The sequence below is a fragment of the Pseudomonas sp. PDM31 genome (assembly GCF_019218965.1).
GTDB lineage: Bacteria > Pseudomonadota > Gammaproteobacteria > Pseudomonadales > Pseudomonadaceae > Aquipseudomonas.
On the sequence record NZ_JAHUWS010000007.1, the window covers coordinates 1 to 230,686 of the forward strand.

Genomic DNA, 230,686 nt, shown 5'->3' on the forward strand with positions numbered 1-230,686 from the left:
GTTGATGAATCAGTGCTGATCTACAACGCGGAGCGGCCACATCTGGCCTTGAAATACAAAACGCCCGATGCGGTGCATCGGGCGTTTTGAGACTGAAACAGGTGTAAACCTATTTCAGGACTAGACATTCACGGAATCGCGGGAGACAAAAATGCCGATCTGGTGGAGTTCGCGTCTCTCTGCAGGAGCAGGCTTGCTGGCGATGGTCGTTAACGATAAAGCGTATGAGCTGAATGAACGCGGCGTACTTGAGACCATCGCCAGCAAGCCGGCTCTACAGGTATTGGGTTATCCGCATTTCCCGGGGTTGCGCCAAGATCCATTTTTTTGCGTTCAGAACAACCCGTCACTTTCGGGCAGTTCATACTCCGATGGGGTCCAGCTAGGGCCATTGGTCTTACCCGGTTTCCCCAAAGTCGGCTCTTTAGCAAGGCACTCCACCAGGTAATCAATCAGCACCCGCAGCTTGGGAGGCAGGTATCGGGTTGGGGAATGCAGCAGCCAGGCGCCTCCGTGATAGGACGCCAAAAAGGTCCAGTCGGGCAGAACCTGCACCATCAACCCCTTTTCCAGGGCATGGCGCGCAGTGAAATACGGCAAGCTGCCAATGCCGATGTGCTGCAATACCGCGCCATAACGTACGCCAGTGTGATTGGCCGCATATCGCCCGCGCACACCGACGGTAACCGATTTATTACCCTTCTTGAATTTCCAGCGCGCATCACTCGGGGTCTCGCCCAGGTAAATGCAACTGTGGTTGAGCAAGTCATGGGGGTGAGTCGGCGTACCATGCTCGGCCAGATACTTCGGCGTCGCGCAGAGTAAATGGTCAATCGTCAGCAACTGCCGCCCCACCAGCCCCGCAGGTGGCCTATCGGTGATGCGAATCGCCAGGTCGACATGATCGTCAATCAAATCGACCTGACGATCTTCAAGCAACAGTTCCACATCCACTTTGGGATAGCGGCGCAAAAACTCCGGCATATGCGGGTGAATCACGATTCTGCCTACCGCTTTTGGTACGCTGATGCGCACCAGGCCCTCGGGTTCATCAGTGAACTGCCCACTGATTTCCATCACTGACCGGGCAGCGTTAACCATCTCCTGGCAACGCTTGAACACCTCCTCGCCACCATCGCTCAGGCGCAGCTTGCGCGTGGTGCGTTGCAGCAGGCGGGTCGCAAGCGCCTTTTCCAGTCGCGAAATGCTGCGACTGATTGCCGAGGGGGAAGAGCCCAGTTGACGAGCCGCCTCGGAGAAGCTTCCCGTCTCGACGACCTTGACGAATATCGCCATTTCACCGAGCAGGGGCAGCGGGAGATTTGTGTTCACAGCGCAACAGTCCTTTGATGTTTGACCGGATTATCACGCACTTACTGCATTTCTATAATAAAAAAGGAAATTCAATACGAGCCTGGATATGACGCTGCGCCTTTTTTTCCATAGCGATGACCTCAAGGCCAACGTGGAAGTCCTCGATTGCACACCTCACGAAAACGAGTTTGCAGTGGTGCTACGCGCAACCCTGTTTCACCCACAGGGCGGCGGGCAACCCTGCGACACTGGCTGGATCGGAGAAAGTCAGGTGTTGAGGGTGGTCCAGGAAGCGCAACGGATCATTCACTTCGTCGACCACCCGGTCAGACTCGGCATGGCGCAGATCCGCGTCGACGAACAGCGTCGGCTGTTCAACACACGCATGCATTCCGCTGGCCACCTGATCGGCCACTTCGTCCAGGCCATGGGCTGGATGCCGATCAAGGCACATCACTGGCCGGGGGAAGGACGCGTGCAATTCAAACCGACAAATTCGGCTCAGGATATCGAGGCGCTGACCGTTGAGCACGGCATCGAACAATGGATCGCCGCTGACCTGCCGCGCCTGACCTCCGTGCGTGAAGGTGCCAGGGAAATCGGTTTCGGCGACTTGCCTGCCTATGGCTGTGGCGGCACTCATGTGCGCAGCCTGAAGGACCTGCAAAGGGTTTCAATCGGTTCAGTTGCACAAAAGAAAGGGACGCTGTCGGTCCACTATCACGTGGATTGACCACGTGGGGGGGGCGCAAATGTCATCAGCCGCAAACCAGACCATTCCCGCAAAAACTTGCCTGGATGAAATACCCCCGCAAACCACCGGGGTTCTTTTCTCCTCATTCACAGGCGTGAAACAAAATCCCTACAAAATACATAGTTCGCTACCTGTCATCTTGTCGACGGTGCGTATATAAAAGCACCCCACCGCGGCACGCCCGGTGACATCAAAGCCTCATTTGACACACCCGGTGCAAATTACGCGCCTGGTTTCATTTGCGCAGGCTGGGGCTCAAGCGCAGCATGTCCAGCCCCGTATCGACCCAGCGTTCGGCTTCGATGTGCAGTTCAAAGCTCTCTGGAGCCAGCAACCACTGGTACAGGATGCCGTCGATGTAAGCATGCAAGCTGATGGCCGCGCGGGCAGTGTCAAGATTTTCCGGCAACTGCCCCCGGTTCACTGCATTTTTCAGGGCCAGGCCGATCCGCACATTGCAATCGAGGCTGGCCGCCACTCGCTGCAGGCGCAGGTCACTCATTTCATCGGTGAATTCGCACTTATGAAACAGAATTTCGTTGATGCGCCGGGTTTTCGGGTCCAGTGCAATTTGATGAAACAAATGAACCAACAGCTTGCGCATGCAGCCCAGGGGGTCGGGTTCGTCGGGGCTTTCGCTGGCCTTGGCCATCTCCTCCAGCGGCTCATGCAAGGTGTCGAGCATGGCCTGAACCAGATCCGCCTTGTTACTGAAATGCCAGTAGATGGCTCCCCGAGTGACGCCGGCCAGGGTCGCGATGTCCGCCAGGGTCGTGCGCGCCACGCCTCGCTCGTAAAAGGCTTTTTCGGCCGCCACGAGTATTTGCGCGCGGGTTTCCTGAGCTTCCTCTTTGGTGCGACGGACCATGGCAGTACAACCTCAATCAGGGTGCTTCACTGATGTCTGAATATCAGCTGAATAAAAGTGGAACGAGCGCTCTTGGTCGCCGTCCCCGGCCTACAATTCGAACCTTTATATGGCTGCTGTAACGGCGGGGATACACAGCCAAGGTATTTACAAACAACCATGTACGTAAGTATATTCCTTAGCAAGCTACTTATCCACTCGGTAAACATTTTCAAACCTTCCACCTTTCTTGTGCGCACTTTGCGCGCCTGACCCGAGGATTTTCATGCAATTCAAGCCAGCTGTTACCGCTCTGGTCGCCGCCGTCGCCCTGGCATCGCTACTCAGCGGATGCAAAAAGGAAGAGGCAGCACCGGTCGCCCCACCCCCTCAGGTCGGCGTCGTGACTCTGCAACCGCAAGCCTTCACCCTGACATCCGAACTGCCAGGTCGTACCAGCGCGTTCCGCATCGCCGAAGTTCGCCCACAGGTCAACGGCATCATCCTCAAGCGCCTGTTCAAGGAAGGTGGCGACGTCAAAGCCGGCCAGCAGCTGTATCAGATCGACCCGTCGGTCTATGACGCTACATTGAAAAGCGCCGAAGCCAACCTGCGTTCGACCAAATCGATCTCCGACCGCTACAAGCAACTGGTCGACGAACAAGCCGTAAGCCGTCAGGAATACGACACCGCCGTGGCCAACCGCCTGCAATCGGAAGCCGCGCTGCAAACGGCGCAGATCAACGTGCGCTACACCAAGGTGTATGCGCCGTTGACCGGCCGTATCGGTCGCTCTTCAGTTACCGAAGGTGCGCTGGTCGCCAACGGTCAGACCGAAGCGATGGCAGTCATCCAGCAACTGGACCCGATCTACGTCGACGTTACCCAGTCTTCGGTCGAGCTGCTTCAACTGCGCCGCGAACTGGAAAGCGGTCGCCTGCAAAAAGCCGGCGACAATGCCGCGAAGGTCAAGCTGACCCTCGAAGACGGCAGCCAGTACCAACTTGACGGCAAGCTGGAGTTCTCCGAAGTCTCGGTTGACCAGACCACCGGCTCCGTTACCCTGCGCGCCGTGTTCCCGAACCCTGACCATACGCTTCTGCCGGGCATGTTCGTGCACGCCCAGTTGCAGGCCGGTGTGAACAGCGCCGCCATCCTGGCCCCGCAGCAAGGCGTGACCCGCGACCTCAAAGGCACCCCGACCGCACTGGTCGTCGGTCCCGACAACAAGGTCGAACTGCGTCAGCTCAAGGCCAACCGCACTGTCGGCAACCAATGGCTGATCGAAGACGGCCTGAAGGCGGGCGATCGCCTGATTACCGAAGGGCTGCAATTCGTCCACCCTGGCATCGAAGTCAAGGCCAGTGAGGCGACTAACGTCAACGTAGGCGCAAAGAACCCGGCCCCCGTCCAGACAGCTGACAAAGCGTCCGGCGGCAAAGGGGAGTAACTCATGTCAAAATTCTTCATTGACCGTCCGATTTTCGCCTGGGTAATTGCCCTGGTGATCATGCTGGTCGGGGCACTATCGATCCTCAAACTGCCGATCAACCAATACCCGAGCATCGCGCCTCCGGCGATCGCCATCTCCGTGACCTACCCGGGCGCTTCTGCGCAAACCGTGCAGGACACCGTGGTGCAGGTGATCGAACAGCAACTCAACGGTATCGACAACCTGCGGTATGTGTCCTCGGAAAGTAACTCCGACGGCACCATGACCATCACCGCGACCTTCGAGCAAGGCACCAACTCCGATACCGCGCAGGTACAGGTCCAGAACAAGCTGAACCTGGCCACCCCGCTGCTGCCGCAAGAAGTGCAGCAGCAGGGTATCCGGGTGACCAAGGCAGTGAAGAACTTCCTGCTGGTGATCGGCGTGGTGTCGCGTGACGGCAGCATGACCAAGGACGACCTGTCCAACTACATCGTCTCGAACATGCAGGACCCGATCTCGCGGACAGCCGGTGTCGGTGACTTCCAGGTGTTCGGTTCCCAGTACGCCATGCGTATCTGGCTCGACCCGGCCAAGTTGAACAACTTCAACCTGACCCCGGTGGACGTCAAGACCGCCATCGCCGCACAGAACGTCCAGGTTTCGTCCGGCCAGCTCGGCGGCCTGCCCGCCCTGCCCGGCACACAGTTGAACGCCACGATCATCGGCAAGACCCGCCTGCAGACCGCCGAGCAATTCAATAAAATCCTGCTCAAGGTCAACAAGGATGGCTCCCAGGTTCGCCTGAAGGATGTCGCCGAGGTAGGCCTGGGTGGTGAAAACTACAGCATCAACGCCCAGTTCAACGGCGCTCCGGCTTCCGGTCTGGCAGTGAAACTGGCCACCGGCGCCAACGCCCTGGATACCGCCAAGGCGCTGCGCACGACGATCGACAGCCTCAAGCCGTTCTTCCCTGAAGGCATGGAAGTGGTATTCCCGTACGACACCACCCCGGTGGTGACCGAGTCGATCAAGGGTGTGGTTCACACGCTGGTCGAAGCGGTTGCGCTGGTGTTCCTGGTGATGTTCCTGTTCCTGCAGAACTTCCGCGCCACCATCATCACCACGATGACCGTGCCGGTGGTATTGCTGGGTACATTCGGGATCCTCGCGGCAGCCGGCTTCAGCATCAACACCCTGACCATGTTCGGTATGGTGCTCGCCATCGGCTTGCTGGTGGACGACGCCATCGTCGTGGTGGAAAACGTCGAACGGGTGATGAGCGAAGAAGGTCTGTCGCCCAAGGAAGCCACCAAGAAATCCATGGGCCAGATCCAGGGCGCCCTGGTGGGTATCGCTCTGGTGCTGTCGGCGGTATTGCTGCCGATGGCGTTTTTCAGCGGCTCCACCGGCGTGATCTACAAGCAGTTCTCGATCACCATCGTCTCGGCCATGGCCCTGTCGGTACTGGTTGCACTGATCTTCACCCCGGCGCTCTGCGCCACCATGCTCAAGGCCATTCCGAAGGGCGAGCACCATACGCCCAAACGCGGTTTCTTTGGCTGGTTCAACCGCAACTTCGACCGCGGCGTCAAAAGCTACGAACGCGGCGTGGGCAGCATGCTCACGCACAAGGCCCCGTACCTGCTGGCCTACCTGCTCATCATCGTCGGCATGATCTGGCTGTTCACCCGTATCCCGACGGCGTTCCTGCCGGAAGAGGACCAGGGCGTACTGTTCGCCCAGGTGCAGACACCGGCCGGTTCTACCTCCCAGCGTACCCAGGTGGTCGTGGACGAGATGCGCGAATTCCTGTTGCGTCCGGGCAAGGATGGTGGTGAAGGTGATGCGGTGAACTCGGTGTTTACCGTGACCGGCTTCAACTTCGCCGGTCGTGGCCAGAGCTCGGGTATGGCGTTCATCATGCTGCGCCCGTGGGACGAACGTAACGCCGACAACAACGTGTTCAAGGTCGCGGCCCGTGCCCAGCAGCACTTCTTCACCTTCCGTGACGCCATGGTGTTTGCCTTCGCGCCACCGGCGGTACTGGAACTGGGTAACGCCACCGGTTTCGACGTGTTCCTGCAGGACCGTGCCGGTATCGGGCACGCCAAGCTGATGGAAGCGCGCAACCAGTTCCTCGGTATGGCAGCGCAAAGCAAGATTCTCACTCAGGTCCGTCCGAACGGCCTGAGCGACGAACCGCAATTCCAACTGGAAATCGACGACGAGAAGGCCAGTGCCCTGGGCATTACCATCGCCGATATCAACAACACCCTGTCGATCGCCCTGGGCAGTAGCTACGTCAACGACTTCATCGACCGTGGTCGGGTGAAGAAGGTTTACGTGCAAGGTCAGCCGGGTTCACGCATGAGCCCCGAAGACCTCAACAAGTGGTACGTGCGCAACAGCGTCGGCACCATGGTTCCGTTCTCGGCGTTCGCCAAGGGCGAGTGGATCTACGGATCGCCGAAACTGGCCCGCTACAACGGCGTAGAGGCGATGGAAATCCTCGGCGCCCCGGCTCCCGGTTATTCCACCGGTGAAGCGATGGCCGAAGTTGAAGCCATTGCCGCCAAACTGCCGAAAGGTGTCGGTATTTCCTGGACCGGCCTGTCCTATGAGGAACGGCTGTCCGGCTCGCAAGCACCGGCGCTGTACGCCCTGTCGCTGCTGATGGTGTTCCTGTGCCTGGCGGCGCTGTATGAAAGCTGGTCGATTCCGATTGCGGTGATGCTGGTGGTGCCGCTGGGGATCATTGGTGCACTGATGGCGACCAGCTTGCGTGGCCTGTCCAACGACGTGTACTTCCAGGTAGGCCTGTTGACGACCATCGGTCTGGCGGCGAAAAACGCCATTCTGATCGTCGAATTCGCCAAGGAACTGCACGAGCAAGGGCGCACCCTGCGCGACGCGGCGATCGAAGCCTGCCGCATGCGTCTGCGACCGATCATCATGACCTCGCTCGCGTTCGTTCTCGGTGTGGTACCACTGGCCATATCCACGGGCGCAGGTTCCGGTAGCCAGCATGCCATCGGCACCGGGGTGATTGGCGGTATGATCACGGCCACGGTTCTGGCGATTTTCTGGGTCCCGCTGTTCTTTGTCACCGTATCGTCCATTGGCCAGCGCAAGCAGGTCGACCAGGATGACGCTACTGAAACCCCTAAAGAGGCTGGCTAATGAGCAAGTCGCTACTCTCCCTGGCAGTCGCCGCCTTCGTGCTCGGTGGCTGCTCGCTGATACCTGATTATCAGCAGCCGCAAGCGCCGGTGACGGGCCAGTACCCGCAGGGCCCGGCGTATTCGCCGAACCAGGCGCCTGCCCAGGCTGCGGCGGAACAAGGCTGGAAGCAGTTTTTCCATGACCCGGCGCTGCAGCAACTGATCCAGGTTTCCCTGGAAAACAACCGCGACCTGCGTGTCGCGGCGCTGAACATCGACGCCTTCGCCGCGCAATATCGCATCTCCCGTGCCGATCTGTTCCCGGCGGTCTCAGCCAATGGCACTGGTAACCGCCAGCGTCTGCCGGCGGATGCCTCGCAGACCGGCGAAGCCGGCATCACCAGTTCCTACTCGGCCACTGTCGGCGTCAGCGCCTATGAACTTGACCTGTTCGGTCGGGTTCGCAGCCTGAATGAAGAAGCGCTGCAGCAGTACTTCGCCACTGAAGAAGGTCGGCGCAGCACGCAAATCAGCCTGGTGGCCAACGTCGCCAATGCCTACCTGACCTGGCAGGCCGACAAGGAACTGCTGAAGCTGACTCAGGACACCCTCGCCGCATTCGAAGAGAGCTACAAGCTCACTGCCCGAAGCAACGAAGTGGGCGTCGCCTCGGCGCTGGACCTGGCCCAGTCGCGCACCTCGGTTGAAAACGCCAGGGCGCAACTGGCCAAGTACACCCGCCAGGTCGCCCAGGATGAAAACAGCCTGGTACTGCTGCTCGGCACCGGCATCCCGGCCAATCTGCAGGCGGCCAAACCGCTGAACGACGACCTGCTGAGCGACGTTCCACCAGGTCTGCCATCGGACCTGCTGCAGCGTCGCCCGGACATCCTCCAGGCCGAGCATAACCTCAAGGCCGCCAACGCCAACATTGGCGCGGCGCGGGCAGCGTTTTTCCCGAGCATCAGCCTGACCGCCAATGCCGGAACCCTGAGCCCGGACCTGTCCGGTCTGTTCAATGGCGGTTCGGGCACCTGGCTGTTCCAGCCGCAGATCAACCTGCCGATCTTCAACGCCGGCAGCCTGCGTGCCAGCCTGGATTACTCGAAAATCCAGAAAGACATCGGCGTGGCGAACTACGAGAAGTCCATCCAGACCGCCTTCCAGGAAGTCGCCGACGGCCTGGCCGCACGCCAGACCTACACCCAGCAGTTGCAGGCTCAGCGTGATTTCGTCAGCGCCAACCAGGATTACTACCGCCTGGCCGAGCGTCGCTACCGCATCGGCGTCGACAGTAACCTGACCTTCCTCGATGCCCAGCGCCAGCTGTTCAGCGCCCAACAGGTGCTGATCACCGACCGTCTGGCGCAACTGGTCAGCGCAGTCAATCTGTACAAGGCCCTCGGTGGTGGCTGGAACGAACAGACCGCGAAAAACGAGCCGGTGAAAGAAGAAGCGCCGAAGATGAAGTACTTCTGATAGCGCTGTGAAAACAAAAAGCCCACCGATTGGTGGGCTTTTTGTTGGATGCGGGAAAAGGGGAGTTGTTCTTTATGGCCCCATCGCCAGCAGGCTGGCTCCCACATTCGACCGCATTTTTTCTGCAAAAACCCGGTTACCTGTGGGAGCGAGCCTGCTCGCGATGGCATTCTTTGTCCGACATCAACGTTTGATGTACCACCGCCATCGCGGGCAAGCCACGCTCCCACAGGGTTCTTCGGTGAACACAACACTGGCATGACACCGCAAAACTGTGGAGCGTGGCTTGCCCGCGATGACGTCAGTTCAGTCGCCGAAAATCTCGGGGATCACTCCCGCGATTCAACCCCCAACTCATCCCACACCGACTCCGCCAGGTGGAACGTCGCGTTGGCCGCCGGGATGCCGCAGTAGATCGCGCTCTGCATGATCACTTCCTTGATCTCGCCGCGGCTGACGCCGTTGTTGGCGGCCGCGCGCAAATGAAGTTTGAGCTCACCTTCGCGATTCATGCCAATCAACATGGCGATGGTGATCAGGCTGCGGGTATGGCGCGGCAGGCCCGGGCGGGTCCAGATGTCACCCCAGGCGTGGCGGGTGATCATCTCCTGAAACTCCGAGTTGAACTCGGTCAGAGTCGTCAGACTGCGGTCAACGTGGGCATCGCCAAGTACCGCGCGGCGGACTTTCATACCCTCGTCGTAGCGTTGTTTCTCGTCCACGAAATGCCCCTCAGTCAGCCAGCAAAAAAGCCAGTACCCGCTCGCTGAACGCGTCGCCGGCCTGGACGTTGGACAGGTGTGCAGCGTAGAACTCGGCGTATTCGGCGCCTGCTACGTGCTCCTGGATGAAGTGCCCACCGGACGGTGGCGTCACCGCATCTTCAGTACCGGCGATCACCAGCAACGGCACCTTGATCGAGGACAACTGATCGCGAAAATCGGCATCGCGTACGGCCGCGCAATTGGCGGCATAGCCTTCTGGCGAAGTGGCCGCGAGCATATCGGTAATGCGCTTGGCGGCCGCCGGATTCGCCTCGGAAAAGTCCGGGGTAAACCAGCGCGCGATCGACGCATCGCGCAAGGCGACCATGGCTGCCTGGCCATCACGCAGCACGGTTTCGATGCGCGGATTCCATATCGATGGATCGCCGATTTTCGCCGCGGTGTTGCACACCACCAATTTGTTCAGACGCTCGCCGGCGTTGATCCCCAGCCACTGGCCGATCAAACCGCCCATGGACAGACCGCAAAAATGTACGCGCTCGATGTGCAGCGCATCCAGCAGCGCCAAAACATCGTGGCCCAGTTGCTCGATGCTGTAAGGCCCCGGGGTTACCAGCGATTTTCCGTGACCGCGAGTATCGATACGCAGCACACGGTAATGCTCGGTGAACGCGGCAATTTGCGCGCCCCACATATGCAGGTCGGTACCCAGGGAGTTGGACAGCACCAGTACCGGCGCATCGACCGGTCCGTCGAGTTGGTAGTGCAGTTCGCCCTCGGCGAGTTGTACAAAAGCCACAGCAATCTCCTTCAGGCAGTCAATGCAGAATGTTCGGCCACCGCTCGCTCGACCCAGGTTCTGGCCTGACCGAGATAATGTGCGGGGTCCAGCAGATGATCGAGTTCGACCGCCGACAATTCGGCAGTCACTTGCGGCTCGTCGCCGAGTACCGCGCGCAGATGACGTTGTTCGGCCACGGCGCGTTTGCAGCATTGTTCCAACAGATGATGCGCGGTGTCGCGCCCCACCCTTTGTGCAAGGACGATGCTCACCGCTTCGGCGAGCACCAGGCCCTGGGTCAAATCGAGGTTGCGGGCCATGCGTTCGGCGTCCACCTCCAGCCCGCCCGTCACCAGCAGCGCCTGCTTGAGGCTGCCGGATACCAGGCAACAAATCTCCGGCAGGGTTTCCCACTCGGCATGCCACAGGCCGAGGCTGCGCTCGTGCTCCTGGGGCATGGCGCTGAACAGGGTCGAGATCAGGCCCGGCACGCGCGTCGCCGCACCGATCAGCACCGCCGCGCCGACTGGATTGCGTTTATGCGGCATGGTTGAAGATCCGCCCTTGCCCGGCGCCGAAGGCTCAAACACTTCGCCGGCTTCGGTCTGCATCAACAGACTGATGTCGCGCCCGAGTTTGCCCAGGCTGCCGGCGATCAGCCCGAGTACCGAGCCGAACTCCACCAGGCGATCTCGCTGGGTGTGCCAGGGTTGCTCGGGCAGCGTCAGTTGCAGCTCCTCGGCCAGCGCTTGCGCTATCGGCATCGCCTGCTTGCCGAGGGCCGCGAGGGTTCCGGAGGCGCCGCCGAATTGCAGCACCAGCAGACGCGGTTTGAGTTCCTGCAGTCGCTGACGGCTGCGGGTCACCGCGCCCAGCCAACCGGCGATTTTCATGCCGAGGGTGACCGGCGTCGCGTGCTGCAACCAGGTGCGTCCGGCCAGTGGCGTGGCCACGTAACGCTGAGCCTGGGTGGCCAGGGTTTGGCCCAGTTGGGCCAGATCGCTGTCGATCAACTCGAGTGCCCGGCGCAGTTGCAGCACCAATCCGCTGTCCATCACATCCTGACTGGTGGCGCCCAGATGCACATAGCGCTCGGCTTCGGCATCGCTCGCGGCGATGTGCCGGCCCAGCGCCTTGACCAATGGGATCGCCGAATTACCGGCCGTGGCAATCGCCTCGCCGAGGGCCGAAAAATCGTAATGCCCGGCCTGGCAGGCCGCTTCGATCGGTGCCACCGCCGTGTGCGGAATCAGCCCGACCCGCGCCTGGGCCCTGGCCAGCGCCGCTTCGAAATCGAGCATGGCCTGAACCCGGCCCTGATCGCAAAACACGTCACGCATATCGCGAGCAGTGAAATAGGCATCGAACAATTGATTGCCCGGTCGCTGATTCATAAACAGTTCCTGCAGGCGCGGGCCGCTCGGGCCCGCGGGTATGGATCAAAGGTCGTGATGTAAATACTTCGCCTGTTTGGGCAGGCGCAGGCTGAACAGGAACGCTATGGCCATCATCACCGTCACGTACCAGTAGAAGGAGTTTTCCATGCCTACCGCTTTGAGGCTCAAGGCAACATACTCCGCCGAACCGCCGAAAATAGCATTCGCTACCGCATACGCCAGGCCGACACCCAGGGCGCGGACTTCAGGCGGAAACATCTCGGCTTTTACCAGGCCGCTGATCGAGGTGTAGAAACTGACGATCGCCAGCGCCACGGTAATCAGCACAAAGGCCAGGAACGGACTGCTGACACTTTTGAGGCTCAGCAGAATCGGCACGGTGCACAGTGTGCCGAGGGCGCCGAACCACAGCATCGAGTTACGTCGACCGATCTTGTCCGCAAGCATGCCGAAAATCGGCTGCATGCACATATACAGGAACAGCGCGCCGGTCATGATGTAGCTGGCGGTCTTGGCGTGCATGCCAGCGGTGTTCACCAGGTATTTCTGCATGTAGGTGGTGAACGTATAGAAAATCAGCGAGCCACCGGCGGTGTAGCCAAGCACGGTAATGAACGCCGCCTTGTGGTCGCGAAACAGCGCACGGATGCTGCCGGCGTCCTTGTTTTCGCGCATTTCCTTGCTGGAGGTTTCTTTCAGCGAACGACGCAAGAACAACGAGATCAACGCCGCCACGGCACCGACCACGAACGGAATCCGCCAGCCGTAAGCGCGCAACTCGTCTTCATTGAGGAATTGTTGCAGGATCACCACCAGCGACACCGCCAACAGTTGCCCGCCAATCAGCGTGACGTACTGGAACGAGGCGAAGAACCCGCGTTGGCCCTTGAGGGCGACTTCGCTCATGTAGGTGGCGGTAGTGCCGTACTCGCCGCCTACCGACAGACCTTGCAGCAGACGAGCAAACAGCAACATGATCGGTGCCCAGACGCCGATGTCCTTGTAGGTCGGCAGGCAAGCGATGAGCAACGAGCCGAAGCACATCATCAGAATCGAAATCAGCATCGAATTCTTGCGCCCGTGCTTGTCCGCAACACGACCGAAGATCCAGCCGCCAATCGGGCGCATCAGGAACCCGGCGGCGAATACGCCGGCGGTGTTGACCAGTTGTACCGAGGGGTTGTCGGACGGGAAAAAAGCCGGGGCGAAATAGATCGCGCAAAAGGCGTAGACGTAAAAGTCGAACCATTCGACCAGGTTGCCGGACGAGGCGCCGACAATCGCGAAGATCCGCTTGCTGCGTTCTTCGCCCGTGTAGAGAGCTGGAGTAGCGGTGGGAGTTGTCATTGTTTACTTTCTCAATGGGGACCGTGAGAGTCTAGACACACTTTGCAACAGTCCCGTTCCGCAGCACTGAAACATCAAAAGATGCAGCCTGCGGCAGCGCCTACATGGGTACGGCATTCACCCTGTAGGAGCTGCCGCAGGCTGCGATCTTTTGATCTTGACCTTGATAATCCGCCATCAGAGCTCGTCAGACGCGCTCGATAGCCAAAGCCAGACCTTGGCCGACGCCGACGCACATGGTCGCCAGACCTTTCTTGCCACCGGTTTTTTCCAGCTGATGCAACGCCGTCAGTACCAGCCGTGCACCGCTCATGCCCAACGGGTGTCCCAAGGCAATCGCGCCACCGTTCGGGTTGACCTGAGGTGCGTCGTCCGCCAGTCCCAATTCCCGCAGCACCGCCAAGCCCTGGCTGGCGAAGGCTTCATTGAGCTCGATCACGTCGAAGTCGCTGACCGCCAGACCGAGGCGCTCGGTCAGTTTGTGCACGGCCGGTACCGGACCGATGCCCATGACTCGCGGAGCCACACCGGCACTGGACATGCCCAACACTTTGGCACGAGCAGTCAGACCGTGTTTCTTCACGGCTTCAGCCGAAGCCAGGATCAACGCGGCAGCACCGTCGTTGACACCCGAGGCATTGCCCGCCGTAACGGTTTTGTCCGGGCCGTTGACCGGCTTCAGCCTGGTCAGGGCTTCGAGGGTGGTGTCGGCGCGCGGATGTTCATCCTGGCTGACCACGGTTTCACCCTTCTTGTGGGCAATGCGCACTTCGACGATTTCTTCGGCGAAGAATCCGGCGGCTTGTGCGACGGCAGTGCGCTGCTGACTGCGCAGGGCGAAAGCGTCCTGATCCTCGCGAGAAACTTCGTAGTCATCGGCGACGTTGTCAGCGGTCTGCGGCATTGCGTCGACGCCGTACTGGGCCTTCATCAGCGGGTTGATAAAGCGCCAGCCAATGGTGGTGTCTTCAAGCTTCATGTTGCGCGAGAACGCAGCATCAGCCTTGCCCATCACGAACGGCGCACGGGACATCGACTCGACGCCACCGGCGATCGCCAGCTCCATTTCGCCGCTGGCAATGGCGCGGAACGCGGTGCCGATAGCGTCCATGCCCGAAGCGCAGAGGCGATTGAGGGTCACGCCCGGAATAGTGTCCGGCAGCCCCGCCAACAGCAGCGCCATGCGCGCCACGTTGCGGTTGTCTTCACCGGCCTGGTTGGCGCAGCCGAGGAACACCTCGTCCACTGCATTCCAGTCCACCGACGGGTTGCGCTCCATCAGCGCCTTGATCGGCACGGCGGCCAGATCGTCGGCGCGAACCGTCGCCAGGCCACCACCGAAACGGCCGATGGGGGTACGAATCGCGTCGCAGATATAAACGTCACGCATCACGCTTCTCCGGGGGCTTGACCGTGGGCGGCCGCGGTGCGGGCTTCCAGATCACGCAACGCTGTCAGCTCAACGATGGTCGGCTCAGCGGTTTGTTCAACGCTGTCAGCAAAACGAATGGCCCAACCGGTGGCGGCTACCACTTGCTCGCGGGTCACGCCCGGGTGCAGCGCGGTGACCACGAACTCATGGGTGCCCTCCTCCGGTTCCATGATGCACAGGTCGGTAATGATGCCGACCGGACCTGCGCCCGGCAGGCCGAGACGCTTGCGCGAATCGCCGCCCTCGCCATGACCGACCGAGGTGATGAAATCGAGCTTGTCGACAAATGAACGCGCCGACTGCTTGAGGATAATCAGTACGCTCTTGGCGGAACCGGCAATCTCCGGCGCGCCACCGGCACCCGGCAGGCGGACCTTCGGCGAATGGTAGTCACCCACCACCGTGGTATTGATGTTGCCGAAACGGTCGACCTGCGCAGCGCCCAGGAAACCGACGTCAATGCGACCGCCCTGCAGCCAGTAGCGAAAAATCTCACCGGTCGGAACCACGGTGTCAGCGGTTTCCGCCAACTCACCGTCACCGATCGACAGCGGCAGTACGCTCGGCTTGGCACCAATCGGACCCGATTCGTAGATCAGGACTACGTCCGGCGAAGAAGTCAGCCGCGCCAGGTTGGCCGCTTTCGACGGCAGGCCGATACCCACGAAGCACACCGAACCGTTCTTCAAACGGCGGGCGGCGGCGACGGTCATCATTTCATTGGTGGTGTAAGTCATTACTTCGCCTCCGAAGCGGCGGCCAGTTTGGCCTGGAACTCGCTGAAGTCAGCGCTGCCATGGATGTACTCGTTGATCCACGCGGTGAAGGTTTCACGATCGCGGGCAATCGGGTCCCAGGCCTGATAGAAGCGGTTGTCACGTTCGGTGTAACCGTGTGCGTAGGACGGATGCGCGCCACCTGGCACATGGCAGACCGCGCTCAACGCCCAGGTCGGCAATACGCAAGCATTCATCGGCGCATTGAGGTCGTCGACGATTTCTTCAACGGTGACAATGCATCGCTTGGCAGCCAGGGCAGCTTCTTTCTGCACGCCGAGAATGCCCCAGAGCAACACGTTGCCTTTACGATCAGCTTTCTGCGCGTGAATCACGGTGATATCCGGGCGAACCGAAGGCACGGCGGCCAGCACTTCACCGGTGAACGGGCAAGTAACGGTTTTGATCAGCGGGTTGACCTTCGGCAAATCGGAACCAGCGTAGGCACGCAGTACCGCAAACGGCAAACCGGAAGCGCCAGCGACGTAGGCGTTGGCCAGGTCGGCATGGCTGTGTTCTTCGATTTCCAGCGCGTGCGGCCACTGCTTTTCCACTGCATCACGCAGACGGTGCAGCGAACCGACACCCGGGTTGCCGCCCCAGGAGAAAATCAGTTTGCGGGCACAGCCAGCACCGATCAACTGGTCGTAGATCAGGTCAGGGGTCATGCGTACCAGCGTCAGGTCTTTCTTGCCCTGGCGAATGATTTCGTGGCCCGCAGCTGTCGGGATCAGGTGAGTGAAGCCTTCGAGCGCGACGGTATCGCCGTCGTTTACGAATTGCTTCACCGCGTCGTGCAGCGAAAGGATTTCAGCCATGGGGCAGGCTCCCGTTGTTATTAACTGCCAGTCGAAGAAAAAGGCGCGATGCGCGCGCCGGAATGCCTGAAGGTTAAGCTTCTGAAAAAGCGCAAACAATCCGATAATCGACTAACCGTTCGATAATCGAACAAATTGTTGTTTGGCTATCGATCCTTTGAATAGCATCGCGGGCAAGCCCGCTCCCACAGGTTGACGCGTAATCCTTGTGGGAGCGGGCTTGCCCGCGAAGAGGCCATCAAAATCACTAGAGATAGCGGATTAGAACATCAGGTCGCATCCGCATGACTGACCATGCCCTTGATGACCACCGCAGTAGTCGCCAGCGCCGCCGGAATCACCAGTGCCGTAAGCACTTGCTCGAAGTTCCAGCCCAGGCCCAACAACGTCGCGCCCATCCAGGCGCCAAGGATTGCACCAAAGCGGCCGATCCCGAGCATCCACGACACCCCGGTGGCGCGTCCCTGGGTCGGATAGAATCGCGCCGCCAGCGACGGCATGGCCGATTGCGCGCCGTTGACACACATTCCGGCCACCAGCACCAGGGTCGCCAACAGTGTGATATTGCCCAGGCTCTGCCCTACCGCGTAGGCAAATACCCCGGCCAACAAGTAGAAACAGCCGATGACCTTGTGCGGATTGAACCGGTCCATCGCCCAACCCACACCCACCGCGCTCAATACACCGCCGAACTGGAACAGCGCGCCGATGAACGCCGACTGCTCCATGCTCGCGCCGCTGTCACGCATCAGGGTCGGCAACCAACTGGTCAACAGATAAACGATCACCAGGCCCATGAAGTAAGTAAGCCAAAGCAACAAGGTGCCGACGCTATAGGTGCCGGAGAAGATCACCGCAAACACATTGCGCGCCTTCACGGTTTTCTGTTCCGGCACGCTGAAGCTCGATGCCTGGGCCACTACCGTCGGATCTATCGGCGCCAGCGCCTTGCGCACTTTGTCCGTACCGCGGTTGCGCACAACCAGATAACGCGCCGACTCCGGCAGCCAGAGCAGCAAAACGAAAGCCAGGATCAGCGGCAGGACCCCGCCGATCAGTAGCAGACTGTGCCAGCCGAACGCCGGTATGAGTTTGGCCGAAATGAATCCACCACCGGCCATACCCAGGTTGAAGCCGCAGAACATGCTGGTCACCAGCAGGGATTTCTTGCGCTCCGGGGTGTACTCCGACAGCAGGGTCGTGGCGTTTGGCATACCGGCGCCCAGCCCAAGGCCGGTGAGGAAGCGCAACACCAACAACTGTTCGACGTTAGTGCTATAGGCCGAAGCCAGGCTGAAAGCACCAAACAGCAGCACTGCCCCGACCAGCACGAGTTTTCGCCCGAAGCGGTCCGCCAGCGGGCCCGAGCCCAATGCGCCGAAGACCATGCCGATCAAGGCTGCACTCATCACCGGCCCGAGGCTGGCGCGGTCTATGCCCCAGTCCTGGGACAAGGCCGGCGCAATGAAACCCATGGCGGCAGTGTCGAGGCCATCGAGAAAGACAATCAGGAAACACAGGATTACCACTCGCCACTGGTAGCGCGAGATGGGCTGGGCATTGATGAAAGACTGCACGTCGAGGCAGTTTCCAACAGCAGACTGAGGCTGGTTCATTGTTTTTATTCCACGGATCGCGGTCGAACGGGTGCCAACCGAAGCTGGCGCTGCCGCGACATTAATGAGCCAGAGGAAATAGCGTCAATTCGATAAACGCAACTGCGTGCGATTATCGAACAGCTTAGGCGAACAGTTGAGCGCTGAGTTCACGGCTGGCACTCAACAGGCCAGGCAGGAAACGTTGCTCCAGTTCATTTCGACTGACCCGACCGGCATGGGTACTGACATTGAGGGCGGCAACTACCTGGCCCGATGTGTCGTACACCGGGACGGCAATCGACCGCAGCCCCTGCTCAAGCTCCTGATCGACGATGCACCAGCCCTGCTGCCGTACCTCTTGCAGGCATTCGAGCAACGCCTCGGGGGTATGGATGGTGCGGCTGGTCTTGGCTTGCAGTTCGGCATGATCGAGGTATTCGCCCAGGGACGTGTCATCCAGTGCGGCAAGCAGGATCCGCCCCATCGACGTGCAGTAGGCCGGCAAGCGCCCACCTACCGACAAGTCCACGGAAATCAGGCGCTGGGTGGTCGCCGACCGGGCGATGTACAAAATATCGTCACCCTCCAGGGTGGCCATGTTGCAGGCCTCATGGAGTTGTTCGCTCATGCGGTCCAGATAAGGCTGGGCGGAAACCGCCAGCGGAGTCGAAGACACATAGGCATGGCCGAGAGTGAGCACTTTGGGCAACAACGAGTAGGTGCGGCCGTCGGTGGTGGCATAACCGAGCTTGATCAAGGTGTGCAGGCAACGTCGCACCGCGGCACGGGGGATTTCCGTACGATGGCTGATCTGCGCGATGGTCAGGTGGCGCTTGCGCTCCTGAAACGCTTGCACTACCGCCAGGCCCCGGGCCAGCGACGTCATGAAGTCGGGGTCGCCGGTGAGCGCTTGAATCCGCTTGGCTGGCGAAGCAACGATGGGTGGAGCCACTGAAGTGAATGAGTTACGCATTTGATCGTTCATACCAGGTCATTTCCCATTCGAATCAGCGGCCATTACAAGGGTCCGATGCCCGCCCCTGCAAGTCTGCCCGGGCATAATTGGGCGATTATCGAACCACCGTCCGATAATCGCATTCTGCCATTTACAAGGGCCCGGCGCGACACGCCAGGCAGCGTTATTACAATTTTTCACAACGGTGCGGAAAAAATTAATCGGATGATCAAGCTTCCGTAACTTGTTCGACTTAATGGCGTCAGAAACGCATCGCCAGAAGTAGAAATCCCCCGCTGGGCTAGTTAGCCGATAGTTGCCAGCAGACACAGGCTCACACATCATGATTGAATTTTAACTCGTCAGAGATAGTGTTCTACAAATCGGACGCTATAATAGAACTCAGGAACGATTCGGTTTTTTACTTGCCGAATACGTTATCCGGCAGCAGGATGTTCCATCGCTGCTGCCCCCCGGCAAGCGCCTGACACTCACTGTACAAGTTTTGCCAGTGCGTTCGCTGAAACAGGAATCTGACGCTGCGTCAGCTATTTATCTCTGGTGCCGTAGCCGCCTGCGACATGGAAGTATTGCTCACACTGTCGTTAAACCGATGCCCTGAAGGGCGTTGTCGTATCGATGAGCGTGGTCAATGCATTGGATGCAGCGCGTTTCACCAGAATCATCTCAACTCAATCAGGTAGCACTGTGACGAAAGACGAACTGCGCGCGGAACTTGAGCGCCAGGAACAACGTTACAAGGAAGTTTACGGCGGAGAAGTCACCACTTACGCCGCTCAGCCCGAACCGGAGCGCAAACCCTGGCGTAAACGCGCCACCGTTCAGGACCAGGCATTCACTCAAGAATTGCAAAAAATGGAAAAGGAACTCAAAGCCGAAGAGCCATGATCTCTTGGGCCTGATCCTTAAAAGGGCAGCCTCTGCGCTCGTTAAAAGCGGGATGTATCGACGTTGCCTTTCGCGCCCGCTACGAGCGGGCGGTGGTCTCTTGCTGCGCCAGATCAAACAAAATGCTGATATCTGACTGCCTTCTCAGATATTTCATACAAGCATTGATGCCCCCGCGTCAGCGCCTAAAAAACCCGAGTTCAGACGCTTTTTTTAATTAAATCAAAGCGTTGAAAACCAGGGAAAACCCCTTTGCCTTGGGGCTCATCTGCAAAAAAAATCGTTGATGGATGTTACCGATGAGCAGCTAGTGCATCGATTTGCAGTCTTTTCTGGCATAATCGCGCCCCCTTATGACCGGGTCAGAAAACCTTCATGATCGATTTATTCAGCGGACTGGATGCTTGGGTGCTTGTGAGCCTCTTGCTCGCCCTGGCCTTTGTCCTCGCCTTCGAGTTCATCAACGGCTTTCATGACACCGCAAACGCGGTGGCAACTGTTATCTACACCAAAGCCATGCCGCCTCATCTGGCGGTGTTCTTTTCCGGTGTGTTCAACTTCCTCGGCGTGCTGCTGGGCGGGGTCGGCGTGGCGTATGCCATCGTCCACCTGTTGCCGGTAGAGTTGCTGATCAATGTGAATACCGGACACGGGCTGGCCATGGTGTTCTCGTTGCTCGCCGCCGCCATCGCCTGGAACCTGGGCACCTGGTACTTCGGTATCCCGGCTTCCAGCTCGCACACCCTGATCGGTTCGATCCTCGGTGTCGGTCTGGCCAACGCCCTGATCAACGACATTCCGTTGGCCGATGGTGTGAACTGGCAGAAAGCGATCGATATCGGCGCCTCGCTGGTGTTCTCGCCCATGGCCGGCTTCCTCATCGCGGCCCTGGTGCTGATTGCGTTGAAATGGTGGCGTCCGCTGTCGAAGATGCACAAGACACCGGAAGAGCGCCGCAAGATCGACGACAAAAAGCATCCGCCATTCTGGAACCGCCTGGTCCTGGTGATTTCGGCAATGGCCGTGAGCTTTGTGCACGGTTCCAACGATGGCCAGAAAGGTATCGGCCTGATCATGCTGGTGTTGATCGGTATCGTACCGGCACAGTTCGTACTCGACCTGAACAGCACTACTTATCAGATCGAGCGGACTCGCGACGCTACCCTGCATCTGAGCCAGTTCTATAAGCGTAATGAGGCAACCCTGGGTGAATTCCTGGCCCTGGGCAAAAGTGTGGAAGGCGATCTGCCGGAGAAGTTCCGCTGCAACCCGAAGCAGACTGAGCCGACCATCACCGCTTTGCTCGGCACCCTCAAGGGTGTAGCCGACTACCACTCGATGCCAGCCGAGAGCCGCATCGAGGTGCGTCGCTACCTGCTCTGCCTGGACGACACGGCGAAAAAAGTCAGCAAGCTGCCTGAACTTTCGGCCCGGGAAAAGGCTGACCTGGACAAGCTGCGCAAAGACCTGACCACCACCACCGAATACGCTCCGTTCTGGGTGATTCTGGCGGTTGCCCTGGCGCTGGGCCTGGGCACCATGGTGGGCTGGAAGCGAGTCGTGCTGACCATCGGCGAGAAAATCGGCAAGCAAGGCATGACTTACTCTCAGGGCATGTCGGCACAGATCACCACCGCCACCCTGATCGGCATGGCCAACATCTTCAGCCTGCCAGTATCGACTACCCACGTGCTGTCCTCGGGCGTGGCCGGCACCATGGTCGCCAACAAGAGCGGCCTGCAAGGCGGTACCGTCAAAACGATCCTGCTGGCCTGGGTATTGACCCTGCCGGCTACCGTGGCCTTGTCCGCCGGATTGTTCTGGCTGGCGTCGAAGGCATTGGGCAGCTGATTTATCGCTGCAATGAAAAAGGCGCGCTCCGCAAGGACCGCGCCTTTTTTATTGTCATTTTCCTGTTGCAGTAGCCGGCTTGCGGACGTTAGCGCTTGCAAGATTGTCATCGCCGGCAAGCCGGCTCCTGCAAAGATTCGTCGACTGCAAATAACAGGCAAAAAAAAAGGCAACCGAAGTTGCCCAAAATGCCTTGCGTGCCCATTACATCCAGAAAGGCTGGCGGTTATTTCCGCTTTTGCGAATCTTTCCAGATAAACAATCCGAATCCTGCAAAAAATACAAACATGAGGCTGACAGTCAGCACTCCGGCGAACACAACGTTGTCGAAAAACATGACTCGTCTCCTGCATCTGCCTTGTTGCGATGGAGCTAAGTTAAACAATCAGGCAGGAGAAAATATTGACCGGGATCAATGTCGGCCATAACAGGGAAGGAGGAAGGGAAAAATTTGACCCGCATCAATAAATGCGGGGGGATTTCAGCGTTTTTTCGGTTTGTTTTTCGGCTTTTTCTTCGCTTTGCCCAGCGGCATGGCCTGTTCGAACGCCTGGCGTACTTCATTGAGCCGCTTTTCGTTGAGGTCATGAACACGTTTGGCGCGTTCAGCATTGAGGTCGATCAGCTTGTCGTCTTGGCTCATGGCAATCAGTGCATCACAAGAGATGAAATTCAGCCAGCACGTTGTCCGGCAGCTATAGCCCAATAATGCGGTCTGACGGCAGCGCTGACCAGCCGTGTGATCAAATCTCGATATCGACCCACAACCCCTGACGTGGCTGCTCCTCCATCAGGGGGGCCACGGGCACGGTGTTGTCAGCATTGAGCTCGTCGCCGGGAATCGCCAGATACGCCTCGGGATCTTCGTCGGCTTCACGACGGCGCCGTTCCTGCTCTTGCTTGCGGCGCTGCTCCTCACGCAGAAGTAACGCGGCCTCTTCTGGATCGCGCTTTTGCAGGTTAATCGTGCTGTCACTGGAGCTTTCCTGCGCCGGTACCACCGGAGGAATGTCCGGACGCTGGCGGATCGGGTCATGTTGCGAGGTGATCGGCACGGCACTCAAGGGCAGCATCGGTAGCAGCATGGTTATCAGTCTCCTGTCAGCAGGCTGTCGGCTGCGGGGATGTCGACTTGAGCCTTCGGTCGCAAACTGTGATGCGGTTGGCACCTGTGGTGCTGACGCAAGCTACGATCTTTTGAGGTATCGAAGAACCGAAGATCGTAGCCTGCGCCAGCTTCCACATGAGTATTCCTTTGGTCTGCAGCCGCGATTCCGTTAAGATAGCCCGCTTTTTCAAGGTGGGAGTCAGGCAGCATGGCGCAGCAGTATCAACCGGGGCAACGCTGGATCAGTGACAGCGAAGCCGAGCTGGGATTGGGCACCGTTCTGGCACAGGACGGCCGCTTGTTGACCGTGCTCTACCCGGCCACTGGCGAGACTCGCCAGTACGCGCTACGGAATGCGCCCCTGACCCGCGTGCGATTTTCGCCGGGTGACTCCATCACTCACTTCGAGGGCTGGAAACTGACCGTACAGGAAGTCGACGACGTCGACGGCCTGCTGGTCTACCACGGCCTCAACGCGCAGAACGAAGTGGTCACCCTGCCGGAAACCCAGCTGTCGAACTTCATTCAGTTCCGTCTGGCCAGCGACCGTTTGTTCGCCGGACAGATCGACCCGCTCGCCTGGTTCTCCCTGCGCTACAACACCCTGGAACATACCAGCCGGCAGTTGCAGTCTGCCCTTTGGGGCCTGGGTGGCGTGCGTGCGCAACCGATCGCGCACCAACTGCACATCGCCCGTGAAGTGGCCGACCGAATCGCGCCACGTGTTCTGCTGGCCGACGAAGTAGGCCTGGGTAAAACCATCGAGGCAGGCCTGGTGATCCATCGCCAACTGCTCTCGGGCCGTGCCGGCCGTGTGCTGATCCTGGTTCCGGAAAACCTGCAGCACCAATGGCTGGTGGAGATGCGTCGCCGCTTCAACCTGCAGGTCGCGCTGTTCGACGAAGAACGCTTCATCGAAAGCGATGCCACCAACCCGTTCGAAGACACCCAGCTTGCCCTGGTTGCACTCGAGTGGCTGGTCGATGACGAGAAAGCCCAGGACGCCCTGTTCGCGGCCGGCTGGGATTTGATGGTGGTCGACGAAGCGCACCACCTGGTGTGGCACGAAGACAAGGCCAGCCCGGAATACACACTGGTCGAGCAGCTCGCTGAAACGATCCCGGGCGTGCTGCTGCTGACCGCGACACCGGAACAACTGGGTCAGGACAGCCACTTCGCCCGTCTGCGCCTGCTCGACCCGAACCGTTTCCATGACCTGCACGCCTTCCGTGCCGAGAGCGAAAACTATCGTCCGGTGGCCGAAGCCGTTCAGGAATTGCTGGACAAGGGGCGCCTGTCGCCTGAAGCGCACCAGACCATTCACGGCTTCCTCGGCAACGAAGGCGAAGCCCTGCTGGCCGCGGTCAACGATGGCGATATCGAAGCCAGCGCCCGTCTGGTCCGCGAATTACTGGATCGTCATGGCACCGGCCGCGTGCTGTTCCGTAACACCCGTGCTGCCGTGCAGGGTTTCCCGGAGCGCAAGCTACACCCGTACCCGCTGCCGTGCCCCGACGAATACCTTGAGCTGCCACTGGGCGATCACGCCGAACTGTATCCGGAAGTCAGCTTTCAGGCCCAGCCGGACGCCAACGAAGAAGAACGCTGGTGGAAATTCGACCCGCGCGTCGAGTGGCTGATCGACCAGTTGAAGATGCTCAAGCGCACCAAGGTGCTGGTAATCTGCGCCCATGCGGAAACCGCCATGGACCTGGAAGATGCCCTGCGCGTGCGCTCCGGCATCCCGGCCACGGTGTTCCACGAGGGCATGAACATCCTCGAGCGTGACCGCGCCGCTGCTTACTTCGCCGACGAAGAATTTGGCGCACAAGTACTGATCTGCTCGGAAATCGGCAGTGAAGGTCGCAACTTCCAGTTCTCCCATCACCTGGTGCTGTTCGACCTGCCGTCCCACCCGGACCTGCTGGAGCAACGTATCGGCCGTCTGGACCGGATCGGCCAGAAACATGTGATCGAACTGCACGTGCCATACCTGGAAACCAGCCCGCAAGAGCGCCTGTTCCAGTGGTACCACGAAGCGCTGAACGCGTTCCTCAATACCTGCCCGACCGGCAACGCCCTGCAGCATCAGTTCGGCCCACGCCTGTTGCCGCTGCTCGAAGAAGCCGACGACGGCGAGTGGCAAGCGCTGATCGACGAGGCTCGCAGCGAACGTGAGCGCCTGGAAGCCGATCTGCACACCGGTCGTGACCGTCTGCTGGAACTCAATTCCGGCGGCGCGGGCGAAGGCGATGCCCTGGTGGAGGACATTCTTGAGCAGGACGACCAGTTCACTCTGCCGATCTACATGGAAACCCTGTTCGACGCATTCGGCATCGACAGCGAAGACCATTCGGAAAACGCCCTGATCCTCAAGCCGAGCGAAAAAATGCTCGACGCCAGCTTCCCGCTGGGTGACGACGAAGGCGTGACCATCACTTACGACCGCAACCAGGCGCTGTCTCGCGAAGACATGCAGTTCATCACCTGGGAACACCCGATGGTCCAGGGTGGCATGGATCTGGTTCTGTCCGGTTCCATGGGCAACACCGCCGTGGCATTGATCAAGAACAAGGCGCTCAAGCCTGGCACCGTGTTGCTGGAACTGCTGTATGTCAGCGAAGTGGTTGCCCCGCGCTCGCTGCAACTGGGCCGTTACCTGCCGCCGGCCGCCCTGCGCTGCCTGCTCGACACCAACGGCAACGACCTGGCGGCGCGCGTCGCGTTCGAAACCCTGAACGATCAGCTGGAGAGCGTGCCGCGTGCCAGCGCCAACAAGTTCATCCAGGCCCAGCGCGATCAGCTGACACCGCGTATCAACGCCGGTGAAGCGAAAATCCTGCCTCGTCACGCCGAGCGCGTGGCTGAAGCGCAGCGTCGCCTGGCCGCCGATACCGACGAAGAACTGGCGCGCCTGACCGCGTTGCAAGCAGTCAACCCGACCGTGCGTGACAGCGAACTGGTTGCCCTGCGCAAACAGCGAGAGCAAGGCCTGGCGATGCTCGACAAGGCTGCGCTGCGACTGGAAGCGATTCGGGTGTTGGTGGCGGGTTAAGTCCCCATCTGCATCGCAGTAACAAGAAGCCCGCAGTGATGCGGGCTTTTTTTTCAGATCAAAAGATCGCAGCTTCTGACCAGCGCCCAGACAACGCGGGCATTCAGAAAGCCCGCGTTATCGTTAACGACCATCGCGAGCAGGCTCGCTCCTACAGGGGATCGAGTGTTCCCTGTGGTTGCAGCAGGCTGCGATCTTTTGATCTTATGCCGTCGCCGCAGCAACCCCGGGCTCAACCACCGCCCCCAGCCCCTCTTTCATCCGCTTGGCATCGCGTACAAAACACCGAGACGCCAACACCAGAAACACCATGGTGAAAAACAGCGCCACAGGAATCAGGTACATCGCGTCATGCAGGCCTACGGCCTTGAACGCCTCGGTCATCTGTTCGGCACCCGCCGCCAGCATCGCCGTGTGGGCAAAGTGATCGGACAAGGCACCGACCACCACTGGCCCCAACCCACCGCCCAACAGGTATAGCCCGGCAAAGAACAAAGCCATGGCGGTGGCCCGCAAGCGCGGCTCGACCACATCCTGAATTGCCGTGTAAACGCAGGTATAGAAGTTATAGGCAAACAGCCAGCCCAGACTGAACACCGCCACGAACACGCCGATTTCTATGCGACCTGAGTGCAGCGCCCACGCCGTGCATACGGTCGAGATAATCAAACTGAACGCCGCAAACAGCAGCCGCCCGTTGGCTACCCGCTGGTGAATCTTGTCAGCGACCCAGCCGCCGATGGTCAGTCCGAACAAACCGGTGACACCAACGATTACACCCGTTGCCACCGCAGCTTCCTGCAACGGCATCAAGAAGTAGCGCTGGAGCATCGGCACCAGAAACGAGTTGCAGGCATAGGTGGCGAAATTGAAGCAGAGGCCGGCCATTACCAGCCAAAGGAACGTAGGCACCGCCAGTACCCGGCGGATTGGCCGGTCCACGCGCTCTTGCGAAACCTGCACGCTCTCGGCGGCGCCGCGTTTTGGCTCTTTGATGAAGAACATGAAGATTGCGAGGATCAGCCCCGGCACCGCCGCAATGAAGAAAGGCGCACGCCAGCTGTCGAATGCCTTGACCATCGCGCCGATGGTGAAGAACGCCAGCAGCAGGCCCAACGGCAGTCCGAGCATGAAAATGCCCATGGCTCGCGCCCGACGATGAGCCGGAAACAGATCGCCGATCAGCGAGTTGGCAGCCGGTGCATAACTGGCTTCACCGATGCCGATACCCATGCGCACGACCAGGAAGCTCCAGAAACTGCCGACCATGCCGTTGACCGCCGTCAGCCCGCTCCACACCGCAAGGCCCCAGCCCATCAGCTTGCTGCGCGAGCCAGTATCGGCCATACGCCCCAGCGGCAGACCGGCGATCGCGTAGACGAGGGTGAAAGCGGTGCCGATGATGCCGATCTGGAAGTCACTGAGGTGCCATTCCATGCGGATCGGTTCGATGATGATGGCCGGGATGGTACGGTCGAAAAAGTTGAACAGGTTGGCCAGGAACAACAGGAACAGAATGCGCCAGGCATTCGCCGCTTGGGTCGAGTTCTGCATGGGTCCGTCTCGTTTTATTGTTATTGGGGCGTCACTGTCCCCGGAACCTGCAATCTAGACAGGCCGGTCACAGCTGTCTGTAATTATTCGTAAGGCTGATACCAGCCCATGGCGAAGGCCACGTGAATGCTGGCTCCCGGGACCCCGCAAGGGCCCAAACGTGCGGCGTTCTGTCTTGCAGCGTTGCAAACAGATGCCTGAAAAGAGAAGCGCCGGATCAATAGCACTAATCGCTATAATTTCAATAACCAAATGTTTGGCACCAATATGCCACTATCGATTTGCGCTCCATGCATGCCCTCTATACTGCATGAAATTCGCCGGTGCTCATTGCCCCGGCCAGATGACCACAACGGGGCATGCTATGGAGTGGCTTGGTCTGCATTTCACTACTTCTTTACCAGAGAGTGGGCAGGTCATACTCAATTTCACACATGATCGATTCCTCGTGCTGCTGGCGTATCTGGTCGCCTGCGTCGGCTGCTTTGCCACGCCAGGCATGGCCGAGCGGGTTGCCCATGCCGAACATCCGGTCTCCAAGCGACGCTGGCGCTGGGTCGGCACCGTGTGCATGGCAGGCGGAATCTGGGCCATGCATTTGATCGGTATACTGGCTTTGCAGTCAGCTATCGATATTCACTACCACCTGCCAGTGACGCTGCTTTCCCTGATCACAGCCCTGTGCGCTTCACGGCTGGCGATGAACACCTTCAGCCTCCCCGATCCGACAAACCGCCAATGCGTGGAATCCTCGACAGGGGCAGGCCTGGGCATCGCGGCCATGCACTACGTGGGCATGTTCGCTGGCATCACCCGGTTCACGGGTTCCTCGTGCCGGACCGCTTCTTCGCCATCGCCGAGGCCAACGGCCTGATCGCCGAACTCGACAACTGGGTACTGCGCAAGGCTTGCGAAGACCTGGCCGATCTATCGCGCCAAGGCTGTGAAGAACTGCGCATCACAGTGAACTGCTCGGCCCTGAACCTGGCACGTGAAGAACTGGCAACTGAAATCGAACACGCACTGCGGGCCACGGGTGTGGCGCCCGATCGGCTGGAACTGGAAGTGACCGAAAATGCATTGATGGGCAACATCACCGAGACACTGGTGTTACTGGGCCAGATTCGCGCCCTCGGCGTGTCGCTGTCGATCGATGACTTCGGTACCGGTTATTCGTCCCTGGCCTACCTCAAGCGCCTGCCGCTCAACACCCTGAAAATCGATCGTTCTTTCCTGCAGGACATTCCCAAGTCCATCCAGGATATGGAGATCGTCCAGGCGATTATCGTCATGGCGCACACCCTTCACCTGGAGGTGGTCACCGAAGGCGTCGAAACTTTCGAGCAATACCAGTTCCTGGAGGACCATGGCTGCGACTTCGTTCAGGGCTACCTGCTCAGCCGCCCGGTGCCACTCGCCGAACTGCGTCCGGTGCTGGACGAAATCAACCAGCGCAAGTCCCCCGGCAGCCTTACACGCTTGCGCCTGGCTCACGGTACATCCGCACTAATGTAGAAGGGTCTTGTTCAAGGAATCCCTGGCTCCCATGCAGGCGCATCAACTGCGCAGCCAAGCCCGTTATCGGCGTCGCACTGCCTTGCTCGCGGGAAAACTTCACCGCAGTGTCCAGATCCTTGAGCAGGGTTCGTACGTGCCATTTGACTGGCTCGAAACGATTGTCGGCCATTTGCGGGGCGAGGATCTGCAGCGGTTTGGAATCGGCAAAACCACCGGCCAGCGCTTCGGCGATCAGGCTGGCATCAACACCGGAGCGTTCCGCCAGTGCAACCACTTCGGCAATCACCAATGCGTTACAGGCAACGATCATCTGGTTGCAGGCCTTGGTGACTTGCCCTGCCCCGACACCGCCCATGTGTGTCACGCGCTGACCCAGCTCAAGCAGCACCGGTCGAACCCGCTCCAGGTCCCGGGCTTCGCCACCGACCATGATCGCCAGGTTGCCTGCTTCGGCACCCACCACGCCTCCGGACACCGGCGCGTCCAGCCAACCCATGGCGGTCCTGCCGGCAAGCTCGGCCGCCATTTCCCGCGTGGCGTTTGGCTCCAGGCTGGAAAAATCCACCAACAGCTGGCCGCTTTGCGCCCCCTGGGCAACACCCGCTGAACCAAAAACCACTTCACGCACCACCGCGGTGTCCGCCAGGCACAACATCACCACATCCGCGTGCTGGCACAACTCGGCCGGGGTAGCGACCTGGCGCGCACCGGCTTGCACCAGTGGCTTGCACTTGGCCGGATTTCGGTTCCACACCGTCAACGGGTAACCCGCCGCGAGCAGCCGCCGGCACATCGGCAGCCCCATCAGACCGATCCCGGCAAAACCCAGCGAAGGTAGCATTGACATCATTTGGCCTCCTTTTGATTAAAGATCGCCTGATATTGGCCGATTCATCATGACTTAGGAAAGGATTCCCCCGAGTGATGCTCAGGTTGCAGCCCGAGGGTAGGGCCCAATACGCGCTGAAAAAAAGACGCGATTCAATCCGTGACGGTTGGACGACAACGAGTCGGCCAACCAACCAGCCCAGGTACATGGCGAACAATGACTTCTAAAAACAATCCGGCCACTGCGGTATCCGATCTGACGTTGAGCCCCGCGGCCAACAGCCCTTCATCCTTGAAGCCATTGCCCCCTTCCCGCCCGTTGGCAAGCCAGCAATACCTGTACTTCACCGAAACCAACACCGACCGCATCCTCGACAACCTCGACGGTCTGCGCGACATGGTGTTCCCACGCCCGCCGCACCTGGAAGGCGACAACGAACAGCACAGCGATCAGGAATTCCCGTCGGTGTGCCTGATCGGCCTGGGTCGCTGCGGCTCGAACATCGCGCTGGATGTCGCGGAACTGGTGTACAACGCCCGCAAGTTCTACCTCAACGAATTCAACAACGAAGATCGCCTGTCGCCGGACAAACGCTACGCCGAGAAGGGCTACAGCCCGGCCCAATGGATCCGCAACAACCTGCGCCTGGGCTCGAACAAAGCCTCCAAGCCAGTGTTTCTGGTCGAACCACTGGTGATGCTCGGCGACCTCGACAAAGACATCGCCGGGCGCATCCGCTTTTCGCGCAAGGGCGAAAAAAGCGGCTTCCTGCGCGACTACAGCAAAATGAAAATCATGGACTTGTCGGAAGTCCACGCCGGTGGTGCCGGTAACGCGCCGATCCTCGGCCAGTATCTGGCCAAGATCATCCTGAACAAGGACACCCAGCGTTTCTCCAGCCCCGACTGGAAAATGATTCACTCGTACCTGATCGACAGCTGCGGTATCAAGGCCAACCAGTCACGCCTGTACTTCTCGATCTTCAGTGCCGGCGGCGGTACCGGTTCTGGCATGGCCTCGGAATTCGGCCTGGCCCAGCAACACTCGTACATGAACAAGACGTTCGACACCAAGCCGATGGACGAGCACGACGGCAAAAGCGGCCATTCCTTCGTCTTCGAACCGATTTTCACCAGCGGTATCTGCGTACTGCCGAACATTTCCGATCACCGCAGTGAAATGTCCGAAGCGCTGCACATCAACGCCGGTCGCCTGCTGTGTAAATACCTGTCGGAAGAGTGGGACTTCTCCTACAACTTCGCCAATGAAGACAGCAGCGAAGCCAGCGTCATGGGCCGTATCCGCCCATGGAACGCCATGATGCTGATCTCCAACGACATCATGCGTTACGCCGAAGAAAACGATGACGGCAACATCCAGAACATCGACGTCAATGCCATGGAGAAGCACGCCAACCAGTACATCTCCCAACAGATCTTCAACATTCTGACGGCTCAGGCGGTCACGACCGACTACGACCAGAACTATTTCCGTCGCGCCGGCATCGACATCGGCGAAACCATTCGCCTGGACGCCAACGACCTGTTCATGAGCCTGGCCGGGCCGGTGGCGATTGCCTACGCCGAATCCGTAGTGCCGGAGACCCCGCCGCCAAGCAGCGACAAATTCAAGGTGTTCGAGAAAGAGCCGCAGCGGCTGAACATCGACGACCTGTTCTTCCGCTCGATCGACCTGCCGCACTTCAACAAGGTCACCCAGGCCATCGAAGGCATCAGCCTGTTGCCGATCGAATCCAAGCGCTATCGCGCATCGCTGGAGCAGTACAAGAATTCGGGCTACGACGCGGCTGCGCTGCACGACCTGCACTTCTTCAAGAACTGCTCGTCGGTGGTGTCGATCGTCTCGCTGCCCAAGGACTACAAGCTGTCGTACATGGACCTGAACCGGTTGAAGACACACCTCAACAGCCTGTTCCCCAATACCACGCTCAAGCGCTATGCGTTGGTGATCGGGGCCTCGGCCAACCTGTCGCTGACCACGCTGATTGCCAAGAGCCCGTGCCTGTCGGACGACTTCCTGACGCTCATCGTGGCCTTCATCAAGCGTTGTTTTGCACGCAACCCGTACCGCTTCGATGACACTCTGGACAACTCGATCCTCGACTTCATCATCAATGAAGACTTCGACGAAGACCGCATCGACGACCTGCTCAACGAATTCGAGAACCCGGCGAAGATCCTCGATACCAACTGGTACGCGATCAAGCCGATGTACGAGAAAAAATACCGTGAGCTGATCAACGACAAGGACAAGTTCGTCTCGATCAACGACATCCGCCTGTCCCGGGATTGCGTGAAGAAAGCGATCAAGTACCTGCGCGAGATCTACCGCCATCGCATTGGCAAGACCAAGGTTATTTCTCTTAATAACCATACGGGCAAGACCGCTAACTAAGCGTCGTTCCCATTCGCGAGCAAGCCCGCTCCCACATTTAACGATGTTCTTCAGGAAGAACGCAGTCGAATGTGGGAGCGGGCTTGCTCGCGAAAGCGGTAATGAAAACAACACATTTCAACATTCGGAAACAATTGATCAGACGCTCAATTGCCCTCCCAACTGTTCCCGTTACGTTTACGTCACCGTTAGGCTGTGGCCTTTCTCCACGGCAAGGTGCCATCACGCTACTCACCTACACACTTTTGCTCGCGCGCATGACGCACCAAATGGGCGCACGGATTCAGTTCGTCGCCCTTTCCTGGATCAGAATCCACGGCGAAACCACCACCGCCCAAAGCTCGGGATCACGCTCAAAAAGATCCAGCGCCCGCGTTTCAGAGAGCTTGGCCAGCGTGTCTGCGGCCAGCCAGGCGGCCACTTTCTCGCCTTCGTCCAAGGCCACGGCCTCGGCGGCCGCGATCAAATCCAGGCCCGGGTCGACCCACAATAGGGCACCCTTGGCGAAGAATGGCTCCAGCTCCTTCCAGGTAATAGATGCTGTTTCACCAAGCAGTTTGGCATAGAGGGTGCTAGGTTCTTGATTCATGGGACTGTCCGGAAAAGAAATCGACGCGAATGATAACGTCGGTGGTCCGGCAGAAAAACCCGGATGCAATTAAGTCACCGAGATAAAAAGCGCAGGAAAGCCAAGGAAAGCACGGAATTCAGCTATAAGCCCGTCAAAGCCCCGCCGCAATTCTGTCTTTTTATTTCAATTAAGCGACACTCGCAGGTTTTGCCCCCCGGCGCCGCCTTCCCAGGCTGACAATCGGCGCTCTACACTGTACCGGTACAGTTGCCGAGGGGCTTTTCCGGGGAATGTTGCAATTTCTGACCCGGTTCTGCTGCCCAAGGCGCCAGGACTATAAAAACTACAACAGTAAGAGTGGAGCACTATGACTAAGGCTACTAAGCAGATTTCCAAACTGTTTGCCGCTATGGTTCTGGCCGGGGTTGCCAGCCATTCGTTCGCAGCTGACACCATCAAGATCGGCATCGCCGGCCCTAAAACCGGTCCTGTAGCCCAATACGGCGACATGCAGTTCAGCGGCGCCAAAATGGCCATTGAACAGATCAACGCCAAAGGCGGCGTAGACGGCAAGAAACTCGAAGCCGTTGAATATGATGACGCCTGTGATCCAAAACAAGCGGTAGCGGTTGCGAACAAGGTCGTCAACGACGGCGTGAAATTCGTGGTCGGCCACCTGTGCTCCAGCTCCACTCAACCGGCTTCGGACATTTACGAAGACGAAGGCGTGATCATGATCACCCCGGCTGCCACCAGCCCGGACATCACCGCACGTGGTTACAAAATGGTGTTCCGCACCATCGGTCTGGACAGCGCCCAGGGCCCTGCCGCCGGTAACTACATTGCCGATTACGTAAAACCGAAAATCGTTGCTGTGCTGCACGATAAACAGCAATACGGCGAAGGCATCGCCACCGCCGTGAAGACCACTCTGGAAGGCAAAGGCGTGAAAGTTGCCGTGTTCGAAGGCGTCAACGCCGGCGACAAGGACTTCTCGTCGATGATCGCCAAGCTCAAGCAAGCCAACGTCGACTTCGTCTACTACGGCGGCTACCACCCGGAGCTGGGCCTGATCCTGCGTCAATCCCAGGAAAAAGGCCTGAAGGCCAAATTCATGGGTCCGGAAGGCGTGGGTAACGACTCCATTTCGCAGATCGCCAAGGACGCTTCCGAAGGCCTGCTGGTGACCCTGCCGAAATCCTTCGACCAGGATCCGGCCAACATCGCCCTGGCTGATGCGTTCAAAGCCAAGAAAGAAGACCCAAGCGGCCCGTTCGTGTTCCCGGCCTACTCGGCTGTGACCGTCATTGCCGAAGGCATCAAGGCTGCCAAGTCCGAAGACGCCGCCAAAGTGGCTGAAGCCATCCACGCCGGTACCTTCAAGACTCCTACTGGCGACCTGAGCTTCGACGCCAAGGGCGACCTGAAAGACTTCAAATTTGTGGTTTACGAGTGGCACTTCGGCAAACCAAAAACTGAAGCCAAGCCTCAGTAAGGCGTTGCCTGACTGACTGCCAATAAAGCCCACGGCGTGCCGTGGGCTTTGTTTTAGAACGTATTGGGCCGCGCTGGCGAGATCCGCCAGTCTCCCCACCTGAAAATCTCAAAACCGTCATCAGCGGTTCGCTGGCAAACCTCGGATTCGAAGTGGATGCAGATCCACGGGGCCCGAGCGGGAAAATGACTCCACCAGTGAAATGCGTATCAGGTTTTTAGGAGCGCTGTAATGCCTGACATCTATCACTTCTTCCAACAGCTGGTTAATGGTCTGACCATTGGCAGCACGTATGCCCTGATCGCCATCGGCTATACGATGGTTTACGGCATCATTGGAATGATCAACTTCGCCCACGGCGAGGTGTACATGATCGGTTCCTACGTGGCGTTCATCGCCATCGCCGGGCTGGCCATGATGGGACTCGACAGCGTTCCGCTGTTGATGACCGCCGCTTTCATCGCCACCATCGTGGTGACCAGTGCCTACGGTTACAGCATCGAGCGGATCGCCTACCGCCCCCTGCGCGGCAGCAACCGTCTGATCCCGCTGATCTCCGCCATCGGTATGTCGATCTTCCTGCAGAACACCGTTCTGCTGGCGCAAGACTCCAAGGACAAATCCATCCCCAACCTGATTCCGGGTAACTTTACCTTCGGGCCAGGTGGCGCACATGAAGTGCTGATTTCCTACATGCAAATCGTGGTGTTCGTGGTGACCCTGGTCGCCATGCTCGGCCTGACGCTGTTCATCTCCCGCTCTCGCCTTGGCCGCGCCTGCCGCGCCTGTGCCGAAGACATCAAGATGGCCAACCTGCTGGGTATCAACACCAACAACATCATCGCCCTGACCTTCGTCATCGGTGCGGCACTGGCGGCCATCGCAGCCGTGCTGTTGAGCATGCAATACGGCGTGATCAACCCGAACGCCGGCTTCCTGGTCGGTCTCAAGGCCTTCACCGCAGCGGTACTGGGCGGTATCGGCAGCATCCCGGGCGCCATGCTCGGCGGGCTGGTCCTTGGCGTGGCAGAAGCCTTCGGTGCCGATATCTTCGGCGACCAGTACAAGGACGTCGTGGCCTTCGGTCTCCTGGTTTTGGTGTTGTTGTTCCGGCCAACCGGCCTGCTGGGCCGCCCGGAGGTTGAAAAAGTATGACTAGGAATCTTAAACAGGCGCTGTTCAGCGCCCTGCTGGTGTGGGCCGTGGCCTATCCGGTACTCGGTCTGAAGCTGACCATCGTCGGCATCAACCTCGAGGTTCATGGCACCAGTAACGCCACCCTGATCACCATCGCCGTATGTTCGGTGCTGATGTTCCTGCGCGTGCTGTTCGACCGGCAGATCAGTTCGGTCTGGCGTTCCTCGCCAGGCATGCCGCTGATTCCGGCCAAGGCCAGCAACTTCCTGACCCTGCCGACCACTCAACGCTGGATCATCATTGCGCTGATCGCCGGCGCTCTGGTCTGGCCGTTCTTCGGCTCTCGCGGTGCGGTGGATATCGCCACGCTGGTGCTGATCTACGTGATGCTGGGCCTGGGCCTGAACATCGTGGTCGGCCTGGCTGGCCTGCTCGACCTCGGTTACGTCGGTTTCTACGCCGTCGGCGCCTACAGCTATGCGCTGCTGTCGCACTACTTCGGTCTGAGCTTCTGGATCTGCCTGCCTATCGCCGGCCTGATGGCGGCCACCTTCGGCTTCCTGCTGGGCTTCCCGGTGCTGCGTCTGCGCGGTGACTACCTGGCGATCGTGACCCTGGGCTTCGGTGAAATCATCCGTCTGTTCCTGCGTAACCTGACCGATATCACCGGCGGTCCGAACGGTATCAGCAACATCGAGAAACCGACGTTCTTCGGCCTGACCTTCGAACGCAAAGCCGCGGAAGGCATGCAAACCTTCCACGAGTACTTCGGCCTGGAATACAACTCGATCAACAAGGTGATCTTCCTTTACCTGGTTGCCCTGTTCCTGGCACTGGCTGCGCTGTTCGTCATCAACCGTTTGCTGCGCATGCCTCTGGGCCGTGCCTGGGAAGCTTTGCGTGAAGATGAAATCGCTTGCCGCGCGCTGGGCCTGAACCCGACCCTCATCAAGCTTTCGGCATTTACCCTCGGCGCGGCATTCGCCGGTTTTGCCGGCAGCTTCTTCGCTGCCCGTCAGGGCCTGGTGACACCGGAGTCCTTCACCTTCATCGAGTCGGCGATCATCCTCGCCATCGTGGTGCTGGGTGGCATGGGCTCGCAGCTGGGTGTGATCCTCGCTGCCGTGGTGATGATCCTGTTGCCGGAAATGATGCGTGAGTTCAGTGAGTACCGCATGTTGATGTTCGGTGCCTTGATGGTACTGATGATGATCTGGCGCCCTCAGGGTCTGCTGCCCATGCAACGTCCTCACATGGAGCTGCGCAAATGAGCCGCGAGATCCTTAAAGTAGAAAACCTGAGCATGCGCTTCGGCGGTTTGCTGGCGGTCAACGGCGTTGCCTTGAGCGTGAAAGAGAAACAAGTGGTTGCCCTGATCGGCCCGAACGGCGCCGGCAAGACCACCGTGTTCAACTGCCTGACCGGCTTCTACAAGCCGAGCGGCGGCAGCATCCTGCTGGACGGTGAGCCGATCGAAGGCCTGCCGGGCCACAAGATCGCCCTCAAAGGCGTGGTGCGTACCTTCCAGAACGTGCGGCTGTTCAAGGACATGACCGCGGTCGAGAACCTCTTGATCGCCCAGCACCGTCACCTGAACACCAACTTCCTGGCTGGCCTGTTCAAGACGCCGGGCTTTCGCAAGAGCGAACGCGAGGCCATGGAGTTCGCCGAGTACTGGCTGGAAAAGGTCAACCTCAAGGAGTTCGCCAACCGTCCGGCCGGCACCCTGGCCTACGGTCAGCAACGTCGCCTGGAAATCGCCCGCTGCATGATGACCCGCCCGCGGATCCTCATGCTCGACGAACCGGCCGCCGGCCTGAACCCGAAGGAAACCGAAGATCTGAAGGCGCTGATCAGCGTGCTGCGTGAAGAGCACAACGTCACCGTGCTGCTGATCGAACACGACATGAAACTGGTCATGAGCATTTCCGACCACATCGTCGTGATCAACCAGGGCACGCCTCTGGCCGACGGTACGCCGGAACAGATCCGCGACAATCCTGAAGTGATCAAAGCCTACCTGGGGGAAGCGTAAATGCTGCAGTTCGAAAACGTTTCCACCTTCTATGGCAAGATCCAGGCCCTGCACAGCGTCAACGTGGAAATCCGTCAGGGTGAAATCGTCACCCTGATCGGCGCCAACGGCGCAGGCAAATCCACCCTGCTGATGACACTCTGCGGCTCGCCGCAAGCCCACAGTGGCAGCATCCGCTACATGGGTGAAGAGCTCGTGGGGCAGACCTCGGCGCAGATCATGCGCAAGAGCATCGCAGTGGTTCCGGAAGGTCGTCGGGTGTTCTCCCGCCTGACCGTGGAAGAAAACCTGTCCATGGGCGGTTTCTTCACCGCCAAGGGCGACTACCAGGAACAGATGGACAAGGTCCTGGGACTTTTCCCGCGCCTCAAAGAGCGCTTCAACCAACGCGGTGGCACCATGTCCGGTGGCGAACAGCAAATGCTCGCCATCGGCCGCGCGCTGATGAGCAAGCCCAAGCTGTTGCTGCTCGACGAACCGTCGCTGGGCCTGGCACCGATCATCATCCAGCAGATCTTCGACATCATCGAACAACTGCGCAAGGACGGTGTAACGGTGTTCCTGGTCGAGCAGAACGCCAACCAGGCGCTGAAGATCGCAGACCGCGCATACGTTCTGGAGAACGGCCGGGTAGTGATGCAAGGCACCGGTGAAGCGCTGCTGACCGACCCGAAAGTGCGCGAAGCGTACCTTGGCGGTTAAGCCTTTGCGCTGAACAAGAAAAAACGGCCTTCGGGCCGTTTTTTTTATATGCCTGTCACCTCGCCAATGAAGAAAGCCCCCCTGTGGGAGCGCAATGCTGTTCAGTTAAGCATGGGGTTGTTAAAAACTGGATTGGGGGGATATCCATTGCTGCGGTAACGGCCACTTATGGTTTCGCCCTTACGGCGAGTCCCTTTTTCAAACGCCAAAAAGGAACCAAAAGGCTCTTGCCCCACCACTCGGTGCCGAGCCTAGGCGAGGCACCGAACGTCAGGGGCAAGAGCCCTTGGTTACTTGGGGCTCTTCCAAGTGACTCGCCGTAAGGGCGAAACCCTAGGTGGCCGTTACCGCAGGAATGGATATACACCTAATCCAAATATCCACCTGGAGCCCTCTAACCTAAAGTGAACAGCATTACCCCTGTGGGAGCGGGCTTGCTCGCGAATACGGTTTATCGTTCAACAAATGAGTCGACTGATTCGCCGCCTACGCGAGCAAGCCCGCTCCCACAAGGTCGAGGTGATGGCTCAAAGCCTGTCCAGCGCCTCGCCACTGCGTTTGAACCAGCCGATCAAATAATCCGCCAGCACCTGCGTGCGCTTGGGCAAACCGCCCTGATACGGGTGCACCAGGTACATCGGCATGCTACGGGTCTGATAATCGCGCAGGAGCCAGCGCAGACGCCCGTCAGCCAATTCCGCCGACAGGCAATAGGATGGCAGGCGCGCGATACCGGCTCCGGCCAACGCGGCTTTTTTCAGCAGGTTGTAATGGTTGCTGGCAAACGGCCCCGACACCGGCACTCGCAACAATTCGTGTTGCTGGTGATACAACCACTCTTCACGACCACTGTAATGGCTGTTAAGCAGGCAGCGATGCTCGGCCAGCGCCTGGGGTGTCTGTGGTTCGCCATACTGCTCCAGATAGGCCGGGCTGGCGCAGGTCATTTCGTGCCAGGCCAGCAACGGACGCGCCACCAGGCGCTGGTCGATGGCCACGTCGGAACGTATTGCCAGATCGAAGCCGTCGCGGGACAGTTCGCGATAGCTGTTGTTGAGCTCCAGCTCGATCTGCACTTCGGGGTACCTGGCTGAGAACTCCAGCAGCAGGCCATCGAAGAAGGTTTCGCCCAAAGATACCGGAACCGTCATACGCACCGGGCCGGCCATGTCGTCCTTCAAACGCGCCAGAGCCTGACGTGCCCGCTCTACTTGTACGACCAGTGCCTGAGCCTGGGGCAACAGCGCCGCACCCGCGGCCGTCAGGCTCAAGCGCCGCGTGGTGCGTTGCAGCAGGACCACGCCAAACTGTGTTTCCAGCTGACTGATGCGCTTGGATAACTGGCCTTTGCTGCAACCCAGTTGCTGGGCCGCCAAGGTAAAACTTCCCGCTTCGATCAACACGGCAAAGGCCGCCAGGTCATCCATCTCGCTCACGGATTGTTTCCATTTGAAAACCAAAGGTTGCCTATTAGTGCGCTTATCTCGAGAAAAAACCACCTTAGACTGAAGACTCGTTCAACCCACACGAGTATCAGCACCCATGAAAATTCTTTTGATCGGCGCAGGCGGCACCATCGGCTCAGCCGTGGACAAGGAATTGTCCCAACGCCACGAAATCATTCGTATCGGCCGTACCAGCGGTGATTTTCAGGTGGACATCAGCGACAGCACGTCGATTCGCAGACTATTCGAAAAAACCGGCAAGTTCGATGCGCTGGTATGCGCCGCCGGTAACGTGACCTTCGCGCCGTTGAGCGAAATGTCTGATGAGAGTTTTGCCCTGGGGCTGAAGGACAAGTTGATGGGGCAGGTCAACCTGCTGCTGATCGGTCGCGAATTCGCCAACGACAATGCATCCTTCACATTCACCACTGGCGTACTCAGCCACGACCCAATTTTCAGCGGAGCCTCGGCAGCACTGGTCAACGGCGCACTGGACAGCTTCGTCCGCGCCGCCGCCATCGAACTGCCACGCGGCCTGCGGGTGAACTCGATCAGTCCGAATGTCCTCGTCGAGGCCATGGGCAAATACGCACCCTACTTCCGTGGTTTCAAACCGGTTCCTGCGGCGGATGTGGCGTTGGCCTACGCCAAGAGTGTGGAAGGCCTGCAGACCGGCCAGACATTCCATGTAGGCTGAAGAGGTTCAATGTGCGGCGCTGGCCCGGCGCCGCCTTACCGTGGTGATGGTTCCAGCAGCCTGGGCAACAGGTTACGGGCTGTTTTGGGCGGCAAAACGACCATCAGAGCGGGGCCTTCGAGGGCCGATTGAATAGTCGTGGTCGATACCAGCATTGAGTCGATAAAAAGTTTCAGGGGCTGATGCAGGTTCTCCCGCGTTACCTGCGCCATGCGGTGTTGCGCATCAGGGCTGAGCGTGACTCGAAGAATGATGAAATCGGGATCATGGGCCCCCTTGAGATCCACGCTTATCTCAGTAAAGTCCGACGCGGATGACATGGCGATCTCAGCTGCCAGGCAGTGCAGCGCCCCCATCATCCCCAGCGCCACCCACAGAGCTTTGGCTGATCCCCTCATAACACCTCCCGCAAACAGATGACCAACAAGGTTAGACGCATAGCCCTGCAACCTTGTAGTTGAAGTAAAAGCGAATGTTACTTGTGCCGCAGCTCGGTCCATGACAATTGCCGGCCATGGGTTGTGATGAGCGGTAAGGCTGAGTAACGTGGCGGCACCTGTCAGGAGACCCCAAGATGCGTGTTGCCCGTTCCTTAGTCCTCGTTGCCCTGCTTCCGCTGTTCGCCGCTTGCCAATTGTTCGATACAGACCGGCAGAGCGCCTCCCATACCGGTCAGACCCGCATGCAGGGCCAGCTGACTGCGGTAGACGGCCAACTGATGTTCCAGCCATGCAACCAGCCGGCGCGTTACACGGTCAACGACAGCGGTGGCACCAGTGTCCTGCAGGAAGCGGCGACCCTCGCCGATGCCAAGGGCAATCTGTTCGCCGACGTGCGTGGGCGCTTAGTGGAAGGCCGTCTGGACCTGGAAAAACTGTATCGGGTCGAGCGCTCGGGAACCGCGTGCAACGATCCCGACTTCAAGCTGCTGATCCTGCGCGCTGCTGGCCACAAACCCGAATGGAGCGTGAAAGTCAGCGGCAAGGGCATGATCATCGAGCGCGCCGGCCAGAAACCCCTGGCGCTGCCCTATGTCGAAGAGCAACTGGGCGACGGCCGCTTCAATCTCAGCAGCGAAGCCAACAACCAGCGCATTGAACTGTGGGTCGCGCCGCAACGTTGCGTCGACAGTAACGGCAGCATCCAGCACATGACTGCCGAACTGCGCATTGACGGCCAGGTGCAGCGTGGCTGCGGGCATTTCGGCGGCGCGCGCGACGACTGATTCGACGAGATGCGGTTTTTGCCTCACTGGACTGCGCCATTGAGGCTTATAATCGCGGGCTACAAACGCCCTGGCGCAGTTGTGCGCCCCGCGAACCGGATCCCGCCATGTTACGAATCACCGAACTCAAGTTGCCGATCGACCATCCCGAAGAAGACCTGCGCCCTGCCATCGTGCAGCGCCTGGGAATCGCCAGCGATGACCTGCTCGATTTCACCTTGTTCAAGCGCAGCTACGATGCGCGTAAAAAGTCCTCCGAGCTGTGCTTCATCTACACCATCGACCTCAATGTTCGCGATGAGGCGGCGGTGCTGCACACGTTCGCCGATGACCGTAACGTCAACGTGGCGCCGGATGTCAGTTATAAAATGGTCGGCCAGGCGCCGACCGACCTGAGTGCACGCCCGATCGTCGTCGGCTTCGGCCCGTGCGGGATTTTCGCCGGGCTGCTGCTCGCGCAAATGGGCTTCAAGCCGATCATCCTCGAGCGCGGCACCGAAGTGCGCCAGCGCACCAAGGACACCTGGGGCCTGTGGCGTAAAAGCGTGCTCAACCCCGAGTCCAACGTGCAGTTCGGTGAAGGTGGCGCCGGGACCTTCTCCGACGGCAAGCTCTACAGCCAGATCAAGGACCCGAAATTCCTCGGCCGCAAAGTCCTGCACGAGTTCGTCAAGGCCGGCGCGCCGGAAGAAATCCTCTACGTCAGCAAACCGCACATCGGTACGTTCCGCCTGACCGGCGTTGTGGAAAACATGCGTGAGCAGATTCGCGCGCTGGGCGGCGAAGTGCGCTTCCAGCAGCGCGTCACCGATGTATTGATCGAGGACGGCCAACTGGTCGGCGTCGAACTCAATGGCGGCGAGCAGATCCACTCGAAGCACGTGATCCTGGCCCTCGGCCACAGCGCCCGCGATACTTTCCGCATGCTCCACGGCCGTGGTGTGTACATGGAAGCCAAGCCGTTCTCGGTAGGTTTCCGCATCGAGCACCCGCAGTCGCTGATCGACCGCGCGCGGCTGGGCAAATACGCCGGCCACCCGAAGCTCGGCGCCGCCGATTACAAACTGGTGCACCACGCCAAAAATGGCCGTTCGGTCTACAGCTTCTGCATGTGCCCGGGCGGCACAGTGGTGGCCGCGACCTCCGAGCCGAACCGTGTGGTCACCAACGGCATGAGCCAGTATTCGCGTAACGAACGCAACGCCAACTCCGGGATCGTCGTCGGCATCACTCCGGAAGTCGACTATCCGGGCGGTCCATTGGCCGGTATCGAATTGCAGGAACGCCTGGAGTCCCACGCCTTCGTACTGGGCGGCAGCAACTACGAAGCGCCGGCGCAACTGGTTGGCGACTTCATCGCCGGCAAGCCCTCCACCGAACTGGGCAGCGTGGAGCCGTCTTACAAGCCGGGCGTTGCCCTGGGTGATCTGGCCCTGGCCTTGCCGGACTTCGCCATCGAAGCGATTCGCGAAGCCTTGCCGGCGTTCGAGAAGCAGATTCGTGGTTACTCGCTGCACGACGCGGTGTTGACCGGAATCGAAACCCGCACCTCGTCACCGTTGCGCATTACCCGTAACGACACGATGCAGAGCCTGAACGTGAAAGGCTTGTTCCCGGCCGGTGAAGGCGCGGGGTATGCCGGTGGGATTCTGTCGGCGGGGGTAGACGGGATCAGGATTGCTGAAGCCGTGGCTCGCGATATCCTGGGCCTGGAAGCCTGATACCTGAAACGACACAATCCCCCTGTAGGAGCGAGCATGCTCGCGAAAAACCATAGGTCACCGCGTTTATCCAGCATACCCGCGATATCGTTGACGACCTTCGCGAGCATGCTCGCTCCTACAGGGGACTTCAGTGTCTGAAATCAGATATTGGCGCGCAGAACCGAAGCCGGCAGCGGCTCACCACGCTCCACCGTCGCCGCCACCGCATCGATCAAGCCACTCAACTCATACCCCTGGGCCTTGAGCCAATCCTGATCGTAATAGGTCGTGGCATAGCGCTCGCCGCTGTCGCACAAAATCGCCACCATCGAGCCCTTCTCCCCCGCCTGCGCCATATGCTGCGCGGCCATCAAGGCGCCGATCAGGTTGGTTCCGCTCGACCCACCCACGTGCCGCCCCAGACGCTGCGCCAGATAATGCATGGCCGCCAGTGACAAGGCGTCCGGCACCTTGACCATCGCGTCGATCACCTTGGGCAGGAACGAAGCTTCCACTCGCGGCCGGCCAATCCCTTCAATGCGCGAACCGTGGTCCAGACGCAGACTGGCATCACCCGTCCTGTAGTAATCAAAAAAAACCGAGCGCTCGGCGTCGGCACACAACACCCGGGTGCCATGCTGGCGATAACGCACGTAACGCCCCAGCGTGGCCGTGGTGCCACCGGTGCCGGGGCTGGAAATCAGCCAGCTCGGCTCGGGATGCTGCTCGAAACGCATCTGCTGAAAGATCGACTCGGCGATATTGTTGTTCGCCCGCCAGTCGGTGGCGCGCTCGGCGTAGGTGAACTGGTCGATGAAATGGCCGTCGTGTTCGCGAGCGAGGCGCTCGGATTCGGCGTAGATCCGGGTCGGATCGTCGACCAGATGACTTTGGCCGCCGTAGAACGCGATCTGCGCGATCTTCTCTTTCGACGTGGTCGCTGGCATCACCGCAATGAAGGGCAAACCGAGCATGCGGGCGAAGTACGCCTCGGAAATCGCCGTCGAACCACTGGACGCTTCAATCACCGGCGCACCGGGCTTCAGCCAGCCGTTACACAAGGCATAGAGAAACAACGAACGCGCCAGCCGATGCTTGAGGCTGCCGGTGGGATGACTGGACTCATCCTTGAAGTACAACTCGATGCCCGCAAAACCCGGCAGCGGCAAGGGGATCAGGTGGGTGTCGGCGCTGCGCTGGAAATCGGCTTCGATAATCCGGATCGCTTCGCGCGACCACTGTCGGTTGTCGCTCATGATGGTTTCTCTGATTCAGGCAAGAGTTGAACGGGTCACACGGCTCAGCCAGCAAGTTTAGGAATAATCCTGCATCCGGCACAGGTACAGCTGAGGTTCAATACGTCCGGCAACTGCTAGGCTCAGATTCGTGCCAAGCAATCGCGTTGTAACGACATATAACAAAAAAGAATATAACTTTTGTTTTAACAACTAACCGTACGGGTTAGGGTGTGCCACCTTTTTGAATTCACAGATGGAGAGCGACCTTGCCTCTGCGTAGCACTTTCACGCGCTTCTTTCAGTTGGAAGCTGCCAGCGGTCTATTGCTGATCGCTGCCGCCGTTCTGGCCCTGATCATCAACAACTCGTCACTGTCGTGGCTTTACAGCGGCCTGCTCGACACCCCGGTGGTGGCCCAGATCGGTGCACTGAAAATCGCCAAGCCGTTGCTGCTATGGATCAACGACGGACTGATGGCGCTGTTCTTCCTGCTGATCGGCCTGGAAGTGAAGCGCGAAGTACTCGACGGCCAACTGTCCCAACCGTCGCAGATTGTCCTGCCCGGCGCGGCGGCCATTGGCGGCATGGTGGTGCCCGCGTTGATCTACTGGTACCTCAATCGCGACAACCCGCCGGCTCTGAGCGGTTGGGCAATCCCGACCGCGACTGACATCGCCTTCGCCCTGGGCGTACTGGCGCTATTGGGCAAACGCGTTCCGGCTTCGCTGAAACTGTTCCTGATGACCCTGGCGATCATCGACGACCTCGGCGCGATCGTCATCATTGCGATCTTCTACTCCGGCTCGTTGTCGACCCTGTCCCTGGCGCTGGCGGCGGCCTGTATCGCGGCGCTGATCGCCATGAATCGCCTGGGCGTGGTGAAACTCGGACCCTATATGATCATCGGCTTGATCCTGTGGGTCTGCGTACTCAAGAGCGGTGTACACGCCACTCTGGCCGGCGTGACCCTGGCCTTCTGCATTCCGCTGCGCACCAGAAATGCCGAGACGTCGCCATTACTCACCCTTGAGCATGGCCTGCACCCCTGGGTTGCCTACGGCATCCTGCCACTGTTCGCCTTCGCTAACGCCGGCCTCTCCCTGAGCGGCGTCACCGTCGACAGCTTTACCCACGACGTGCCCATGGGCATTGCGGTTGGCCTGCTGCTGGGCAAGACCGTTGGCGTGTTCGGCCTGACCTGGCTGGCAGTGAAAATCGGCATCGCCGCCCTGCCCCAGGGTGCCAACTGGGGCCAGGTACTGGGTGTGGCAATCCTTTGCGGCATCGGTTTCACCATGAGCCTGTTTGTCGGTTCCCTGGCCTTCGAACCGGGCGTCAGCGATTACGCCGGGATGGATCGGATGGGGATTTTGACCGGATCGATATTGGCGGCGTTGATTGGCTATGCGGTGACGGCGGCGGCCAGTCGTAAGCGGGTGGAGCGACAGTCCTGATAAAAACAACAACCTCGAGCGGTGGATATCCGCTCAAACGTTTAACAAGAATGCGTGGATAACGTAATGCCGCCATCCAAGGCGGCATTTTTACAAACCACAACATGATCGATGACAAGTGTGCGTATCAGGCGACCATTTTGAGAAGATAGAAACTCATTTCAATCTTTCCTCCCATCTTTCCTTGGGAAGCATGTAAAATTCCCCATCCGGTAGTTCCTCAAGATCCAATTTTTTCCGAATCATTTCTTGCGAAATAATTGGTTGCCTAAAACCAACATCCTGCACCCTTCTAATCCTACTGTATTTTACAAAGTCGACCGGCACTTGCCTGAGAACCCTTTCTCTGTTGTTTACCACAGAAATGAATGCGCTCAAGTGAGAAGGTGCTGAGGGTAAAGCCTGCAAGACGTTTGCAGGAGACGCTCCGGAAGGTTGTGAGGATGAAATTGGCAAAACGTTTGCATTAGACGCTCCAGAGCTAGAGCCTGGCTTATTATCGCCGCTCGAAGCCGAGCCGACTTTTGGTTGCTTCGAAGAATGTGTCGGCTTATCAGCTACTGGCTTAGATTTGTTCGGGGGAATCTTGAGTTTAGGTGCCCTTAGCTTTGTGTGAAAAAATGGCATATGCCCTGTACTATCCTCCTGATTGACAGGATCCCCCTTGCAATAAGCATAGGCATTCACCCCACCTTCTCCAAACGGGCTCAAATTGTCCGGGCTATTGAATCGCATCAAAACCGGGTTGAAAGCCCGATATCCATTGCCCAACAAATAATATCCGGTCAGTTGGTCTGGTCGCTGCCCGTTGAAACCAAGCAGACTGAGCAAGCCACCTGCAACCGGGAGATACCCATAAAGTGTGTAGGCGAAGGAATTCGGTTGCCCTCCCACGCCGAGTGACAGCAATACCGAGTGCGATAGATCAGTTGCAAGCAAAGTGGATTGGACCTGGCCCTTGTCACGCACATGTTGCGCCAATGGCTGGTCCTGATGCTGAACGATTGTAAGTTCAACGTCTCCCGCAATCTCCGTAACCAAGTGATCTTTTCGATAAAAACGCTGATGGCTTGGCTTCGCAAACAGCGTGGAGGCAGTCAGTTGATCCAAAGCATTGTACTGATACTTGCAGAGCAAAAATTTATTCGGAGTTTGCATGAGCCCGCTCGCAGTTAATCTGTTAAACCGACCTTTACTCTCCTCCAACTTATACAAAATGACAACTATCAGAACTGATAGTCCAATTGAATCCAAATCCCCTCACAAAAAAAACCCCAACCAGCAAACACTGATCGGGGTTTTCTTTTAGCCGTTTTGCGTTTTAGTGGGAAACGCGGCTGGTTCCATCGACGGTCGAAATACGCACACGTTCGCCAACACGGAACACTTCGTTTTCCTGAACCTGTTGCACGTAGGCGCGCATGCTGCCGTCGTCTTCGCGAACGGTGATCTCCACGCCCTGGGTGCGGGTCAGGCCTTCTTCGGCGGCAGAACCGATCAGGCCACCCGCCACGGCGCCGATGACCGCAGCCACGATGCTTCCGGTACCCCCACCGACGCTGCTGCCGCCCACGCCGCCGACGACCGCGCCTGCCGCGCCACCGATCGGGGTCTTGGTGCCCTCGATCTTCACCGGACGCAAGGCTTCGATGGTGCCCATGCGGATGGTCTGCACACGACGGGCTTCGTCACGGGAGTAGGAGTCACCGGTCAGGCTCGATTGGCAACCAGTGAGCAACATCGCCATGGTGGAAAAGGAAGCAACCAGCAGAACAGACTTACGCATAACATCAACTCCAAAATAACAGGTGCTCATTAAACCGCGCAGTTTGACGCCTGTCACGGCGCGCCCGGATAATCGTGCTTTGATTCAGGCGCCATACAGGCGCTTCATGAACCCGACACAAGGTAGCTGCATATCCGGACGCTGCGCTACCGACACAGGATTTCCATGGATTACTTTATCATTGTCGTCACTACCGCCGCCGGTCTGTACTTCCACTGGTGGTTGTACGTACGGATCAAACGCTGGATGGACCGCGACCTGGCGTTGTCGCTGGCAGGCAAGGACGAGCGCAAAAGAGCCTACATGCTCGAACAACTGGCCAACGCCCAAGCGCAGAAAATCAAGCGTCGGGACCTGTCAAAGTGGCTGGAGACCGCAGCGGCAGGCTACCCCGATCAGTAGACTGTTCAGGGTGCCAGGCGTTCAAGAATCCAGTCGGCGCCCAGTTGACGGTAATTGAGACGGTCATGCAGGCGACTCGAGCGCCCCTGCCAGAACTCGATACGCTCCGGCAACAAACGGTAACCGCCCCAGTGCTCAGGGCAGTGGGGCTGAGTGTCGCTGAATCGTTGCTCGGTGTTCTTGAGCAGTGCTTCCAGCTCACCCCGATCGGCAATCACCCGGCTTTGCGGCGATGCCCAGGCCCCCAGACGGCTGCCCAGCGGGCGAACCTGAAAATAGGCGTCGGATTCTTCAGGGGTGACCTTCACCACCCGACCTTCTATTCGCACCTGACGCTCCAGGGCCGGCCAGAAAAAAGTCATGGCCGCGAACGGGTTCGCGGCCAGGTGCTGGCCTTTGGCGCTGTCGTAGTTGGTGAAGAAGGTGAAACCCTGCTCATCCAGGCCCTTGAGCAGCAGAATGCGGCAATGCGGCCGACCGTCCTGATCCACCGTCGCCAACGTCATGGCATTGGCCTCCACCGGTGCCTGTTCGGTTTTCACCGCATCGGCGAACCACCGGTGGAACAATGCAAATGGCTCAACCGGGGCTTGCGCCTCGGCCAGGCCATCACGGGTGTAATCACGACGCATATCAGCCAGGCCCTGGGTCATGGCGCATTCCTTATGGTTAACCAATCACTTCTTTACAGTATCGGCGGCGGCGACTTTCTTGTCAGCCGTGGAGGCCTTGGCTGGTGCGGTCTTTTTCGCCGGGGTCGCGGTTTTGGCTGGCGCTTTCTTGGCCGGAGCTTTCTTCGCCGGGGCTTTTTTCGCGGTTGGAACCGCGGCCTTTTTGGCAGCCGGAGCCGGAGTCACGGGCTTGGCGACAGGCTTGATGTCCTGCGCGGCAACCAGGGTCACCGGCGCCGGAGCAGGCATGTTGTATTTGCTCAGCAGGGCCACCATGGTGTTCTGTGGGGTCACCAGCAACTCCACGCGGCGATTTAACGCTCGACCTTCGGCGCTGTCGTTGGCAGCACGCGGCGCATTGCCACCCATGCCACGCAACATCAGGCGATCACGCTGCAGACCGCTGAGGCGGAAGATCGCTGCGATCGATTGCGCGCGTTCCTGGCTGAGCTTCACGTTGGCCGGCGCGGCACCCGAGGTATCGCTGTGCCCGAGCACCAGCACGGCAGTCTTGGAATCAACTTCCAGGATTTTGGCTACGCGGGTGAACGGGCCGAGTGTGACGGGCAGCAGCATCGCCGGACGGTCAGGGTTGAATGTACCTTCGACCGGTGCCGTCACCACCAACACGTTTTCGCGGCGTTCGAGTTGCAGGTTACTGCCCTTGATGGCTTCACGCAGGCGTGGTTCGTAGTCATCGAGCCAGGCCTGGGTGACTTTCGGATCAGGCATCGGCACGGCTTTGCTGGTACTCTGGTCGGTACCACCGAACGGCCACCACCACTTGCCGCCGGCATCGGCTTCGGCCTTGGCTACGGCAACCGGTTTGGCCTGGTCTTTCACCTGCGACTTGACCGCAGCCTTGTCGGCGCTGTCGTCGGAACCGAACGGCCAGTACCAGTGGCTGGCGCTTTCAGTCTTCGCCACCGGAGCGGTTACGAAAGGGTTCTGAGGCGCCGGGGCCGGCTCTTTGGCGGCGACTTTGTCGGTGGAACCGAACGGCCACCAGTTGCCGCCATCGGAATCTTTTTGTGGAGTCTGTGCACAACCGGTAATAGCGAAGCACAGGGCCAAAGCGAGCGTTGGTTTAGATGACATTGGATATCCACAAAAATCGAGTAATGAAAAATCAGACCGGTTCGGCCCGGATAAACAGACGCTTTGAAACTCAAAAAGCTTTCCGGTTCCAGCCCTGGAACCCTCGAGCAGGTTTTACAGACAGGTGGCCAGAACCCGCACCAACTTTTGCGCACGCGGGTCCATCAAGACGTACGGTCCCAGGGTATTTGTCACAAAACCAAAGGCTACATCGTGCTCCGGATCGGCAAAACCGATGGAGCCACCAGCCCCAGGATGACCGAACGCGCGTGAACCCAGGCCGAAGGTGGCGTTGGGTACATTCGGTTGATCAAGCATGCAACCCAGACCGAAACGGGTGCAGGTCAATAAAGTCTTGTCTTCGCCGATGCTGTGCTCGCGGGTCAGCTCATCGAGCATTTCGCTTTCCAGCAGGCTGCCATCGAGCAGGCCGGCATAGAACCCGGCGAGACTGCGCGCATTGCCATGGCCATTGGCCGCCGGCTGCTGCATGCGCCGCCACTCCGGCTTGTTGGTGCTGGTCATGATCGACGGCGGGTTGGTGAACGCCCGAGTGGTCATGGCCGTCGGTTCGCGCATGGTCACCTGCAGCAAGCGCTGGGCCGCGGCATCGCCGACATTGCCCTTGCCGCGCGCGATGTGCGCCACGCGATGGAACTCTGCATCGTCCAGACCGACATGGAAATCCAGGCCCAACGGCTTGGCGACTCGCGCCACGATCGACTCACCCGGCCCGCGACCGTCGACACGGCGCAGCAACTCGCCGACCAGCCAGCCGTAGGTGATTGCTGCGTAACCGTGACCTTCACCCGGTGTCCACCATGGCGCTTCGGCGGCCAGGGCGTCGACCATCGTTGGCCAGTCGTAAAGGGCTTCGGGGGCCAGCAACTCGCGTAACGCCGGTAGCCCGGCCTGATGGCAAAGCAGTTGGCGCAGGGTCACCGATTCCTTGCCGGCCGCGGCGAATTCGGGCCAGTAGCGCGCCACCGGAACGTCCAGTTGCAGCTTGCCTTCGGCCACCAGTTGCAGCGCCGTGACGGCAGTGAAGGTCTTGGTGCAGGAGAACAGGTTGGCGATGGTGTCGCTGTGCCAGGCCTCGGCGCCATCCTTGTCGGCAGTGCCAGACCAGAGGTCCAGTACCGTTTCCCCGCCGACCTGGATGCACAACGCTGCGCCACGCTCCTGAGGATCGTCGAACAACGCTGCAAACGCTTCGCGCACTGCCTCGAACTTAAGCTCGTAATGACCCTGAATCTGCACCCGCAACTCCCTGGATAAACGTTCTACAAAAGTGGTGGGCATTGTTCCAGCCCTTGAGGGTTTTGGGAACAGGGTTTGGCCGGGCGGTTGATTCAAGGGCAAGATCAAAAGATCGCCGCCTGCGCCAGCGCCTACAGACGCTGTCGCGGGCTGCGATCTTTTTCAGTGACCTTTGCCGGAATGCCCGCCAGCGCCCTTCCCCGGCCCTTTGCCGGCTTCGGCTTTGCGCCCGCCCTCGGCATCGTGACTGGCTTTGTCGACCTCGGCTGCGGCCTTCTCGGCTTCTTTGCCCATCTGGTCGGCGGTCGCCAGATTGCTCCTGCGTACGCTCTCGACAAAGCCCTGGAACGGCAAGTCGGTAATGCCCACGAGCCCGAAATGACCGTTCTCGCCATCGAGCAGGCGTCCGGTCACGGGTTGATCGAGGTACTGGAACCAATGCACGCCGACAATCGACGGTTCGCTCAGCGCCTGCTTGAGGAAGTTCGCGTAGGCCGGGCCACGGTCCTCTTCCTTGGCCAATTGTGTCACGCCGCCCCAGAACGGGCCGCGGTCCGCCGAGCCGAAGTTGAACTCGGTGATCAATACCGGTTTGTCGAGGCTGCGCAGTCTGGTGAAGTCGTAACCATCATGGGGCTGCAGGGTGTACATGTTGAAGCTCAATACGTCGCAATACTGCGCGCAAGACTCCACCGCTTCCGGGGTGCTGATGGCAAACCGGCCGCCGAGCAGCATCTGGTTCGGCGCATGCCACTTGAGTGAATCGGAGATGGTCTTGAAGTAGGTGTCGGCGAAGACCTTCTGGAAGTACTTGAAGTCGGCTTCGATTTCCGGATGCTCGGCGCTCGGCAACGGCGCACTGAACCCCGGGTCTTCCATCAGCTCCCAGGCTGGCAGGTCGATACCCCAGGCTTTCGACAGGCCTGCCTGGTTGCGGTATTTGTCGCGCAACTGCTTGAGGAATGCGCGCTTGGCCGGCACGTCGGTGGTCATCTTCAAGGTGCCGTAGGCCAGGGCATAACGGGCTTTGGGGTCATCGCCGGGACCGGCCCAGGCCAGTTCGTTGTCGGCGTAGTAACCGATCAGCCACGGGTCGTCTCGATGATCGCGGGTGGCGATGGCCACGGCGCGCTCGGTAGCCATGGCAAAGCGCGGGTCGAACGGGTCAGGCATGCCGCCCCACCAATCGGTACCGGTACTGATGCTGGCGTAGTCGCCGACGATCGACAGCGGCAAGGTGTAAGGGACGCGGTCCGCCCCGGCCAGCATTGGAGCGCTCCAGTTACCGACAGTATTGAAGCCCCAGGCTTGCAGGCGATCCAGGGTATGGCTGGCCCAGCGTTGCTGGTCAAACTCGGCTTTGCAAGGTTCGGCTGGTGACTGCTCGACTGCTTTTGCCACCGTTGCCTGGGCGGCGTCGGCCTTGGCGACTTCCGCGACACCGGCCTCGGCGCTCGATGGAACCACGGGTTGCGCACCAGCCTTGTCTGCCGTCGCTTCGACCGCGTCTGCCTTGGCTGCCTCGGCGACACCGGCCTTGGTATCGCTGCCCAATGCGCAGGGGTTGCCATACAAGCGCTGCAAGTTGGCGCCGTAGAAATCGTACCAGCGCCCGGCGTTGTATCCACGGCCCTGGTCGGCACCGTTGCCGCCGCGGTTGTCACCTTCACCGTAGTGGCGGGCCAAGGCTTCGTCAGCCTTGGGCAAGGATTCGAACATCCACTCGCGACCGGCGACGTAAGTCTGGTTGACGTCCGGGGTGACGGTGTTGACCCCCAGCGAGTAGAACGGGTGCCCTTGCGGAGTCACCAGATACCAGCGCCCATCACGCTTTTCACTGCGGAAGAACCCACTGGCCCTGAATACCGGGCCAGTGGTCAAGCCGCCGAATTTGTCCAGGGGCGACTTCTCGCGCTCGGCCAGCCAGGTTTTCAGTTGCTGCTGCTCCTTGGCAGCGGCGCCTTTGAGCTGCTCGTCGTTGCTGATTTTTTCCGGCCACCGGGCGCGGGTCGACTGGCCATAGGCATCGACCAACCCACCGTATACAGCCCGGCTGATCGACTCGCCGTCCTGCACGCCGAAACGCTCCAGCAGTATGCTTTGTGCGGCTTGCGGCTGATCCATCGACAGGCTGACCGACACCACCTGCCGAGCGTCCAGTTCCCCGGCACTGCTGGCCAGCAGGATGCGCTGGCCTTCGACGGTCATTGGCATCGGCGGCCCGGCTTTCATGCCCTGATTCAGCGGCGACGCTGGTTGCAGCGGCACCAACAAGGTCTGCGCGGGCCCGGCCGGCAGATCGACGCGGCTGGTCAGGGTCTTGCCATCATTGCTCTGGATGGTCACGTACAGGGTCACGGCCCAGTTCATGGCGTTCTGGATCCGCAGGCTCATGACGCTCGACCCGGACCAGTCCCAGGCACCGGTTTGCGGCGTCAGGCGCAGGGTCGGGCGCGCCACCGGATTGAACGTTACCCGGCGCAGCACTTCGCCTTCCGGGGTCTGTTCAGCGTTGGATTGCGGCAGGCTGGCGTCCTGAGTCGCCACCTGGACCACATCGGCGGGGCGCACAAAGTTGAACAGCGTCTGCGGGCCTGCGGGTGCGGCCAACAGGGGCGTTGCGAACAACAGGGCAAAAACGGCAGGTAACGAACGGCGAATCATGAGAACGAAATTCTCCCTAACGACCTTCAATGGGCCTGCGAAATAAAGATGGCTGAGAGATAGACAACGCGGTGGGCAAAACCGCCCACCGGTTACTCAGGAAATTTCGCGCCGGAAGGGAGGCAATGCGTTGAGGATCGCTTTGCCATAGCGTTGGGTGACCAGGCGCCGGTCAAGCAAAGTGATGGTGCCACGGTCCTCTTCGGTGCGCAGCAAGCGCCCGCAGGCCTGCACCAGTTTCAGCGAGGCGTCCGGCACGGAGATTTCCATGAACGGATTGCCGCCACGGGCTTCGATCCATTCGGCAAGGGCCGCTTCGACCGGATCATCGGGCACCGAGAACGGAATCTTGGCGATGACGACGTGTTCGCAATAGGCACCCGGCAAGTCGACCCCTTCGGCGAAACTCGCCAGGCCGAACAGAACGCTGGAATCCCCGCCATCGACCCGCGCCTTGTGTTTGTTCAGGGTTTCCTGTTTCGACAGGTTGCCCTGAATGAACACTTGCTTGCGCCAGTCGCGGTCCAGGCCGTCGAATACGTCCTGCATCTGCTTGCGCGAAGAGAACAGCACCAGCGTGCCCCGCGAGCCTTCGACCAGCTCCGGCAGATCACGGATGATTGCCGCAGTGTGAGCCGCCGCATCACGGGGGTCGGCGTTTAGGTTCGGCACTCGCAGCACGCCGGCATCGGCGTGATGGAAGGGGCTCGGGACCACGGCGGTCACGGCTTTTTTCGGCAGGCCGGCACGCATGCGAAAGCGATCGAAGGTGCCCAGCGCGGTCAGGGTCGCCGACGTCACCAGCGCGCCATAGGCCACGTTCCACAGATTGCGCCGCAGCATTTCCGCCGCGAGGATGGGACTGGCGTTGACCTCGATATCAAACAGCGAACCGCTTTCGGCCAGGGTCAGCCAGCGCGCCATCGGCGGGTTGTCTTCCGGGTCTTCCGCGGTGAACGCGACCCACAACTCCCAATTGCCGGATGAGCGCGACAGCAGGCTGCCGAACAATGGATACCACTCTTCGGCCTGGTTGCTGGCGATGCCGATGTTGACCTCGCCGTCCATGCCTTCCTTGAGCAACTCGGTAAGGCGGGTGAACAGATCGGTCAGGCGCGCGAAACCCTTCTTCAGCTCGACGCCCATCTCGCGCATGTGTTCGGGAATCACCCCGCCGACAAAGCGATGACGAGGCCGTTCGCGACCTTCAACATCTTCGCCGGGCTTGAAATCGGCAACCTGTTCACAGGCGGTGAACATGAACTGCTGCTGGGTCTTGATCTCCCGTGCCAGCTCCGGCACCTGTTCGATCAACTTGCCCAGATCGCCCGGCAACGGGTGTTGGGCCAGCAGCTTGGTGAGATTCTTGGCGGTGGTTTCCAGCCAGTCGGCGGTGGAGCGCAGGCGGGTGTAATGGGCGAAATGGCCGATGGCCTTGTCCGGCAGGTGATGGCCTTCGTCGAACACATAGATGGTGTCGCGCGGGTCCGGCAGCACTGCGCCGCCGCCCAGGGCCAGGTCAGCCAGGACCATGTCGTGGTTGGTGACTATCACGTCGACCTTGCCCATGCCTTCGCGGGCCTTGTAGAAGGCACACTGGCCGAAGTTCGGGCAATGACGGTTGGTGCACTGGCTGTGATCGGTGGTCAGGCGTGCCCAGTCTGCATCTTCAAGCGCCGTGGACCAACTGTCGCGGTCGCCGTCCCATTTATTGCCGGCGAGCTTCTCGATCATGCTGGTGAACAGCTTCTGACTGGCCTCATCGACCTCGATCTTGAAGCCCTCTTCCTCGAACAACTGAGCGGTGGCGGTTTGCGCGTGACCTTCCTGGAGCAACATGTCGAGCTTGGACAGGCACATGTAGCGCCCGCGTCCCTTGGCCAGGGCGAAGCTGAAGTTCAGCCCGCTGTTGCGCATCAGGTCGGGCAAGTCCTTGTAGACGATCTGCTCCTGCAGGGCCACGGTAGCCGTGGCGATCACCAGGCGCTTGCCGGCGGCCTTGGCCGTGGGAATCGCCGCCAGGCTGTAGGCCACGGTCTTGCCGGTACCCGTGCCGGCTTCTACCGCGACAATCGCGGGCTCGCCACTGCGCCGGCCTTCATCGTCGGTGTCGATGTCACCGAGAACCTTGGCGACTTCGGCGATCATCAGGCGTTGGCCGTAGCGCGGTTTGAGGCTCTTGGCTTCGAGAAAACGCGAGTAGGCGCCCTGGATCGTGGTTTTGAGTTCAGTGCTGATCATGAATTGTCGGGCGCAAAAAACGCTGGATAAATTTTCAGTGGTTCGGTTCGGCCGCTATCATACCCCGCTAATGAATCCTGCGCAGAACGGAGTACCCCAATGACACCTTTTGGCATCGTTTACACCCTGCATGTCCTCGCCGCACTGGTCTGGGTCGGAGGCATGTTTTTCGCCTGGATGGTCCTGCGCCCCGCGGCAGTCAAGGCGCTGGAGGGCCCTGCCCGGCTCAAGTTATGGGTAGAAGTGTTCCCGGGGTTTTTCCGTTGGGTCTGGGCAGCCGTGATACTGCTGCCTGTCAGCGGCGTGGGCATGCTGCACATGCAGTTCCACGGTTTTGAAGCCGCGCCACGTTATGTGCAGGTAATGATGGGTTTGTATGTGGTAATGACGGCGCTGTTTATCCGTATTCAGGCGCTGATGTTGCCGGAACTGCGTACGGCGGTAACCGCACAGGATTGGCCGGCAGGTGCGGCGGTGCTGGGGCGGATTCGTCGATTGGTGGGGATCAATTTATTGGTGGGTCTGGTGCTGGTTGCAATTGCCGCGGCACGCCCGACGCTTTAAAAGCTGCTCCTGACCCGGCTCTCTCCCACCGACAGCGAATTACTGTGGGAGCGAGCCTGCTCGCGATGTTCTCAAACTCACCGCTGTTATCCAGACAGTGCAGGCCATCGCTGGCCTCCATCGCGAGCAGGCTCGCTCCCACAAAAGCCCCGCGAAGGAACAGGTTACAACCGCTGCACCGTCACCGAACCCGGCGCGCCTTCAGGCCCGGGTTGACCATCGGCACCAGGGCGCCCGCTCTTGCCGCCATCGGCGTTATAAATGAGACAGCCCTTGGCCTTGCCACCCGCCCCCGGCTTGCCGCCAGGGCCGGCTGCACCACCGGCACCGCCGGCCACCTGGACCTTGATGCGTTCTGCCGGATAGTCGTGCGGCACTGCCAGTTTAACCAGCGCGCCTGGTGCCCCCGGCTGGCCGTTACTGCCATCGCTGCCATCGGCACCGCGACCGGCCTGGCCCCAGGTGCAGCCCGGGGCCTGCCCGTTGGCACCGTCGAGGCCGACAAACCCCGGCGCGCCCGCGCCACCGCGAGCATCGACCAACAATTGCGGTGCATTCAGTGACTTTATCTGCACATCAATACTTCGCCCGGCACGGGCAGCCTTCTCGTACGTACCCGGCGCACCCCGCGCGGTGATCTGGCTGCCTTCGGCAAGGTCGGCCCGATGCACCTTCAGCGCCAGCGCCTGTTCGCCGGGCACGATGGCGATCCGCGCTTCGTGGCCCAGGTGCAGTTCACCCACTGTGACTTCGGTTACGTTCGCAGGAATCAGCAACGTCCCGTAGTCCGCCACTTCCAGGCGCTCCAGTTGCAGGGTGCTGGCGGTGTTGGGCAGGCGCATCAGCGAATTGGTTTCGACGCTCACCACCTGTGCGCTGGCCAATGGACTTACGAGTGCGGCAAGCAGACAGAGTTTACGCATGGGAAGCCTTCGATGTGGCAGGAGCCGGAATGGTTTGCAGGTGGAATACGCCGAAAATGACGATCTTCAGACGGTCAAGCCAGGGATGGGCGCGCCATTTGACGCTGCGGTTGCACAGCAGCACTTCCAGTAAATGGATGAATGCCAGGAAGCCGCCGGCCAGATTGACCAACGGGTGCAGCGGATAGCTGAACGGCACGAGCAGATTGACCAGCACCACCAGCCAGAACAGCAGGGTCAATAACTTGCCCAGCCCCCATAACACCTTCATACGCGCTCCCAACAAATATTATTCTTTGCGCGCACAGTAACGGCTTCCACGCGGGATAAGCCAGAGGGCAACGGAAATATCTTCATGGAGGCCGCCGAACGGCCGTCGCCACGCGTTAAATTAACGTGCGACGGCTCTATTTCAAGGCTCAGCGGTTGATGTGCAGCTCTACGCGACGATTTTTCGCGCGGCCTTCATCTGTTTCGTTGTCAGCCACCGGCTGACTCTCGCCCTTGCCTTCACTGGTGAGTTTGTTCGGCGCCACCCCCTGACTCAGGAGATAATCGGCCACGCTGCTGGCGCGCCGCTCCGACAAGCCCTGGTTGTACTCGTCCGAACCTACGCTATCGGTATGACCAACTACCTTGATGCTCACCACGCTGGCGTCTTGCAGCTTGCCCATCAGGTCGTCCAACTGACTCTTGGCCGTAGGCGTGAGGTCGGACTGGTCGAAGGCAAACAGTACATCGCCAGCATCGCTGAGGGTGATGACCTCGACCGGCACCGGTTCGGCAGGTTGCGCAACAGGGTACTGTGGCACCGGGCAACCGTGATGTTCGACCGGTGTATCGGCTGGTGTATCGGGACAGCGGTCACGGCGGTCGAACACGCCGTCACCGTCTTCGTCACCATCCTGGGCATAGCAGATCAACCCGCCGGTCAAAATGCCGAGCGCCGCACCGCCACCGGCCCAAGCGGCACTTTCAATCGCGCCCAGGCCGCCACCGACCAGGCCGCCGATAAGGCTGCAGATAGGCCAGGTTCTTTGATTGAGGGGGGCAGTGCCATCACTGTGAGTAGCGCAGCCGGTCAGCAGGCTGCCTATTAGCAGAACCGGAAGGACGGTCCTTGTGAGAACGATCATATTGAAAGCTCCTGTGTATCCGGCCAATACCGGTTACACAGGAGTAAAGACCCGCATCCGCGACTGCACAAGCCGCGGATGCGAGGGGGTTAGCGGTTAATTTTGATTTCGGTGCGACGGTTCTGTGCACGGCCGTCAGCGGTGGAGTTGTCGGCAACCGGCTGGCTTTCACCGGCACCTACAACGGACACGAAGTTACTGCGTGGCACGCCGCTCTCAATGAGATACTCAACCACAGAGTGGGCGCGTTTATCCGACAGTTTCTGGTTGTAGGTATCGCTGCCCACGCTGTCGGTATGGCCGGTTACGGTCAATTGAGCAGTAGGCGCTTCCGCTTTCAAGCGCGTGGCAATCTTGTCGAGAACCTGCTTGTCGGATTCGGTGAGCGTAGCTTTGTCGAACTGGAAGTGAACATCGCGAATGACGATGGTTTCTTCCTTGACCACGACCGCCTCTTCAACCACCGGAGCAGGTGGTGGGCAACCGTTAGCATCTACCGTTACGCCTTTAGGCGTACCAGGGCACTTGTCGCGGCTGTCCGGCACACCATCGCCGTCTTCGTCGCCATCACCGTGAACCCAGCAATAGGCTGCGGCCGTGCCGCCCACCAGCAGCGCGCCATAACCGGCCCATGCCGAGCTTTCGGTCGCACCGAGGCCCGCACCCACGACACCTCCGACCGCCGCACAGGTCGGCCAGTCGGTTTTCTGCAAACCTGCACAACCAGTCAACACACTGGTGAGCAGAACCAAGGGTAATGCTGTCCGAACTATGCTCATCTAGTTTTCTCCTGAGGGATCGGCTTAGAACCGATTCACGTAGTAAAGACCCGAGTATTAAACTCCGCCAGAAAAGGGTCAGGCTGTTTAACAGTGTATTTACGACAGGTTCCTGGTTATGCCGAACAGACGCTCTAGGCCCGGACGTTCAGGCAGGCTAGTCTTGGCAGATCTGATTGAGGAACTTTGATGACTGCAGGTATTTCTTCACGCACGCCGCAACAGGCACTGGCCGCCTTACTGGACCGCTACGCACCTGCGCGCCTCTTGCTGATTGGCGCCAGCGAGTTCCCGGCGCTGGAGGCTTTCAAACTCGCGCACCCGGACAGCTGCGTCGCCTGCGCCCCGCCCGGAGCACTGCCTGCCGAGCTGGCAGCCCGGCGCTTCGACCTGGCGCTGGTGGTCGATTGCCTGGAGCATCTGCCCAAGCGCGAAGGCCTGAACCTGTTGGGCGGCATTCGAAATCTCAATGCCAGCCGTATCGCGGTGCTGGCGGATCTGGCAGCCTGTGGTTGGCAGGAGACCGACTTTTTCTCCCTGGCCCTGCAAGCCAGCGAGCGTTTTGAGCGCGAAGAACAGCAATTGACCTTGTTCACTTACGATCTGCTTGAATACAAACAAGTGCCCGACTGGCTTAATTCTCGCTTCTGGGCCAATCCGGAAAACTTCGGGAAATATTGGTGGTAACGCAATGAGTACACCCATTTGCCCTTGCGGCAGCGGTACCCTGCTCGACGCCTGCTGCGGTCATTATCACGCCGGCCACCCGGCTCCGTGCGCAGAAGCCTTGATGCGTTCGCGTTACAGCGCCTATGTGCTGGGCCTGGTCGACTACCTGGTGGCGACCACCCTGCCCGCGCAACAAGCTGGCCTGGACCGTCAATCGATCAGCGACTGGAGCGCCCAAAGCACCTGGCTGGGGCTTGAGGTGGAAAGCTCCGAAGTCCTCGGCGGTCAGCCCGAACATGCGTTCGTGACCTTCACCGCGCGCTGGCATGACAGCACCGGCGAGCACAGCCATCGCGAGCGTTCATCGTTCGTGCAGAACGCCGGGCACTGGTATTTCATCGACCCTACCGTAGCGCTCAAAGCGGGTCGCAACGATGCCTGCCCGTGTGCCAGCGGACAGAAATTCAAAAAGTGTTGCGCGGGTTACTTCAGCGTTTGATGTGACATTCAGCGGCTAGACTGGGGGGCATGGGAGAACCACCACCATGACCATCCGGCCCACCGCGTTTCATCTGTTCGCCCTGCTCCTGTTCCTGGGGCTCAGTGGCTGTGCGTCATGGTTCAGCGACGATGCTCTGGAGCCCGAGGTTCATTTGGTGAAGGTCGAAGTCGTGCGCGCCAGACTGCTGGATCAGAAATTCATCCTGCACTTTCGCGTCGACAATCCCAATGACAGCGACCTGACCGTACGCGGCCTGGAATACCGCATTCATCTGGCGGACATTTTGCTGGCCGAAGGCGAGTACGAACACTGGTTTACCGTCGGCCCCAAACACAGCGCCTATTTCAAGGTGCCGATCCGCACGAACCTGTGGCCAAAGGTCCGTGACCTGGTCAAACACCTGAAAAATCCCAAGAAGTCCATTCCCTATCGTCTGGACGGTGAAATGGAAACCGGTTTATTCATCGCCCACTACGTGCACCTGGCGCGTAATGGCGTGATAATCCCCGCCGATTTAATTCCGGAGTAACCCCGATGACCCAGCAACCTCATGTCCATGGCCCTGACTGCAACCACGATCATGATCACGACCATCATCATGATCACGACCACGGCCATGTCCACGGCCCGAATTGCGGCCACGCTCACCAGGAGCCGGTGCGCAACGCCCTGAAAGACGTTGGCCGCAACGATCCGTGCCCATGCGGCAACGGCAAGAAATTCAAGAAGTGCCACGGCGCTTGATGCTTCGGGCGAAGGCCTGCTTCGCCTGTTGAATCGCCTTCGCGGGCAAGCCCGCTCCCACAGTGAACTGCGCCTGACAGAGGACCTGTGTTCACCGTCGATCCTGTGGGGGCTGGCAATCCCTTTGCGGCGAACTGGCTCGCGCTGGTTACCGGCCAGCTTTCAGAATGAGCCCGGTGCTGACGACCGTTGCATATTCGCCATGCAAATTCCCCAGCGACATTGCATGAACCTCCTCGGCTGAATGCGCCTTACCAAAGTAGTCGGCCTTGTCGAAGGTAAAGCACGCATCCTCCACCACCCAGGCATCAAACCCCAGGTTGCCCGCCGTACGCGCCGTGGATTCCACCGAGTTGTGGGTGGCCACACCGACGATGATCAACTGCCCGATCTGTGCATCGCGCAACTTCGCCTCAAGCCCGGTGGCGCAAAACGCGTCCGGAACCTGCTTCTGGATCAGCCATTCCCCGTGTTGTGGTGCAAAACGTTGCTGAAATTCAACTCCCGATTGCTGCGGCCAGAACACCGAATCTTCTGACCGGGACAAGTGCTGCACATGAATCACCGGCCGAGCGCTGCGCCGCCATTGCCCCAGCAGCTCCAGCATGCGTTCTTCGGCCTGGGCATTATTTCGCCGACCGAGCCGCGGATGCAGGATGCCTTTTTGTTGATCGATGATGATCAGCGCTGCGTTTGCCTGGAGCTCCATGCCTACTGTACTCATGCACAATCATTGGATTTGCTCCACTTCAGCATTACTCCCCGTGACTGACAAGCGCGATATTTTTGCGCTTCATCTGACAAATCCTGAAATAACTTCTTGCCCCGCTTGCGCGGCCATCGCCTGCTCACTAACGTAGCGCCTTTATTGCGCTACCACCCCGCAGGAGCTTTGCCATGGCCTCGCCAGCCCTTACTCAATTTCTACCCCGGTTCGGCGTTGCCGCAGCAGTCGCTGGCGTTTTGAGCCTGACCGGTTGTCAGACTTTCAATGCCCAGGACACCCTCCCGCCGGCCTCCGGCGTACAGCCGCTCAAAGGTTTGGCGCAGAACGTTTCGGTGCGGCGCAATGCCATGGGCATGCCGTTGATCGAAAGCAGCAGCTTCCACGACGCCCTGTTCGCCCTCGGTTACGTCCACGCCAGCGATCGCATCACGCAGATGGTCACCCTGCGCCTGCTGGCCCAGGGCCGTTTGGCCGAAATGTCCGGTGCGGATCTGCTGGATGCCGACCGCTACATGCGTGCGGTCAACCTGAAGAAAAGCGCCGGCGAGCTGTACAAGGCCTCTTCGCCGCGTCTCAAACGCTTCTTCGAAGTCTATGCCCGCGGGGTCAACGCCTACCTTTTCCGTTACCGCGACAAACTGCCAGCGGACCTCGTTGCCACCGGCTACAAGCCTGAATACTGGCAGCCGGAAGATTCGGCGCTGATTTTCTGCCTGCTGAACTTCAGCCAGTCGGCCAACCTGCCGGAAGAAATTGCCTCGCTGGTGCTGGCGCAATCCGTCACCACCGACAAACTGGCCTGGTTGAGCCCCTCCGCCCCCGACGAAAAATTGCCGCTGGCCGAAAGCGAAAAACTCCAGGGCATCAAGCTCAACGGGCAAATCCCGGGGCTGACGCAGATCAGCAAAGCCACGGGGCAACTGTCTGACCTGAACCTGCTGGGCGCCACCTCGTCGAACAACTGGGCCATCGCCCCGCAACGCAGCCGCAGTGGCAAAAGCCTGCTGGCCAGCGACAGCCATGGCCCGCTGGGCGTGCCGTCGTTGTTCAGCTACGTGCAGATCCGCGCGCCGAAGTATCAAGCTTCTGGAGTGACCATCGCCGGCTTGCCGATGGTTCTGGGTGGATTCAACGGCAAAGTGGCGTGGAGCATGACTTCGGTCATGGGCGATAACCAGGATCTGTTCCTGGAGAAAATCAAGCGCCAGGGCAACGCACTGACCTACGAAACCAACGGCAAATGGCAGCCGGCGATCGTGCGCAACGAAACTTACTTCGTCAAAGGCCAGCGACCGATTCGCGAAGCCGTGTACGAAACCCGTCACGGCCCGCTGCTCAACAGCGCCCAAGGCACAGCTCTGGCCAATGGTTTCGGTCTGGCCTTGCAGACGCCGGGCTTCACCGACGACAAAACCCTGGATGCGTTGTTCGACCTGACCCGCGCCCAGAGCGTCGAGAAAGCCTCGGATGCCAGCCGCGAGATTCGCGCCATCGCACTGAACCTGGTGTTCGCCGACGCCAGCAATATCGGCTGGCAAGTCACCGGTCGCTATCCCAACCGCCGCGAAGGTGAAGGCCTGCTGCCATCGCCCGGCTCCGAGGGGCGCTACGATTGGGACGGTTACGCCGATCCGATGCTCCATCCTTACGATCAGGACCCGGCCCAGGGCTGGCTCGGCACCGCCAACCAGCGGGTCATTCCCCATGGCTACGGCATGCAGTTGTCCAACTCGTGGGCGGCTCCGGAACGTGGCGAGCGCATGGCCGAACTGGCCGGCGCAGGCAAACACGACAGTCGCAGCATGATCGCCATGCAGTACGACCAGACCACAACGTTCGCCGCCAAACTGAAGAAAATGTTCGAAGCGCCAGGCATGTCCCAGCCGCTGAAACAGGCCATCAATGCTTTACCGGCAGCCGATAGCGCCAAGGCCCGCGAGGCCTACAGCCGCTTGATGGCATTCGACGGCAAGGTCAGTGCGACTTCCACCGACGCGGCGATCTACGAGCTGTTCCTTGAGGAAAGCAGCAAGCAGATTTTCCTCGATGAACTGGGCCCGCAAAGCAGCCCGGCGTGGCAAGCCTTTGTCGCCAACGGCAAGTTGTCCTATGCCGCCCAGGCCGATCATTTGCTGGCGCGCGAGGACAGTCCGTTCTGGGATGACGTACGCACCGCACAGAAGGAAGACAAGCCGGCCATCCTCGCGCGCAGCCTGGCTGCCGCGATCAGCGCCGGCGACAGCCTGCTGGGCGGCGATCACAAGGCCTGGCAGTGGGGCAAGCTGCATCGCTACGAATGGAAAAACGCCGGCGGCCAGAACGTGCGCGGGCCGCTGCCGGCCGGCGGCGACCAGAGCACCCTCAATACTGCCGCATTCGCCTGGGGCCAGGACTTCAACACCACCCTGGCACCAGCCATGCGATTTATCGTCGACTTCAGCCAGACCGAGCCGCTGATGGCTCAGAACGGCACAGGCCAGTCCGGCAATCCGGCGAGCCCTAACTACCTCAACAGCATTGATCCGTGGTTGAAGGGGCAGTACATGAGCCTGCCGATGCAGTCGCAAAATTACGACAAGGCGTATGGCACGGCGCGACTGACGTTGACGCCTGGAAAATAATCCCAAGCCGCCCCCCCTTTGCAGGAGCCAGCATGCTGGCGATGGACTCAAGCGCGCCGCGTTTAATCGGGTAAACACGCGTTATCGTTAACGTCCATCGCGAGCAGGCTCGCTCCTACAGGACTTGCTCGGCAGAGTCACCCACACGCCATTTTTGCCTTTGCACCGAACCAAATGTGTGCAGGCATTTCCCTGCGCTCGTTTTCGTGCATAAATCGCGCTCCGACCTTTGATCAAGCACCTTTTAAAACGCTTGTTCGCCACTGTGGTTCGGAAATTGCTACTTTCAATGGGTCTTACGCTTTCCAGTAACAATAAAACTGCGCCATAAGCGCTCATATTGGTTCTTAGGGATTGAATAATGAAAAAAGCATTGCTGACCCTTTCTGCACTGGCGTTGTGCATGGCTGCTGGCTCCGCCATGGCCAAGGAATACAAGGAATTGCGTTTCGGCGTTGACCCTTCCTATGCACCGTTCGAGTCGAAAGCGGCTGACGGCAGCCTGGTGGGTTTCGACATCGATCTGGGGAACGCGATCTGCGCCGAGCTGAAGGTCAAGTGCAAATGGGTCGAAAGTGACTTCGACGGTATGATCCCGGGCCTCAAGGCCAATAAATTCGACGGTGTGATTTCGTCGATGACCGTTACCCCAGCCCGCGAAAAAGTCATCGACTTCTCCAGCGAGCTGTTCTCCGGGCCGACTGCCTACGTGTTCAAGAAAGGTTCCGGCCTGAGCGAAGACGTCGCGTCCCTCAAAGGCAAAACCGTTGGCTACGAGCAAGGCACCATCCAGGAAGCCTACGCCAAAGCCGTGCTGGACAAGGCTGGCGTGAAAACCCAGGCCTATCAGAATCAGGATCAGGTGTATGCCGACTTGATGTCCGGTCGCCTCGACGCGGCGATTCAGGACATGCTGCAAGCTGAACTGGGCTTCTTGAAGTCGCCAAAAGGCGAAGGCTATGAAGTCAGCAAGCCGGTCGACAGCGAATTGCTGCCGGCCAAAACAGCGATCGGTATCGCTAAAGGTAACAACGAGCTCAAGGCACTTTTGGATAAAGGTATCAAAGCGTTACACGATGATGGCACCTACGCCACCATTCAGAAGAAGCACTTTGGCGATCTGAATCTGTACAGCGGCAAATAATGCCCGGCGCCCATCTCGCGATGGGCGCTTTTTTTATCTGATCAGGTTGCTGATTTATGTTCGAAAACCTCTTACAAAATCTGGGGCTCTCAGCCTTCAGCCTGCAGGGCTTCGGCCCGCTGCTGATGGAAGGCACCTGGATGACCATCAAATTGTCGGCGTTGTCGCTGCTGGTAGCCGTGTTGCTCGGGCTGCTGGGCGCCAGTGCCAAGTTGTCAAAGCTCAAGCTTATGCGTGTCCCCGCCCAGGTCTACACCACGCTGATTCGCGGCGTTCCGGACCTGGTCCTGATGCTGCTGATTTTCTACAGCCTGCAAACCTGGCTGACATCGTTCACCGACTTCATGGAATGGGAATACATCGAGATCAACCCGTTCAGCGCCGGGGTGATTACCCTGGGCTTTATCTACGGCGCCTACTTCACCGAAACCTTTCGCGGCGCGATCCTCGCGGTCCCGCGGGGTCAGGTCGAAGCCGCCACCGCCTATGGCCTCAAGCGCGGCCAGCGCTTCTGGATCGTGGTGTTTCCGCAAATGATGCGCTTTGCCCTGCCGGGCATCGGTAATAACTGGATGGTGATGCTCAAGGCCACCGCACTGGTGTCGATCATCGGCCTCGCCGACCTGGTCAAGGCCGCGCAGGACGCCGGCAAAAGCAGCTATCAGCTGTTTTACTTCCTCGTGGTTGCCGCACTCATCTACCTGCTGATCACCAGTGCCTCGAACTTCATCCTGCGCTGGCTCGAGCGTCGTTACTCCGCGGGCACCCGGGAGGCCGTACGATGATCGAACTCCTGCAGGAATACTGGAAACCTTTCCTCTATAGCGACGGCTACCACATCACCGGCCTGGCCATGACCATGTGGCTGCTCAGCGCGTCTATATTCATCGGCTTCCTGGTGTCGATCCCGCTGTCCATCGCCCGGGTCTCGCCGCACTTCTACATCCGCTGGCCGGTGCAGTTCTACACCTACCTGTTCCGTGGAACGCCGCTGTATATCCAGCTGCTGATCTGCTACACCGGGATCTACAGCCTGGCCGCCATCCGGGCTCAGCCGGTACTCGATGCGTTCTTCCGCGATGCGATGAACTGCACGATCCTGGCCTTCTCCCTGAACACTTGTGCCTACACCACGGAGATCTTTGCCGGAGCCATTCGCAGCATGAACCATGGCGAAGTCGAAGCGGCCAAGGCTTATGGCCTGACCGGCTGGAAGCTGTATGCCTACGTGATCATGCCCTCGGCCCTGCGTCGCTCGTTGCCCTATTACAGCAACGAAGTGATCCTGATGCTGCACTCGACCACCGTGGCGTTCACCGCGACCATCCCGGACATCCTGAAAGTCGCCCGCGATGCCAACTCGGCAACCTTCCTGACTTTCCAGTCGTTCGGCATCGCCGCACTGATCTACCTGACTGTCACCTTCGCGCTGGTCGGCCTGTTCCGCCTCGCCGAACGTCGCTGGCTGGCCTTTCTCGGGCCGACCCACTAGGACTTATCCTGCTTCAGGGAACAAGAGATGCGCCACCAGATACATGACCTGCTGGCCCCGCTGCCGGGGACCGCACGACAGATCCACAGCTTTCACTTCGGCCCGCAACCGGCCACCCGCAAGATCTACATCCAGGCCTCCCTGCACGCCGACGAAATGCCCGGCATGCTGGTGGCCTGGCACCTCAAGCAGCGCCTGGCGGAGCTGGAAGCCGCCGGGCGCCTGCGCAGCGAAATCGTGCTGGTGCCGATCGCCAATCCGGTGGGCCTGGAACAGGTGTTAATGGATGTACCGCTGGGCCGCTATGAGCTGGAAAGCGGGCAGAATTTCAATCGCTGGTTCGTTGACCTGAGTGAAGAAGTCGGCAACACCATCGAAGGCAAACTCGGTGACGATCCGCAGCACAACCTGCAACTGATCCGCAGCACCCTGCGCGACGCACTGGCCCGGCAGACCGCCGAGACCCAACTGCAATCCCAGCGCCTGACCCTGCAACGCCTGGCGTGCGATGCCGATATGGTGCTCGACCTGCATTGTGATTTCGAAGCAGTTGCGCACCTGTACACCACACCTGAGGCCTGGCCGCAGGTCGAGCCCCTGGCCCGCTACATCGGTGCCGAAGCCAGCCTGCTGGCGACCGACTCCGGCGGACAGTCGTTCGACGAATGCTTCACCCTGCTCTGGTGGCAATTGAAGGAACGTTTCGGTGAGCATTTCGAGATCCCGCCAGGCAGCTTTTCGGTTACCGTCGAGTTGCGCGGTCAGGGCGATGTCAATCACCCGCTGGCCAGCGTCGACTGCCAGGCACTGATCGACTACCTGATCCACTTCGGCGCGATTGCCGGCGAACCCGCGCCCATGCCCGACCTGCCCTACCCCGCGACACCGCTGGCCGCTGTGGAACCTGTGGCCACACCCGTCGGCGGACTGCTGGTGTTCACCGCGCTGCCCGGCCAATACCTGCAAGCCGGGCAACTGATCGCCGAAGTCATCGACCCGATCAACGATCTCGTCACCCCCGTTCGTTGCGCCACAGCCGGGCTGATGTACGCCCGCTCGCTGCGCCGCATGGCCACTGCCGGCATGGTGATCGCCCACGTCGCGGGCACCGAAGCCTATCGCAGCGGCTACCTACTTTCGCCTTGAGGATGCATGCCCCATGTACAAATTGACCATCGAAGGCCTGCATAAAAGCTATGGCGATCATGAAGTGCTCAAAGGTGTTTCGCTCAAGGCCAAGACGGGCGACGTCATCAGCCTGATCGGCGCCAGCGGCTCGGGCAAAAGTACCTTTCTGCGCTGCATCAACTTTCTCGAACAGCCCAATGACGGCGCCATGAGTCTGGACGGGCAGAACATTCGCATGATCAAGGATAGTCACGGCATGCACGTGGCCGACCCCGATGAACTGCAGAAGATCCGTACCCGACTGGCCATGGTGTTCCAGCATTTCAACCTGTGGAGCCACATGACGGTGCTGGAAAACATCACCATGGCACCACGTCGGGTGCTCGGATGCAGTAAGCAGGAAGCCGAGGACCGTGCCCGCCGCTATCTGGACAAGGTCGGCCTGGCGGCGCGGGTGGCGGACCAGTACCCGGCGTTTCTGTCCGGAGGGCAGCAGCAACGTGTCGCCATCGCCCGGGCGCTGGCCATGGAACCGGAAGTGATGTTGTTCGACGAACCCACTTCAGCCCTGGATCCGGAGTTGGTAGGCGAGGTGCTCCGGGTGATCCAGGGCCTGGCAGAAGAAGGCCGGACCATGATCATGGTCACTCACGAAATGAGCTTCGCTCGTAAAGTGTCGAGCCAGGTGCTGTTTCTGCATCAGGGTCTGGTGGAGGAAGAAGGCGCGCCGGCCGACGTGCTGGGCAATCCGAAAAGCGAGCGCCTGAAGCAGTTCCTCAGCGGCAACCTGAAGTAAAAACGTCTGCGCAGGCAGCTCCCCGTGGAGCTGTCGAGTGCAACGAGGCTGCGATCTTCGGTGATTATAAAAAGATCAAGATCAAAAGATCGCAGCCTCGTTGCACTCGACAGCGCCTACAGGACCGTGTTCGTCAGACCACAGGCGCAGGTGGCGGCTCATCCGGCAGAGTAGGCTCCCCGGGTTCGGTGGGCTGTTCATTTGGGGTATCGGGATCAGGCTGACCCGGGATGCCCCCCGCCATGCTGACGGGCGGATGTGCCAGCAGCGACCAGGCCAGAACACCCACTTGATTGGGTTCAAGCCTTGCCAGTTCGGCACTGATGAGCGGATTGATCTTCATGGGGCACTCCTGAGCGGTGGTCCGACCCGCCTGGCGCGGATCGGAGCAGTACACTCCATAGAGTGTACGCTCGCTGAAGAATTCCCCCTGCTTGTCAGACGGCTGACTCAGGTGCGAGGCAGGGTGACGCCACGCTGGCCCTGATACTTGCCGCCGCGGTCCTTATAGGACACTTCGCACTCTTCATCGGATTCAAGGAACAGCATCTGCGCCACGCCTTCGTTCGCGTAGATTTTCGCCGGCAGATTGGTGGTGTTGGAGAACTCCAGGGTCACATGGCCTTCCCACTCAGGCTCGAGCGGCGTGACGTTGACGATGATGCCGCAGCGCGCATAGGTGCTCTTGCCCAGGCAAATGGTCAATACATTACGCGGAATGCGAAAATATTCGACGGTGCTGGCCAGGGCGAAGGAGTTGGGCGGAATGATGCACACGTCGCTGTGGACGTCGACAAAGCTGCCGGCATCGAAGTTTTTCGGGTCGACGATGGCCGAGTTGATGTTGGTGAACACCTTGAAATGATTGGTGCAACGCACATCGTAGCCGTAGCTTGACACGCCGTAGGAGATCACACGGCTATCGTCGCTGCCACGCACCTGGCGCTCGACGAAAGGGTCGATCATGCCGTGTTCCTGCGCCATGCGGCGAATCCACTTGTCCGATTTGATGCTCATGGCGGGTGTCCTGAATAGCGAGGTGGAAAAAATCTGTCCGGCATCTTACCGGGGCGCGCCGCCGGGTTCAAAGTCCACGCTGCAATTCTCGCCGGACATCCGGGAATTAACTGCGTTGGCGACGAATCGACACACCGTCGATCCCTAAAACAGAGAAACCTGCACAAGAAGCATTGGCACGTCCCGGAAAAAGGGTTAAGGTGGCGCCACTGTGCTGCTTGTGTCACTGAGAATCTCTACACGATATGTTGAATTTCGATCCAACCATCTACAAGAATTTTTCCTGCTCTTTGCACTCAGTCTCGGCCAGGGTTCTTCCTGAGTCGCAGTTATCTTTGTTCAAGGAGTTACACCATGTCTAATCGCCAAACCGGTACCGTTAAGTGGTTCAACGATGAAAAAGGCTTCGGCTTCATCACTCCACAATCCGGTGACGACCTGTTCGTTCACTTCAAAGCTATCCAATCCGACGGCTTCAAAAGCCTGAAAGAAGGCCAACAGGTTTCTTTCATCGCTACCCGCGGTCAGAAAGGCATGCAAGCTGAAGAAGTTCAAGTTATCTAACTTGTACTTGCTTTAGTAAAAAGCCCCGCCCTCAACAGCGGGGCTTTTTTGTGCCTGTGTGTTTTTGCCGGGCGAAAAAAATCGCGGCCCAAGCCGCGATCTTTTTTTCAAAGCCTTACCAGGTCACACCAAACCCGGCACTGTAGCGAGTCTTGTCCAGATCGGACTCGTCGGTACCGTGGATGATGTCGCGCTCTGCCTTTAGATTGAGCGAAGCCCAGTCAGTCACCTTGTAGCGCAGTCCAATCTCAGCATCCAGCGCATAGTCGGCCACGCCCGACAGCGGCTTGCCCACCTCGCCACTTGTGAAGAACTCCACCCTCTTGCCAATCAGGTAGCGGTTGTAATCCCACTTCATGGCCAGGGAATAAAAGTTTTCCTCGCTGCCATCGGCAAATTCATAGTCCGTGCGGTTGACCAGCGAACCGAGGGAGAATGCGCCCAGTTCATCATCCCAGAACTGATAACCAGGACCGGTACCGACCGTGCGCTGGCGATACAGATCTTCAACCTTGTCACGCTTGTAGACCAGGCGACCTTGCCAGAACCACTTGTCAGTCAGGAAGCGGTCAAGGGCGTACTCGGCCCGCCAATTGTCCGTGGTCACCACGTCATCCTGGAACTCTCGGTTGTACTCACCTTCGGCGATGTGTCGCCAGCGCCCATGGCGCGCAGTGGTCTTGAAATCGATGTCGTAATCATCGGTGTCATTTTCCGCGCGCTGATAATCCAGCGCCATGTCGACGTTGCCCTTCCATACCAGATCCTCGACCACAGGTTTCGGCTTGAGAATCTGCTGAACACTCGCCAACTCCACGGTTTTTGGTGCGTCACCGTTGGCCAGGGTCACCTTGCCGTCATCTGCCGCTTTCAGCGATTTGGCTTTTTCACCGGTGTAAGCATCCTGTTTGACCAGCAACTCCTGATCGCTTTCCAGGGTTTTCACCTTGCTCCAGTCGATCGGCACTGAACCGGCGTACTCGGTCTGGAGCACCAGCTTGCCACCATCGAACAGGACGATCTTGCCGCTCAGCTTGTCACCGTTCTTCAACCAGACGGTATCGGCGAGCAAGGGAGTGGAGGCACTGAAGACAGCGAGGCACAGCAGGGATCTGGACAACATAAGCAAATAGAGGCTCAAGTTCGCGAAAAAAATCGGCATTATCCGCAGGAATAAGGCACTAGCAAGGACTGACCCGACGATTTCCATTGAGTTCATTTCTCAACTGCCTATGCTCGAATTACCCTACAGACGGTAATGCAAATTTCTTCAGGACTGACGCACGTGACTGACTCACCCACCGAACCCGAGAGCGCGGCGCAAATCCGACGCACGGCACTGTACCTGACGCTGGCGCAAGTACCCGAAGGTAAAGTCGTGAGCTACGGTCAATTGGCAGAGCTGGCAGGGTTGGGCCGTGCCGCCCGCTGGGTAGGGCGCACACTCAGCCAATTACCCAACGACAGCAAATTACCCTGGCACCGCGTATTGGGCGCTGGTGGGCGCCTGAGCCTGCCGGCCGGCAGCCCTTCGGGGGATGAACAGCGCGCACGATTACGCACGGAAGGCATCAGCATCCTGAATAATCGTGTTGATATTCAGCGCCATGGCTGGCGCCCGGTAGAGCACAGCGGTTAGAGTGCGCGCTTTGTTTCCGTATTTCTTGAGGCAGACTCCAGCCCATGCCCCGTAAAACCTGGCGCGCCGCGCTCGCCGCTTATGCCAGCCCCTCGACACTCGTGCTGTTGCTGCTTGGTTTCGCCGCCGGCTTGCCCTATATGCTGGTGTTTTCGACGCTTTCGGTCTGGCTTCGCGAAGCCGGTGTGGCTCGTGAGACCATCGGTTATGCGAGCCTGATCGGTTTGGCCTACGCCTTCAAATGGGTGTGGTCGCCACTGCTCGACCAATGGCGCCTGCCCCTGCTCGGCAAACTCGGGCGCCGACGATCCTGGCTGGTATTGTCCCAGGCGCTGGTGATTCTCGGCCTGATCGGCATGGGCTTTTGTGACCCGCAAAAACATCTGTCCTGGCTGATCGCCATCGCCGTCGTCGTCGCCTTTGCTTCGGCCACCCAGGACATCGCCGTCGATGCCTATCGCCTGGAGATCGCCGAAGACAACCGCCAGGCCGCACTGGCCGCCAGTTACATGTCCGGCTACCGCATCGCCGCACTGCTGGCCACCGCCGGCGCACTGTATTTCGCCGAAGGTTTCGGCTCTACCGGCTTCAACTATCAACACTCCGCCTGGGCCGGCACCTACATACTGTTTGGTGTCCTGATGGTCCCGGCGCTGCTGACCTGCCTGTTCATGCGCGAACCGCCGGTGCCATTGCGCACCCAACTACAGGCCGGGCGCTACAGCTTCGCGCACCAACTGGCGTCGGTGTTCGTCCTGATCGTACTGCTGGTTTCGGTGCCGGCGATGTTCACCCAGCTCTATAACACTGACTTCGCCAGCGTGCTGTTCGGAGGCGTGAGCCTGCTCGACCTGCTGCTGCAAGACCGCGCCTTCCTGCGTGCGATCCTCTACACCCTCTTCACCGCCCTGTGCCTGTCGGCCATGGGTCGCCGTGGCCTGGCGCCGGTGCTGACGCCGGTCAACGACTTCATCCTGCGTTATCGCTGGCAAGCGCTGCTGCTGCTCGGGCTGATCGCGACCTACCGGATGTCCGACACGGTCATGGGCGTGATGGCCAACGTGTTCTACATCGACCAGGGCTTCTCCAAGGATCAGATCGCCAGCGTCAGCAAAATCTTCGGCTTGATCATGACCCTGGTGGGCGCCGGCATGGGCGGCCTGCTGATCGTGCGATTCGGCATCCTGCCGATCCTGTTCATCGGCGGCATCGCGTCGGCGGGCACCAATATCCTGTTCCTGATGCTCGCCGACATGGGCGCCAACCTGAACATGCTGATCCTCACCATTTCCCTGGATAACTTCAGCTCGGGCCTGGCCACCTCGGCGTTCGTCGCCTACCTGTCGAGCCTGACCAACCTGAAGTTCTCCGCCACCCAGTACGCCCTGCTCAGCTCAATCATGTTGCTGTTACCACGCCTGATCGGCGGCTACTCCGGAGTCATGGTGGAAAAGTTCGGCTACCACGACTTCTTCCTGATCACCGCCCTGCTCGGTGTTCCGACCCTGCTGCTGATCGCCCTGCACTGGTACCAGGAGCGCCGCCGGGCCGGGCCGACACCGACGCCGGAGCCGCTACAGACCCCGATCGCAGAAGAATCGTAGGACCTCCACGCAGGAAATTTCGCTACAGGGCGGGTGAATCCCGCCCTCCTGCCACACCACCGACCGCACGCCTGTACGCCAGCGGATCTCGCCCGTACAATGCTCCGTCATTTCTCGTCATCAGCAATCGATAACGGCCAACCATGCGCACCAGTCAATTTTTGCTCGCCACACAGAAAGAAACGCCTTCCGACGCGGTCGTGATCAGCCATCAGCTGATGCTGCGCGCCGGCATGATCCGCAAACTTGCTTCGGGCCTGTACACCTGGCTGCCGATGGGCTTGCGAGTGATGCGCAAGGTCGAAGCCATCGTTCGTGAAGAAATGAACGCCGCCGGCTCTCTGGAAGTGTTGATGCCGAGCACTCAACCGGCTGAGCTGTGGCAGGAATCCGGGCGCTGGGAAGAGTACGGCCCTGAATTGCTGCGCTTCAAGGATCGTCAGGGCCGCGATTTCTGCGCAGGTCCGACCCACGAAGAAGTCATTACCGACCTGATGCGCAATGAGTTGAGCAGCTACAAGCAGCTGCCGATCAACCTGTACCAGATCCAGACCAAGTTCCGTGATGAAATCCGCCCACGCTTCGGTTTGATGCGCGGTCGCGAATTCATCATGAAGGATGCGTATTCGTTCCACGCCGACCAGCCTTCGCTGCAGGTCACCTACGACCGCATGCACCAGGCGTACTGCAACGTGTTCACCCGCCTGGGCCTGAAGTTCCGCCCTGTTGAAGCCGACAACGGTTCCATCGGTGGTGCCGGCTCCCACGAATTCCACGTGCTGGCCGAATCCGGTGAAGACGATATCGTCTTCAGCAACGGTTCCGAATACGCCGCCAACATCGAGAAAGCCGAAGCCGTGCCGCGCGAATCCTCACGCGCCGCTGCGACCGAAGAGCTGCGCCTGGTCGACACCCCGAACGCCAAGACCATTGCGCAACTGGTCGAAGGCTTTGACCTGCCGATCGAAAAGACCATCAAGACCCTGATCGTACGCGCCGAAGAAGAGGGCAAGCTGATTGCCTTGATCATCCGTGGCGACCACGAACTGAACGAAATCAAGGCCGCCAACCAGCCTGGCGTCGCCAGCCCGCTGGTCATGGCGACCGACGCCGAACTGCGTGACGCCATCGGCGCCGGCGCCGGCTCCCTGGGCCCGCTGAACCTGCCACTGCCGATCATCATCGACCGCTCCGTCGAACTGATGAGCGACTTCGGCATCGGCGCCAACATCGACGACAAGCACTACTTCGGCGTGAACTGGGAGCGTGACCTGCCGGTTCCGACCGTGGCCGACCTGCGTAACGTCGTGGCCGGCGACCCAAGCCCGGACGGCAAGGGCACCCTGGAAATCAAGCGCGGCATCGAAGTCGGGCACATCTTCCAGCTGGGCAACAAGTACAGCAAGGCGATGAAGTGCGAAGTGCTGGGCGAGAACGGCAAGCCGGTAACCCTGGAAATGGGTTGCTACGGCATTGGCGTATCCCGCGTGGTGGCTGCGGCCATCGAGCAGAACAACGACGATAAAGGGATCATCTGGAGCGACACCCTGGCGCCATTCCAGATTGCCCTGGTGCCGTTGCGCTACGAAACCGACCTCGTTCGCGAAGCCACCGACAAGCTGTATGCAGAACTGACTGCCGCAGGCTTCGAAGTGCTGCTGGACGACCGCGACAAGAAAACCAGCCCGGGTATCAAGTTCGCTGACATGGAACTGATCGGCATTCCGCACCGGATCGTGGTCAGTGACCGCGGCCTTGCCGAAGGCAACCTGGAATACAAGAGCCGCACCGAGGCCGAGGCGCAAGCGCTGCCGGTCGCCGACGTGCTGCCTTTCCTTCAGGCCCGCATCCGCCGCTGATAGCAGATATAGAGACGTCATGTTCAAGCGAAACACCTTAGGCCTCGGTGGTGCCGCCCTGTGCGGCGCCCTGCTGGTCAGCGGCTGTGCCAATCAAATGTCACAACGCAGCGAGCACGAGGAACGCATCGAGCGCAAATTGCTCGATCACAGCCTGCAGATCGATGTCGGCGAGCCCAAGGTGCTTGAGCTGCCGCAACGGCGAGTGAAAATCCAAGAGCAGAAGACCTTCGAAGTCACCGAATTCGAGGTCACTCGGCACTACGATCGCTACACGCCTTACCAACCCTGGCGGGAAGTCTACGAAATCCCGCTGGGCGCGGTGGCCGTGGTGGCTGGCGTCGGTGCCAACGTGGTCAATGTGTTTGCCCTCGGCAATCTGCCAGACAGCGTGACCAGGGACTGGCTCAGCTACGGTTTCGCCGGGCTCAACCCGTTCATGAACGTGCAATCTCATGGCCGCGCCCAGCAAAACCTGGCAGGTATCGACGAGGTTCAGCGCGACAAACGCACCGAATACTCCAGCCTGCCCTGGAGCGAGCGTCCGGTCGAGGTCAAGGCCGGCAAGGAAACGTTCCAGTTGAGCACCGACAAGAGCGGCGTTCTGCGCCTGAACCTGTTGGACACCCCGTTCGCCGAACATGACATCAATCACCTGAGCCGACTGCTGATCAAGGTCGAAGACGTCCAGGACGACGTGCACACCGACTCATCACTGGCGGTCAGCAGCACCTTGCGCAGCAAGTTGTACGAAGCCCACGGGCTGATTTATGACGACCTGGAAGGCGACGAAGTAAACCAGTGGGTACACCGGGTCAAACGCCTGTCGGAGCTGGGCCTTGAAGAAGAAGCCAGCGAACTGGAACAGAGCCTGATCGAATTGACGCGCAATGATCCTGAATTGCAGTCCGAATTCCTCAAGTCACTGACCAAGGATGGCGAGCGACTGGTGGCGGATCCGCGGCCGAATTAAGCGCCCTCCCCGAAAAAAGATCGCAGCCTTCGAAGGCTGCGATCTTTTGACTTCATAGACTTACCGCTCAAACAACTCCATCTGCTCAAACCCACCGCGCAAATCCTCCAGCCGCACCCCGACCCCCAACAACCGCACCGGCTTGCCGCCGCGATTGAACGCCTGGGTCAGCATCAACTGGTAACTCCCCAGATCCCGCCCTGCCCCGGCCTGCTCCAGCGTGGTCTGGGTGAAGTCATGGAATTTCACTTTGACGAAAGGCTTGCCCGGACGATAACTGCTGTCGATCCGCGCCATGCGTGCAGCCAGGGTTTCCAGCAACTCGGGCAATTTTTCCAGGCAACTCTTCAGGTCCGGCAGATCCACGTCGTAGGTATTTTCGACACTGACCGACTGCCGCCGACTGTCATTGTGTACCAGGCGATCATCGATCCCACGGGCCAGGCTCCAGAGTCGCTCACCAAAACTGCCGAATTCACGTACCAGCGCCAACTTGTCCCACTCGCGCAATTGCGCGCAATCGACAATGCCGAGCCTGCCTAGCTTGTCGGCGGTGACTTTACCGACCCCGTGCAGCTTGCTTACCACCAGGCCACTGACAAAATCCTCGACCTGATCCGGCGTGATGACGAATAAACCATTGGGCTTTTTCCAGTCGCTGGCAATCTTGGCCAGAAACTTGTTCGGCGCCACCCCGGCGGACACGGTGATATGCAACTGATTGGAGACCCGACGGCGAATGTCCTGGGCAATACGCGTTGCGCTGCCACCGAAATGCGCGCTGTCCGACACATCGAGGTACGCCTCGTCGAGTGAGAGCGGCTCGATGAGCTCGGTGTAATCGCGAAAGATCGTATGAATTTCCTTAGATGCTTCTCGATAGGCATCCATACGTGGCTTGACGATGGTCAGGTCTGGACACAGCTTCAAGGCATGCCCCGAGGACATGGCCGAGCGCACGCCATATGCCCGCGCCTCATAATTACAGGTGGCAATCACCCCGCGCCGATCCGCCGAGCCACCCACCGCCAGAGGTTTTCCGGCCAGGCTCGGGTCATCGCGCATCTCGATGGCAGCGTAAAAGCAATCACAGTCGACGTGGATGATCTTTCGCTGAGTCATATCAAAGCAGTGTTCATGGCGGAGAAAAGGCGTCAGGGCGTGCAAGATATGCAGTATCTCACTGACACCTGTATATAGCACCAGTGGTCTGAATGTTCTTTTGTGACTGTAGGAATTGCCTCTGATGAATTTATTTTTTCAATCGAATCGCGCACTGCAATAGAGCTACAGCCCTTGCTGCACCTGCGTCACAGCCCGACCGAGCACCTCATTAGATCGCTAAGCGATTGAAGAGAAACAGGTTTTACTGGAATTTGAGGTTGACACCCTGGCGTTCCTCTGTAGAATGCCGACACACAGACGCGGGATGGAGCAGTCTGGTAGCTCGTCGGGCTCATAACCCGAAGGTCGTCGGTTCAAATCCGGCTCCCGCAACCAAACATCAAAAAAGGCTACTCGAAAGAGTGGCCTTTTTTGTGCGTGCCTGTTTTATGGATTCGAATGCGCACACGCGCCTCACCCGGACGGGTAAATAAGAGAAATCGTTTCGATTCCGAAACTTAGGCAAACCCTGCGACCGTTTGACGCTGTTTAACGTTTATTTGGCCTTGTTCAGGATTAACGGTTGACACCCCGCCATTCGCCTGTAGAATGCCGCCACACAGACGCGGGATGGAGCAGTCTGGTAGCTCGTCGGGCTCATAACCCGAAGGTCGTCGGTTCAAATCCGGCTCCCGCAACCAAACATCAAAAAAGGCTACTCGAAAGAGTGGCCTTTTTTGTGTCTGTTGAAAAAGTCCTTTCGCAACAATGATCTGCCACTCTGTAGTGAGCCGCTCGCACTCACCGTGCGTCGAGTCCAGACTATGCCCTGTCGCAGACTCAAACCGCCACGTCGACTGCTGCACCATCGCCACCATCCGGTATAGGCGTTAATATTTGTAATTATTTTTTTCTACAGGGATTGGTAACTTGGCTGGATACCTCCATCCTGTCGCGCACAATCCAAGAGGTGATTGATGCGCGCCAACTCGTCTGATCCACAAGACACCGTCACAGCGATACAACCGATCAAGGCCGAGCGTTTGCGCCTGCTTGACCGCATCAGCAAATACCGTCAACCCATTGGCCTGGCGGTCACGGTGCTGTTGTTCACCATTGCGCTGATCGCCTGTCGCCATCTGTTGAGCGAACTCGATCTGAACGCTCTGCACGACTCGATCCTCGAAGTACCCAAGCCAGCCTTGCTCGGAGCATTGGCGGCGACCGTGGCGGGCTTCATCATCCTGTTGGGCTACGAATGGTCGGCCAGTCGCTATGCCGGTGTCGACCTGGCCCCGCGAACGCTGGCACTGGGTGGCTTCACGGCCTTTGCGATCGGCAATGCCATCGGCCTTTCGATGTTGTCGGGCGGTTCGGTTCGTTACCGTTTATATGCGCGTCATGGCCTGGGAGCCGCTGAAGTTGCCCGCATGACGCTGTTTGCCAGCCTGTCCCTTGGCTGTGCCCTGCCACCGCTGGCCGCGCTGGCGACCCTTAGCGACCTGCCCGCCGCCTCCATCGCTCTGGGTCTCTCCGAGACTTTGCTCGGCGCCGTTGCCGCGGTGGTGTTGTTACTGTTCGCGGTTCTCGCCATCGGCATCTACCGTCGTCGCCTGCCGGACCAGCCTTACCCGGACAACCTGCTGTTCAAGGCCGGACGCCGCACGCTGCGCCTGCCGGGGCCTCGCCTGACTTTCCTGCAACTGATCATCACCGCGCTGGACGTGGCCGCCGCCGCTACCGTGCTCTATCTACTGCTGCCCGAAGCCCCACCGTTTGGCGCCTTCCTGCTGGTCTACCTGCTGGCCCTGGCCGCCGGCGTGCTCAGCCATGTGCCGGGCGGTGTCGGAGTGTTCGAAGCGATCTTGCTCGCCGCCTTCTCCAACACCCTCGGTGCTGCGCCACTGGCCGCGGCCCTGCTGCTCTACCGCTTGATCTATGTGGTCCTGCCGCTGCTGCTTGCTTGCCTGTTCCTGCTGATCAACGAAGGCCAGCGCCTGTTCCAGACACGCCAGACCCTGCGTGCCGCATCGGGCCTGGCTGCGCCAATCCTGGCGGTACTGGTGTTCCTGTCCGGCGTGGTACTGCTGTTCTCCGGTGTAACCCCGGAAATCGACACACGCCTGGAACATATCGGCTTTCTGATCCCCCACCGACTGGTCGATGCTTCGCACTTCGGTGCCAGCCTGATCGGCGTGCTGTGCCTGCTGTTGGCCCAGGGCCTGAGACGTCGATTGTCGGCCGCGTGGATATTGACCACCATCCTGTTGCTGGTCGGCGCCCTGCTCTCCCTGCTCAAGGGCTTTGACTGGGAAGAAGCCAGCCTGATGGTGCTGACGGCGAGCCTGCTCGGGGTCTTCCGGCGCTCGTTCTATCGCCCCAGCCGCCTGACCGAACTGCCATTCTCACCGCTGTACCTGGTGGCCAGCCTATGCGTGCTGGGTGCGTCGATCTGGCTGCTGCTGTTCGCCTATCAGGACGTTCCGTACAGCCATCAACTGTGGTGGCAGTTCACCCTCGACGCCGATGCCCCCCGTGGCTTGCGCTCACTGCTGGGCGCCGCCGTGCTGTTGGTGGTGGTATCCCTGACCTGGCTGTTGCGCACCGCACGCCCGGTGATCCACTTGCCGACACCCGAAGAACTGGAGCGCGCGAGCAAGATTCTCATGGCCTCCGCGCAACCGGATGGCGGCCTGGCCCTGACCGGTGACAAGGCGTTGCTGTTTCATCCCGACGACGAGGCCTTCCTGATGTACGCCCGTCGCGGCCGCAGCCTGGTGGCGCTGTATGACCCGATCGGCCCGGGGCAGCAGCGGGCGGAAATGATCTGGCAGTTCCGCGACCAGTGCGACATCCACCACGCCCGTCCCGTGTTCTATCAAGTGCGCGCCGAGAATCTGCCGTACTACATGGACATCGGCCTGACCGCGATCAAGCTCGGCGAAGAAGCCCGGGTCGATCTCAAGCGCTTTGATCTCGAAGCCAAGGGCAAGGAGATGAAAGACCTGCGTTACACCTGGAACCGCGGCACCCGCGACGGCCTGTCGCTGGAAATCCACGAGCCGGGCCAAGCGCCGATGGATGAGCTTAAGGTGATTTCCGATGCCTGGCTGACCGGCAAGAATGTCCGGGAGAAAGGCTTCTCCCTCGGCCGCTTCAGCGATGACTACCTCAAGTATTTCCGTATCGCGGTGATCCGTTTCGAAGGGCGCCCCGTGGCGTTCGCCAACCTGCTCGAGACTTACAGTCATGACCTGGCCAGCCTCGACCTGATGCGCGCCCACCCCGAGGCACCCAAGCTGACCATGGAGTTCATGATGGTCGGCCTGATTCAACACTATAAAAATCATGGATACGCGCGGTTCAGCCTGGGCATGGTGCCGTTGTCGGGGTTGCAACCCCGTCGCGGTGCACCGCTGACCCAGCGCCTGGGCTCGATGGTGTTCCGCCGTGGTGAACAGCTCTACAACTTCCAAGGCTTGCGCCGCTTCAAAGACAAGTTCCAGCCTGACTGGGAACCCCGTTATATGGCCGTGCCCGCCGGACTCGATCCGCTGGTTGCCCTGGCTGACACTGCCGCCCTGATCGCGGGCGGCTTGACCGGACTGGTGAAACGCTGATGATTCAACGCTCCTTGCGGTACGTATTGGGCGCACTTATTGTGCTGGCCCTGATCCTCGGTGGTGGCTTTTGGTACCTCAAGCGCCCGGCACCGGAACCGACCCTCGAACGGCTGACCCCGACCGATGGCGCACCAATGACCCGCGTCATCCCCGGGACAACACCCCGCGCCCAAGTGCTGGTGGCGGTCAATGAAGACCAGAAGCTCAGCGACAAGCAACTGTCCACCCTGAGCCGTAGCAGTTCAGCGCAGATCGTGCAGGTGATCCTGCCCCACGACTGCCTGCTGCAAAGCCGTGCCCTGCAAGCCGGCTTGCGCGAACTCAAAGGCCCGGCGACCCTGGTCAGCGGCATCGGCCCCGGCGCGGTGCTGGCATGGCGCTGGCTGTCCGAGCAGAAAGACGAAAAGGCCCAGGCCGTTTCGGTCGACCTGGCCCTGGAAAAAGGTGGCTGCACCCATTTGCTGCCAAAATCTGCGGCCCACGGCCACTGGCTGGTGGCATGGAACGACAACCCGGACGACACCAGCGCCGGCTTTGTGCGTGACCAACCCAACGCCGAAACCAGCATCAGCGACTACGACATCAACCTGCCGCAAGTGCTGAACAACGAGCTGCGCAAGATCCTCGTCGGTGGCGACAAAGACGCAGGCGGCCTGCAGATTCCGGTGGTCGAAGTGCCGGCCGGCGAGGCACGGGATACCGTCACCCTGTTCCTCTCCGGTGATGGCGGCTGGCGTGACCTGGACCGCGATGTGGCGGGCGAGATGGCCAAGATCGGCTACCCGGTGGTCGGCATCGACACCCTGCGCTACTACTGGCAGCACAAGAGCCCCGAGCAAAGTGCCCTGGACCTCGCCGAACTGATGCAGCACTACCGGCAGAAATGGGGCACCAAGCGCTTCATCCTGACCGGCTACTCGTTCGGCGCCGACGTCCTGCCAGCGATCTACAACCGCTTGGCGGAGTCGGAGCAACAGCGCGTCGACGCCATCATCCTGCTGGCCTTCGCCCGCACCGGCAGCTTCGAAATCGAAGTCGAAGGCTGGCTCGGCAACGCCGGTAAAGAAGCCGCCACCGGCCCGGAAATGGCCAGGCTGCCGGCGGCCAAGGTTGTGTGTATCTACGGCGAAGAAGAAGCCGACGAGAGCGGCTGCACCGACAAGACGGCGGTCGGAGAAGCCATCAAGCTGCCCGGCGGCCACCACTTCGACGAGAACTACCCGGCGCTGGCCAAGCGGCTGGTGGATGTGATCGAGAAGCGTCAGGCCAAGGATGCGGCTGCTCAGGAGTGATCTGGGCCCGCTGCACAAGAGCCCTCGTTACCTCACGGTGCGAGGGCTTTTTCATTCGTACGAAGATCGACGGGACGCCTCACAATCCTGTGGGAGCGGGCTTGCCCGCGATAGCGGGATGCCCGTCACACAAGTGTTGTAACTGCCGCCGTCTTCGCGGGCAAGCCCGCTCCCACAGGGTTCTTCATTGGTTTCAGTCATAGGCCAGACACAAAAAAGCCCCCGCTGCCGCAAGACAACGGGGGCTTTTTGACGAGGCTTACATCTCCACCTGCGTCCCCAGCTCAATCACCCGGTTCAGCGGCAGATTGAAGAAGCGCAAATTGCCGTTGGCATTCTTCAACATGAACGCAAACAACGCCTCGCGCCAACGGGCCATGCCTTCAAGCTTGGAAGCGATGACCGTCTCGCGACTGAGGAAGTAGGTGGTGCGCATCGGGCTGAAGTCGAGGTCATCGAGATGACACAACTTCAGCGCTTGCGGCACATCCGGCTCGTCGATGAAACCAAAGTGCAGGATCACCCGGAAGAACCCTTCGCCGTGGGACTCAACCTCAAAGCGCCGTGTCGGCGGTACCCGCGGGATGTCTTCATACACTACGGTCAGCAGCACCACTTGCTCGTGCAGCACCTGGTTATGCAACAGGTTGTGCAACAGCGCGTGGGGCACGGCGTCCGGGCGGGCGGTAAGGAACACCGCTGTCCCCTGGACACGATGCGGCGGTTGCACGGCGATACTGCTGATGAAAATCGGCAGTGGCAGCCCGCCCTCGTCCATGCGCTCCACCAGCAGCTGTTTGCCGCGTTTCCAGGTGGTCATCAGCACGAACAGCGCAATACCGGCGATGACCGGGAATGCCCCGCCCTGAACGATCTTCGGCACGTTGGCGGCGAAGTACAGACCGTCCACCAGCACGAAGCCCAGTGAGATCGGCACCGCGAGAAGCGGTGGCCACTTCCACAACAGCAGCATCACCACCGACACCAGAATGCTGGTCATCAGCATGGTGCCAGTCACCGCCACGCCGTAGGCCGACGCCAGGGCACCGGAGGACTCGAAGCCCAACACCAGCAGCACGACGCCAACCATCAGCGACCAGTTCACCGCGCCGATGTAGATCTGGCCCTGCTCGGCACTGGAGGTGTGCTGGATCTGCATGCGCGGAATATAACCAAGCTGGATCGCCTGGCGGGTCAGGGAGAACGCGCCGGAAATCACCGCCTGGGAGGCAATCACTGTAGCCAGGGTGGACAAGCCAACCAACGGAATCAGCGCCCAGCTCGGCGCCAACAGATAGAACGGATTGCGTGCGGCTTCCGGATCGCCCAGCAGCAACGCACCCTGGCCGAAGTAGTTGAGCACCAGCGCCGGCAGTACCAGGATGAACCATGCTCGGGCAATAGGCTTGCGCCCGAAGTGGCCCATGTCGGCGTACAAGGCTTCGGCACCGGTCAACGCCAGCACGACCGCCCCGAGGATAGCCACGCCCATGCCCGGGTGCACGATGAAAAAGCGCACGCCCCAGGCCGGGTTCAGCGCTTGCAGGACTTCCGGGTGCTGCAGGATGCCGTAGACACCCAGGGCACCGAGCACCAAAAACCAGGTGACCATGATCGGCCCGAACAGGATGCCGATGCGCGCGGTGCCGTGGCGTTGAATCAGGAACAGCGCCACCAACACGATCAACGACAGCGGCACCACCCAATGATCGATGCCGTCGAACGCCAAGCCCAGGCCTTCAATCGCCGACAACACGGAGATCGCCGGAGTGATCATGCTGTCGCCATAGAACAACGCGGCACCGATCAACCCGCAGACCACCAGAAAGCCGCGCAGCCTGGCATGCCCTGCCGCCGCCCGCCGTGCCAGCGCAGTCAAGGCCATGATTCCGCCTTCGCCCTGGTTGTCGGCGCGCAGGACAAACATCATGTACTTGATCGAAACGACCCAGATCAGCGACCAGAAAATCAGCGCCAGAATGCCCAGCACGCCATCATGGTTGACCGGCACACCATAGCCGCCGGAGAACACTTCTTTGAGGGTGTACAACGGACTGGTGCCGATGTCGCCGTAGACCACCCCGACTGCTGCGACCAGCATACCGATCGGCTTCGCCGCCGAATGCTCGGCGCCTGCCGCCTGACTACTTGCCTGCCCCATCCGGAACTCCTGATTCCCAAACCCGGCTTCTTTGAAAGAAGCACTATGCTTTGTCACGCAGCATGCTCTGTTTTACTTCACGTTACAGACGTTTTGTTGACAGTAAAAATTCGCTGATGCCCCACGGCGCGAAGCATAGCGCAGCACTCGTCGTATTTCCCTGCATAAAGCTGGTCAAGTGCGCCCGCCATCGCTAGAATTGCGCACTTTTTGATCAGAGGCGCGATAAAGCGCCCGTCTGTCGCCTTGCCGATCACGGCTGGAGGCGTCACAAATACCGAGGTTAGACATGTCCACCACTCCTGCGCCGGCCAATCCCAAGGTTGGCTTCGTATCCCTGGGTTGCCCCAAAGCACTGGTCGACTCCGAGCGCATCCTTACCCAGCTGCGCATGGAAGGCTATGACGTCGTGTCCACTTATCAGGACGCTGACGTAGTGGTCGTCAACACCTGCGGCTTCATCGATTCGGCCAAGGCCGAGTCCCTGGAAGTGATCGGCGAAGCCATCAAGGAAAACGGCAAGGTCATCGTGACCGGCTGCATGGGCGTCGAAGAAGGCAACATCCGCAACGTGCACCCGAGCGTGCTGGCCGTGACCGGTCCGCAGCAGTACGAGCAAGTGGTCAACGCCGTGCACGAAGTCGTGCCGCCGAGACAGGATCACAACCCGCTGATCGACCTGGTGCCGCCACAAGGGATCAAACTGACCCCGCGCCACTACGCCTACCTGAAGATTTCCGAAGGCTGCAACCACAGCTGCAGCTTCTGCATCATCCCCTCGATGCGCGGCAAACTGGTCAGCCGCCCTGTCGGTGATGTACTCGACGAGGCCCAGCGCCTGGTGAAATCCGGCGTCAAGGAACTGCTGGTCATCTCCCAGGACACCAGCGCCTACGGCGTCGACGTGAAGTACCGCACCGGCTTCTGGAACGGCGCGCCGGTGAAAACCCGCATGACCGAACTTTGCGAAGCCCTCAGCACCCTCGGCGTCTGGGTACGCCTGCACTACGTTTACCCATACCCGCACGTTGACGAGTTGATCCCGCTGATGGCCGCCGGGAAAATCCTGCCGTACCTGGACATTCCGTTCCAGCACGCCAGCCCGAAAGTGTTGAAGTCGATGAAACGCCCGGCGTTCGAAGACAAGACCCTGGCCCGCATCAAGAACTGGCGCGAAATCTGCCCGGACCTGATCATCCGTTCGACCTTCATCGTCGGCTTCCCGGGCGAAACCGAAGAAGACTTCCAGTACCTGCTGAACTGGCTGACCGAAGCCCAGCTCGACCGCGTCGGCTGCTTCCAGTATTCGCCTGTTGAAGGCGCACCGGCCAACGACCTGGACCTGGAAGTGGTGCCGGACGACGTCAAGCAGGACCGCTGGGATCGCTTCATGGCGCACCAGCAAGCCATCAGCTCGGCGCGCCTGCAAATGCGCATCGGCCGTGAAATCGAAGTGCTGGTCGATGAAGTCGACGAGCAAGGCGCGGTTGGCCGTTGCTTCTTCGATGCCCCGGAAATCGACGGCAACGTATTCATCGACAACGGCAGCAACCTCAAGCCGGGCGACAAGGTCTGGTGCAAAGTGACCGACGCCGACGAATACGACCTGTGGGCTGAACAGATCTAAACGCAAAAAATATGAAAAGCCCCGCTCTCTTGACGAGATGCGGGGCTTTTTTACGGCTATCGTTTGCAGATGGAAGGATTCCCATCATTCACCCACAAGGGGCAGGTGGACATGCGTCAGCATTCGGTCATCCACACACCGAAACAGAGCGACTACCAGGAACTGACCCGGGTCTGGGAGGCCTCGGTTCGCGCGACCCACGACTTTCTGCCGGAAAGCTACATCCTGCTGCTCAAGGATCTGGTGCTGACCCGCTACCTCGATGCGGTGATGCTGGTCTGCACCAAGGACTCGGGCCAGCGCATCACCGGCTTCGCCGGCGTCGCAGCGGGCAAGATCGAGATGCTGTTCATCGACCCGAGACACCGCGGCCATGGCCTGGGCAAGCAACTGCTGCGCTATGCCATGGAGCATCTGAACGCCGATGAACTGGACGTCAACGAACAGAACCCGCAAGCCCTGGGGTTTTATTTCAAGCAGGGCTTCGAGGTAATCGGTCGCTCGGAAGTCGATGGCATGGGGCAGCCGTATCCGTTGTTGCATATGCGCATGCGGCAGAATCAGCAGCGCTCACAACACGGCTGACACAACACGACACGAATGTGGGAGCGGGCTTGCTCGCGAAGACGGTATATCAGACACATATCATCTACTGACACACCGCCTTCGCGAGCAAGCCCGCTCCCACAAAAAGCCGCATGGTACAAATGGAACCGGGCTTAACCGGCGCCAGGCAGGTACAATGCCCACCCCTTTTTTGTTACGGCCCTGACATGACTGACCCGATTCGTCTCTCCAAACGCCTCATCGAACTCGTCGGCTGTTCCCGTCGGGAGGCTGAGCTGTTCATCGAGGGCGGCTGGGTCACCGTCGACGGCGAAGTCATCGACGAGCCGCAGTTCAAGGTCGGTGCGCAAAAAGTCGAGCTCGATCCAGAGGCCAAGGCCACCGCACCGGAACCGGTCACCATCCTGTTCAACGTGCCCGCCGGCATGGACGCGGACACCGCCATGGCGACCATCGCCGCCGAGACCCTGAGCGAAGAACACCGCTACGGCAAACGCCCGCTCAAGGGTCACTTCCAGCGCCTGACCGCCAGCACCGACCTGCAGGCCAACGCCAGCGGCCTGCTGGTGTTCACCCAGGACTGGAAGATCCTGCGCAAGCTCACTGCCGACTCCAACAAGATCGAGCAGGAATACGTGGTCGAAGTCGAAGGCAACATGGTCGAGCATGGTCTCAATCGCTTGCAGCATGGCCTGACCTGGAAGGGCAAGGAACTGCCGGCGGTCAAGGCCAGCTGGCAGAACGAAAACCGCCTGCGCTTTGCCATGAAGAACCCGCAACCGGGGGTGATCGCCCTGTTCTGCCAGGCCGTCGGCCTGAAGGTCGTGGGTATCCGCCGCATTCGCATCGGCGGCGTGTCCATCGGCAAGGTGCCCGTGGGGCAATGGCGCTACCTGTCCGGCAAAGAGAAGTTCTAAACCTTCTCACGCCGCCACACATTTTGGTGCCGCAGCTTATGCGGCACCCACTGCTGAATATCAGGACTGCACACCATGATTCACAACGACGTACTGCGCAGCGTGCGCTACATGCTCGACATCAGCGACAAGAAAGTCATCGAGATCATCAAGCTCGGCGGCATGGACGTAACCCTGCCAGACCTGCTGACTTACCTCGACAAGAAAGAAGAAGACGAAGAAGGCTTCGTACGCTGCCCTGACGAAGTCATGGCGCACTTCCTCGATGGCCTGGTGATCTTCAAGCGCGGCAAGGACGAAAGCCGTCCACCGCAGCCGATCGAAGTGCCGGTGACCAACAACATCATCCTGAAAAAACTGCGCGTGGCCTTCGAACTCAAAGAAGACGACATGCACGCGATCCTCAAGGCCGCCGAGTTCCCGGTGTCCAAGCCTGAGCTGAGCGCACTGTTCCGCAAGTTCGGTCACACCAACTACCGCCCGTGTGGCGACCAGTTGCTGCGTAATTTCCTCAAGGGCCTGACCCTGCGCGTGCGCCCGCAATAAGTCGCCAGGGCTCCCGCACTCGTCCTGCAAGGGCTGCCAGACAGAAATCACCGAAACGCCAAAACTCCTTGTAGGAGCGAGCAGGCTCGCGATGGACGTGAACGATAACGCGGGTAACCTGAATACCCGCGGTATCCTCGGTTTTTTCGCGAGCAGGCTCGCTCCTACAGGGGGTGGTGGTGGCTCAGGTCGTATGACCCACCATTGCGCGCATAAATAGTGGCTCCGCCTCCGGCGGCTGACGGCTAGGGTGTAGGCACCCTCAGCTCCGAAGGATTCGCCATGCACCCCTACTTTTCCCTACGAGGCCGCACTGCCCTGGTGACCGGCGGCACTCGCGGTATCGGCAAAATGATCGCCAAGGCCTTTGTCGAGGCAGGCGCCACCGTATACGTCTGCGCCCGTGATGCCCAAGCCTGCCAGCAAACAGCCGATGAGTTGGGTGCGCTGGGTCATTGCCATGGCATTGCGGCCAACCTCGCCAGCGAAGAAGGCGTGCTGCAACTGGCCACGCAATTGGGCAAGCAGATCAGCCAGCTCGACATTCTGGTGAACAACGCCGGCACCACCTGGGGCGCGCCACTGGAAAGCTACCCGGTCAAGGGCTGGGAAAAGGTCATGCAGCTCAACGTGACCTCGGTGTTCAACTGCATCCAGCAGTTCCTGCCACTACTGCGCAAGGCCGGTTCTGAAGCCAGTCCCGCGCGAATCATCAATATCGGCTCGGTGGCCGGGATTTCTTCCTTCGGTGAACAGGCTTATGCCTACGGCCCGAGCAAAGCGGCCCTGCATCAACTGTCGCGGATTCTGGCGCGGGAACTGGTCAGCCAGCACATCAACGTCAACGTGATCGCCCCCGGACGTTTTCCGAGCAAGATGACCCAGCACATCGGCAGTGATGAGCAGGCATTGGCGCAGGATACGGCGTTGATTCCGATGAAGCGCTGGGGGCGAGAGGAAGAGATGGCGGCGCTGGCGATCAGCCTGGCGAGTACGGCAGGGGCTTACATGACCGGAAATATCATTGCGCTCGATGGGGGTTTCAGCCTCTGAGATCGGCGGTGCTGCCATCGCGGGCAAGCCACGCTCCCACAGGTTTTGTGTCGTGTCCGATATTGCGGTAGACACAAAATCTGTGGGAGCGTGGCTTGCCCGCGATGACGGACTCAGTGGCACAACGATGCATGGGTTGATCGGGTTATCATGCCCCCCCTAATCCCGCCTCGACCCAAACCATGACCTACAGCGTTTCCCCCATCGGCTTCGTGCGCTCCTGCTTCAAGGAGAAATTCGCCATCCCGCGCCAACCGCAACTGGCACCTGCCGCGCGTGGCGTGCTGGAACTGGTTGCGCCGTTCGATCAGGGCGACGCGGTGCAAGGGCTGGAGCAGGTCAGCCATGTCTGGCTGCTGTTCCTGTTCCACCAGGCCCTGGAGGAAAAACCGCGCTTGAAAGTCCGCCCGCCTCGCCTCGGCGGCAACAAATCCATGGGGGTGTTCGCCACTCGCGCGACCCACCGCCCCAATGGCATCGGCCAGTCCGTGGTCAAACTCGACAAGGTCGAAGCCAATCGCCTGTGGATTTCCGGTATCGACCTGCTGGACGGCACGCCGGTTCTCGACATCAAACCCTACGTTCCCTATGCCGATATCATTGATACAGCGTCCAACAGCATCGCCAGCGCAGCGCCACAGTTGATTGCCGTGCAGTGGACGGACTCAGCACTGCAACAGGCCCACGGGCATGCCCAGCGCCTTGCAGAGCCATTGGTGGAGCTGATCGAGCAATGCCTGGCACAAGATCCGCGGCCGGCGTATCAGACGCCTGCGCCCGAGCGGGAATATGGCGCGCAGTTCTGGGATCTGGACGTGCGCTGGCACTATCCGACGCCGGAGTTGATCCGGGTGCTGGAAGTCATTCCCGCAAAGGGCTGAACACCTGAAACGAAAAAGCCCGCATGACCTTCCTAGGCCATGCGGGCTTTTCTTTGCACTTCAAATCTACTGCAGGAGCCGCCGGTCGACGTACGAATGCTCGCGAAAAGACCTGAGGACGCCGCGGGGTATCAAGCTTCCCGCGTTATCGTTGACCTCCATCGCGAGCATGCTCGCTCCTACGGGGGATCTAAGGTCACTTCTCGACGAACGCACGCTCGATCAGGTAGTCACCCGGCTCGCGCATCCGCGGCGAAACTTTCAGGCCGAAGCTGTTCAACACTTCGCTGGTCTCGTCGAGCATGCTCGGGCTGCCGCACAGCATGGCGCGGTCGTCCTGCGGGTTGATCGGCGGCAGGCCGATGTCGCTGAACAGCTTGCCGCTGCGCATCAGGTCGGTCAGGCGCCCTTCGTTCTCGAACGGCTCGCGGGTCACGGTCGGGTAGTAGATCAACTTGTCACGCAGTGCATCGCCGAAGAACTCGTTCTGCGGCAGGTGCTCGGTGATGAATTCGCGGTAGGCGACTTCGTTGACGTAACGTACGCCGTGGCACAGGATCACTTTTTCGAAACGCTCGTAGGTTTCAGGATCCTGGATGACGCTCATGAATGGCGCCAGACCGGTACCGGTGCTGAGCAGATACAAATGTTTGCCAGGCTTCAAGTCATCCAGCACCAGCGTGCCGGTAGGCTTCTTGCTGATGATGATCTCGTCGCCTTCCTTCAGGTGCTGCAACTGGGAAGTCAGCGGGCCATCCGGCACCTTGATGCTGAAGAATTCCAGATGCTCTTCCCAGTTTGGGCTGGCAATCGAGTAAGCGCGCATAAGCGGGCGGCCGTTGGGCTGTTGCAGGCCGATCATCACGAACTGACCGTTCTCGAAGCGCAGGCCCGGATCACGGGTGCACTTGAAGCTGAACAGAGTGTCGTTCCAGTGGTGAACACTGAGGACACGCTCGTGGTTCATGTTGCTCATGTACGTGGGACTCCTGGAGATATTCTGCGCCTGGTCTTGGACGACAAGCGGCTTTGCGCAATTGCATCGCATTCTAAAGGCAGACACAATATCTGTTAAATGGATTATTAAGATAAGGGTTATCGGTTATATCGATATGCGATTTACTCTCCGTCAACTTCAAGTCTTCGTCGCCGTCGCCCAGCAGGAAAGCGTGTCCCGTGCTGCGGGCCTGCTTAACCTCTCGCAATCGGCGGCGAGCACCTCGATCACCGAACTGGAGCGTCAGTGCAGCTGCCAGCTGTTCGACCGTGCCGGCAAACGGCTGAGCCTCAACGCCCTCGGTAAGCAGTTGCTGCCACAAGCCGTGGCCCTGCTCGATCAGGCCAAGGAGATCGAAGACCTGCTCAATGGCAAGTCCGGTTTCGGCTCGCTGGCAGTGGGGGCGACCCTGACCATCGGCAATTACCTGGCCACGCTGCTGATCGGCAGCTTCATGCAGCGCCATCCGGAAAGCCAGGTGAAGCTACACGTGCAGAACACTGCCAATATCGTGCAACAAGTAGCCCACTATGAAATTGATCTGGGTCTAATCGAAGGTGATTGCAGCCATCCGGACATCGAAGTCCAGAGTTGGGTCGAAGACGAACTGGTGGTGTTTTGCGCCCCTCAGCATCCACTGGCCAAGCGCGGTTCGGCGACCATGGACGAGTTGAGCCAGGAAGCCTGGATCCTGCGGGAACGAGGCTCGGGCACGCGACTGACCTTCGACCAGGCCATGCGTCACCATCACAGCGCACTGAACATCCGCCTGGAGCTTGAGCACACCGAAGCAATTAAACGCGCGGTGGAGTCAGGCCTGGGGATTGGCTGCATTTCCAGGCTGGCACTGCGCGATGCGTTCCGCCGCGGCAGCCTGGTGGCCGTGGAAACACCGGACCTGGATCTGGCGCGGCAGTTCTATTTCATCTGGCACAAACAGAAATACCAGACCTCGGCCATGCGCGAATTCCTCGAGCTCTGCCGCGCCTTCACCGCCGGGGTTCAGCGCAGCGACGAGATCGTACTGCCGACAATCGCTTAAAGCAGGATCACCGCCCACACCAGCGCAATCATGCTCAGTGCCACGAACTGCGCGGCACTGCCCATGTCCTTGGCGTTCTTGGATAGCGGGTGCAGCTCAAGGGAAATGCGGTCGATCGCCGCTTCCACCGCTGAGTTGAGCAACTCGACGATCAATGCCAACAGGCACACCGCAATCAGCAGCGCCTGCTCGACCCGGCTGACATTCAGGAAGAAAGACAGTGGAATCAGGATCGCGTTAAGCAACACCAGCTGGCGAAAAGCCGCTTCGCCAGTGAAAGCGGCGCGCAGTCCATCCAGCGAATAACCGGAGGCGTTGAGAATACGTTTAAGGCCGGTTTGGCCTTTGAAAGGTGACATAGAGTAGGCAACTGAAAAAAAGAAGTGGGAAAGCTAAATTAACCAAAGTCAAAAAAGCGTGAACGTACCAGCGTTAGTGGCTGGAAATTGACTCAAGTTGTTGCAAGAGCAACGCGGCCTGGGTTCGGGTCCGCACATTCAGCTTACGGAAAATCGCGGTCACGTGGGCCTTGATGGTCGCTTCGGAAACGCTCAGTTCGTAAGCGATCTGTTTGTTCAACAAGCCTTCGCAGACCATGGTCAATACCCGGAACTGCTGCGGAGTCAGGCTCGCCAGACCCTCGCTGGCAGCCTTGGCTTCCTCGGAAACGCTGACCGCTTCGAACGCCTGGGGCGGCCAGAAAACATCGCCATCGAGCACCGCACGCACTGCACTCTGAATAACACTCAGATCACTGGACTTGGGGATAAAACCGCTGGCACCGAATTCGCGAGACTTGACCATGATGGTCGCCTCTTCCTGGGCCGACACCATGACCACCGGAATCTGTGGATACTGACCACGCAACAGGACCAATCCGGAAAAACCATACGCCCCCGGCATGTTCAGATCCAGCAGCACCAGATCCCAATCGGATTTTTCGGTCAGGCGGGTTTCCAGCTCGGCAATGCTCGCCACCTCCACCAGACGCACATCCGGGCCAAGACCCAGCGTCAGTGCCTGGTGCAACGCGCTACGAAAAAGAGGGTGATCATCGGCAATCAGGATTTCGTATGTGGCCATGTTTCAATTGATCCTGTTTTTCAGGGAATACCCGATGCATTCGGGCATCGCCAACACAACTCGAGTACAGCCACGCAGCTCTGCACCGACAGGGCACGTTCAACGCCAGATAAAACGGCGTTTCAAACGCTGGCCGCAACCCAATCGGCGCCAAGCATGCCCAGCGAAACCGGGGTGGTCAAGCCGAATGGCCAGTACACTTTATTGCAGTATACGCAACAATCAGCACACCAATCTGGCTAGCTGCTACACATAGGGCATTAACTCGGCGTGTGCCGGGGTCGAAACATTCATTTCCAGCTGATGCTTGGCATCGAGGTAGTGCTGGCTGAACACGTCAAAATAAGCATCCAGCGCCGAAGCGGCGGCAACGTCGCCCGCCAGATCGAGACACAATGCCGCCACTTCCGCCGTGCACAGATGCTCGCTGCGAGTCGAACGACGCAGCCGATAGCGCGAGAGTCTTTCAGGCAGCAGGCTGAGGATCGGCAACTTATCGAAATATGGGCTTTTACGGAAAATCTTCCGCGCCTCGGTCCAGGTCGCATCCAGCAGAATGAACAGCGGCCGCCTGGTGCTGTTGATGTCCACGGTGTTGGTCACGCGCTCCGGTGCAACGTACTCGCCGGGAAACACCAGATAAGGTTGCCATGTCGGGTCGGCCAGCAATGCCAGCAACTGCGGATCGACCTCGGTACGCGACCAGATGAAAGCATGATTGTCCGGCACGACATCGGCGATCAGCCATCCGGTATTGCTCGGTTTGAACACTTCCTTGCTGGTCATGATCAGACAGATGCCGGAACGGCTCTCAACCTGCGGACGCCACGCGCACAGGCAATGACTCTCGATCACCCGGCACGCGCGGCAACGGGTCGCCCGCCAGCCACGGGCCTGAATCGGCCTGATGCCCTCCTCTTCGCGCTGATCGCGCAAGCGGGCTACAGCGTTGGAGGCAAAACGCGCAGGGACATGGCTCATTGCAGGCAACGTCGGCAGGGAGGGAAAATCGACACGAAACACACTCGACAGGGCAAAAAGTGCACACAGTTTACCAGACCAGCCGGCGCAAGCCTGTACCGTCCAGACCGGCTCCCCTATAATTCGCCGCCACTGAACGCACAGTCACGTGATAGGTCAAACGCCCATCACTGAACCAGGAGAGTTTCATGCTGCGCCTTATCGTTCCTACCGCTGCCATTTTGCTGGCGTCGTCCTTTAGCGTTCAGGCTGCGTCCTTGAATGAGCAGAATCTGAACAGAGAGCTGAAAAACGTCGCCACTCAAAGCAGTGTCGGCACGCCAAGGGCGATCAACGAAGACATCCTCGATCAAGGCTATACCGTCGAAGGCAAGGTGCTGATCAACCACCTGAGCGTACAAAGCAGCCACGCCGATAAAATGCGCGCGGACCCCAAAGCGGTGTACTTCCAGCTCGGTTCCTCGGTCTGCAATAACCCAGGCTTTCGCAAGCTGATGGCCAAGGGCGCGATCATGCGCTACGACTTCACCGAAGTGAAAACCAACCGTCCGGTCGGCTCCGCAAGCTTCGAGGAATCGGATTGCCCGAAAGCAACCCCGGCGAAGAAGAAGTAATCACCGGGAATTGGCGCGCCGCTGTTCATCCTCGGCGCGCAGTTGCGCCAACAACGCCTGCAAAAAGTGCGACCGACGCTCAGCACCACGCAATCGTCGGCAGCACTCCTCCTCAAGACTCAAATGAGTCGAGCGGCGAATCCACCTTGCAAATCGTCAATAAGCGATTGCCAGGAAAGACCTTATGGCGCAATGATCAAGGCAGCCATTCATTGCAAGGTCGGGATGCGCGCTAACCATGTTCACTTTCAGGGCAGGAAAGGGGCTGCCCGTAACGCGTCGTGTTGTGCGAACGTTTCTTTCATCCAAGGACAAACAGAACCTGTCTGGATGACCCGGCTGCCGGTCGGGCCAAGTGGATCGCCCAGGCATGGGCCTGAGCAGACAGCGACGCAGGACGTGTCGCGGCATTCGACATACGCAGTCGAAGCCCTGGGTTCTGTGCAGAAGGAGAAGTTGAATGCCTTACCAACCGAATGACCTCCTCAGCCGTCATTTTGCAGAAAGCGGCCACGACCTCATCAAAAAGGTCGAAGAACAACTCAACCTCATTTCACCCAACAGCCCGAACATTCCGATCTATCGAGACATGATCCTGACTGTGCTGCGCATGGCCCAGGAAGACCACAACCGCTGGAACGCCAAGATCACCCTGCAAGCCTTGCGCGAACTGGAGCAGGCCTTTCGCGTGCTTGAACAGTTCAAGGGACGACGCAAAGTCACTGTGTTCGGTTCCGCCCGAACCCCGATAGAACACCCGCTCTACGCGATGGCGCGGGAGCTCGGCGCCGCACTGGCGCGCTCGGACCTGATGGTCATCACCGGTGCCGGTGGCGGCATCATGGCCGCAGCCCACGAAGGGGCCGGCCTGACTCACAGCCTGGGATTCAACATCACCCTGCCCTTCGAACAGCACGCCAACCCCACCGTCAACGGTACGAGCAACCTGCTGCCTTTCCACTTCTTCTTCACCCGCAAGCTGTTCTTCGTCAAGGAAGCCGATGCGCTGGTGCTGTGCCCGGGCGGCTTCGGTACCCTGGATGAAGCACTGGAAGTGCTGACGCTGATCCAGACCGGCAAAAGCCCGCTGGTGCCTGTGGTACTGCTGGACGCGCCGGGCGGCACGTTCTGGCAAGGAGCGCTGAACTTCATACACGAGCAACTGGAAGAAAATCGCTACATCCTGCCCACCGACATGAAGCTGGTGAAACTCGTCTACAACGTCGATGAAGCGGTGGAACACATCAACCAGTTCTACAGCAACTTCCACTCCAGCCGCTGGCTCAAGCAGCAATTCCTGATTCGCATGAATCACCCGCTCAGCGACCAGGCACTCGAACACATGCAGCAGGCGTTTGCCGATCTGTGCCTGAGCGATCATTTCCATCAGCACGCCTACAACGGCGAAGAACACGACGAAGCCCAGTACAGCCATCTTGCGCGACTGGCCTTCAACTTCAACGCGCGTAATCATGGTCGCCTGCGCGAACTGGTGGACTACATCAACCTGCCGGAAAACCGGGCGCAACCCACACCCAAGGTGCAACAGCGCGCACGGGCAGCTTCAAAGGTTTCCTGATGCAAAAAAAACGGCCCGCTATCGAAATAGCGGGCCGCTTCTTAATCATCCATCCCTCTACCGCTGAACAAGCGGTTGATCATCTCCATCGAGAACCCCCGATACGCCAGGAACCTGCCTTGCCTGGCGCGCTCCCGAACGTCTGTCGGCAATTGCCCGGAAAATTTTCGTCGCCAGGTATCTTCCAGCTGCTCGTGCCAAAGGATACCGCTCTCGCGCAAGGCCAGTTCTATGTCGCTACGCTGCAGGCCGCGCTGGCTCAACTCTTCACGAATGCGCAAAGGGCCGTAACCGGAACGGGCACGATAGGAGACAAAACTTTCGAGGTAACGGGCTTCGGATAACAGGCCCTCTTCCGTCAAACGGTCGAGCGCTGTTTCGATCATTTCAGGGCTGGCGCCGCGCTGACGCAGTTTACGCGTCAGCTCGACTCGACCGTGCTCGCGTCGTGCGAGCAGGTCCATGGCGGTTCGCCGCACCGCGACGAGGGTATCGAGTACGGCGGTCATCGCGCTGATCAGATATCAGCGTCAGCCAGGTCGTCTTCGGTCTCTTTGACCGCCGAAGCTTTGGCATCAGCAACCGATGACGGGGACAGCAACTTGTCACGCAGTTGCTTCTCGAGCTTCGCGGCGATTTCCGGGTTGTCTGCCAGGAACTTGGCCGAGTTGGCCTTGCCCTGACCGATCTTGGTGCCTTCATAGGCATACCAGGCACCGGACTTCTCGACGAAACCGTGCAGAACACCCAGGTCGATCATCTCACCGTTGAGGTAGATGCCCTTGCCGTAAAGAATCTGGAACTCGGCCTGACGGAACGGCGAAGCAACCTTGTTCTTCACAACCTTGACGCGGGTTTCGCTACCGACAACCTCATCACCTTCTTTCACCGCGCCAGTGCGGCGGATGTCCAGACGAACCGAAGCGTAGAACTTCAGCGCGTTACCACCAGTGGTGGTTTCCGGGCTGCCGAACATCACGCCGATTTTCATACGGATCTGGTTGATGAAGATGACCAGGCAGTTGGCGTTCTTGATGTTACCGGTAATTTTACGCAGCGCCTGGGACATCAGGCGGGCTTGCAGGCCCACGTGCATGTCACCCATTTCGCCTTCGATTTCCGCCTTGGGTACCAGGGCAGCCACGGAGTCGACGATGATCACGTCAACCGCGTTGGAACGCACCAGCATGTCGGTGATTTCCAGGGCCTGCTCGCCGGTGTCCGGCTGGGAAACCAGCAGGTCGTCGACGTTGACGCCCAGCTTGCCGGCGTATTCCGGGTCGAGGGCGTGTTCCGCATCGACGAATGCGCAGGTTGCGCCGGCTTTTTGCGCCTGGGCGATCACGGACAGGGTCAGCGTGGTTTTACCGGAAGATTCAGGACCGTAGATTTCAACAATACGGCCTTTTGGCAGACCGCCAATGCCCAGTGCGATGTCCAGACCCAGAGAGCCGGTGGAAATGGCCGGGATCGCCTGACGGTCCTGATCGCCCATACGCATTACGGCACCCTTGCCGAATTGACGTTCGATCTGACCCAGGGCCGCAGCCAAGGCTTTCTTCTTGTTGTCGTCCATTAAAGTCCTCACGTAATCAATAAGGCCTGACGGCCAACACCTGTATAAGTAGACAGTATTATTCCACAGGGTTTGCCGATCGCCTACCCCTGATTTGAGATTTCTGCCGCGGCATAGCGCAGCAGCCCCTCTAGCGCGGCCTTCACCGTTTGTCGGCGGACATCATCGCGGTTGCCAGGGAAGTGCTGGAGCTCGGTGAACACCTGGTCGCCCACGCCCCAGGCCAGCCAGACCGTGCCCACCGGCTTGTTCGCTGTTCCACCATCCGGCCCGGCGATACCACTGACGGCCACGGAGAAATACGCGCGGTTTTTTTCCTGTGCGCCACGAACCATGGCCTCGACCACCTCGCGGCTGACCGCCCCCACCGTGGTGAACAACTCCACTGGAACATCCAGTTGCAGCGTTTTCTGTCGATTTGAGTAGGTGACGTAACCGGCTTCGAACCACGCGGAACTGCCCGGAATACGGGTAATGGCCTCGGCGATGCCGCCACCGGTACAAGACTCGGCCGTGGTCACGTGGGCATTGAGAACCTGCAAGCGTCGGCCAAGTTCAGCGGCCAGCTGGGTGATTTCTTTCACGGTGATCTCCTGATGGGGCGGATGAGACTAACCGTACACCAGCGGGTCGCACTTGCAAGTTACAAGACGGATCAAAATGTGCAGAGCCAGCGCCTGCGCCAATGTTGCCGGGCGCCCAACCATCAGTGTCACGACAAGTGACAAGGCGAGCAGCGGCTTTCATGCCTGCGGCGGGTAGACCGCCCATGGTAACCTTGCGCCCATCGCGGAAAAGCCGGGCCGATGCCCCTCCTTTTGCCCCACACCTTTCAACGAGTCTTCCTAAGCTACCGATGAATACAGCTACTTCCGATCTGTCCTCGCACACCCCGATGATGCAGCAATACTGGCGCCTGAAGAACCAGCACCCAGACCAGCTGATGTTCTACCGCATGGGCGACTTCTACGAGATCTTCTACGAAGACGCGAAGAAGGCCGCCAAGCTGCTGGACATCACCCTGACCGCCCGCGGGCAGTCGGCCGGGCAGGCGATTCCGATGTGCGGTATTCCTTACCATGCCGCCGAAGGCTACCTGGCCAAACTGGTGAAGCTGGGCGAATCGGTGGTGATTTGCGAGCAGGTCGGTGACCCGGCTACCAGCAAAGGGCCGGTGGAACGTCAGGTGGTGCGGATCATCACCCCGGGGACGGTGAGTGACGAGGCACTGCTGGATGAACGCCGGGACAACCTGATCGCCGCCGTTCTGGGCGATGAGCGCCTGTTCGGCCTGGCGGTGCTGGATATCACCAGCGGCAACTTCAGCGTGCTGGAAATCAAGGGCTGGGAAAACCTGCTGGCGGAACTGGAGCGGGTCAATCCCGTAGAGCTGTTGATCCCGGATGACTGGCCAAAGGATTTGCCGGCGGAAAAACGTCGTGGCGTTCGTCGCCGCGCGCCGTGGGATTTCGAGCGCGACTCGGCATTCAAAAGCCTGTGCCAGCAATTTTCCACCCAGGACCTCAAAGGCTTTGGCTGCGAAAACCTGACCCTGGCCATCGGCGCCGCCGGTTGCCTGCTGGCCTACGCCAAGGAAACCCAGCGCACCGCCCTGCCCCATTTGCGCAGCTTGCGCCATGAACGCCTGGACGACACCGTGGTGCTGGACGGTGCCAGCCGTCGCAACCTGGAACTCGATACCAACCTGGCCGGCGGTCGCGACAATACCCTGCAATCGGTGGTCGACCGCTGCCAGACCGCCATGGGCAGCCGTCTGTTGACCCGTTGGCTGAACCGTCCGCTGCGTGACCTGACGGTGTTGCTGGCACGCCAGTCGTCGATCACCTGCCTGCTCGACCGCTACCGGTTCGAGCGCCTGCAACCGCAACTCAAGGAAATCGGCGACATCGAGCGTATTCTCGCGCGGATCGGCCTGCGTAACGCCCGCCCGCGTGACCTTGCGCGCTTGCGCGATGCCCTGTGTGCATTGCCCGAACTGCAAGTGGCGATGACCGAGCTCGAAGCGCCGCACCTGCAGCAACTGGCGACCATCACCAGCACCTACCCGGAACTGGCGGCACTGCTGGAAAAAGCCATCATCGACAACCCGCCGGCAGTGATCCGTGACGGCGGCGTGTTGAAGACCGGTTACGACAGCGAGCTCGATGACCTGCAATCGCTCAGTGAGAACGCCGGGCAATTCCTGATCGACCTCGAAGCCCGGGAAAAGGCCCGCACCGGCCTGTCCCACTTGAAGGTCGGTTACAACCGCATCCACGGCTACTTCATCGAACTGCCGAGCAAGCAGGCCGAATCGGCACCGGCCGACTACATTCGGCGCCAGACCCTCAAGGGTGCCGAGCGTTTCATTACCCCGGAACTCAAGGCCTTTGAAGACAAGGCGCTGTCGGCCAAGAGCCGCGCCCTGGCCCGCGAGAAAATGCTCTACGAAGCGCTGCTCGAAGACCTGATCAGCCAGTTGCCACCACTGCAAGATACCGCGGGTGCACTGGCCGAACTGGATGTGCTGAGCAACCTCGCCGAGCGCGCGCTGAACCTTGACCTGAACTGCCCGCGTTTCGTCAGCGAACCCTGCATGCGCATCAGCCAGGGCCGTCACCCGGTGGTCGAACAGGTACTGACTACGCCGTTCGTGGCCAACGACCTGAGCCTGGACGACAGCACCCGCATGCTGGTGATTACCGGTCCGAACATGGGCGGTAAATCCACCTACATGCGCCAGACCGCGTTGATCGTATTGCTGGCGCACATCGGCAGTTTCGTGCCGGCCGCCAGCTGTGAGCTGTCGCTGGTCGACCGCATCTTTACCCGGATCGGCTCCAGCGATGACCTGGCCGGCGGGCGTTCGACCTTCATGGTCGAAATGAGCGAGACTGCAAACATCCTGCACAATGCCACCGAACGCAGCCTGGTGCTGATGGACGAAGTCGGTCGCGGCACCAGCACCTTTGATGGCCTGTCCCTGGCATGGGCGGCGGCCGAGCGCCTGGCGCAACTTCGCGCCTACACCCTGTTCGCCACCCACTACTTTGAACTGACCGTGCTGCCCGAATCCCAGCCGCTGGTAGCCAACGTGCACCTCAATGCCACCGAACACAACGAGCGCATTGTGTTCCTGCACCATGTACTCCCCGGGCCCGCCAGCCAAAGCTACGGCCTGGCCGTGGCGCAGCTGGCGGGTGTGCCGACGGAGGTGATCTTGCGTGCCCGTGAGCACCTGAGCCGCCTGGAAGACACCGCGCTGCCTCATGAAGCACCGAAGCCTGCCAAGGGCAAACCGGCTGCGCCGCAGCAAAGCGACTTGTTCGCCAGCTTGCCGCACCCAGTGCTCGATGAGCTTGCAAAGCTCGACCTGGACGACATGACGCCACGCCGTGCACTCGAAATGCTCTATGCACTAAAGAACCGGATCTAACGCAGCGGGCCGCAAGCTGTTAGAATCTCGCGCGGTTTGGGATGCTGCTGGCTAATAGCCTGGCCAGCAGACTATCGCTCCCGAACCTGCGACCCCCACGTGAAGGGGCGCAGCAAGCCGCGCCTGAGGAGAAAATTAGAAATGACCTTCGTCGTCACCGACAACTGCATCAAGTGCAAGTACACCGACTGCGTAGAAGTCTGTCCGGTGGACTGCTTTTACGAAGGCCCGAACTTCCTGGTGATTCACCCGGATGAGTGCATCGACTGCGCCCTGTGCGAACCTGAATGCCCTGCCGTGGCCATCTTCTCCGAAGATGAAGTGCCGTCCGGCATGGAAAACTTCATTGAGCTGAACGCAGAGTTGGCTGATATCTGGCCAAACATCACTGAAAGAAAAGATCCTTTGCCCGATTCTGCTGAATGGGATGGCAAACCAGGCAAGATCGAACAGCTCGAACGCTGATTATCCCCGCGTTCCCGAAAAAGGCCCCACAAGGGCCTTTTTGCTTTTCTGCAGGCAAAAAAAGGGGCGGTTTGACCCGCCCACCTTTTTCCCTATTCCCTGTGTTCCTTTTCATCGTCCTGATGAATCGCATCCTGCGATTTCCATTCCCTTCATCCTTGAAGGGCGTGTCTGTCCGTCGACACAACCTGGATATTAGAGTTTTCCCTGGCAGGAGCAACCCGCCAAACACGATCAAATTGTTGGCATAACTTCGTATTGATTAGCAGAAATACTTATAAATCAATAAGTTAAAATCCATCAATCAAAAAACTGGCAACTTCCAACGTGTAAAAATAACGAACACTTACGAAAGAGTAAGCCAGGGCTTACATTGAAAGTCTGTAAACCCGAGATGACTCCTGCCCTGCGCCCGGCGATAAAAAAACCCTCGAGCCAGTCGAGGGTTTCCGGGCCATCAGAGACGGTCGAATTATTGAAACAGCGACTCGCTCGACAGGCCGTTTTTCTCCAGGATCTCGCGCAGCCGCTTCAAGCCTTCAACCTGAATCTGTCTGACCCGCTCCCGGGTCAGGCCAATTTCCAGGCCTACGTCTTCAAGGGTACTGCTCTCGTGACCACGCAGACCGAAGCGGCGTATCACCACTTCACGTTGCTTGTCGGTCAGCTCGGAGAGCCATTGATCGATGCTCTGGGACAGGTCGTCGTCCTGCAGCAGTTCACAAGGATCGGTAGGTCGGTCGTCGGTAAGGGTGTCCAGCAGGGTTTTATCCGAATCCGGACCCAGCGAGACGTCGACCGAAGAAACCCGCTCGTTCAAGCCCAACATGCGCTTGACCTCTCCCACCGGTTTTTCCAGCAGGTTGGCGATTTCTTCGGGTGAAGGTTCGTGGTCGAGTTTTTGCGTCAGTTCCCGAGCGGCGCGCAGGTATACGTTCAGCTCTTTGACCACATGGATCGGCAACCGAATGGTACGGGTCTGATTCATGATTGCGCGTTCGATGGTCTGACGAATCCACCAGGTCGCGTAGGTCGAAAAGCGGAAGCCGCGTTCCGGATCGAACTTCTCCACCGCCCGGATCAAGCCGAGGTTGCCCTCTTCGATCAGGTCAAGCAGCGACAGCCCACGATTGACGTAGCGTCGGGCGATTTTCACCACCAGCCGCAAGTTACTTTCGATCATGCGCTTGCGCCCGGCAGGATCGCCACTTTGCGACAGCCGTGCAAAATGAACTTCTTCTTCGGGAGACAGCAGAGGGGAGAAACCAATCTCATTGAGATACAGCTGCGTAGCGTCCAGCGCCCGCGTGTAGTCAATGTACTTGTGTTGTTTCAATGAAGCGGAGTGTTTGGATTTGGCACGAACGGAAGGTGGAGCCGCCCCTTCATCATTCGACATCGAATCCGTGTCGATGCCGGCCTCCATCAGGAGAACCTCATCGTCGATGTCAAACTCCGGCACTTCTTTACTGAGAGCCATTGTTATAGTCCTTTGGTGAGTTCGACCTCAAGCTCAAGCGGCGCCTTTATCCTTGGCAACGCTGGAGCCTGTCCCCTCTACGCGACGGAACAGGCTGGTAAGCGATCAACGACGTGGCAGGAATTGCAGCGGATCTACTGGTTTACCTTGTCGGCGAATCTCAAAATGCAGCTTCACCCGGTCTGTACCCGTTGACCCCATTTCGGCAATTGTCTGTCCGACCTTGACCTGCTGCCCCTCCCGAACCAACAACCTGCGGTTATGTCCGTAGGCACTGACGTAGGTTTCGCTGTGTTTGATGATCACTAATTCGCCGTAGCCCCTTAAGCCACTCCCGGCGTATACGACAGTCCCATCAGACGCAGCTAAAACAGGCTGTCCCAAATCTCCGGCGATATCAATTCCTTTATTCAAACTGCCGTTTGAAGAGAATTTCCCGATGAGAATGCCATTAGAAGGCCACCCCCAGCCGGTCGGGGCTGGGCCGGGCGGGGGCAATGGAGCGGGGGCCGGTTTGCTGGCGACGGACGGTGCAACAGCGGCCGTGCTGGAGGTGGCTGCGTTTACCGGACGCCGGTAAACCGTGGTTTTACTCGACGACGAAGGCGATGAATTCGATGAGCTGACCACCGAGGTCGACGTTGAACCGGTACGACCATCAAAGCGAATCGTCTGACCCGGCCGGATGGTGTAGGGCGCAGGAATGTTGTTCCGGGCCGCGAGGGCCTTGTAGTCCCAACCGTAGCGAAAAGCGATGGAGAACAGAGTGTCTTTGGGTTTGACGATATATTGCCCTGTCGTCACTGCCGGACGCCGGGCTGCAGCCTTGTTGCGATCGACCACGCCCACATCGCTCGATTTATTGCTGGAACACCCGACCAGCAAGGTGCTCAAGACAAGGCCAGTCACCAGGCGCTGAAAGCTTGTTGTACCCATACGCTGCACAATGACTGTGAGACTCACCCGCCGCTCCCTTTGTGGTGGCTGAAATTTTTGAATTACCGGACTGCGGTACGAAGTGTCGCAAGTATAACGGGCGGCGCAGGCTTTACCTTCAATCAACGACGCACACGTTTGCTGCCTTACGTTGAACTCTGTTTAAACCATCGATGCCGGTGTAAGACAGAGGCAATCGAAGAGAATTCAGCGTGGTGAAAACTAATGTCAGGCCAGTGGCCCATTGAGCAGTGGAACAAAGCGTACGGCTCCCAGCACCCTTCTTGAAAAACCTTGTTCTTCCCGCACGATCAACATCAATTGCTGGACTTCGCCGGCCCCTACCGGAATCACCAATCGCCCTCCGGGCGCCAATTGATCAAGCAGAGCCTGGGGCACATCGGTTGCCACGGCGGTCACGATTATCCCGTTGTACGGCGCCAATGCCGGCCACCCTTCCCAGCCATCGCCCCAGCGAAACACCACGTTACGCAAATTCAACTCAACCAGGCGCTCCTTGGCCCGGTCCTGCAGAACCTTGATTCGCTCGACGGAAAATACCCTCTCGACCAGCTGTGAAAGCACCGCCGTCTGGTAACCCGAACCGGTGCCGATCTCCAGCACTTTGTCCAGGGGACCGGCCTCCAGCAACAACTCGCTCATGCGAGCCACCATATAAGGCTGGGAGATGGTCTGGTTATTGCCAATCGGCAACGCCGTGTCCTCGTAGGCACGGTGTGCCAGCGCCTCGTCGACGAACAGGTGGCGCGGGGTACGACGGATGACTTCCAGCACCCGGGCACTGGAGATGCCTTCTTCATACAGACGCTGAATCAAGCGCTCACGGGTGCGTTGAGACGTCATCCCGATACCGCGACGCAACATATCGTCTTGTTCACGACCCATTAGCGCAGCCCCTCCAGCCAGCCGTCGAGACTTCTGAAGGCATCATTGAAGGTGCGATCCAGTTGCAGAGGCGTAATGGAAACGTAGCCCTGCATCACGGCGTGGAAATCGGTGCCGGGGCCGCCGTCTTCCGCATCACCCGCCGCCGCAATCCAGTAACCGGCCTTGCCACGTGGATCGACCACTTTTATCGGGGCCGCAGCGCGGGCGCGATGGCCCAGACGGGTCAACTGGATACCGCGGATATGGTCCAGCGGCAAGTTGGGAATATTCACGTTCAGTACCGTACGCGGGGGCAGATCCAGGTCGGCATGGGCCTCGACCAGTTTGCGCGCGAAATAGGCAGCTGTGGGAAGATTCTCCACCTGGCGTGAGACCAATGAAAAGGCAAACGAAGGACTCTTGAGGAAACGCCCCTCCAGCGCGGCTGCCACAGTACCGGAATACAGCACGTCGTCGCCCAGGTTCGCGCCCAGGTTGATACCGGAAACCACCATGTCGACTTCGCGTTCCAGCAGGCCGTTGAGCCCCAGGTGCACGCAATCGGTGGGTGTGCCATTGAGGCTGATAAAGCCGTTGGCGAGGATTTGCGGGTGCAACGGACGGTCGAGCGTCAGCGAACTGCTGGCGCCGCTTTTGTCCTGCTCCGGGGCGACAACCACGCATTCGGTGTAATCCGCCAGCGCAGCATAAAGCGCGGCAAGACCGGGTGCGGTTACCCCATCATCGTTAGATATCAGAATACGCATTGGCTGTCCGTCTGCCCTACCGGTACCAGATCAACGAGTTCGCGCACCAATACGGTGGCGAAGCATCCGGCCGGCAGGACGAATTCCAGTTGCAGAATGTCAGGTTCGGGATAATGCCACGTCAACCCGGCAATGGGCAGCCGCAGGATGCGACGTTCGTGACTCATACCGGCGCTGATCAACCAATCACGCAGGTCCGCTTCGCGCGCGGCGATGGCCTGCTCCAGTTCATGGACAACGCCAGTGGCCGGCGAGTCACCTTCGCCCCACTGTGGACCGGTCGGATGCAGATCGAGAATCGCCAGTCGCGGATCGCTGCATTCGGCTTCGCCAGCCGGGAAAAAACTGCGACTGTCTGTAAATGCCAGCAAGTCACCGACCTGGGCACGCTGCCAGGTGCCATCGGCGACACGCGCGGCCAGCACCTGATTGAAGAGAAAACTACGGGCGGTCGAGAGCAGCCGCGAACGCACGTTGCGTTGTTCTGGCAGTGCCTTGCGTGCCGCCCAGGCGCGTGCATCGACGACGTTGCCGCCGTCGTGACCAAAGCGCTGGGTGCCGAAATAATTGGGAATGCCCTGTTTGGTTATCAGTTGCAGCCGCTCTTCGATGGCGGCCTTGTCGCCGGCAAACTGGGTCAGGCGCAGGGTGAAACCGTTGGCCGAGTGCGCACCGCGTTGCAGCTTGCGCTTGTGGCGGCTGGTCTTGAGTATTTTCAACGTGTCGTTTTCGGCTGCCGACAGATCTGGATCGGCCTTGCCTGGCAGTTGCACGCTGAACCACTGACGCGTCAACGCCTGACGATCCTTGAGCCCGGCATAGCTGACAGTGCGCAGGGACACGCCCGCAGCCTTGGCAATCCGCCGTGCGGCCTCTTCAGTATTCAGGCCGCGCTTTTCCACCCAGATCCACAGGTGTTCACCGTCGCCACTCAAGGGGATATCAAGGACTTCATCGACCTGGAAATCTTCGGCGATGGCTTTCAGTACCGCAGTGCCGAGGGGTTCACCATAGGCCCGCGGGCCGAGCAGTTGCAGTTCGTTCATGGGCGCAGCAACAAGGCAACGGAATGCACGGCAATACCTTCTTCGCGACCGACAAAGCCGAGCTTTTCGGTGGTGGTAGCTTTAACGTTCACTTGATCGAGCTCAACTTGAAGATCCGCGGCAATCAGCGCGCGCATCGATTCGATATGCGGGGCCATTTTCGGCGCCTGGGCGACGATGGTGTTATCGACGTTGCCGACTTTCCAGCCCTTGGCGTGGATCAAAGCGACGACGTGACGCAATAGTGCGCGGCTGTCGGCACCTTTGAACTGCGGATCGGTATCCGGGAAGTGTTTGCCGATATCACCCAGCGCGGCCGCACCCAGCAGGGCATCGCTCAACGCATGCAGCAGGACATCACCGTCGGAGTGCGCGAGCAATCCAAAGTCGTGTGCGATACGCACGCCGCCCAGAGTGATGAAATCGCCTTCAGCGAAACGGTGCACATCATAGCCGTGGCCAATACGCATAAAAAAAACGCCCCGATTTTTGTCAGGGCGTGATTCTACCTGCATTAGGCAACTAGAGCATGTGCGTGATGCCGCAAGTGATCATCGATGAAACTGGCGATGAAGAAATAACTGTGGTCGTAGCCAGGTTGCAGGCGCAACGTCAACGGATGACCGGCCAGTTTGGCGGCCTGTTGCAGGGCCTGCGGCTTGAGCTGGGTAGCGAGGAAATCATCGCGATCGCCTTGATCGACCAGCAGCGGCAGTTTCTCCCCCGCCTCTGCGATCAGCGCACAGGCATCCCACTCGCGCCACTTCGAACGGTCTTCTCCCAGGTAGCGGGAAAAGGCCTTGTGTCCCCACGGACAGTCCATCGGATTGTTGATCGGCGAGAACGCCGACACCGACAGATAACGCCCCGGATTGCGCAAGGCACACACCAGTGCACCGTGCCCCCCCATGGAGTGACCGCTGATACCGCGCTTGTCGGAAGCCGGGAAATGGGCTTCGACCAAAGCGGGCAATTCCTGCACGACATAGTCATGCATCCGATAGTGTCGCGACCACGGCTCCTGCGTGGCATTCAAATAGAACCCGGCACCGAGGCCAAAGTCCCACGCGCCATCCGGATCCCCAGGGACATCGGGGCCGCGAGGGCTGGTGTCCGGTGCGACGATGATCAGCCCCAACTCGGCAGCCATGCGCATGGCGCCGGCCTTTTGCATGAAGTTCTCGTCAGTGCAAGTCAGGCCCGACAGCCAGTACAGCACCGGCAGCTTGCCGCCCTGCTCCGCTTGCGGCGGCAGGTATACGGCGAACACCATGTCGCAGCCAAGCACATCCGAGCGATGGCGATAACGCTTGTGCCAGCCGCCGAAGCTTTTCTGGCATGAGATGTTTTCCAGACTCATAGATATTTCAGTCGCAAGCCCCAAGCTTCGAGCTGCAAGTGGGCGCTGAGCCTTCTTGCGGCTTTTAACTTGCAGCTTGTCGCTGCTCCTTAGAAATGAATGACGGAGCGGATGCTTTTTCCTTCATGCATCAGGTCGAAAGCCTTGTTGATATCTTCCAGGCCCATGGTGTGGGTGATGAAGGTATCAAGCGGGATTTCGCCGGTCTCGGCCATTTCCACGTAGCTTGGCAACTCGGTACGGCCACGCACGCCACCAAAAGCTGAACCGCGCCAGACGCGACCGGTGACCAACTGGAACGGACGGGTGGCGATTTCCTGACCGGCGCCGGCGACGCCGATGATCACCGATTCGCCCCAGCCCTTGTGGCAGCACTCAAGCGCGGCACGCATCAGTTGTACATTGCCGATGCACTCGAACGAGAAGTCGACGCCACCATCAGTCATGTCGACGATGACTTCCTGGATCGGGCGATCAAAGTCTTTCGGGTTTACACAATCGGTTGCACCCAGCTGTTTGGCGATCTCGAATTTGGCCGGGTTGATATCGATGGCAATGATCCGCGCAGCCTTGGCTTTGACCGCACCAATGACGGCCGACAGGCCGATGCCGCCGAGGCCGAAGATGGCCACGGTATCACCGGGTTTCACCTTGGCGGTGTTGAGAACTGCGCCAATGCCAGTGGTGACACCGCAGCCCAGCAGGCAGACTTTTTCCAGCGGTGCTTCCTTGGCAATTTTAGCGACGGAGATTTCCGGCAGCACGGTGTACTCGGAAAAAGTGGAAGTCCCCATGTAGTGGAAAATCGTTTCGCCCTTGTAGGAAAAACGCGACGTGCCGTCTGGCATCAAACCTTTACCCTGCGTAGCGCGAATTGCCTGACACAGGTTGGTCTTGCCCGAAAGGCAGAATTTGCACTGGCGGCATTCCGGGGTGTAAAGCGGGATCACATGATCGCCGACTGCAACGGAGGTCACCCCCTCACCAATCGCTTCGACGATCGCACCGCCTTCGTGACCGAGGATCGACGGGAAGATGCCTTCCGGATCAGCGCCCGACAGGGTGTAGGCATCGGTATGGCAGACACCGGAGGCCACCACGCGCAGCAACACTTCACCGGCCTTGGGCATGGCGACATCGACCTCGACGATCTCCAGAGGCTTTTTGGCCTCGAAGGCAACGGCAGCGCGCGACTTGATCATGGTGATACTCCAATGAATAAAAACGAGAGGGAGAGTGTAATACAGCACCTAACGATGAATAATCAGGACAAAAGCAAAACATTATTGCCATACAGGGATAATCATTCATGTCCGAAAACCGCTGGGAAGGCATAGACGAATTCGTCGCCGTCGCCGAATGCAGCCAATTCACCGCTGCCGCCGAGCGCCTCGGGGTTTCTTCCTCGCATGTCAGTCGACAAATCGTACGCCTTGAAGAGCGCCTGCAAACCCGTTTGCTGTACCGCAGCACCCGCAGGGTTACCCTGACCGAGGCCGGGCAAACTTTTCTGCAACATTGCCAGCGACTGCAGGATGGTCGCGAAGAAGCGCTGCGAGCAGTCGGCGACCTGACCAGCGAGCCCAAGGGCATGCTGCGCATGACCTGCGCCGTGGCGTACGGCGAGCGATTCATCGTACCGCTGGTGACGCGTTTCATGGGGCTGTATCCGCAGTTGCGCGTCGATATCGAACTGACCAATCGTCAACTCGATCTGGTGCACGAAGGCCTGGACCTGGCGATCCGTCTGGGTCGCTTGCAGGACTCACGGCTGGTGGCCACCCGCCTCGCGCCGCGACGCATGTATCTGTGTGCCTCGCCGTCCTACCTGGAACACTATGGGCGCCCGCACAGCTTGTCGGAACTGAGCCGTCACAACTGCCTCATTGGCAGCTCAGACCTGTGGCAACTGGAACAGAACGGGCGGGAGTTTTCCCAGCGGGTACAGGGCAACTGGCGCTGTAACAGTGGGCAAGCGGTGCTGGATGCGGCACTGCAGGGTGTCGGTTTGTGTCAGTTGCCGGATTATTACGTGCTGGAGCATCTGAACAGCGGCGCATTGATTTCGCTGCTGGAGGCGCATCAGCCGCCGAATACGGCGGTGTGGGCGTTGTATCCGCAGCAGCGGCATTTGTCGCCGAAGGTGCGCAAGCTGGTGGATTATCTGAAGGAAGGGTTGGCCGAGCGGCCTGAATACCGAAACTAGGAAATTATCGGTGTGTCAGTGAAATGTCGACTGTCTGAACCATCGCTTTCGCGAGCAAGCCCGCTCCCACATTTGATCACCTTTGCTTGAATGAACGCGGCCCCATGTGGGAGCGGGCTTGCTCGCGAAAGCAATCTGGCAGACACCACGGCAGTCAGCGACGGCTGGCCCAGCGCTGACGCAACCACTCCAGATCTTCAGGCCGGGTGACCTTGAGATTATCCGCTCGCCCCTCGATCAGACGCGGTGATAAACCGGACCACTCCATGGCCGACGCTTCATCGGTGACGACGGCATCCGCCACCAGGCTGTCCGCCAAAGCGCGATGCAATGCACCCAGGCGAAACATCTGTGGCGTGTAGGCCTGCCAGATTTCACTGCGGTCCACGGTTTCGACGACGCGACCGTGCTTGTCGACGCGCTTCAGGGTATCCCGCGCGGGCACGGCCAACAGCCCGCCAACCCGGTCATCAGCCAGCTCAGCCAACAACTTGTCCAGATCGTCACGGCACAGGTTCGGCCGTGCAGCATCGTGAACCAGCACCCAATCCTCATCATCGGCGCCCTGCGCATGCAAGTGCAGCAATGCGTTGAGCACCGAGCCGGAACGCTCGGCACCGCCCTCGACCCGGGCAATGCGCGCATCGCTGGCACAAGCCAGGTTCGGCCAGTAAGGATCATCGACAGCAAGACTGACCACCAACCCCTTCAGGCAAGGATGATCAAGGAAACAGCCGAGGCTGTGTTCGAGAATAGTGCGCCCACCCAGTTGCAAGTACTGCTTGGGACGGTCCGCGGCCATACGGGCACCGACGCCCGCGGCAGGAATAACGGCCCAGAAGGCCGGCAAGGTCGGGTTCATTGGGCTAGCTGGTAAAGGGTTTCACCGTCCTTGACCATGCCCAACTCATGCCGAGCCCGTTCTTCAACGGTCTCCATGCCCTTTTTCAACTCACTGACTTCAGCGTCCATGACCCGGTTGCGCTCCAGCAGTGTCTGGTTCTCAGCTTGCTGATCGGCAATCTGCTGAGTCAGGTCGGCCACTTGCGCCAGACTGCCATTACCCACCCACAGGCGGTACTGCAGGCCAGCCAGCAGCAGAAGCAAGACGAGAAACAACCAATTGGGACTGCGCATCGAATATCAGGTATCCAGTGAAAAAAGACAGCCGAGCCAAAACGTGAAGCTACTGACAGCACGAAGCCTGGAAGGACCAGGCTTGTGCTGATAAGGCGTCAGGATAGTGGCAAAAACGTCCTTGTAGCGACTTTTCTGACACAAATCCGCTGACTTTTTACCATCTTGCAGTTAACCGCGGAACTCGCCACGACCGTTGTACTTGGCTTTGCCATTCAACTGCTCTTCGATACGCAGCAGTTGGTTGTACTTGGAAACGCGGTCGGAACGGCACAGGGAGCCGGTCTTGATCTGGCCAGCCGAGGTGCCCACGGCCAGGTCGGCAATGGTCGAATCTTCGGTTTCGCCGGAGCGGTGCGAGATCACTGCGGTGTAACCAGCGGCCTTGGCCATCTGGATGGCTTCCAGGGTTTCGGTCAGGGTGCCGATCTGGTTGAACTTGATCAGGATCGAGTTGGCGATCTTCTTGTCGATGCCTTCTTTCAGGATCTTGGTGTTGGTCACGAACAGGTCGTCGCCTACCAGTTGGGTTTTCTCGCCGATCTTGTCGGTGAGAATTTTCCAGCCAGCCCAGTCGGACTCGTCCAGGCCGTCTTCGATGGAGATGATCGGGTAACGCTCGGTCAGACCTTTGAGGTAATCAGCGAAACCTTCAGCGGTGAACACCTGGCCTTCGCCAGCCAGGTTGTACTGGCCGTCTTCGTAGAATTCGCTGGCCGCGCAGTCCAGTGCCAGGGTCACGTCGGTACCCAGCTTGTAGCCAGCGTTGGCCACGGCTTCGGAGATCACTTTCAAAGCGTCTTCGTTGGAAGCCAGGTTCGGCGCGAAACCACCTTCGTCACCTACGGCGGTGCTCAGGCCGCGGGCCTTCAGGACAGCCTTGAGGTGATGGAAAATCTCGGTGCCCATGCGCAGACCTTCCGAGAAAGACTTGGCGCCAACCGGCTGAACCATGAATTCCTGGATGTCGACGTTGTTATCGGCGTGCTCGCCACCGTTGATGATGTTCATCATCGGAACCGGCATCGAGTAGACGCCTGGGGTGCCGTTCAGGTTGGCAATGTGAGCGTACAGCGGCAGGTCCTGGTCCTGAGCTGCTGCCTTGGCCGCGGCCAGGGAAACGGCGAGGATTGCGTTGGCGCCCAGGGAGCCTTTGTTTTCAGTACCGTCGAGCTTGATCATCGCCAGGTCCAGCGCTTTCTGGTCGCTTGGATCAGTGCCCTTGAGCAGGTCGCGAATCGGGCCGTTGATGTTGGCTACGGCTTTGAGAACGCCCTTGCCCAGGTAACGGCTCTTGTCGCCATCACGCAGCTCGAGCGCTTCACGCGAGCCAGTGGAAGCACCGGACGGCGCGCAGGCGCTGCCGATGATGCCGTTGTCGAGAAGCACATCCGCTTCCACGGTGGGATTGCCACGGGAGTCGAGAACTTCACGACCTTTGATGTCGACGATTTTAGCCATTGTTGTAAACACTCCAAAGTTGACGAAAACGACGCAGCTGTAGGAAATCTTCAATCGTCGGCAAGTGGGATGCAGCGGGCAGACTTGCGGACGACAAGGCTCAGGCCCGAGGGCCTGAGCAATAAATCGTGCGGTACTTTACCGGAGAAATGAGGATTACGCGGTTTCTACCGTCGGAAAACTCTTCACCAGTTCGTCCAGGGCTTTGAGCTGGGCCAGGAATGGCTCCAGTTTGTCCAGACGCAAGGCACAAGGGCCGTCACATTTGGCGTTGTCCGGATCCGGATGCGCCTCAAGGAACAGGCCGGCCAGGGACTGGCTCATGCCGGCTTTCGCCAGGTCGAGGACCTGGGCGCGACGTCCCCCGGCGGAATCGGCGCGACCGCCAGGCATTTGCAGCGCATGGGTCACGTCGAAGAACACCGGGTACTCGAACTGCTTCATGATGCCGAAACCGAGCATGTCGACGACCAGGTTGTTGTAGCCGAAGCTCGAACCACGCTCACAGAGGATCAACTGATCGTTACCCGCTTCCACGCACTTGTTCAGGATGTGTTTCATTTCCTGGGGTGCGAGGAACTGGGCTTTCTTGATGTTGATCACTGCGCCAGTCCTGGCCATCGCGACAACGAGGTCGGTCTGGCGCGACAGGAAGGCCGGCAGCTGAATGATGTCGCAGACCTCGGCGACGACCGCGGCCTGGTCAGGCTCGTGGATGTCGGTGATGATCGGCACGCCGAAGGCTTGCTTGATGTCCTGGAAAATCCGCATGCCCTCTTCCAGGCCGGGGCCACGGTAAGAGGTCACGGAGGAACGGTTGGCCTTGTCGAAGCTGGCCTTGAACACGTAAGGGATACCCAGTTTCTGGGTAACCTTGACGTATTCTTCGCAGACCTGCATCGCCATGTCGCGGCTTTCCAGCACGTTCATGCCACCGAACAGCACCATTGGCTTGTCGTTGGCAATCTCGATATCGCCGACGCGGATGATCTTCTGGGCCATCAGGTTTTAAGCCTTCTTCTGGTGCTGAGCCAAGGCAGCTTTGACGAAACCGCTGAACAACGGGTGACCGTCGCGAGGCGTCGAAGTGAACTCCGGGTGGAACTGGCAAGCGACGAACCATGGGTGATCCGGTGCTTCAACCACTTCAACCAGCGCGCCATCACCGGAGCGACCGGAGATTTTCAGGCCGGCTTCCATGATTTGCGGCAACAGGTTGTTGTTCACTTCGTAGCGATGACGGTGACGCTCGACGATCACGTCCTTGCCGTAGCAACCGTGAACCAGGGAACCCGGCTCCAGCAGGCAGTCCTGGGCGCCGAGGCGCATGGTGCCGCCCAGATCGGACGCTTCGGTACGGGTTTCGACAGCACCGGTGGCATCTTCCCACTCGGTGATCAGGCCCACGACCGGGTGGCCGCTGGCACGGTCGAACTCGGTGGAGTTGGCGTCTTTCCAGCCCAGCACGTTACGAGCGAACTCGATCACGGCCACTTGCATGCCCAGGCAGATGCCCAGGTACGGAACCTTGTTTTCGCGAGCGTATTGAACGGCAGTGATCTTGCCTTCCACGCCACGCAGACCGAAGCCACCCGGAACCAGGATCGCATCGACACCTTCGAGCAGCGCAGTGCCCTGGTTTTCGATGTCTTCGGAATCGATGTAGCGCAGGTTGACCTTGGTACGGTTGCTGATGCCGGCGTGACTCATCGCTTCGATCAGCGACTTGTAGGCGTCCAGCAGTTCCATGTACTTGCCGACCATGGCGATGGTGACTTCGTGCTCAGGATTGAGCTTGGCGTCGACCACGGCTTCCCACTCGGACAGATCGGCACCGCCGCATTGCAGGCCGAAGCGCTCGACGACGAAGTCGTCCAGGCCCTGGGAGTGCAGGATGCCCGGGATCTTGTAGATGGTGTCGGCGTCTTCCAGCGCGATGACCGCACGTTCTTCAACGTTGGTGAACTGCGCGATCTTGCGACGCGAAGACACATCGATCGGGTGGTCGGAGCGGCATACCAGCACGTCAGGCTGCAGGCCGATGGAACGCAGTTCCTTGACCGAGTGCTGGGTTGGCTTGGTCTTGGTTTCGCCGGCAGTGGCGATGTACGGTACCAGCGTCAGGTGCATCAGCATCGCGCGCTTGGCGCCGACTTCGAAACGCAACTGACGGATGGCTTCGAGGAACGGTTGCGACTCGATGTCACCCACGGTGCCACCGATCTCGACCATTGCCACGTCGGCATCGCCTGCACCCTTGATGATGCGGCGCTTGATTTCGTCGGTGATGTGCGGGATCACCTGGATGGTTGCACCCAGGTAGTCACCACGGCGCTCCTTGCGCAGGACGTGTTCGTAGACACGGCCAGTGGTGAAGTTGTTGTTCTGGGTCATGGTCGTGCGGATGAACCGCTCGTAGTGGCCCAGGTCCAGGTCGGTCTCGGCGCCGTCGTGGGTGACGAACACTTCACCGTGCTGGAACGGGCTCATGGTGCCCGGGTCGACGTTGATGTACGGGTCCAGCTTCAGCATGGTGACCTTAAGTCCCCGCGCCTCCAGGATGGCCGCCAATGATGCCGATGCAATGCCTTTCCCCAATGAAGAAACAACACCGCCCGTGACGAATATGTAGCGCGTCATGAAAAACCCTAGAAGTCTGCGTTAAAGCGGTCCGAGCCGCCGGGGAAAGCGAAGGAAGGCCGAAGCCCCCGATCACCTGCATTAATCACAGTGCACCTTTCAAAAAAACCGCCGCGTTGGGACAGACCGGCAGATGAAACACCGGTACGTTGCTCGCTACACATTTTTTGGAATCGCCCAGCAAAGACTGCTTGGTAATCGGCAACTCCTGCAATTCAGGCGAATCCACAGAAGTTGTATCAAGAAGGGAGCGTAGTCTACCGGAAAGCCCCTTTCACCTCAAACCTTGATCTTCGTTCAATGGCTGCCAATGCAAATGCCAGTCGCCGAGTGCACCACCATCGAGCCCCTTGAGGTTCGCTACCGCCAGCAGTTGCCCGTCTTTGTAGAGCAGCGGCAATCTGCCGCGCACGAAGGACGGTACAGCGCTTTCATTGAGCAAACGTTTCAAGTCCCGATGACCACGGCCCGGCAAAGCCATGACCTCTCCCCCTTCACGATAGCGGATCTGCAAGGGGCCATCGGGGATTTGGCCGGTGAGCGAAAGCATGCCGTTGCCCGGGATAGCCAGTGGTGAGGCCGGATCCTGCCACACCCCGGTGCCGGGCAGAGGCCGCAGCCATTGGCCGGACAGCCACCAGATCCGTCCGCCCGCCCGATGCAGTTCGCCATCGGCCAGTCGCCACACCGGGCAGGCATCGCCGGTGGCATCGCGCAAATCTGCCCAACCCGACCAATGGTCAGTGTCTGGCAGTCGGGTCAGCGGTTCGAGCCAATGACTCAAGGCATTGCGCTGCCGGGCATCGGACAATTGCGCAAGCGGCGCCAGCTCAAGGGAGCGCAAGCCCAGCCAGGCGAACTCACTGTCAGTACTGGCCTTGCGCAAATCCATGTCTGCCAGCTCTTCGAGCAGTCCCTGCGCTTCGGTCAAATGCGCCGCGCTACGGGCCATGGTCGCCACCGCTTGGGGCCAGCGCTGGATCAGTACGGGCAAGACTTGATGCCGAAGGTAATTGCGCGAGTACTGCCGATCCTGGTTCGAGGGGTCTTCGATCCAGCTCAAGCCATGCGCACAGGCATAAGCCTCCAGTTCAGCCCGCGTGACATCAAGCATTGGCCGCAGCAAATGCCCCTTGCCCAACGGGCGCTGACGCGGCATTGCGGACAATCCGCGCACGCCGGCTCCGCGCAACAAGCGAAACAGCAGCGTTTCCGCCTGATCGTCGCGGTGCTGGGCGGTCAGCAGCACTTCGTTGGTTTGAGTGGCCTCCATGAACGCCGCGTAGCGCGCATCCCGGGCCGCTCGCTCAAGACTGGAGCCGGGTTGCACCTGTACGCGAACCACCTGCAGCGGGACTGCAAGCCCATTACAAACGGACTGGCAATGCTCCGGCCACGCATCAGCCACAGCCTGAAGGCCGTGATGGACATGGATGGCGCTCAGCGCCGGCAGGGATTCGGTTTTTGCGAGGAGTGCAAGAAGGTGCAGCAGGACGGTGGAGTCGAGGCCGCCGGAGAAGGCGATGTGCCAGGTCGCAGCATTGCGCCACGGTTTCAGACTCAGCAAAAGCCTGGAAGGCAAATCAATTGCGGGCCGATCCATATCTTTCCCTTTGCACAAATCAAATGTGGGAGCGGGCTTGCTCGCGAAAGCAGTACAACAGACAACGAATGTGTTGAATGTTATACCGCTTTCGCGAGCAAGCCCGCTCCCACATTGGGTATTGCGTGGTCGATTACAGACCGTAGCTCATCAGACGATCGTAACGGCGCTTGAGCAGCGCATCGTTGTCGAACTTCTTCAGCATCGCCAGTTGCGAGCTCAGCTCGGCGCGGATCGAAGCAGCAGCAGCGGCCGGATCGCGGTGCGCGCCGCCCAGTGGCTCGCTGATCACTTTATCCACGATGCCAAGGCCTTTGAGGCGTTCGGCGGTGATGCCCATGGCTTCTGCGGCGTCCGGCGCTTTCTCGGCGGTTTTCCACAGGATCGAAGCGCAACCTTCCGGCGAGATCACCGCGTAGGTCGAGTACTGCAGCATGTTCAACTGATCGCAGACACCAATCGCCAGCGCACCACCGGAACCACCTTCACCGATCACGGTGGCGATGATTGGGGTTTTCAGGCGCGCCATCACGCGCAGGTTCCAGGCAATCGCTTCGCTCTGGTTGCGCTCTTCGGCGTCGATGCCAGGGTAGGCGCCCGGGGTGTCGATGAAGGTCAGGATCGGCATTTTGAAGCGCTCGGCCATCTCCATCAGGCGGCAAGCCTTGCGGTAGCCTTCCGGACGCGGCATGCCGAAGTTGCGGCGAACCTTCTCGCGCACTTCACGGCCTTTCTGGTGGCCGATGATCATTACCGGCTTGTCATCCAGACGGGCAATGCCGCCAACGATGGCAGCGTCGTCGGAGAAATGACGGTCACCGTGCAGTTCATCGAACTCGGTGAAGATGTGTTCGATGTAGTCCAGGGTATAAGGACGTTTCGGGTGACGCGCCAGACGTGCGATTTGCCAGCTGGTCAGCTTGCCGAAGATGTCCTCGGTCAGCGTTTTGCTCTTGTCCTGCAGGCGGGAGATCTCATCGCCGATATTCAGCGAATTGTCATTACCGACCAAGCGCAACTCTTCGATCTTGGCTTGCAGGTCGGCGATCGGCTGTTCGAAATCCAGGAAATTCGGGTTCATAGGCGTCCGTCTTGGGTCGACATCCAAGAGAGCTTGGGCCGGCCGGTTGTCTATTCGCGCCCTACCATAAGGGACAGGCGCGTTCAGGTCGAGATTAAAAAATCGGGTCGAGATCGAGGGGCGTTCTCAATAGTAAAGAATGCCACCTCACCGTCAACGGTATTGGAGGAAGACGTTGTCTCGCCCGAACTGGTCACGCAAGGCTTGAATCAACGCATCCGCCGGATCGATTCGCCAGCCTTCGCCGAACTGCAACAAGGCCTTCGCATCGGCGCTGGTGTAGTCCATGGTGACCGGGCACGCGCCGCGGTGACGCTTGAGCAGTTCACCCAGCCAGCGTAGCTGATCGCCCTTGAGGTCTTTGGCATGCAACTTCAGGCGCAGGCTTTCGGCGAGGTTGGTGCGCGCATCTTCCATGCTCATCACCCGCTTGACCCGCAGCTTCAGGCCACCGGAGAAGTCGTCATTGCTGACCTCGCCTTCGACCACCACCATGGCATCGGTCTGCAACAGCGACTGCGCGGAATGGAACGCTTCGGCAAACAACGAAGCCTCGATTCGCCCGGAACGGTCGTCAAGGGTGATGAAGCCCATCTTGTCGCCCTTTTTGTTCTTCATCACCCGCAGGGCGATGATCATCCCGGCGACGGTCTGGGTATCGCGGGCCGGCTTCAGGTCGATGATGCGCTGACGGGCGAAGCGGCGGATTTCACCTTCGTATTCATCAATCGGGTGACCGGTCAGGTACAGGCCCAGGGTGTCTTTTTCCCCTTTCAGGCGTTCCTTGAGGGTCAACTCCTTGGCCTTGCGGTGGTTGGCGTAGACGTCGGCGTCTTCCTCGACGAATAACCCGCCAAACAGGTCGGCGTGCCCACTGTCCTGGGTGCGGGCAGTCTGCTCGGCCGCCTTGATGGCTTCTTCCATGGCCGTCAGCAATACCGCGCGGTTGCGGTCGATATTGGCCTGATAGGCCTTCTGTTCATCATGGAAATACGGGCCAAGGCGATCCAGGGCACCGCTGCGGATCAAGCCGTCGAGGGTCCGCTTGTTGATGCGCTTGAGGTCGACACGGGCGCAGAAATCGAACAGATCCTTGAACGGACCGGCCAACCGCGCTTCGGTGATCGCTTCGACCGGCCCCTCGCCCACGCCCTTGATCGCGCCCAGGCCATAGATGATCCGGCCTTCGTCGTTCACCGTGAACTTGAACTCGGAGGTGTTCACGTCCGGCGCGTCGAGACGCAGCTTCATCGTGCGCACTTCCTCGATCAAGGTCACGACCTTGTCGGTGTTGTGCATATCCGCCGAGAGCACCGCCGCCATGAACGGCGCCGGGTAATGCGCTTTCAGCCACGCGGTCTGGTACGACACCAGGCCATACGCCGCCGAGTGGGATTTGTTGAAGCCGTAACCGGCGAATTTTTCCACCAGGTCGAAGATGTTACCGGCCAGGTCCGCGTCGATGTTGTTGGTGGCGCAACCTTCAATGAAACCACCGCGCTGCTTGGCCATTTCCTCGGGCTTTTTCTTACCCATGGCTCGACGCAGCATGTCTGCGCCGCCGAGGGTGTAACCGGCCATGACCTGGGCAATCTGCATCACCTGTTCCTGATACAGGATGATGCCGTAGGTCGGTGCCAGCACTGGCTTCAAGCCTTCGTACTGGTAATCCGAGTGCGGGTACGCCAGTTCGGCGCGACCGTGCTTACGGTTGATGAAGTCGTCCACCATGCCCGATTGCAGCGGGCCCGGACGGAACAGTGCCACCAGTGCGATCAAGTCTTCCAGGCAGTCGGGCTTGAGCTTTTTGATCAGCTCTTTCATGCCCCGGGATTCAAGCTGGAACACCGCCGTGGTTTCGGCTTTTTGCAGCAGCGAGTAGGTCGGCTTGTCGTCCAGCGGGATAAAGGCGATATCCAGCGGCGGTTCGTTGACCTTGGCGCGGTCGCGGTTGATGGTTTTCAGCGCCCAGTCGATGATCGTCAGGGTCCGCAGGCCGAGGAAGTCGAACTTCACCAGCCCGGCAGCTTCAACGTCGTCCTTGTCGAACTGGGTTACCAGGCCATCACCGGCTTCGTCGCAATAGATCGGCGAAAAGTCGGTCAGCTTGGTCGGTGCGATAACCACACCACCGGCGTGCTTGCCGACGTTACGCACCACGCCTTCGAGCTTGCGGGCCATCTCCCAGATTTCCGCCGCTTCTTCATCGACCTTGATGAAGTCGCGCAGGATTTCTTCCTGCTCGTAGGCCTTTTCCAGGGTCATGCCGACTTCGAACGGAATCATCTTGGACAGGCGATCCGCCAGGCCATAGGACTTGCCCTGCACCCGCGCCACGTCACGCACCACAGCCTTGGCGGCCATGGAACCGAAGGTGATGATCTGGCTCACTGCGTTGCGCCCGTATTTCTCGGCCACGTAGTCGATCACCCGGTCGCGACCATCCATGCAGAAGTCGACGTCGAAGTCGGGCATCGATACCCGTTCCGGGTTGAGAAAACGTTCGAACAGCAGGTCATATTCCAGTGGATCAAGGTCGGTGATCTTCTGCACATAAGCCACCAGCGAGCCGGCCCCCGACCCCCGGCCAGGACCGACCGGCACGCCGTTGCTCTTGGCCCACTGGATAAAGTCCATCACGATCAGGAAGTAACCGGGGAAACCCATCTGGATGATGATATCCAGCTCGAAATTCAGCCGGTCGACGTAGACCTGACGCTTGGCTTCGTAGTCTTCGGTAGTGTCCTTGGGCAGCAGAACGGCAAGGCGCTCCTCCAGACCATCGAAGGACACCTTGCGGAAATACTCGTCGATGGTCATGCCATCGGGAATCGGGAAGTTGGGCAGGAAGTGCGTGCCCAGCTTCACTTCAATGTTGCAGCGCTTGGCGATCTCGACGGTGTTTTCCAGCGCCTCGGGAATGTCGCTGAACAGCTCGGCCATTTCCTCGGCGCTTTTGAGGTACTGCTGGTCGCTGTAGTTCTTCGAACGCCGCGGATCGTCGAGGGCGCGGCCCTCGCCGATGCAAACGCGGGTTTCGTGGGCGGCGAAGTCTTCCTGCTTGATGAAGCGCACGTCGTTGGTTGCCACCAGCGGCGCACCAATCTTCTCGGCCAGCGCCACGGCACCGTGCAGTTGTTCTTCATCATTGGGGCGGTTGGTGCGCTGGATTTCCAGGTAGAAACGATCCGGGAAGACCGCCATCCACTCACGGGCCAGGGTTTCGGCTTCCGCGGGGTTGCCGCTGAGCATGGCCTGGCCGATCTCGCCCTCTTTCGCCGCCGAGAGCATGATCAAGCCGTCGCTTGCCTCGGCGACCCACTCGCGCTCGATGATGATCGAGCCGTTGCGCTGACCATCGATGAAACCGCGAGAAATCAGCTCGGTGAGGTTGCGATAACCTTCGGCATTCATCACCAGCAGGCTGATGCGGCTCAGCGGGTTATCCGGGTCCTTGTTCGACAGCCACAGGTCAGCGCCGCAGATCGGCTTGATCCCGGCACCCATGGCGTTTTTATAGAATTTGACCAGGGAACACATGTTGTTCTGGTCGGTGACCGCGACGGCAGGCATGTTCATGCCCACCAGGGTCTTGACCAGCGGCTTGATCCGCACCAGACCGTCGACCAGGGAGTATTCAGTGTGCAGGCGTAGATGAACGAATGAAGCCGGCATAGTGATCCTGCGTTGAGTCATGAAAACAACAAGGCCCGGATTGTACCGGGCCTTGGCAAAAAAAATCAGCCTTGTGGCTAACTCTCGATCAGGCTTTCCCGCGCTTCGTATGCCAGACGCACTGGAGCGAACGAGCGCCGGTGAATAGGCGTCGGCCCCAGGCGCGCGAGCGCTTCCAGATGAACGGGCGTCGGGTAGCCTTTATGGCCGCCGATCCCGTAACCCGGGTAGATCAATTCGAAAGCAGCCATTTCACGGTCACGGCTGACCTTGGCCAGGATCGATGCCGCGGCGATCGCCGGCACCTTGCCATCGCCCTGCACCACCGCCTCGGCACGCATCGGCAGTTTCGGGCAACGGTTGCCGTCGATCATCGCCAGTTTCGGCTGGATGTGCAGACCTGCCACCGCGCGCTGCATGGCCAGCATGGTGGCGTGAAGGATGTTCAGCTCGTCGATTTCTTCGACTTCAGCGCGAGCGATGCACCAGCTCAGAGCCTTTTCGCAGATTTCGTCGTAGAGTTTTTCGCGCCGCGCCTCGGTGAGCTTTTTCGAGTCATTCAGACCGAGGATCGGACGGTTCGGATCAAGGATCACCGCCGCCGTGACCACCGCGCCACAGAGCGGGCCGCGACCGACCTCATCGACTCCGGCAACCAGTTCTTCGACTTCGGCGACCAAGGTGAAATCCAGGCCCATTTGCATGCTTGTTTTACTCATTGTGCTTGGCCGATCAACTTCAGTACTGCGTCCGCAGCCTGATTGGAGGCATCCAGACGCAGGGTCCGGTGAATTTCATCGAAGCCACGGGTCTGCTCTTCGCCACCTTCGATCAGCGGCGACAACGTCTGGGCCAGGGTCTCGACCGTCGCATCGTCCTGCAACAACTCGGGCACCAGCAATCGCTGGGCCAGCAGGTTCGGCAGGGAGACGTACGGGCTTTTCACCATGCGCCTGAGAATCCAGAACGTCAGAGGCGCCATTCGGTAGGCGACCACCATTGGCCGCTTGTACAGCAGCGCTTCAAGCGTCGCCGTTCCCGAGGCAATCAGCACGGCGTCGCAGGCCGCCAGCGCCAGATGGGACTGACCGTCGAGCAACGTCAGGGGCAAGTCGCGACCGGCCAACAGCTCTTCAAGCTGCGCCCGACGCTGCGGGCTGGCGCAAGGCACGACGAAGCGCACGCCCGGACGCAGGGCCCGCAGGCGTTGCGCCGTATCGAAAAACAATGCGCCAAGCCGGCCGACTTCACCGCCGCGGCTGCCAGGCATCAGCGCTACCAGCGGCCCGTCAGGCAATCCGAGCTGAGCCCGGGCGGCCGCGCGATCGGCCTCAAGCGGTATGGCATCGGCCAGGGTGTGCCCGACAAATCGCACCGGCACGCCCTTTTCTTCATAGAATTTCGCTTCGAACGGGAACAGCGTAAGCATCAGGTCGCAACCCTCGCGAATCTTCAACACCCGCTTCTGCCGCCAGGCCCAGACCGACGGGCTGACGTAATGCACGGTCTTGATCCCGGCCTGACGCAGCTTGAGTTCGATATTGAGGTTGAAGTCCGGGGCATCGATACCGATGAACACATCCGGCTTCGCGGCGATCAGGTCGGCAACCAGCTTCTTGCGTCGCGCCAGCAACTCGCGCAACCGGCCCAGCACTTCCACCAGGCCCATGACCGACAGGCGTTCCATGGGGAAGTACGAAGTCAGGCCTTCGGCCTGCATCAACGGCCCGCCGACACCAATGAACTCGACCGCCGGGTGTTGAGCCTTGAGCGCGCGCATGAGACCGGCGCCCAGAATGTCACCGGAAGCCTCGCCAGCCACCAGCGCAATACGCAGATTGGCCATGATTAGCGGGTGATGCCGCGAGTCGAAGACTGGATGGAGTCGCGAAATACCGCCACTTCCGGGAATTGCGCCGAGGGTTCGGCCAGCTCGGCGAGCGCCTGCTCTACCGTCAGGCCCTGGCGGTAAACCACCTTGTAGGCGCGACGCAGGGCGTGAATGGCGTCCTCGCTGAAACCACGACGGCGCATGCCTTCGAAGTTCATGCTGCGGGCTTCGGCCGGGTTACCGAACACTGTGACGTAGGCAGGAACATCCTTGCCGATGGCGGTGCCCATGCCGGAAAAGCTGTGAGCGCCGATGTGGCAGTACTGATGGACCAGGGTAAAGCCGGACAGGATCGCCCAGTCATGCACGTGCACGTGGCCAGCCAGTGCAGTGTTGTTCACCAGGATGCAATGATTGCCGATGACGCTGTCGTGACCGATGTGCGCGTAGGCCATGATCAGATTGTGATCGCCCAGGGTCGTTTCCGCACGGTCCTGGATGGTGCCACGGTGAATCGTCACGCCCTCACGGATGGTGTTGTGGTCGCCAATTACCAGGCGGGTCTCTTCGCCTTTGTATTTGAGGTCCGGCGTGTCTTCACCCACCGAGGAAAACTGGTAGATGCGGTTGTGCTTACCAATCCGGGTCGGCCCTTTGAGGATCACGTGTGGCCCGATCACTGTCCCCTCGCCGATTTCCACACCTGCGCCGATGATCGACCATGGGCCGACCTCGACACCCTCGGCCAGTACGGCCGTCGGATCGATGATTGCGCGAGGGTCAATCAAACTCATAGCTTGCGTTCCGCACAGATGATTTCAGCGGAGCAGACCGGCTTGCCATCGACCGAAGCCTGGCATTCGAACTTCCAGATCTGACGCTTGCAGCTCAGGAACTTGGCTTCAAGGATCAACTGATCGCCCGGCAACACCGGCTGACGGAAGCGCAGCTTGTCGGAGCCGACGAAGTAGTAAAGGGTGCCGTCGGCCGGCTTCACATCGAGCATTTTGAAACCAAGGATCCCGGCAGCCTGAGCCATCGCTTCGATGATCAGTACGCCCGGCATGATTGGATGCGCAGGGAAATGACCATTGAAGAACGGTTCGTTGATGCTGACATTCTTGTAGGCGCGAATGCGCTTGCCTTCCACATCGAGGTCCACTACCCGGTCCACCAGCAGGAACGGGTAACGGTGAGGCAGGTATTCGCGAATCTCGTTGATGTCCATCATTTCGGGGGGAAGCCTATGTAAAGATTGGGAGCGCGCGAGGGGCACGCACTCCTCTAGCAAATCAAGGATGCAGTCTAGTAGCTGTGCATACTTGATATGGAAATGGTATCAGCCATCTGATGAAGCATTACCGTCAGGGGTCACTTCCCCAACCTGCTTTTCCAGTTGTCGCAGTCGCCGCGCGATGTCATCGAGCTGGCGGATGCGTGCCGCGCTTTTGCGCCACTCGGCAGCCGGTTGCATGGCTGTACCGGAAGAATAGGCACCCTTTTCAGTTATCGAATGGGTCACCATGGTCATTCCGGTGATGAAAACGTTGTCGCAAATTTCGATATGCCCCACCAGCCCTACGCCACCGGCAAGCATGCAATGCTTGCCGATCTTGGTGCTGCCGGAAATCCCCACGCAGGCAGCCATGGCGGTGTGATCGCCGACCTGCACGTTGTGGGCAATCTGGATCTGGTTGTCGAGCTTGACGCCATTACCGAGAATGGTATCGGCCAGCGCGCCGCGATCTATAGCGGTATTCACGCCGATCTCAACATCGTCACCGACCAACACACCACCGATCTGGGCGATTTTCTGCCAGACACCTTTCTCGTTGGCAAAACCGAAGCCTTCCCCGCCGAGCACGGCACCGGACTGAATGACCACTCGCTTGCCGATGCGCACGTCGTGGTACAGCGTGACACGCGGGGCCAACCAGCCGCCTTCGCCGATTTCGCAGCGCGCACCGATGAAGCAATGAGCGCCGATGGTCACGCCCGCAGCAATACGCGCGCCGCTTTCTATTACCGCAAACGCACCGATGCTCGCTGCCGGATCAACCACTGCGTCCTCGGCCACTGCCGCTGTCGGGTGAATACCGGCAACTGCCTTGGGCTTGGGATCGAACAAATGGGAAATGCGCGCGTAGGCCAGGTACGGATCAGGCACCACCAGGGCATCACCGGAAAAACCTTCGGCATCAGCAGCCTTCAGCAACAGGGCTGCGGCCCGGCTGTCTGCCAGGTATTTACGGTATTGAGGATTTGCCAGAAAGCTCAACTGAGCTGGGCCAGCCTCCTGCAAGGTGGCTAGCCCAGTGATTGCTTTCTCCGGGTCGCCACGTAACGTGGCGCCGAGGAACTCGGCCAGCTGGCCGAGCTTTATAGTCGCTGTCATGGTTACTTCAGCTGATTCATGCGCTCGATAACCTGGCGAGTGATGTCGTACTGAGGTTTGACATCAATCACTGCGCCACGCTCGAAGACCAGGTCAAAAGCACCTTTCTTGATGACTTCTTCCACAGCGCTGTCCAGTTTCGGCTTGAGCTGCTTCAGCATTTCACGGTCGGCAACAGCTTTGGCTTCGTTCAGCTCCTTGGACTGGAACTGGAAGTCACGGGCCTTTTGCTTGAACTCGAGCTCAAGGCGCTCACGCTCGCCTTGCTGCATCTTGTCGCCACCTGCCACCAGACGATCCTGGATGCCCTTGGCGCTGCTTTCCAGCGTCTTGAGCTTGGTCAACTGAGGACCGAACTTCTTCTCGGCATCCACAGCGTATTTCTTGGCTGCGTCGGATTCCAGCAGAGCCATCTGATAGTTCAGGACAGCGATTTTCATGTCGGCAAATGCCGGGCCTGCTACCAGTACGGAAGCCAGCAGAACCAATTGAGTCAACTTACGCACGATGCACCCCTAAAAAATCCGTTGTCGTTATCTTGGGTCAGACGCTTAGAACGTCTGGCCGAGGGAGAATTGGAACACTTGAGTATCAGCGTCATCCGGTTTCTTCACTGGCATGGCCAAAGCGAAGCTCAGAGGACCCAGCGCAGTCACCCAGGTCACGCCTAAACCGACAGAACTGGCCATGTTGCTCAGGCTGATGTCGTTGCACTTGGTATTGGACGGAGTGCCATCGGCGTTGGTGCTATCGGAGCACGACGAGTCGAATACGTTACCCACATCCCAGAATACCGAGGTGCGCAGGGAACGTTGATCCTTGACGAACGGCAGAGGGAACAGCAGTTCTGCACCACCCTGGATCAGGACGTTACCACCAAACGGCAGCGGATCCTGGTCCGGGTCAAACGCGGTGCCGGGATTCTTGCCGGTACTTGGCGTACTGCGAGGACCCAGGGAGCTGTCCTTGAAGCCACGTACCGAGTTGAAGCCACCAGCATAGTAGTTTTCATAGAACGGCAAGCCATCGGTCGAACCGTAACCATCGCCATAACCCAATTCGGTATGCAGTCGCACCGTGTAGTTTTCGGTCAGCGGCTGGAACAACTGGCCACGGTAGTCGAGCTTGAAGAACGACAGGTCGCTGCCAGGGATGGTGCTTTCCAGCACCAGGCTCTGGGAGTGGCCACGGGTGGCGAGCACGCCCTTGTTCAGGGTGGACTCGGACCAACCGGCCGACGCCTTGAAGTTCAGGTACTTGTCGCCTTCCTGGTTTACGAAGTCGAAAATCTCGTCAACGGTGTAAACGCCGGTCTTGATTTCGTCTTGTTGCGCATTCAGGCCGAAGGTCAGACGCGAAGTCTCGCTTATTGGATAACCGACACTCACACCGGCACCCAGGCTGTCTACGGCGTAGCTGGCAACGTCAGTATCGAGTTCATCGTAGTCAGTCGTGCGGTAGAACGCGTTGTAACCCAGGCTCACGCCATCGGCGGTCCAGTAGGGGTCAACGAAACCGAAGTTGTAGCGGGTCTGGTATTCGCTTTTGGTCAGGCCGACGCTGACCTTGTTACCGGTACCCAGGAAGTTGTTCTGGGTGATCGAACCACCGAGAATCAAGCCCGCGCTCTGGGCGAAACCGACGCTGGCGGTGATCGAACCGGAAGCCTGCTCTTCAACGCTGTAGTTGACATCGACCTGGTCATCGACACCTGGCACGGCCGGAGTCTCTACGTTGACTTCCTTGAAGAAGCCCAGACGCTCCAGACGGGTCTTGGATTGGTCGATCAGGTAGGTCGAAGCCCAGCCGCCTTCCATCTGACGCATTTCACGACGCAGTACTTCGTCTTCGGACTTGGTATTGCCACGGAAGTTGATGCGATTGACGTAAGCACGCTTGCCCGGATCGACAGCAAAGGTGATGTCCACGGTGTGGTCGTCATCGTGAGGCACTGGCACGCCGTTGACGTTGGCGAAGGTGTAACCCTCGTTACCCAGACGACGGGTGATCAGTTCAGACGTGGTGGTCATCAGCTTGCGCGAGAACACCTGGCCCTTCTCAACCAGCAACAGCGACTTGACCTGGTCTTCAGGGACTTTCAGGTCACCGCTGAGCTTGACGTCACGAACGGTGTACTTCTCGCCTTCGTTGACGTTGACAGTGATATAGACGTGCTTTTTGTCCGGAGTGATCGAAACCTGGGTCGAAGCGATATCCATGTTGATATAGCCACGATCCAGGTAGTAGGAACGCAGGCGCTCCAGGTCACCGGACAGTTTTTCACGGGCGTACTTGTCGTCGTTCTTGAAGAACGACAACCAGTTGGTGGTCTTGAGTTCGAACAGGTCGACCAGGTCTTCTTCAGGGAAGACGGTGTTACCCACCACGTTGATGTGCTGGATAGCGGCAACCGTACCTTCGTTGATGTTGACCTTCAGGCCGACGCGGTTACGCGGCTGCGGCACGACTTCGGTATCGACGGTAGCCGAGTAGCGACCCTGAGCGACGTACTGGCGCTGCAGTTCGTTACGTACACCTTCGAGGGTGGCGCGCTGGAAGATCTCGCCTTCGGCCAGACCGGATTGCTTGAGGCCTTTCATCAGATCTTCAGTGGAGATCGCCTTGTTGCCTTCGATCTCGATACTGGCGACCGATGGACGCTCCACTACCGTGATGACAAGTACGTTGCCATCGCGACCCAGCTGGATATCTTGAAAGAAACCGGTTTTGAACAACGCACGAGTGGATTCCACCAGGCGACGATCATCCGCCTGTTCACCGACGTTCAACGGCAAGGCACCAAAGACGCTACCCGCGGAGACCCGCTGGAGGCCATTGACGCGAATATCAGAGATAGTGAAGGACTCGGCGTGAACTTCGGCGATCATCAATACGGTGAGAACCGCAGTTAGCAGCAGACGTTTCATGAAGTCCTTTCTTATTCCAACTGGCAATAAACAAACTGCCGCAAAATGCGGCAGATTCGCAATTCAGCGACGTTACAGACGGCCCAGATCATTGACCAGAGCGAGCAACATCACTCCGATCACCAAACTGATACCGATCTGTATCCCCCAACCTTGCACCCGATCTGACAAGGGACGACCACGCGCCCACTCGATCAGATAAAACAACAAATGCCCCCCATCCAGTACAGGAATGGGCAGCAGATTCAGAACTCCCAGGCTAATACTCAGATACGCAAGGAAATTCAGGAAATCAGCGACACCCGACTGGGCCGAAGCGCCCGCCACTTTAGCAATGGTTATCGGTCCACTCAAGTTTTTTACCGAGAGCTCGCCGAACAACATTTTCTTGAGCGAATCGAGGGTCAGTACGCTCATGGTCCAGGTACGTCGTGCACCTTCGCCAATCGCGGCCAGCGGACCGTAGCTTACCTCGCGAACCATCTCCGGCGGCCAGTCCACCGCCTTGACACCCGCCCCCAGGTATCCACTGGGTGCCTTGCTCTCGCCACGGGCAGCCAGGGTGACAGGGACATCGATCTGCGCACCGTCACGCTCGACCCGCAGCATGATTTTGCTGTCCGGCTGCTTGCGCACGGTATCAACGACCTGCTGCCAGTCCTCGAGCGGGCGACCATCGAGCGCCAGCAAGCGGTCACCGGTCTTCAGGCCGGCCGCCTGGGCTGGCCCCTTCGGATCGAGCTCAGCCAGCACCGGCGGCAACGCCGGACGCCAAGGGCGAATACCCAGCGAATGAATCGGATCGGGCTCATCGGCCCCTTTCAGCCATTTATCCAGCGCCAGTTCGCGTGGCGAATCAGCCGTGGAACCCTGCTCACGGACCATTACCTGCAGGGAACCGCTTTCCCCCAGGCGACGGACCAATTGCAGATTCACCGCAGCCCAGCCGGTAGTCGGTTCGCCGTCGATGGCAACAATTTCCTGGCCCGGGCTCAACCCGGCCTTCGCGGCAATGCTGCCAGACTCGACTGCGCCGATGACCGGGCGCACCTGCTCGCTTCCCAGCATCGCCAGCGCCCAGAAGAACACCAAGGCCAGCAGGAAGTTGGCAATCGGTCCTGCCGCTACGATAGCAATACGCTGGCGGACAGATTTACGGTTGAAAGACTGATCGATCTGGTCGAGGGGAACTTCACCTTCGCGCTCGTCGAGCATTTTCACGTAGCCGCCCAACGGGATGGCGGCCACTACGAACTCGGTACCCTGCTTGTCGTGCCAGCGCAGCAACGGCATGCCAAAGCCCACGGAGAAACGCAGCACTTTGACCCCACAGCGACGCGCGACCCAAAAGTGGCCGAACTCGTGGAAGGTAACCAGCACACCCAAAGCGACCAGGGTGCCGACAATCATATAGAGCGCGCTCATCTACTTTCTCCGCAATCCTATCCGCTGCTGCATGGGTTCAATCTGTGCGCAGCACTTACCGCCCGTGACGACTCAACCATTGTCCGGCCAGTTCTCGCGCCTTCGCGTCCGCCGTGAACACTGCCTGCAGATCATTCACTACGACCACGGGCTCGAGATTCAATACTTCCTCGATGATACTCGCGATTTCCAGGTAACGTACCCGTCCGTCGAGAAATGCCGCCACAGCCACTTCGTTCGCAGCATTGAGCATGGCCGGCGCACTGTTACCGGCTTGCGCAGCCTGCCGGGCCAGCCGCAGACACGGGAAACGCTCTTCGTCGGGCGCCTCGAAATCCAGGCGGGCAATGGCAAACAGATCCAGTGGCGCCACGCCCGAGTCGATTCGTTCCGGCCACGCCAGCGCATTGGCGATCGGTGTACGCATGTCCGGGTTGCCCAGTTGAGCCAGCACGGACCCGTCCACATAATCGACCAGCGAATGAATCACGCTCTGCGGATGGATCACCACTTCGACCTGGGACGGCTGGGCATCGAACAGCCAGCAGGCCTCGATCAATTCGAGCCCTTTGTTCATCATGCTGGCCGAGTCGACAGAAATCTTGCGCCCCATGGACCAATTCGGGTGCGCGCACGCCTGATCAGGTGAAACATGCGCCAGTTCGGCCATGGGTGTCTGTCGGAACGGACCGCCGGAGGCTGTCAGTAAAATCCGACGCACCCCCACTTCGCCCAGGCCACGGGCGAAATCGCGCGGCATGCACTGGAAAATCGCGTTGTGCTCACTGTCGATCGGCAACAACACCGACCCACTCTTGCGCACTGCCTGCATGAACAGCGCACCGGACATGACCAGCGCTTCTTTGTTGGCCAGCAGAATTTTTTTGCCGGCCTCGACCGCTGCCAGTGTCGGACGCAAGCCTGCCGCACCGACAATCGCCGCCATGACCGCGTCGACTTCAGGATCGGCGGCCACCTGACACAGCCCCTCCTCACCCACCAGGACACGGGTGGCAAGGCCCGCAGCACGCAAATCGTCCTGCAGGCGTCGAGCCCCTGCCGCCTCGGGCACCACGGCGAAACGCGGGTTGTGACGTACGCAAAGCGCCAGCAACTCGCTCAAGCGCGTGTAACCGCTCAGGGCAAAAACCTGGTAACGCTCGGGATGACGAGCGATAACGTCAAGGGTGCTCAGGCCAATCGAGCCGGTAGCACCCAGAACGGTAATCTGCTGCGGGCGGCTCATGGAGCGGCCATCCACAGCAATACGGCAAACACCGGGATCGCAGCGGTCAGGCTGTCGATTCGATCCAGCACGCCACCGTGACCGGGCAACAGGTTACTGCTGTCCTTGATGCCTGACTGACGCTTGAACATGCTTTCGGTGAGGTCACCCACCACCGAGATAAACACGATCAAGGCCGCGCCGATCAGCCCCTTGAACAGCTCGGCAACGGTCCAGTCGCGGAAAAAGCCGACGAGCACGGTGATGACCAGACTCAGGGCCAGGCCTCCGTAGACGCCCTCCCAACTCTTGCCCGGACTGACCTGCGGCGCCAGCTTGCGCTTGCCGAAGGCCCGGCCGGAAAAGTAGGCGCCGATGTCAGCCCCCCACACCAGCACCATAACCGCCATGATCAGCCAGTTGCCCAGCGGGTACTGCTTGATCTGCACCAGACCTTGCCAGGCCGGCAGCAGGATCAGCAGACCGATCACCAGCTTGCAGGCCGCGCTGGCCCAATGCTCGCTGGAGCGTGGATAGGTCAGCACCAGCCACGTCGCAACACCCCACCAGAGCACCGAGGCACCCAGTACCCAGGGCGCCAGCCCCGGCACAAGGTGCATGACAAACAACATCAAGGCGACGACAGCGGCATAGGCGACACGGACTGGCTGAGCGGTAAAGCCCGCCAGGCGTGCCCATTCCCAGGCACCCAGCGTGACGACCAGCCCGATGAACAGCGCAAAACCGGAACCCTCGAGCAGAAAAAACCCGCACAGGGCTATCGGCAGCAGGATCAGCGCAGTGATGATTCGTTGTTTAAGCATTAAACCCGGGCTCCAGCTTCGACCTGCTCGCTCGTTTTACCGAAGCGGCGCTGGCGGGAAGCGAAATCGGCCAGCGCGTTACGCATGGCGTCGTGTTTGAAGTCCGGCCAGAACAGGTCGGAGAAGTACAACTCGGCATAAGCCAGCTGCCACAACAGGAAGTTGCTGATGCGGTGCTCACCCCCCGTGCGGATGCACAGGTCCGGCAACGGCAGATCACCGGTAGCCAGGCAGGTCTGCAACAACTCAGGGGTAATGTCCTCCGGACGCAGATGCCCGGCCTGGACTTCCCTTGCCAGTCGCTGCGCCGCTTGCGCGATATCCCATTGGCCGCCGTAGTTGGCGGCGATCTGCAGGACGAAACGATTGGCACCCGCGGTCATGGCCTCGGCTTCGCGCATCGCGGCCTGAAGCTCGGGATGAAAGCGCGAGCGGTCACCAATGATGCGCAAACTGATGTTGTTTTCGTCGAGGCGCTTGGCCTCGCGACGCAACGCCTTGAAGAACAGATCCATCAAGGCGCTGACCTCATCGGCGGGGCGCTGCCAGTTCTCGCTGGAGAACGCGAACAGGGTCAATACTTCGACCTTGGCCTCGGCACACACCTCAATAACCGCACGAACCGCATCCACACCCGCTTTATGCCCGGCGACACCCGGCATAAAGCGTTTTTTCGCCCAGCGATTATTACCATCCATGATGATCGCGACATGGCGCGGCACCGGGGACGGTGCAACCTGCTTGGTCTTTTCCATGAAAACGCGACCCTTATACGGCCATCAGGTCCGCTTCTTTTTGCTTGGTCGCCGCGTCGATATCGGCCTCTGCCTTGTCGGTGAGTTTCTGAATATCGGCAGCAGCACGACGCTCTTCGTCTTCGCTGATTTCCTTGTCCTTGACCAGTTTCTTCAGGTCACCCAGCGCGTCGCGACGGATGTTGCGCACGGCAACACGGGCATCCTCTGCAGCGCTGCGAGCCTGCTTGGTGAAGCCCTTGCGGGTTTCCTCGGTCAGGGCCGGCATGGAGATCAGCAGCAACTCACCCAGGTTCGTCGGGTTGAGGTTCAAGCCCGCGCTCTGGATCGCCTTGTCGACTGCCGCGAGCATGTTGCGCTCGAACGCCACGACCTGGAGGGTCCGGGAATCTTTCACAGTCACGTTGGCGACGCCGCTCAGCGGGGTGTCAGCACCGTAGTACGGCACCATCACGCTACCCAGAATACTCGGGTGAGCCTTGCCGGTACGGATCTGCCCAAAGGCGTGGGACAGAGACTCCAGGGACTTCTGCATGCGCTCTTGAGCGTCTTTCTTGATTTCGTTGATCATTGTTGGCCTTCCTCGATCAGGGTCCCTTCAGCGCCGCCATGTACGATGTTCAGCAGGGCGCCGGGCTTGTTCATGTTAAAGACGCGCAGCGGCATCTTGTGGTCGCGGCACAGGCAGATGGCCGTCAGATCCATCACACCCAGCTTGCGATCCAGTACTTCATCGTAGGTCAGATGATCGAACTTCTCGGCATGCGGGTCTTTGAATGGGTCGGCGGTGTAGACGCCATCGACCTTGGTCGCCTTGAGCACGACATCGGCATCGATTTCGATTGCACGCAGGCAGGCCGCCGAATCCGTCGTGAAGAACGGGTTACCGGTACCGGCAGCGAAAATCACTACATCCTTGGAGTTCAGGTGACGCATGGCCTTGCGGCGATCATAGTGATCAGTCACGCCAACCATGGAAATGGCCGACATGACGATGGCCGAGATGTTGGCACGCTCAAGCGCGTCGCGCATGGCCAGGGCGTTCATCACAGTGGCCAGCATGCCCATGTGGTCGCCCGTGACCCGATCCATGCCAGCCTTGCTCAGCGCTTCACCACGGAAAAGGTTGCCGCCGCCGATGACCAGACCCACCTGGACACCGATGCCGACCAGTTGACCAACTTCCAGGGCCATGCGATCCAGAACTTTCGGGTCGATCCCGAACTCTTCCGAGCCCATCAGGGCCTCGCCGCTGAGCTTGAGTAGAATGCGTTTATAGCGAGCCTGATAACCACTGCCCTGCTGAGCCATTGCGAATCTCTCCTGCGGCGTATTTTAAAAATTCTTTGCGAGCTGTTTTCAGCTGGCGTTCACTCTAGCTTGGTGCTGCTTCAGCGCCATCGGAACATGGCTTTGTAAGCCAGTTCCAACAGGAAACCAAATAAAAATTGGTACCCCATCTGAAAAGAGGCTGCGCGCGTGAGCGGGCAGCCTCTTCAGGGCGACAGTTAAAAAACCGTCTTATTGCTTGGCGGCAGCCAGCTGTGCGGCAACTTCTTCAGCGAAGTTGTCGACTGGCTTCTCGATGCCTTCGCCTACTTTGAAGTAAGTGAAGGAAACGATTTCAGCGCCGGCTTTCTTGGCCAGGGCACCCACGGTGATTTCCGGGTTCATGACGAAAGCTTGCTCAACCAGGCTGGCTTCGGCCAGGAACTTGGTGATACGGCCAGCGATCATCTTCTCGACGATTTCAGCTGGCTTGCCTTTCATCTTGTCTTCGTTCAGGGACAGGAAAACGCCCTTCTCGCGCTCGATGGCTTCTGGCGAAACCTGCGATGGCAGCAGGAACTCAGGGTTGCTTGCCGCCACGTGCATGGCGATCTCTTTGGCCAGCTGAACATCGCCGCCCTTGAGAACAACAGCAACACCGATCTTGTTACCGTGCAGGTAGGTGCCGACTACGTCACCTTCCACGCGTACCAGACGGCGGATGTTGACGTTTTCGCCAACTTTGGCAACCAGGGCTTCACGAGCAGGTTCCTGAGCGGCGATCAGCGGAGCTGCGTCGGTCAGTTTCTCGGCGAAAGCTTTTTCTACGCTGGCAGCAACGAAGTTTTTGAAGTCGTCTTGCAGGGCCAGGAAGTCGGTCTGCGAGTTAACTTCCAGCAGTACGGCGCACTTGTCGTCAGCCTTGATGGCGATAGCGCCTTCAGCGGCAACGTTGCCAGCTTTCTTGGCAGCCTTGATCGCGCCCGAAGCACGCATGTCATCAATGGCTTTTTCGATGTCGCCGCCAGCCTTGGTCAAGGCCTTTTTGCAATCCATCATGCCTTCGCCGGTACGCTCGCGCAGTTCTTTGACCAACGCTGCAGTAATCTCTGCCATTTCAAAATTCCTCTTGGATAGGTTATCAACCATTCCACCCGATCGAACGGGCGTTCAATTCTTCCCGAACCACCCTTGTTAGCTGCCGCACGTTACAGATAAAGCAGTGGGCGCCGACAAATGGTTTTCGAGGTGGCAAAAAGGGGGCCAAGCCCCCTTTTTGCTTACTGAGTCAACGCCAGGGCGTCAATTACTCAGCTGCAGCTGCCGGAGCTTCTTCAACGAAGACTTCGGTGCCGCCGGAAACGTTGTTGCGACCACGGATCACAGCGTCAGCCATCGAACCCATGTACAGCTGGATAGCGCGGATTGCGTCATCGTTGCCTGGGATGATGTAGTCAACGCCTTCCGGGCTGCTGTTGGTATCGACTACGCCGATAACCGGGATGCCCAGCTTGTTGGCTTCGGTGATCGCGATGCGCTCGTGATCAACGTCGATAACGAACAGAGCGTCTGGCAGACCGCCCATGTCCTTGATACCACCCAGGGAACGATCGAGCTTTTCCAGGTCACGGGAGCGCATCAGCGCTTCTTTCTTGGTCAGCTTGGCGAAAGTACCGTCTTCGGCTTGTACTTCAAGGTCACGCAGACGCTTGATGGAAGCACGGATGGTTTTGAAGTTGGTCAGCATGCCGCCCAACCAGCGGTGATCGACGTACGGCGAACCGCAACGTGCTGCTTCTTCAGCAACGATCTTGCCAGCGGAACGCTTGGTGCCGACGAACAGAATCTTGTTTTTGCCCTGGGCCAGACGCTCTACGAAAGTCAGAGCTTCGTTAAACATTGGCAGGGTTTTTTCAAGGTTGATGATGTGAATCTTGTTACGCGCGCCAAAAATGTACTTACCCATTTTCGGGTTCCAGTAACGGGTCTGGTGACCGAAGTGCACACCGGCCTTCAGCATATCGCGCATGTTGACTTGGGACATGATAGTTCCTTAATAAGTCGGGTTTGGCCTCCACGTATCCCAATGACCAACCAGCAGCTTCAGCTGAAGGCACCCAGGTCATCGTGTCGACACGTGTGTGGATTTAGGCTTTTCGGGACATCCCCGGAAAGCGGCGCATTTTATACCACAGGGCAGGCAAAAACGGAACCCGGATTATGAAATCCCGGCGCCGAGCCTTGGAATCCGCCAGCAATCCACCATTCTATAAGGAGAAGCGACGCACAGAGGCGCTGATTTGCGCTGATCGTCTGGTAGAATCGCATTTTTCAGGGCTGCGAAGTTCGATCGCGCAACGCCCTTTCCGTTTAGAAAGCGCCTTCGAGCGCAGAGAGAGCCTGTATGACCGTCACCCTCAAAACCCCCGAGGATATCGCCAAGATGCGTATCGCCGGCAAGCTGGCCGCCGATGTGCTGGAAATGATTGCCGAACATGTCAAGCCGGGCGTTACCACCGATCAACTGAACCAGATCTGCCACGACTATATCGTCAACGAGCAGAAGGCCATCCCTGCCCCGCTCAATTACAAGGGTTACCCGAAGTCGATCTGCACGTCGATCAACCACGTGGTCTGCCACGGCATCCCGAACGACAAGCCGCTCAAGGATGGCGACACACTGAACATCGACGTCACCGTCATCAAGGACGGTTACCACGGCGATACCAGCCGCATGTTCCACGTCGGCAGCGTGCCGGTCTGGGCCGAGCGCCTGTCCCAGGTCACCCAGGAATGCATGTACAAGGCGATTGAAATCGTCAAACCCGGCTGCCGCCTGGGCGACATCGGTGAAATCATCCAAAAGCACGCGGAAAAGAACGGCTTTTCGGTGGTTCGCGAGTTCTGTGGCCACGGCATCGGCAAGGTATTTCACGAAGAGCCGCAGATCCTGCACTACGGCCGTGCCGGTACCGGTATGGAATTGAAAGCCGGCATGACCTTCACCATCGAGCCGATGATCAACCAGGGCCGTGCCGACACCAAGGTATTGGGCGACGGCTGGACCGCGATTACCAAGGACCGCAAGCTGTCTGCCCAGTGGGAGCACACCCTGCTGGTGACCGAGACCGGTTACGAGATCTTCACCCTGCGCAGCGACGATACCATCGCACGCGTTTCGGCCTGAGTCCGACCAGCCGTTACCCAGCCTTATAGAAAGGAATGCCAATCGATGCCGCAGGTGGATCCCGAACTCTTCGACCGCGGCCAGTTCCAGGCTGAACTGGCCCTGAAGGCAAGCCCGATATCGGCCTTCAAGAAGGCCATCCGCCAGGCCCGGGAAGTGCTCGACTCGCGGTTTCGCAGCGGCCGGGACATTCGCAGGCTGATCGAGGATCGTGCCTGGTTCGTCGATAACATCCTGCAAAAGGCCTGGGATCAGTTTGACTGGAGCGAAGACGCCGACATTGCGCTGGTCGCGGTCGGCGGCTACGGCCGCGGCGAACTGCACCCTTACTCCGATATCGATTTGCTGATCCTGCTGGACAGTGCAGACCATGAAATTTTCCGCGACTCCATCGAGCGCTTCCTGACCCTGCTGTGGGACATTGGCCTGGAAGTAGGACAGAGCGTTCGCTCGGTCGAGGAATGCGCCGTCGAGGCACGCGCCGACCTGACGGTAGTCACCAACCTGATGGAAAGCCGCACCATTACCGGCCCGGAGCACCTGCGCCAGCGCATGCTGGATGTCACCAGCACCGCGCACATGTGGCCGAGCAAGGACTTTTTCCTGGCCAAGCGCGCCGAGCAGAAAGCCCGCCATCACAAGTACAACGACACCGAGTACAACCTGGAGCCCAACGTCAAAGGCTCGCCCGGCGGATTACGGGACATCCAGACGATTCTGTGGGTGGCCCGTCGCGAGTATGGCACCCTGAACCTGCGAGCACTGGCCGGCGAAGGCTTCCTGGTCGAAAGCGAAAACGCCCTGCTGGCGTCTTCCCAGGAGTTTCTGTGGAAGGTTCGCTACGCCCTGCACATGCTCGCCGGCCGCGCTGAAGACCGCCTGCTGTTCGATCACCAGCGCACCATCGCCGGACTGCTGGGCTTCGAGGGCAATGACGTCAAGCAAGCCATCGAAAGCTTCATGCAGCAGTATTACCGGGTGGTCATGAGCATCGCCCAGCTCAGCGACCTGATCATCCAGCACTTCGAGGAAGTCATCCTCGCACCGGAAGACGAAGCGCCGCCGCAACCGATCAACTCGCGATTCCAGCTGCACGACGGCTACATCGAGGCGCGCAACAACAATGTGTTCCGCCGCACGCCATTCGCCATGCTGGAAATCTTTGTGCTGATGGCCCAGCAGCCGGAAATCAAAGGCGTGCGCGCCGACACCATTCGTCTGTTGCGCGAACACCGCCATCTGATCGACGACGATTTTCGCAACGATATCCGCAACACCAGCCTGTTCATCGAGCTGTTCAAGTGCAAGATCGGCATTCACCGCAATCTGCGGCGGATGAACCGTTACGGCATTCTCGGGCGTTATCTGCCGGAGTTCGGCCTGATCGTCGGGCAGATGCAACACGACCTGTTTCACATCTATACGGTCGATGCGCACACCCTGAACCTGATCAAACACCTGCGTAAATTGCAGTACACCCAGGTGTCGGAAAAATTCCCGTTGGCCAGCAAGGTCATGGGCAAGCTGCCCAAGCCCGAACTGATCTACCTGGCCGGTCTATACCATGACATCGGCAAGGGCCGGCATGGCGATCACTCGGAGATCGGCGCGGTCGATGCCGAAACCTTTTGCCAGCGCCATCAGTTGCCGGTGTGGGACAGTCGCCTGATCGTCTGGCTGGTGCAATACCATTTGGTCATGTCGACCACTGCCCAGCGCAAGGACCTGTCCGACCCGCAGGTAATCCACGATTTTGCCCACGCCGTCGGCGATGAAACCCGCCTCGATTATTTGTATGTGCTGACCGTCGCCGACATCAACGCCACCAACCCGACCCTGTGGAATTCCTGGCGTGCCAGCCTGTTGCGCCAACTCTATACCGAGACCAAGCGCGCCCTGCGCCGCGGCCTGGAAAACCCGGTGGACCGCGAAGAGCAGATCCGCCAGACCCAGAGCGCAGCCCTGGACATTCTCGTGCGTGGCGGCACCGATCCGGACGACGTCGAGCAACTGTGGTCGCAATTGGGCGATGACTACTTCCTGCGCCACACCGCCGGCGACGTTGCCTGGCACAGTGATGCGATCCTCCAGCAACCGGCTGACGGCGGGCCGCTGGTGTTGATCAAGGAAACCACCCAGCGCGAGTTCGAAGGCGGTACGCAGATCTTCATCTATGCGCCGGACCAGCACGACTTCTTCGCCGTGACCGTGGCGGCGATGGACCAGCTCAACCTGAACATTCACGACGCCCGGGTCATCACCTCCAGCAGCCAGTTCACCCTCGACACCTACATCGTGCTCGATACCGACGGCGATTCGATCGGCGACAACCCGGCGCGGGTCAAACAGATCCGCGATGGCCTGACAGAAGCCTTGCGCAACCCGGACGACTACCCGACGATCATCCAGCGCCGGGTGCCACGCCAGCTCAAGCACTTCGCCTTTGCACCGCAGGTGACGATCCACAACGACGCCCAACGCCCGGTGACTGTGCTGGAGCTCACGGCTCCCGACCGCCCGGGCCTGCTGGCGCGAATCGGCACGATATTCCTGGAGTTCGACCTGTCGCTGCAGAACGCCAAGATTGCCACCCTGGGCGAACGGGTGGAGGACGTGTTCTTCATTACCGACGCAAATAATCAGCCGCTGTCCGACCCGCTGCTGTGCAGCCGCTTGCAGGATGCAATCGTCGAGCAATTGAGCGTCAACCAGGAACCCGATATCAAACTGTCGCGCATCAGCATCTGAATCAACAAATTTCCCACTGTGAAAGCAGATTTCTGTGGCGAGGGGGCTTGCCCCCGTTGGGCTGCGAAGCGGCCCTAAAACCTCAAGCGCGGTCTATCAGATAAACCGCATATCATGGTTTTACGACTGCTACGCAGTCGAACGGGGGCAAGCCCCTTCGCCACGCAGGCCTGCCTCCACACTGAACGAGGCCCCCGATGAACAACGCTCTGACCCAGCTCCAGCCCTACCCGTTCGAAAAGCTCCGTGCCCTGCTCGGCAGCGTCACGCCAAACCCGGACAAACGCGCCATCGCACTGTCCATCGGCGAGCCGAAACACCGCTCGCCGAGCTTTGTCGCCGAGGCCATGGCCAGCAACCTGGATCAGATGGCGGTGTATCCGACCACCCTCGGCATCCCGGCCCTGCGTGAAGCTATCGCCGCCTGGTGCGAGCGTCGCTTCAACGTACCTGGCGGCTGGATCGACCCCGCGCGCAACGTCCTGCCGGTCAACGGCACCCGTGAAGCCCTGTTTGCCTTCACTCAGACCGTGGTCAACCGGGGCGACGACGCACTGGTCGTGAGCCCGAACCCCTTCTACCAAATCTACGAAGGCGCCGCGTTCCTCGCCGGGGCCAAGCCGCACTACCTGCCGTGCCTGGATGAAAACGGCTTCAACCCGGACTTCGACGCGGTATCGCCAGACATCTGGAAACGCTGCCAGATCCTGTTCCTGTGCTCGCCGGGCAACCCGACCGGCGCGCTGATCCCGGTCGAAACCCTGAAAAAACTGATCGCCCTGGCCGACGAACACGACTTCGTGATCGCCGCCGACGAGTGCTACAGCGAACTGTACTTCGACGAGCAGACCCCACCGCCAGGCTTGCTCAGCGCCTGCGTGGAACTGGGCCGTAAAGACTTCAAGCGTTGCGTGGTGTTCCACAGCCTGTCCAAGCGCTCCAACCTGCCAGGCCTGCGTTCGGGCTTTGTCGCCGGTGATGCCGACATCCTCAAGGGCTTCCTGCTCTATCGCACCTACCATGGCTGCGCAATGCCGGTGCAGACGCAACTGGCCAGCGTTGCAGCATGGAACGACGAAGTGCACGTGCGGGCCAACCGTACGCTGTATCGGGAGAAGTATGATGCGGTGCTGGCAATCCTGAGCCCGGTGATGGATGTACAACGCCCGGATGGCAGCTTCTACCTGTGGCCGAATGTGGCCGGCGACGATGCCGCCTTCTGCCGTGACCTGTTCGAGCAGGAACATGTGACCGTGGTGCCGGGTTCCTACCTGTCGCGGGATGTCGATGGCATCAATCCGGGCGCAGGGCGTGTGCGCATGGCGTTGGTTGCACCGCTGGCCGAATGTGTGGAAGCGGCAGAACGTATTCGCGACTTCATCCTGCGCCGCAAATAACCGCCTGCGTTATTTCACCTGACCGAGCTTGGCTTCACTCAGGTCCAGCTCGCCCAGCACCTCACGCAACACGTCATCGCCAATCTGGTGATGACGGCTGAGGCTGTACAACTCCAGGCGCTGCGCCCGCAGCGCTTTCAAACGCAGGCGCCGTTCGAGCAAGTCCATCTGCAAGGCCAAGGCCTGGGCTTCTGCCGAGTCATTGAAGATATCCAGTTGGTGCCGATATTCGGACATGATCCGCGCTTTCAGCTCTGCGGCCAGCGCTGCCTGGGCCGCATCCTGAGGGCCGGCCTCTTCGGATTCCAGCGCATGAATGGCCGCCTCGGCGGTTTTACGCCAGGCCTCGCGTATTTCATTGCGACGCTTGTCGTCGGGGCTTTTATCGATACCGCGCAACAACAGCGGCAGAGCGATACAGGCGGCGATCAGCGACAACAGGATCACACCGGCGGCGATGAAAATCAGTAGATCACGCTCCGGGAACGCCACCCCACCCATCAGCAACGGCACCGACATCACACCGGCCAGCGTCACCGCTCCGCGCACCCCGCCCACGGTCAGCAACCAGCAAGACCGCGCAGTCGGCAACTGGGTCATTTCACCCTTGCCGCGCAGACGCCGCAGAAGGATCGACGCTCGCCAGATGCTCTGCACCCAGACATACCGCAGTGCCAATAGCACCAGGAAAATCGCCACCACGTCAAAGCAGCGATACAGCAGCGTCGGCCACAGCGAGGTTTCGTGGCTGGCCACCGCTTTGATGATGTCCGGCAGTTGCAAGCCCAGCAGCAGGAAGATCAGGCCGTTGAAGGCGAACTCCAGCAACGACCAGACGCTGCGATTGAGCAAGCGCGTATTGGTCTGGCGCGGCAGCAGGTCGAGCCAGCTCTGCATCATGCCCGCCGCCACCGCCGACAGAATGCCCGACACTTCCACGCGCTCGGCCAGCACGTAGGCGGCGAACGGCAGCAACAACATGAACACCACATGGGTCGCCGGATCATCCCAGCCGCGGGCTATCATCCAGGCGCGCAAGCGCCCGACCAGCCAACTCAAGGCCACGCCGACAGCCAGGCCGCCGACGGCCACCAGCACGAACGTAACGCTGGCAGTGGCCAGGGAGAACACACCTGTCACAGCCGCCACCAGGGCAAACTTGAACGTCACCAGGCCCGAGGCGTCGTTCATCAGCGCCTCGCCCTGCAACATGTGCATCAAGGGCGTCGGCAAACGGTTCTGGGAGATCGCCGAGACTGCCACGGCGTCGGTGGGCGACAACACGGCCGCCAGGGCGAAGGCGACGGGCAACGGTATGCTCGGCAACAGCCAGTGGATGAAATATCCCGCACCGACCACGGTAAACAACACCAACCCCACGGCCAGGGTCAGAATCGGCCCGCGCAAACGCCAGAATTCGCGCTTGGGCATGCGCCAGCCGTCAGAGAACAGCAGCGGCGGCAGGAACAGAAACAGGAACAACTCCGGATCAAGGGCCACATGTAACCCCAGCGTCGGCCAGGCGAGCAAGGCTCCGGCGGCGATTTGCACCAGTGGCAACGGCAACGGCACCACCCGTCCGATCAGGCGTGAAACGCCAACCAGCATCAGCAGGATCAGGACGGTGTAGGCGGTTTGCATAAATCTCGGATCCCGGACAATCGACAGCGCACAAGTGCCATATTAGCCGCATAGACTGCGCCTGACCGTTGCACCATTGTCGCACAGGCTTGTACAGGTCCTGCGTACGAATGACATATCCACCACAGCCGACGCGAAACCGTCCGGTCATGGCATAATCCGTCACCGTTTATTCGACAGTACCTGCAAAGGGGGCAATTCCTTGACCGCTTCAAGCAAAACGTTGCACCTTTTCGGCATCAAAGCCTGCGACACCATGAAAAAGGCGCGCACCTGGCTCGATGAACACGCCGTCAGCTACGACTTCCATGATTACAAAACGGCCGGTATCGACCGTGAACACCTGACCCAATGGTGCGACGAGCACGGCTGGCAGGTGGTGTTGAACCGTGCAGGTACGACCTTTCGCAAACTCGAAGACGAACGCAAAGCCGATCTCGACCAGACGAAAGCCATCGAACTGATGCTCGCACAACCCTCGATGATCAAGCGCCCGGTGCTTGATCTCGGTGACCGAACCCTGATTGGCTTCAAGCCTGATATCTACGCGGCCGCGCTCAAGTAAGCAGCCCGTTCAATTTTGTTAGAGGTATACACATGTCCACTACCCTGTTCAGCCTGGCCTTCGGCGTCGGCACCCAAAACCGTCAAGGTGCATGGCTGGAAGTGTTTTACGCCGCACCTGTTCTCAATCCTTCGGCTGAAGTCATCGCCGCCATCGCGCCTGTTCTGGGTTACACCGAAGGCAATCAGGCGATCGCGTTCAGCACCGCCCAGGCCTCGCAACTGGCTGAAGCGCTCAAAGGCGTCGACGCTGGCCAGGCAGCCTTGCTGACCCGTCTGGCCGAAAGCCACAAACCGCTGGTCGCCACGTTGCTTGCCGAAGACGCCCAGCTGTCGTCCACCCCTGAGGCCTACCTCAAGCTGCACCTGCTGAGCCATCGCCTGGTCAAGCCCCATGGCCTGAACCTGGCCGGGATCTTCCCGTTGCTGCCGAACGTGGCCTGGACCAGCCAGGGCGCGATCGACCTGGCCGAACTGGCCGAGCACCAGCTTGAAGCCCGCCTGCGCGGCGAACTGCTGGAAGTGTTCTCGGTGGACAAGTTCCCGAAAATGACTGACTACGTGGTTCCGGCCGGCGTGCGTATCGCTGATGCGTCGCGTATCCGCTTGGGCGCCTACGTCGGCGAAGGCACCACCGTGATGCACGAAGGTTTCGTCAACTTCAACGCAGGCACCGAAGGCCCGGGCATGATCGAAGGCCGCGTGTCGGCGGGCGTGTTCGTCGGCAAGGGTTCGGACCTGGGCGGCGGTTGCTCGACCATGGGCACCCTGTCCGGTGGCGGCAACATCGTGATCAAGGTCGGCGAAGGCTGCCTGATCGGCGCGAACGCCGGTATCGGTATCCCGTTGGGCGACCGCAACACCGTCGAGTCGGGCCTGTACGTGACCGCCGGCACCAAGGTTGCCCTGCTGGACGCCAACGACAACCTGGTCAAAGTGGTCAAAGCCCGTGAACTGGCCGGTCAGACCGACCTGCTGTTCCGCCGCAATTCGCAGACCGGTGCCGTGGAGTGCAAAACCCACAAATCGGCCATCGAACTGAACGAAGCGCTGCACGCTCACAACTAAGCGTCGCATGATCCCCTGTGGGAACAAGCTTGTGTCAAGGGGGCTTATGTGGCGAGGGGGCTTGCCCCCGTTGGACTACGCAGTAGTCCCGGGCCATTGCCATGAGCATGGGGCCGCTCCGCGGCCCAACGGGGGCAAGCCCCCTCGCCACAAGGTCCCTTCACCACACAGGCTCGGTCCCACAAGGTCCGACGTACACTCGCCCAAGTTCATAGGGCCGAACACATGATGATTCCCTCTCCCTGGCGCGCCGATTTTCCGGCCATCGCCGCCCTGCAACGGCAAGGCCAGACCTATCTGGACAACGCCGCTACCACGCAAAAACCGCAAGCCCTGCTCGATGCCCTGGCGCATTACTACGCCAACGGCGCGGCCAATGTGCATCGTGCCCAGCACCTGCCCGGTGCCCACGCCACCCAGGCGTTCGAGGATAGCCGCAGCAAAGTGGCACAATGGCTCAATGCCGGTGACAGCGGACAGATTGTCTTTACCCACGGTGCGACCTCCGCGCTGAATCTCCTGGCCTACGGCCTGGAGCATCTATTCAATCCGGGCGATGAGATTGTCATCAGCGCCCTGGAGCACCACGCCAACCTGCTGCCATGGCAACAACTGGCGCACCGTCGCGATCTGAGGCTGGTGATCCTGCCGCTCAATCCCGACGGTGTGATCGACCTGGAACTCGCCACCCGCCTGATCACCCCCCGCACACGCCTGCTGGCGGTCAGTCAGTTGTCCAATGTAATCGGTGCCTGGCAACCACTGGGGCAATTGCTGGCACTGGCCAAGTCGCACAACGCGCTGACCGTAATCGACGGCGCGCAAGGCGTGGTCCACGGCCGCCACGACGTGCAGGCGCTGGGCTGCGACTTCTATGTCTTCTCCAGCCACAAACTCTATGGGCCGGATGGGCTGGGCGTACTCTTCGGGCGCAATGAGGCGCTGCAGCTGCTGCGGCCCTGGCAGTTCGGCGGTGAAATGGTGCTGGATGCCAATTACCACGATGCACGCTTTCACCCGGCCCCTTTGGGCTTCGAGGCCGGAACGCCGCCGATCGCCAGCGTGATTGGTCTGGGTGCAACCCTGGACTATCTGGCCGGACTCGATCAGGACGCCGTGTCCGCCCACGAGGCGGCGTTGCATGACTACCTGCTCAAGGGCCTGCAATCGCGCAATGGCATACGCCTGCTGGGCAAACCGCAACTGGCGCTGGTCAGTTTCACCGTCGAGGCTGTGCATAACTCTGACCTGGCGCATTTGCTGACCGAGCAAGGCATCGCCGTGCGCGCCGGTCATCACTGCGCCATGCCGCTGCTGAAAAGCTTCGAACTGGCCGGAGCAATCCGGGTGTCACTGGCGCTGTACAACGACTCCGCCGACCTGGAACGATTCTTCGAGGCGCTGGATCAGGCACTGGAGTTACTGCGATGAACCTGCCTGCCGATGCCGTAAAGGCGCTCGAAACCTTTCAGGCCGCCGCCGGCTGGGAACAGCGGGCACGCCTGTTGATGCAATGGGGCGAGCGTCTGCCTGCGTTGAGCGCCGAAGACATGTGCGAAGCCAACCGGGTGCATGGCTGCGAAAGCCAGGTCTGGCTGGTAGGGCAATTGCGCGATGGCCGTTGGCAGTTCAATGCCAACAGTGATGCGCGGCTGATTCGCGGGCTGGTGGCGTTGCTGCTGGCGCGGGTCAACGGACTGTCGGTGGCCGAATTGCAACAGGTGGATTTGCCGGACTGGTTCAATCAGTTGGGCCTGGGGCGGCAGTTGTCCCAGTCGCGCAGCAATGGCCTGAATGCGGTGCTTAAGCGGATGACGGAGTTGGCTGGTTAAACGTCATCGCGAGCAGGCTCGCTCCCGCATTGGAATGCATTGCCCTGTGGAAGCGAGCCTGCTCGCGATGAGGCTATCAGCCCAACCAGCTAAACTTGAGGCTTTATCCGCTCCGACGGGCGCCGCACCCCGGCAACGATCTTATCCACCGCCTTGGTCGCCGCGACCATGCCGAAGGTCGCCGTCACCATCATCACCGCCCCAAACCCGCCGGCGCAGTCGAGTTTCACGCCGTCGCCGACAAAACTCTTCTGCAGACAAATGCTGCCGTCAGGTTTCGGATAGCGCAGTTGCTCGGTGGAAAACACACACGGCACGCTGTAATGGCGAGTCACGGTGCGTGAAAAACCATAGTCGCGGCGCAAAGTGGAGCGCACTTTCGAGGCCAGCGGATCATTGAAGGTGCGGTTCAAATCGCAGACCTGGATCAAGGTCGGGTCGATCTGTCCGCCCGCGCCGCCGGTGGTGATGATCTGGATCTTGCGGCGTTTGCACCAGGCGATCAGCGCCGCCTTGGCGTTGACGCTGTCAATGCAGTCGATCACGCAATCGATGTTCGGCGTAATGTACTCAGCCATGGTCTCGCGGGTGACGAAATCCGCCACCGCATGCACCGTGCAGTCCGGGTTGATGCCGCGCAGGCGCTCGGCCATCACCTCGACCTTGGGTTTGCCGACCGTGCTGTCCAGCGCGTGCAACTGGCGGTTGGCGTTACTGACGCAAACATCGTCGAGATCAAACAGCGAAATCTCGCCCACGCCGCAACGGGCCATGGCTTCTGCCGCCCAGGAACCCACACCGCCCACGCCGACTATCGCCACATGGGCCGCGCGCAGACGCTCCAGGCCTTCGATGCCATACAAACGGGCAATGCCAGCAAACCGCGGATCTTCTGTACTCATGACCATTACCCCAAAAACCGGCGCGCATTATAGGGCCGTCCGCGGCCAAGAGCATCTTTTGGGCTATGAACGGGCGCGTCATTGCCTTTGATAAGACTACATCGAACGAAGAATTGAACTACATGCTCTAAGGAAAGAACTTAAGTCGACTTGGAGTGCCCAACGTCCGGCATTTCCCTGTGCGATGTAAGTTCAGTGAGCTGCCGGTGTAGGAAGCGCGCCCTTGTGCGGCCGCCGACCGTTCTTTTGTTCCACATTCCTTGGAACCCGAAATAGCTATGTCATCGCGTAAATTTGGACTCAACCTGGTCGTGGTGCTCGCCATCGCCGCCTTGTTTACCGGCTTCTGGGCGCTGATCAATCGCCCGGTCACCGCACCCAACTGGCCGGAACAGATCTCCGGCTTTTCGTACTCGCCGTTCCAGCAAGGCCAATTTCCACAGAAGGAGCAGTATCCGACCGACGATCAGATGCGCCGCGACCTGGAGATCATGAGCAAGTTGACGGACAACATCCGCACTTACTCGGTCGACGGCACGCTGGAAAACATTCCGAAACTGGCGGAAGAGTTCGGCCTGCGGGTGACGCTGGGGATCTGGATCAGCCCGGACCAGGAACGCAATGAACGCGAGATCAACCGTGCCATCGAAATCGCCAATTCCTCGCGCAGCGTGGTTCGTGTGGTGGTCGGCAACGAAGCGATCTTCCGCAAGGAAATCAGCGCCGCCGAGTTGGGCATGATCCTTGATCGCGTCCGCGCTGCCGTGAAGGTACCGGTCACCACCTCCGAGCAGTGGCACGTCTGGGAAGAACACCCGGAACTGGCCAGGCACGTCGACCTGATCGCCGCGCACGTCCTGCCTTATTGGGAGTTCATCCCGATGGACAAGGCCGGGCAGTTCGTTCTCGACCGCGCTCGCGACCTGAAAAAGATGTTCCCGAAAAAGCCGCTGCTGCTGTCCGAAGTGGGCTGGCCGAGCAACGGCCGCATGCGCGGTGGCGCCGACGCGTCGCCGGCAGACCAGGCCATCTACCTGCGCACCCTGGTGAACAAACTCAACCGTCAGGGCTTCAACTACTTCGTGATCGAAGCGTTTGACCAGCCGTGGAAAGCCAGTGACGAAGGTTCCGTTGGCGCCTACTGGGGCGTGTTCAACGCCGCACGCCAGCAGAAGTTCAACTTCGAAGGCCCGGTAGTGGCGATTCCGCAATGGCGCGTGCTGGCCATCGGCTCCGTCGTGCTGGCCCTGTTGTCCCTGACCCTGCTGATGATCGACGGCTCGGCCCTGCGCCAACGCGGCCGCACCTTCCTGACCTTTATCGCGTTCCTCTGCGGTTCGGTGCTGGTCTGGATCGGTTATGACTACAGCCTGCAATACAGCACCTGGTTCAGCCTGACCGTGGGGTTCCTGCTCGCCCTTGGTGCGCTCGGGGTGTTCATCGTGTTGCTGACCGAAGCCCATGAACTGGCAGAAGCGGTGTGGGTGCACAAGCGCCGGCGCGAGTTCCTGCCGGTGGAAGGCGACTCCAGCTACCGCCCGAAAGTGTCGATTCACGTGCCCTGCTACAACGAGCCGCCGGAGATGGTCAAACAGACCCTCAACGCCCTGGCCAACCTCGACTATCCGGACTTCGAAGTCCTGATCATCGATAACAACACCAAGGACCCGGCGGTCTGGGAGCCGGTGCGCGACTACTGCGCCACCCTCGGCCCGCGCTTCAAGTTCTTCCACGTCGCCCCACTGGCCGGCTTCAAGGGCGGCGCGCTGAACTACCTGCTTCCGCACACCGCCAAGGACGCCGAAGTGATTGCCGTGATCGACTCGGATTACTGCGTCGACCGCAACTGGCTCAAGCACATGGTGCCGCACTTCGCCGATCCGAAAATTGCCGTGGTGCAGTCGCCGCAGGACTATCGCGACCAGAACGAAAGCACCTTCAAGAAGCTCTGCTATGCCGAATACAAGGGCTTCTTCCATATCGGCATGGTCACCCGCAACGACCGTGACGCTATCATCCAGCACGGCACCATGACCATGACCCGGCGCTCGGTGCTCGAAGAGCTGGGCTGGGCCGACTGGTGCATCTGCGAGGATGCCGAACTGGGCCTGCGCGTGTTCGAGAAAGGCCTGTCGGCGGCGTATTACCACACCAGCTACGGCAAAGGCTTGATGCCCGATACCTTTATCGACTTCAAGAAACAGCGCTTCCGCTGGGCCTACGGGGCGATTCAGATCATCAAGCGCCACACCGCCAGCCTGCTGCGCGGCAAGGACACCGAGCTGACCCGCGGCCAGCGCTACCACTTCCTCGCGGGCTGGTTGCCGTGGGTCGCCGATGGCATGAACATCTTCTTCACTGTCGGCGCGCTGCTGTGGTCGGCAGCGATGATCATCGTGCCGCAGCGGGTGGATCCGCCGCTGCTGATTTTCGCCATCCCGCCATTGGCACTGTTCGTGTTCAAGGTGGCCAAGATCATTTTCCTCTACCGTCGAGCGGTCGGGGTCAATCTCAAGGATGCCTTCTGCGCGGCGCTGGCCGGGCTGGCCTTGTCCCATACCATTGCCAAAGCGGTGTTGTACGGCTTCTTCACCAGCAGCATTCCGTTCTTCCGCACACCGAAGAATGCCGATAACCATGGCTTCTGGGTGGCGATTTCCGAGGCCCGGGAAGAGATGTTCATCATGCTGCTGCTGTGGGGCGCGGCACTGGGGATCTTCCTGGTCAACGGCCTGCCGAGCAACGACATGCGCTTCTGGGTCATCATGTTGCTGGTGCAGTCGCTGCCGTACGTGGCGGCGCTGATCATGGCGTTCCTGTCGTCGCTGCCAAAACCTTCTGTCGAGGCGCAAACCGCACCAGCGGTCTAAATCTCTGCGGATGCACTAAACGGCGGCCAATGGTCGCCGTTTTGCTTTAAGATAACCGCCATTTTGCGGGGCTTGGCGTGCCTCGGCTTGCCGATCGAAGCCAATACCTGTGGGAGCGGGCTTGCTCGCGAATGCGTTGTAACAGTCGAGGAGTATGTTGACTGATACACCGCATTCGCGAGCAAGCCCGCTCCCACACTAAAAGCCCAAGCCCATACCTCAAGTTTCCGGAGTTTTCCATGACGGCCCACGCCGACCTTTCGCCGACCCTCCAACTCGCCATCGACCTGATCCGCCGTCCATCCGTGACGCCGCTCGACGCCGATTGCCAGAAGCAGATGATGCAGCGCCTGGGCGATGCCGGTTTCACCCTGGAACCGATGCGCATCGAAGATGTGGATAACTTCTGGGCCACCCACGGCCAGGACGACGGTCCGGTGCTGTGCTTCGCCGGCCACACCGACGTGGTCCCGACCGGCCCGGTGGCGGCCTGGCAGATCGAACCGTTCAACGCACTGATCGACGAACACGGCATGCTCTGTGGCCGTGGCGCGGCTGACATGAAAGGCAGCCTCGCCGCCATGACCGTCGCCTCCGAGCGTTTTGTCACCGACTACCCGAATCACAAGGGCAAGGTCGCCTTCCTGATCACCAGCGACGAAGAAGGCCCGGCGCACCACGGCACCAAGGCAGTGGTTGAGCGCCTGGCCGCACGCAATGAGCGCCTGGACTGGTGCATCGTCGGCGAACCGTCGAGCACCACCCTGGTCGGTGACGTGGTCAAGAACGGTCGTCGCGGCTCCCTCGGCGCCAAGCTGACTGTACGCGGCATTCAGGGTCACGTGGCCTATCCGCATCTGGCGAAGAACCCGATCCACCTCACAGCTCCGGCGTTGGCGGAACTCGCCGCCGAGCATTGGGACCACGGCAACGATTTCTTCCCGCCGACCAGTTTCCAGATCTCCAACGTCAATTCCGGCACCGGAGCGACCAACGTGATCCCCGGCGACCTGATCGCGGTGTTCAACTTCCGCTTCTCCACCGAGTCCACCGTCGAAGGCCTGCAAAAGCGCGTCGCCGACATCCTCGACAAGCACGGCCTGGACTGGCACATCGACTGGGCACTGTCCGGCCTGCCGTTCCTCACCGAGCCGGGCGCTCTGCTCGACGCGGTGTCGTCGAGCATCAAGGACATCACCGGTCGTGACACCAAGGCCTCCACCAGCGGCGGCACCTCCGACGGGCGCTTCATCGCGACCATGGGCACGCAAGTGGTCGAGCTGGGCCCGGTCAACGCGACGATTCACCAGGTCAATGAGCGGGTACTGGCGGCTGATCTCGATGTGTTGACCGAAATCTACTACCAGACCCTGATCAAGTTGCTCGCCTGATGCTCGCGTGTCCGATCTGCAGTGAACCGCTGAGCGCGGTGGATAACGGCGTGGCGTGTCCCGCCGGGCATCGGTTCGACCGCGCGCGCCAGGGCTACCTGAACCTGCTGCCGGTGCAGCACAAGAACAGCCGTGACCCTGGGGATAACCAGGCAATGGTCGAGGCCCGCCGTGACTTCCTCAACGCCGGCCATTACGCACCGGTGGCCAGGCGCCTGGCGGAGCTGGCTGCGGGTTATGCGCCACAGCGCTGGCTCGACATCGGTTGTGGCGAGGGTTACTACACCGCGCAGATCGCCGAGGCCTTGCCGAACGCCGACGGATACGCCCTGGACATTTCCCGGGAAGCGGTGAAGCGTGCCTGCAAACGCAACCCGGCAATTACCTGGTTGATCGCCAGCATGGCCCGGGTGCCGCTGGCATCGGCCAGCTGCCAGTTCCTGGCCAGTGTTTTCAGCCCGCTGGACTGGCAGGAGGCCAAACGCCTGCTCAGCCCCGGCGGCGGCCTGATGAAGGTCGGCCCGACCAGCGGCCACCTGATGGAATTGCGCGAGCGGCTGTACGACGAAGTACGCGAGTACATCGACGACAAGCATCTGGACCTGGTGCCGGACGGCATGCAGCTGCAACACAGCGAGATCCTGGAGTTCAAGCTGACGCTTGCCCATGGTCAGGATCGCGCCAACCTGCTGGCCATGACGCCCCACGGCTGGCGCGCCAGCGCTGAACGCCGGGCAGCGGTCATCGAGCAGGCTGAGCCGTTCGAGGTCACCGTGTCGATGCGCTACGATTATTTCGTTCTTCAACCCTAATATTGGCCTTGAGCATCCGCTTGAGCCCGGCTAAATCCGCGAATGGATTTTTCAGACACGCAGTGAGGACATCCATGCGCCAACCCGATATCGAGATTTACCTGAAAGACGCCGACGTCGACCACAAAGCCATCTCGGCTTGGCTCGGTGCGGCATTGGGCCCGTGCAGCGACTGGGTGCAGAGAGGCCAGACCTACAAGTGCAAGGCTGGCAACGTGCCAGTGACCTGGCTACCCAAGGCCGTGGGCAAATGGAACAGCCTGTACCTTGAAAGCGACCAGACCCCGTGGGAAGACGACATCGCCTGCGCCCGCGCCGCGTTTGTCGCGCTGAACGTCGAAGTGCGCTGCGCACCAGGTAGCTGGGTCGAAGAAGAAGGTGAAGAAACAGCGGATCGCTGGATACGCATCAGCGCCGATGGTGAAGAAGAGATCACCTGGAAAACTGCTTAAAGCAGAGCGACACCGAGCAGGATGTGGGAGCGGGCTTGCTCGCGAATGCGGTGCGTCAGTAGAGATCAATGCTGACTGACGCACCGCATTCGCGAGCAAGCCCGCTCCCACAATGGTTTTGGGTGAGCTGATGAGTGGGTTTACAGCCCGACGACGTCTTCGGCCTGCAAACCCTTCTCGCCCGTCACCACGGCATATTCAACCTGCTGCCCTTCAGCCAGCGAGCGGTGCCCTTCGCCGCGAATTGCGCGGTAATGCACGAACACGTCCACCCCGTCCTCGCGCTGAATGAAGCCGTAGCCTTTGGCGTCGTTGAACCACTTCACGTTGCCTGTTTCGCGCGTTGCCATGAATCAGTACCCCCTTATTTTTATTTTGAGCGTCGGAGTATATGACAGCCGTCAAAACTCTCAACTCAACTTTACTTAGCCGCTTTTTTGCCGATTTTCGGCGAATACGGCACACTATCGCCCACCCGAGCATTTGCTCGGTTTTATTCACTCACGCAGAAGCCGTATGACCCGTTCCCCGTTCCGCCGTCTTGTGTTTGGCACACTGCGCCGACTTTTGTACCTCTGGGTTCGCTCGGAGACGATCAATCAGTCGTCGTTCACCCTTAACCTCGACCGCAGTCGCCCGGTGTTCTACGTCCTGCAAAACCCTTCACTGAGCGACCTCGCCGTGGTCGACAGCGAATGCACCAAGGCCGGCCTGCCGCGCCCGGTGCTGCCGGTCTCGGTGGGCGGCCTGGTGGAACCGGCGGCGTTCTTCTACTTGACCCCGGATCCCGACTGGCTCGGCCGCCAGGACAAGCGCGGTGCGCCGCCGACCCTGACCCGGCTGGTCAGCGCCTTGAGCCAGAATGCTGGCGAAGACGCGCAGATCATTCCCGTCAGCGTGTTCTGGGGCCAATCGCCGGACAGTGAGTCCAGCCCCTGGAAACTCTTGTTCGCCGACAGCTGGGCCGTCACTGGCCGCCTGCGCCGCTTGCTCAGCATCATCGTGCTGGGGCGCAAGACCCGCGTGCAGTTCTCCGCGCCGATCCACTTGCGTGAGTTAATCGACCACAACAAGGGGCACGAGCGCACCGTGCGCATGGCCCAGCGGATACTGCGGGTGCACTTTCGCAACCTCAAAGCCGCCGTCATCGGCCCGGATATTTCCCACCGGCGCAACCTGGTCAAGGGCTTGCTCAATCAGCCACTGGTCAAGCAGGCGATCCTCGACGAAGCAGAGCGCGAGAACATCTCCCCGGAAAAGGCCAAGGCCCAAGCGCTGCGCTACGGCAACGAGATCGCCTCGGACTACACCTACACCGCAATCCGCTTCATGGAAGTGGTGCTGAGCTGGTTCTGGAACAAGATCTACGACGGCATCAAGGTCAACAACATCGAAGGCGTGCAAAAGGTCGCACCGGGTTACGAAGTGATCTACGTACCCTGCCATCGCAGCCACATCGACTACCTGCTGCTGTCCTATCTGCTGTTCCGCAATGGCCTGACCCCACCGCACATCGCCGCCGGGATCAACCTCAACATGCCGGGCATCGGCGGCCTGCTGCGTCGTGGCGGTGCGTTCTTCATGCGCCGTACCTTCAAGGGCAACCCGCTGTACACCTCGGTATTCAACGAATACCTGCACACCCTGTTTACCAAAGGCTTCCCGGTGGAGTACTTCGTCGAAGGCGGCCGTTCGCGCACAGGGCGCATGCTGCAACCGAAGACCGGGATGCTGGCGATCACCCTGCGCAGTTTCCTGCGCTCCTCGCGCATGCCGATCGTCTTCGTGCCGGTGTACATCGGCTACGAACGCGTGCTGGAAGGCCGGACCTATCTTGGCGAGCTGCGTGGCGCCACCAAGAAGAAAGAGTCGATTTTCGACATCTTCAAGGTCATCGGCGCGCTCAAGCAGCGTTTCGGCCAGGTAGCGGTGAACTTCGGTGAGCCGATCAAACTCGCGGAATTTCTCGACAGCGAACAGCCGGACTGGCGCAAACAGGAGCTCGGCCCGCAATTCAGACCGGCCTGGCTCAACGAAACCACCAACCGCCTCGGCGAAAAGGTCGCGCAGCATTTGAACGAAGCGGCGGCAATCAACCCGGTCAACCTGGTGGCGCTGGCACTGCTCTCCACCTCGCGCCTGGCCCTCGACGATCGGGCCATGGCGCGGGTACTCGACCTGTATCTGGCGCTGTTGCGCAAAGTCCCTTATTCACCGCACACCACCCTGCCCGCAGGTGATGGTCGTGCGTTGATCGAGCACGTGAAGGACATGGACCTGTTGTCCGAGCAGAGCGATGCCCTGGGCAAGATTCTGTATCTGGACGAGCAGAACGCTGTCCTGATGACCTACTACCGTAACAACGTGCTGCATATCTTCGCGTTGCCGGCGTTGCTGGCGAGCTTCTTCCAGAGTGCGTCGCGCATGAACCGCGAACAGATCCTGCGCTACACCCGCGCGCTTTATCCGTACCTGCAGGCGGAGCTGTTCATTCGCTGGTCGCTGGACGAACTCGACGCGGTGATCGATCAATGGCTGCAAGCCTTCGTCGAGCAAGGCTTGCTGCGATTCGAAAACGATGTCTACCTGCGCCCGGCACCGAGCTCGCGGCATTTCGTGCTGCTGACCCTGCTGTCGAAAAGCATCGCCCAGACTCTGCAGCGTTTCTACATGACCGTCTCTTTGCTGCTCAACAGTGGCCAGCACAGCATCAGCGCCGAAGAACTGGAAGACCTGTGCACGGTCATGGCCCAGCGCCTGTCGATCCTGCATGGCCTGAACGCCCCGGAATTCTTCGACAAGAGCCTGTTCCGCCACTTCATCCAGACCCTGCTCGATCTCGAGGTGCTCAAGCGCGACGAAGCCGGCAAGCTGGGCTACCACGAACTGCTCGGCGAACTGGCCGAAGGCGCGGCCAAGCGAGTGTTGCCGGCGGAGATTCGTTTGTCGATCCGTCAGGTGGCGTTGCATCGCAGTGAAGATGCAGCGGAGTTACTGACGCCGCTCTGACCCATCGAGTATTTGGCAGAAACAAGGATTTTTCTGCCCTATAAGACGCCCCGTTCGACTCGGTTTGCAGGAATCGCCCTACATAAAAGTCGCGGTATCGACTTTATGGTTAGCGCTCGTCAATACCGACGGTCAATTGAAAAGGAAATCAAAATGAGCGGCGAAAAAGAAATTACCGGTAGCGTAATTTATCTCGAAAAGGTTGGCCTTCTATCGGGTTCGACCCTCCAGGTCAGCCTGGTGGATGTCACTCAGCCAAGTGACCTGAAAACACTGGCTACAGAGGTCTATACCGATCTGAACCAGGATTTCATGGAATACGCACTGACTTTCGACATGGCAAAACTGCAGTACGGGCGTACCTACGCCATCAGTGCAAGCATCTTCTATGAAGATGAGAGGGTGTTCACCTCCACGAACCATCCCGCACTGGATTTGAGCGAGGAGACGTTGTGGGTTAAAGATGTGGTGGTGAAAATCGTCAGTGTTTCGCCAGACGCATAACCGGCAGTTTTTCTTGAGTTGCCGTTGGCGCCGACTGTGCTCGAGCGCCAACGACTAAGTGTTACCTGGAACATTGCGCAACAAATCCGTTAAATTGTCATAGGCGCCAGTCAACCTGCGGCGCCAACGACACGGATTCGCTTCATGAAAGAACATGCTCTGCCAAGGCGAATCGCAACAATCAGCAGCCCGTTGATAATTCCCGACGAAGCCGTCCGCTGATGCCCTCTTTCAAACAAGGAAGCCTAATGTTCCGCCCTACCCTTCGCTTTGCCGGTCTGTGCGCCGGCGTGATGATCTGCGCCAACGCCCTGGCCCTTTCCCTCTCCGACCTGTCGCAAAAAGACGCCACCGGTGGTCTCAAGGATGCCTTGACCCAGGGTGCACAATTAGCCGTGAAACAACTCGGCACACCAGGCGGTTTCAGCAACAACCCGGAAGTCAAAATCGAACTGCCAGGCAAGCTTGGCAAAGTCGCGAACAAGATGAAACAGTTCGGCATGGGTGCTCAGGTCGACCAGCTGGAATCGAGCATGAACAAAGCAGCTGAAACCGCTGTGACCCAGGCCCAGCCGATTCTTGTGGATGCCGTGAAGAAAATGACCGTGGAAGACGCCAAGGGCATCCTCAGCGGCGGCAACGATTCGGCCACTCAGTACCTGAACAAAACCAGCCGCGAACAGATTCGCGTCAAGTTCCTGCCCATCGTCAAGCAAGCCACCGATCAAGTGGGCCTGGCCCAGCAATACAACGCCTTCGCCGGCCAGGCCGCGACCATGGGTGTGATCGATGCGAAGAGCGCCAACGTCGAAAACTATGTGACTGAGCAGGCGCTCAATGGCTTGTTCGAAATGATCGGTAAACAGGAAGAAACCATTCGCCAGAACCCGGCTGCGGCTGCGACAGGTTTGGCCAAAAAAGTATTCGGCACTCTGTAACGATCACCTGCCATATCCCTTCCGCGTACGGCGCATTCCGTGTAGATCTGCCGATTGGTCGGCTCGTAGGCCGCCATCGCTCGCTCTTCACCACTCAACAGGCCGAGCGTTAGCTCGCCTGCAGCTTTTGATCTTGATCCACCCGCCCCTTCGGGAGGCTGAGTGGAGGTGTTTATCCGGGGGGTAGGCGCGTAGCGCCGTTCGACGAAGTCGAACACATCGAGAGGAGGTCGAAGCGAAGCCGACCGGAGGCGATGCCCCCGGATGAATACCGGAACGAAGGAACGCCGAGCCTAAGCGAGGGGCCGGACGCTGGGGCAAGCCTTTTTGGGTACTTTTTTGGCGTTTGAAAAAAGTGCCTCGCCGTAAGGGCGAAACCATAAGCCGCCATTACCGCAGCAACGGATATGTACTCAATCCCCCCAAGAACCTGGTCGGCCCAAAGGCCGCCAAGGTCAAACAGATTCTTTGCGAACACGAAACCAGGCCGCATAAAGCGCAGGCAAGAACAACAGCGTCAAAGCCGTAGCAACAATCAACCCCCCCATGATCGCCACCGCCATCGGCCCGAAAAACAAACTGCGCGACAGCGGAATCATCGCCAACACCGCCGCCAGCGCCGTCAACACAATCGGCCGGAACCGCCGCACCGTCGCCTCGATAATCGCCTCCCAAGGCTTATACCCGGCAGCGATATCCTGCTCGATCTGATCCACCAGAATCACCGAGTTACGCATGATCATCCCGGACAAAGCGATAGTCCCCAGCATCGCGACAAATCCGAACGGCTGGCGGAACACCAGCAGAAACAGCGTCACCCCGATCAACCCCAACGGCGCCGTCAGAAACACCATCGCCGTGCGTGAGAAACTGCGCAGCTGCAGCATCAGCAACGTCAACACCACCACGATGAACAGCGGCACACCGGCCTTCACCGAGTTCTGTCCGCGTGCCGAATCCTCCACGGTGCCGCCAACATCCAGCAAATACCCATCCGGCAGTTCGGCGCGGATCGGGTCGAGGGTCGGCATGATCTGCTTCACCAGGGTCGCCGGTTGTTCCTTGTCGTAGATGTCGGCGCGAACCGTCACGTTAGGCAGGCGATTGCGGTGCCAGATCACGCCTTCTTCGAAGCCGTATTCCAGGGTCGCGACCTGCGACAATGCCACGCTGCGACCGTTGTCGGTCGGCACCGCCAGGCTTGGCAGCAGCGACAGCTCAGTGCGTTCATGCAAGGTGCCGCGCAACAGGATCTCGATCAACTCGTTGTCTTCGCGATACTGGCTGACGCTGGAGCCGGTCAGGGAGCTTTGCAAAAACTTCGACAGGTTCGCCGTACTGACGCCCAGTGCCCTCGCGCGGTCCTGATCGACGTTCAGGTACACCACCTTGCTCGGCTCTTCCCAATCAAGGTGGACGTTGACCACATGGGGATTCTCGCGAACCTTGGCCGCGACTTTGCGCGCCAGTGCACGGACTTCCTCAATGTGCTCACCGGTCACCCGGAACTGCACCGGATAGCCGACCGGCGGACCGTTCTCCAGACGCGTAACCCGCGCGCGCAGGGCTGGAAACTGCTCGTTGAGGGTGGCGATCAACCAGTTGCGCAGGGTTTCGCGCTCCTCGATGTTTTTCGCCAGGACGACGAACTGGGCAAAACTCGCCGCCGGCAGTTGCTGATCGAGGGGCAGGTAGAAACGTGGCGAACCGGTGCCGACGTAGGCCACGTAGTTGTCGATCCCGGCGTGATCCTTGAGCAAGGCTTCGAGGCGCTTGACCTCATCGGCGGTGTTGCTCAGCGAAGCGCCTTCGGCCAGTTTCAGGTCGACCATCAATTCCAGGCGGCCCGATGCCGGGAAGAACTGCTGCGGCACAAAGCGGAACAGCACGATCGAGCCAATGAACAACAGCACGGTCAGCACGATAACGGTTTTGCGCCAGCGCACACACCACTCCACCAATCGCCGCACGCGCTGATAGAACGGTGTGCCGTAGGGGTCGGGTTGGCCTGCACCATGCTTGGCCGCATGAATTTTCGCCAGGTCCGGCAGGAGCTTTTCCCCAAGGTAAGGCACGAAGAGTACCGCAGCCACCCATGACGCCAGCAGCGCGATAGTGACCACCTCAAAGATCGAACGGGTGTATTCGCCGGTACTCGATTGCGCGGTGGCAATCGGCAGGAAGCCGGCTGCGGTGATCAGCGTTCCGGTGAGCATCGGGAACGCGGTGCTGGTCCAGGCGTAACTGGCAGCCTTGATGCGGTCGAAGCCCTGCTCCATTTTGATCGCCATCATTTCCACGGCGATGATCGCGTCGTCCACCAGCAAACCCAGCGCCAGCACCAAGGCGCCGAGGGAGATCTTGTGCAGGCCTATCCCTAAGTAATACATGCAGGCGAAAGTCATCGCCAATACCAGCGGGATCGTCAGCGCCACGACCATGCCGGTGCGCATGCCGAGGGAAAAGAAACTCACCAGCAGCACGATGGCCAGGGCTTCGACCAGCACCTGGACGAACTCGCCGACCCCGGTTTTCACCGCCGCTGGCTGGTCGGAGACCTTGCGCAGCTGCATGCCGGCCGGCAGGTTTTTCTGGATGCGGGCAAACTCGACTTCCAGGGCCTTGCCGAGCACCAGAATATCGCCGCCGCCCTTCATGGCGACGGCCAGGCCGATAGCGTCTTCCCCCATGAAGCGCATGCGCGGCGCCGGAGGATCGTTGAAACCGCGCCGCACATTGGCCACATCGGAAATGCGGAAAGTGCGATCGCCTACGCGAATCGGGAAATTCCGGATCTCGTCGACCGTCTGGAAGTTCCCCGTGACCCGTAGCTGCAATCGCTCGCTGCTGGTTTCGAAAAAGCCCGCCGTGGATACCGCGTTCTGCTCTTCCAAAGCTTGTTGCACCGCCGCCAACGGCAAGCCGAGGGTGGCGAGCTTGACGTTGGAGAGCTCGATCCAGACTTTCTCGTCCTGCAACCCGAGCAGGTCGACCTTGCCCACGTCCTTGACCCGTTGCAGCTGGATCTGGATGCGGTCGGCGTAATCCTTGAGGACCGCGTAGTCAAAACCATCGCCCGTAAGGGCGTAGATGTTGCCGAAGGTGGTGCCGAATTCATCGTTGAAAAATGGCCCCTGGATGCCAGGCGGCAAGGTGTGACGAATGTCGTTGACCTTCTTGCGCACCTGATACCAGAGCTCGGGGATATCCACCGAATGCATGGCGTCGCGGGCGATGAAGGTCACCTGGGATTCGCCGGGGCGCGAGAATGACATGATGCGCTCGTAATCACCGGTTTCCATCAGCTTCTTTTCGATGCGTTCGGTGACCTGGCGCGAGACTTCCTGCGCCGTCGCCCCCGGCCAGTTGGTGCGAACCACCATGGCCTTGAAGGTGAACGGCGGGTCTTCGCTCTGGCCGAGCTTGGTGTAGGAAAGCGCGCCAACAATGGCCAGCAACAGCATCAGGAACAGGACAATCTGACGATTACGCAGCGCCCAGGCGGAGAGATTGAAACCCATCGGGATTACTCCTTGTCCGCCAGATTGACCACGCGGTTGGAGCGATCTACCGGGCGCACCTGCTGCCCTTCGAGAAGCACATGGACACCGGCGGCCACTACCCAGTCGCTGGCTTTGAGCCCTTCGAGCACCGGTACGGTTTTTTCACCGAAGGCACCGACACGCACCGGGGTCTTCTTCAAGGTATTGTCGGCGCTGACGACCCAGACATAGGACACGCCGTTTTCCGAAGTCAGTGCCGAAAGCGGCACCGACAGCACCATCACGTCGCTGCTCTGCACGAATACCCGGGCGCTCTGGCCCAGTTCGACGGGTACATTGCCGGCGGTGAAGGCGATGCGTGCGGCGAAGGTGCGGGACTTGGGATCGGCCGCTGGCGACAGCTCGCGGATACGTCCGGCGAAACGCTGATCGGGTTGGGTCCACAGTTCCACCGCGACCGGCTGGCCGACCTTGAAGCGGCCGAAGCTCTGCTCCGGCAGACTGATCAACACCTCACGCTCGCCGTCGGTGGCGAGGGTAAATACCGTCTGCCCTGGCGCCACCACTTGCCCGACTTCCACCGCGCGCTTGGCCACCACACCATCCTGGGGCGCACGCAGCACCGCGTAACTGGCCTGGTTGGTCGAGACGTTGAATTCGGCTTTGATCTGTTTGAGGCGCGCTTCACCGGAGCGGTAAAGGTTTTCGTGATTGTCGTACTGCGAGCGGCTGACCAGCTGACGTTCCATCAGGGTTTTATAACGATCACGCTCGGCGCGCACCATGCTCAGGTTGGCCTCGGCGGCGGCGACCTGGGCGCGGGTGGCTTCCAGTTGCAGGCGCACATCCTGGGGATCGAGCTCGGCCAGGGGTTGATCGGCCTTGACCCTTTGCCCTTCGTCCACCAGTCGTCGGCTGACTTTACCGCCGATGCGAAACGCCAGGTCAGGCTCATAACGCGCACGAACTTCACCGGGATAGCTTTCCATTGCCTGCGCCGAAGGCTCTGGCCTAACCACCATGGCCGGCCGCACGCTGACCTGGGGCGCCTCTTCGTGACCGCACGCAGACAGAAAAAAAGCCAGGCAGACTGGCAACGCGAGGGGCAAGGCATAGCGGAACATGGTGAAGGACCTTTCGCTAATAGTGCTTGGAATAATTATACTGAGCAGTATGGTATTAATAGCAAACTCACCAGTCCAGTAATAAAAGCGAATATGCCCAACAAACTTTCAGCACCCAATGGCCCAGGCCGCCCCAAGGATCTGGCCAAGCGCCAGGCGATCCTCGATGCGGCCAAAACGCTGTTCGTGAGTAAGGGCTATGCCAGCACCAGCATGGATGCCGTCGCCGCCGAAGCGGGTGTGTCGAAGCTTACGGTCTACAGCCATTTCAACGACAAGGAGACGCTGTTCTCCGCCGCTGTGGTGGCCAAGTGCGAGGAGCAACTGCCGCCACTGTTCTTCGAATTGCCGCCAGGCGTCGCGGTTGAAACCGTGCTGTTGAACATCGCGCGCGGCTTTCATCAGCTGATCAATAGCGATGAATCGGTGAACCTGCACCGTCTGATGATGACCCTGGGCAGTCAGGACCCCAAACTCGCACAGATCTTCTTCGAGGCCGGCCCCCAGCGCATGGTGCTGGGCATGGAGCGCTTGCTGACCCGCATCGATCAGAGTGGCGCGTTGCGCATCGACAATCCGCACAATGCAGCCGAGCATTTCTTCTGCCTGCTCAAGGGCGCGGGGAATTTCCGTTTGCTGTATGGATGCGGCGAGCCACCGGAGGGTGACGCGGCCGAGAGCCATGTGCGGGAAGTGGTGGGGCTGTTTATGCGGGCCTATCGGCCGGATTGAGCCTGATAGACTCTGTTTGGCTGATCCGGCCCCTTCGCGAGCAAGCCCGCTCCCACAGGGGATTTGTGGTGATCCATAGAGCCAGTGTGGGAGCGGGCTTGCTCGCGAAGCAGGCGACGCGGTGCTAGGGCTTCAACGCCTTCTTCGGATAAATGTCATACCGGCTCGACTTGCCATCGAGCGCATGACTTGGCTTGGGCCCTTCAATACACGGAGCCTTGCGCGGGCGCTTGACCACCACCCGGTGGCTGGCCAGGGCCAGGGCCGCTGCAAGCAAGGCCGGCGCATCCGGGTCATCGCCCACCAGCGGCCGGAACAGGCGCATTTCCTTCTTCACCAGCGCGGTTTTCTCACGATGCGGGAACATCGGGTCGAGGTAGATCACCTGGGGTGGCTCCCCTTCCCAATTGCTCATCACCTCGATTGAGTTGCCCTTGAGCAACTGCATGCGCGCCACGATCGGCGCCACCTCGAAATCGTCCGCGCCACGGGCCAGGCCATCTTCGAGCAAGGCACCAATCAACGGCTGGCGCTCGATCAGGCTCATCTCGCAGCCGAGGCTGGCCAGCACGAAGGCATCCTTGCCCAACCCGGCCGTGGCATCCAGTACGCGCGGACGCACACCCTGTGCGACGCCGACCGCCTTGGCGATCATCTGTCCGCTGCCACCGCCGTACAGCCGACGATGGGCCGCACCGCCCTCGACGAAATCCACCCGCACCGGCCCCGGTGCATCCGCTCCCAGCTGTTGCAACTGCAAACCCTGCTCGCCCACCTGCAAGGCGAACTCGGCGTCCGCCACCTGCAACGGCAAGTCCAGGCGCGCGGCCCACTGCTCGGCTTGTGGCTCGAAGGCTTCGCCGAGGGCCTCGACATGAATGCGGCACGACGCAGGTTGATCAATCATCGGAAAACACGCTCAAAAAATTAATGATCGGCAAAAACTGCCGATAACAAAACTATCGAGCATTTTGCCAGAGCTGAGCGTCGACCGAGAGAAATGTCAGACATTCAACCGACAATCACAGGTTTTATCTCGCCCTACGGCGATTACAACCTGCGAAACACCCAGGCACTGAGCGGCGTCAGTCACATCTGGCAGGATTTCTTCGCCCGTGCGCTGGCCGATCAGTCGGGTGAGGTGCTGCCTGAATCGCTCAACTTTCCACCCGTCGACCTCGACAGCCCGATCGAGCCCACTGTAGGTAGCGAACTGTTGGCACACATCGTGTCCCAGCGTTTATGCGATGTGCAGGACAACGAAGTCCGCCCGCCTGAACCGCTGTTCCTGCCGATTGCCGAGTTCGAAATGGACCTGGCCGACAAGCCGCTCCCTCCATTCCCGGCAGATGAAATCGTCGCCCAGCAAAAACAGCAGGACTTCGACAGCGGCTGGGTGCGCCCGATCGTGCTCAACGCCGGCCAGCCTGTGCCGCTAGCAGGCCCGGCGCCGCAACCCCGTGCGTTGCACCTGCCGATCGCCGAGTTCGAACTCGACCTGCTCGACAAGCCGTTCCCGCCGTTCTCGCCTGAAGAGTTGGTGGAACAACAGAAACAGCTCGACTTTGACAATGGTTGGGCGCGCCCGATCATCCTGCAGAACCTGCGCATAGCCGCCTGACCCTCAGCGACAGACCCACCACGGCCCGACATCCACATGAAAGTGATTGCGGTGGGCTGCGTTGTAGTCCGGGCTCAACACCACACTGAACATCCCGCAGGCGCCGTCGCGAACCTGACGCAGGAACAGCGCTTCCTGATTATCCTTGGGCCAATCCTTGAGCACGCTGATGGCCCGGCCATCGGCCAGGCGGAAACCGGCGATATCCAGCGCATTGGCACTGGCATGCTGGCTGCGCCGCCCGTTCTCGCGGCTGTAGACGTTGCGACAGGCAAAGCTGCCCAGATGCTCGACTCGCGTCACCGCTTGCCCGTAGACCGCCTGCGCGGCGGGCTGCAACACATGGTGCTCGAACAGGGCAAAGGACACGGCGAGGCGGCAACTGGCGAGAAAACTGCTGCTCAGGCCCACCTCGCCACCTTGCACGCGCAAGGTACCGGTCAACGGGCACGTCGCGTCAGGGCTGTCAGCCTGGTGGGTGATGCGCAGGCCGGAACTGCCCAGCGCTTGATCGCACAGTTGCGGGTCATCACGCAGACGCATCAGCTTGTAGCGGGTCAGCAGGTTCGGCGCGGCCTTCACATCCAGCGGCGCCCAGGGGTTCCATTGCGGCGCCAGGTCGATCCAGCCGCGCCAGACGCCCACCACCGCTGCGCCGCTGATCAACAGCAGCACCAGCAGCCACCTTGCGCCACGCATGGTCAGCCTTTGAACAGATTATTGGCCTGCTGGAACGGCATGCTGCGGGAGGTGAAGCCAAAGGTGCCCGACGTGCGGATTTCTTCGGCAGCACGAAAAAACTCGCCATAGGCCGCCAGCGCCAACGCCGAACCGACGCTGATGCGCTTGACGCCCATTTCACTCAACTGCTCGACCGTCAGTTTCAAGCCACCGGACATCAACACATTGACCGGCTTGGGCGCCACGGCACGCACTACTGCCAGGACTTCCTCGGCGCTGCGCAGGCCCGGCGCATAAAGCACGTCGGCGCCAGCCTCGGCAAACGCCTGCAAGCGGCGGATGGTGTCGGCGAGGTCCGGCTTGCCGTGCAGATAGTTCTCCGCCCGGGCCGTCAGCGTGAAGTAAAAAGGCAAGCTGCGCGCGGCCGCCACTGCAGCTTCAATGCGCGCCACGGCATGTTCGAAGCAGTAGATCGGACCTTCTTCACGCCCAGTGGCATCTTCAATCGAACCGCCAACGGCACCGGCCTCGGCTGCGCGCAGAATGCTTTTCGAGCAATCGACGGGGTTGTCGGCGAACCCGTTTTCCAGATCAACCGCCACCGGCAGATCGCTGGCCGCGACAATCGCCCGGACGTTGAGCAGGGTCTCGTCCAGGGTCAGTCCACCATCGGTACGCCCCCGGGAAAAAGCATAACCGGCACTGGTGGTGGCCAGCGCCTCGAAGCCGAGACTGGCGAGCATTTTCGCCGAGCCGGCGTCCCACGGATTGGGAATCACAAAAGCGCCGTTGCGTTCGTGCAGTGCCTGGAACGCCTGGGCTCGAAGGGTTTGCGCATCCATTTGGCAGCCTCCTGAACGGAAAAGAGTTCGCCTCAGAGCAGGCCAAGTTGCTCGATGGCGGGCTCTCTGTATAGCTCAGCCAGCGCCGCCAAGCCAGGCAGGCGCTGCATCAGCATGCCGTGGAAGCGTTGCGCCAGCTTCGCCGCGAGCAGGTTGTCGGCGGTGTGCAGGAAGATGTAGGGCGTGCGGCCCTCTTCGATCCACAGGGCGATCTTTTCCACCCACGGCAACAGAAACGGGTCGTTGGCTTCGAGCAGCGGATGGCCAATGAAGCGCACTTGGGGAAATCGGGTGAACGCCGCCGGACGTGGTGGAACCCGGGGCTTCTTCGATTGGGCATGGAGCACCGAGGGTTCGGTGGAGGTGCAACTGAACAGTGCTCGCGGATCGAGGCAGATACGTTCGACGCCGCGGTCGAGCAGCAGGCGATTGAGCATGCGCTCGCTGTCACCCCTGGCAAAGAAGTCGTCATGGCGCACTTCAACGGCCAACGGTCGTTCCAGGGCATCGATAAAACCGGCCAGCTCGGGCAAACGTTGTGGCGTGAAGCTTTTCGATAACTGCAACCACAGCGGCGACACCCGTTCGCCCAGAGGCTTGAGCAATTGCACGAAGGTGTCGGCGGCCGTCAATTGTTCGCGCAGATCGCCACCGTGGCTGATCTCACGGGGGAACTTGGCGGTGAAACGAAAGTGCTCGGGCATGCTCTCGGCCCAGCGTTGCACCGTATTGGCAGCCGGGCTCGCATAGAAGGTCGTATTGCCTTCCACGGCGTTGAATACCTGGGAATACAGATTCAGAAAATCGGCGGGTCTGGCGTCTGGCGGATACAGGTACTCGCGCCAGGCGTTTTCACTCCAGGACGGGCAACCAAGGTAGTAAGGCAGCGACATCAGATGTACAGGTCGAGGCCCAGCACGTCCGCTTCCCAATCGACGAAACCGGCGGTGCTCAGGTAGCTGGCCAAGGCCATTGCCGCACTTTTGCTCATGGAGCGCTGGTAGATCATGTCCTGCTGACGAGCCGGCAGATTGCTCAGTTTCTGTGCAGAGGCTTTGGCAGCACGGGCAGCCCGTTGTTCTTGCGTGGGCAACTCCAGCTCACCGTCGATATCGACGTAGTCGTCTTCCGTCACAGGGCCTTTGCGAGGCTTGCGCTTGATCGGGTAGGACTGAGAGGAAACGCCGTCTATACGCATACATGCATGCTCGGAATCAGTGATGGCAGTTTAGTGGCGCAGAATCTGCTGCGCAAACGGCCGAGTGATAACTAGAACACAGAAAAGCGAAAAGGTTTAAAGCCGGGGGCAGAAAATGACGATTGGTAATCGTCTGCGGCGGCAATAGCCGTTCGCCGATGAACCACACCCCACCAGCCTATCAATTCGATAGGCTGGTCATTCAAGGCAAACTCGCCAAGGCGTCAGTTCACAACTGGACGCCATATACCGTTGGAGTGCGGGCCCCCGCGTCATTCAAATTCTCACCCGCTACAATGATTCGATTGCTTTGAATGCTGACCCCCCATGAAAGTCCGCCTACACCGAGACTGCCCCAGCCATTGCCACCGTAGCTGGTATCAGGTCTCCCATCCGGAAGTAGCCTGGCCGCAATGACCAATAACTGAAGATTGGCATTGTTCCCCGTCATGACAATTTTACCATCCGACTGAATAGCCAATGCGTTCCAGAACGTGTCTCGTTCTGCATCAGTGAGCACGGGACTCGCACCGTTAAAGCTCGAGTCTGGACTTGCGTCGGCATTGAACCGCATTACCATGCCCACTGTTCTAGAGTTTCCGATAGAGGCTGCGCCAGCACACACCAATTTTCCATCGGCCTGCGCTACCATCTGCCTCATTCTCAATGGGGTTCCCGGGCTACGGTAAAAACCAAAACCTTTGTCAGCGAAAGTTGTGTCGACCTCGCCGTTGGGTGTAACGCAGGCTATTACCAACTGATCGTCAGCGGTCCCGCCGACAATAATCTTCCCATCGTCTCTTACAAGCACACTTCGCAATTCGATGGGGTAGTCAGCGTGTTTGACTTCTGCAACACCTCCGTTACCGAAACTCATATCAAGGCTCCCGGTCGCAGCAGTCAATCGTATTAACAGTGACAGCCTCCCTTCAGCAGTTTTGTAGCTGAACGTTACAAGTATTTTTCCATCGCTCTGAAGACAACCACTGACCAACTCCAACAGTACATATTCTTCATCAAGGACCGGAATCAGTACCGTGCCGAATACCAGGTCAGGACTCCCAGAGCTGTGGAAGCGCGTCAGTGCCACGCGGCCGGTACCGTCCCTTCTCGTATCACCGATGACAAGTATCTTGTGGTCCGCTTGCACCAGTACGCAGGAAGGTCTGGATTCTTCGCCGCTGACAAAACGCCACTTTACATGGCCTGTTCCATTACCGAAGGACGGATCCACGCCCCCGTCAGGCGTAGTCCGATACAAAGCGTTTTCATTCTGCCAAGCCGTAAAATAGACCGATTCGTCCGCTGACAATTGCATTGCCCGCACAGAACCACTTTGAAGATTTGGCCGGACTTGTCCTGATTCGCCGAATCCAGGATCAAGAGGCAGGGCCCCTTGAGCTTTCAATTGAGTCGATTCCATTTCCATTTCTGCTCCTGCTTCCAGCCCGGAGGACACGACAGGTATCCAAAGCGGCTTCCTGACGATAGATCGAGACGTAACGGCAAGATCCAGGAGGGGAGCCACCCCGAGCCGATGAACCGACATTCAACGCTATGTGGAGAAGCAAAAGAAACTGTCAAATATGACAGTTGCGGCAACATAAACCATCCTGTAGAAAGGGTAAATTGCGCATGAATAGAATCAATGCAACACAGTTAAAAGCCCTTATAACCGTTGCCGGAAAAAGAGCCTTGGTCCCGCTGTGTTAGCCAGATTACGAACTACTGAAATCTTGAAAGATTACGCATTAATCATGTTTTCGGTAATTTAGGCGTCGCCACTTTATCGCGCAGATAAACCGGCTGCGCTTGATCGGCCACGATTGCCTCGCCCCGCGCCCAGGCAAATCGCGCCAGGGTCAGCAGGTCCTCGGCGTGAGGCAGCATGCCGGCGTCCTGGCCGGTCAGGCTGACAGCAATACGTTCGGCATACCCCCAACCGGTGCCCGCGCCGAACCATTCGCCACTGGCGTCCGCCGGCAACGCCGCCACTTCCGGTGGCAATACCGCCTCAACGCCAGCCAGTCGCATCTCCCCCGCCGTTTCGCGGTAGCAACCCCAATACACTTCGTCCATGCGCGCATCGATGGCGGCGGCAACCTGGCTGGCGCCATGCTCGCGAAAGGCGCGTTGCGCCAGCACCGCCAGGTTCGACACCGGCAACACCGGGCGATCGAGGGCGAACGCCAGGCCCTGGACCACACCGATGGCAATTCGAACGCCAGTGAAGGCCCCCGGGCCACGGCCAAAAGCGATGGCATCCACAGCTTGCAGGGTAGTCCCGGCGTCAGCGAGCAATTGCTGGATCATCGGCAACAGCTTCTGCGCATGCAGGCGCGGGATCACCTCGTAATGGCTCGTGACCTTGCCGTCATGCAGCAAGGCAACGGAGCAAGCTTCAGTCGCGGTGTCCAGGGCCAGCAAGGTGCTCATCGATGTGTCCGTAACAAGAGGTCAGAAAAAGTGCGTCAGTATAAACAACTACGGCCCGCAAGCGGGCCGTAGATCATGCAGCAAGTGATCAGCTCAGGGCAGCAAGCACCTTGGAGGTGATCGCTTCAACCGAACCGACGCCTTCGATATGGCTGTACTTGGGCTTGCCATTGGCAGCGGACAGCTTCTGGTAGAAATCCACCAGCGGCTTGGTCTGCGAATGGTAGACCGACAGGCGATGACGCACGGTTTCTTCGGTGTCGTCTTTGCGCTGCACCAGCTCTTCACCGGTGACGTCGTCCTTGCCGGCCACTTTCGGCGGGTTGTAGACGATGTGGTAAACGCGACCGCTGGCCTCGTGAACACGGCGACCGGCGATACGCTGGACGATTTCTTCGTCTTCAACGGCGATTTCAACAACCGCATCCAGTTCGACACCGGCAGTCACAAGGGCTTCTGCCTGAGGAATGGTGCGCGGGAAGCCGTCGAACAGGAAACCGTTGGCGCAGTCGGACTGGGCAATGCGGTCCTTGACCAGTGCGATGATCAGGTCGTCGGATACCAGGCCGCCGGCATCCATGATGCTCTTGGCCTTGATGCCCAGCTCTGTGCCGGCCTTGACCGCAGCACGCAGCATGTCGCCGGTGGAGATTTGCGGAATGCCGAATTTTTCGGTGATGAACTGAGCCTGAGTACCTTTACCGGCCCCGGGAGCTCCCAGCAGAATGACGCGCATCGATGTGCTCCTCAATTTTTTATATGGATAACGTCAGATTCGCCTCGTGGGGCCAATCTCAAAAATAGGGTCGTGGCCGTCCAAACGGCCAAAGGCTGATCAAGATACACAGCAGGCTGCGCCCACACAAGACGGCAAAAGTCGGAGAAACCGCTGCCCGATGTGACCCGGCCACTGAGTTTTACAAGTCGCAACCCCATCATTAACTGTCGCCTGGCAGTACTTTCCCAACGGCCATGCGCGGACCTGCGGCACATCGACCGCAGGCCTGAACCCGAGGCAAAAACCTTAGCCGGTGTTACGCAAACCGGCGGCAATCCCCGCCACAGACACCAGCAAGGCCTGTTCTACTGGGCTGCCCTGCGCTACATCCTGCAGTCGCGAACGGGCCAGCAACTCGGCCTGCAATAGATGTAGCGGGTCGAGGTAAGTGTTGCGCAAGCGGATGAACTCAAGGGTGGCTGGGCTATGTGCCAGCAGCTGCGACTGACCGGTCAGGCCCAGGACGATGGTGCACGCCTGCGACAATAGGTCGCGTAAGTGCGCGCCCAATGGCAGCAGATCCGCCTCGACCAGACGCTCGTCGTAGGACCGCGCAATATCCGCGTCGGCTTTGGCCAGGACCATTTCCAGCATATCGATACGGGTACGGAAGAACGGCCACTGCTCGCGCATCTGCCCCAACAGTTCGCCTTCGCCGCGTTCCAGCGCCTTGCTCAGGGCCGCTTCCCAGCCGAGCCAGGCTGGCAGCATCAGGCGTGTCTGGGTCCAGCCGAAGATCCATGGAATCGCCCGCAGGCTCTCGATCCCGCCGGCCCGTCGCTTGGCCGGCCGGCTGCCCAAAGGCAAGCGGCCGAGTTCCTGCTCCGGGGTGGACTGGCGGAAGTACTCGACGAACTGCGGATTTTCCCGCACCACCGCGCGATAGGCGCTGACACCGTCGGCCGCCAGTTCGTCCATCAAGTGTCGCCACTCAGGTGTCGGTGGTGGCGGTGGCAACAGGGTCGCTTCAAGCACCGCCGCCAGATAAAGGTTGAGGTTCTGTTCGGCGATGTCCGGCAGGCCGAACTTGAATCGAATCATTTCCCCCTGTTCGGTGGTCCGGAAGCGCCCCGCCACCGACCCCGGCGGCTGCGACAGAATCGCCGCATGGGCCGGGCCGCCGCCACGGCCCACGGTGCCGCCGCGGCCGTGGAACAGCAGCAGTTCCACTTGCTGTTCGCGGCAGATATCCACCAGGCGCTCCTGCGCCCGATACTGCGCCCAGGCCGCCGCCGTGGTGCCGGCGTCCTTGGCCGAGTCGGAATAGCCGATCATCACTTCCTGCGGCCCTTGTAGGCGTGAACGATAACCCGGCAACAGCAGCAGTTTCTCGATCACCGGGCCGGCGTTGTCGAGGTCGGCCAGGGTTTCGAACAGCGGCACCACACGCATCGGCCGCAACACGCCGGACTCTTTGAGCAGCAATTGCACGGCCAGCACATCGGAAGCGGCGCCGGCCATGGAGATCACGTAAGAACCCAGGGACGCGCCCGGTGCGGCAGCGATTTCCCGGCAGGTCGCCAGTACTTCGGCGGTGTCGGCAGAGGGTTTGAAGTACGTCGGCAGCAATGGTCGCCGGTTACCCAGTTCGCGCAGCAGGAAGGCGATGCGCTCTTCCTCGCTCCAGTCTTCGTAGCGACCCAGGCCCAGGTAGTCGGTAATTTCGGTCATGGCACCGGTGTGCCGCGACGAGTCCTGACGCACATCGAGGCGCACCAGGAAAAGGCCGAAGGTCACTGCCCGGCGCAGGCAGTCGAGCAACGGGCCGTCGGCAATCACGCCCATGCCGCACTCGTGCAATGACTGAAAGCACAGCTCCAGCGGGTCGAGCAGCTCACGGTTGTTTTGCAGCACATCGGCCGGTGCCGGCGTCGGCGCCGACAATGCGCTGTGCGCCCAGTTACGCGTCGCCCGCAAGCGCTCTCGCAGCTGTTTGAGCACCGCCCGGTAAGGTTCGGCGCTGTCGCCGGCCTTGGCCTTGAGTGCTTCGCTGGCCTGTTGCATGGACAATTCAGCGGCCAGGTGATCGACATCGCGCAAATACAGGTCTGCCGCCATCCAGCGCGCCAGCAGTAGTACTTCGCGGGTGACCGTCGCCGTCACGTTGGGGTTGCCGTCGCGGTCACCGCCCATCCACGAGGCAAAGCGGATCGGCGCCGCTTCCAGTGGCAAACGCAGGCCAGTGGCGGCATGCAGGGCCTGATCGGCCTTGCGCAGGTAATTGGGGATCGCCTGCCACAGCGAATGTTCGATCACCGCGAAACCCCATTTGGCTTCGTCAACCGGTGTCGGGCGGGTGCGGCGGATTTCTTCGGTGTGCCAGGCTTCGGCGATCAGGCGCTGCAACGTGGCCTGGATCTGTTCCCGCTCGCTAGCGGTCAGGTCGCGGTGGTCCAGCGCCGCCAGTTGCGCGGCAATGGCGTCGTATTTCTGGATCAGCGTGCGCCGGGCGACCTCGGTCGGGTGCGCCGTGAGGACCAGCTCGATCTCCAGTCGTCCCAATTGCCGGGCCAGCGCCTCGGCACCGTGCCCTTCGGCGCGCAGGCGCGCGAGCAATTCAGGCAGTACCCGGGCTTCGAACGGCGCGGCCTGGGTTTCTTCGCGACGGTGGATCAGTTGGTACTGCTCGGCGATGTTGGCCAGGTTGAGAAACTGGTTGAACGCCCGCGCCACCGGCAGCAATTCGTCTTCGGTCAGTTGATTGAGACTGGCGCTGAGCTCGGCATCCATGGAGCCGCGACGGTCGGCCTTGGCGCCCTTGCGGATCTGCTCGATCTTGTCGAGAAACCCCTCGCCATACTGTTCACGAATGGTGTTGCCCAGCAGCTCACCCAACAGGTGAACGTCTTCGCGCAAGCGTGCATCAATATCGGTCATCAGCGGGTCTCCAGCAAAGAATCCGGGCGGCTTTTAACCTAGAGAGTGCCGCTCCAGACGGGTTCTTACAAGCCAGACGACGAAGTGACGTCAAACTTTGCCGGTTGAAGCTAGTCTCAACAGAAGGCCGTACAACGACCTTCGCCGGCACTTGCCGGACACTCACACTGCCTGCCACGAGCAGACGCACCATGAGGTCTCTATGAAAATCCGCGAACTCGCCCACCATTGGGAAGAAAACGCCAAGGGTCGCCTGACCGATACCGGCTACTCGATTCATCTGGACGTGGAAGCCGCCGCCCGCCTGGCGGCGATCATCGATATGTACCCCAAGCGGCATCCCGAAGAACTGCTCGGTGACCTGATCGGTGCCGCCCTGGAGGAACTGGAAAGAAGCTTCCCCTATGTGAAAGGCTCGACCGTGGTCGCCACCGATGAAGAGGGTGATCCGCTGTATGAAGACGTCGGGCCGACCCCGCGTTTTCTAGCCCTGTCACGTCGCCATCTACACGATTTGGCAGCCGGCGACGACAAGCAGAAACACTGATCTCCCTCCCCGCCATACCTGCTCGCGATGGACTCAATTACACCGTGGGGAACCAGACTCCCCGCGTAATCGTTAACCACCATCGCGAGCAGGCTCGCTCCTACCTGGGAATGCGGTCCACTGTAGGAGCGAGCACGCTCGCGATGGACTCAAGACCACCGCGGCGAACCAGACTCCCCGCGTAATCGTTAACCACCATCGCGAGCATGCTCGCTCCTACCTGGGAATACGGTCCACTGTAGGAGCGAGCACGCTCGCGATGGACTCAAGACCACCGTGGGGAACCAGACTCCCCGCGTTATCGTTAACCACCATCGCGAGCAGGCTCGCTCCTACATGGGAATACGGTCCACTGTAGGAGCGAGCACGCTCGCGATGGACTCAAGACCACCACGGCGAACCAGACACCCCGCGTAATCGTTAACAACCATCGCAAACATACTCCACTCCCAAAAACACGGCCTGGAACCCTGCCGATTCCGTCACGGTTTTTCGATAGCTGGCTAAATTTCTCTGAACTTTCGAAAAAAGCTCCGGGTCAACCAGGTAACCACACCTGGGACGAGCGTTTCAAATTCTCTCAAATTAGACGGTTCGCGGCTCCTTGCCCAGGATGGATTTTCAACGTTTATCAGGAGTTGACCCAATGGAGTTGAAGACTATGAAAACCCGTACTGGCATCCCCTCGTTCACCCACCTGCGCAGTTTGAAACTGGCGGCGCTGGCCCTCGGCACCGGCCTGATTCTGGCCGGTTGCGCCGGTAACCCTCCCACCGAGCAATACGCGGTAACCCAATCAGCCGTCAACGACGCCGTGAGCGCCGGTGGCACCGAGTTCGCCGCGGTGGAAATGAAATCCGCCCAGGACAAGCTCAAACAGGCCGAGATCGCCATGCATGACAAGAAATACGACGAGGCCCGACTGCTCGCCGAACAAGCCGAGTGGGACGCCCGCGTGGCCGAGCGCAAGGCCCAGGCCATGAAAGCTGATCAGACGGTGAAGGACTCTCAGAAAGGGGTCCAGGAACTGCGTCAGGAAAGCCAGCGCACCGTTCAATAAACGCCGCGGCACGACGTATTTCTTATTCAACTAAAAGGACGAAACCATGAAGCGCACACAATTGATGATCCCTGCCCTGCTGGCTGTCACCGTTGCCTTGGCGGCCTGCTCCACGCCTCCCAACGCCAACCTCGAACAGGCCCGAACCAATTACGCCGGCCTGCAGGCCAACCCGCAGGCAAGCAAAGTCGCCGCTCTGGAAACCAAGGAAGCCAGCGACTATTTGAACAAGGCCGACAAGGCCTACATGGACAAGGAAGACGCGGCCCAGGTTGACCAACTGGCGTATCTGACCAACCAGCGGGTGGAAGTCGCCAAGCAAACCATCGCCCTGCGCACCGCCGAAGCCAATCTCAAAGACGCCTCGGCGCAACGGGCCCAGGCCCGACTGGATGCCCGCGACCAACAGATCAAACAGTTGCAGAACAGCCTCAACGCCAAGCAGACCGATCGCGGCACCCTGGTGACCTTCGGCGACGTACTGTTCGCCACCGACAAAGCCGAGCTGAACTCCAACGGCTTGGTCAACACCAATAAACTGGCGCAGTACCTGCAGGAAAACCCGGACCGTAAAGTGATTGTCGAAGGCTATACCGACAGTACCGGTACGGCTTCGCACAACCAGTCGCTGTCGGAACGCCGCGCAAACTCCGTGCGTGCGGCGCTGGTGAAGATGGGTGTTGATCCGACGCGCATCGTCGCCCAGGGTTATGGCAAGGAATATCCCGTAGCCGATAACACCAGTACTTCGGGGCGGGCGATGAACCGTCGGGTGGAAGTGACTATTTCCAATGACAACCAGCCGGTGATTCCGCGTTCGGCGGTGAGTGTCAACAGCCAATAACGGGTGGAAATACGTAACCAATGTGGGAGCGGGCTTGCTCGCGAAGGCGGTGTGTCAGACAACAGTGATGTTGAATGTAAGACCGCATTCGCGAGCAAGCCCGCTCCCACAGTTGATTTATCCAGTCTTACTGCTCCAGCTTTTGCGGCGTTTCCTGCCCCATGCAACGCACGGCTTTCTTCTTGCTGTCCACCAGCACCCCGGTCAGGCCTTTCTGGTCCATGTCGAACAGCACCAGCACACCATCAACGCACTGCGCCACTTGCGAGGCCGGCTCCAGGGAGACTCGGTAGTCTTCACCCGGCACCGTCTTGAGCATGGTGAACTCGCTGAGCAGCAGCGCGTCTTCCGGTTTGGCAAAGTGCAGGTAGCCGTACCACCACAGGGCAGCTACCGTGCCGAGGATGCTGCAGATACCGGTGATGATCAGCGGGATGGCGTTACGTTCTTCACTCATTGCGGACTCTCTGGTGGTTCATCTTCAGAATGCTGGGGCGCCGGGTAATTGGGGATTTCACCCAGGCGGCGCAGACCGTTGAAATGCTGCGGGTCATCAAGATAACGCAGCATGACGTTGCGCCAAACCGGGTCGGCGAAGGTCTGCACATGACCGCCCCGGGTCAGTTGCAACACTCGCGGCGGCGGCGCAGCTTGATACAGACGGATGCCGTTGGAAAGAGGCACGATCGGATCGTCGATGCTGTGGTAGATCAGTTTCGGCACGCCTTTGAGTTGCGCGATTGAATTGATCGCACTGTCACCATCCGGTACCAGCCACGACAGCGGCACCTGAAATGGCCAGGTCAGCCATGACGTACTCAGGACAAATTGCCCGACATCGCGGTAGCTGGCGGGTGCGCCATCGAGCACGATGGCCTTGAGTTGCGTCTGCCGTTGCGGGTGCTGCACCAGATAATGCACGGCCATCGAGCCACCCAGGCTCTGGCCGAGCAAGACCAGCGGCTTGCCCTTGACCTCGGGTGCCTGGTCGAGCCATTTGAACGCGGTGTCGATGTCCTGATAGATCCCCGACAGGCTCGGTTCGCCCTCGGACAGGCCGTATCCGCGATAGTCGATCAGCAACACCTGGTAACCGTTTTTCGGTAACCAGAAGCTGCCGCCGAGGTGCATAGGCAGGTTGCCACCGTTGCCGTGCAGGTGCAGGACAGTGCCTTTGACTTCGACACCCTGCTTGGCCGCCAGCCACCAGGCATTCAGCTTGAGGCCGTCGGCGGTGGTCAGGGTGACCTCGCGGTATTGAAGCCCGGCTTTTTCCGGGGTGAATAGCTGGCCTGGCTCTGGGTAGAACAGCAACGAGCCGCAACCGCTCAAGGTCAGGAGGAGGCAAACGATGCCGAGGATTCTCATCCGTTGAAGCCTCGCATTAATGGTGGTTGGAACACAGAACGAATGTGGGAGCGGGCTTGCTCGCGAAAGCAGTGTGTCAGTCAATAGACGTTCTGAATGTTAGACCGCATTCGCGAGCAAGCCCGCTCCCACAGGGGCCGACTCACTCACAGGATGTTGGAGTAATCCGCCTCGATCCGGTCCAGGCTCAGGTGGTTGAGGAAGTTGGAGAAGCACATCCACGCCGACAAAGCGTTCATGTCGCGAAACTGTTCCGGCAGGTACTTGGGCGGTACCACCAGGCCTTCATCCACCAGCTGGCGCAAGGTGCGCATGTCTTCCAGAGTGGTCTTGCCGCAGAACAGCAGCGGAATCTGCTCCAGCTTGCCTTTGCGCACCGCCAGCTGAATGTAGTTGTAAATCATGATGAAGCCCTTGAGATAGGACAAGTCTTTGGTAAATGGCAGACCTGTCGGCACCGAACCGCGGAAAACGCGGCTGGTGTTGCTATAGCTGTCAGCCATCTCGAAGCCTTGCTCACGGAAGAACTCGAACACCTGCAGGAAGTCGGCGCCCTCCTCCACCATATGAATCGCCCGGGTGCGGTTGGTCAGTTTGCGCAAGCGACTGGGGTAGGAAGCGAAGGTGATGATCTCCATCAGGATCGCCAGGCCTTCCTGGGTCACCGTGGACGAGGGTGGGCCTTTGGACAGGAAGGTACAGATAGGCTGGTTCAAGCCGTTGAGCGTGGTGCCAACGTGCACCAGCCCTTCGTGGACTTCCAGCGCGCGCACGTCGCGCTGGTTGAACATCGCATCGGTGCGGATCTTGATGTAGTCGGCACCGGCCGCCGCATCGGCAACAATCCCGTCGGATTCGAATACCCGGATGGTTTCCTCGGCCTCGCCAAACACTTTGTTCAGGCGATGCTGCAGCATGTCCACCGCTTCCTTGGCGGTCAGCGTCTTGGGTTCATCCTTGAGGTCACCACGGCCGTCGATGTTGTTCAGGTAGTCGGACAGCATCAGGCCCAGGTCGGACAGGGTCGGGTCTCCGGCGTGGAACGCATCGGAAGCGGCGCCGTAAAGCTCCTGGGAAATCAGGCCGAAGTCCTCGGTACCGCGCGCTTCGAGCATGCGCACTACCATGCGGTATTCCTTGCACATGCGCCGCATGATCTGCCCGACCGGGTTGAACTGGCCGAGCTGGCGAGTGATGTCGCGCTCGATATTCTGGAACTCCAGCTTCACCTGGCTGGAGTCGAACGCCAGCGGCCGGTTGAGGTAGTAGTCGCGATCCACTGCGGGCATTTCCTTGCCCTTGGCCTTCAGGAAGCCTTTGCGAATGTTGTCATCCCATTTGACCGCATCGAGTACGCGAATCGGCGTCTGCGCCAGCACAATGCGGTCAGACAAAATGCGTATCGACTGCTGGTAATCGTCCACGCGGAACTCCTGTAGAAAAACGTGCCGGGTTATTTGGTTTTGGCCTGGTGCTGGTAGCGCACGGCCTCGACGAACACATCGGTATTGGCCGGGTCGTCGAGGTACGCCGAGACTTGATCCATGTTGCTGTCGATCAGCACGCCATCGCCATCGTCAGTCTGGAAGACTTGTCCGCTCAGGGAGCGTTGTTTGATGGCCTGGTTGATCTGGTCGAGGTCGAGGTTATAAACCACCAGTTCATGTTTGTCGGTGAGTTCGAAGCCGGCGATAGTGAAATGCCCGCCGAACTGCGCCGGCACTTTCGCCGACAGATACCAGCGATTGCCATGACGCGACACGGTGAAGGGATAAGCTTCGCGCTCCTTGGGCCTGGCCCTGTAGTAGCTGACGGCCTGATAGCGATTATCGCCGATGCGGGTCAGCTCCAGGTTGAGCGGCTCACCCCAGGCGTTGGTGCTGGTCCATTCGCCAAGCAGCCCTTTGGGCGCGGGCTCGCTGGTGGGCAGCGGCGCCTTGAACGTCACCAGGCAGCCGCTGAGCAGCAGGAACGACAAGGCGATCACAACGACACGCCAGACTCTCATTCAACACTCCCTATCGACACGCTTCGCCCTCAAATGACCACCTCAGCCTGTGGACGCGAGCCCGTGGCGAGGGGCTTGTGTGGCAAGAGGGCCTGTGTGGCAAAGGGGCCTGTGTGGCAAAGGGGCTTGTGCGGCCAGGGGGCTTTTGTGGCGAGGGGGCTTGCCCCCGTTGGACTACGCAGTAGTCCCTGTTTTGGGGTCGCTTCGCGGCCCGACGGGGGCAAGCCCCCTCGCCACAAAAGCAACCCTAGCCACACAAGCACCCTAGCCACAAAAGTCCCTTTGCCACGAAAGTCCCCCTGCCACAACCCCCCTCTCACCACACAAGCCCGCTCTTACAGGAATCACACCGACGCCAGCACCAAATGCATGTAACGCGTCAGGATACCGAGCATTTCCTCTTCGGCGTCAGGTTCGGCGTCATTGAGCAGGCCCTGATATTCCATCCGCCCGATAATCGCCGTCAACACTTTGGCATCCTGGTCAGGCTCACGGGAACCCAGTACCTGAAATAACTGGCAGGTGCCCTGCAGCAGAATCTGCTGATGCGAGCGCACCAGTTGGGCCAGGCGCGGGTTGAGCAACGCTTCCTGACGAAACGCCTGCTCGGCCATCAAGTGCTCGCGGCGGTTGACCAGTTGCCGATGGACATAGTCGGTCATCAGCCGTGCGATGTTGTCCGCCAGCTTCGAGCGCGCCTGCGGGCTGCCGTCGCCGCTGTCGACCATCTCGCGCAACAGGCCTTCATTGTTGATCCACAACTTGGCCATGTAGGCCGCGCTGCGCTCAACGTATTGGGCGAAGGTATCGTTGAGCAGGTCATCGATATCCTTGAAATAGTAGGTGGTCGCCGACAATGGCACCGCCGCCTCGGCCGCCACCGCACGGTGGCGTACAGCCCGCACGCCATCGCGCACGACGATGCGCATGGCGGCATCGAGGATGTCCTGTCGACGCTGCTCGCTGCCCTGTCGGCTGGCCTTGCGGCCCTGGTACTGAACACTTTCAGCGACCGCAGTGGCGATATCCGCTGCACCTTCTTGAGCTATTGCACGAATCACGACAGGTATTTCCTCTCAGGTGAAAGTCACAAGTTGATACGTTTGTACCAGACAGGCAATAAAAAACCGCCTGAAGAGGCGGTTTTTTAAGTGAAACACTTACGCTTGCGGCCGCATGTGCGGGAACAGGATCACGTCGCGGATCGACGGTGAGTTGGTCAACAACATCACCAGGCGGTCGATGCCGATACCTTCACCGGCCGTTGGCGGCATGCCGTATTCAAGGGCACGCACGAAGTCGGCGTCGTAGTGCATGGCTTCGTCGTCGCCGGCGTCCTTGTCGGCCACCTGGGCCATGAAGCGCTCGGCCTGGTCTTCCGCGTCGTTCAACTCGGAGTAGGCGTTGGCGATTTCACGGCCGCCGATGAACAGCTCGAAACGGTCGGTGACGTTCGGGTTGTCGTCGTTGCGACGGGCCAGCGGCGACACTTCGAACGGGTACTGGGTGATGAAGTGCGGCTGCTCCAGCTTGTGCTCGACCAGCTCTTCGAAAATCATCACCTGCAATTTACCCAGGCCTTCGAAACCCAGCACCTTGGCGCCGGCTTTCTTGGCGATGGCACGGGCCTTGTCGATGTCGTTCAGGTCGTCAGCGGTCAGCTCAGGGTTGTACTTGAGGATCGAGTCGAACACCGACAGACGCACGAACGGCTCGCCGAAGTGGAACACCTTGTCGCCGTACGGCACATCGGTGCTGCCCAGAACCAGCTGCGCCAGCTCACGGAACAGTTCTTCGGTCAGGTCCATGTTGTCTTCGTAGTCGGCGTAAGCCTGATAGAACTCCAACATGGTGAATTCAGGGTTGTGACGAGTCGATACGCCTTCGTTACGGAAGTTGCGGTTGATCTCGAACACTTTTTCAAACCCGCCAACAACAAGCCGCTTGAGGTACAGCTCAGGCGCAATGCGCAAGAACATTTCCATGTCCAGCGCGTTGTGGTGGGTTTCAAACGGTTTGGCTGCCGCGCCGCCCGGAATGGATTGCAGCATCGGCGTTTCCACTTCCAGGAAGTCACGCTTCATCAGGAAGGTACGGATGTGGGCGATGACTTGCGAACGCACGCGGAACGTCTGGCGCACGTCTTCGTTGACGATCAGGTCAACATAACGCTGGCGGTAGCGCTGCTCGGTGTCGGTCAGGCCGTGGTGCTTGTCCGGCAGTGGGCGCAGGGACTTGGTCAGCAGGCGCACGTTGGTCATTTCAACGTACAGGTCACCTTTGCCGGAACGGGCCAGGGTGCCTTCGGCGGCAATGATGTCGCCCATGTCCCAGGTTTTCACCGCGGCCAGGGTTTCTTCGGACAGAGTCTTGCGATTGACGTAGACCTGGATTCGTCCGGTCATGTCCTGGATTACCATGAACGAGCCACGGTTGAGCATGATACGACCGGCAACCTTGACCGGGATCGCAGCCTCTGCCAGCTCTTCCTTGGTCTTGTCCGCGTACTGTTTCTGCAGCACATCGCAGTAGTTGTCGCGGCGGAAGTCGTTGGGGAAGGCATTGCCCTTGGCGCGCTCGGCAGCAAGCTTTTCCTTGCGCAGGGCGATCAGGGAGTTTTCTTCCTGTTGCAGGGCTTGCGGGTCGAGTTCTTGGTCGCTCATGTCTTTAAATATTCCATCACGGGTTCGTTGCCCCCGGCCTGCGGCCGGGGATCGCCAGCAAGCCGGCTCCTACAAGGGATCGAGACCGATCCCGTATTGCATGTCTTACAGCCCGGATTTCAGGCTGGCTTCCAGGTATTCGTCGATATCGCCGTCGAGTACCTTGTCGCAGTCGCTGCGTTCGATGTTAGTGCGCAAATCCTTGATCCGCGAGGCATCCAGCACGTACGAACGAATCTGGTGACCCCAGCCGATATCGGACTTGGTGTCTTCCAGGGCCTGGGAGGCCGCGTTGCGTTTCTGCATTTCCTGCTCATACAACTTGGCCCGCAGCATTTTCATGGCGGTGTCCTTGTTGGCGTGCTGGGAACGTTCGTTCTGGCAGCTGACCACGGTGTTCGTCGGTACGTGGGTGATACGTACGGCCGAGTCGGTGGTGTTTACGTGCTGACCACCGGCACCCGAGGAACGATAGGTGTCGATCCGCAAGTCTGCCGGGTTGATTTCGATTTCGACCTTGTCATCGATCTCCGGGGAAACGAACACCGCAGAGAAAGATGTGTGACGACGATTGCCGGAGTCGAACGGGCTCTTGCGCACCAGACGGTGCACGCCGATTTCGGTACGCAGCCAGCCAAAGGCGTATTCGCCCTTGATGTGCACGGTGGCGCCCTTGATCCCGGCGACTTCACCGGCGGACAGTTCCATGATGGTCGCGTCGAAACCGCGTTTGTCAGCCCAGCGCAGGTACATGCGCAACAGGATGTTGGCCCAATCCTGGGCTTCGGTGCCGCCGGAGCCGGCCTGGATGTCCAGGTAGGCGTTGTTCGGGTCCATTTCGTGGCTGAACATGCGGCGGAATTCAAGCTTGGCGAGGTTTTCCTCGAGACGGGCCAGCTCGGCGACGACATCGCCCACTGCGCCTTCATCGTTTTCTTCGACGGCCATGTCCAGCAGGTCGCGGCAATCGGCCAGACCGGTGTTCAGTTCGTCCAGGGTTTCGACGATCTGCGCCAGTGCAGCACGCTCGCGGCCCAGCTCCTGGGCGTATTCAGGTTTGTTCCAGACACTCGGATCTTCAAGCTCGCGATTGACTTCAGTCAGACGCTCATGCTTTTGATCGTAGTCAAAGATACCCCCGAATAGTTTCGGAGCGCTCGGACAGGTCCTTGATGGTGTTAAGGATCGGGTTGATTTCCATGGCGGGCAGCACTCGTTGGCGAACTTTTGAAAGCCGGCGAGTATACCGGTAAACAGCCAAAAACGGCAGTCCGCCTGGCCGAAAAGGCATGTTAACAGGCAATCCCTGAAACGACGCAGACCCCTGTAGGAGCGAGCCTGCTCGCGAAAAACCGCAAGCACCGCTGGGTATCTGGCTTTAAGCGTTATCGTTCACGCCCATCGTCGGATCGCCGCCCGGAGCCTGCTCGCACCTGCACAGGGTACGGTTTACCCGACCCCAACCTGATTACGCCCATTTTTCTTCGCCGAATACAGGCCCTTGTCCGCCGCCGAGATCAGGTCGCGGTAATTGCCGCCCGGTTTCGGGATGGCGGTCGGCCGTTGGACCTCCGCGCTATTCATAAGCGTATTGCCCTCCGCCTGCAGGACAATTGATCAGCGTGAGTCAACTGTGCTCATTAGCTCCCGCACTGATGGCCGAACAAGATGAGACATACGATAAGACCGAGTCCGATTAAAGACACCGCAAATGCTCAGCCACTCCGGAACAAATGCCTCGATTATTCCGTAGGAAATGACGTCAACAAAATCGGACCGTTCCTACATTATTACCCATTGCATGAGCATTAGATTTTACTTATAAGTGTATCGCACTACCAATCACAGCCCATTACAAAAAATGAAAAACCACTACTACATGGCCGCCGCGCTGACACTTATGATTTTTGGCGAGATATTAACTATATACAGCGAAGTATACGCATCAAAACTACCTTCTTCCCCGTCAGAAGCTCCATTAAGCTTCTTAAAGCCTTTAATCCTCATATGTATTGCCGGGGTCAGCTTGGTATTTGCATACTGGCTCGGGTATCAAGCCACCGGAAATATTTGGGTGGTAACAGTAGCGTCATTGACGCTTCTTCTCGTTTTAGAGCCCATTGTTATTTATGCAATGCTGAAGGAGCTTCCTGAAAGAGGTGCGCTGATAGGATTTATCCTGGGGGCTACTGGACTGATCGCAACAGTCACTCTCTAGCCAACATGACTAGCGCACTAAAGCCTAGCCATGTCGCCTTAGAGCGCGAGCTTTATCTCTGCTCCATTAAGAACAAACTTATCAACTATCTGCATCCAACTATCAAAATGTACTATTCCAGCTATCCATATAGCAGCCGCTACCCAACCCCAACCTGATTACGCCCATTTTTCTTCGCCGAATAAAGCCCCTTGTCCGCCGCCGAGACCAGGTCGCGGTAATTGCCGCCCGGTTTCGGGATGATGGTCGACAGGCCGATGCTGACGGTCAGGCTTGAACCTTCACTTGGGGAGTTGTGCGGGATTTTCAGGGCTTCGATGGTCTGGCGCAGTTTTTCCGCCACCAGTCGGGCACCGCCCGGCGAGGTGTTGGGCAGCACCAGGGAGAATTCTTCGCCGCCGTAACGGGCCGGCAGGTCGGAAGGCCGGGAGCTGGCGTTGCGGATCGCCTCGGCCACCTTGCGCAGGGCTTCGTCGCCTTCCACGTGACCGAAGTTGTCGTTGTAGGACTTGAAATAGTCGACGTCGATCATCAGCAACGACAACTGACTCTGCTCGCGCAACGCACGGCGCCATTCCAGTTCCATGTATTCATCGAAATGCCGGCGGTTCGATAATCCGGTCAGGCCGTCGGAGTTCATCAGGCGCTGCAGCACCAGGTTGGTGTCGAGCAACTGTTGCTGGCTGACCCGCAACGCCCGGTAAGCGGCGTCGCGCTGCAACAGGGTCATGTAGGACCGCGAGTGATAGCGGATGCGCGCGACCAGTTCGATGTTGTCCGGCAGTTTGACCAGGTAATCGTTGGCGCCGGCGGCGAACGCCGCGCTCTTGATCAGCGGGTCTTCCTTGGTCGACAGGACGATGATCGGAATGTCCCGGGTCGCCGGATGATTGCGGTATTCGCGTACCAGGCTCAGGCCGTCCAGGCCCGGCATCACCAGGTCCTGGAGAATCACCGTCGGCTTGATGCGCACCGCTTGGGCGATCGCCTGGTGCGGGTCGGCGCAGAAATGGAAGTCGATGTTCTCTTCATTCGATAATCCACGGCGCACGGCTTCGCCAATCATCGCCTGATCGTCCACCAGCAATACCATGGCGGCGTTTTCGTCGCTCTTGAAGTCGTCGATCTGTAAATCATTCATGTGCGGTCACCTGAGTACTGCCTGGGCCAGGGTTGCGAAAAAAAGTAGTCATTTGGAGAAAATCTCCAGCAATCGTGGCGCTATCTTGTCCAGTGGGCGAATTTCCACGGCAGCGTCGATGGCCGCGGCCGCTTTCGGCATGCCGTAGACCGCGCTGCTGTTCTGGTCCTGTGCGATGGTCAGGTAACCCTGCTGGCGCATGAGTTTAAGCCCCTGGGCGCCATCACGCCCCATGCCGGTGAGCAATACGCCTACGGCATCGCCCGCCCAGTGATGGGCCACGCTCTCGAAGAACACGTCGATAGAGGGTCGGTAGATTTCGTTGACCGGTTCGGCGGTGTAGGCCAGCGTGCCGTTTTTCAACAGACGGATATGATGATTGGTGCCGGCCAGCAAGACCGTGCCGCTTTGCGGCGGCTCACCTTCGCGGGCCAGCCGCACGTCGAGGCCGCTGGCACTGCCGAGCCATTCGGCCATGCCGGCGGCGAACACCTGGTCAACGTGCTGTACCAGCACGATGGCCGCTGAGAAGTTGCGCGGCAGCCCCTTGAGCAGGACCTCTAGCGCAGCGGGTCCGCCGGCGGATGAACCGATGGCAATCAGCCTTTGTCGCGAACCCTGATTGCGTGACGGGCCGGGGGCGGAACGTTCGCCACTGACCTTTTCGCCGATCAGCCAGCCGATGTTGATGATTTTGCGCAGTAATGGCGCGGCCGCTTCCTGGGCATTACCGGCACCGAGGGTCGGAGTGTCGACGACGTCCAGTGCCCCGTGGCCCATGGCTTCGAACACCCGGTGGACATTCTGCTGGCGATCGACGGTAACAATGACGATGGCGCAAGGGGTCTCATTCATGATCCGCCGGGTAGCCTCGACGCCATCCATCACAGGCATGATCAGGTCCATCAGGATCAGGTCCGGCGTATCCTGCGCGCACAGGTGCACTGCCTCGGCCCCGTCGCCGGCGACCCAGACCACCTGGTGAGCCGGCTCGAACGCCAGAGCGCGGCGCAGGGCTTCCACTGCCATTGGCATGTCGTTGACGATTGCGATCCTCATGCCCGCGCTCCTCCAATGAGCTCGACCACTGCATCGAGCAGGGCGTCGTCATGAAAACTGGCCTTGGCCAAATAGTAGTCGGCGCCGGCATCCAGCCCCCGACGGCGATCTTCTTCGCGATCCTTGTAGGACACCACCATCACCGGCAGCGATTGCAGGCGATTGTCCCGACGCAGCAGCGTGACCAGTTCGATGCCATCCATGCGCGGCATATCAATGTCGGTGATCAGCAGATCGAAATCCTCCGAACGCAGGGCGTTCCAGCCGTCCATGCCATCCACCGCGACCGCTACGTCATAGCCGCGATTGAGTAGCAATTTACGCTGCAACTCTCGCACGGTCAGGGAGTCGTCGACCACCAGAATCCGCTTGCGCGCGGCTTCGACGACCTTGCTGCTGTGCCGGGCGATGCGTTCCAGACGCCCGGTATTGAGCAGTTTATCCACGGAGCGCAGCATGTCTTCGACGTCGACGATCAGCACCACTGAACCGTCGTCGAGCAAGGCCCCGGCAGAAATGTCCTGCACCTTGCCCAGACGCTCATCCAGCGGCAGCACCACCAATGTCCGTTCGCCGATAAAGCGCTCCACCGCCACGCCGTAGATCGCATCGCGTTCGCGGATTACCACGACTTTCAATGTTTGCGGGCTGTTCTGGCTCGCCGGGCGCTGCAATAGCTGAGTCGCCGCCACCAGCCCCACGTGTCGGCCCTCGTGCCAGAAGTGCTGGCGACCTTCGACCTGGACGATATCCGCCGGCTCCAGATCGCACATGCGTTCAATGTGAGCCAAAGGGAAGGCGTAGGCTTCGTCGCCGACCTCTACCACCAGGCTGCGCACCACTGACAGGGTCAGCGGCACTTCCAGATGGAAGCGGCTGCCCTCGCCCGCCGTCTGCTCCAGTACCACGGCGCCGCGCAATTGCCGGACCATGTGCTGCACCGCATCAAGCCCGACGCCGCGTCCAGAGACTTCGGTGACCGTGTCGCGCAGGCTGAAACCCGGCAGAAACAGGAACGTCAGCAGCTCTTCCTCGCTCAACTGCGCGGCGGTTTGCGCTGGCGACAACTGCCGTTCGATGATGCTGCGGCGGACCTTTTCCAGGTCCACGCCATTACCGTCATCACTCAACTCCAGCACCAACAGCCCGGCCTGATGGGAGACGCGCAGGCGGATCAGGCCTTCAGCCGGCTTGCCTGCCAGCAGGCGCTGCTCAGGGCTTTCAATGCCATGATCGACCGCGTTGCGCAGCAAATGGGTCAGCGGAGCTTCGAGCTTTTCCAGCACGTCGCGATCGACCTGGGTCTTCTCACCCTCGATCTCCAGGCGCACCTGTTTACCCAAGTCGCGGCCCAGATCGCGGACCATGCGCACTTGTCCGCTCAGCACATCAGCAAACGGCCGCATCCGACAGGCCAATGCCGTGTCGTACAGCACCTGCGCCCGCTGGCCGGCCTGCCAGGCGAACTCATCGAGTTCGGTGTTCTTTTCCACCAGCAATTGCTGGGATTGCGCCAGAAGTCGCCGGGAATCCTCGAGGGCTTCCCGGGCTTCCAGGCTCAAGGCCTGGTCCTTGAGATGCGTATTGAGGTTCTCCAGCGCGCGCTGGCTGTTGTTCTGCAGGCGTTTGAGACGCTGCATGGCGGCCAGATGCGGTTTGAGCCGCAGGGTTTCGACCAGGGATTTACTCGACAGATCGAGCAGGCTGTTCAGGCGCTCGGCGGTAACGCGCAGCACACGTTCGCCGTTTTCCGTCGCGGGTTTTCTTTTGCGCAGTGTCTTGGCCGCAGGCGGCTCAATGTCCTCTGCCACTGGCTCGATCCCGGGCACTGGCGCTTCGAGCTGCAGTTCGGCCATCACCGGTGCTGCCGCCGTGGCGTTCGGGTCGAGCAATTGCGCCATCCGTGCCACATAGGCTTCGATCTCGGCCCCTTGCGGATTGTTGTTCGGTGTGGCGATGCGCATCAGCAGATCGGTGCCTTGCAGCAACGCATCGATATGCTCCGGGCACAGCAGCAGACGCCCTTCCTGGGCACTGACCAGACAATCTTCCATCACGTGGGCAACGCTGACCCCGGCATCGATACCCACGATCCGCGCCGCGCCCTTGAGCGAGTGTGCCGCGCGCATGCACGACTCGAGCTGATCGGCCTGGGTCGGGTTGCGTTCAAGCGCCAACAGACCGGCACTCAACACCTGGGTCTGGGCCTCGGCTTCCAGGCTGAACAGCTCCTGCAAAGAGGCGTCGCGCATTTGCTCAGGGGTCATGTGAGGCTCCGTGTCACGGCTGTCAGCAGCTGCTCTTCATCCAGCCAGCGCAGGCTGCGGCCTTTGAATTGCAACACGCCCCGGGTGTATATGGCGCTGGCCTGGGCACCGGAGCGCGAGGCCGCATCGAGGATGCGCTCATCGATGGCGTGAATCCCGTCGACCTCATCCACCGGCACCACCACCGGCCCGCCGTGAGCCGCGATGATCAGCATGCGCGGCATGACCCGGATGCCAGGCGCGACGTTGCCGCTGCCATCGAGCCCGAGCAGTTCCACCAGCGACAGGCACGCCACCAACGCGCCGCGCACATTGGCAACACCGAGCAGGGCCCGGGAGCGCTGGTGCGGCAAAGAGTGAATCGCCTGCATCGGCGCCACTTCGACCAGACTGCGGGTAGCCAGGCCCAACCATTCTTCGCCCAGGCGAAACATCAACAGCGAGCGGGTTTTCACCTCGCTCTCGAGCGCAATGGACACTTGCTCGCGATCTTCCTGCTGCAACGCATAACGATCGAGCAAACGCGTGGCGGCGGCCGAATACACCGCGCAATTACGGCAGTGAATGTGCTCACCCAGCAACGGGCAGGATTTGTCACCGTGAATCCCGATGCGGTTCCAGCAATCGTCGATGGCCTGGGCGTCCCGGCTGACGCGAAAGGTATCGGAGGCGGTCATCGTTTACGCTCACTGTCGGCGGCGCGGCCGCTGCGGGCGGCACGCTCCTGTAATCGTCTGGCACCCGCGGTGTCGCCCTGGGCTTGCAGCAATGCCGCCAGGTGCATCAACGCCTCGGGATGTTGCGGTTCGAGGTACAACGCCTTGCGATAAAAACCCTGGGCCTCCAGGGCATTGCCGGCCACGTCGCTGAGCAACCCCAGCCAGCAAAAAACCTGGGCTACCGGCTCGTGGCTGCGCAGATAACTTTCACAGGCGACCCTTGCTTGTGCAGTTTTGCCTTCGTTGGCCAGGGCGGCGATGTTTGCCAGCAACCCGGCCGTGTCGGAATCCGGCTTCTTTGCCGCAGCAGGCATCGGCGCCACGCTGGCAAACGGACGGCTGCGCAGTGACGTTGGCGGGGCGCTGCGCAGTTGTTTCTGCACCGGTAAAGGCGCAGGTACGAAGAGGGGGAACGGCTCAGGCACCGGGGCGTTCTGGTGACTGAAAGCAAAGGATTGTGCAATGCCAATCGAGCGCATGCCCAAGCGCCCCAGCGGAGCACCCTCGGCCGGACCGATGAATAGCACGCCATCCACGTGGGTCAGGCGCTTGAGCACTTCAAACACCTGCTTCTGCGTTGCCTGGTCAAAATAGATCAGCAGATTACGGCAGAACACAAAGTCATACGGCGGCTCACCGGCCAGCAGCGCCGGATCAAGCAGATTGCCGACCTGCAGGCGCACCTGCTCGAGCACTCTCTGGTCAAGGCGAAAACTATCGCCTGCGGCGCTGAAATGGCGTTCTCGAAAGCCCATGTCGTGGCCACGAAAGGAGTTTTTGCCATACAGCGCACGCCTGGCTTTTTCCACAGACAGGGGGCTGACGTCCATGCCGTCGACCTTGAACTGATGCGGCTTGAGCCCGGCATCGAGCAACGCCATGGCTATCGAGTACGGTTCTTCTCCGGTGGAGCACGGCAGGCTGAGGATCCTCAGCGCACGCAGGTTATTGATCTCGGTCAGGCGTTTGCTGGCCAGCCTGGCCAGGGTGACGAAGGACTCCGGGTAACGGAAGAACCAGGTTTCCGGGACGATCACCGCTTCGATCAGTGCCTGCTGTTCGTTCTCTGAGCCTTGCAGCAGTTGCCAGTAATGATCGGCTGTCAGCGCATGCGACGCGGCACTGCGCTGGCGCACGGCACGCTCGATGATCGCCGGCCCTACCGAGGTCACGTCAAGGCCGATGCGCGCCTTGAGGAAATCGAAAAAGCGCTGGTCGCTGTTCATGAGTGCGCCTCAAGCGACGCCAGGTCCAGCGGTGGCGAAGGGAACAACAGTGCGCGAACCTCATCGTTCAGCAGATCCCTGACCCGCACCCATTGCAGCAAACCCTGCTCGTCCTTGCGCACCGGTCCCAGGTACGGCGCCTGGCGATTGTCCAGTCCATAGGGTTGAAAATCCGCCGGATCGCAACGCAGGGTGTCGGTGGCCTGCTCCAGAATCAACCCGAGCAGTTTCGTTTCCGCGCTTTCATCGCGACGGTAGTTGACCAGCACCAGCCGCGTACTGGTACGGGCCTGGGCGGGCGAACCAAAGGCCAGTGCGCAGAGGTCAATCACCGGTACCACCACACCACGACAGGCGAACACGCCGGCGACCCATTCGGGGGTACCGGGGATCGGCTTCAACGCATGGCACGGCAGCACTTGCGCCACCTCTATCGCTTGTAATGCATAGCGCTCGCTGCCGACGCGAAACACCAGAAACAACGCGTGCGCCGCCTGTTTCACGGCAGCGCGTTTGGCGGTGATTTCGCTCATCAGACTTTGAATCGCGAAACGCCACTACGCAGCCCTACGGCCACCTGGCTCAGCTCGTCGATGGCGAAGCTGGCCTGGCGCAGGGATTCGACGGTCTGACTGCTGGCGTCACCCAGTTGCACCAGCGCGTGGTTGATCTGCTCGGCACCGGTGGCTTGGGCCTGCATGCCTTCGTTGACCATCAACACCCGTGGCGCCAGTGCCTGAACCTGATGGATGATCTGCGACAGCTGCTCGCCGACTTGCTGCACCTCGGACATGCCCCGGCGCACTTCCTCGGAGAACTTGTCCATGCCCATGACCCCGGCGGACACCGCCGACTGGATCTCACGGACCATTTGCTCGATGTCATAGGTGGCCACGGCAGTCTGGTCCGCCAGACGTCGCACTTCGGTGGCGACCACGGCGAACCCGCGACCGTACTCCCCGGCTTTCTCCGCTTCGATGGCGGCGTTGAGCGACAGCAGGTTGGTCTGGTCGGCGACCTTGACGATGGTCACCACCACCTGGTTGATGTTGCCGGCCTTCTCGTTGAGGATCGCCAGCTTGGCGTTGACCAGATCGGCCGCGCCCATTACCGAGTGCATGGTTTCTTCCATCCGCGCCAGGCCCTGTTGCCCGGAGCCGGCGGCCACCGAGGCCTGGTCGGCGGCGGTGGAGACTTCTGTCATGGTGCGCACCAGGTCACGGGAAGTGGCGGCGATTTCCCGCGACGTCGCGCCGATTTCCGTGGTGGTGGCAGCGGTTTCGGTGGCGGTGGCTTGCTGTTGCTTGGACGTGGCGGCGATCTCGGTGACCGAGGTAGTGACCTGCACCGACGAGCGCTGGGCCTGGGACACCAGGGACGTCAGCTCGGTCATCATGTCGTTGAAGCCGGTTTCCACCGCACCGAATTCGTCCTTGCGCTCCAGATTCAGGCGACTGCTGAGATCACCGGTGCGCATGATTCCGAGAATTTCCACGATGCGATTCATCGGCGCCATGATGGCGCGCATCAACAACAGGCCGCAGAGGCCGGCCGCCAATACGGCGATCACCAAGGAAATGCCCATGATGACTTTCGCGGTGAGGACAGCGTCGTCGATGGCTGCTACTTCCGCATCTGCCACTGCCTTGTTGTGGCGCAGGATATCAGTGAGTTTCAGACGACCCGCCGTCCAGGTCGGGGTCAGCTCTTCATTGAATGTCTTGATCGCTTCGGCGTTCTGATTGCGTTTGTACAACTCGATCACGGCCAACAGAATCCGCTGGTAATCCGCCGCCAGCTTTTCGAACGCGGCGTACTCGACTTTGTCTTCTTCGGTCGTGACTGTTGCGCGATAGAGCTCCATCTGCTCTTGCAGGCGCGCGGAGTAGCCCTTGAAGTCCGAGACATCCTCAGCGCTGAAGCCGTTCCCTTGCTCCAGGCCAAGCATGCCCAGCATTCGTAGATAACTGTCGGACCAGGCACTGCGCACCATCGAACTGTGATACAGCCCGGGAAGTGCATCCTCGCGAACACTGGCTTCGCTGGATTCGATCGTCAACAGCCGTGAATACGAGACGACCACCATCAACAGCATAATGGCGATAATTACCGCAAAACTCGCCAAAATGCGTTGGCGCAACGTCCAGTTCTTCACAGTCGATCCTCGGGCCTGATGCCAAATGGGCGGAGTATAGCCGAGGGCGGTGTTACACCTATAAGACGGTCGCTTACACTATTTTACCCTCCTGGCAGAAACAGGCTATCAATTGGCCATTAAGACACTGAGCGCAACTGCAATTGTCATCGTGAACAGGCCCGATCCCACAATAACCTTATGCGAGCACAACATTTGTGCTCGCCGATGGTCCTTGTGGCAGCGAACCTGCCCGCGGTCAGGCGGCCTCGGCGCCTACAGCGAAGCCTGGCGCACCTGTCTCTCCAGCTCGGCCTTCAACCCTGGCTCCAGCTTGAGTTGCCGCGCCAGTTCATCGAGGTAGGACTTCTCCATGAAGTTCTCCTCGTCGACCATCATCACACTGGCGATGTACATTTCAGCGGCGATTTCCGGGGTACTGGCGGCGCGGGCGACAACGCTTGGGTCCAGGGGCATGTTCAGTTCGGCGTGCAGCCAGTGCTGCAACTCCTGATCGTTGTCCAGTTTGGTGAACGCACCTTCAATCAGTGCACGTTCGCGCTCATCGACGTGACCGTCAGCCTTGGCCGCGGCCACCATGGCCTTGAGGATTGCCTGGCTGTGCTGCTCGACCTGCACGGCGGGCACGCGGTCGACGGTTTGCGGCTCACGCGCTGATCCAGCACCCGACTGGGCCTGCCAGTTGCCATAAGCCTTGTAGGCCAGTACGCCTAACGCGGCGAGGCCACCGTAAACCGCGACCTTGCCCCCGACTTTGCGGGCCTTCTTGTTACCGAGCAGCAAGCCCATTGCCCCGGCGGCCAATGCGCTACCCCCGGCACCGGAGAGCAGACTGCCGAGACCGCCGCTTGCACTCTTGCCCTGCGCGCCACCGGCCTTGTTCTGCAGTAGGTCCTGACCGGACTTGAATAATTGATCGAGCAATCCGCGGGTGTTCATTTTTCCGCCTCCATAAAAGTGATTAACCGGAAAATAAGGCCACCAGCCTAGATTGAAAGTGCCCACGACTCGCCCGCAAGAGTGCTTCGAGATGTTGCCTGCGTCCTTGCACTTGCCGCTTCAAGCTCGCAGCTTTCGGCTGCACTCAGAAAAATCGATATAGACTGCAACAAATTGATAAAAACAGCCCACCGGGACCTTTCCCATGATGACCCTGCGTCAGATCCGTCATTTCATCGCCGTAGCCGAGACCGGCTCCATCTCGGCCGCCGCGCAAACCGCATTCATTTCCCAGTCGACCCTGACCCTGGCCATCCAGCAATTGGAAGAAGAAATCGGTGTCAGCCTGTTCAGTCGCCATGCCAAGGGCATGACCCTTACCCACCAGGGCCATCAGTTCCTGCGTCAGGCGCACCTTATCCTGGCCACCGTGGACAACGCCAAGCGCAGTCTGCAACAGAGCACCGACCAGGTCGCCGGGCAGTTGATCATCGGCGTAACCAGCCTGGTCGCCGGCTATTACCTGGCGGATTTGCTCACGCGCTTCCAGCGCGCCTACCCCAACGTTGAAATCCGCGTGATGGAGGATGAACGCCCTTATATCGAGCACTTGCTGGTCAGCGGCGAGATTGATGTCGGCGTGCTGATCCTTTCCAACCTCGAAGACCGCCACGCCTTGCAGACCGAAGTTCTGACCCATTCACCCCATCGACTGTGGCTACCGGCCCAGCATCCACTGCTGGAACACGACAGCATCAACCTCGCCGACGTGGCCCGCGAGCCGCTGATTCAGTTGAACGTCGACGAGATGGACCGCAATGCCCAGCGCATGTGGTCCGCCGCCTCATTGCAGCCGCGCATCACCCTGAGGACCGCCTCAACCGAAGCCGTGCGAAGCCTGGTGGCTGCGGGATTGGGCGTGTCGATCCAGCCCGACATGACTTATCGCCCCTGGTCCCTTGAGGGCGACATCATCGAAGCGCGCACCATCGCCGACCTGAGCCAGACCCTCGACGTCGGCCTGGCCTGGCGTCGCGGCACCGCACGCCCGGCGCTGGTGGACCCGTTCCTCACCGTCGCCCGTGAACAGCCTCATGGCGGGCGCAAGCCATCTATTTAATCGAACGCTACCTTCAGTATTTAGAATTTGTCGACCTCGGGTCCGCGCACTAGTCTTGTCGTATCTATATAAGACGGCCAGGCCCCAGTCACAGGGAGCAGCATGGCTATACAAGAAAAGAGAACCCGAAAGATGGCTGGCGCACAGACCCCGTTGTTCACCGCTCTGTTGATCGATGGTGAATTAGTTGCCGGCCAGGGCCGCGCCGAGCCGATTCTCAATCCGGCCACCGGCGAAGTCATCACACAGATCGCCGAAGCCAGCACCGAGCAAGTCGAAGCGGCCATACTCGCCGCCCACCGCGCCTTCGCCGGTTGGTCACGGACCACGCCGCAGCAGCGCTCGAACCTGTTGCTGGACATCGCCAACACCATCGAAAAGAACGCCGACCTGCTTGCCCGCCTCGAATCCATGAACTGCGGCAAGCCGCTGCACCTGGCCCGCCAGGATGACCTCAGCGCCACGGTCGACGTGTTCCGCTTCTTCGCCGGCGCCGTGCGTTGCCAGACCGGCCAGCTCAGCGGTGAATACGCACCGGGCTACACCAGCATGGTGCGCCGCGACCCTATCGGCGTCGTCGCCTCGATAGCGCCGTGGAACTACCCGATCATGATGGCCGCGTGGAAGATCGCGCCGGCCCTCGCCGCCGGCAATACCCTGGTGTTCAAACCCTCGGAACACACACCGCTGTCGATCCTGGCCCTGGCCCCGGCACTGGCCGAGATCCTGCCGCCGGGCGTGATCAACATTATCTGCGGCGGCGGTGAAGGCGTCGGCAGTCACCTGGTGAGCCATCCTAAAGTGCGCATGGTGTCGCTGACCGGCGATATCGTCACCGGACAAAAAATCCTCCAGGCTGCGTCGAAAACACTTAAACGCACCCACCTGGAACTTGGCGGCAAGGCCCCGGTGATCGTCTGCAACGATGCCGACCTCCAGGCCGTGGTCGAAGGCGTGCGCACCTATGGCTATTACAACGCCGGTCAGGATTGCACCGCCGCTTGCCGGATTTATGCTCAGGCCGGCATTCATGACCGCCTGGTGGCCGAACTCGGCGCGGCGGTGAGCAGCCTGCGCTTCGCCGGCAAACGCGACGCCGACAATGAAATCGGCCCGCTGATCAGCACCCGTCAGCGCGACCGCGTGGCCAGTTTCGTCGAGCGCGCCCTCGGCCAGCCGCACATCGAGCGGGTAACCGGCGCGGCAGTGCATTCAGGAGCCGGTTTCTACTATCAGCCGACCCTGCTGGCCGGCTGCAAGCAAAACGATGAAATCGTCCAGCGCGAAGTCTTCGGTCCAGTGGTCACGGTGACCCGTTTCGATGAACTCTCACAAGTCGTGGACTGGGCCAACGACTCGGAGTACGGCCTGGCTTCCTCGGTCTGGACCCAGAACCTCGACAAGGCCATGCAGGTCGCGGCACGCCTGCAATATGGCTGCACCTGGATCAACAGCCATTTCATGCTGGTCAGCGAAATGCCCCACGGCGGCCTGAAGCGTTCGGGCTACGGCAAGGACCTGTCCAGCGATTCCCTTCAGGATTACAGCGTGGTGCGGCACATCATGGCGCGCCATGGCCAGCATCTCTGACTACGCTAATAACAAGCCGCTGACGGCATGCTTCACCACGTTCAAAACACTGCCCCGACCATAATTAAAAAAGAGGGAAATTCCATGTTCGTGCACAAGACCGCACTGCTCAGTGCAATCACCACCGCGCTGCTGGCCAGCGTCAGTGTCCAGGCCGCAGAGCCCCTCACGGCCGTCGGTGCCGGCGAGGGTCAACTGGATATTGTCGCCTGGCCGGGCTACATCGAACGTGGCGAGAGCGACAAGGCCTACGACTGGGTGACCGGATTCGAGAAAGAAACCGGCTGCAAGGTCAACGTCAAGACCGCTGCTACCTCCGATGAAATGGTCAGCCTGATGGCCAAGGGCGGATACGACCTGGTGACCGCGTCCGGCGACGCTTCCCTGCGCCTGATCGTCGGCAAGCGGGTACAGCCGATCAACACGGCGCTGATTTCGAACTGGAAGAATCTCGACCCGCGCCTCAAGGATGCGCCGTGGTACGTAGTCAATAAACAGACCTACGGCACCCCGTACCAGTGGGGCCCGAACGTGCTGATGTACAACACCAACGTGTTCAAGACCGCGCCCACCAGTTGGGGCGTGCTGTTCGACGCGCAGAACCTGCCGGACGGCAAACCGAACAAGGGTCGCGTACAGGCGTATGACGGTCCGATCTACATTGCCGACGCGGCGCTGTACCTGAAAACCGCCAAGCCGGAGCTGGGTATCCAGAGCCCGTACGAACTGACCGAAGCGCAGTACAAAGCCGTGCTCGACCTGCTGCGCGCCCAGCAGCCGTTGATCCACCGCTACTGGCATGACACCACGGTTCAAATGAGCGACTTCAAGAACGAGGGCGTAGTCGCCTCCGGCGCCTGGCCGTATCAGGTCAACGGTCTGATCAACGAGAAGCAGCCAATCGCTTCGACCATCCCGAAAGAAGGCGCCACCGGTTGGGCCGACACCACCATGTTGCACAGCGAGGCCAAGCACCCGAACTGTGCGTACAAGTGGATGGACTGGTCACTGCAACCGAAAGTCCAGGGCGATGTCGCGGCATGGTTCGGCTCGTTGCCAGCGGTGCCGGCGGCTTGCCAAGGCAGTGAGCTGCTCGGCGCCGAGGGCTGCAAGACCAACGGTTTCGACCAGTTCGACAAAATCGCTTTCTGGAAAACCCCGCAGGCTGAAGGCGGCAAGTTCGTGCCGTACAGCCGCTGGACCCAGGATTACATTGCGATCATGGGTGGGCGCTGACTCAAGTGCGATTCGGTCGAGCTCCCTTTGCCCCTCTCCCCCCTGAGGGAAAGGGCTGGGGTGAGGGGGTAACTTTTGACGTTGCTCTTCAATTATGGGCAATGACCGAAACCGCTGCCCTCACCCCCCGCCCTCTCCCGGAGGGAGAGGGAGCTAAAAGCAGATCGCATTTCACCTGCGAGATGTGTGAGCTAAAAGCGGATCGCATTTCATCTGCGAGATGTGCGAGCTAAAAGCAGATCGCATTTCACCTGCAGGATGTGTGAGCTAAAAGCAGATCGCATTTCACCTGCAGGATGTGTGAGCTAAAAGCGGATCGCATTTCATCTGCCAGATGTGTGAGCTAAAAGCGAATCGCATTTCATCTGCCAGGTGTGTGAGCTGAAAGCAGATCGCATTCACCGCTAGACGATTCAGTTTTTTCAGAAGTCCAGGCAGGGCCGTTGCGACGGCCCTCGCCTTTTTGGAGCACCGCACCATGACGCTTGCAGTCCAATTCACCAACGTTTCCCGTCTGTTCGGCGAAGTGAAGGCCGTAGACCGGGTTTCCATCGACATCCAGGACGGCGAGTTCTTCTCCATGCTGGGGCCTTCCGGCTCGGGCAAAACCACCTGTCTGCGCCTGATCGCCGGTTTCGAGCAACCGAGCGCCGGCTCCATCCGTATTCATGGCGAAGAAGCCGCCGGGCTGCCGCCGTATCAACGCGACGTGAACACCGTGTTTCAGGATTACGCGCTGTTCCCGCACATGAACGTTCGCGACAACGTCGCCTACGGCCTGAAAGTCAAAGGCGTGGGCAAGGTTGAACGCCTCAAGCGCGCCGAAGAAGCCCTCGACATGGTCGCCCTGGCTGGCTATGGCGAGCGCAAGCCGGTGCAACTGTCCGGTGGTCAGCGCCAGCGTGTGGCCCTGGCCCGCGCCCTGGTCAATCGTCCGCGCGTATTGCTGCTCGACGAGCCCCTCGGCGCTCTCGACCTGAAGCTGCGCGAGCAAATGCAGAGCGAGCTGAAAAAGCTGCAGCGCCAGCTCGGCATCACCTTCATTTTCGTTACCCATGACCAGACTGAAGCGCTGTCGATGTCCGATCGCGTTGCAGTATTCAACAAGGGCCGCATCGAACAAGTCGATACGCCGCGCAACCTGTACATGAAACCGGCCACCACCTTCGTCGCGGAATTCGTTGGCACTTCCAACGTGATCCGCGGCGAGCTGGCCAAACAGTTGAGTGGCAATCCGCAGCCGTTCTCGATTCGACCGGAACACGTGCGCTTCGCCGAAGGCCCGCTGGCGAGCCACGAGATTGAAGTCAGCGGTTTGCTGCACGATATCCAGTACCAAGGCAGTTCGACTCGCTATGAGCTGAAACTGGAAAACGGCCAGACCCTGAACATCAGCAAGGCCAACAACCAGTGGCTGGATACCAGCGCACAGCACCAGACCGGACAGCGCATCAGTGCACGTTGGGCGCGTGAAGCCATGATCCCGTTGCACGACACCGCAGCGGGCGGGGTGTGAGATGAACAGCGTGGCTCTCGCTCAATCTTCGGCCAGCGGCTCACCGCTGCGCAGGTTTTCCAACCTGTTGTATCGCCGACCGAATTTTTACCTGTCGCTACTGTTGGTACCGCCGCTGCTGTGGTTCGGTGCGATCTATCTCGGTTCGTTGCTGGTTCTGCTGTGGCAAGGCTTCTACACCTTCGATGACTTCACCATGGCGGTCACCCCCGACCTGACCCTGGCGAACTTTGCCGCACTGTTCCAGCCATCGAACTTCGACATCATCCTGCGCACCCTCGGCATGGCGATTGCCGTGTCGATCGCCAGCGCCATCGTCGCGTTCCCGATCGCCTATTACATGGCGCGCTACACCACCGGCAAGACCAAGGCGTTCTTCTACATCGCGGTGATGATGCCGATGTGGGCCAGCTACATCGTCAAGGCCTATGCCTGGACCTTGCTGCTGGCCAAGGGCGGCGTGGCCCAGTGGTTCGTGCAGCACTTGGGGCTGGAGCCGCTCCTGCAACTGGTGCTGGGCATTCCGGGCGTCGGTGGCAGCACCCTGTCGACCTCGCACCTGGGGCGCTTCATGGTGTTCGTCTACATCTGGCTGCCGTTCATGATCCTGCCGATCCAGGCCTCGCTGGAACGCCTGCCGCCGTCGTTGCTGCAAGCCTCCGCCGACCTTGGGGCCAAGCCGCGCCAGACCTTCATGCAGGTGATCCTGCCGCTGTCGATCCCGGGCATTGCCGCAGGCTCGATCTTCACCTTCTCTCTGACGCTCGGTGACTTCATCGTGCCGCAACTGGTGGGCCCACCCGGCTACTTCGTCGGCAGTATGGTCTACGCCCAGCAAGGCGCGATCGGCAACATGCCAATGGCCGCAGCGTTCACCCTGGTGCCGATCGTGCTGATCGCCATCTACCTCTCCATCGTCAAACGCCTGGGGGCCTTCGATGCACTCTGAGAAAGCTTCTATTGGCCTGAAAATCGCGGCGTGGGGCGGGCTGGTGTTCCTGCACTTCCCGATCCTGATCATCTTCCTGTACGCCTTCAACACCGAAGACGCGGCGTTCAGCTTTCCGCCCAAGGGCTTCACCCTGAAGTGGATCGGCGTGGCGTTCTCGCGGCCGGATGTGCTCGAAGCGATCAAGCTGTCGTTGCAGATCGCCTCGATTGCCACGCTGATCGCCATGGTCCTTGGCACATTGGCCTCGGCCGCGTTGTACCGCCGGGATTTCTTCGGCAAGCAAGGCATTTCGCTGATGCTGATCCTGCCGATCGCCCTGCCGGGGATCATCACCGGGATCGCGCTGCTGGCGACCTTCAAGACACTGGGGATCGAACCGGGGATGTTCACAATCATCGTCGGTCACGCGACCTTCTGTGTGGTGATCGTCTACAACAACGTCATCGCCCGTTTGCGCCGCACTTCGCACAGCCTGATCGAGGCCTCGATGGACCTCGGCGCCGACGGCTGGCAGACCTTCCGCTACATCATCCTGCCGAACCTCGGCTCGGCGTTGCTGGCTGGCGGCATGCTCGCTTTCGCGCTGTCGTTCGATGAAATCATCGTCACCACCTTCACCGCCGGCCATGAACGCACCCTGCCGCTGTGGCTGCTCAACCAGCTCAGCCGCCCACGGGACGTACCGGTGACCAACGTCGTGGCGATGCTGGTGATGATCGTGACCATGCTGCCAATTTTCGGTGCCTATTACCTGACCCGTGGCGGTGAAAGCGTGGCGGGCAGTGGTGGAAAGTAACTGACAACGATTACTCCCGAAAGGAACCGAACTCAATGTGGGAGCGGGCTTGCTCGCGAAGAGGCCTTCATATTCAACAGTGATGGTGCCTGACACACCGCTTTCGCGAGCAAGCCCGCTCCCACAGTTAGAGCCGGTTTCTACAGATAAAAATAAATAGTTTCGAAGAGGACAATGCCATGCAAACCCGACTCTTGATCAACGGCCAACTCCTTGATGGCGAAGGCCCCGCCCAACCGGTGTTCAACCCGGCGCTGGGCAGTGTGCTGGTGGAAATCAACGAAGCCAGCGAAGCCCAGGTCGATGCCGCCGTGCGCGCTGCCGACGCCGCGTTCGACAGCTGGTCGCAGACCCCGCCTAAAGAACGTTCGCTGCTGCTACTCAATCTCGCCGACGTCATCGAAGCCCACGGAGAAGAGCTGGCCAAACTGGAATCGGACAACTGCGGCAAGCCCTACAGCGCCGCGTTGAACGACGAGATCCCGGCGATTGCCGACGTGTTCCGCTTCTTCGCCGGCGCCAGCCGCTGCATGAGCGGTTCGGCCGGTGGCGAATACCTGCCTGGCCACACCTCGATGATCCGCCGCGATCCGGTGGGCGTGATCGCTTCCATCGCGCCGTGGAATTACCCGCTGATGATGGTTGCCTGGAAAATCGCCCCGGCCCTGGCCGCCGGTAATACCGTGGTCCTCAAGCCGTCGGAACAAACTCCGCTGACCGCCCTGCGTCTGGCCGAGCTGGCGTCGGAAATTTTCCCGGCCGGCGTGCTCAACCTGGTATTCGGTCGCGGTCCTACCGTCGGCAGCCCGCTGGTGACCCATCCGAAAGTGCGCATGGTGTCCCTGACCGGTTCCATCGCCACCGGTTCGAACATCATTTCCAGCACTGCCGACAGCGTCAAGCGCATGCACATGGAACTGGGCGGCAAGGCTCCGGTGATCATCTTCGACGACGCCGACATCGACGCGGCAGTGGAAGGCATCCGCACCTTCGGTTTTTACAACGCCGGCCAGGACTGCACCGCCGCCTGCCGCATCTATGCGCAGGAAGGCATCTACGACAAGTTCGTCGAGAAACTCGGTGCCGCCGTCAGCAGCATCAAGCACGGCTTGCAGGATGACCCATCGACCGAACTCGGCCCACTGATCAGCGCACAGCACCGCGACCGCGTGGCCGGCTTTGTCGAGCGCGCCGTGGCCCAGCCGCACATCCGCCTGATCACCGGTGGCAAGGCGGTGGACGGCAACGGGTTCTTCTTCGAGCCCACGGTGCTGGCCGACGCACAGCAAGACGATGAAATTGTTCGTCGTGAAGTGTTTGGGCCAGTGGTGTCCGTCACCCGATTCACCGATGAAGCGCAGGTGCTGGGCTGGGCCAATGATTCGGACTACGGGCTCGCCTCGTCGGTGTGGACCGCAGACGTCGGCCGCGCCCATCGCCTGTCCGCGCGCTTGCAGTACGGCTGCACCTGGGTGAATACGCACTTCATGCTGGTCAGTGAAATGCCCCATGGCGGTCAGAAACTGTCCGGGTACGGGAAGGACATGTCGATGTATGGGTTGGAGGACTACACCGTTGTGCGGCATGTGATGTTCAAGCACTAAAGGCATCGCCAGCAGGCTGGCTCCCACAGTTTGGAATGCGTTTCCCTATGGGAGCCAGCCTGCTGGCGATAGCGTCACCCCGGCTTCAAGGCAGAAGCCGGCACCAGGCGACACCTGGAAGACAAAACAATAACCACCGCCCCGGAACGCTTCCAAAACTTTGCCCTGGTTTCGGACATCCTGAACCTGCCAATTTTGCGCAGAGATCTCAATGAGTGCATTACCCTGCCCAGCGCATGGCCTTGGTAGGGAACAGCATCTGGCAACACATCACTCCCCCGCTTTCGCGCTCACCCCGCTAAAGTTTTCTACGCCTCTGCACACTTGAGTTGGTTGACGAAAAGCGCGGGAGACCCTAGTGTGTTTACGTAGTTTACAGCGTATACACCCTAGGAGAGCCATCATGGCTTCACCCGTTTTGTCCTTTCGCGTCGAAGAATTACTGGCTCAACAGCTCGATCAGCTGGCAGCCGCCACCGATCGCGACCGCCAATACCATCTCAAGCGTGCACTGGTTAGATATGTGGAAGCCGAGTCCTGGCATCTGCAAGCCATCAGCGACGGCATAACCGATGCCGATGCCGGGAAACTCACCGATCTGGACGCCGTGAAGGCTAAGTGGGCAAAACGTGCCGAGCGTAGTACTGACTGAAAAAGCTGAAAGCGACCTCGATAACATCCATGAGCATTACCTGGGAATCGCTGGCGCACAGGCTGCCTTGGAAATCATCGCGACGATCCTGCAATCCTTTGAACTGCTCGAGCATTTTCCCGGCTCGGGCCGGCCGTCTGTGGTGCCTGATGTACGAGAGTTAGTGCTTGGCCGATATCCCTTCATCGCCCCTTATCGATTTGTCGAAGGCCAGGTACAGGTGTTGCGAGTGCTGCATCAGCGCTCAGAACGCTCGCAGGATTGGTGAAAAAAGGGCATCCCGCCCAAGCCGGATGCCCCGCCTCTTTCAGAACCGCGAAACACTCCTCATCGCATCCACCAGATAGCGCATGGCAATCCGGTCGCTTTCCGATAATTCGCGATATCGCTCCACCAGTTTCATTTCCTCGCTGTTGAGTCTGCGTCTGCGTCGCCCGGTACCCAGGCACGGAAAGATTCCCAACATTTCGGTGATGCCTTGTACTTTCGACATGGACGATGTCCTTCTCTATACGTCAAAGAAAACTGCTAAAAACCGAATCGCCCTATCTTTTTCAACTGACTCCCTGTTTCAGCTGCCTCCATGTGCCCACTGAACCGCACCGGCCTGAAGGGCATAAACCGGTCATGAGCACAGAATAGGAATATTCCGCGCGCTGAAAAGCGGTTTTTAGAGTAATTAGTCGAAAAAAGCAGATATGCCCTGAAAATCAGAAAAGGCTGTGGGAAACATTTACCGACATGTCTTGTTTCATTGCCGGACTAGCGCCGTGCCATCAATCAATTTTGCTCTTCAAGCGAACGGTTTAAGCTATCCGGCATCTGTTTAAAGTCCGTTGCGTTTGGCCGAAGGCATGTCCGAACCGATATTTTTGATCCAGCACGTGCCAGGAACGGCGCGGGATTGTTAACGACAGGTTGTATTTATGCACCGCAGACATTTGCTCAAAGCCTCCATGGCCATCGCTGCCTACACCGGCTTGTCCGCCACCGGCCTGCTGGCCGCCAATGCCTGGGCGGGCAGCGGGAGCACCGCCGATGGCGAGGCCACGGCGTTCGATTTCGAAGCGCTGAAACGCCAGGCCAAACAGCTTGCCAGCAACCGCTACCAGGACACCAAGCAGGTGTTGCCGCCGACCTTGGCGACCATGACCCCGCAGAACTTCAACGCCATCCGCTATGACGCCAACCATTCACTGTGGAATGACCTGAACGGGCAGCTTGACGTGCAGTTCTTCCACGTCGGCATGGGGTTCAAGCAGCCGGTGCGCATGTACAGCGTCGACCCCAAGACCCGCCTGGCGCGCGAGGTGCATTTCCGTCCGTCGCTGTTCAACTATGAAAACACCACCGTTGACACTACCCAGCTCAAGGGCGATCTGGGCTTCTCCGGCTTCAAGCTGTTCAAGGCTCCGGAACTGGACAAGCACGACGTCGTGTCTTTCCTCGGCGCAAGCTACTTCCGTGCAGTAGACGCCACCGGCCAGTACGGCTTGTCGGCCCGCGGCCTGGCCATCGACACCTACGCCAGCAAGCGCGAAGAGTTTCCCGACTTCACCAAGTTCTGGTTCGAGACGCCAGACAAGGACAGCACCCGTTTCGTGGTCTATGCCCTGCTCGACTCGCCGAGCGCTACCGGCGCCTATCGCTTCGATATCGACTGCCAGGCCGAGCGCGTGGTGATGGAAGTCGACGCCCACGTCAACGCGCGTACTGCCATCGACCAGTTGGGCATTGCACCCATGACCAGCATGTTCAGTTGCGGCACCCATGAGCGCCGGATGTGCGACACCATTCACCCGCAGATCCACGACTCCGATCGACTGGCCATGTGGCGCGGCAACGGCGAGTGGATCTGCCGTCCGCTGAACAACCCGGCCACCCTGCAATTCAACGCATTCGCCGACAAGGACCCGAAAGGTTTCGGCCTGGTGCAGACCGATCACGAGTTCACCAGTTACCAGGACACCGTCGACTGGTACAGCCGCCGTCCGAGCCTGTGGGTCGAACCGACCACAGCCTGGGGTGAAGGCTCGATCGACTTGCTGGAGATCCCCACCACCGGCGAGACCATGGACAACATCGTGGCCTTCTGGACGCCGAAAAAACCAGTGGCCGCCGGCGACTCGCTGAACTACGGCTACAAGCTCTACTGGAGTGCCCTGCCCCCGGTCGGCACGCCACTTGCCCGGGTCCACGCGACCCGTTCAGGGATGGGCGGTTTCACTGAAGGCTGGGCACCGGGCGAGCATTACCCACCGGTCTGGGCCCGGCGTTTTGCCGTGGACTTCACCGGTGGCGGCCTGGATCGCTTGCCTGAAGGCACAGGCATCGAGCCCGTGGTCACCTGCTCGAACGGCGAGGTCAAGGATTTCAGCATTCTCAAGCTCGACGACATCAAGGGCTACCGCATCCTGTTCGACTGGTACCCGACCAATGACAGCGTCGCGCCGGTAGAACTGCGTCTGTTCATTCGCACTAACGATCGCACGCTCAGTGAAACCTGGTTGTACCAGTACTTCCCGCCTGCGCCGGACAAGCGCAAATACCCCTGACATGCCCACACTGTAGGAGCCGGCTTGCTGGCGATGACGATCTATCAGACAGGATTGATGTGACTGATGCTCCGCTATCGCCAGCAAGCCGGCTCCCACACCTGGAGATGCGCATTAGCCACCATTCGGTTTTCCGAACGCGACCTGTCGGTCGGTTCGGTTAACCGGATGTTTCCTTCACAACATCAACGCCACAAATATTTAATTTCCTTATAAATCAACGACTTGATCATTATTGACTGGTCTGGCACGAGTCATGCTCTACACTCTTCGACGAATGTCCTTTGCGCTCGCTCATCGTGGCGCTCAGGTGTTTTGCAGCACAAAAAGGGCCGATGAACTGGCTCCATAAAAAAAACAAAGTCGAGGAAAATTTGATGCGCATCGTTCCCCATATCCTGGGCGCAGCCATTGCTGCCGCTCTGATCAGCACGCCAGTTTTCGCAGCCGAACTGACCGGCACCCTGAAGAAGATCAAAGAATCCGGTGTCATTACCCTCGGACACCGTGACGCTTCCATTCCTTTCTCCTACATCGCTGATGCTTCCGGCAAGCCGGTCGGCTACTCCCACGACATTCAGCTCAAAGTCGTCGAAGCCCTGAAAAAAGACCTGGACCTGCCCAATCTCCAGGTCAAGTACAACCTGGTCACCTCGCAAACCCGTATCCCGCTGGTACAGAACGGCACCGTTGACCTTGAGTGCGGTTCCACCACCAACAACGTCGAGCGTCAGCAGCAAGTTGACTTCTCTGTCGGCATCTTCGAAATCGGTACCCGCCTGCTGTCCAAAAAGGACTCCAAGTACAAGGATTTCGAGGACCTCAAAGGCAAGAACGTCGTGACCACCGCCGGCACCACGTCCGAGCGCATCCTCAAGGCGATGAACGCCGACAAGCAGATGGGCATGAACGTGATCTCCGCCAAAGACCACGGCGAATCCTTCCAGATGCTGGAAACTGGCCGCGCAGTGGCCTTCATGATGGATGACGCCCTGCTGGCCGGTGAAGCCGCCAAGGCCAAGAAAGCCGATGACTGGGCCGTGACCGGTACTCCACAGTCCTACGAAATCTACGGCTGCATGGTGCGCAAAGGCGACGAGCCGTTCAAAAAGGCCGTGGATGACGCCATCAAGGCAACTTACGCATCGGGCGAGATCAACAAGATCTACGAAAAATGGTTCATGCAGCCGATTCCGCCAAAGGGCCTGAACCTGATGTTCCCGATGAGCGACGAGCTCAAGGCCCTGATCGCCAATCCGACCGACAAAGCGGCTGACGACAAGAAATCCTGATTTCTGACTAACCTTATCCCTGAGAGGGTCGTTGCCCTCTCAGGGATCGCACTCCCTGCTGGCATTTTTGGAAAAACTCGAACCGGTGGCTGTCGAGCCGAGCGCGTGTGCCTGACTCTCGAGGTCGGGCGGGAACGGAGCTTCCCCCAAGCGGGCATTTGTACATCGATCGAATCCGAGGGGAGACCCTAATGAATTACAACTGGGACTGGAGCGTGTTCTTCAAGTCCACCGGCGTGGGCAGCGAGACCTATCTCGACTGGTACGTGTCCGGTCTGGCCTGGACCATCGGCATCGCCATCGCGGCGTGGATCATCGCCCTGACTCTGGGCTCGATCCTGGGCGTCATGCGTACCGTGCCGAATCGCATCGTATCGGGCATCGCCACCTGCTACGTCGAACTCTTCCGTAACGTGCCGCTGCTGGTTCAGCTGTTCATCTGGTACTTCCTGGTACCCGACCTGCTGCCGGCGGACCTGCAAGAGTGGTACAAGCAGGATCTGAACCCGACCACCTCGGCCTTCCTCAGCGTCGTCGTATGCCTGGGCCTGTTCACCACCGCCCGGGTTTGCGAACAGGTGCGCACCGGTATCCAGGCCCTGCCAAAAGGCCAGGAATCGGCAGCCCGTGCCATGGGTTTCAAGCTGCCGCAAATCTACTGGAACGTGCTGCTGCCCCAGGCCTACCGGATCATCATTCCGCCGCTTACCTCGGAATTTTTGAACGTCTTCAAGAACACCTCCGTGGCCTCGCTGATCGGCCTGATGGAGCTGCTCGCGCAGACCAAACAGACCGCCGAGTTCTCCGCCAACCTGTTCGAAGCCTTTACCCTGGCCACGCTGATCTACTTCACCCTGAACATGAGCCTGATGTTGCTGATGCGCCTGGTCGAGAAGAAAGTTGCCGTACCGGGCCTGATCTCCGTAGGGGGTAAATGATGGAATTCGACTTCTCGGGCATCATCCCGTCCCTGCCGGGCCTGTGGAACGGCATGGTCATGACCCTGAAACTGATGGCCATGGGCGTGATCGGGGGGATCATCCTCGGCACCATCCTGGCGCTGTGCCGCCTGTCCCACAACAAACTGCTGTCGAACCTCGCTGGCGCCTACGTCAACTACTTCCGCTCGATCCCGTTGCTGCTGGTCATCACCTGGTTCTACCTGGCGGTGCCGTTCGTACTGCGCTGGATCACCGGCGAAGACACGCCGATCGGCGCGTTCGCATCCTGCATCGTGGCCTTCATGATGTTCGAAGCGGCGTACTTCTGCGAAATCGTCCGTGCCGGTGTGCAGTCGATTCCCAAGGGCCAGATGGGCGCTGCCCAGGCGCTGGGCATGACTTACGGGCAGATGATGCGCCTGATCATCCTGCCGCAAGCGTTCCGCAAGATGACCCCGCTGTTGCTGCAGCAGAGCATCATCCTGTTTCAGGACACCTCGCTGGTCTACGCGGTCGGTCTGGTGGACTTCCTCAATGCTTCGCGCGCCAGTGGCGACATCATTGGCCGCTCCAATGAGTTCCTGATCTTCGCAGGTCTCGTGTACTTCATTATCAGCTTTTCCGCCTCGCTGCTGGTCAAGCGTCTGCAAAAAAGGTTCGCCGTATGATCTCTATCAAAAGCATCAACAAGTGGTATGGGGACTTCCAGGTACTGACTGATTGCAGCACCGAGGTCAAAAAAGGCGAAGTGATCGTGGTGTGCGGGCCATCCGGTTCCGGCAAGTCGACCCTGATCAAGTGCGTCAACGCCCTGGAGCCGTTCCAGAAGGGCGACATCGTGGTCGACGGCACGTCCATTGCCGACCCGAAGACCAACCTGCCGAAACTGCGTTCGCGCGTTGGCATGGTGTTCCAGCACTTCGAACTGTTCCCGCACCTGACCATCACCGAAAACCTGACCATCGCGCAGATCAAGGTGTTGGGCCGCAGCAAGGAAGAAGCCACCAAGAAAGGCCTGCAACTGCTTGAGCGCGTCGGTCTCTCGGCTCACGCCCATAAGCACCCGGGCCAGCTTTCCGGTGGTCAGCAGCAGCGTGTGGCGATTGCCCGTGCGCTGGCGATGGACCCGATCGTCATGCTGTTCGACGAACCGACCTCGGCGCTGGACCCGGAAATGGTCAACGAAGTACTCGACGTGATGGTGCAACTGGCCCACGAAGGCATGACCATGATGTGCGTGACCCACGAAATGGGCTTCGCCCGCAAAGTGGCCGACCGCGTGATCTTCATGGACGCCGGCAAGATCATCGAAGACTGCCCGAAAGAGGAGTTCTTCGGCGACATCAACGCCCGCGCCGAACGTACCCAGCACTTCCTCAACAAGATTCTGCAGCACTAAGCAAACACCGCTCCCCCTGTGGGAGCGGGCTTCTGTGGCGAGGGGGCTTGCCCCCGTTGGGTCGCGAAGCGGCCCCGGCATTTTATAGTCAGACCGCATGCAATGGGTTTACGACTGCTTCGCAGCCGAACGGGGGCAAGCCCCCTCGCCACAAAGTTCACCCCACACCAGTGGTTATTCACGATCAAGTGTTGTGGTTGACCCAAGGCATCTGTGATGAAATGCGACCCCAATCTCTATCGCGCAGCGCCGCCATCACTTGCCGTGAAACCCCGTCTGATCCGTCATTTGTTCCTGCCGCCGTTGATCATCGCCCTGATGATCGGACTCGGCTTCATCGGCTTCTGGCTCAGTGAGCACTACGGCATTCGCAACCTCGGCGAAAATGGCCAGCGTCAGCTGGAGCTGCACGCCCGCGCAGTCGAGAGCGAGATCAGCAAGTACACCTACCTGCCCAGCCTGCTGGAACTGGAATCCAGTGTTTCGCAGCTGCTGGCCGACCCGACTCCGGAACACCGGCAAACGGTCAACGATTACCTCGAAGGCCTGAACCGGCGCAGCCGCAGTCGGGCCATCTACGTGATGGACACCACCGGTCGCGTCATGGCCACCAGCAACTGGCGCGACTTCGACAGTTACCTGGGTGAAGACCTGTCCTTCCGCGCCTATTTCCAGAACGCCGTGCGCGGCCAGCCGGGACGCTTCTACGGCATCGGCAGCACCAACGGCGAGCCCGGTTACTATCTGGCCCACGGCCTGGAAGAACACGGCAAGATCATCGGCGTCGCGGTGGTCAAGGTCCGCCTGGAAGCCCTGGAGGAACGCTGGCAGCGTGCGCGCCTGGAAGCCTTCGTCAGTGACGAGAACGGCATCATCATTCTGTCCAGCGATCCGGCGCGACGGCTCAAATCGGTGCTGCCGCTCAGCGACGAAACCAAGGAGAAACTGGCCCGCAGCCTGCAGTACTACTGGTTCCCGCTCAATGAACTGCAACCGCTGGCCCGGGAAACCCTGTCGGAGGGCGTGGAAAAACTCACCTTTCCGGCCAACAGTGAACTGAAGTCAGACGACGAGAACATCAGCTATCTGTCGCAAAGCCGACCGCTGAGCGACACACCGTGGAACTTCACCCTGCTCACCCCGTTGCAGGATTTGCGTCGCGAAGCGATCAACCAAGGGATTCTGGTAGCGGTGGCATTTGCCCTGGTCGCCTTCCTGCTGATTGCCTGGAACGAACGGCGCAAGGTGATCGCTACCCGCCTCGCCGCCCGGGAAGCCCTGCAGGAAGCCAACAATCAACTGGAGCGTCGGATTACCGAACGGACCGTCGACCTGCGCGCCAGCAATGAACGGCTCAAGGGTCAGATCCGTGAACGCCGGCATGCCGAAGAGACCTTGCGCCGCGCCCAGGATGAACTGGTGCAGGCCGGAAAACTCGCGGCGATTGGCCAGATGTCGACCAGCATCGCCCATGAATTGAACCAGCCGCTGGCGGCGCTGCGCACCCTGTCCGGCAATACCGTGCGTTTCCTCGAACGCGGCCAGCTTGACGTGGCCAGCACCAACCTCAAGACCATCAACGAATTGATCGACCGCATGGGCCGCATTACCGCCAGCCTGCGTTCCTTCGCGCGGCGCGGTGATGACAAAGGCCAGGCCTGCCTCGGCAAAGCCGCGGACGCCGCCTTGCAGTTGCTCGGCAGCCGCGTGGAAAACACACCATTGCGCCTGCATCGAGACTTCGAAGACGTACAACTGCAAATCGACCAGACCCGCCTGGAGCAGATTCTGGTCAACCTGATCGGCAACGCTCTCGACGCCATGCAGGCGCAGCCACTGCCACAGCTGTGGCTGGAAGGTGAGCGGGTCGACGACAAGTATCGGCTGCGCGTACGTGACAACGGCCACGGCATCGACGCCGAAACGCGCAAGCACCTGTTCGAACCGTTTTTCACCACCAAACCCGGCGAACAGGGCCTGGGCCTTGGCCTGACGCTTTCCGCCAGCCTGGCCGCCGCCACCGGCGGGCAACTGGGTGTCGAACATCCGGCCAGCGGTGGTACCGCATTCGTCCTCAGTTTACCGTTGGTAAGCCCCACTCCCGCCGAGCCAATATGAACAACGACCTTAGTGTGTTGATCGTCGAAGACGACCCCCATGTACTGCTTGGTTGCCAGCAGGCGCTGACCCTCGAAGACATCCCCTGCATTGGCGTGGGCAGCGCCGAAGAAGCCCTGGAGCGGGTCGGCGACAACTTTGCCGGCATTGTCATCAGCGACATACGCCTGCCGGGCATCGATGGCCTGGAATTGCTGACCCGGCTCAAGGCGCGCGATCGCAGCCTGCCGGTGGTCCTGATCACTGGCCATGGCGACATCTCCATGGCGGTCGGCGCGATGCAAAAAGGCGCCTACGACTTCATGGAGAAACCGTTCTCTCCGGAACGTCTGGTGGATGTGGCCCGCCGCGCCCTGGAGCAACGCAGCCTGGCTCGTGAAGTTTCGTCGTTGCGCCGACAGCTGGCCGAGCGCGACTCCCTCGAAGGTCGCATCATCGGCCGTTCGCCCGCCATGCAGAACCTGCGCGAGCTGATTGCCAACGTCGCCGATACCTCGGCCAACGTGTTGATCGAGGGTGAGACCGGTACTGGTAAAGAGCTGGTCGCGCGCTGCCTGCACGACTTCTGTCGCCGCCACACCCGGCAGTTTGTCGCGCTGAACTGCGGGGGCCTGCCGGAGAACCTGTTCGAAAGCGAAATTTTCGGCCATGAAGCCAACGCCTTCACCGGCGCCGGCAAACGGCGAATCGGCAAGATCGAGCACGCCGACGGCGGTACGTTGTTCCTCGACGAAGTGGAAAGCATGCCGCTGCCACTGCAAATCAAACTGCTGCGGGTCTTGCAGGAGCGCACCCTCGAACGCCTCGGCTCGAACCAGAGCGTGGCGGTGGACTGCCGGGTGATCGCCGCGACCAAGTCCGATCTGGACGAGTCGAGCAGGGCCGGCGAATTTCGCAGCGACCTGTACTACCGCCTCAACGTGGTAACCCTGGAGCTGCCACCCTTGCGTGAACGTCGCGAGGACATCCTGCAGCTGTTCGAACACTTCCTGCAGCAATCATCCCTGCGTTTCGACCGCAGTGTACCGGAGCTGGACAACCAGACCCTGTCCAGCCTGATGAGCCACGACTGGCCCGGCAACGTGCGCGAACTGCGCAACGTCGCCGAGCGCTTCGCCCTCGGCCTGCCGGCCTTCAAGAAGTCTGGGGCCAGCGGCAACAACCAGGGCCTGGCCTTCGCCGAAGCCGTGGAGGCTTTCGAGCGCAACCTGCTGGTGGACGCCTTGCAACGCAGCGGCGGCAACCTGACCCAGGCCAGCCAGGAACTGGGCATGGCCAAGACCACTCTGTTCGACAAAGTGAAAAAGTACGGCCTGAGCCATTAAAGCGAGACCTGTGTGGACCTGATTCTCAAAGCAATGCTGGGTGCCGCGGTGGTGGTGATCCTCGCCGCCCTGGCCAAGACCAGAAACTATTACATCGCCGGCCTGGTGCCACTGTTTCCGACCTTCGCCCTGATTGCCCACTACATCGTCGGCAAAGGCCGCTCGCTGGATGACCTCAAGACCACCATCGTGTTCGGCATGTGGTCGATCATTCCGTACTTCGTCTACCTGGCGACCTTGTACCTGATGGTGGACCGGATGCGCCTGGAGGCTTCGCTGGCGGTGGCCGCCGTGGCCTGGTTGATGGCAGCCACCGTGCTGGTCAGCGTCTGGGTGCGCCTGCACGCCTGAACATCCCCCCTTGCCGGGGGTTACAGGAGATTGTGTTCGGCTACCGGGTCGATTTGCGCCCAATGCGACGTGTCTTCCCGGTGAGCGCGCAAATACGGCAACACTGCCGCCAACAACGGTGCCTTGAACTGTTCCTGGAAGCGATGGGCCAGACCCGGAATCAATTTCAACTCACTGCCACGCAAGTGCGCCGCCAGATGCACGCCGTGCATCACCGGCAGCAGCGGATCGGCCGTACCATGCACCACCAGCGCCGGCACCCGTAATTGGTTAAGCAACGCGACACGGCTCGGTTCGGCCAGAATGGCCATGATCTGGCGCTTCACGCCTTCGGGATTGAACGCCCGGTCATAGGAAGCGGCCGCCTGTTCCAGCAATGCCTGACGATCGTCACTGACCATCGGACTGCCCAGCGCTGCCAGCAGGTCGGCCTGTTGTTCCAGAGCCACTTGACGATTCGGGGCGCCGCGACGCGCCAGCAATTGCATAAGGGCCGCGCTCGGCGCCGGCAAACCTTCGGCCCCGGATGTGGTCATGATCAACGTCAGGCTCTCGACCCGTTGCGGCGCCATGGCTGCCATATGCTGGGCGATCATCCCGCCCATGCTCGCGCCGAGCACGTGAAACCGTTCGACATGCAGGGCATCCATCAGGCCGAAGCCATCGTCCGCCATGTCGGTCAGGGTGTAGGGCGCCGACACCGGCAAGCCGAGTTTGTAGCGCAGCACTTCGAAGGTCAGGTTGGCGTCGGCGGGCGTTTGCCGCCAAGTGGACAGACCGACATCCCGGTTGTCGTAACGAATCACCCTAAAACCCTGCTGACACAGCGCGACCACCACCTCATCCGGCCAATGAATCAACTGCCCGCCCAGGCCCATGACCAACAACAGCGCCGGATCGGAATCACGCCCGATGCTCTGGTACGCCAGGCTCACCTGTGCCAGATCGACCCGTTGGGTTGGAACATTCACATCACATTGCGAGGCCGCCATGGATGGCAGGCTGAACAGCCCGGCCAGCAAAAAGGCCGCCGATAGAAAGAAAGCACGCATGAAAAACACCGAAACGCAGAACCCCAGTAGAGCGCGAGTCTGATGATGTTTGCGCAAGCGCGCTGCCACAGTTGCGTGACAATTTGATGAACATCGCCGAATGGTCGGTGCGCTAACGCTCATGTCGTGGTGCGGTAACTATGTAGTGCCCGTACCACACGGGACTTTCCTTAAATGGCTCGATCAAGGAGCGGATCCACTGCTCCCCACATCGCGAGCCATATTGCCATGACCGATAGACTCCTCTTCGAACTGCCCTTGTCGACACCTGCCGTCTTTACACCCTCCCCCCCGCTACCGCCCCTGATCGACGAAAGCCTGTTTCTGCAAGCGTCTGCACGCTGGCGCGAAACCAGCCAGGGCTTGCGCGAGCTGGTGACCAGCAGTCCGCGACTGCGCGACACGCTCAATCAACTGCTCCAACGGGAACTGAATCTGGATGGGCAACTGGCCGGTTTGCTCTTCCCCGCCACGGACGAGCAGCCAGAGCGTTTCGTCAGTTTGACCGATGCCTGCGCTTTCGTTGTGCAACACCCGACGCTGGAGGAAACCCTCGATCAGCAATGTCGAGTGACGGGCGTTGATCAGCCCCACCCCCTGTCAGCACTGACACCGCTGCAAATGCTCGCGCGACTCAAGAAGCTCAATCTGGAGCAGGCACTCGGCGAGCGCTGGCGAACCTTCTGGGCCTCGCGAGCCCCCGGCACCCCTGTGTCGCGACAACAACGCTCGATACAGCTTTATCGCGATCATTTCGAGGCCGCCGCCCAACTGGCATTCGCCCAGAAAACCCTTACGGCGCAGCAGCTCAAACCTTTGCTGACGCTCATTGATACGCCCCCCGCAGAGGCGGTCTCCAGCGACCCGCCCATCCGTATCGAAACACTGGCGCTGGTGTTAAGCAACCAAAGCCGAGTCAAACTCACAGGTGCCTGGGTCATCACCACGGGAGACCCAGCGAGCGCCAGCCCATTGCTGTATCTGCCCAGCCGGCCCTTCGCAATCCAGGTATTCAAGCAGCGCAGCGACATGCAAGACTGGCTGTCGCGGCAAGCACTCGTTCCCAGGGGCCTGCCCAGCGATAACATGCATTTTGAGTACACAGTACAAACCAAGCCATTTGTCGTGGGCTCAAGCGATCTGTACGCGGCTCACCTGGAGGCTCAGGTGACCGCGTTACGGCATGGCACGCGCGGCAAGCCCGGGCTCGCGGAGCATGGAGGGCAAGCCCTGAGCCAGGCTGAGCAGATTGATCGTCAGCACAGCAAAATAGCGGTTTTCGCCTCTCCGCCCAAGCTGGAAACCGGCGATGACGATACCCAGGTCGATGAGCCCGCGCTTTTCGGCAGCCTGTACGCCGATATCCCCCGGTCGATGCGCAAGGCTGCGTTGGACAAACAGCGTGAGGCACTGGAAACACTGGTTGAAGCGGTTGGCGAAGGTGAAGGCCTGCAACCTTTCAAGGATTCGCTCGAAGCGCTGGAAGATGCCGAACAAGCTGCCGACAAGGCCTGTACGGCATTACTCCATCGCTCGCGCCCCCTGGATCTGGACAGGTTTCAGCAAGAATTCAGCGCCCTGCACACCGCTCACAAGGCCGGTTTACACGCCGAAGCAGCGCTGCAACTGGCGCTCAAGCAGTTGACTGACGATGAGTGCAGCCGGCTCAAAGCTGTACTCGACACCCCCGACGAACCCGGTCTGGACGCGGTAGCGGCCAGCCTCACGCTATCAACGAGCGAGCAACAGGATGACGGCGGCAGCCCCACCACCCAGGTGCTGAACGGCGCATTTGTCGTGACCGCCGCGGACGCGCTCATCGACGCAGACTCGCCACATAGCGTACTGCTCTATTGGCCTGGAGCCGGTGGTGGATTGCAACGGTTTGCCAACCGTCGCGAGCTGGAGCACCAGGTGTTCATGCTTCACGATCAGGACAGCAAACTGACCGTGCAGCTGAAAAAAATCAGCGGCGATGCGCTCCTGCATGGCCTTGACCAACTGACCAGCGACTTCGAAAAACAGGCCGGCAAAATACGTCAGCTCCATGCTGAACCGGCCGACGCCGCACAGCGTGCCGAACAACTGGAGATTTTGCGCCAAGGCGCCCTCGCCCGATTACAGGTTCCGGTGCACGCCGCCAGAAGCCTGGCCTTCACCCATCTGCTTGAGCAAGACCGCAGTGGCGCCCTCGCCGCCAACCTGCCGCAGTGGCTCAACCAGTTGCCTGAAGCGGACCGTAACGAACTCAAAGGCCTGATTCAGGCGTACATCCCGGCGATGCAACGCAGCCACGAACTGATGACCATTGCCCTGGAGCCCCGGGACGACTTCACCCGCAAACACCTGCACGCCCGCCTGCGCAAAGACTTTGCAGTCAAGGGCAGTTTCGACGTCAAGCTCGACTTGCCCGATTCGGTGAGACTGGAAAACCAATTCGTTGAAGCGCCCGGAGCACCCGGCACCCCGCAGAAACTCAAATCAGTGCCCAGCATATCGCGCAGCAAGATGTCTCTGGAGGATCTGGCCCAACACAACATCGACACCACGCCGTCGATGAACCTGGTGCAATTGGCGCTACGCCTGTCGTACATGCAGGTGCAGGTCACTGCCGATGATGAAACCGAAAGCAAGAACCTGACGACCGGGATCACAGTGCCCTGGCTGAAGAGGGTCCTGCCCGAACTCGACTTGGCCCAGGCCTACGAAAAGCAGATCCGCAAAACGTTCATGGGCGCGGCCGACGAATCCGTGTTCGTGAAGGAGCATCGGCGTGAATGCCTGATCGAGCCCTGGCGCCTGATGCTCAAGCTGCAAGGCGAATGCGCCCGCCTGCAGAAACAGATCAGCGTCGACGAATTGAAAGTGCTGAACATCGCCATCGACGCCAACAGCGCCGAGGCCTGGAACGCCGACGGTAAGCGTATCGTCATGCTCGCAGCCTTCCTGAGCGCAGGGGGCAAGGACACGCCCGGTGAAGGCTCCGCCACCTTGTCGGGTGTGACGTTCATTGAAGAACAGGTCAGTGGTACGACCCTGCTCTACCTGCCCGACAGTCCCGATGGCCAGTTCCTGCGTCGCTACGACAACCTGGAGGGGGCTCGCAAAGCCCTGTTCAACCTGTGCCTGCATCAGCGATGGGTCAACTATCTGGCCGGTCGCGCGTTGCAGGGTCAGGTTGCAGCCCATGAAAGGCGCATCAATCAGGCCGTGCTCACGCACTTCGATGCGATGATCGGGGTCGGCGCGCGCTGGCCGGCGACTACCTCGCTGGCCGCACACCTGCTCGATGGACATATGGGCCGCCTGATCGAAGCCCATCGGGGCACGTCGCGCTCCAACTATGCGCTGTACATGGAGCGATATGCCCTCAAAGGCCCGCGTGCCTTCAACTACATGAAAATGGCCATGGGCATGGTGCCTTTCGTTGGCGTGACCATCGCCCTCTACGATGCCTGGACCGCCGCGAACCAGGCGACCGCGGCCTTTATTCGCGGCGAGGTGGGTGACGGCCTGTCAGAGGTCGAATCGGTGCTGCTGTCATTGATTGACGCGGCCATGGATCTGCTCCCGGGTGAAGTGGCCAGCTCGGCGCTTTCCCGGACAGCGCGCTCCTTCACCCGCACTCGCCAGTTGAACAAGCTGGTCAGAAACGTCGCGGCGATGCAGCACATTTCCCTGCGACAAGCCCGGCATGTGCTGGCACGCTTCGCCGGTTACGAGTACGAAAAACCGCTCTCGCTACTGGGGCTGCAACCGGCAACCCATGGTCTCTACCGCGGTATATACCGGCATGCCGATGGTGATTTCATCGAGCGCCAGGGCCGTATCTTTCAGGTTGAACTGAGCAAGGATTCGCGCAACTGGCGTCTGTTCGGCAATTCCCGAAAAACCTACAAGCAACCTGTTGCCCTGGATGAAACAGGTCATTGGGACACCTGGTTCGGCGTTTATGGGACGGCCTTCGAAGGGGGTGGGTTGGGGGGTGGCCAGGTGTACGGGCATTTAGCCGACGCATTAGATCCGATCTGGCCACAAGCTGTTCGTCAACGGCTGCCACGCTGGTGGACCGATCAGAGGTTTCGCCGCCTTCAACAGTTGAACGAGACAGCCCAAGAGGTTACCGATGAATTTCGTGTCCAGACCGATTCCAGCGCTATCGCAATCAATAATTACCAAGCCACTACGATGGAGAGTCGCCCGGCGCTCAGGCCGACTGTCGACGCCTTATGCGAACTCGATATTGAATTGGCCATCCGACGGCACAGGGTGCTGGTGGAGCTGGAACCGCTGACACAGGGACGAAAAAAACGTGAGCTAACTGAAGCGATAAGCAAAGGTACCTGGATATTGGCTGATCGATACAGGCACCGTGCGTCTTATGCCTCGGACGGTAACGTAGACCTGTTTAAACGAATGACTGCCCTGAAAGAGGAGCTGGACAAATTACCCAGTACCGCCCTTGAACAGCGGGCGGCTGTGAACGACGGTCTGCGCAAACTGCAGGTGGAGTTCGTGGCTAACGTGGAGCAGATGCAAAAGTTCAAAGCCGAGGCCAACTATTGGTTTGATCGCATCAGCATCAAGTCGCACAAAGCCCTACTGAAGTCAATCATGGAAGAAATGAACCAAAACGCCACCGAAGCCAGATTGACGTTTCTGAAAACCATCTACCAGATGAAAATCGTCAGACGGGACGGCACAACCGATGATGCAGCATGGCAGTACCTCAAAGATCAGGTCGTTGCGCTGCGTGACAATGTCGCCCGAGCCTTGTCGTTGCAGAACGGCCTCCCGGAAGTCATCGTCACACGGGAGCAGCGCAATCAGAGCCTTCAGGTCTGCGTTTCGCAGTACACAGAATTCCGACGCAAGATGAGGGTCTGGACAACCAGCTACCCGGAATACTTCCACATGGATGTCGTTGATCCGTTGCTGGCCGGCATCGATAAAATGACAGTCTTGGCACGTAAAGGCATCGATCAATCTGTCCCGGTGGCACCCAAAGGGGAAATAAGTAAAAAATTGTTCCCGACCGAGGACAACCAATGGCTGATTGGTGTTGAAAGTTGGGATCCGAAAAGCAAGAAGCGGCTATTCAAAGTCAACGACAATGAAGTCTGGGAGCAAACCAGTGGTGACAAATTTCGCCTGCTGCCTCCGTCGAAACCCGGACCGGCAGCGGTTCAACCGAATCTCGCTGCACTGCTGGACGAAGCCCAAAAGCGCCTGGATTACCAGCCCAAATACCAGGCCAAGGTTGAGGGCTACGCCGAGCAGGATATGCTCCCGGTTGACCTGGAGCACATGTTGGTCAGCGAGGCGGACGAGCTCATTCGCCGTGCCGACCGTATTGAGGGTGTGGCCGCGCAGGAGCAAATCATAAGAGCGTTACGCGACAAGGCGGACGAGCTCAAAACCACCGGGCGCTCGCTGCGCACCCGGCAATCACTGACCACACGCAAACCCACCGACGGTATGTTGCAGGACCTGATCGAGCAGGATGCGGTGGAGATACGTAAAAAACTTCCGATCAGAAATCTCGGCAAGCGCCGCGACGGACACCCAGACTACATGCAGGAATATGAAATCTGGGATATGACACTCACTGAACCAGAGTTGCTCTGGTACGCCCACTTTCACTACAAAAGCGATAATCCGCCGCAATTCAAGAGGTTCGAGAAGGCCCACTTGAAACTGCCGGAACACCGTTATCTGACACACGCAGACGATGCCAACCTGCCCTATGCGGATATCGGCAATCGATCTGCCGTCCTCCAGTACTTTGAAACGCTTTAACTGAAAGGGGGAGCGGCTGGCCCGCTCCCCTCAAGGTTACGCCAACTGACTGCGCAACTGCCGCGCCGCCGCCACCATGTTGACCAACGCCGCTTCCGTCTCCGGCCACGCCCGCGTCTTCAACCCGCAATCGGGGTTGACCCACAGACGCTCGGCCGCAATCCGCTGCGCCGCCTTGCTCATCAACTTGACCATTTCGGCCGTGTCCGGCACCCGTGGCGAGTGAATGTCGTAGACGCCCGGGCCGATGTCGTTGGGGTAGTCGAAAGCTTCGAAGGCCTCCAGCAACGCCATGTCCGAACGCGAGGTTTCGAGGCTGATCACGTCGGCATCCATGGCCGCGATGGACTCGATCACATCGTTGAATTCGCTGTAGCACATGTGGGTGTGGATCTGGGTTTCGTCGCGCACCCCCGAGGCGCTCAGGCGGAACGCCTCCACGGCCCAATCCAGATACTCCTGCCACTGTGCCCGGCGCAGCGGCAGGCCTTCGCGGAACGCTGCTTCATCAATCTGCACGATCCTGATCCCGGCGCTTTCCAGGTCCAGCACTTCGTCACGCAGGGCCAGGGCCAGTTGCTGTGCCTGGACCTTGCGCGAGACATCTTCCCGGGGGAACGACCACATCAGCATGGTCACGGGACCGGTCAGCATGCCTTTCACGACTTTGTCCGTGAGGCCCTGTGCATAAGTGATCCAGTCGACCGTCATCGCTTTCGGGCGGCTCAGGTCACCGTAGATGATCGCCGGTTTCACGCAGCGCGAACCGTAACTCTGCACCCAGCCGAAACGGGTGAAGGCATAACCGTCGAGCTGCTCGGCGAAGTACTCGACCATGTCATTGCGTTCGGCCTCGCCGTGCACCAGCACGTCCAGGCCCAGGCGCTCCTGGATTTGCACTGAGTGGCGGATTTCGCAGCGCATGGCGTCGTTGTAATCGTTGGCCGACAGCTTGCCCTGCTTGAAGGCCTGGCGCGCCAGGCGGATCGAAGCGGTCTGCGGGAACGAGCCGATGGTGGTGGTCGGGAACACCGGCAGTTTCAGCTGCGCGCGTTGCTGTTCGATGCGTTTGGCGAACGGCGATTGGCGCTGGCTGTCGGTTGCCGCGATGCCGTGGATGCGAGCCTGAACGTCGGTTTTATGGATACGCGGTGACTGGGAGCGACTGGCGTGAATGGCACGGCTTTGTGCCAGGGCCGCTTGCACCTTGGGCGCTTGCGGATCGTTGAGCGCATCACGCAGCACAGCGATTTCGCCACACTTCTGCACTGCAAACGCCAGCCAGCTTTTCAGTTCCGGATCGAGTTTGTCTTCGCGCTCCAGATCCACCGGGCTGTGCAGCAACGAGCAGGAACTGCTGACCCACAGGTTGTCGCCGAAGCGCTCCTGGGCAAATTGCAGTTGCGCCAGCACGGGCTCCAGTTCACAGCGCCAGACATTGCGACCATTGACCAGGCCTACCGAGAGAATCTTGTAGGTCGGCAGGCGATCGAGCACCTGGCCGAGTTGGTCCGGCGCGCGTACCGCGTCAATGTGCAAGCCTTGCACCGGCAGGCCGACCGCCAGCCCGAGGTTGTCTTCCAGGCCGCTGAAATAAGTTGCCACGAGCTTCTTCAGCGGCGAATACTGAAGAATGTGATAGGCCCGCTCGAAGGCGTTCTTCCAGGCCTGGGGCAGGTCGAGTGTCAGGATCGGTTCGTCGATCTGCACCCATTCCACGCCCTGCCCGGCTAGGCGAACCAGAATTTCGTTATAGACCGGCAGCAGGCGCTCGAGCAGGTCGAGCCGGTCGAAGTCGTTACCCTTGGCCTTGCCCAGCCACAGGTAAGTCAACGGACCGATGATGACGGGTTTGACGGTGTGACCAAGCGCCCGGGCTTCATCGACTTCATCGAACAGTTGTTCCCAGCTCAGCTTGAACGCTTGCTCGGCCGTGAATTCCGGGACCAGGTAATGGTAGTTGGTGTCGAACCACTTGGTCAGTTCCTCGGCGTACGGCGCGTTGGCGTGCTCAGCGCCGCAGCAGGCTGTACTGGCGCCGCGGGCCATGGCAAACAGGGTATCGAGAGTCGGCAGGCCGTTGGCATCCTTGGTGTTGTCGAAGCGCTCCGGGATCACGCCGAAGGTCAGGGAGTGCGTCAGCACCTGGTCGTACCAGGCGAAATCACCGACTGGCAGCAGATCGATACCGGCGTCTTTCTGCAATTGCCAGTGGGCAGCACGCAGCTGACGGCCGACGTCATTCAACGCTTGCTGGTCGATATCGCCCTTCCAGTAGGACTCAAGGGCTTTCTTCAATTCGCGGTCCGCGCCGATACGGGGGAAACCAAGGGTGTGGGCCAGTGCCATGGTGAGAATTCTCTTCATAAGATTCGGTAAAACATGGCGCTATTGTCGACAGGCAAGGCAACATGAGACAAACTCAACCTTTTCGTGTTGATCACAAGTTTTTCTCATGGAGCCAGACCGGTGCTTGAAATCCGTCACCTCAAGACCCTGCACGCCTTACGCGAAGCCGACAGCCTGGTGGACGCGGCCGACCGCCTGCACCTGACCCAGTCGGCGCTGTCTCACCAGTTCAAAGAGCTTGAGGAACGGCTGGGCATGCCGTTGTTCGTGCGCAAAACCAAACCGGTGCGCTTCACCAGCGCCGGCTTGCGCCTGCTGCAACTGGCCGACGCCACCCTGCCGCTGCTGCGCGCCGCCGAGCGCGATATCAGTCGTTTGGCCGGCGGCACCGCCGGGCGCCTGCACATGGCCATCGAATGCCACAGTTGCTTCCAATGGCTGATGCCGACCATCGACCAGTTCCGCGACGCCTGGCCGGAAGTCGAACTGGACCTAGCCTCGGGTTTTTCCTTCGCGCCGCTACCGGCCCTGGCCCGTGGCGACCTAGACCTGGTGGTGACCTCCGATCCGGTGGATCTGGTCGGCATCACCTACGTGCCGCTGTTCACCTATGAAGCGATGCTCGCGGTGGCCAACCAGCACCGCCTGGCCGGCAAGGCCTATATCGTCCCGGAAGACCTGCTCGCGGAAACCCTGATCACTTATCCGGTAGAACGCGACCGGCTGGACATCTTCACCCGCTTCCTGGAACCGGCCGACATCGAACCGGCGCAGGTACGCACCTCGGAGCTGACGGTGATGATGATGCAACTGGTGGCCAGCGGACGCGGTGTCTGCGGCATGCCCCACTGGGCGCTGCATGAATACAGCTCACGGGGTTACGTGAAGGCCAAGCGGCTGGGCGAAAAAGGCTTGTTTGCCACGCTCTATGCGGCGATCCGCACCGATATGCTGGATGCACCGTACATGCGTGATTTTCTGCTGACGGCCAAGGACACGTCGTTTTCGACACTCGATGGTGTCAGCGCAGTCCGCTGAAACGCAATCAACCTGTGGGAGCGGGCTTGCTCGCGAAAGCGGTGTATCAGTCAAGCTGATGTCGACTGACACTGCGCTTTCGCGAGCAAGCCCGCTCCCACATTTTTGATCGTAGTGGACTTAGAGTTCGCGCCACATATGGATCTTGTCGAAGTATTCCTCACCCACCCGCACCGCCATCGGTTCCAGCCCGAACTGGACGAAACCGCAACGCAGGTACAGGTTGATCGCGGCAACATTGCCGGCGGTGACGGTAAGATGCGCCGTACATGCATGATTTTTTGCTGACGGCCAAGAGTCCGCTGAAACGCAATCAACCTGTGGGAGCGGGCTTGCTCGCGAAAGCGGTGTATCAGTCAAGCTGATGTCGACTGACACTGCGTTTTCGCGAGCAAGCCCGCTCCCACATTTTTGATCGTGGTGGACTTAGAGCTCGCGCCACATATGGATCTTGTCGAAGTAATCCTCGCCCACCCGCACCGCCATCGGTTCCAGCCCGAACTGGACGAAACCGCAACGCCGGTACAGGTTGATCGCGGCAACATTGCCGGCGGTGACGGTAAGATGCGCCGTACATGCATGATTTTTTGCTGACGGCCAAAAGTCCGCTGAAACGCAATCAACCTGTGGGAGCGGGCTTGCTCGCGAAAGCGGTGTATCAGTCAAGCTGATGTCGACTGACACTGCGCTTTCGCGAGCAAGCCCGCTCCCACATTTTTGATCGTGGTGGACTTAGAGCTCGCGCCACATATGGACCTTGTCGAAGTAATCCTCACCCACCCGCACCGCCATCGGTTCCAGCCCGAACTGGACGAAACCGCAACGCAGGTACAGGTTGATCGCGGCAACATTGCCGGCGGTGACAGTCAGCTTGATCAGGCGCAAACCCTGATGACGCTGTGCTTCGGCCAACGCTGCCTCGACCAGTTGCCGACCAATCCCGCCCTGGCGGACCTTGCCGGTCACGTACATGCCGAACAGCGTCACTTTATGCCGGGCCTTCTCGCGATATTCGAAAGCGAGGCCGACGATGCCCGCCAGGCGTCCCTCTGCGAACGCTCCGAGAACCACTTCCATCTTGCCGGTCAGGCGCGCCTCCCACCAACTCAACGGCATTGCCGCACGCTCGCGCACACTGGAAGTGAACGCCTGCGGATGCAGGTCATAGGCTTCGAGCATCAACTCTCGATAAGCCAGGGCATGGCTGGCGTCCAGGCGCTCGATCCACATGCTCAGGCCATCCGTTTTTGTTCAGGCATCAAGCGCGGCGCCGGGGACAGATGGAACGCTGCGGGTGCCCGCACCACCAGCAATGGCTCAGCGGCGAAAATCAGCAAGTCCTGGAGCGGGATCATGGCGGTCCTCGGCGTGGATGATCAGGCAATCGCGGTCAGTGATGCTCGATAAAACGGCAGGATCAGGTCCCGTGTCAATGGCGCCAGGCTGACACCCGCATCAGTGGTCGGGTCGATCCAGATCACCTCTTCGATCTCGGCGGCCGGGGTAACGTCGGCAGCGATCGTCAGCTGGAATATTTGTGCCTGAACGACAAAACCTGGTTCGTTGGCGGCCGGCGCAGAGAACTCGCCAAGGAAGCTGGCCTGCTGCGGATCAATGAGCAGACCCAACTCCTCATCCAGTTCACGGGCCAGTGCTTGAACCGGCAACTCATGGGCTTCGATCTTGCCACCCGGTTGCATGAAAGCCGTGGTGCCGCGCTTGCGCACCAGCAAGGTTCGGCCGTCGGGGCCGATCAACAGGGCGGCGGCGATGCGGATCAAACCGCAGGATGGTGTAGAAGCAGTCGGCATGAAAAAAGGCTCTGGATTTAAAAACACCAAGGATCACATGTCTGCCGCGGGTGAGCAAAGGCCCGCGCTGACGGCGCTCCATCAATGCCTCGTCAGGGGCTGAAACCCGCGTGCTTGACACTCGCGGTTGCCCTGGCAAAGGAATCGCTCGTAAGCTGTAAATCACTCGGGCACACAACGCCTGAAAAGATCGGGCCGCGTTTGGACGATCTTTTAACGATACCTAGTCCGAACCCAAGGATCCAAGGATCCAAGGAACCCGTATGAGCCTGTCACTCCTGAGCCGCTACGCCTTCTTTGCCGTCTGCGTGATCTTCACCCTCGCCAGCCTGCCCTTTCTCGAATACGACTGGCTCTGGCCGATCACCGCCGTGACCGGCGTGCTCAGCCTCGTCGGCCTGTTCGACCTGTTGCAAAGCCCCCACGCGGTGCGCCGCAACTACCCGATCCTCGGCAACATTCGCTATCTGGTCGAAGGCATTCGCCCGGAAATCCGCCAATACCTGCTCGAATCCGACAGCGACGCCCTGCCCTTCTCCCGGGCGCAGCGCTCGCTGGTGTATTCCCGGGCCAAGAACGAAACCGCCGACAAACCCTTCGGCACGCTGATCGACGTGTATCAATCGGGCTTCGAATTCATCGGCCACTCCATGCGCCCGGCACCGTTAAGCGACCCGAGCAGTTTCCGCGTCACCGTTGGCGGCCCGCAGTGCTCCCAACCGTATTCGGCATCGGTGTTCAACATCTCGGCCATGAGCTTCGGTTCGCTCAGCGCCAACGCCATTCGCGCATTGAACCAGGGGGCCAAACTCGGCAACTTCGCCCACGACACCGGTGAAGGCAGCATCAGCCCGTACCATCGCGAACACGGCGGCGACCTGACCTGGGAACTGGGCAGCGGTTACTTTGGCTGCCGCACCAGCGACGGCCGCTTCGACCCGGAACGCTTTGCCGCACAGGCTCAAATGCCGCAGGTGCGAATGATCGAAATCAAGATGAGCCAGGGTGCCAAGCCCGGCCACGGCGGCATCCTGCCCAAGCACAAGGTCACTAAAGAGATCGCCGAGACCCGCGGCATCCTGATGGGCGAGGACTGCGTGTCACCGTCGCGCCACAGCGCGTTTTCCACGCCGATCGAAATGATGCACTTCATCCAGCAATTGCGTGACTTGTCCGGTGGCAAACCGGTGGGTTTCAAGTTCTGCCTCGGCCACCCATGGGAATTCATGGGCATCGCCAAGGCCATGCTGGAGACCGGCATCCTTCCCGATTTCATTGTGGTCGACGGCAAGGAAGGCGGCACCGGCGCCGCGCCCGTCGAGTTCACCGACCATATTGGCGTGCCGATGCGCGAAGGCCTGCTATTCGTGCACAACACCCTCGTCGGTCTCAACCTGCGAGACAAGATCAAACTCGGTGCCAGCGACAAGATCGTCAGCGCGTTCGACATCGCCAGCGTGCTGGCCATCGGCGCCGACTGGGCCAACTCGGCCCGGGGCTTCATGTTCGCCATCGGCTGCATCCAGTCGCAGTCTTGCCACACCAACAAATGCCCGACCGGCGTCGCCACCCAGGACACCCTGCGCCAGCGCGCGCTGGTGGTGCCGGACAAGGCCCAACGGGTGTTCAGCTTCCACCGCAACACCCTCAAGGCCCTGGCGGAAATGCTCGCCGCCGCGGGTCTTGAACACCCTTCACAACTCTCGGCCAAACACCTGGTACGGCGCATGTCGGCCACCGAGGTCAAGCTGTTCTCGCAGTTGCACGTGTTTCTCAAACCGGGCGAGTTGCTGACCGGCGAAGTGAGTGGCGAGTTCTACTCGCGGATGTGGCAGATGGCACGGGCGGACAGTTTCGAAGCCAACGAAGAAGTAGCGGCATAAGTTTGAAACCCCTGCGCTGACTTCAGCGCTCGCTGTGCAGAATAAACAGGCGCGCCTCGACTTCCCCCCCGGTAAGCGTGAGCGTCTGTTTCCACCCTTTGGGAAAGACCACGACATTCTCGGGCCGGGGCTTGCCAGTCACCCACCAGACGCGTTTTGCCGCGAGTTTCAAGGTCGAGACATCGTTGAAGAAAATCCAGTCCAGCCGCTGGGGTATCAGACGCCAACCGCCATAGTTGAACGGTCCTGCCGACGCACCGCCTGCGGCTCTGGAGATGTACAGCCGTGGCTGGATACCTGTGGTGTTGTAGTAACTGAACGGCAGGTACCAGAACAACCCGTCGACGATGATCTCATCACCGGCCTGCGCCTGACTTTTTATCCCCTGCGACACCGTATCCAGCCTGGCCAGATTGCGTACGTCGGTTCCATTCAAGCCGTCCTGTTGGGCATAGACCTTCAACACGCCATGCACCTCGCCCGCAACAAACAGGCTCAAGCAGAGCAAAGCAATGACCGGTCGCTTTTCGGCCAGTCCATCCAGCATCACCGCAGCAATCAAGGCCAGACCCACGGCGGCAAAGACCAGATAGCGCGGGACGAAAACCGGAACGATCCAGGAAATCAAAAAAATGGCAGTGACGCAAACAAAGAAATAGCTGATCAGCAGCAGGGTAAAGCGGCGATCGTTGCGCACATCGCGCAACGCCAGCACGCAACAAGCAATCATCACCGCAGTGACGACCAGCGCCCACCACAACCCGCCATCGGTTGCCGGGGTCATCACGGTGAATTGCGAGACAAGCCCCGGCAACATGTCCCACGTTGTCGGCGCGATCCACTCCAGGCCGTCCATGCGCCTGATCTGGTCAAACAGATGAGGCAACCAGGGCACATACAACGCGACAATCGCGACATTGGCCATGAGCCATTTGCGAACGGGTAGTACTGTCGGCTCGCCCGTCCCCAGCCCGGACCAGTACAACCAATGCACCAGCACGCATAACGCCGCAAAGTAGTGGGTATAGAACGCGGCGACCATCAACAGCACGTAGATAATCGCGTACCGCAGCGCTTGCGGCTTGCGGCTCCAGCCCACCAGCGCGACCGTGGCCGCCATCAGCCAGAAGCCGAGCAAGGCATACATGCGGGCTTCCTGGCTGTAGCGAACCGATATCGGCAGAAACACCAGCAAAATCCCGGCGATGCAGGTCGCTCGTCGAGTGGCGTGCAGGCTCATCAGCTTGAGACAAAGCACCAGGGTGCCGACATCCGCCACCGCGCTCAGACCACGCACAGACGCAACGCCGTTGCCCAACAGCAGCGTCCAATAATGAAGAGTCAGGTAATACAGCGGCGGGTGAACGTCCCCCGCCGTAGTCAACCAGATCAGTGCCGGCGCTCGCTCGCTGAGCAGCACGCTGAAGGCTTCGTCATACCAGATCGCCGGTCCTGAAATAGCGTGAAACCTGACGATCAACGCCAGGCCGACCAGCGCAATCAGGACCATTCGATAGGCATACAACTGCCGCTGACTCGCCAGGACAGCGGCCACTGCGTTCAAACGATCCTCTTCAGTGAGTGCCGCTCTGTCGGCTCATCGCCGCTTTTGATGATGTCCTTGATGACATACCGCGGCCGATGCTTGGACTCCATGTAAATACGGCCGATGTATTCGCCCAGGATGCCGATGCCGACGAGCTGTACGCCGCCCAGGAACAGAATGGCGGTCATCAGTGACGGATAACCGGGCACATCGTTGCCGAAGAGGATTTTGTCCAGGACCAGGTAAACCGCATACACCACTGCCATAAGTGAGATGGCGCCACCAATGTAAGACCAAACGCGCAGGGGTACGGTGCTGAACGAGGTGATGCCCTCGAGCGCCAGGTTCCACAATTTCCAGATGTTGAATTTGCTTTTACCGGCTGCACGCGCAGCCCGGTCGTACTCGATGACCCGGGTGTTGAACCCGGCCCAGGAAAGCACGCCCTTCATGAACAACTGCTGCTCTGGCAGACTCTTGATGACATCCACGACTTTTCGGTCCATCAAGCGAAAATCACCGACATTCTCCTCGATACGCGTCGAAGCAATCCGGTTGAGCAGGTGATAGAACATGCCGGCGAAATGCCGTTTGAAATAGCCGTCGGCCGAACGGTCGCGCCGTTTGGCCAGCACCACTTCAGCGCCATTGATCCATTCCTCGATGAGCCGCGAAATGACGCTGATCGGGTCCTGCAGATCCACGTCCATGGGAATGACGGCGTCGCCAGTGGCATGTTCCAGGCCAGCAAACAACGCAGGCTCCTTGCCGAAATTTCGCGAGAAGTTGATCAACAGCACATCGCTGTCGTGCCGGGCAATTTCACTGGCCAGCACCAGTGTGCGATCGGTGCTGCCGTCATTGATGAAGACGATTTCAATCTGAAACCGGCTCAGGGACGGTTCCTGGCGCACGGCCTGGTAGAACAGCTCTATCGACTGTTCTTCATTGAATACCGGAACGATCAACGAGACCTTCATGCGTCACGCTCGCGAAACACCACGTACTTGGAAAACAGGAAGCCGAACACCAGGCTCAACGCCGAAAACAGTGCGACAGTCAGCAAGCCGTGCAGCCGCCACAGGTCACCGAGATGGCCGACAGCAAAGCTCAGTGCCCCCATTGCCACCATGAACAGCAGATACCCGCCAACCGACGCCTTGCTGTCAAAGGTGTACAGCGCATTCATGTAGAAGGAAAAC

At 59.8% G+C, this 230,686-nt stretch carries 201 protein-coding genes, 2 tRNA genes and 4 pseudogenes (1 of these 207 cut by a window edge); 91 read left to right on the forward strand and 116 right to left on the reverse strand.

Translation table 11 applies throughout. From position 1 onward, the window contains the following. Positions 1-333: 333 nt before the first annotated feature. Positions 334-1,332, reverse strand: coding sequence for a LysR family transcriptional regulator (locus KW839_RS14900; RefSeq protein WP_218424734.1), 999 nt, complete (start codon positions 1,330-1,332; stop codon positions 334-336). Positions 1,333-1,420: 88 nt separating this feature from the next. On the opposite strand from KW839_RS14900, the gene KW839_RS14905 reads away from it, so the two are divergent. Then, complete coding sequence (locus tag KW839_RS14905) at positions 1,421-2,047, forward strand: alanyl-tRNA editing protein (RefSeq protein WP_218424735.1); 627 nt, start codon at positions 1,421-1,423, stop codon at positions 2,045-2,047. A gap of 256 nt (positions 2,048-2,303) precedes the next feature. Here the strand turns inward: KW839_RS14905 and emhR are convergent, their stop codons facing one another. Beyond that, positions 2,304-2,936 carry an efflux system transcriptional repressor EmhR gene (gene emhR, locus KW839_RS14910; RefSeq protein ID WP_060541138.1) on the reverse strand — a complete coding sequence of 211 codons (633 nt, stop codon included), beginning with the start codon at positions 2,934-2,936 and terminating at the stop codon, positions 2,304-2,306. A gap of 265 nt (positions 2,937-3,201) precedes the next feature. Between emhR and emhA the strand changes: the two genes are divergently transcribed. From emhA to emhC, 3 genes are read left to right on the forward strand one after another with little or no spacing between them, the layout of a single operon-like run. Continuing rightward, positions 3,202-4,365 carry an efflux RND transporter periplasmic adaptor subunit EmhA gene (emhA, locus tag KW839_RS14915; protein WP_060541137.1) on the forward strand — a complete coding sequence of 388 codons (1,164 nt, stop codon included), beginning with the start codon at positions 3,202-3,204 and terminating at the stop codon, positions 4,363-4,365. Positions 4,366-4,368: 3 nt separating this feature from the next. After that, on the forward strand, positions 4,369-7,530 hold the full coding sequence (gene emhB, locus KW839_RS14920) for an efflux RND transporter permease subunit EmhB (RefSeq protein ID WP_218424736.1): 3,162 nt from the start codon (positions 4,369-4,371) through the stop codon (positions 7,528-7,530). Next, positions 7,530-8,990 carry an efflux RND transporter outer membrane subunit EmhC gene (gene emhC / locus KW839_RS14925; RefSeq protein WP_060541135.1) on the forward strand — a complete coding sequence of 487 codons (1,461 nt, stop codon included), beginning with the start codon at positions 7,530-7,532 and terminating at the stop codon, positions 8,988-8,990. The genes emhB and emhC overlap by 1 nt, the downstream gene beginning before the upstream one ends. Before the next feature lie 329 nt (positions 8,991-9,319). On the opposite strand, the gene pcaC is transcribed toward emhC, so the two are convergent. The 9 genes from pcaC to pcaR form a co-directional block, all read right to left on the reverse strand. Further along, positions 9,320-9,712: a 4-carboxymuconolactone decarboxylase gene (gene pcaC / locus KW839_RS14930; RefSeq protein ID WP_007976697.1), complete on the reverse strand. Its 393-nt coding sequence runs from the start codon at positions 9,710-9,712 to the stop codon at positions 9,320-9,322. Between the two features lie 10 nt (positions 9,713-9,722). Beyond that, entirely contained in the window at positions 9,723-10,514 is a 792-nt protein-coding gene (gene pcaD, locus KW839_RS14935) for a 3-oxoadipate enol-lactonase (protein WP_218424737.1), read from the reverse strand. Between the two features lie 11 nt (positions 10,515-10,525). Further along, a complete protein-coding gene (locus tag KW839_RS14940) occupies positions 10,526-11,890 on the reverse strand; it encodes a 3-carboxy-cis,cis-muconate cycloisomerase (RefSeq protein ID WP_218424738.1) in 1,365 nt (454 codons plus the stop codon). A gap of 45 nt (positions 11,891-11,935) precedes the next feature. Further along, the gene (locus KW839_RS14945) at positions 11,936-13,240 is read right to left on the reverse strand and encodes an MFS family transporter (protein ID WP_218424739.1); all 1,305 of its coding nucleotides are present in this window, start codon (positions 13,238-13,240) and stop codon (positions 11,936-11,938) included. 187 nt (positions 13,241-13,427) lie between these two features. Further along, entirely contained in the window at positions 13,428-14,633 is a 1,206-nt protein-coding gene (gene pcaF / locus KW839_RS14950) for a 3-oxoadipyl-CoA thiolase (RefSeq protein ID WP_218424740.1), read from the reverse strand. Then, positions 14,630-15,409, reverse strand: coding sequence for a CoA-transferase subunit beta (locus KW839_RS14955; protein WP_060541130.1), 780 nt, complete (start codon positions 15,407-15,409; stop codon positions 14,630-14,632). Before KW839_RS14955 ends, pcaF begins: the two co-directional genes overlap by 4 nt. Next, positions 15,409-16,266, reverse strand: a complete 858-nt coding sequence (locus tag KW839_RS14960; RefSeq protein WP_060541129.1) for a CoA transferase subunit A — start codon at positions 16,264-16,266, stop codon at positions 15,409-15,411. Before KW839_RS14960 ends, KW839_RS14955 begins: the two co-directional genes overlap by 1 nt. A 269-nt stretch (positions 16,267-16,535) precedes the next feature. Next, positions 16,536-17,882 (reverse strand): MFS transporter, encoded by a 1,347-nt coding sequence (locus KW839_RS14965; RefSeq protein WP_218424741.1) that lies wholly within the window; start codon positions 17,880-17,882, stop codon positions 16,536-16,538. A 124-nt stretch (positions 17,883-18,006) separates the two neighbouring features. Next, on the reverse strand, positions 18,007-18,849 hold the full coding sequence (gene pcaR / locus KW839_RS14970; protein WP_060541127.1) for a pca regulon transcriptional regulator PcaR: 843 nt from the start codon (positions 18,847-18,849) through the stop codon (positions 18,007-18,009). Between the two features lie 678 nt (positions 18,850-19,527). Between pcaR and KW839_RS14975 the strand changes: the two genes are divergently transcribed. Both KW839_RS14975 and KW839_RS14980 read left to right on the forward strand, forming a co-directional pair. Then, on the forward strand, positions 19,528-19,728 hold the full coding sequence (locus KW839_RS14975; protein ID WP_007935837.1) for a hypothetical protein: 201 nt from the start codon (positions 19,528-19,530) through the stop codon (positions 19,726-19,728). 375 nt (positions 19,729-20,103) lie between these two features. Continuing rightward, positions 20,104-21,579 (forward strand): inorganic phosphate transporter, encoded by a 1,476-nt coding sequence (locus KW839_RS14980; protein WP_218424742.1) that lies wholly within the window; start codon positions 20,104-20,106, stop codon positions 21,577-21,579. A gap of 226 nt (positions 21,580-21,805) precedes the next feature. Here the strand turns inward: KW839_RS14980 and ccoM are convergent, their stop codons facing one another. From ccoM to KW839_RS14990, 3 genes are all read right to left on the reverse strand, one after another. Next, on the reverse strand, positions 21,806-21,916 hold the full coding sequence (ccoM, locus tag KW839_RS27915) for a cytochrome c oxidase subunit CcoM (RefSeq protein ID WP_060541125.1): 111 nt from the start codon (positions 21,914-21,916) through the stop codon (positions 21,806-21,808). A gap of 144 nt (positions 21,917-22,060) precedes the next feature. Then, the gene (locus KW839_RS14985; RefSeq protein WP_008074569.1) at positions 22,061-22,222 is read right to left on the reverse strand and encodes a hypothetical protein; all 162 of its coding nucleotides are present in this window, start codon (positions 22,220-22,222) and stop codon (positions 22,061-22,063) included. A 100-nt stretch (positions 22,223-22,322) separates the two neighbouring features. After that, positions 22,323-22,664 carry a hypothetical protein gene (locus KW839_RS14990; RefSeq protein WP_060541124.1) on the reverse strand — a complete coding sequence of 114 codons (342 nt, stop codon included), beginning with the start codon at positions 22,662-22,664 and terminating at the stop codon, positions 22,323-22,325. 231 nt (positions 22,665-22,895) lie between these two features. On the opposite strand from KW839_RS14990, the gene rapA reads away from it, so the two are divergent. Then, positions 22,896-25,742: an RNA polymerase-associated protein RapA gene (gene rapA, locus KW839_RS14995; protein WP_060541123.1), complete on the forward strand. Its 2,847-nt coding sequence runs from the start codon at positions 22,896-22,898 to the stop codon at positions 25,740-25,742. 204 nt (positions 25,743-25,946) lie between these two features. Here rapA and KW839_RS15000 read toward each other — a convergent pair whose 3' ends face one another. Next, positions 25,947-27,296 (reverse strand): MFS transporter, encoded by a 1,350-nt coding sequence (locus KW839_RS15000; RefSeq protein WP_060541122.1) that lies wholly within the window; start codon positions 27,294-27,296, stop codon positions 25,947-25,949. 364 nt (positions 27,297-27,660) lie between these two features. Here KW839_RS15000 and KW839_RS15005 point away from each other — a divergent pair. Beyond that, positions 27,661-28,811: pseudogene (locus tag KW839_RS15005) on the forward strand (EAL domain-containing protein). Here KW839_RS15005 and KW839_RS15010 read toward each other — a convergent pair. Then, positions 28,768-29,664, reverse strand: a complete 897-nt coding sequence (locus KW839_RS15010; RefSeq protein WP_218424743.1) for an NAD(P)-dependent oxidoreductase — start codon at positions 29,662-29,664, stop codon at positions 28,768-28,770. The pseudogene KW839_RS15005 and the gene KW839_RS15010 sit on opposite strands and share 44 nt — an antisense overlap. A 195-nt stretch (positions 29,665-29,859) precedes the next feature. On the opposite strand from KW839_RS15010, the gene KW839_RS15015 reads away from it, so the two are divergent. Next, positions 29,860-32,058 carry a hypothetical protein gene (locus tag KW839_RS15015; protein ID WP_060541120.1) on the forward strand — a complete coding sequence of 733 codons (2,199 nt, stop codon included), beginning with the start codon at positions 29,860-29,862 and terminating at the stop codon, positions 32,056-32,058. A gap of 283 nt (positions 32,059-32,341) precedes the next feature. Here KW839_RS15015 and KW839_RS15020 read toward each other — a convergent pair whose 3' ends face one another. Continuing rightward, positions 32,342-32,647: a DUF2288 domain-containing protein gene (locus tag KW839_RS15020; protein WP_060541119.1), complete on the reverse strand. Its 306-nt coding sequence runs from the start codon at positions 32,645-32,647 to the stop codon at positions 32,342-32,344. Positions 32,648-32,996: 349 nt separating this feature from the next. Here KW839_RS15020 and KW839_RS15025 point away from each other — a divergent pair, with 349 nt between their 5' ends. From KW839_RS15025 to KW839_RS15045, 5 genes are all read left to right on the forward strand, one after another. Then, a complete protein-coding gene (locus tag KW839_RS15025; protein WP_060541118.1) occupies positions 32,997-34,124 on the forward strand; it encodes a branched-chain amino acid ABC transporter substrate-binding protein in 1,128 nt (375 codons plus the stop codon). A 231-nt stretch (positions 34,125-34,355) separates the two neighbouring features. Continuing rightward, positions 34,356-35,279, forward strand: a complete 924-nt coding sequence (gene livH / locus KW839_RS15030; RefSeq protein ID WP_060541117.1) for a high-affinity branched-chain amino acid ABC transporter permease LivH — start codon at positions 34,356-34,358, stop codon at positions 35,277-35,279. Beyond that, positions 35,276-36,532: a high-affinity branched-chain amino acid ABC transporter permease LivM gene (locus tag KW839_RS15035; protein ID WP_060541116.1), complete on the forward strand. Its 1,257-nt coding sequence runs from the start codon at positions 35,276-35,278 to the stop codon at positions 36,530-36,532. The genes livH and KW839_RS15035 overlap by 4 nt, the downstream gene beginning before the upstream one ends. After that, positions 36,529-37,296: a high-affinity branched-chain amino acid ABC transporter ATP-binding protein LivG gene (gene livG, locus KW839_RS15040; RefSeq protein WP_060541115.1), complete on the forward strand. Its 768-nt coding sequence runs from the start codon at positions 36,529-36,531 to the stop codon at positions 37,294-37,296. The genes KW839_RS15035 and livG overlap by 4 nt, the downstream gene beginning before the upstream one ends. Continuing rightward, positions 37,297-37,998: an ABC transporter ATP-binding protein gene (locus tag KW839_RS15045; protein WP_060541114.1), complete on the forward strand. Its 702-nt coding sequence runs from the start codon at positions 37,297-37,299 to the stop codon at positions 37,996-37,998. A gap of 527 nt (positions 37,999-38,525) precedes the next feature. Here KW839_RS15045 and KW839_RS15050 read toward each other — a convergent pair. After that, positions 38,526-39,434 (reverse strand): LysR family transcriptional regulator, encoded by a 909-nt coding sequence (locus KW839_RS15050; RefSeq protein WP_060541113.1) that lies wholly within the window; start codon positions 39,432-39,434, stop codon positions 38,526-38,528. Positions 39,435-39,540: 106 nt separating this feature from the next. Here KW839_RS15050 and KW839_RS15055 point away from each other — a divergent pair, with 106 nt between their 5' ends. After that, positions 39,541-40,140 carry a short chain dehydrogenase gene (locus KW839_RS15055; protein WP_218424744.1) on the forward strand — a complete coding sequence of 200 codons (600 nt, stop codon included), beginning with the start codon at positions 39,541-39,543 and terminating at the stop codon, positions 40,138-40,140. 35 nt (positions 40,141-40,175) lie between these two features. Here KW839_RS15055 and KW839_RS15060 read toward each other — a convergent pair whose 3' ends face one another. Further along, complete coding sequence (locus KW839_RS15060) at positions 40,176-40,538, reverse strand: hypothetical protein (protein WP_218424745.1); 363 nt, start codon at positions 40,536-40,538, stop codon at positions 40,176-40,178. Positions 40,539-40,714: 176 nt separating this feature from the next. Between KW839_RS15060 and KW839_RS15065 the strand changes: the two genes are divergently transcribed. Both KW839_RS15065 and KW839_RS15070 read left to right on the forward strand, forming a co-directional pair. Beyond that, positions 40,715-41,365 carry a COG3650 family protein gene (locus tag KW839_RS15065; RefSeq protein WP_218424746.1) on the forward strand — a complete coding sequence of 217 codons (651 nt, stop codon included), beginning with the start codon at positions 40,715-40,717 and terminating at the stop codon, positions 41,363-41,365. A 107-nt stretch (positions 41,366-41,472) separates the two neighbouring features. Beyond that, positions 41,473-43,086 (forward strand): NAD(P)/FAD-dependent oxidoreductase, encoded by a 1,614-nt coding sequence (locus KW839_RS15070; protein ID WP_060541109.1) that lies wholly within the window; start codon positions 41,473-41,475, stop codon positions 43,084-43,086. A 143-nt stretch (positions 43,087-43,229) separates the two neighbouring features. Here the strand turns inward: KW839_RS15070 and KW839_RS15075 are convergent, their stop codons facing one another. Continuing rightward, a complete protein-coding gene (locus tag KW839_RS15075; protein ID WP_218424928.1) occupies positions 43,230-44,327 on the reverse strand; it encodes a PLP-dependent cysteine synthase family protein in 1,098 nt (365 codons plus the stop codon). Positions 44,328-44,572: 245 nt separating this feature from the next. On the opposite strand from KW839_RS15075, the gene nhaA reads away from it, so the two are divergent. Next, positions 44,573-45,760, forward strand: coding sequence for a Na+/H+ antiporter NhaA (gene nhaA / locus KW839_RS15080; protein WP_060541107.1), 1,188 nt, complete (start codon positions 44,573-44,575; stop codon positions 45,758-45,760). A gap of 156 nt (positions 45,761-45,916) precedes the next feature. Here the strand turns inward: nhaA and KW839_RS15085 are convergent, their stop codons facing one another. Together KW839_RS15085 and KW839_RS15090 are read right to left on the reverse strand one after the other, a co-directional pair. Beyond that, positions 45,917-46,918, reverse strand: coding sequence for an RHS repeat-associated core domain-containing protein (locus KW839_RS15085; RefSeq protein WP_082457512.1), 1,002 nt, complete (start codon positions 46,916-46,918; stop codon positions 45,917-45,919). Positions 46,919-47,081: 163 nt separating this feature from the next. Beyond that, the gene (locus tag KW839_RS15090; protein WP_060541104.1) at positions 47,082-47,546 is read right to left on the reverse strand and encodes a glycine zipper 2TM domain-containing protein; all 465 of its coding nucleotides are present in this window, start codon (positions 47,544-47,546) and stop codon (positions 47,082-47,084) included. 165 nt (positions 47,547-47,711) lie between these two features. Between KW839_RS15090 and KW839_RS15095 the strand changes: the two genes are divergently transcribed. Continuing rightward, complete coding sequence (locus tag KW839_RS15095; RefSeq protein WP_218424747.1) at positions 47,712-47,948, forward strand: hypothetical protein; 237 nt, start codon at positions 47,712-47,714, stop codon at positions 47,946-47,948. Positions 47,949-47,953: 5 nt separating this feature from the next. Here the strand turns inward: KW839_RS15095 and pdxH are convergent, their stop codons facing one another. The 5 genes from pdxH to dinG form a co-directional block, all read right to left on the reverse strand. After that, entirely contained in the window at positions 47,954-48,601 is a 648-nt protein-coding gene (gene pdxH, locus KW839_RS15100; protein WP_218424748.1) for a pyridoxamine 5'-phosphate oxidase, read from the reverse strand. A gap of 24 nt (positions 48,602-48,625) precedes the next feature. Then, entirely contained in the window at positions 48,626-49,717 is a 1,092-nt protein-coding gene (locus KW839_RS15105; RefSeq protein WP_060541101.1) for an OmpA family protein, read from the reverse strand. A 114-nt stretch (positions 49,718-49,831) separates the two neighbouring features. Beyond that, entirely contained in the window at positions 49,832-50,977 is a 1,146-nt protein-coding gene (locus tag KW839_RS15110; RefSeq protein WP_060541100.1) for a serine hydrolase domain-containing protein, read from the reverse strand. A 162-nt stretch (positions 50,978-51,139) separates the two neighbouring features. Further along, a complete protein-coding gene (locus KW839_RS15115) occupies positions 51,140-53,641 on the reverse strand; it encodes a beta-galactosidase (protein WP_218424749.1) in 2,502 nt (833 codons plus the stop codon). A gap of 96 nt (positions 53,642-53,737) precedes the next feature. Then, complete coding sequence (gene dinG, locus KW839_RS15120) at positions 53,738-55,882, reverse strand: ATP-dependent DNA helicase DinG (RefSeq protein ID WP_060541098.1); 2,145 nt, start codon at positions 55,880-55,882, stop codon at positions 53,738-53,740. 99 nt (positions 55,883-55,981) lie between these two features. On the opposite strand from dinG, the gene KW839_RS15125 reads away from it, so the two are divergent. Then, complete coding sequence (locus KW839_RS15125; RefSeq protein ID WP_060541097.1) at positions 55,982-56,446, forward strand: CopD family protein; 465 nt, start codon at positions 55,982-55,984, stop codon at positions 56,444-56,446. Between the two features lie 164 nt (positions 56,447-56,610). Here KW839_RS15125 and KW839_RS15130 read toward each other — a convergent pair whose 3' ends face one another. The 4 genes from KW839_RS15130 to KW839_RS15145 all read right to left on the reverse strand — a co-directional run bounded on the left by KW839_RS15130 (position 56,611) and on the right by KW839_RS15145 (position 59,284). Further along, positions 56,611-57,369 (reverse strand): hypothetical protein, encoded by a 759-nt coding sequence (locus tag KW839_RS15130; RefSeq protein WP_060541096.1) that lies wholly within the window; start codon positions 57,367-57,369, stop codon positions 56,611-56,613. Continuing rightward, positions 57,362-57,640, reverse strand: coding sequence for a DUF1145 domain-containing protein (locus KW839_RS15135; protein WP_060541095.1), 279 nt, complete (start codon positions 57,638-57,640; stop codon positions 57,362-57,364). The genes KW839_RS15130 and KW839_RS15135 overlap by 8 nt, the downstream gene beginning before the upstream one ends. A 148-nt stretch (positions 57,641-57,788) precedes the next feature. Further along, positions 57,789-58,505, reverse strand: a complete 717-nt coding sequence (locus tag KW839_RS15140; RefSeq protein ID WP_060541094.1) for an OmpA family protein — start codon at positions 58,503-58,505, stop codon at positions 57,789-57,791. Between the two features lie 89 nt (positions 58,506-58,594). Beyond that, entirely contained in the window at positions 58,595-59,284 is a 690-nt protein-coding gene (locus tag KW839_RS15145) for an OmpA family protein (RefSeq protein WP_060541093.1), read from the reverse strand. Positions 59,285-59,473: 189 nt separating this feature from the next. On the opposite strand from KW839_RS15145, the gene KW839_RS15150 reads away from it, so the two are divergent. Genes KW839_RS15150 through KW839_RS15165 form a run of 4 tightly spaced genes read left to right on the forward strand, consistent with a single transcriptional unit; the run spans position 59,474 to position 61,199 of the window. Then, entirely contained in the window at positions 59,474-59,971 is a 498-nt protein-coding gene (locus tag KW839_RS15150) for a DUF6231 family protein (RefSeq protein ID WP_060541092.1), read from the forward strand. A gap of 4 nt (positions 59,972-59,975) precedes the next feature. Beyond that, positions 59,976-60,452: a YchJ family protein gene (locus KW839_RS15155; protein ID WP_060541091.1), complete on the forward strand. Its 477-nt coding sequence runs from the start codon at positions 59,976-59,978 to the stop codon at positions 60,450-60,452. A gap of 46 nt (positions 60,453-60,498) precedes the next feature. Further along, entirely contained in the window at positions 60,499-60,984 is a 486-nt protein-coding gene (locus tag KW839_RS15160; protein ID WP_218424750.1) for an LEA type 2 family protein, read from the forward strand. A gap of 5 nt (positions 60,985-60,989) precedes the next feature. After that, the gene (locus KW839_RS15165) at positions 60,990-61,199 is read left to right on the forward strand and encodes an SEC-C metal-binding domain-containing protein (protein ID WP_008083915.1); all 210 of its coding nucleotides are present in this window, start codon (positions 60,990-60,992) and stop codon (positions 61,197-61,199) included. Between the two features lie 148 nt (positions 61,200-61,347). On the opposite strand, the gene KW839_RS15170 is transcribed toward KW839_RS15165, so the two are convergent. Beyond that, positions 61,348-61,908 carry a cysteine hydrolase family protein gene (locus KW839_RS15170; RefSeq protein ID WP_060541089.1) on the reverse strand — a complete coding sequence of 187 codons (561 nt, stop codon included), beginning with the start codon at positions 61,906-61,908 and terminating at the stop codon, positions 61,348-61,350. A 188-nt stretch (positions 61,909-62,096) separates the two neighbouring features. Here KW839_RS15170 and KW839_RS15175 point away from each other — a divergent pair, with 188 nt between their 5' ends. The 6 genes from KW839_RS15175 to KW839_RS15200 all read left to right on the forward strand — a co-directional run bounded on the left by KW839_RS15175 (position 62,097) and on the right by KW839_RS15200 (position 69,107). Next, positions 62,097-64,547 carry a penicillin acylase family protein gene (locus KW839_RS15175; RefSeq protein WP_218424751.1) on the forward strand — a complete coding sequence of 817 codons (2,451 nt, stop codon included), beginning with the start codon at positions 62,097-62,099 and terminating at the stop codon, positions 64,545-64,547. 361 nt (positions 64,548-64,908) lie between these two features. Continuing rightward, complete coding sequence (locus tag KW839_RS15180; RefSeq protein WP_060541087.1) at positions 64,909-65,691, forward strand: transporter substrate-binding domain-containing protein; 783 nt, start codon at positions 64,909-64,911, stop codon at positions 65,689-65,691. Positions 65,692-65,747: 56 nt separating this feature from the next. Beyond that, entirely contained in the window at positions 65,748-66,476 is a 729-nt protein-coding gene (locus tag KW839_RS15185; protein ID WP_218424752.1) for an ABC transporter permease, read from the forward strand. Beyond that, positions 66,473-67,183, forward strand: coding sequence for an ABC transporter permease (locus KW839_RS15190; protein WP_060541085.1), 711 nt, complete (start codon positions 66,473-66,475; stop codon positions 67,181-67,183). The genes KW839_RS15185 and KW839_RS15190 overlap by 4 nt, the downstream gene beginning before the upstream one ends. A 27-nt stretch (positions 67,184-67,210) precedes the next feature. Next, positions 67,211-68,329, forward strand: a complete 1,119-nt coding sequence (locus KW839_RS15195; protein WP_218424753.1) for a succinylglutamate desuccinylase/aspartoacylase family protein — start codon at positions 67,211-67,213, stop codon at positions 68,327-68,329. 13 nt (positions 68,330-68,342) lie between these two features. Next, on the forward strand, positions 68,343-69,107 hold the full coding sequence (locus KW839_RS15200; protein ID WP_218424754.1) for an ABC transporter ATP-binding protein: 765 nt from the start codon (positions 68,343-68,345) through the stop codon (positions 69,105-69,107). Between the two features lie 133 nt (positions 69,108-69,240). Here KW839_RS15200 and KW839_RS15205 read toward each other — a convergent pair whose 3' ends face one another. Both KW839_RS15205 and dcd read right to left on the reverse strand, forming a co-directional pair. Further along, positions 69,241-69,450, reverse strand: a complete 210-nt coding sequence (locus tag KW839_RS15205; protein WP_060541082.1) for a hypothetical protein — start codon at positions 69,448-69,450, stop codon at positions 69,241-69,243. 107 nt (positions 69,451-69,557) lie between these two features. Beyond that, positions 69,558-70,124 carry a dCTP deaminase gene (gene dcd, locus KW839_RS15210; RefSeq protein ID WP_060541081.1) on the reverse strand — a complete coding sequence of 189 codons (567 nt, stop codon included), beginning with the start codon at positions 70,122-70,124 and terminating at the stop codon, positions 69,558-69,560. A 354-nt stretch (positions 70,125-70,478) separates the two neighbouring features. Here dcd and KW839_RS15215 point away from each other — a divergent pair, with 354 nt between their 5' ends. Beyond that, positions 70,479-70,688, forward strand: a complete 210-nt coding sequence (locus KW839_RS15215) for a cold-shock protein (protein WP_002554837.1) — start codon at positions 70,479-70,481, stop codon at positions 70,686-70,688. A gap of 115 nt (positions 70,689-70,803) precedes the next feature. On the opposite strand, the gene KW839_RS15220 is transcribed toward KW839_RS15215, so the two are convergent. Next, positions 70,804-71,811 carry a DUF481 domain-containing protein gene (locus tag KW839_RS15220; RefSeq protein WP_218424755.1) on the reverse strand — a complete coding sequence of 336 codons (1,008 nt, stop codon included), beginning with the start codon at positions 71,809-71,811 and terminating at the stop codon, positions 70,804-70,806. Positions 71,812-71,946: 135 nt separating this feature from the next. On the opposite strand from KW839_RS15220, the gene KW839_RS15225 reads away from it, so the two are divergent. The 4 genes from KW839_RS15225 to KW839_RS15240 all read left to right on the forward strand — a co-directional run bounded on the left by KW839_RS15225 (position 71,947) and on the right by KW839_RS15240 (position 76,763). Beyond that, positions 71,947-72,327: an MGMT family protein gene (locus tag KW839_RS15225; RefSeq protein WP_236707789.1), complete on the forward strand. Its 381-nt coding sequence runs from the start codon at positions 71,947-71,949 to the stop codon at positions 72,325-72,327. Positions 72,328-72,371: 44 nt separating this feature from the next. Then, positions 72,372-73,931, forward strand: a complete 1,560-nt coding sequence (locus tag KW839_RS15230; protein WP_060541078.1) for an AmpG family muropeptide MFS transporter — start codon at positions 72,372-72,374, stop codon at positions 73,929-73,931. 143 nt (positions 73,932-74,074) lie between these two features. Beyond that, positions 74,075-75,790, forward strand: a complete 1,716-nt coding sequence (locus KW839_RS15235; RefSeq protein WP_218424756.1) for a proline--tRNA ligase — start codon at positions 74,075-74,077, stop codon at positions 75,788-75,790. A gap of 19 nt (positions 75,791-75,809) precedes the next feature. Beyond that, entirely contained in the window at positions 75,810-76,763 is a 954-nt protein-coding gene (locus KW839_RS15240; RefSeq protein WP_060541076.1) for a hypothetical protein, read from the forward strand. A 60-nt stretch (positions 76,764-76,823) separates the two neighbouring features. Here KW839_RS15240 and dinB read toward each other — a convergent pair whose 3' ends face one another. Continuing rightward, positions 76,824-77,885: a DNA polymerase IV gene (gene dinB, locus KW839_RS15245; protein WP_218424757.1), complete on the reverse strand. Its 1,062-nt coding sequence runs from the start codon at positions 77,883-77,885 to the stop codon at positions 76,824-76,826. 301 nt (positions 77,886-78,186) lie between these two features. Between dinB and KW839_RS15250 the strand changes: the two genes are divergently transcribed. The 4 genes from KW839_RS15250 to KW839_RS15265 all read left to right on the forward strand — a co-directional run bounded on the left by KW839_RS15250 (position 78,187) and on the right by KW839_RS15265 (position 82,782). Continuing rightward, positions 78,187-78,263: transfer RNA gene (locus KW839_RS15250), tRNA-Met, on the forward strand. A gap of 228 nt (positions 78,264-78,491) precedes the next feature. Next, positions 78,492-78,568: transfer RNA gene (locus tag KW839_RS15255), tRNA-Met, on the forward strand. A 276-nt stretch (positions 78,569-78,844) separates the two neighbouring features. Continuing rightward, a complete protein-coding gene (gene mprF, locus KW839_RS15260; protein WP_218424758.1) occupies positions 78,845-81,487 on the forward strand; it encodes a bifunctional lysylphosphatidylglycerol flippase/synthetase MprF in 2,643 nt (880 codons plus the stop codon). Continuing rightward, a complete protein-coding gene (locus KW839_RS15265) occupies positions 81,487-82,782 on the forward strand; it encodes a virulence factor family protein (RefSeq protein ID WP_218424759.1) in 1,296 nt (431 codons plus the stop codon). Before mprF ends, KW839_RS15265 begins: the two co-directional genes overlap by 1 nt. Before the next feature lie 259 nt (positions 82,783-83,041). Here the strand turns inward: KW839_RS15265 and KW839_RS15270 are convergent, their stop codons facing one another. After that, a complete protein-coding gene (locus KW839_RS15270; RefSeq protein WP_060541072.1) occupies positions 83,042-84,943 on the reverse strand; it encodes a potassium transporter Kup in 1,902 nt (633 codons plus the stop codon). A 289-nt stretch (positions 84,944-85,232) separates the two neighbouring features. On the opposite strand from KW839_RS15270, the gene rimO reads away from it, so the two are divergent. From rimO to tsaA, 6 genes are all read left to right on the forward strand, one after another. Continuing rightward, entirely contained in the window at positions 85,233-86,570 is a 1,338-nt protein-coding gene (rimO, locus tag KW839_RS15275) for a 30S ribosomal protein S12 methylthiotransferase RimO (protein ID WP_034146797.1), read from the forward strand. A 111-nt stretch (positions 86,571-86,681) separates the two neighbouring features. After that, positions 86,682-87,155 (forward strand): GNAT family N-acetyltransferase, encoded by a 474-nt coding sequence (locus tag KW839_RS15280; protein WP_060541069.1) that lies wholly within the window; start codon positions 86,682-86,684, stop codon positions 87,153-87,155. A gap of 188 nt (positions 87,156-87,343) precedes the next feature. Beyond that, positions 87,344-88,054: an rRNA pseudouridine synthase gene (locus tag KW839_RS15285; protein ID WP_218424760.1), complete on the forward strand. Its 711-nt coding sequence runs from the start codon at positions 87,344-87,346 to the stop codon at positions 88,052-88,054. A 75-nt stretch (positions 88,055-88,129) separates the two neighbouring features. Beyond that, positions 88,130-88,600: a DUF1456 family protein gene (locus KW839_RS15290; protein ID WP_046816549.1), complete on the forward strand. Its 471-nt coding sequence runs from the start codon at positions 88,130-88,132 to the stop codon at positions 88,598-88,600. Positions 88,601-88,882: 282 nt separating this feature from the next. Continuing rightward, positions 88,883-89,653 (forward strand): SDR family oxidoreductase, encoded by a 771-nt coding sequence (locus tag KW839_RS15295; protein WP_218424761.1) that lies wholly within the window; start codon positions 88,883-88,885, stop codon positions 89,651-89,653. Positions 89,654-89,835: 182 nt separating this feature from the next. After that, a complete protein-coding gene (gene tsaA / locus KW839_RS15300) occupies positions 89,836-90,534 on the forward strand; it encodes a tRNA (N6-threonylcarbamoyladenosine(37)-N6)-methyltransferase TrmO (RefSeq protein WP_060541066.1) in 699 nt (232 codons plus the stop codon). Positions 90,535-90,730: 196 nt separating this feature from the next. Here the strand turns inward: tsaA and fpr are convergent, their stop codons facing one another. After that, positions 90,731-91,510 carry a ferredoxin-NADP reductase gene (gene fpr, locus KW839_RS15305; RefSeq protein WP_008054100.1) on the reverse strand — a complete coding sequence of 260 codons (780 nt, stop codon included), beginning with the start codon at positions 91,508-91,510 and terminating at the stop codon, positions 90,731-90,733. 136 nt (positions 91,511-91,646) lie between these two features. Between fpr and KW839_RS15310 the strand changes: the two genes are divergently transcribed. Next, complete coding sequence (locus KW839_RS15310; protein ID WP_060541065.1) at positions 91,647-92,573, forward strand: LysR family transcriptional regulator; 927 nt, start codon at positions 91,647-91,649, stop codon at positions 92,571-92,573. On the opposite strand, the gene KW839_RS15315 is transcribed toward KW839_RS15310, so the two are convergent. The 3 genes from KW839_RS15315 to KW839_RS15325 form a co-directional block, all read right to left on the reverse strand. After that, on the reverse strand, positions 92,570-92,932 hold the full coding sequence (locus tag KW839_RS15315) for a diacylglycerol kinase (protein WP_007907286.1): 363 nt from the start codon (positions 92,930-92,932) through the stop codon (positions 92,570-92,572). The genes KW839_RS15310 and KW839_RS15315 overlap by 4 nt on opposite strands. Before the next feature lie 73 nt (positions 92,933-93,005). Continuing rightward, entirely contained in the window at positions 93,006-93,656 is a 651-nt protein-coding gene (erdR, locus tag KW839_RS15320; RefSeq protein WP_060541064.1) for a response regulator transcription factor ErdR, read from the reverse strand. 246 nt (positions 93,657-93,902) lie between these two features. Next, entirely contained in the window at positions 93,903-94,637 is a 735-nt protein-coding gene (locus KW839_RS15325; protein WP_218424762.1) for a tRNA-uridine aminocarboxypropyltransferase, read from the reverse strand. 188 nt (positions 94,638-94,825) lie between these two features. Here KW839_RS15325 and KW839_RS15330 point away from each other — a divergent pair, with 188 nt between their 5' ends. Both KW839_RS15330 and KW839_RS15335 read left to right on the forward strand, forming a co-directional pair. After that, entirely contained in the window at positions 94,826-95,251 is a 426-nt protein-coding gene (locus KW839_RS15330; protein WP_060541062.1) for a PA3611 family quorum-sensing-regulated virulence factor, read from the forward strand. Between the two features lie 460 nt (positions 95,252-95,711). Continuing rightward, positions 95,712-96,830 carry a TIGR00730 family Rossman fold protein gene (locus tag KW839_RS15335; protein WP_060541061.1) on the forward strand — a complete coding sequence of 373 codons (1,119 nt, stop codon included), beginning with the start codon at positions 95,712-95,714 and terminating at the stop codon, positions 96,828-96,830. A gap of 41 nt (positions 96,831-96,871) precedes the next feature. Here the strand turns inward: KW839_RS15335 and recX are convergent, their stop codons facing one another. From recX to KW839_RS15350, 3 genes are all read right to left on the reverse strand, one after another. Then, positions 96,872-97,339, reverse strand: coding sequence for a recombination regulator RecX (gene recX / locus KW839_RS15340; RefSeq protein WP_060541060.1), 468 nt, complete (start codon positions 97,337-97,339; stop codon positions 96,872-96,874). Positions 97,340-97,347: 8 nt separating this feature from the next. Next, positions 97,348-98,406 carry a recombinase RecA gene (gene recA, locus KW839_RS15345; protein ID WP_060541059.1) on the reverse strand — a complete coding sequence of 353 codons (1,059 nt, stop codon included), beginning with the start codon at positions 98,404-98,406 and terminating at the stop codon, positions 97,348-97,350. An 83-nt stretch (positions 98,407-98,489) separates the two neighbouring features. Then, on the reverse strand, positions 98,490-98,990 hold the full coding sequence (locus tag KW839_RS15350; protein ID WP_060541058.1) for a CinA family protein: 501 nt from the start codon (positions 98,988-98,990) through the stop codon (positions 98,490-98,492). Positions 98,991-99,262: 272 nt separating this feature from the next. Between KW839_RS15350 and mutS the strand changes: the two genes are divergently transcribed. Together mutS and fdxA are read left to right on the forward strand one after the other, a co-directional pair. Continuing rightward, positions 99,263-101,842, forward strand: a complete 2,580-nt coding sequence (gene mutS / locus KW839_RS15355) for a DNA mismatch repair protein MutS (RefSeq protein ID WP_218424763.1) — start codon at positions 99,263-99,265, stop codon at positions 101,840-101,842. 141 nt (positions 101,843-101,983) lie between these two features. Next, positions 101,984-102,307: a ferredoxin FdxA gene (fdxA, locus tag KW839_RS15360; RefSeq protein WP_060541056.1), complete on the forward strand. Its 324-nt coding sequence runs from the start codon at positions 101,984-101,986 to the stop codon at positions 102,305-102,307. Between the two features lie 472 nt (positions 102,308-102,779). Here the strand turns inward: fdxA and rpoS are convergent, their stop codons facing one another. The 8 genes from rpoS to KW839_RS15400 form a co-directional block, all read right to left on the reverse strand. Beyond that, on the reverse strand, positions 102,780-103,787 hold the full coding sequence (gene rpoS, locus KW839_RS15365; RefSeq protein ID WP_084322296.1) for an RNA polymerase sigma factor RpoS: 1,008 nt from the start codon (positions 103,785-103,787) through the stop codon (positions 102,780-102,782). A 105-nt stretch (positions 103,788-103,892) separates the two neighbouring features. After that, on the reverse strand, positions 103,893-104,750 hold the full coding sequence (locus tag KW839_RS15370; RefSeq protein WP_218424764.1) for a peptidoglycan DD-metalloendopeptidase family protein: 858 nt from the start codon (positions 104,748-104,750) through the stop codon (positions 103,893-103,895). A 201-nt stretch (positions 104,751-104,951) separates the two neighbouring features. Further along, a complete protein-coding gene (locus KW839_RS15375; RefSeq protein WP_177336961.1) occupies positions 104,952-105,587 on the reverse strand; it encodes a protein-L-isoaspartate(D-aspartate) O-methyltransferase in 636 nt (211 codons plus the stop codon). A gap of 41 nt (positions 105,588-105,628) precedes the next feature. After that, positions 105,629-106,378 (reverse strand): 5'/3'-nucleotidase SurE, encoded by a 750-nt coding sequence (gene surE / locus KW839_RS15380; protein WP_060541052.1) that lies wholly within the window; start codon positions 106,376-106,378, stop codon positions 105,629-105,631. After that, positions 106,366-107,424, reverse strand: a complete 1,059-nt coding sequence (gene truD / locus KW839_RS15385; RefSeq protein WP_218424765.1) for a tRNA pseudouridine(13) synthase TruD — start codon at positions 107,422-107,424, stop codon at positions 106,366-106,368. Before truD ends, surE begins: the two co-directional genes overlap by 13 nt. Beyond that, positions 107,421-107,894: a 2-C-methyl-D-erythritol 2,4-cyclodiphosphate synthase gene (ispF, locus tag KW839_RS15390; RefSeq protein WP_060541050.1), complete on the reverse strand. Its 474-nt coding sequence runs from the start codon at positions 107,892-107,894 to the stop codon at positions 107,421-107,423. The genes truD and ispF overlap by 4 nt, the downstream gene beginning before the upstream one ends. Positions 107,895-107,938: 44 nt before the next feature. Beyond that, positions 107,939-108,784: an S-formylglutathione hydrolase gene (fghA, locus tag KW839_RS15395; protein ID WP_060541049.1), complete on the reverse strand. Its 846-nt coding sequence runs from the start codon at positions 108,782-108,784 to the stop codon at positions 107,939-107,941. An 89-nt stretch (positions 108,785-108,873) separates the two neighbouring features. Then, positions 108,874-109,986 carry an S-(hydroxymethyl)glutathione dehydrogenase/class III alcohol dehydrogenase gene (locus tag KW839_RS15400; protein WP_060541048.1) on the reverse strand — a complete coding sequence of 371 codons (1,113 nt, stop codon included), beginning with the start codon at positions 109,984-109,986 and terminating at the stop codon, positions 108,874-108,876. Between the two features lie 107 nt (positions 109,987-110,093). On the opposite strand from KW839_RS15400, the gene KW839_RS15405 reads away from it, so the two are divergent. Next, entirely contained in the window at positions 110,094-110,990 is an 897-nt protein-coding gene (locus tag KW839_RS15405; protein ID WP_218424766.1) for a LysR substrate-binding domain-containing protein, read from the forward strand. A 154-nt stretch (positions 110,991-111,144) separates the two neighbouring features. Here the strand turns inward: KW839_RS15405 and ispD are convergent, their stop codons facing one another. The 23 genes from ispD to rpsB all read right to left on the reverse strand — a co-directional run bounded on the left by ispD (position 111,145) and on the right by rpsB (position 137,282). Continuing rightward, positions 111,145-111,852 carry a 2-C-methyl-D-erythritol 4-phosphate cytidylyltransferase gene (gene ispD, locus KW839_RS15410; protein WP_218424767.1) on the reverse strand — a complete coding sequence of 236 codons (708 nt, stop codon included), beginning with the start codon at positions 111,850-111,852 and terminating at the stop codon, positions 111,145-111,147. Next, on the reverse strand, positions 111,849-112,127 hold the full coding sequence (gene ftsB, locus KW839_RS15415) for a cell division protein FtsB (protein WP_008019784.1): 279 nt from the start codon (positions 112,125-112,127) through the stop codon (positions 111,849-111,851). The genes ispD and ftsB overlap by 4 nt, the downstream gene beginning before the upstream one ends. A gap of 171 nt (positions 112,128-112,298) precedes the next feature. Next, the gene (gene eno / locus KW839_RS15420) at positions 112,299-113,588 is read right to left on the reverse strand and encodes a phosphopyruvate hydratase (RefSeq protein WP_060541045.1); all 1,290 of its coding nucleotides are present in this window, start codon (positions 113,586-113,588) and stop codon (positions 112,299-112,301) included. A gap of 156 nt (positions 113,589-113,744) precedes the next feature. Beyond that, positions 113,745-114,590 carry a 3-deoxy-8-phosphooctulonate synthase gene (gene kdsA / locus KW839_RS15425; RefSeq protein ID WP_218424768.1) on the reverse strand — a complete coding sequence of 282 codons (846 nt, stop codon included), beginning with the start codon at positions 114,588-114,590 and terminating at the stop codon, positions 113,745-113,747. Between the two features lie 6 nt (positions 114,591-114,596). Beyond that, complete coding sequence (locus KW839_RS15430; RefSeq protein WP_060541043.1) at positions 114,597-116,228, reverse strand: CTP synthase; 1,632 nt, start codon at positions 116,226-116,228, stop codon at positions 114,597-114,599. 274 nt (positions 116,229-116,502) lie between these two features. After that, on the reverse strand, positions 116,503-117,831 hold the full coding sequence (tilS, locus tag KW839_RS15435; protein ID WP_218424769.1) for a tRNA lysidine(34) synthetase TilS: 1,329 nt from the start codon (positions 117,829-117,831) through the stop codon (positions 116,503-116,505). 133 nt (positions 117,832-117,964) lie between these two features. Then, entirely contained in the window at positions 117,965-118,912 is a 948-nt protein-coding gene (locus KW839_RS15440; RefSeq protein WP_060541041.1) for an acetyl-CoA carboxylase carboxyltransferase subunit alpha, read from the reverse strand. Between the two features lie 153 nt (positions 118,913-119,065). Further along, on the reverse strand, positions 119,066-122,587 hold the full coding sequence (gene dnaE, locus KW839_RS15445; protein ID WP_218424770.1) for a DNA polymerase III subunit alpha: 3,522 nt from the start codon (positions 122,585-122,587) through the stop codon (positions 119,066-119,068). A gap of 77 nt (positions 122,588-122,664) precedes the next feature. Next, positions 122,665-123,291, reverse strand: a complete 627-nt coding sequence (rnhB, locus tag KW839_RS15450; protein WP_060541039.1) for a ribonuclease HII — start codon at positions 123,289-123,291, stop codon at positions 122,665-122,667. Between the two features lie 11 nt (positions 123,292-123,302). Beyond that, positions 123,303-124,433, reverse strand: coding sequence for a lipid-A-disaccharide synthase (gene lpxB / locus KW839_RS15455; protein ID WP_060541038.1), 1,131 nt, complete (start codon positions 124,431-124,433; stop codon positions 123,303-123,305). A 2-nt stretch (positions 124,434-124,435) separates the two neighbouring features. After that, positions 124,436-125,212, reverse strand: a complete 777-nt coding sequence (lpxA, locus tag KW839_RS15460; protein ID WP_060541037.1) for an acyl-ACP--UDP-N-acetylglucosamine O-acyltransferase — start codon at positions 125,210-125,212, stop codon at positions 124,436-124,438. After that, positions 125,209-125,649, reverse strand: coding sequence for a 3-hydroxyacyl-ACP dehydratase FabZ (fabZ, locus tag KW839_RS15465; protein ID WP_007907157.1), 441 nt, complete (start codon positions 125,647-125,649; stop codon positions 125,209-125,211). Before fabZ ends, lpxA begins: the two co-directional genes overlap by 4 nt. Positions 125,650-125,757: 108 nt before the next feature. Further along, positions 125,758-126,813: a UDP-3-O-(3-hydroxymyristoyl)glucosamine N-acyltransferase gene (lpxD, locus tag KW839_RS15470; protein ID WP_060541036.1), complete on the reverse strand. Its 1,056-nt coding sequence runs from the start codon at positions 126,811-126,813 to the stop codon at positions 125,758-125,760. Positions 126,814-126,815: 2 nt separating this feature from the next. After that, positions 126,816-127,319: an OmpH family outer membrane protein gene (locus KW839_RS15475; RefSeq protein ID WP_060541035.1), complete on the reverse strand. Its 504-nt coding sequence runs from the start codon at positions 127,317-127,319 to the stop codon at positions 126,816-126,818. Between the two features lie 45 nt (positions 127,320-127,364). Beyond that, complete coding sequence (gene bamA, locus KW839_RS15480; protein ID WP_060541034.1) at positions 127,365-129,740, reverse strand: outer membrane protein assembly factor BamA; 2,376 nt, start codon at positions 129,738-129,740, stop codon at positions 127,365-127,367. 72 nt (positions 129,741-129,812) lie between these two features. Next, on the reverse strand, positions 129,813-131,165 hold the full coding sequence (rseP, locus tag KW839_RS15485; protein WP_218424771.1) for a sigma E protease regulator RseP: 1,353 nt from the start codon (positions 131,163-131,165) through the stop codon (positions 129,813-129,815). 55 nt (positions 131,166-131,220) lie between these two features. Next, on the reverse strand, positions 131,221-132,411 hold the full coding sequence (gene ispC, locus KW839_RS15490; RefSeq protein ID WP_060541032.1) for a 1-deoxy-D-xylulose-5-phosphate reductoisomerase: 1,191 nt from the start codon (positions 132,409-132,411) through the stop codon (positions 131,221-131,223). After that, entirely contained in the window at positions 132,408-133,214 is an 807-nt protein-coding gene (locus KW839_RS15495) for a phosphatidate cytidylyltransferase (protein WP_060541031.1), read from the reverse strand. Before KW839_RS15495 ends, ispC begins: the two co-directional genes overlap by 4 nt. Further along, positions 133,214-133,969 carry a polyprenyl diphosphate synthase gene (uppS, locus tag KW839_RS15500; protein ID WP_060541030.1) on the reverse strand — a complete coding sequence of 252 codons (756 nt, stop codon included), beginning with the start codon at positions 133,967-133,969 and terminating at the stop codon, positions 133,214-133,216. Before uppS ends, KW839_RS15495 begins: the two co-directional genes overlap by 1 nt. A 13-nt stretch (positions 133,970-133,982) precedes the next feature. After that, complete coding sequence (gene frr, locus KW839_RS15505; RefSeq protein ID WP_028622555.1) at positions 133,983-134,540, reverse strand: ribosome recycling factor; 558 nt, start codon at positions 134,538-134,540, stop codon at positions 133,983-133,985. Beyond that, positions 134,537-135,280, reverse strand: a complete 744-nt coding sequence (pyrH, locus tag KW839_RS15510; protein WP_003222124.1) for a UMP kinase — start codon at positions 135,278-135,280, stop codon at positions 134,537-134,539. Before pyrH ends, frr begins: the two co-directional genes overlap by 4 nt. A 210-nt stretch (positions 135,281-135,490) precedes the next feature. Beyond that, positions 135,491-136,354, reverse strand: a complete 864-nt coding sequence (tsf, locus tag KW839_RS15515) for a translation elongation factor Ts (RefSeq protein ID WP_060541029.1) — start codon at positions 136,352-136,354, stop codon at positions 135,491-135,493. A 190-nt stretch (positions 136,355-136,544) separates the two neighbouring features. Then, the gene (gene rpsB / locus KW839_RS15520) at positions 136,545-137,282 is read right to left on the reverse strand and encodes a 30S ribosomal protein S2 (protein ID WP_060541028.1); all 738 of its coding nucleotides are present in this window, start codon (positions 137,280-137,282) and stop codon (positions 136,545-136,547) included. Positions 137,283-137,642: 360 nt separating this feature from the next. Between rpsB and map the strand changes: the two genes are divergently transcribed. The 3 genes from map to dapC all read left to right on the forward strand — a co-directional run bounded on the left by map (position 137,643) and on the right by dapC (position 142,570). Further along, positions 137,643-138,425: a type I methionyl aminopeptidase gene (gene map / locus KW839_RS15525; RefSeq protein ID WP_060541027.1), complete on the forward strand. Its 783-nt coding sequence runs from the start codon at positions 137,643-137,645 to the stop codon at positions 138,423-138,425. A gap of 45 nt (positions 138,426-138,470) precedes the next feature. Next, entirely contained in the window at positions 138,471-141,173 is a 2,703-nt protein-coding gene (locus KW839_RS15530; RefSeq protein WP_060541026.1) for a [protein-PII] uridylyltransferase, read from the forward strand. A 197-nt stretch (positions 141,174-141,370) separates the two neighbouring features. Beyond that, entirely contained in the window at positions 141,371-142,570 is a 1,200-nt protein-coding gene (gene dapC, locus KW839_RS15535) for a succinyldiaminopimelate transaminase (protein ID WP_218424772.1), read from the forward strand. Between the two features lie 9 nt (positions 142,571-142,579). Here dapC and KW839_RS15540 read toward each other — a convergent pair whose 3' ends face one another. Beyond that, the gene (locus KW839_RS15540; protein WP_218424773.1) at positions 142,580-144,211 is read right to left on the reverse strand and encodes a Na+/H+ antiporter; all 1,632 of its coding nucleotides are present in this window, start codon (positions 144,209-144,211) and stop codon (positions 142,580-142,582) included. A gap of 256 nt (positions 144,212-144,467) precedes the next feature. Between KW839_RS15540 and KW839_RS15545 the strand changes: the two genes are divergently transcribed. From KW839_RS15545 to KW839_RS15560, 4 genes are all read left to right on the forward strand, one after another. Beyond that, positions 144,468-144,776 (forward strand): arsenate reductase, encoded by a 309-nt coding sequence (locus KW839_RS15545; protein ID WP_371318076.1) that lies wholly within the window; start codon positions 144,468-144,470, stop codon positions 144,774-144,776. A gap of 32 nt (positions 144,777-144,808) precedes the next feature. After that, positions 144,809-145,843, forward strand: coding sequence for a 2,3,4,5-tetrahydropyridine-2,6-dicarboxylate N-succinyltransferase (gene dapD / locus KW839_RS15550; protein WP_218424775.1), 1,035 nt, complete (start codon positions 144,809-144,811; stop codon positions 145,841-145,843). A gap of 225 nt (positions 145,844-146,068) precedes the next feature. Further along, entirely contained in the window at positions 146,069-147,274 is a 1,206-nt protein-coding gene (locus KW839_RS15555) for an aminotransferase class V-fold PLP-dependent enzyme (RefSeq protein ID WP_218424776.1), read from the forward strand. Next, positions 147,271-147,675 (forward strand): SufE family protein, encoded by a 405-nt coding sequence (locus KW839_RS15560; protein ID WP_218424777.1) that lies wholly within the window; start codon positions 147,271-147,273, stop codon positions 147,673-147,675. The genes KW839_RS15555 and KW839_RS15560 overlap by 4 nt, the downstream gene beginning before the upstream one ends. An 89-nt stretch (positions 147,676-147,764) precedes the next feature. Here the strand turns inward: KW839_RS15560 and tcdA are convergent, their stop codons facing one another. Further along, entirely contained in the window at positions 147,765-148,583 is an 819-nt protein-coding gene (gene tcdA, locus KW839_RS15565; RefSeq protein WP_371318074.1) for a tRNA cyclic N6-threonylcarbamoyladenosine(37) synthase TcdA, read from the reverse strand. A gap of 272 nt (positions 148,584-148,855) precedes the next feature. Here tcdA and KW839_RS15570 point away from each other — a divergent pair, with 272 nt between their 5' ends. The 4 genes from KW839_RS15570 to KW839_RS15585 all read left to right on the forward strand — a co-directional run bounded on the left by KW839_RS15570 (position 148,856) and on the right by KW839_RS15585 (position 154,102). Continuing rightward, positions 148,856-151,447 (forward strand): glycosyltransferase, encoded by a 2,592-nt coding sequence (locus KW839_RS15570; protein ID WP_060541800.1) that lies wholly within the window; start codon positions 148,856-148,858, stop codon positions 151,445-151,447. A 239-nt stretch (positions 151,448-151,686) separates the two neighbouring features. Further along, positions 151,687-152,838 carry a succinyl-diaminopimelate desuccinylase gene (gene dapE, locus KW839_RS15575; protein WP_218424779.1) on the forward strand — a complete coding sequence of 384 codons (1,152 nt, stop codon included), beginning with the start codon at positions 151,687-151,689 and terminating at the stop codon, positions 152,836-152,838. Beyond that, positions 152,838-153,650, forward strand: a complete 813-nt coding sequence (locus tag KW839_RS15580) for a putative RNA methyltransferase (RefSeq protein ID WP_060541802.1) — start codon at positions 152,838-152,840, stop codon at positions 153,648-153,650. Before dapE ends, KW839_RS15580 begins: the two co-directional genes overlap by 1 nt. A gap of 74 nt (positions 153,651-153,724) precedes the next feature. Further along, on the forward strand, positions 153,725-154,102 hold the full coding sequence (locus KW839_RS15585; RefSeq protein WP_060541803.1) for a hypothetical protein: 378 nt from the start codon (positions 153,725-153,727) through the stop codon (positions 154,100-154,102). Positions 154,103-154,242: 140 nt separating this feature from the next. On the opposite strand, the gene KW839_RS15590 is transcribed toward KW839_RS15585, so the two are convergent. Continuing rightward, positions 154,243-154,452 carry a cold-shock protein gene (locus KW839_RS15590; protein ID WP_010462862.1) on the reverse strand — a complete coding sequence of 70 codons (210 nt, stop codon included), beginning with the start codon at positions 154,450-154,452 and terminating at the stop codon, positions 154,243-154,245. 166 nt (positions 154,453-154,618) lie between these two features. On the opposite strand from KW839_RS15590, the gene plsB reads away from it, so the two are divergent. The 3 genes from plsB (at position 154,619) to KW839_RS15605 (ending at position 158,553) form a co-directional block, all read left to right on the forward strand. After that, positions 154,619-157,111, forward strand: a complete 2,493-nt coding sequence (gene plsB / locus KW839_RS15595; RefSeq protein ID WP_218424780.1) for a glycerol-3-phosphate 1-O-acyltransferase PlsB — start codon at positions 154,619-154,621, stop codon at positions 157,109-157,111. A gap of 153 nt (positions 157,112-157,264) precedes the next feature. Continuing rightward, positions 157,265-157,615: a YbaY family lipoprotein gene (locus KW839_RS15600; RefSeq protein WP_060541805.1), complete on the forward strand. Its 351-nt coding sequence runs from the start codon at positions 157,265-157,267 to the stop codon at positions 157,613-157,615. Positions 157,616-157,863: 248 nt separating this feature from the next. Further along, positions 157,864-158,553 (forward strand): DUF4197 domain-containing protein, encoded by a 690-nt coding sequence (locus KW839_RS15605; protein ID WP_218424781.1) that lies wholly within the window; start codon positions 157,864-157,866, stop codon positions 158,551-158,553. A gap of 455 nt (positions 158,554-159,008) precedes the next feature. Here KW839_RS15605 and KW839_RS15610 read toward each other — a convergent pair whose 3' ends face one another. Both KW839_RS15610 and KW839_RS15615 read right to left on the reverse strand, forming a co-directional pair. Next, positions 159,009-162,074, reverse strand: coding sequence for an efflux RND transporter permease subunit (locus tag KW839_RS15610; RefSeq protein ID WP_060541807.1), 3,066 nt, complete (start codon positions 162,072-162,074; stop codon positions 159,009-159,011). Positions 162,075-162,079: 5 nt separating this feature from the next. Further along, positions 162,080-163,180, reverse strand: coding sequence for an efflux RND transporter periplasmic adaptor subunit (locus KW839_RS15615; protein ID WP_218424782.1), 1,101 nt, complete (start codon positions 163,178-163,180; stop codon positions 162,080-162,082). 93 nt (positions 163,181-163,273) lie between these two features. On the opposite strand from KW839_RS15615, the gene KW839_RS15620 reads away from it, so the two are divergent. Next, positions 163,274-163,912 carry a TetR/AcrR family transcriptional regulator gene (locus tag KW839_RS15620; RefSeq protein ID WP_060541809.1) on the forward strand — a complete coding sequence of 213 codons (639 nt, stop codon included), beginning with the start codon at positions 163,274-163,276 and terminating at the stop codon, positions 163,910-163,912. Positions 163,913-164,036: 124 nt separating this feature from the next. Here KW839_RS15620 and KW839_RS15625 read toward each other — a convergent pair whose 3' ends face one another. Beyond that, positions 164,037-164,819 (reverse strand): class I SAM-dependent methyltransferase, encoded by a 783-nt coding sequence (locus KW839_RS15625; RefSeq protein ID WP_256352677.1) that lies wholly within the window; start codon positions 164,817-164,819, stop codon positions 164,037-164,039. Positions 164,820-164,912: 93 nt separating this feature from the next. On the opposite strand from KW839_RS15625, the gene KW839_RS15630 reads away from it, so the two are divergent. Further along, complete coding sequence (locus KW839_RS15630; RefSeq protein ID WP_060541811.1) at positions 164,913-165,533, forward strand: hypothetical protein; 621 nt, start codon at positions 164,913-164,915, stop codon at positions 165,531-165,533. A gap of 3 nt (positions 165,534-165,536) precedes the next feature. On the opposite strand, the gene KW839_RS15635 is transcribed toward KW839_RS15630, so the two are convergent. The 8 genes from KW839_RS15635 to ppc all read right to left on the reverse strand — a co-directional run bounded on the left by KW839_RS15635 (position 165,537) and on the right by ppc (position 174,345). Next, positions 165,537-166,232 carry an extensin family protein gene (locus KW839_RS15635; RefSeq protein WP_218424783.1) on the reverse strand — a complete coding sequence of 232 codons (696 nt, stop codon included), beginning with the start codon at positions 166,230-166,232 and terminating at the stop codon, positions 165,537-165,539. A 2-nt stretch (positions 166,233-166,234) separates the two neighbouring features. Beyond that, the gene (locus tag KW839_RS15640) at positions 166,235-167,056 is read right to left on the reverse strand and encodes an oxaloacetate decarboxylase (RefSeq protein WP_218424786.1); all 822 of its coding nucleotides are present in this window, start codon (positions 167,054-167,056) and stop codon (positions 166,235-166,237) included. Positions 167,057-167,088: 32 nt separating this feature from the next. Then, positions 167,089-167,949 (reverse strand): DUF72 domain-containing protein, encoded by an 861-nt coding sequence (locus tag KW839_RS15645; RefSeq protein ID WP_218424788.1) that lies wholly within the window; start codon positions 167,947-167,949, stop codon positions 167,089-167,091. Next, entirely contained in the window at positions 167,949-168,254 is a 306-nt protein-coding gene (locus KW839_RS15650; RefSeq protein ID WP_060541815.1) for a hypothetical protein, read from the reverse strand. The genes KW839_RS15645 and KW839_RS15650 overlap by 1 nt, the downstream gene beginning before the upstream one ends. Positions 168,255-168,483: 229 nt before the next feature. After that, positions 168,484-169,683 (reverse strand): hypothetical protein, encoded by a 1,200-nt coding sequence (locus KW839_RS15655; RefSeq protein ID WP_218424791.1) that lies wholly within the window; start codon positions 169,681-169,683, stop codon positions 168,484-168,486. Positions 169,684-170,009: 326 nt separating this feature from the next. Next, on the reverse strand, positions 170,010-170,690 hold the full coding sequence (gene tsaB, locus KW839_RS15660; RefSeq protein ID WP_060541818.1) for a tRNA (adenosine(37)-N6)-threonylcarbamoyltransferase complex dimerization subunit type 1 TsaB: 681 nt from the start codon (positions 170,688-170,690) through the stop codon (positions 170,010-170,012). An 88-nt stretch (positions 170,691-170,778) separates the two neighbouring features. After that, a complete protein-coding gene (gene adk / locus KW839_RS15665; protein WP_060541819.1) occupies positions 170,779-171,426 on the reverse strand; it encodes an adenylate kinase in 648 nt (215 codons plus the stop codon). Positions 171,427-171,714: 288 nt separating this feature from the next. Then, a complete protein-coding gene (ppc, locus tag KW839_RS15670; protein ID WP_060541820.1) occupies positions 171,715-174,345 on the reverse strand; it encodes a phosphoenolpyruvate carboxylase in 2,631 nt (876 codons plus the stop codon). 202 nt (positions 174,346-174,547) lie between these two features. Here ppc and KW839_RS15675 point away from each other — a divergent pair, with 202 nt between their 5' ends. From KW839_RS15675 to KW839_RS15685, 3 genes are all read left to right on the forward strand, one after another. Further along, positions 174,548-174,892, forward strand: a complete 345-nt coding sequence (locus KW839_RS15675; RefSeq protein ID WP_060541821.1) for a hypothetical protein — start codon at positions 174,548-174,550, stop codon at positions 174,890-174,892. Positions 174,893-175,538: 646 nt separating this feature from the next. Then, positions 175,539-175,952 (forward strand): DUF4398 domain-containing protein, encoded by a 414-nt coding sequence (locus tag KW839_RS15680; RefSeq protein WP_060541822.1) that lies wholly within the window; start codon positions 175,539-175,541, stop codon positions 175,950-175,952. Positions 175,953-175,998: 46 nt separating this feature from the next. Then, positions 175,999-176,796, forward strand: coding sequence for an OmpA family protein (locus KW839_RS15685; protein ID WP_060541823.1), 798 nt, complete (start codon positions 175,999-176,001; stop codon positions 176,794-176,796). Positions 176,797-176,923: 127 nt separating this feature from the next. Here KW839_RS15685 and KW839_RS15690 read toward each other — a convergent pair whose 3' ends face one another. The 8 genes and pseudogenes from KW839_RS15690 to KW839_RS27685 all read right to left on the reverse strand — a co-directional run. Beyond that, on the reverse strand, positions 176,924-177,253 hold the full coding sequence (locus KW839_RS15690) for a hypothetical protein (RefSeq protein ID WP_060541824.1): 330 nt from the start codon (positions 177,251-177,253) through the stop codon (positions 176,924-176,926). Then, positions 177,250-178,164: an alpha/beta hydrolase gene (locus KW839_RS15695; protein ID WP_218424793.1), complete on the reverse strand. Its 915-nt coding sequence runs from the start codon at positions 178,162-178,164 to the stop codon at positions 177,250-177,252. Before KW839_RS15695 ends, KW839_RS15690 begins: the two co-directional genes overlap by 4 nt. A 146-nt stretch (positions 178,165-178,310) precedes the next feature. Then, positions 178,311-179,588: a flavohemoglobin expression-modulating QEGLA motif protein gene (locus tag KW839_RS15700; protein WP_060541826.1), complete on the reverse strand. Its 1,278-nt coding sequence runs from the start codon at positions 179,586-179,588 to the stop codon at positions 178,311-178,313. Between the two features lie 29 nt (positions 179,589-179,617). Further along, complete coding sequence (locus tag KW839_RS15705; RefSeq protein ID WP_218424794.1) at positions 179,618-180,172, reverse strand: hypothetical protein; 555 nt, start codon at positions 180,170-180,172, stop codon at positions 179,618-179,620. 344 nt (positions 180,173-180,516) lie between these two features. Next, positions 180,517-181,221: a TetR/AcrR family transcriptional regulator gene (locus KW839_RS15710; protein ID WP_177336972.1), complete on the reverse strand. Its 705-nt coding sequence runs from the start codon at positions 181,219-181,221 to the stop codon at positions 180,517-180,519. 111 nt (positions 181,222-181,332) lie between these two features. After that, complete coding sequence (gene lysS, locus KW839_RS15715; protein WP_060541828.1) at positions 181,333-182,835, reverse strand: lysine--tRNA ligase; 1,503 nt, start codon at positions 182,833-182,835, stop codon at positions 181,333-181,335. Positions 182,836-182,940: 105 nt separating this feature from the next. Continuing rightward, a protein-coding gene (prfB, locus tag KW839_RS15720; RefSeq protein ID WP_103394385.1) for a peptide chain release factor 2 occupies positions 182,941-184,036 on the reverse strand; the annotation gives its coding sequence in 2 pieces (ribosomal slippage) (positions 182,941-183,963 and positions 183,965-184,036; 1,095 coding nt in all). A 248-nt stretch (positions 184,037-184,284) separates the two neighbouring features. Continuing rightward, a pseudogene (locus KW839_RS27685) lies at positions 184,285-184,437 on the reverse strand (diguanylate cyclase response regulator); the annotation flags it as partial. A 277-nt stretch (positions 184,438-184,714) separates the two neighbouring features. Here KW839_RS27685 and KW839_RS15725 point away from each other — a divergent pair. Then, on the forward strand, positions 184,715-185,053 hold the full coding sequence (locus KW839_RS15725) for a hypothetical protein (RefSeq protein WP_218424796.1): 339 nt from the start codon (positions 184,715-184,717) through the stop codon (positions 185,051-185,053). Between the two features lie 139 nt (positions 185,054-185,192). Here KW839_RS15725 and KW839_RS15730 read toward each other — a convergent pair whose 3' ends face one another. The 8 genes from KW839_RS15730 to KW839_RS15765 all read right to left on the reverse strand — a co-directional run bounded on the left by KW839_RS15730 (position 185,193) and on the right by KW839_RS15765 (position 194,559). Next, on the reverse strand, positions 185,193-186,194 hold the full coding sequence (locus KW839_RS15730) for a PleD family two-component system response regulator (RefSeq protein ID WP_218424798.1): 1,002 nt from the start codon (positions 186,192-186,194) through the stop codon (positions 185,193-185,195). A 48-nt stretch (positions 186,195-186,242) separates the two neighbouring features. Then, positions 186,243-187,253 (reverse strand): chemotaxis response regulator protein-glutamate methylesterase, encoded by a 1,011-nt coding sequence (locus KW839_RS15735; RefSeq protein ID WP_060541830.1) that lies wholly within the window; start codon positions 187,251-187,253, stop codon positions 186,243-186,245. Further along, positions 187,250-189,520 carry a hybrid sensor histidine kinase/response regulator gene (locus KW839_RS15740; protein WP_218424799.1) on the reverse strand — a complete coding sequence of 757 codons (2,271 nt, stop codon included), beginning with the start codon at positions 189,518-189,520 and terminating at the stop codon, positions 187,250-187,252. The genes KW839_RS15735 and KW839_RS15740 overlap by 4 nt, the downstream gene beginning before the upstream one ends. Further along, positions 189,517-190,197, reverse strand: a complete 681-nt coding sequence (locus KW839_RS15745; protein ID WP_060541832.1) for a chemotaxis protein CheW — start codon at positions 190,195-190,197, stop codon at positions 189,517-189,519. Before KW839_RS15745 ends, KW839_RS15740 begins: the two co-directional genes overlap by 4 nt. Further along, positions 190,194-191,465, reverse strand: a complete 1,272-nt coding sequence (locus tag KW839_RS15750; protein ID WP_218424801.1) for a protein-glutamate O-methyltransferase CheR — start codon at positions 191,463-191,465, stop codon at positions 190,194-190,196. Before KW839_RS15750 ends, KW839_RS15745 begins: the two co-directional genes overlap by 4 nt. Then, positions 191,462-191,998, reverse strand: coding sequence for a chemotaxis protein CheW (locus KW839_RS15755; RefSeq protein WP_060541834.1), 537 nt, complete (start codon positions 191,996-191,998; stop codon positions 191,462-191,464). Before KW839_RS15755 ends, KW839_RS15750 begins: the two co-directional genes overlap by 4 nt. Continuing rightward, the gene (locus KW839_RS15760; RefSeq protein ID WP_218424803.1) at positions 191,998-193,620 is read right to left on the reverse strand and encodes a methyl-accepting chemotaxis protein; all 1,623 of its coding nucleotides are present in this window, start codon (positions 193,618-193,620) and stop codon (positions 191,998-192,000) included. Before KW839_RS15760 ends, KW839_RS15755 begins: the two co-directional genes overlap by 1 nt. Before the next feature lie 255 nt (positions 193,621-193,875). Continuing rightward, complete coding sequence (locus KW839_RS15765) at positions 193,876-194,559, reverse strand: tellurite resistance TerB family protein (protein ID WP_060541836.1); 684 nt, start codon at positions 194,557-194,559, stop codon at positions 193,876-193,878. Positions 194,560-194,764: 205 nt separating this feature from the next. On the opposite strand from KW839_RS15765, the gene KW839_RS15770 reads away from it, so the two are divergent. From KW839_RS15770 to KW839_RS15810, 9 genes are all read left to right on the forward strand, one after another. Further along, positions 194,765-195,679: a LysR family transcriptional regulator gene (locus KW839_RS15770; RefSeq protein ID WP_060541837.1), complete on the forward strand. Its 915-nt coding sequence runs from the start codon at positions 194,765-194,767 to the stop codon at positions 195,677-195,679. Between the two features lie 102 nt (positions 195,680-195,781). Further along, positions 195,782-197,269 carry a gamma-aminobutyraldehyde dehydrogenase gene (locus KW839_RS15775; protein WP_218424805.1) on the forward strand — a complete coding sequence of 496 codons (1,488 nt, stop codon included), beginning with the start codon at positions 195,782-195,784 and terminating at the stop codon, positions 197,267-197,269. Between the two features lie 84 nt (positions 197,270-197,353). Then, positions 197,354-198,505, forward strand: coding sequence for a putative ABC transporter substrate-binding protein YdcS (gene ydcS / locus KW839_RS15780; RefSeq protein ID WP_218424807.1), 1,152 nt, complete (start codon positions 197,354-197,356; stop codon positions 198,503-198,505). Between the two features lie 478 nt (positions 198,506-198,983). Beyond that, the gene (locus KW839_RS15785) at positions 198,984-200,021 is read left to right on the forward strand and encodes an ABC transporter ATP-binding protein (protein ID WP_218424809.1); all 1,038 of its coding nucleotides are present in this window, start codon (positions 198,984-198,986) and stop codon (positions 200,019-200,021) included. Position 200,022: 1 nt separating this feature from the next. Continuing rightward, a complete protein-coding gene (locus KW839_RS15790; protein ID WP_218424812.1) occupies positions 200,023-200,970 on the forward strand; it encodes an ABC transporter permease in 948 nt (315 codons plus the stop codon). Continuing rightward, entirely contained in the window at positions 200,960-201,769 is an 810-nt protein-coding gene (locus KW839_RS15795) for an ABC transporter permease (RefSeq protein ID WP_060541842.1), read from the forward strand. Before KW839_RS15790 ends, KW839_RS15795 begins: the two co-directional genes overlap by 11 nt. A gap of 179 nt (positions 201,770-201,948) precedes the next feature. Then, entirely contained in the window at positions 201,949-203,373 is a 1,425-nt protein-coding gene (locus tag KW839_RS15800; RefSeq protein WP_218424813.1) for a gamma-aminobutyraldehyde dehydrogenase, read from the forward strand. A 403-nt stretch (positions 203,374-203,776) separates the two neighbouring features. Continuing rightward, a complete protein-coding gene (locus KW839_RS15805; protein ID WP_218424820.1) occupies positions 203,777-204,025 on the forward strand; it encodes a CopG family ribbon-helix-helix protein in 249 nt (82 codons plus the stop codon). Then, positions 204,003-204,293, forward strand: a complete 291-nt coding sequence (locus tag KW839_RS15810) for a type II toxin-antitoxin system RelE/ParE family toxin (RefSeq protein WP_060541845.1) — start codon at positions 204,003-204,005, stop codon at positions 204,291-204,293. The genes KW839_RS15805 and KW839_RS15810 overlap by 23 nt, the downstream gene beginning before the upstream one ends. 39 nt (positions 204,294-204,332) lie before the next feature. Here the strand turns inward: KW839_RS15810 and KW839_RS15815 are convergent, their stop codons facing one another. After that, positions 204,333-204,518 (reverse strand): hypothetical protein, encoded by a 186-nt coding sequence (locus KW839_RS15815; protein WP_060541846.1) that lies wholly within the window; start codon positions 204,516-204,518, stop codon positions 204,333-204,335. 433 nt (positions 204,519-204,951) lie between these two features. On the opposite strand from KW839_RS15815, the gene KW839_RS15820 reads away from it, so the two are divergent. The 8 genes from KW839_RS15820 (at position 204,952) to KW839_RS15855 (ending at position 214,006) form a co-directional block, all read left to right on the forward strand. Then, positions 204,952-206,580 (forward strand): glucan biosynthesis protein D, encoded by a 1,629-nt coding sequence (locus KW839_RS15820; RefSeq protein WP_218424822.1) that lies wholly within the window; start codon positions 204,952-204,954, stop codon positions 206,578-206,580. A gap of 377 nt (positions 206,581-206,957) precedes the next feature. Then, on the forward strand, positions 206,958-207,872 hold the full coding sequence (locus KW839_RS15825; protein ID WP_060541857.1) for a glutamate/aspartate ABC transporter substrate-binding protein: 915 nt from the start codon (positions 206,958-206,960) through the stop codon (positions 207,870-207,872). Positions 207,873-208,063: 191 nt separating this feature from the next. Next, complete coding sequence (locus KW839_RS15830) at positions 208,064-208,810, forward strand: amino acid ABC transporter permease (protein ID WP_056855249.1); 747 nt, start codon at positions 208,064-208,066, stop codon at positions 208,808-208,810. After that, a complete protein-coding gene (locus tag KW839_RS15835; protein ID WP_060541848.1) occupies positions 208,810-209,481 on the forward strand; it encodes an amino acid ABC transporter permease in 672 nt (223 codons plus the stop codon). Before KW839_RS15830 ends, KW839_RS15835 begins: the two co-directional genes overlap by 1 nt. Continuing rightward, a complete protein-coding gene (locus KW839_RS15840) occupies positions 209,478-210,212 on the forward strand; it encodes an amino acid ABC transporter ATP-binding protein (protein ID WP_008021036.1) in 735 nt (244 codons plus the stop codon). Before KW839_RS15835 ends, KW839_RS15840 begins: the two co-directional genes overlap by 4 nt. A gap of 216 nt (positions 210,213-210,428) precedes the next feature. Next, the gene (locus KW839_RS15845; RefSeq protein WP_218424823.1) at positions 210,429-212,330 is read left to right on the forward strand and encodes a sensor histidine kinase; all 1,902 of its coding nucleotides are present in this window, start codon (positions 210,429-210,431) and stop codon (positions 212,328-212,330) included. Further along, positions 212,327-213,655, forward strand: a complete 1,329-nt coding sequence (locus KW839_RS15850; protein WP_218424825.1) for a sigma-54 dependent transcriptional regulator — start codon at positions 212,327-212,329, stop codon at positions 213,653-213,655. Before KW839_RS15845 ends, KW839_RS15850 begins: the two co-directional genes overlap by 4 nt. A 21-nt stretch (positions 213,656-213,676) precedes the next feature. After that, on the forward strand, positions 213,677-214,006 hold the full coding sequence (locus tag KW839_RS15855; protein ID WP_162237398.1) for a GlpM family protein: 330 nt from the start codon (positions 213,677-213,679) through the stop codon (positions 214,004-214,006). A gap of 20 nt (positions 214,007-214,026) precedes the next feature. Here the strand turns inward: KW839_RS15855 and KW839_RS15860 are convergent, their stop codons facing one another. Further along, positions 214,027-215,058, reverse strand: coding sequence for an alpha/beta fold hydrolase (locus tag KW839_RS15860; RefSeq protein WP_218424832.1), 1,032 nt, complete (start codon positions 215,056-215,058; stop codon positions 214,027-214,029). A 228-nt stretch (positions 215,059-215,286) separates the two neighbouring features. On the opposite strand from KW839_RS15860, the gene KW839_RS15865 reads away from it, so the two are divergent. Beyond that, positions 215,287-220,857, forward strand: coding sequence for a dermonecrotic toxin domain-containing protein (locus tag KW839_RS15865; protein WP_218424835.1), 5,571 nt, complete (start codon positions 215,287-215,289; stop codon positions 220,855-220,857). Positions 220,858-220,893: 36 nt separating this feature from the next. Here KW839_RS15865 and metE read toward each other — a convergent pair whose 3' ends face one another. Continuing rightward, positions 220,894-223,206, reverse strand: coding sequence for a 5-methyltetrahydropteroyltriglutamate--homocysteine S-methyltransferase (gene metE, locus KW839_RS15870; protein ID WP_218424930.1), 2,313 nt, complete (start codon positions 223,204-223,206; stop codon positions 220,894-220,896). 120 nt (positions 223,207-223,326) lie between these two features. On the opposite strand from metE, the gene metR reads away from it, so the two are divergent. Beyond that, positions 223,327-224,244 carry a transcriptional regulator MetR gene (gene metR, locus KW839_RS15875; RefSeq protein WP_060541855.1) on the forward strand — a complete coding sequence of 306 codons (918 nt, stop codon included), beginning with the start codon at positions 223,327-223,329 and terminating at the stop codon, positions 224,242-224,244. A gap of 120 nt (positions 224,245-224,364) precedes the next feature. On the opposite strand, the pseudogene KW839_RS15880 reads toward metR, so the two are convergent. The 5 genes and pseudogenes from KW839_RS15880 to KW839_RS15895 form a co-directional block, all read right to left on the reverse strand. Next, positions 224,365-224,502: pseudogene (locus KW839_RS15880) on the reverse strand (GNAT family N-acetyltransferase); the annotation flags it as partial. Between the two features lie 168 nt (positions 224,503-224,670). Then, positions 224,671-224,808, reverse strand: a pseudogene (locus KW839_RS15885) (GNAT family N-acetyltransferase); the annotation flags it as partial. 168 nt (positions 224,809-224,976) lie between these two features. Further along, positions 224,977-225,474, reverse strand: coding sequence for a GNAT family N-acetyltransferase (locus KW839_RS15890; RefSeq protein WP_218424836.1), 498 nt, complete (start codon positions 225,472-225,474; stop codon positions 224,977-224,979). A 2-nt stretch (positions 225,475-225,476) separates the two neighbouring features. Further along, on the reverse strand, positions 225,477-225,599 hold the full coding sequence (locus KW839_RS27690) for a hypothetical protein (RefSeq protein WP_256352678.1): 123 nt from the start codon (positions 225,597-225,599) through the stop codon (positions 225,477-225,479). Positions 225,600-225,620: 21 nt separating this feature from the next. Continuing rightward, entirely contained in the window at positions 225,621-226,055 is a 435-nt protein-coding gene (locus KW839_RS15895; RefSeq protein WP_218424838.1) for an NUDIX domain-containing protein, read from the reverse strand. 263 nt (positions 226,056-226,318) lie between these two features. On the opposite strand from KW839_RS15895, the gene KW839_RS15900 reads away from it, so the two are divergent. Further along, positions 226,319-227,938, forward strand: coding sequence for an FMN-binding glutamate synthase family protein (locus KW839_RS15900; RefSeq protein WP_218424840.1), 1,620 nt, complete (start codon positions 226,319-226,321; stop codon positions 227,936-227,938). A gap of 22 nt (positions 227,939-227,960) precedes the next feature. Here the strand turns inward: KW839_RS15900 and KW839_RS15905 are convergent, their stop codons facing one another. The 3 genes in view from KW839_RS15905 to KW839_RS15915 are tightly spaced (at most 5 nt apart) and all read right to left on the reverse strand, a layout consistent with a single transcriptional unit that may run on beyond the window. Continuing rightward, the gene (locus KW839_RS15905) at positions 227,961-229,493 is read right to left on the reverse strand and encodes a hypothetical protein (protein WP_371318077.1); all 1,533 of its coding nucleotides are present in this window, start codon (positions 229,491-229,493) and stop codon (positions 227,961-227,963) included. A 5-nt stretch (positions 229,494-229,498) separates the two neighbouring features. Then, on the reverse strand, positions 229,499-230,464 hold the full coding sequence (locus tag KW839_RS15910; protein WP_218424847.1) for a glycosyltransferase family 2 protein: 966 nt from the start codon (positions 230,462-230,464) through the stop codon (positions 229,499-229,501). Continuing rightward, positions 230,461-230,686 carry the 3' portion of a GtrA family protein gene (locus tag KW839_RS15915; RefSeq protein ID WP_060543182.1) on the reverse strand. 149 nt of this gene lie beyond the right edge of the window, so only the last 226 of its 375 coding nucleotides appear in the window; the start codon falls outside the window, past its right edge — the gene reads right to left on this strand; its stop codon occupies positions 230,461-230,463. Before KW839_RS15915 ends, KW839_RS15910 begins: the two co-directional genes overlap by 4 nt.

Bases quoted from the DNA above. Each gene is read 5' to 3' on its own strand.
- KW839_RS14905 (WP_218424735.1), top strand. From the start codon at position 1,421: ATGACGCTGCGCCTTTTTTTCCATAGCGATGACCTCAAGGCCAACGTG.
- emhR (WP_060541138.1), bottom strand. From the start codon at position 2,936: ATGGTCCGTCGCACCAAAGAGGAAGCTCAGGAAACCCGCGCGCAAATA.
- emhA (WP_060541137.1), top strand. From the start codon at position 3,202: ATGCAATTCAAGCCAGCTGTTACCGCTCTGGTCGCCGCCGTCGCCCTG.
- emhB (WP_218424736.1), top strand. From the start codon at position 4,369: ATGTCAAAATTCTTCATTGACCGTCCGATTTTCGCCTGGGTAATTGCC.
- emhC (WP_060541135.1), top strand. From the start codon at position 7,530: ATGAGCAAGTCGCTACTCTCCCTGGCAGTCGCCGCCTTCGTGCTCGGT.
- KW839_RS14940 (WP_218424738.1), bottom strand. From the start codon at position 11,890: ATGAATCAGCGACCGGGCAATCAATTGTTCGATGCCTATTTCACTGCT.
- KW839_RS14945 (WP_218424739.1), bottom strand. From the start codon at position 13,240: ATGACAACTCCCACCGCTACTCCAGCTCTCTACACGGGCGAAGAACGC.
- KW839_RS14955 (WP_060541130.1), bottom strand. From the start codon at position 15,409: ATGACTTACACCACCAATGAAATGATGACCGTCGCCGCCGCCCGCCGT.
- KW839_RS14960 (WP_060541129.1), bottom strand. From the start codon at position 16,266: ATGGCTGAAATCCTTTCGCTGCACGACGCGGTGAAGCAATTCGTAAAC.
- KW839_RS14965 (WP_218424741.1), bottom strand. From the start codon at position 17,882: ATGAACCAGCCTCAGTCTGCTGTTGGAAACTGCCTCGACGTGCAGTCT.
- pcaR (WP_060541127.1), bottom strand. From the start codon at position 18,849: ATGAACGATCAAATGCGTAACTCATTCACTTCAGTGGCTCCACCCATC.
- KW839_RS14980 (WP_218424742.1), top strand. From the start codon at position 20,104: ATGATCGATTTATTCAGCGGACTGGATGCTTGGGTGCTTGTGAGCCTC.
- ccoM (WP_060541125.1), bottom strand. From the start codon at position 21,916: ATGTTTTTCGACAACGTTGTGTTCGCCGGAGTGCTGACTGTCAGCCTC.
- KW839_RS14985 (WP_008074569.1), bottom strand. From the start codon at position 22,222: ATGAGCCAAGACGACAAGCTGATCGACCTCAATGCTGAACGCGCCAAA.
- KW839_RS14990 (WP_060541124.1), bottom strand. From the start codon at position 22,664: ATGCTGCTACCGATGCTGCCCTTGAGTGCCGTGCCGATCACCTCGCAA.
- rapA (WP_060541123.1), top strand. From the start codon at position 22,896: ATGGCGCAGCAGTATCAACCGGGGCAACGCTGGATCAGTGACAGCGAA.
- KW839_RS15000 (WP_060541122.1), bottom strand. From the start codon at position 27,296: ATGCAGAACTCGACCCAAGCGGCGAATGCCTGGCGCATTCTGTTCCTG.
- KW839_RS15010 (WP_218424743.1), bottom strand. From the start codon at position 29,664: ATGATGTCAATGCTACCTTCGCTGGGTTTTGCCGGGATCGGTCTGATG.
- KW839_RS15015 (WP_060541120.1), top strand. From the start codon at position 29,860: ATGACTTCTAAAAACAATCCGGCCACTGCGGTATCCGATCTGACGTTG.
- KW839_RS15020 (WP_060541119.1), bottom strand. From the start codon at position 32,647: ATGAATCAAGAACCTAGCACCCTCTATGCCAAACTGCTTGGTGAAACA.
- KW839_RS15025 (WP_060541118.1), top strand. From the start codon at position 32,997: ATGACTAAGGCTACTAAGCAGATTTCCAAACTGTTTGCCGCTATGGTT.
- livH (WP_060541117.1), top strand. From the start codon at position 34,356: ATGCCTGACATCTATCACTTCTTCCAACAGCTGGTTAATGGTCTGACC.
- KW839_RS15035 (WP_060541116.1), top strand. From the start codon at position 35,276: ATGACTAGGAATCTTAAACAGGCGCTGTTCAGCGCCCTGCTGGTGTGG.
- livG (WP_060541115.1), top strand. From the start codon at position 36,529: ATGAGCCGCGAGATCCTTAAAGTAGAAAACCTGAGCATGCGCTTCGGC.
- KW839_RS15045 (WP_060541114.1), top strand. From the start codon at position 37,297: ATGCTGCAGTTCGAAAACGTTTCCACCTTCTATGGCAAGATCCAGGCC.
- KW839_RS15055 (WP_218424744.1), top strand. From the start codon at position 39,541: ATGAAAATTCTTTTGATCGGCGCAGGCGGCACCATCGGCTCAGCCGTG.
- KW839_RS15060 (WP_218424745.1), bottom strand. From the start codon at position 40,538: ATGAGGGGATCAGCCAAAGCTCTGTGGGTGGCGCTGGGGATGATGGGG.
- KW839_RS15065 (WP_218424746.1), top strand. From the start codon at position 40,715: ATGCGTGTTGCCCGTTCCTTAGTCCTCGTTGCCCTGCTTCCGCTGTTC.
- KW839_RS15070 (WP_060541109.1), top strand. From the start codon at position 41,473: ATGTTACGAATCACCGAACTCAAGTTGCCGATCGACCATCCCGAAGAA.
- KW839_RS15085 (WP_082457512.1), bottom strand. From the start codon at position 46,918: ATGCAAACTCCGAATAAATTTTTGCTCTGCAAGTATCAGTACAATGCT.
- KW839_RS15090 (WP_060541104.1), bottom strand. From the start codon at position 47,546: ATGCGTAAGTCTGTTCTGCTGGTTGCTTCCTTTTCCACCATGGCGATG.
- KW839_RS15095 (WP_218424747.1), top strand. From the start codon at position 47,712: ATGGATTACTTTATCATTGTCGTCACTACCGCCGCCGGTCTGTACTTC.
- pdxH (WP_218424748.1), bottom strand. From the start codon at position 48,601: ATGACCCAGGGCCTGGCTGATATGCGTCGTGATTACACCCGTGATGGC.
- KW839_RS15105 (WP_060541101.1), bottom strand. From the start codon at position 49,717: ATGTCATCTAAACCAACGCTCGCTTTGGCCCTGTGCTTCGCTATTACC.
- KW839_RS15115 (WP_218424749.1), bottom strand. From the start codon at position 53,641: ATGATTCGCCGTTCGTTACCTGCCGTTTTTGCCCTGTTGTTCGCAACG.
- dinG (WP_060541098.1), bottom strand. From the start codon at position 55,882: ATGATCAGCACTGAACTCAAAACCACGATCCAGGGCGCCTACTCGCGT.
- KW839_RS15125 (WP_060541097.1), top strand. From the start codon at position 55,982: ATGACACCTTTTGGCATCGTTTACACCCTGCATGTCCTCGCCGCACTG.
- KW839_RS15130 (WP_060541096.1), bottom strand. From the start codon at position 57,369: ATGCGTAAACTCTGTCTGCTTGCCGCACTCGTAAGTCCATTGGCCAGC.
- KW839_RS15135 (WP_060541095.1), bottom strand. From the start codon at position 57,640: ATGAAGGTGTTATGGGGGCTGGGCAAGTTATTGACCCTGCTGTTCTGG.
- KW839_RS15140 (WP_060541094.1), bottom strand. From the start codon at position 58,505: ATGATCGTTCTCACAAGGACCGTCCTTCCGGTTCTGCTAATAGGCAGC.
- KW839_RS15145 (WP_060541093.1), bottom strand. From the start codon at position 59,284: ATGAGCATAGTTCGGACAGCATTACCCTTGGTTCTGCTCACCAGTGTG.
- KW839_RS15150 (WP_060541092.1), top strand. From the start codon at position 59,474: ATGACTGCAGGTATTTCTTCACGCACGCCGCAACAGGCACTGGCCGCC.
- KW839_RS15155 (WP_060541091.1), top strand. From the start codon at position 59,976: ATGAGTACACCCATTTGCCCTTGCGGCAGCGGTACCCTGCTCGACGCC.
- KW839_RS15160 (WP_218424750.1), top strand. From the start codon at position 60,499: ATGACCATCCGGCCCACCGCGTTTCATCTGTTCGCCCTGCTCCTGTTC.
- KW839_RS15165 (WP_008083915.1), top strand. From the start codon at position 60,990: ATGACCCAGCAACCTCATGTCCATGGCCCTGACTGCAACCACGATCAT.
- KW839_RS15170 (WP_060541089.1), bottom strand. From the start codon at position 61,908: ATGGAGCTCCAGGCAAACGCAGCGCTGATCATCATCGATCAACAAAAA.
- KW839_RS15175 (WP_218424751.1), top strand. From the start codon at position 62,097: ATGGCCTCGCCAGCCCTTACTCAATTTCTACCCCGGTTCGGCGTTGCC.
- KW839_RS15180 (WP_060541087.1), top strand. From the start codon at position 64,909: ATGAAAAAAGCATTGCTGACCCTTTCTGCACTGGCGTTGTGCATGGCT.
- KW839_RS15185 (WP_218424752.1), top strand. From the start codon at position 65,748: ATGTTCGAAAACCTCTTACAAAATCTGGGGCTCTCAGCCTTCAGCCTG.
- KW839_RS15190 (WP_060541085.1), top strand. From the start codon at position 66,473: ATGATCGAACTCCTGCAGGAATACTGGAAACCTTTCCTCTATAGCGAC.
- KW839_RS15195 (WP_218424753.1), top strand. From the start codon at position 67,211: ATGCGCCACCAGATACATGACCTGCTGGCCCCGCTGCCGGGGACCGCA.
- KW839_RS15200 (WP_218424754.1), top strand. From the start codon at position 68,343: ATGTACAAATTGACCATCGAAGGCCTGCATAAAAGCTATGGCGATCAT.
- KW839_RS15205 (WP_060541082.1), bottom strand. From the start codon at position 69,450: ATGAAGATCAATCCGCTCATCAGTGCCGAACTGGCAAGGCTTGAACCC.
- dcd (WP_060541081.1), bottom strand. From the start codon at position 70,124: ATGAGCATCAAATCGGACAAGTGGATTCGCCGCATGGCGCAGGAACAC.
- KW839_RS15215 (WP_002554837.1), top strand. From the start codon at position 70,479: ATGTCTAATCGCCAAACCGGTACCGTTAAGTGGTTCAACGATGAAAAA.
- KW839_RS15220 (WP_218424755.1), bottom strand. From the start codon at position 71,811: ATGTTGTCCAGATCCCTGCTGTGCCTCGCTGTCTTCAGTGCCTCCACT.
- KW839_RS15225 (WP_236707789.1), top strand. From the start codon at position 71,947: ATGCAAATTTCTTCAGGACTGACGCACGTGACTGACTCACCCACCGAA.
- KW839_RS15230 (WP_060541078.1), top strand. From the start codon at position 72,372: ATGCCCCGTAAAACCTGGCGCGCCGCGCTCGCCGCTTATGCCAGCCCC.
- KW839_RS15235 (WP_218424756.1), top strand. From the start codon at position 74,075: ATGCGCACCAGTCAATTTTTGCTCGCCACACAGAAAGAAACGCCTTCC.
- KW839_RS15240 (WP_060541076.1), top strand. From the start codon at position 75,810: ATGTTCAAGCGAAACACCTTAGGCCTCGGTGGTGCCGCCCTGTGCGGC.
- dinB (WP_218424757.1), bottom strand. From the start codon at position 77,885: ATGACTCAGCGAAAGATCATCCACGTCGACTGTGATTGCTTTTACGCT.
- mprF (WP_218424758.1), top strand. From the start codon at position 78,845: ATGCGCGCCAACTCGTCTGATCCACAAGACACCGTCACAGCGATACAA.
- KW839_RS15265 (WP_218424759.1), top strand. From the start codon at position 81,487: ATGATTCAACGCTCCTTGCGGTACGTATTGGGCGCACTTATTGTGCTG.
- KW839_RS15270 (WP_060541072.1), bottom strand. From the start codon at position 84,943: ATGGGGCAGGCAAGTAGTCAGGCGGCAGGCGCCGAGCATTCGGCGGCG.
- rimO (WP_034146797.1), top strand. From the start codon at position 85,233: ATGTCCACCACTCCTGCGCCGGCCAATCCCAAGGTTGGCTTCGTATCC.
- KW839_RS15280 (WP_060541069.1), top strand. From the start codon at position 86,682: ATGCGTCAGCATTCGGTCATCCACACACCGAAACAGAGCGACTACCAG.
- KW839_RS15285 (WP_218424760.1), top strand. From the start codon at position 87,344: ATGACTGACCCGATTCGTCTCTCCAAACGCCTCATCGAACTCGTCGGC.
- KW839_RS15290 (WP_046816549.1), top strand. From the start codon at position 88,130: ATGATTCACAACGACGTACTGCGCAGCGTGCGCTACATGCTCGACATC.
- KW839_RS15295 (WP_218424761.1), top strand. From the start codon at position 88,883: ATGCACCCCTACTTTTCCCTACGAGGCCGCACTGCCCTGGTGACCGGC.
- tsaA (WP_060541066.1), top strand. From the start codon at position 89,836: ATGACCTACAGCGTTTCCCCCATCGGCTTCGTGCGCTCCTGCTTCAAG.
- fpr (WP_008054100.1), bottom strand. From the start codon at position 91,510: ATGAGCAACATGAACCACGAGCGTGTCCTCAGTGTTCACCACTGGAAC.
- KW839_RS15310 (WP_060541065.1), top strand. From the start codon at position 91,647: ATGCGATTTACTCTCCGTCAACTTCAAGTCTTCGTCGCCGTCGCCCAG.
- KW839_RS15315 (WP_007907286.1), bottom strand. From the start codon at position 92,932: ATGTCACCTTTCAAAGGCCAAACCGGCCTTAAACGTATTCTCAACGCC.
- erdR (WP_060541064.1), bottom strand. From the start codon at position 93,656: ATGGCCACATACGAAATCCTGATTGCCGATGATCACCCTCTTTTTCGT.
- KW839_RS15325 (WP_218424762.1), bottom strand. From the start codon at position 94,637: ATGAGCCATGTCCCTGCGCGTTTTGCCTCCAACGCTGTAGCCCGCTTG.
- KW839_RS15330 (WP_060541062.1), top strand. From the start codon at position 94,826: ATGCTGCGCCTTATCGTTCCTACCGCTGCCATTTTGCTGGCGTCGTCC.
- KW839_RS15335 (WP_060541061.1), top strand. From the start codon at position 95,712: ATGCCTTACCAACCGAATGACCTCCTCAGCCGTCATTTTGCAGAAAGC.
- recX (WP_060541060.1), bottom strand. From the start codon at position 97,339: ATGACCGCCGTACTCGATACCCTCGTCGCGGTGCGGCGAACCGCCATG.
- recA (WP_060541059.1), bottom strand. From the start codon at position 98,406: ATGGACGACAACAAGAAGAAAGCCTTGGCTGCGGCCCTGGGTCAGATC.
- mutS (WP_218424763.1), top strand. From the start codon at position 99,263: ATGAATACAGCTACTTCCGATCTGTCCTCGCACACCCCGATGATGCAG.
- fdxA (WP_060541056.1), top strand. From the start codon at position 101,984: ATGACCTTCGTCGTCACCGACAACTGCATCAAGTGCAAGTACACCGAC.
- rpoS (WP_084322296.1), bottom strand. From the start codon at position 103,787: ATGGCTCTCAGTAAAGAAGTGCCGGAGTTTGACATCGACGATGAGGTT.
- KW839_RS15375 (WP_177336961.1), bottom strand. From the start codon at position 105,587: ATGACGTCTCAACGCACCCGTGAGCGCTTGATTCAGCGTCTGTATGAA.
- surE (WP_060541052.1), bottom strand. From the start codon at position 106,378: ATGCGTATTCTGATATCTAACGATGATGGGGTAACCGCACCCGGTCTT.
- truD (WP_218424765.1), bottom strand. From the start codon at position 107,424: ATGAACGAACTGCAACTGCTCGGCCCGCGGGCCTATGGTGAACCCCTC.
- ispF (WP_060541050.1), bottom strand. From the start codon at position 107,894: ATGCGTATTGGCCACGGCTATGATGTGCACCGTTTCGCTGAAGGCGAT.
- fghA (WP_060541049.1), bottom strand. From the start codon at position 108,784: ATGAGTCTGGAAAACATCTCATGCCAGAAAAGCTTCGGCGGCTGGCAC.
- KW839_RS15400 (WP_060541048.1), bottom strand. From the start codon at position 109,986: ATGATCAAGTCGCGCGCTGCCGTTGCCTTCGAGGCCAAAAAGCCTCTG.
- KW839_RS15405 (WP_218424766.1), top strand. From the start codon at position 110,094: ATGTCCGAAAACCGCTGGGAAGGCATAGACGAATTCGTCGCCGTCGCC.
- ispD (WP_218424767.1), bottom strand. From the start codon at position 111,852: ATGAACCCGACCTTGCCGGCCTTCTGGGCCGTTATTCCTGCCGCGGGC.
- ftsB (WP_008019784.1), bottom strand. From the start codon at position 112,127: ATGCGCAGTCCCAATTGGTTGTTTCTCGTCTTGCTTCTGCTGCTGGCT.
- eno (WP_060541045.1), bottom strand. From the start codon at position 113,588: ATGGCTAAAATCGTCGACATCAAAGGTCGTGAAGTTCTCGACTCCCGT.
- kdsA (WP_218424768.1), bottom strand. From the start codon at position 114,590: ATGGCCCAGAAGATCATCCGCGTCGGCGATATCGAGATTGCCAACGAC.
- KW839_RS15430 (WP_060541043.1), bottom strand. From the start codon at position 116,228: ATGACGCGCTACATATTCGTCACGGGCGGTGTTGTTTCTTCATTGGGG.
- tilS (WP_218424769.1), bottom strand. From the start codon at position 117,831: ATGGATCGGCCCGCAATTGATTTGCCTTCCAGGCTTTTGCTGAGTCTG.
- KW839_RS15440 (WP_060541041.1), bottom strand. From the start codon at position 118,912: ATGAACCCGAATTTCCTGGATTTCGAACAGCCGATCGCCGACCTGCAA.
- dnaE (WP_218424770.1), bottom strand. From the start codon at position 122,587: ATGCCGGCTTCATTCGTTCATCTACGCCTGCACACTGAATACTCCCTG.
- rnhB (WP_060541039.1), bottom strand. From the start codon at position 123,291: ATGCAAATGGGCCTGGATTTCACCTTGGTCGCCGAAGTCGAAGAACTG.
- lpxB (WP_060541038.1), bottom strand. From the start codon at position 124,433: ATGGCCAATCTGCGTATTGCGCTGGTGGCTGGCGAGGCTTCCGGTGAC.
- lpxA (WP_060541037.1), bottom strand. From the start codon at position 125,212: ATGAGTTTGATTGACCCTCGCGCAATCATCGATCCGACGGCCGTACTG.
- fabZ (WP_007907157.1), bottom strand. From the start codon at position 125,649: ATGATGGACATCAACGAGATTCGCGAATACCTGCCTCACCGTTACCCG.
- lpxD (WP_060541036.1), bottom strand. From the start codon at position 126,813: ATGACAGCGACTATAAAGCTCGGCCAGCTGGCCGAGTTCCTCGGCGCC.
- bamA (WP_060541034.1), bottom strand. From the start codon at position 129,740: ATGAAACGTCTGCTGCTAACTGCGGTTCTCACCGTATTGATGATCGCC.
- rseP (WP_218424771.1), bottom strand. From the start codon at position 131,165: ATGAGCGCGCTCTATATGATTGTCGGCACCCTGGTCGCTTTGGGTGTG.
- ispC (WP_060541032.1), bottom strand. From the start codon at position 132,411: ATGAGCCGCCCGCAGCAGATTACCGTTCTGGGTGCTACCGGCTCGATT.
- KW839_RS15495 (WP_060541031.1), bottom strand. From the start codon at position 133,214: ATGCTTAAACAACGAATCATCACTGCGCTGATCCTGCTGCCGATAGCC.
- uppS (WP_060541030.1), bottom strand. From the start codon at position 133,969: ATGGAAAAGACCAAGCAGGTTGCACCGTCCCCGGTGCCGCGCCATGTC.
- frr (WP_028622555.1), bottom strand. From the start codon at position 134,540: ATGATCAACGAAATCAAGAAAGACGCTCAAGAGCGCATGCAGAAGTCC.
- pyrH (WP_003222124.1), bottom strand. From the start codon at position 135,280: ATGGCTCAGCAGGGCAGTGGTTATCAGGCTCGCTATAAACGCATTCTA.
- tsf (WP_060541029.1), bottom strand. From the start codon at position 136,354: ATGGCAGAGATTACTGCAGCGTTGGTCAAAGAACTGCGCGAGCGTACC.
- rpsB (WP_060541028.1), bottom strand. From the start codon at position 137,282: ATGTCCCAAGTCAACATGCGCGATATGCTGAAGGCCGGTGTGCACTTC.
- map (WP_060541027.1), top strand. From the start codon at position 137,643: ATGACCGTCACCCTCAAAACCCCCGAGGATATCGCCAAGATGCGTATC.
- KW839_RS15530 (WP_060541026.1), top strand. From the start codon at position 138,471: ATGCCGCAGGTGGATCCCGAACTCTTCGACCGCGGCCAGTTCCAGGCT.
- dapC (WP_218424772.1), top strand. From the start codon at position 141,371: ATGAACAACGCTCTGACCCAGCTCCAGCCCTACCCGTTCGAAAAGCTC.
- KW839_RS15540 (WP_218424773.1), bottom strand. From the start codon at position 144,211: ATGCAAACCGCCTACACCGTCCTGATCCTGCTGATGCTGGTTGGCGTT.
- KW839_RS15545 (WP_371318076.1), top strand. From the start codon at position 144,468: ATGAAAAAGGCGCGCACCTGGCTCGATGAACACGCCGTCAGCTACGAC.
- dapD (WP_218424775.1), top strand. From the start codon at position 144,809: ATGTCCACTACCCTGTTCAGCCTGGCCTTCGGCGTCGGCACCCAAAAC.
- KW839_RS15555 (WP_218424776.1), top strand. From the start codon at position 146,069: ATGATGATTCCCTCTCCCTGGCGCGCCGATTTTCCGGCCATCGCCGCC.
- KW839_RS15560 (WP_218424777.1), top strand. From the start codon at position 147,271: ATGAACCTGCCTGCCGATGCCGTAAAGGCGCTCGAAACCTTTCAGGCC.
- tcdA (WP_371318074.1), bottom strand. From the start codon at position 148,583: ATGGTCATGAGTACAGAAGATCCGCGGTTTGCTGGCATTGCCCGTTTG.
- KW839_RS15570 (WP_060541800.1), top strand. From the start codon at position 148,856: ATGTCATCGCGTAAATTTGGACTCAACCTGGTCGTGGTGCTCGCCATC.
- dapE (WP_218424779.1), top strand. From the start codon at position 151,687: ATGACGGCCCACGCCGACCTTTCGCCGACCCTCCAACTCGCCATCGAC.
- KW839_RS15580 (WP_060541802.1), top strand. From the start codon at position 152,838: ATGCTCGCGTGTCCGATCTGCAGTGAACCGCTGAGCGCGGTGGATAAC.
- KW839_RS15585 (WP_060541803.1), top strand. From the start codon at position 153,725: ATGCGCCAACCCGATATCGAGATTTACCTGAAAGACGCCGACGTCGAC.
- KW839_RS15590 (WP_010462862.1), bottom strand. From the start codon at position 154,452: ATGGCAACGCGCGAAACAGGCAACGTGAAGTGGTTCAACGACGCCAAA.
- plsB (WP_218424780.1), top strand. From the start codon at position 154,619: ATGACCCGTTCCCCGTTCCGCCGTCTTGTGTTTGGCACACTGCGCCGA.
- KW839_RS15600 (WP_060541805.1), top strand. From the start codon at position 157,265: ATGAGCGGCGAAAAAGAAATTACCGGTAGCGTAATTTATCTCGAAAAG.
- KW839_RS15605 (WP_218424781.1), top strand. From the start codon at position 157,864: ATGTTCCGCCCTACCCTTCGCTTTGCCGGTCTGTGCGCCGGCGTGATG.
- KW839_RS15610 (WP_060541807.1), bottom strand. From the start codon at position 162,074: ATGGGTTTCAATCTCTCCGCCTGGGCGCTGCGTAATCGTCAGATTGTC.
- KW839_RS15615 (WP_218424782.1), bottom strand. From the start codon at position 163,180: ATGTTCCGCTATGCCTTGCCCCTCGCGTTGCCAGTCTGCCTGGCTTTT.
- KW839_RS15620 (WP_060541809.1), top strand. From the start codon at position 163,274: ATGCCCAACAAACTTTCAGCACCCAATGGCCCAGGCCGCCCCAAGGAT.
- KW839_RS15625 (WP_256352677.1), bottom strand. From the start codon at position 164,819: ATGATTGATCAACCTGCGTCGTGCCGCATTCATGTCGAGGCCCTCGGC.
- KW839_RS15630 (WP_060541811.1), top strand. From the start codon at position 164,913: ATGTCAGACATTCAACCGACAATCACAGGTTTTATCTCGCCCTACGGC.
- KW839_RS15635 (WP_218424783.1), bottom strand. From the start codon at position 166,232: ATGCGTGGCGCAAGGTGGCTGCTGGTGCTGCTGTTGATCAGCGGCGCA.
- KW839_RS15640 (WP_218424786.1), bottom strand. From the start codon at position 167,056: ATGGATGCGCAAACCCTTCGAGCCCAGGCGTTCCAGGCACTGCACGAA.
- KW839_RS15645 (WP_218424788.1), bottom strand. From the start codon at position 167,949: ATGTCGCTGCCTTACTACCTTGGTTGCCCGTCCTGGAGTGAAAACGCC.
- KW839_RS15650 (WP_060541815.1), bottom strand. From the start codon at position 168,254: ATGCGTATAGACGGCGTTTCCTCTCAGTCCTACCCGATCAAGCGCAAG.
- KW839_RS15655 (WP_218424791.1), bottom strand. From the start codon at position 169,683: ATGGAAATGGAATCGACTCAATTGAAAGCTCAAGGGGCCCTGCCTCTT.
- tsaB (WP_060541818.1), bottom strand. From the start codon at position 170,690: ATGAGCACCTTGCTGGCCCTGGACACCGCGACTGAAGCTTGCTCCGTT.
- adk (WP_060541819.1), bottom strand. From the start codon at position 171,426: ATGCGCGTCATTCTGCTGGGAGCTCCCGGGGCCGGTAAAGGTACTCAG.
- ppc (WP_060541820.1), bottom strand. From the start codon at position 174,345: ATGACCGATATTGATGCACGCTTGCGCGAAGACGTTCACCTGTTGGGT.
- KW839_RS15675 (WP_060541821.1), top strand. From the start codon at position 174,548: ATGAAAATCCGCGAACTCGCCCACCATTGGGAAGAAAACGCCAAGGGT.
- KW839_RS15680 (WP_060541822.1), top strand. From the start codon at position 175,539: ATGGAGTTGAAGACTATGAAAACCCGTACTGGCATCCCCTCGTTCACC.
- KW839_RS15685 (WP_060541823.1), top strand. From the start codon at position 175,999: ATGAAGCGCACACAATTGATGATCCCTGCCCTGCTGGCTGTCACCGTT.
- KW839_RS15690 (WP_060541824.1), bottom strand. From the start codon at position 177,253: ATGAGTGAAGAACGTAACGCCATCCCGCTGATCATCACCGGTATCTGC.
- KW839_RS15695 (WP_218424793.1), bottom strand. From the start codon at position 178,164: ATGAGAATCCTCGGCATCGTTTGCCTCCTCCTGACCTTGAGCGGTTGC.
- KW839_RS15705 (WP_218424794.1), bottom strand. From the start codon at position 180,172: ATGAGAGTCTGGCGTGTCGTTGTGATCGCCTTGTCGTTCCTGCTGCTC.
- lysS (WP_060541828.1), bottom strand. From the start codon at position 182,835: ATGAGCGACCAAGAACTCGACCCGCAAGCCCTGCAACAGGAAGAAAAC.
- KW839_RS15725 (WP_218424796.1), top strand. From the start codon at position 184,715: ATGGCCGCCGCGCTGACACTTATGATTTTTGGCGAGATATTAACTATA.
- KW839_RS15730 (WP_218424798.1), bottom strand. From the start codon at position 186,194: ATGAATGATTTACAGATCGACGACTTCAAGAGCGACGAAAACGCCGCC.
- KW839_RS15735 (WP_060541830.1), bottom strand. From the start codon at position 187,253: ATGAGGATCGCAATCGTCAACGACATGCCAATGGCAGTGGAAGCCCTG.
- KW839_RS15740 (WP_218424799.1), bottom strand. From the start codon at position 189,520: ATGACCCCTGAGCAAATGCGCGACGCCTCTTTGCAGGAGCTGTTCAGC.
- KW839_RS15745 (WP_060541832.1), bottom strand. From the start codon at position 190,197: ATGACCGCCTCCGATACCTTTCGCGTCAGCCGGGACGCCCAGGCCATC.
- KW839_RS15750 (WP_218424801.1), bottom strand. From the start codon at position 191,465: ATGAACAGCGACCAGCGCTTTTTCGATTTCCTCAAGGCGCGCATCGGC.
- KW839_RS15755 (WP_060541834.1), bottom strand. From the start codon at position 191,998: ATGAGCGAAATCACCGCCAAACGCGCTGCCGTGAAACAGGCGGCGCAC.
- KW839_RS15765 (WP_060541836.1), bottom strand. From the start codon at position 194,559: ATGAACACCCGCGGATTGCTCGATCAATTATTCAAGTCCGGTCAGGAC.
- KW839_RS15770 (WP_060541837.1), top strand. From the start codon at position 194,765: ATGATGACCCTGCGTCAGATCCGTCATTTCATCGCCGTAGCCGAGACC.
- KW839_RS15775 (WP_218424805.1), top strand. From the start codon at position 195,782: ATGGCTATACAAGAAAAGAGAACCCGAAAGATGGCTGGCGCACAGACC.
- ydcS (WP_218424807.1), top strand. From the start codon at position 197,354: ATGTTCGTGCACAAGACCGCACTGCTCAGTGCAATCACCACCGCGCTG.
- KW839_RS15785 (WP_218424809.1), top strand. From the start codon at position 198,984: ATGACGCTTGCAGTCCAATTCACCAACGTTTCCCGTCTGTTCGGCGAA.
- KW839_RS15790 (WP_218424812.1), top strand. From the start codon at position 200,023: ATGAACAGCGTGGCTCTCGCTCAATCTTCGGCCAGCGGCTCACCGCTG.
- KW839_RS15795 (WP_060541842.1), top strand. From the start codon at position 200,960: ATGCACTCTGAGAAAGCTTCTATTGGCCTGAAAATCGCGGCGTGGGGC.
- KW839_RS15800 (WP_218424813.1), top strand. From the start codon at position 201,949: ATGCAAACCCGACTCTTGATCAACGGCCAACTCCTTGATGGCGAAGGC.
- KW839_RS15805 (WP_218424820.1), top strand. From the start codon at position 203,777: ATGGCTTCACCCGTTTTGTCCTTTCGCGTCGAAGAATTACTGGCTCAA.
- KW839_RS15815 (WP_060541846.1), bottom strand. From the start codon at position 204,518: ATGTCGAAAGTACAAGGCATCACCGAAATGTTGGGAATCTTTCCGTGC.
- KW839_RS15820 (WP_218424822.1), top strand. From the start codon at position 204,952: ATGCACCGCAGACATTTGCTCAAAGCCTCCATGGCCATCGCTGCCTAC.
- KW839_RS15825 (WP_060541857.1), top strand. From the start codon at position 206,958: ATGCGCATCGTTCCCCATATCCTGGGCGCAGCCATTGCTGCCGCTCTG.
- KW839_RS15830 (WP_056855249.1), top strand. From the start codon at position 208,064: ATGAATTACAACTGGGACTGGAGCGTGTTCTTCAAGTCCACCGGCGTG.
- KW839_RS15835 (WP_060541848.1), top strand. From the start codon at position 208,810: ATGGAATTCGACTTCTCGGGCATCATCCCGTCCCTGCCGGGCCTGTGG.
- KW839_RS15840 (WP_008021036.1), top strand. From the start codon at position 209,478: ATGATCTCTATCAAAAGCATCAACAAGTGGTATGGGGACTTCCAGGTA.
- KW839_RS15845 (WP_218424823.1), top strand. From the start codon at position 210,429: ATGAAATGCGACCCCAATCTCTATCGCGCAGCGCCGCCATCACTTGCC.
- KW839_RS15850 (WP_218424825.1), top strand. From the start codon at position 212,327: ATGAACAACGACCTTAGTGTGTTGATCGTCGAAGACGACCCCCATGTA.
- KW839_RS15860 (WP_218424832.1), bottom strand. From the start codon at position 215,058: ATGCGTGCTTTCTTTCTATCGGCGGCCTTTTTGCTGGCCGGGCTGTTC.
- KW839_RS15865 (WP_218424835.1), top strand. From the start codon at position 215,287: ATGACCGATAGACTCCTCTTCGAACTGCCCTTGTCGACACCTGCCGTC.
- metE (WP_218424930.1), bottom strand. From the start codon at position 223,206: ATGGCACTGGCCCACACCCTTGGTTTCCCCCGTATCGGCGCGGACCGC.
- KW839_RS15890 (WP_218424836.1), bottom strand. From the start codon at position 225,474: ATGTGGATCGAGCGCCTGGACGCCAGCCATGCCCTGGCTTATCGAGAG.
- KW839_RS27690 (WP_256352678.1), bottom strand. From the start codon at position 225,599: ATGATCCCGCTCCAGGACTTGCTGATTTTCGCCGCTGAGCCATTGCTG.
- KW839_RS15895 (WP_218424838.1), bottom strand. From the start codon at position 226,055: ATGCCGACTGCTTCTACACCATCCTGCGGTTTGATCCGCATCGCCGCC.
- KW839_RS15900 (WP_218424840.1), top strand. From the start codon at position 226,319: ATGAGCCTGTCACTCCTGAGCCGCTACGCCTTCTTTGCCGTCTGCGTG.
- KW839_RS15910 (WP_218424847.1), bottom strand. From the start codon at position 230,464: ATGAAGGTCTCGTTGATCGTTCCGGTATTCAATGAAGAACAGTCGATA.